171 protein-coding genes, 3 other RNA genes, 3 pseudogenes and 1 riboswitch (1 of these 178 cut by a window edge) are annotated in these 230,686 nt (G+C 67.3%); of the genes and pseudogenes, 140 read left to right on the top strand and 37 right to left on the bottom strand.

The window, feature by feature from the left end; translation table 11 throughout:
* Window positions 1-223, bottom strand: the 5' portion of a protein-coding gene (locus XcodCFBP4690_RS02330) for an expansin EXLX1 family cellulose-binding protein (protein ID WP_104539450.1). The gene continues 1,550 nt to the left of window position 1, outside the view; only the first 223 of its 1,773 coding nucleotides appear in the window; the start codon lies at window positions 221-223; its stop codon lies off the left edge, out of view.
* A 518-nt stretch (window positions 224-741) separates the two neighbouring features.
* On the opposite strand from XcodCFBP4690_RS02330, the gene cycA reads away from it, so the two are divergent.
* Together cycA and XcodCFBP4690_RS02320 are read left to right on the top strand one after the other, a co-directional pair.
* A complete protein-coding gene (gene cycA / locus XcodCFBP4690_RS02325) occupies window positions 742-2,118 on the top strand; it encodes a D-serine/D-alanine/glycine transporter (protein WP_104539449.1) in 1,377 nt (458 codons plus the stop codon).
* 171 nt (window positions 2,119-2,289) lie between these two features.
* On the top strand, window positions 2,290-3,201 hold the full coding sequence (locus tag XcodCFBP4690_RS02320) for a CorA family divalent cation transporter (protein WP_104539448.1): 912 nt from the start codon (window positions 2,290-2,292) through the stop codon (window positions 3,199-3,201).
* Between the two features lie 379 nt (window positions 3,202-3,580).
* Here the strand turns inward: XcodCFBP4690_RS02320 and XcodCFBP4690_RS02310 are convergent, their stop codons facing one another.
* Window positions 3,581-4,276, bottom strand: a complete 696-nt coding sequence (locus XcodCFBP4690_RS02310; RefSeq protein WP_167394437.1) for an AIM24 family protein — start codon at window positions 4,274-4,276, stop codon at window positions 3,581-3,583.
* Window positions 4,277-4,440: 164 nt separating this feature from the next.
* Between XcodCFBP4690_RS02310 and XcodCFBP4690_RS02305 the strand changes: the two genes are divergently transcribed.
* A complete protein-coding gene (locus XcodCFBP4690_RS02305) occupies window positions 4,441-6,540 on the top strand; it encodes an NHL repeat-containing protein (protein WP_104539445.1) in 2,100 nt (699 codons plus the stop codon).
* 400 nt (window positions 6,541-6,940) lie between these two features.
* Entirely contained in the window at window positions 6,941-7,945 is a 1,005-nt protein-coding gene (locus tag XcodCFBP4690_RS02300) for an arabinan endo-1,5-alpha-L-arabinosidase (protein WP_244183557.1), read from the top strand.
* 146 nt (window positions 7,946-8,091) lie between these two features.
* Here XcodCFBP4690_RS02300 and treA read toward each other — a convergent pair whose 3' ends face one another.
* Both treA and XcodCFBP4690_RS02285 read right to left on the bottom strand, forming a co-directional pair.
* Entirely contained in the window at window positions 8,092-9,759 is a 1,668-nt protein-coding gene (gene treA / locus XcodCFBP4690_RS02295; protein ID WP_104539443.1) for an alpha,alpha-trehalase TreA, read from the bottom strand.
* Between the two features lie 427 nt (window positions 9,760-10,186).
* Window positions 10,187-10,951, bottom strand: coding sequence for a DUF72 domain-containing protein (locus XcodCFBP4690_RS02285; RefSeq protein ID WP_104539493.1), 765 nt, complete (start codon window positions 10,949-10,951; stop codon window positions 10,187-10,189).
* Window positions 10,952-11,055: 104 nt separating this feature from the next.
* On the opposite strand from XcodCFBP4690_RS02285, the gene XcodCFBP4690_RS02280 reads away from it, so the two are divergent.
* Both XcodCFBP4690_RS02280 and XcodCFBP4690_RS02275 read left to right on the top strand, forming a co-directional pair.
* Complete coding sequence (locus XcodCFBP4690_RS02280; protein ID WP_104539441.1) at window positions 11,056-11,808, top strand: DNA-formamidopyrimidine glycosylase family protein; 753 nt, start codon at window positions 11,056-11,058, stop codon at window positions 11,806-11,808.
* Between the two features lie 293 nt (window positions 11,809-12,101).
* Window positions 12,102-13,103 carry a hypothetical protein gene (locus tag XcodCFBP4690_RS02275; RefSeq protein ID WP_167394436.1) on the top strand — a complete coding sequence of 334 codons (1,002 nt, stop codon included), beginning with the start codon at window positions 12,102-12,104 and terminating at the stop codon, window positions 13,101-13,103.
* Between the two features lie 389 nt (window positions 13,104-13,492).
* Here XcodCFBP4690_RS02275 and XcodCFBP4690_RS02265 read toward each other — a convergent pair whose 3' ends face one another.
* Both XcodCFBP4690_RS02265 and XcodCFBP4690_RS02260 read right to left on the bottom strand, forming a co-directional pair.
* Window positions 13,493-14,434, bottom strand: a complete 942-nt coding sequence (locus XcodCFBP4690_RS02265) for a GAF domain-containing protein (protein ID WP_167394435.1) — start codon at window positions 14,432-14,434, stop codon at window positions 13,493-13,495.
* A 235-nt stretch (window positions 14,435-14,669) separates the two neighbouring features.
* A complete protein-coding gene (locus XcodCFBP4690_RS02260; RefSeq protein ID WP_104539438.1) occupies window positions 14,670-17,549 on the bottom strand; it encodes a M16 family metallopeptidase in 2,880 nt (959 codons plus the stop codon).
* A 358-nt stretch (window positions 17,550-17,907) separates the two neighbouring features.
* On the opposite strand from XcodCFBP4690_RS02260, the gene XcodCFBP4690_RS02255 reads away from it, so the two are divergent.
* Together XcodCFBP4690_RS02255 and XcodCFBP4690_RS02250 are read left to right on the top strand one after the other, a co-directional pair.
* Window positions 17,908-17,983, top strand: a non-coding RNA gene (locus XcodCFBP4690_RS02255) — sX9 sRNA.
* A gap of 92 nt (window positions 17,984-18,075) precedes the next feature.
* The gene (locus XcodCFBP4690_RS02250; RefSeq protein ID WP_146091810.1) at window positions 18,076-20,781 is read left to right on the top strand and encodes a PAS domain S-box protein; all 2,706 of its coding nucleotides are present in this window, start codon (window positions 18,076-18,078) and stop codon (window positions 20,779-20,781) included.
* Window positions 20,782-21,282: 501 nt separating this feature from the next.
* On the opposite strand, the gene XcodCFBP4690_RS02240 is transcribed toward XcodCFBP4690_RS02250, so the two are convergent.
* Window positions 21,283-23,415, bottom strand: a complete 2,133-nt coding sequence (locus XcodCFBP4690_RS02240) for a methyl-accepting chemotaxis protein (protein WP_208622675.1) — start codon at window positions 23,413-23,415, stop codon at window positions 21,283-21,285.
* Window positions 23,416-23,879: 464 nt separating this feature from the next.
* Window positions 23,880-25,313: a cellulase family glycosylhydrolase gene (locus XcodCFBP4690_RS02235; protein ID WP_104539434.1), complete on the bottom strand. Its 1,434-nt coding sequence runs from the start codon at window positions 25,311-25,313 to the stop codon at window positions 23,880-23,882.
* A gap of 208 nt (window positions 25,314-25,521) precedes the next feature.
* Here XcodCFBP4690_RS02235 and XcodCFBP4690_RS02230 point away from each other — a divergent pair, with 208 nt between their 5' ends.
* The 9 genes and pseudogenes from XcodCFBP4690_RS02230 to hemC all read left to right on the top strand — a co-directional run bounded on the left by XcodCFBP4690_RS02230 (window position 25,522) and on the right by hemC (window position 36,477).
* Complete coding sequence (locus XcodCFBP4690_RS02230; protein WP_104539433.1) at window positions 25,522-27,009, top strand: SulP family inorganic anion transporter; 1,488 nt, start codon at window positions 25,522-25,524, stop codon at window positions 27,007-27,009.
* Window positions 27,010-27,249: 240 nt separating this feature from the next.
* Window positions 27,250-28,230: a GGDEF domain-containing protein gene (locus XcodCFBP4690_RS02225; protein ID WP_167394434.1), complete on the top strand. Its 981-nt coding sequence runs from the start codon at window positions 27,250-27,252 to the stop codon at window positions 28,228-28,230.
* Between the two features lie 298 nt (window positions 28,231-28,528).
* Complete coding sequence (locus XcodCFBP4690_RS02220) at window positions 28,529-30,163, top strand: M28 family metallopeptidase (RefSeq protein WP_104539490.1); 1,635 nt, start codon at window positions 28,529-28,531, stop codon at window positions 30,161-30,163.
* Between the two features lie 117 nt (window positions 30,164-30,280).
* A pseudogene (locus tag XcodCFBP4690_RS23375) lies at window positions 30,281-30,530 on the top strand (hypothetical protein).
* A 485-nt stretch (window positions 30,531-31,015) separates the two neighbouring features.
* Entirely contained in the window at window positions 31,016-32,953 is a 1,938-nt protein-coding gene (mdoH, locus tag XcodCFBP4690_RS02205) for a glucans biosynthesis glucosyltransferase MdoH (protein WP_104539431.1), read from the top strand.
* An 82-nt stretch (window positions 32,954-33,035) separates the two neighbouring features.
* Window positions 33,036-33,704, top strand: a complete 669-nt coding sequence (locus XcodCFBP4690_RS02200) for an alpha/beta hydrolase (RefSeq protein ID WP_104539430.1) — start codon at window positions 33,036-33,038, stop codon at window positions 33,702-33,704.
* A 4-nt stretch (window positions 33,705-33,708) separates the two neighbouring features.
* Complete coding sequence (locus XcodCFBP4690_RS02195; protein WP_104539429.1) at window positions 33,709-34,761, top strand: sensor histidine kinase; 1,053 nt, start codon at window positions 33,709-33,711, stop codon at window positions 34,759-34,761.
* Between the two features lie 33 nt (window positions 34,762-34,794).
* A complete protein-coding gene (locus tag XcodCFBP4690_RS02190; protein WP_167394433.1) occupies window positions 34,795-35,532 on the top strand; it encodes a LytR/AlgR family response regulator transcription factor in 738 nt (245 codons plus the stop codon).
* A 30-nt stretch (window positions 35,533-35,562) separates the two neighbouring features.
* On the top strand, window positions 35,563-36,477 hold the full coding sequence (hemC, locus tag XcodCFBP4690_RS02185) for a hydroxymethylbilane synthase (protein ID WP_104539427.1): 915 nt from the start codon (window positions 35,563-35,565) through the stop codon (window positions 36,475-36,477).
* Between the two features lie 196 nt (window positions 36,478-36,673).
* Here the strand turns inward: hemC and XcodCFBP4690_RS02180 are convergent, their stop codons facing one another.
* On the bottom strand, window positions 36,674-37,480 hold the full coding sequence (locus XcodCFBP4690_RS02180) for a DUF481 domain-containing protein (RefSeq protein WP_104539426.1): 807 nt from the start codon (window positions 37,478-37,480) through the stop codon (window positions 36,674-36,676).
* Between the two features lie 273 nt (window positions 37,481-37,753).
* Between XcodCFBP4690_RS02180 and XcodCFBP4690_RS02175 the strand changes: the two genes are divergently transcribed.
* Entirely contained in the window at window positions 37,754-38,719 is a 966-nt protein-coding gene (locus XcodCFBP4690_RS02175; protein ID WP_104539425.1) for a helix-turn-helix transcriptional regulator, read from the top strand.
* Between the two features lie 88 nt (window positions 38,720-38,807).
* Here the strand turns inward: XcodCFBP4690_RS02175 and XcodCFBP4690_RS02170 are convergent, their stop codons facing one another.
* Window positions 38,808-39,377: a lipocalin family protein gene (locus XcodCFBP4690_RS02170; protein WP_104539424.1), complete on the bottom strand. Its 570-nt coding sequence runs from the start codon at window positions 39,375-39,377 to the stop codon at window positions 38,808-38,810.
* Between the two features lie 307 nt (window positions 39,378-39,684).
* On the opposite strand from XcodCFBP4690_RS02170, the gene XcodCFBP4690_RS02165 reads away from it, so the two are divergent.
* From XcodCFBP4690_RS02165 to XcodCFBP4690_RS02155, 3 genes are all read left to right on the top strand, one after another.
* On the top strand, window positions 39,685-39,915 hold the full coding sequence (locus XcodCFBP4690_RS02165; RefSeq protein ID WP_104539423.1) for a hypothetical protein: 231 nt from the start codon (window positions 39,685-39,687) through the stop codon (window positions 39,913-39,915).
* 24 nt (window positions 39,916-39,939) lie between these two features.
* Window positions 39,940-40,251, top strand: coding sequence for a hypothetical protein (locus XcodCFBP4690_RS02160; RefSeq protein ID WP_104539422.1), 312 nt, complete (start codon window positions 39,940-39,942; stop codon window positions 40,249-40,251).
* 68 nt (window positions 40,252-40,319) lie between these two features.
* Entirely contained in the window at window positions 40,320-42,413 is a 2,094-nt protein-coding gene (locus tag XcodCFBP4690_RS02155) for a prolyl oligopeptidase family serine peptidase (RefSeq protein WP_104539421.1), read from the top strand.
* Between the two features lie 480 nt (window positions 42,414-42,893).
* On the opposite strand, the gene XcodCFBP4690_RS02150 is transcribed toward XcodCFBP4690_RS02155, so the two are convergent.
* Window positions 42,894-44,078, bottom strand: a complete 1,185-nt coding sequence (locus tag XcodCFBP4690_RS02150) for a pyridoxal phosphate-dependent aminotransferase (protein WP_104539420.1) — start codon at window positions 44,076-44,078, stop codon at window positions 42,894-42,896.
* Window positions 44,079-44,187: 109 nt separating this feature from the next.
* Between XcodCFBP4690_RS02150 and XcodCFBP4690_RS02140 the strand changes: the two are divergent.
* The 8 genes and pseudogenes from XcodCFBP4690_RS02140 (at window position 44,188) to hslU (ending at window position 51,961) form a co-directional block, all read left to right on the top strand.
* Window positions 44,188-46,303: pseudogene (locus tag XcodCFBP4690_RS02140) on the top strand (S9 family peptidase).
* 162 nt (window positions 46,304-46,465) lie between these two features.
* Complete coding sequence (locus XcodCFBP4690_RS02135) at window positions 46,466-46,864, top strand: YbaN family protein (RefSeq protein ID WP_064509415.1); 399 nt, start codon at window positions 46,466-46,468, stop codon at window positions 46,862-46,864.
* Window positions 46,865-46,903: 39 nt separating this feature from the next.
* Entirely contained in the window at window positions 46,904-47,152 is a 249-nt protein-coding gene (lptM, locus tag XcodCFBP4690_RS02130; protein ID WP_104539419.1) for an LPS translocon maturation chaperone LptM, read from the top strand.
* Window positions 47,142-47,993, top strand: coding sequence for a diaminopimelate epimerase (gene dapF, locus XcodCFBP4690_RS02125; RefSeq protein WP_104539418.1), 852 nt, complete (start codon window positions 47,142-47,144; stop codon window positions 47,991-47,993). The genes lptM and dapF overlap by 11 nt, the downstream gene beginning before the upstream one ends.
* On the top strand, window positions 47,993-48,664 hold the full coding sequence (locus XcodCFBP4690_RS02120) for a DUF484 family protein (RefSeq protein ID WP_167394432.1): 672 nt from the start codon (window positions 47,993-47,995) through the stop codon (window positions 48,662-48,664). Before dapF ends, XcodCFBP4690_RS02120 begins: the two co-directional genes overlap by 1 nt.
* A gap of 75 nt (window positions 48,665-48,739) precedes the next feature.
* Window positions 48,740-49,642, top strand: coding sequence for a tyrosine recombinase XerC (gene xerC, locus XcodCFBP4690_RS02115; protein WP_104539416.1), 903 nt, complete (start codon window positions 48,740-48,742; stop codon window positions 49,640-49,642).
* 299 nt (window positions 49,643-49,941) lie between these two features.
* Window positions 49,942-50,493, top strand: a complete 552-nt coding sequence (gene hslV / locus XcodCFBP4690_RS02110) for an ATP-dependent protease subunit HslV (protein ID WP_104539415.1) — start codon at window positions 49,942-49,944, stop codon at window positions 50,491-50,493.
* A 100-nt stretch (window positions 50,494-50,593) separates the two neighbouring features.
* Window positions 50,594-51,961 (top strand): ATP-dependent protease ATPase subunit HslU, encoded by a 1,368-nt coding sequence (gene hslU, locus XcodCFBP4690_RS02105; RefSeq protein WP_104539414.1) that lies wholly within the window; start codon window positions 50,594-50,596, stop codon window positions 51,959-51,961.
* A gap of 893 nt (window positions 51,962-52,854) precedes the next feature.
* On the opposite strand, the gene XcodCFBP4690_RS02095 is transcribed toward hslU, so the two are convergent.
* The 4 genes from XcodCFBP4690_RS02095 to XcodCFBP4690_RS02080 all read right to left on the bottom strand — a co-directional run bounded on the left by XcodCFBP4690_RS02095 (window position 52,855) and on the right by XcodCFBP4690_RS02080 (window position 56,600).
* Entirely contained in the window at window positions 52,855-53,310 is a 456-nt protein-coding gene (locus XcodCFBP4690_RS02095; RefSeq protein ID WP_104539412.1) for a nucleoside deaminase, read from the bottom strand.
* Window positions 53,307-53,807 carry a GNAT family N-acetyltransferase gene (locus tag XcodCFBP4690_RS02090; protein WP_104539488.1) on the bottom strand — a complete coding sequence of 167 codons (501 nt, stop codon included), beginning with the start codon at window positions 53,805-53,807 and terminating at the stop codon, window positions 53,307-53,309. Before XcodCFBP4690_RS02090 ends, XcodCFBP4690_RS02095 begins: the two co-directional genes overlap by 4 nt.
* Window positions 53,808-53,868: 61 nt before the next feature.
* Window positions 53,869-54,954: an HlyD family secretion protein gene (locus tag XcodCFBP4690_RS02085; RefSeq protein WP_104539411.1), complete on the bottom strand. Its 1,086-nt coding sequence runs from the start codon at window positions 54,952-54,954 to the stop codon at window positions 53,869-53,871.
* Entirely contained in the window at window positions 54,951-56,600 is a 1,650-nt protein-coding gene (locus XcodCFBP4690_RS02080; protein ID WP_104539410.1) for an MFS transporter, read from the bottom strand. The genes XcodCFBP4690_RS02085 and XcodCFBP4690_RS02080 overlap by 4 nt, the downstream gene beginning before the upstream one ends.
* A gap of 86 nt (window positions 56,601-56,686) precedes the next feature.
* Here XcodCFBP4690_RS02080 and ubiE point away from each other — a divergent pair, with 86 nt between their 5' ends.
* The 12 genes from ubiE to XcodCFBP4690_RS02020 all read left to right on the top strand — a co-directional run bounded on the left by ubiE (window position 56,687) and on the right by XcodCFBP4690_RS02020 (window position 71,980).
* Entirely contained in the window at window positions 56,687-57,448 is a 762-nt protein-coding gene (gene ubiE, locus XcodCFBP4690_RS02075; protein ID WP_104539409.1) for a bifunctional demethylmenaquinone methyltransferase/2-methoxy-6-polyprenyl-1,4-benzoquinol methylase UbiE, read from the top strand.
* Window positions 57,449-57,629: 181 nt separating this feature from the next.
* The gene (locus XcodCFBP4690_RS02070; RefSeq protein ID WP_167394431.1) at window positions 57,630-58,520 is read left to right on the top strand and encodes a GGDEF domain-containing protein; all 891 of its coding nucleotides are present in this window, start codon (window positions 57,630-57,632) and stop codon (window positions 58,518-58,520) included.
* Window positions 58,521-58,659: 139 nt separating this feature from the next.
* Complete coding sequence (locus XcodCFBP4690_RS02065) at window positions 58,660-60,615, top strand: M1 family metallopeptidase (RefSeq protein WP_208622674.1); 1,956 nt, start codon at window positions 58,660-58,662, stop codon at window positions 60,613-60,615.
* 232 nt (window positions 60,616-60,847) lie between these two features.
* On the top strand, window positions 60,848-61,567 hold the full coding sequence (locus XcodCFBP4690_RS02060) for a hypothetical protein (RefSeq protein ID WP_104539406.1): 720 nt from the start codon (window positions 60,848-60,850) through the stop codon (window positions 61,565-61,567).
* Window positions 61,568-61,571: 4 nt separating this feature from the next.
* Window positions 61,572-62,201, top strand: a complete 630-nt coding sequence (locus XcodCFBP4690_RS02055) for an HAD family hydrolase (protein ID WP_167394430.1) — start codon at window positions 61,572-61,574, stop codon at window positions 62,199-62,201.
* Between the two features lie 44 nt (window positions 62,202-62,245).
* Window positions 62,246-62,322, top strand: a non-coding RNA gene (locus XcodCFBP4690_RS02050) — sX9 sRNA.
* Window positions 62,323-62,885: 563 nt separating this feature from the next.
* On the top strand, window positions 62,886-64,901 hold the full coding sequence (locus XcodCFBP4690_RS02045; RefSeq protein ID WP_341871606.1) for a methanol/ethanol family PQQ-dependent dehydrogenase: 2,016 nt from the start codon (window positions 62,886-62,888) through the stop codon (window positions 64,899-64,901).
* Window positions 64,898-66,682, top strand: coding sequence for a quinoprotein dehydrogenase-associated putative ABC transporter substrate-binding protein (locus XcodCFBP4690_RS02040; protein ID WP_104539405.1), 1,785 nt, complete (start codon window positions 64,898-64,900; stop codon window positions 66,680-66,682). The genes XcodCFBP4690_RS02045 and XcodCFBP4690_RS02040 overlap by 4 nt, the downstream gene beginning before the upstream one ends.
* 24 nt (window positions 66,683-66,706) lie before the next feature.
* Window positions 66,707-67,366 (top strand): c-type cytochrome, encoded by a 660-nt coding sequence (locus XcodCFBP4690_RS02035; protein WP_104539404.1) that lies wholly within the window; start codon window positions 66,707-66,709, stop codon window positions 67,364-67,366.
* Window positions 67,363-68,442 carry a beta-propeller fold lactonase family protein gene (locus tag XcodCFBP4690_RS02030; RefSeq protein ID WP_104539403.1) on the top strand — a complete coding sequence of 360 codons (1,080 nt, stop codon included), beginning with the start codon at window positions 67,363-67,365 and terminating at the stop codon, window positions 68,440-68,442. Before XcodCFBP4690_RS02035 ends, XcodCFBP4690_RS02030 begins: the two co-directional genes overlap by 4 nt.
* Before the next feature lie 35 nt (window positions 68,443-68,477).
* Window positions 68,478-69,584 carry an S-(hydroxymethyl)glutathione dehydrogenase/class III alcohol dehydrogenase gene (locus tag XcodCFBP4690_RS02025; RefSeq protein WP_104539402.1) on the top strand — a complete coding sequence of 369 codons (1,107 nt, stop codon included), beginning with the start codon at window positions 68,478-68,480 and terminating at the stop codon, window positions 69,582-69,584.
* Between the two features lie 11 nt (window positions 69,585-69,595).
* The gene (locus XcodCFBP4690_RS02020; protein ID WP_104539401.1) at window positions 69,596-71,980 is read left to right on the top strand and encodes a TonB-dependent receptor; all 2,385 of its coding nucleotides are present in this window, start codon (window positions 69,596-69,598) and stop codon (window positions 71,978-71,980) included.
* A 111-nt stretch (window positions 71,981-72,091) separates the two neighbouring features.
* Here the strand turns inward: XcodCFBP4690_RS02020 and XcodCFBP4690_RS02015 are convergent, their stop codons facing one another.
* Together XcodCFBP4690_RS02015 and XcodCFBP4690_RS02010 are read right to left on the bottom strand one after the other, a co-directional pair.
* On the bottom strand, window positions 72,092-74,062 hold the full coding sequence (locus XcodCFBP4690_RS02015; RefSeq protein ID WP_104539400.1) for a sigma-54-dependent Fis family transcriptional regulator: 1,971 nt from the start codon (window positions 74,060-74,062) through the stop codon (window positions 72,092-72,094).
* Between the two features lie 756 nt (window positions 74,063-74,818).
* Window positions 74,819-75,751, bottom strand: coding sequence for a carbohydrate kinase family protein (locus tag XcodCFBP4690_RS02010; protein WP_104539399.1), 933 nt, complete (start codon window positions 75,749-75,751; stop codon window positions 74,819-74,821).
* Between the two features lie 277 nt (window positions 75,752-76,028).
* Here XcodCFBP4690_RS02010 and XcodCFBP4690_RS02005 point away from each other — a divergent pair, with 277 nt between their 5' ends.
* The 9 genes from XcodCFBP4690_RS02005 to XcodCFBP4690_RS01960 all read left to right on the top strand — a co-directional run bounded on the left by XcodCFBP4690_RS02005 (window position 76,029) and on the right by XcodCFBP4690_RS01960 (window position 88,111).
* A complete protein-coding gene (locus XcodCFBP4690_RS02005; RefSeq protein ID WP_104539398.1) occupies window positions 76,029-77,075 on the top strand; it encodes a rod shape-determining protein in 1,047 nt (348 codons plus the stop codon).
* 172 nt (window positions 77,076-77,247) lie between these two features.
* Complete coding sequence (gene mreC / locus XcodCFBP4690_RS02000) at window positions 77,248-78,507, top strand: rod shape-determining protein MreC (RefSeq protein ID WP_104539397.1); 1,260 nt, start codon at window positions 77,248-77,250, stop codon at window positions 78,505-78,507.
* Window positions 78,504-78,989, top strand: coding sequence for a rod shape-determining protein MreD (mreD, locus tag XcodCFBP4690_RS01995; RefSeq protein WP_104539396.1), 486 nt, complete (start codon window positions 78,504-78,506; stop codon window positions 78,987-78,989). Before mreC ends, mreD begins: the two co-directional genes overlap by 4 nt.
* Before the next feature lie 3 nt (window positions 78,990-78,992).
* Window positions 78,993-81,053: a penicillin-binding protein 2 gene (mrdA, locus tag XcodCFBP4690_RS01990; RefSeq protein ID WP_104539395.1), complete on the top strand. Its 2,061-nt coding sequence runs from the start codon at window positions 78,993-78,995 to the stop codon at window positions 81,051-81,053.
* Window positions 81,050-82,168 (top strand): rod shape-determining protein RodA, encoded by a 1,119-nt coding sequence (rodA, locus tag XcodCFBP4690_RS01985; protein ID WP_104539394.1) that lies wholly within the window; start codon window positions 81,050-81,052, stop codon window positions 82,166-82,168. Before mrdA ends, rodA begins: the two co-directional genes overlap by 4 nt.
* A gap of 324 nt (window positions 82,169-82,492) precedes the next feature.
* Complete coding sequence (locus XcodCFBP4690_RS01980) at window positions 82,493-83,890, top strand: glycoside hydrolase family 28 protein (RefSeq protein WP_104539393.1); 1,398 nt, start codon at window positions 82,493-82,495, stop codon at window positions 83,888-83,890.
* Window positions 83,891-84,136: 246 nt separating this feature from the next.
* Window positions 84,137-85,285: a lytic murein transglycosylase B gene (gene mltB, locus XcodCFBP4690_RS01970; RefSeq protein WP_104539392.1), complete on the top strand. Its 1,149-nt coding sequence runs from the start codon at window positions 84,137-84,139 to the stop codon at window positions 85,283-85,285.
* The gene (locus XcodCFBP4690_RS01965) at window positions 85,282-86,646 is read left to right on the top strand and encodes a septal ring lytic transglycosylase RlpA family protein (RefSeq protein WP_104539391.1); all 1,365 of its coding nucleotides are present in this window, start codon (window positions 85,282-85,284) and stop codon (window positions 86,644-86,646) included. Before mltB ends, XcodCFBP4690_RS01965 begins: the two co-directional genes overlap by 4 nt.
* A gap of 259 nt (window positions 86,647-86,905) precedes the next feature.
* Window positions 86,906-88,111: a D-alanyl-D-alanine carboxypeptidase family protein gene (locus tag XcodCFBP4690_RS01960; RefSeq protein ID WP_104539390.1), complete on the top strand. Its 1,206-nt coding sequence runs from the start codon at window positions 86,906-86,908 to the stop codon at window positions 88,109-88,111.
* Between the two features lie 344 nt (window positions 88,112-88,455).
* Here XcodCFBP4690_RS01960 and XcodCFBP4690_RS01955 read toward each other — a convergent pair whose 3' ends face one another.
* Window positions 88,456-89,517, bottom strand: coding sequence for a lipid A deacylase LpxR family protein (locus tag XcodCFBP4690_RS01955; protein ID WP_104539389.1), 1,062 nt, complete (start codon window positions 89,515-89,517; stop codon window positions 88,456-88,458).
* Window positions 89,518-89,818: 301 nt separating this feature from the next.
* Here XcodCFBP4690_RS01955 and XcodCFBP4690_RS01950 point away from each other — a divergent pair, with 301 nt between their 5' ends.
* From XcodCFBP4690_RS01950 to XcodCFBP4690_RS01930, 5 genes are all read left to right on the top strand, one after another.
* Window positions 89,819-90,802 (top strand): CsgG/HfaB family protein, encoded by a 984-nt coding sequence (locus tag XcodCFBP4690_RS01950; protein ID WP_104539388.1) that lies wholly within the window; start codon window positions 89,819-89,821, stop codon window positions 90,800-90,802.
* A gap of 268 nt (window positions 90,803-91,070) precedes the next feature.
* A complete protein-coding gene (locus XcodCFBP4690_RS01945; RefSeq protein ID WP_104539387.1) occupies window positions 91,071-91,349 on the top strand; it encodes a YbeD family protein in 279 nt (92 codons plus the stop codon).
* Window positions 91,337-92,035, top strand: coding sequence for a lipoyl(octanoyl) transferase LipB (gene lipB / locus XcodCFBP4690_RS01940; RefSeq protein WP_104539386.1), 699 nt, complete (start codon window positions 91,337-91,339; stop codon window positions 92,033-92,035). Before XcodCFBP4690_RS01945 ends, lipB begins: the two co-directional genes overlap by 13 nt.
* Window positions 92,036-92,049: 14 nt before the next feature.
* A complete protein-coding gene (gene lipA / locus XcodCFBP4690_RS01935) occupies window positions 92,050-93,063 on the top strand; it encodes a lipoyl synthase (protein ID WP_104539385.1) in 1,014 nt (337 codons plus the stop codon).
* Window positions 93,064-93,426: 363 nt separating this feature from the next.
* The gene (locus XcodCFBP4690_RS01930) at window positions 93,427-95,586 is read left to right on the top strand and encodes a carboxy terminal-processing peptidase (protein ID WP_208622673.1); all 2,160 of its coding nucleotides are present in this window, start codon (window positions 93,427-93,429) and stop codon (window positions 95,584-95,586) included.
* A gap of 84 nt (window positions 95,587-95,670) precedes the next feature.
* Here the strand turns inward: XcodCFBP4690_RS01930 and XcodCFBP4690_RS01925 are convergent, their stop codons facing one another.
* Window positions 95,671-96,414 carry a sulfite exporter TauE/SafE family protein gene (locus XcodCFBP4690_RS01925; protein ID WP_104539383.1) on the bottom strand — a complete coding sequence of 248 codons (744 nt, stop codon included), beginning with the start codon at window positions 96,412-96,414 and terminating at the stop codon, window positions 95,671-95,673.
* 88 nt (window positions 96,415-96,502) lie between these two features.
* Between XcodCFBP4690_RS01925 and XcodCFBP4690_RS01920 the strand changes: the two genes are divergently transcribed.
* The gene (locus XcodCFBP4690_RS01920) at window positions 96,503-97,408 is read left to right on the top strand and encodes a LysR substrate-binding domain-containing protein (protein WP_104539382.1); all 906 of its coding nucleotides are present in this window, start codon (window positions 96,503-96,505) and stop codon (window positions 97,406-97,408) included.
* Window positions 97,409-97,616: 208 nt separating this feature from the next.
* Here the strand turns inward: XcodCFBP4690_RS01920 and XcodCFBP4690_RS01915 are convergent, their stop codons facing one another.
* Entirely contained in the window at window positions 97,617-98,483 is an 867-nt protein-coding gene (locus XcodCFBP4690_RS01915; protein WP_104539381.1) for an endonuclease/exonuclease/phosphatase family protein, read from the bottom strand.
* A 192-nt stretch (window positions 98,484-98,675) separates the two neighbouring features.
* On the opposite strand from XcodCFBP4690_RS01915, the gene XcodCFBP4690_RS01910 reads away from it, so the two are divergent.
* The 8 genes from XcodCFBP4690_RS01910 to gnd all read left to right on the top strand — a co-directional run bounded on the left by XcodCFBP4690_RS01910 (window position 98,676) and on the right by gnd (window position 107,263).
* Window positions 98,676-99,731: a bifunctional nicotinamide-nucleotide adenylyltransferase/Nudix hydroxylase gene (locus tag XcodCFBP4690_RS01910; RefSeq protein ID WP_104539380.1), complete on the top strand. Its 1,056-nt coding sequence runs from the start codon at window positions 98,676-98,678 to the stop codon at window positions 99,729-99,731.
* A 128-nt stretch (window positions 99,732-99,859) separates the two neighbouring features.
* A complete protein-coding gene (locus tag XcodCFBP4690_RS01905) occupies window positions 99,860-101,263 on the top strand; it encodes a nicotinate phosphoribosyltransferase (protein ID WP_104539379.1) in 1,404 nt (467 codons plus the stop codon).
* Between the two features lie 22 nt (window positions 101,264-101,285).
* Window positions 101,286-102,386, top strand: a complete 1,101-nt coding sequence (locus XcodCFBP4690_RS01900) for a hypothetical protein (RefSeq protein WP_104539484.1) — start codon at window positions 101,286-101,288, stop codon at window positions 102,384-102,386.
* Complete coding sequence (locus tag XcodCFBP4690_RS01895; protein WP_104539378.1) at window positions 102,379-103,443, top strand: DNA methyltransferase; 1,065 nt, start codon at window positions 102,379-102,381, stop codon at window positions 103,441-103,443. Before XcodCFBP4690_RS01900 ends, XcodCFBP4690_RS01895 begins: the two co-directional genes overlap by 8 nt.
* 73 nt (window positions 103,444-103,516) lie before the next feature.
* Window positions 103,517-104,308 (top strand): DUF2242 domain-containing protein, encoded by a 792-nt coding sequence (locus XcodCFBP4690_RS01890; protein ID WP_104539377.1) that lies wholly within the window; start codon window positions 103,517-103,519, stop codon window positions 104,306-104,308.
* 125 nt (window positions 104,309-104,433) lie between these two features.
* Window positions 104,434-104,814: a glycine zipper 2TM domain-containing protein gene (locus XcodCFBP4690_RS01885; protein WP_104539376.1), complete on the top strand. Its 381-nt coding sequence runs from the start codon at window positions 104,434-104,436 to the stop codon at window positions 104,812-104,814.
* Between the two features lie 92 nt (window positions 104,815-104,906).
* On the top strand, window positions 104,907-106,301 hold the full coding sequence (locus tag XcodCFBP4690_RS01880) for a hypothetical protein (protein WP_244183556.1): 1,395 nt from the start codon (window positions 104,907-104,909) through the stop codon (window positions 106,299-106,301).
* Between the two features lie 20 nt (window positions 106,302-106,321).
* Entirely contained in the window at window positions 106,322-107,263 is a 942-nt protein-coding gene (gene gnd / locus XcodCFBP4690_RS01875; RefSeq protein WP_104539374.1) for a phosphogluconate dehydrogenase (NAD(+)-dependent, decarboxylating), read from the top strand.
* A gap of 51 nt (window positions 107,264-107,314) precedes the next feature.
* On the opposite strand, the gene XcodCFBP4690_RS01870 is transcribed toward gnd, so the two are convergent.
* Window positions 107,315-108,373, bottom strand: coding sequence for an oxidoreductase (locus XcodCFBP4690_RS01870; RefSeq protein ID WP_104539373.1), 1,059 nt, complete (start codon window positions 108,371-108,373; stop codon window positions 107,315-107,317).
* 149 nt (window positions 108,374-108,522) lie between these two features.
* Between XcodCFBP4690_RS01870 and XcodCFBP4690_RS01865 the strand changes: the two genes are divergently transcribed.
* The 5 genes from XcodCFBP4690_RS01865 (at window position 108,523) to folK (ending at window position 113,539) form a co-directional block, all read left to right on the top strand.
* On the top strand, window positions 108,523-108,900 hold the full coding sequence (locus tag XcodCFBP4690_RS01865) for a BON domain-containing protein (RefSeq protein ID WP_167394429.1): 378 nt from the start codon (window positions 108,523-108,525) through the stop codon (window positions 108,898-108,900).
* 283 nt (window positions 108,901-109,183) lie between these two features.
* Window positions 109,184-110,995, top strand: a complete 1,812-nt coding sequence (locus XcodCFBP4690_RS01860) for a sensor histidine kinase (RefSeq protein ID WP_104539371.1) — start codon at window positions 109,184-109,186, stop codon at window positions 110,993-110,995.
* A complete protein-coding gene (locus XcodCFBP4690_RS01855) occupies window positions 110,992-111,432 on the top strand; it encodes a response regulator (RefSeq protein WP_064510966.1) in 441 nt (146 codons plus the stop codon). Before XcodCFBP4690_RS01860 ends, XcodCFBP4690_RS01855 begins: the two co-directional genes overlap by 4 nt.
* 3 nt (window positions 111,433-111,435) lie before the next feature.
* On the top strand, window positions 111,436-112,938 hold the full coding sequence (locus XcodCFBP4690_RS01850; protein WP_104539370.1) for an ATP-binding response regulator: 1,503 nt from the start codon (window positions 111,436-111,438) through the stop codon (window positions 112,936-112,938).
* Window positions 112,939-113,029: 91 nt separating this feature from the next.
* Window positions 113,030-113,539 (top strand): 2-amino-4-hydroxy-6-hydroxymethyldihydropteridine diphosphokinase, encoded by a 510-nt coding sequence (gene folK / locus XcodCFBP4690_RS01845; protein WP_104539483.1) that lies wholly within the window; start codon window positions 113,030-113,032, stop codon window positions 113,537-113,539.
* Between the two features lie 268 nt (window positions 113,540-113,807).
* Here folK and XcodCFBP4690_RS01840 read toward each other — a convergent pair whose 3' ends face one another.
* Entirely contained in the window at window positions 113,808-114,545 is a 738-nt protein-coding gene (locus XcodCFBP4690_RS01840; RefSeq protein WP_104539369.1) for a pteridine reductase, read from the bottom strand.
* Between XcodCFBP4690_RS01840 and XcodCFBP4690_RS01835 the strand changes: the two genes are divergently transcribed.
* Window positions 114,544-115,797, top strand: a complete 1,254-nt coding sequence (locus XcodCFBP4690_RS01835; protein ID WP_208622668.1) for a class I SAM-dependent methyltransferase — start codon at window positions 114,544-114,546, stop codon at window positions 115,795-115,797. The two genes, XcodCFBP4690_RS01840 and XcodCFBP4690_RS01835, sit on opposite strands and share 2 nt — an antisense overlap.
* Window positions 115,785-116,198 carry a VanZ family protein gene (locus XcodCFBP4690_RS01830; protein WP_104539368.1) on the top strand — a complete coding sequence of 138 codons (414 nt, stop codon included), beginning with the start codon at window positions 115,785-115,787 and terminating at the stop codon, window positions 116,196-116,198. The genes XcodCFBP4690_RS01835 and XcodCFBP4690_RS01830 overlap by 13 nt, the downstream gene beginning before the upstream one ends.
* 563 nt (window positions 116,199-116,761) lie before the next feature.
* Here the strand turns inward: XcodCFBP4690_RS01830 and XcodCFBP4690_RS01825 are convergent.
* On the bottom strand, window positions 116,762-117,622 hold the full coding sequence (locus XcodCFBP4690_RS01825) for a 2OG-Fe(II) oxygenase (protein WP_104539367.1): 861 nt from the start codon (window positions 117,620-117,622) through the stop codon (window positions 116,762-116,764).
* A 187-nt stretch (window positions 117,623-117,809) separates the two neighbouring features.
* Between XcodCFBP4690_RS01825 and XcodCFBP4690_RS01820 the strand changes: the two genes are divergently transcribed.
* The 21 genes from XcodCFBP4690_RS01820 (at window position 117,810) to XcodCFBP4690_RS01720 (ending at window position 142,072) form a co-directional block, all read left to right on the top strand.
* On the top strand, window positions 117,810-119,282 hold the full coding sequence (locus XcodCFBP4690_RS01820) for a hypothetical protein (protein WP_167394428.1): 1,473 nt from the start codon (window positions 117,810-117,812) through the stop codon (window positions 119,280-119,282).
* Window positions 119,283-119,359: 77 nt separating this feature from the next.
* On the top strand, window positions 119,360-122,008 hold the full coding sequence (locus XcodCFBP4690_RS01815; RefSeq protein WP_104539365.1) for a TonB-dependent receptor domain-containing protein: 2,649 nt from the start codon (window positions 119,360-119,362) through the stop codon (window positions 122,006-122,008).
* Window positions 122,009-122,166: 158 nt separating this feature from the next.
* Window positions 122,167-122,982 (top strand): type II secretion system protein N, encoded by an 816-nt coding sequence (locus XcodCFBP4690_RS01810; RefSeq protein ID WP_104539364.1) that lies wholly within the window; start codon window positions 122,167-122,169, stop codon window positions 122,980-122,982.
* Window positions 122,979-125,060, top strand: a complete 2,082-nt coding sequence (gene gspD / locus XcodCFBP4690_RS01805) for a type II secretion system secretin GspD (protein ID WP_104539363.1) — start codon at window positions 122,979-122,981, stop codon at window positions 125,058-125,060. The genes XcodCFBP4690_RS01810 and gspD (XcodCFBP4690_RS01805) overlap by 4 nt, the downstream gene beginning before the upstream one ends.
* 4 nt (window positions 125,061-125,064) lie before the next feature.
* A complete protein-coding gene (gene gspE / locus XcodCFBP4690_RS01800) occupies window positions 125,065-126,552 on the top strand; it encodes a type II secretion system ATPase GspE (protein ID WP_104539362.1) in 1,488 nt (495 codons plus the stop codon).
* A complete protein-coding gene (gene gspF / locus XcodCFBP4690_RS01795) occupies window positions 126,539-127,747 on the top strand; it encodes a type II secretion system inner membrane protein GspF (RefSeq protein WP_104539481.1) in 1,209 nt (402 codons plus the stop codon). Before gspE (XcodCFBP4690_RS01800) ends, gspF begins: the two co-directional genes overlap by 14 nt.
* 26 nt (window positions 127,748-127,773) lie before the next feature.
* Window positions 127,774-128,238, top strand: a complete 465-nt coding sequence (gene gspG, locus XcodCFBP4690_RS01790) for a type II secretion system major pseudopilin GspG (protein WP_104539361.1) — start codon at window positions 127,774-127,776, stop codon at window positions 128,236-128,238.
* 15 nt (window positions 128,239-128,253) lie between these two features.
* Window positions 128,254-128,748: a GspH/FimT family pseudopilin gene (locus XcodCFBP4690_RS01785; RefSeq protein WP_244183563.1), complete on the top strand. Its 495-nt coding sequence runs from the start codon at window positions 128,254-128,256 to the stop codon at window positions 128,746-128,748.
* Window positions 128,732-129,109, top strand: a complete 378-nt coding sequence (gene gspI, locus XcodCFBP4690_RS01780; protein WP_104539360.1) for a type II secretion system minor pseudopilin GspI — start codon at window positions 128,732-128,734, stop codon at window positions 129,107-129,109. The genes XcodCFBP4690_RS01785 and gspI overlap by 17 nt, the downstream gene beginning before the upstream one ends.
* Entirely contained in the window at window positions 129,106-129,708 is a 603-nt protein-coding gene (gene gspJ, locus XcodCFBP4690_RS01775; protein ID WP_104539359.1) for a type II secretion system minor pseudopilin GspJ, read from the top strand. Before gspI ends, gspJ begins: the two co-directional genes overlap by 4 nt.
* Window positions 129,705-130,697, top strand: coding sequence for a type II secretion system minor pseudopilin GspK (gspK, locus tag XcodCFBP4690_RS01770; RefSeq protein WP_104539358.1), 993 nt, complete (start codon window positions 129,705-129,707; stop codon window positions 130,695-130,697). Before gspJ ends, gspK begins: the two co-directional genes overlap by 4 nt.
* Window positions 130,694-131,785, top strand: coding sequence for a type II secretion system protein GspL (gspL, locus tag XcodCFBP4690_RS01765; protein ID WP_104539357.1), 1,092 nt, complete (start codon window positions 130,694-130,696; stop codon window positions 131,783-131,785). The genes gspK and gspL overlap by 4 nt, the downstream gene beginning before the upstream one ends.
* Entirely contained in the window at window positions 131,782-132,234 is a 453-nt protein-coding gene (locus XcodCFBP4690_RS01760; protein WP_104539356.1) for a type II secretion system protein M, read from the top strand. The genes gspL and XcodCFBP4690_RS01760 overlap by 4 nt, the downstream gene beginning before the upstream one ends.
* A complete protein-coding gene (gene gspN, locus XcodCFBP4690_RS01755) occupies window positions 132,231-132,947 on the top strand; it encodes a type II secretion system protein N (protein ID WP_104539355.1) in 717 nt (238 codons plus the stop codon). Before XcodCFBP4690_RS01760 ends, gspN begins: the two co-directional genes overlap by 4 nt.
* 400 nt (window positions 132,948-133,347) lie before the next feature.
* A complete protein-coding gene (locus XcodCFBP4690_RS01750) occupies window positions 133,348-134,070 on the top strand; it encodes a GntR family transcriptional regulator (protein ID WP_208622672.1) in 723 nt (240 codons plus the stop codon).
* A gap of 42 nt (window positions 134,071-134,112) precedes the next feature.
* A complete protein-coding gene (locus XcodCFBP4690_RS01745) occupies window positions 134,113-135,390 on the top strand; it encodes a sugar MFS transporter (RefSeq protein ID WP_104539353.1) in 1,278 nt (425 codons plus the stop codon).
* A 40-nt stretch (window positions 135,391-135,430) separates the two neighbouring features.
* Window positions 135,431-136,498, top strand: a complete 1,068-nt coding sequence (locus XcodCFBP4690_RS01740; protein WP_104539352.1) for a LacI family DNA-binding transcriptional regulator — start codon at window positions 135,431-135,433, stop codon at window positions 136,496-136,498.
* 6 nt (window positions 136,499-136,504) lie between these two features.
* Window positions 136,505-137,533: an SIS domain-containing protein gene (locus tag XcodCFBP4690_RS01735; RefSeq protein WP_104539351.1), complete on the top strand. Its 1,029-nt coding sequence runs from the start codon at window positions 136,505-136,507 to the stop codon at window positions 137,531-137,533.
* Window positions 137,534-137,535: 2 nt separating this feature from the next.
* Window positions 137,536-138,690 carry an N-acetylglucosamine-6-phosphate deacetylase gene (nagA, locus tag XcodCFBP4690_RS01730; RefSeq protein WP_104539350.1) on the top strand — a complete coding sequence of 385 codons (1,155 nt, stop codon included), beginning with the start codon at window positions 137,536-137,538 and terminating at the stop codon, window positions 138,688-138,690.
* 156 nt (window positions 138,691-138,846) lie between these two features.
* Window positions 138,847-138,922: non-coding RNA, sX9 sRNA (locus tag XcodCFBP4690_RS01725), on the top strand.
* Window positions 138,923-139,402: 480 nt separating this feature from the next.
* Window positions 139,403-142,072: a TonB-dependent receptor gene (locus tag XcodCFBP4690_RS01720; protein WP_167394427.1), complete on the top strand. Its 2,670-nt coding sequence runs from the start codon at window positions 139,403-139,405 to the stop codon at window positions 142,070-142,072.
* Between the two features lie 146 nt (window positions 142,073-142,218).
* Here the strand turns inward: XcodCFBP4690_RS01720 and XcodCFBP4690_RS01715 are convergent, their stop codons facing one another.
* From XcodCFBP4690_RS01715 to XcodCFBP4690_RS01700, 4 genes are all read right to left on the bottom strand, one after another.
* Window positions 142,219-143,451 carry a multifunctional CCA addition/repair protein gene (locus tag XcodCFBP4690_RS01715; protein WP_104539348.1) on the bottom strand — a complete coding sequence of 411 codons (1,233 nt, stop codon included), beginning with the start codon at window positions 143,449-143,451 and terminating at the stop codon, window positions 142,219-142,221.
* 332 nt (window positions 143,452-143,783) lie between these two features.
* Window positions 143,784-146,636 (bottom strand): valine--tRNA ligase, encoded by a 2,853-nt coding sequence (locus tag XcodCFBP4690_RS01710; protein WP_104539347.1) that lies wholly within the window; start codon window positions 146,634-146,636, stop codon window positions 143,784-143,786.
* A 221-nt stretch (window positions 146,637-146,857) separates the two neighbouring features.
* Window positions 146,858-147,283 carry a DNA polymerase III subunit chi gene (locus tag XcodCFBP4690_RS01705; protein ID WP_104539346.1) on the bottom strand — a complete coding sequence of 142 codons (426 nt, stop codon included), beginning with the start codon at window positions 147,281-147,283 and terminating at the stop codon, window positions 146,858-146,860.
* Between the two features lie 121 nt (window positions 147,284-147,404).
* Window positions 147,405-148,889: a leucyl aminopeptidase gene (locus XcodCFBP4690_RS01700; RefSeq protein WP_104539345.1), complete on the bottom strand. Its 1,485-nt coding sequence runs from the start codon at window positions 148,887-148,889 to the stop codon at window positions 147,405-147,407.
* Between the two features lie 107 nt (window positions 148,890-148,996).
* Here XcodCFBP4690_RS01700 and lptF point away from each other — a divergent pair, with 107 nt between their 5' ends.
* From lptF to XcodCFBP4690_RS01685, 3 genes are read left to right on the top strand one after another with little or no spacing between them, the layout of a single operon-like run.
* Window positions 148,997-150,079 (top strand): LPS export ABC transporter permease LptF, encoded by a 1,083-nt coding sequence (gene lptF, locus XcodCFBP4690_RS01695; RefSeq protein WP_104539344.1) that lies wholly within the window; start codon window positions 148,997-148,999, stop codon window positions 150,077-150,079.
* On the top strand, window positions 150,076-151,182 hold the full coding sequence (lptG, locus tag XcodCFBP4690_RS01690) for an LPS export ABC transporter permease LptG (RefSeq protein ID WP_104539343.1): 1,107 nt from the start codon (window positions 150,076-150,078) through the stop codon (window positions 151,180-151,182). Before lptF ends, lptG begins: the two co-directional genes overlap by 4 nt.
* A gap of 53 nt (window positions 151,183-151,235) precedes the next feature.
* Complete coding sequence (locus XcodCFBP4690_RS01685; RefSeq protein ID WP_104539479.1) at window positions 151,236-151,487, top strand: hypothetical protein; 252 nt, start codon at window positions 151,236-151,238, stop codon at window positions 151,485-151,487.
* A gap of 98 nt (window positions 151,488-151,585) precedes the next feature.
* Here the strand turns inward: XcodCFBP4690_RS01685 and XcodCFBP4690_RS01680 are convergent, their stop codons facing one another.
* Entirely contained in the window at window positions 151,586-152,053 is a 468-nt protein-coding gene (locus tag XcodCFBP4690_RS01680; protein WP_104539342.1) for an RDD family protein, read from the bottom strand.
* A 175-nt stretch (window positions 152,054-152,228) separates the two neighbouring features.
* Here XcodCFBP4690_RS01680 and xerD point away from each other — a divergent pair, with 175 nt between their 5' ends.
* The 19 genes from xerD (at window position 152,229) to XcodCFBP4690_RS01585 (ending at window position 187,028) form a co-directional block, all read left to right on the top strand.
* Window positions 152,229-153,200 (top strand): site-specific tyrosine recombinase XerD, encoded by a 972-nt coding sequence (gene xerD / locus XcodCFBP4690_RS01675; protein ID WP_104539341.1) that lies wholly within the window; start codon window positions 152,229-152,231, stop codon window positions 153,198-153,200.
* A gap of 233 nt (window positions 153,201-153,433) precedes the next feature.
* The gene (locus XcodCFBP4690_RS01670) at window positions 153,434-154,237 is read left to right on the top strand and encodes a DsbC family protein (protein WP_104539340.1); all 804 of its coding nucleotides are present in this window, start codon (window positions 153,434-153,436) and stop codon (window positions 154,235-154,237) included.
* A gap of 522 nt (window positions 154,238-154,759) precedes the next feature.
* A complete protein-coding gene (gene purL / locus XcodCFBP4690_RS01665) occupies window positions 154,760-158,812 on the top strand; it encodes a phosphoribosylformylglycinamidine synthase (RefSeq protein WP_104539339.1) in 4,053 nt (1,350 codons plus the stop codon).
* Window positions 158,813-159,889: 1,077 nt separating this feature from the next.
* Complete coding sequence (locus tag XcodCFBP4690_RS01660; RefSeq protein WP_104539338.1) at window positions 159,890-163,861, top strand: YadA-like family protein; 3,972 nt, start codon at window positions 159,890-159,892, stop codon at window positions 163,859-163,861.
* Between the two features lie 89 nt (window positions 163,862-163,950).
* Complete coding sequence (locus tag XcodCFBP4690_RS01655) at window positions 163,951-165,831, top strand: S8 family serine peptidase (RefSeq protein WP_410049840.1); 1,881 nt, start codon at window positions 163,951-163,953, stop codon at window positions 165,829-165,831.
* Between the two features lie 521 nt (window positions 165,832-166,352).
* Window positions 166,353-172,934, top strand: a complete 6,582-nt coding sequence (locus XcodCFBP4690_RS01650) for an ESPR-type extended signal peptide-containing protein (RefSeq protein WP_104539337.1) — start codon at window positions 166,353-166,355, stop codon at window positions 172,932-172,934.
* Window positions 172,935-173,154: 220 nt separating this feature from the next.
* Window positions 173,155-175,038, top strand: a complete 1,884-nt coding sequence (locus XcodCFBP4690_RS01645) for a S8 family serine peptidase (protein ID WP_104539477.1) — start codon at window positions 173,155-173,157, stop codon at window positions 175,036-175,038.
* 130 nt (window positions 175,039-175,168) lie between these two features.
* Window positions 175,169-176,896 carry a type II secretion system ATPase GspE gene (gene gspE / locus XcodCFBP4690_RS01640; RefSeq protein WP_208622667.1) on the top strand — a complete coding sequence of 576 codons (1,728 nt, stop codon included), beginning with the start codon at window positions 175,169-175,171 and terminating at the stop codon, window positions 176,894-176,896.
* A gap of 172 nt (window positions 176,897-177,068) precedes the next feature.
* Window positions 177,069-178,286 carry a type II secretion system protein XpsF gene (gene xpsF / locus XcodCFBP4690_RS01635; RefSeq protein ID WP_104539335.1) on the top strand — a complete coding sequence of 406 codons (1,218 nt, stop codon included), beginning with the start codon at window positions 177,069-177,071 and terminating at the stop codon, window positions 178,284-178,286.
* 228 nt (window positions 178,287-178,514) lie between these two features.
* Entirely contained in the window at window positions 178,515-178,946 is a 432-nt protein-coding gene (gene gspG / locus XcodCFBP4690_RS01630; protein WP_104539334.1) for a type II secretion system major pseudopilin GspG, read from the top strand.
* 10 nt (window positions 178,947-178,956) lie between these two features.
* Complete coding sequence (gene xpsH, locus XcodCFBP4690_RS01625) at window positions 178,957-179,466, top strand: type II secretion system protein XpsH (RefSeq protein ID WP_104539333.1); 510 nt, start codon at window positions 178,957-178,959, stop codon at window positions 179,464-179,466.
* Entirely contained in the window at window positions 179,463-179,879 is a 417-nt protein-coding gene (gene xpsI / locus XcodCFBP4690_RS01620; RefSeq protein WP_104539332.1) for a type II secretion system protein XpsI, read from the top strand. The genes xpsH and xpsI overlap by 4 nt, the downstream gene beginning before the upstream one ends.
* Window positions 179,876-180,511: a type II secretion system protein J gene (locus tag XcodCFBP4690_RS01615; protein ID WP_104539331.1), complete on the top strand. Its 636-nt coding sequence runs from the start codon at window positions 179,876-179,878 to the stop codon at window positions 180,509-180,511. The genes xpsI and XcodCFBP4690_RS01615 overlap by 4 nt, the downstream gene beginning before the upstream one ends.
* Window positions 180,508-181,359 (top strand): type II secretion system minor pseudopilin, encoded by an 852-nt coding sequence (locus XcodCFBP4690_RS01610; protein ID WP_104539330.1) that lies wholly within the window; start codon window positions 180,508-180,510, stop codon window positions 181,357-181,359. The genes XcodCFBP4690_RS01615 and XcodCFBP4690_RS01610 overlap by 4 nt, the downstream gene beginning before the upstream one ends.
* On the top strand, window positions 181,356-182,477 hold the full coding sequence (locus tag XcodCFBP4690_RS01605) for a PilN domain-containing protein (protein ID WP_104539329.1): 1,122 nt from the start codon (window positions 181,356-181,358) through the stop codon (window positions 182,475-182,477). The genes XcodCFBP4690_RS01610 and XcodCFBP4690_RS01605 overlap by 4 nt, the downstream gene beginning before the upstream one ends.
* Window positions 182,461-183,117: a type II secretion system protein GspM gene (gene gspM / locus XcodCFBP4690_RS01600; protein ID WP_104539328.1), complete on the top strand. Its 657-nt coding sequence runs from the start codon at window positions 182,461-182,463 to the stop codon at window positions 183,115-183,117. The genes XcodCFBP4690_RS01605 and gspM overlap by 17 nt, the downstream gene beginning before the upstream one ends.
* Window positions 183,107-183,886, top strand: a complete 780-nt coding sequence (gene xpsN / locus XcodCFBP4690_RS01595) for a type II secretion system protein XpsN (protein WP_104539327.1) — start codon at window positions 183,107-183,109, stop codon at window positions 183,884-183,886. Before gspM ends, xpsN begins: the two co-directional genes overlap by 11 nt.
* Window positions 183,883-186,195, top strand: a complete 2,313-nt coding sequence (gene gspD, locus XcodCFBP4690_RS01590; protein WP_104539326.1) for a type II secretion system secretin GspD — start codon at window positions 183,883-183,885, stop codon at window positions 186,193-186,195. The genes xpsN and gspD (XcodCFBP4690_RS01590) overlap by 4 nt, the downstream gene beginning before the upstream one ends.
* Complete coding sequence (locus tag XcodCFBP4690_RS01585) at window positions 186,192-187,028, top strand: glycosyltransferase family 2 protein (RefSeq protein WP_104539325.1); 837 nt, start codon at window positions 186,192-186,194, stop codon at window positions 187,026-187,028. The genes gspD (XcodCFBP4690_RS01590) and XcodCFBP4690_RS01585 overlap by 4 nt, the downstream gene beginning before the upstream one ends.
* 93 nt (window positions 187,029-187,121) lie before the next feature.
* Here the strand turns inward: XcodCFBP4690_RS01585 and XcodCFBP4690_RS01580 are convergent, their stop codons facing one another.
* Window positions 187,122-188,027, bottom strand: coding sequence for an AraC family transcriptional regulator (locus tag XcodCFBP4690_RS01580; protein ID WP_167394425.1), 906 nt, complete (start codon window positions 188,025-188,027; stop codon window positions 187,122-187,124).
* A gap of 241 nt (window positions 188,028-188,268) precedes the next feature.
* Here XcodCFBP4690_RS01580 and XcodCFBP4690_RS01575 point away from each other — a divergent pair, with 241 nt between their 5' ends.
* Window positions 188,269-189,033: a type 1 glutamine amidotransferase domain-containing protein gene (locus tag XcodCFBP4690_RS01575; RefSeq protein ID WP_104539323.1), complete on the top strand. Its 765-nt coding sequence runs from the start codon at window positions 188,269-188,271 to the stop codon at window positions 189,031-189,033.
* A 163-nt stretch (window positions 189,034-189,196) separates the two neighbouring features.
* The gene (locus XcodCFBP4690_RS01570) at window positions 189,197-189,967 is read left to right on the top strand and encodes a molybdate ABC transporter substrate-binding protein (protein ID WP_167394424.1); all 771 of its coding nucleotides are present in this window, start codon (window positions 189,197-189,199) and stop codon (window positions 189,965-189,967) included.
* Window positions 189,968-189,985: 18 nt separating this feature from the next.
* Here the strand turns inward: XcodCFBP4690_RS01570 and XcodCFBP4690_RS01565 are convergent, their stop codons facing one another.
* The 4 genes from XcodCFBP4690_RS01565 to XcodCFBP4690_RS01550 form a co-directional block, all read right to left on the bottom strand.
* Window positions 189,986-190,714: a UTRA domain-containing protein gene (locus XcodCFBP4690_RS01565; RefSeq protein ID WP_104539321.1), complete on the bottom strand. Its 729-nt coding sequence runs from the start codon at window positions 190,712-190,714 to the stop codon at window positions 189,986-189,988.
* Window positions 190,715-190,819: 105 nt separating this feature from the next.
* Entirely contained in the window at window positions 190,820-191,395 is a 576-nt protein-coding gene (gene pnuC / locus XcodCFBP4690_RS01560; RefSeq protein WP_104539320.1) for a nicotinamide riboside transporter PnuC, read from the bottom strand.
* Between the two features lie 246 nt (window positions 191,396-191,641).
* Window positions 191,642-193,810: a TonB-dependent receptor gene (locus tag XcodCFBP4690_RS01555; protein ID WP_104539319.1), complete on the bottom strand. Its 2,169-nt coding sequence runs from the start codon at window positions 193,808-193,810 to the stop codon at window positions 191,642-191,644.
* A 29-nt stretch (window positions 193,811-193,839) separates the two neighbouring features.
* The gene (locus tag XcodCFBP4690_RS01550) at window positions 193,840-195,000 is read right to left on the bottom strand and encodes a phosphotransferase enzyme family protein (RefSeq protein WP_104539318.1); all 1,161 of its coding nucleotides are present in this window, start codon (window positions 194,998-195,000) and stop codon (window positions 193,840-193,842) included.
* A 376-nt stretch (window positions 195,001-195,376) separates the two neighbouring features.
* Between XcodCFBP4690_RS01550 and XcodCFBP4690_RS01545 the strand changes: the two genes are divergently transcribed.
* From XcodCFBP4690_RS01545 to XcodCFBP4690_RS01490, 12 genes and pseudogenes are all read left to right on the top strand, one after another.
* Window positions 195,377-196,216 (top strand): glycosyltransferase family 2 protein, encoded by an 840-nt coding sequence (locus XcodCFBP4690_RS01545; protein ID WP_104539476.1) that lies wholly within the window; start codon window positions 195,377-195,379, stop codon window positions 196,214-196,216.
* Between the two features lie 254 nt (window positions 196,217-196,470).
* The gene (locus XcodCFBP4690_RS01540; RefSeq protein WP_104539317.1) at window positions 196,471-197,373 is read left to right on the top strand and encodes a hypothetical protein; all 903 of its coding nucleotides are present in this window, start codon (window positions 196,471-196,473) and stop codon (window positions 197,371-197,373) included.
* Window positions 197,374-197,385: 12 nt separating this feature from the next.
* Window positions 197,386-199,293 carry a glycosyltransferase family 2 protein gene (locus XcodCFBP4690_RS01535; RefSeq protein ID WP_104539316.1) on the top strand — a complete coding sequence of 636 codons (1,908 nt, stop codon included), beginning with the start codon at window positions 197,386-197,388 and terminating at the stop codon, window positions 199,291-199,293.
* A gap of 49 nt (window positions 199,294-199,342) precedes the next feature.
* Window positions 199,343-200,422, top strand: a pseudogene (locus XcodCFBP4690_RS01530) (hypothetical protein); the annotation flags it as partial.
* 197 nt (window positions 200,423-200,619) lie between these two features.
* On the top strand, window positions 200,620-201,588 hold the full coding sequence (locus tag XcodCFBP4690_RS01525; RefSeq protein ID WP_167394422.1) for a glycoside hydrolase family 113: 969 nt from the start codon (window positions 200,620-200,622) through the stop codon (window positions 201,586-201,588).
* A 109-nt stretch (window positions 201,589-201,697) separates the two neighbouring features.
* The gene (gene pncB / locus XcodCFBP4690_RS01520) at window positions 201,698-202,879 is read left to right on the top strand and encodes a nicotinate phosphoribosyltransferase (RefSeq protein ID WP_104539313.1); all 1,182 of its coding nucleotides are present in this window, start codon (window positions 201,698-201,700) and stop codon (window positions 202,877-202,879) included.
* A 190-nt stretch (window positions 202,880-203,069) separates the two neighbouring features.
* Complete coding sequence (bcsD, locus tag XcodCFBP4690_RS01515; protein ID WP_104539312.1) at window positions 203,070-203,525, top strand: cellulose biosynthesis protein BcsD; 456 nt, start codon at window positions 203,070-203,072, stop codon at window positions 203,523-203,525.
* Between the two features lie 28 nt (window positions 203,526-203,553).
* On the top strand, window positions 203,554-204,018 hold the full coding sequence (locus XcodCFBP4690_RS01510; protein ID WP_104539311.1) for a hypothetical protein: 465 nt from the start codon (window positions 203,554-203,556) through the stop codon (window positions 204,016-204,018).
* A 90-nt stretch (window positions 204,019-204,108) separates the two neighbouring features.
* Complete coding sequence (gene bcsA / locus XcodCFBP4690_RS01505; protein ID WP_104539310.1) at window positions 204,109-206,253, top strand: UDP-forming cellulose synthase catalytic subunit; 2,145 nt, start codon at window positions 204,109-204,111, stop codon at window positions 206,251-206,253.
* A 44-nt stretch (window positions 206,254-206,297) separates the two neighbouring features.
* Window positions 206,298-208,598, top strand: coding sequence for a cellulose biosynthesis cyclic di-GMP-binding regulatory protein BcsB (gene bcsB / locus XcodCFBP4690_RS01500; RefSeq protein ID WP_104539309.1), 2,301 nt, complete (start codon window positions 206,298-206,300; stop codon window positions 208,596-208,598).
* Window positions 208,595-209,776: a cellulose synthase complex periplasmic endoglucanase BcsZ gene (bcsZ, locus tag XcodCFBP4690_RS01495; RefSeq protein ID WP_104539308.1), complete on the top strand. Its 1,182-nt coding sequence runs from the start codon at window positions 208,595-208,597 to the stop codon at window positions 209,774-209,776. The genes bcsB and bcsZ overlap by 4 nt, the downstream gene beginning before the upstream one ends.
* Window positions 209,758-214,272 carry a cellulose biosynthesis protein BcsC gene (locus tag XcodCFBP4690_RS01490; protein WP_104539307.1) on the top strand — a complete coding sequence of 1,505 codons (4,515 nt, stop codon included), beginning with the start codon at window positions 209,758-209,760 and terminating at the stop codon, window positions 214,270-214,272. Before bcsZ ends, XcodCFBP4690_RS01490 begins: the two co-directional genes overlap by 19 nt.
* Window positions 214,273-214,484: 212 nt before the next feature.
* Here the strand turns inward: XcodCFBP4690_RS01490 and XcodCFBP4690_RS01485 are convergent, their stop codons facing one another.
* Both XcodCFBP4690_RS01485 and XcodCFBP4690_RS01480 read right to left on the bottom strand, forming a co-directional pair.
* A complete protein-coding gene (locus tag XcodCFBP4690_RS01485) occupies window positions 214,485-216,143 on the bottom strand; it encodes a PA domain-containing protein (RefSeq protein ID WP_104539306.1) in 1,659 nt (552 codons plus the stop codon).
* A complete protein-coding gene (locus XcodCFBP4690_RS01480) occupies window positions 216,136-216,546 on the bottom strand; it encodes a post-PEP-CTERM-1 domain-containing protein (protein ID WP_146091806.1) in 411 nt (136 codons plus the stop codon). Before XcodCFBP4690_RS01480 ends, XcodCFBP4690_RS01485 begins: the two co-directional genes overlap by 8 nt.
* Before the next feature lie 677 nt (window positions 216,547-217,223).
* Between XcodCFBP4690_RS01480 and arsC the strand changes: the two genes are divergently transcribed.
* Together arsC and def are read left to right on the top strand one after the other, a co-directional pair.
* Window positions 217,224-217,646, top strand: a complete 423-nt coding sequence (gene arsC / locus XcodCFBP4690_RS01475) for an arsenate reductase (glutaredoxin) (protein WP_104539305.1) — start codon at window positions 217,224-217,226, stop codon at window positions 217,644-217,646.
* Window positions 217,647-217,860: 214 nt separating this feature from the next.
* Window positions 217,861-218,376, top strand: coding sequence for a peptide deformylase (def, locus tag XcodCFBP4690_RS01470; RefSeq protein ID WP_104539304.1), 516 nt, complete (start codon window positions 217,861-217,863; stop codon window positions 218,374-218,376).
* Window positions 218,377-218,606: 230 nt separating this feature from the next.
* On the opposite strand, the gene ettA is transcribed toward def, so the two are convergent.
* Window positions 218,607-220,268 carry an energy-dependent translational throttle protein EttA gene (gene ettA / locus XcodCFBP4690_RS01465; RefSeq protein WP_104539303.1) on the bottom strand — a complete coding sequence of 554 codons (1,662 nt, stop codon included), beginning with the start codon at window positions 220,266-220,268 and terminating at the stop codon, window positions 218,607-218,609.
* Window positions 220,269-220,494: 226 nt separating this feature from the next.
* Between ettA and XcodCFBP4690_RS01460 the strand changes: the two genes are divergently transcribed.
* From XcodCFBP4690_RS01460 to ribD, 5 genes are all read left to right on the top strand, one after another.
* Window positions 220,495-221,019, top strand: coding sequence for an RcnB family protein (locus XcodCFBP4690_RS01460; protein ID WP_104539474.1), 525 nt, complete (start codon window positions 220,495-220,497; stop codon window positions 221,017-221,019).
* A gap of 183 nt (window positions 221,020-221,202) precedes the next feature.
* Window positions 221,203-222,456 (top strand): serine hydroxymethyltransferase, encoded by a 1,254-nt coding sequence (glyA, locus tag XcodCFBP4690_RS01455; protein ID WP_104539302.1) that lies wholly within the window; start codon window positions 221,203-221,205, stop codon window positions 222,454-222,456.
* Window positions 222,457-222,558: 102 nt separating this feature from the next.
* Window positions 222,559-223,083, top strand: coding sequence for a transcriptional regulator NrdR (nrdR, locus tag XcodCFBP4690_RS01450; protein WP_024743411.1), 525 nt, complete (start codon window positions 222,559-222,561; stop codon window positions 223,081-223,083).
* Window positions 223,080-223,565 carry a GNAT family N-acetyltransferase gene (locus tag XcodCFBP4690_RS01445; protein WP_146091812.1) on the top strand — a complete coding sequence of 162 codons (486 nt, stop codon included), beginning with the start codon at window positions 223,080-223,082 and terminating at the stop codon, window positions 223,563-223,565. Before nrdR ends, XcodCFBP4690_RS01445 begins: the two co-directional genes overlap by 4 nt.
* Window positions 223,562-224,665, top strand: a complete 1,104-nt coding sequence (gene ribD / locus XcodCFBP4690_RS01440; protein WP_279628088.1) for a bifunctional diaminohydroxyphosphoribosylaminopyrimidine deaminase/5-amino-6-(5-phosphoribosylamino)uracil reductase RibD — start codon at window positions 223,562-223,564, stop codon at window positions 224,663-224,665. The genes XcodCFBP4690_RS01445 and ribD overlap by 4 nt, the downstream gene beginning before the upstream one ends.
* Window positions 224,666-225,018: 353 nt before the next feature.
* On the opposite strand, the gene XcodCFBP4690_RS01435 is transcribed toward ribD, so the two are convergent.
* Window positions 225,019-225,642: a hypothetical protein gene (locus XcodCFBP4690_RS01435; RefSeq protein ID WP_104539300.1), complete on the bottom strand. Its 624-nt coding sequence runs from the start codon at window positions 225,640-225,642 to the stop codon at window positions 225,019-225,021.
* A gap of 215 nt (window positions 225,643-225,857) precedes the next feature.
* Window positions 225,858-226,027, top strand: a riboswitch (FMN riboswitch).
* Between the two features lie 167 nt (window positions 226,028-226,194).
* On the opposite strand from XcodCFBP4690_RS01435, the gene XcodCFBP4690_RS01430 reads away from it, so the two are divergent.
* The 5 genes from XcodCFBP4690_RS01430 (at window position 226,195) to thiL (ending at window position 230,297) form a co-directional block, all read left to right on the top strand.
* Entirely contained in the window at window positions 226,195-226,797 is a 603-nt protein-coding gene (locus XcodCFBP4690_RS01430; RefSeq protein ID WP_104539299.1) for a riboflavin synthase, read from the top strand.
* Window positions 226,794-227,933 carry a 3,4-dihydroxy-2-butanone-4-phosphate synthase gene (gene ribB / locus XcodCFBP4690_RS01425; RefSeq protein ID WP_104539298.1) on the top strand — a complete coding sequence of 380 codons (1,140 nt, stop codon included), beginning with the start codon at window positions 226,794-226,796 and terminating at the stop codon, window positions 227,931-227,933. The genes XcodCFBP4690_RS01430 and ribB overlap by 4 nt, the downstream gene beginning before the upstream one ends.
* A 251-nt stretch (window positions 227,934-228,184) precedes the next feature.
* The gene (gene ribH, locus XcodCFBP4690_RS01420; protein WP_003490334.1) at window positions 228,185-228,649 is read left to right on the top strand and encodes a 6,7-dimethyl-8-ribityllumazine synthase; all 465 of its coding nucleotides are present in this window, start codon (window positions 228,185-228,187) and stop codon (window positions 228,647-228,649) included.
* Entirely contained in the window at window positions 228,646-229,116 is a 471-nt protein-coding gene (nusB, locus tag XcodCFBP4690_RS01415; protein ID WP_104539297.1) for a transcription antitermination factor NusB, read from the top strand. The genes ribH and nusB overlap by 4 nt, the downstream gene beginning before the upstream one ends.
* 206 nt (window positions 229,117-229,322) lie before the next feature.
* Window positions 229,323-230,297, top strand: coding sequence for a thiamine-phosphate kinase (gene thiL / locus XcodCFBP4690_RS01410; protein WP_104539296.1), 975 nt, complete (start codon window positions 229,323-229,325; stop codon window positions 230,295-230,297).
* Window positions 230,298-230,686: the final 389 nt, after the last annotated feature.

Genomic DNA, 230,686 nt, shown 5'->3' with positions numbered 1-230,686 from the left:
TGTGGGCCGCCTGCAGCTGGTCCAGCAGATGCGCCAGGGTGTTGTCGCGCAAGCCGGTTGCGGCCAGTCCAGCGCGATCAAATCCCGGCCAGGTTGTCCCGCGGATCTGCAGCGGCCGACCCTGCGTGTCCATCAGTTGCCCGTGCGTGTCGACCTGGACGGCCGAGGCGGTGACGGGGGCCAGCAGCGCTAGCGCGAGAAAGACATGGGAGCGCAGATGCATGTAAGTCTCCTGAGTGACGGCTGCGCAGGAAACCAGCTATGTCGACCGCGATCCGTGCGCCCAGTCAAGGAAGCGGGCGGGAGCATGCATGCGACCACGGGCAGGCGTGGGCACTGGAATGGGAGTCGCTGTTCGTGCGAGATGCCGCGCCGCCATGATGCAATCGAGCACGGCGTGCTGCGCGCGCTGCTGTCGGCTGCGCGCCATGGGGTTGCCGTGGAGCGCACACCGGGCCTGGAATGCCCGGCCACTGCGCGCAATGGATGACCCGGCGTCATGGGGGCAGCGGTCTTGGTCGTCTGGCGCCGGACCGGGAGCTGCGTCGGCGAGCGAGTTGCCAAACGCGTCTGGCCCGCGCACGGGCGGACAGCGCTTCGCCGCGCACACCTCCACCATACGCACCATGTCGGCGTCGTACGACGCATGCCGCCCCGCGCCGCCGGCTCTTGCAACCCCCTGGTGCCGGCCGGCGCGATCTCGTATTTTTGACGGCTTGTTCACTTGCCGGTGCCGTGCCCATGTCCGATCCGTCCGCGCCCGATCATCTGCAACGTAGCCTTTCCAATCGCCACCTGCAGTTGATCGCGATCGGTGGGGCGATCGGCACCGGCCTGTTCATGGGCTCGGGCAAGACGATCAGTCTGGCCGGGCCGTCGATCCTGTTCGTCTACCTGATCATCGGCGCGATGCTGTTCTTCGTGATGCGTGCGATGGGCGAGCTGTTGCTGTCCAACCTGGACTACAAGTCGTTCATCGACTTCTCCACCGATCTGCTCGGCCCCTGGGCCGGATTCTTCTGCGGCTGGACGTACTGGTTCTGCTGGATCATCACCGCCATCGCCGACGTGATTGCCATTGCCGCCTACGCGCAGTTCTGGGTTCCCGGCCTGGCGCCGTGGATTCCGGCGATTGCCTGTGTGCTGTTGCTGCTGGCATTGAATCTGGTGACGGTGAAACTGTTCGGCGAGATGGAGTTCTGGTTTGCGCTGATCAAGATCATCGCCATCTGCGCGCTGATCATCACCGGTGCGGGGCTGGTGGCGTGGGGCTTCCGTTCGCCGTCGGGCAATGTGGCCTCGCTGGCGAACCTGTGGAACGACGGCGGCATGTTCCCTATGGGCGTTGGCGGATTCTTCGCCGGCTTCCAGATCGCGGTGTTCGCGTTCGTCGGCATCGAGCTGGTGGGCACCACTGCAGCAGAAACCGCCGACCCGCGCCGCAATCTGCCCAAGGCGATCAACTCGATTCCGGTGCGGATCCTGATCTTCTACGTGCTGGCGCTGATCGCCATCATGGCGGTGACGCCGTGGCGGCAGGTGGTGGCCGACAAGAGCCCGTTCGTGGAGCTGTTCGTGCTGGCCGGGGTGCCGGCCGCGGCCAGCCTGATCAATTTCGTGGTGCTGACCTCGGCGACGTCTTCGGCCAACAGCGGCATCTTTTCCACCAGCCGCATGCTCTACGGCCTGGCCGAGGAGCAGCATGCGCCCAAGGGATTTGCCAGGCTCTCGCGCGCGGCGGTGCCGGCACGTGGCCTGTTGTTCTCCTGCATGTGCCTGTTGCTGGGCGCGATGCTGGTGTATCTGATCCCCAATCTGGTCACCGCGTTCACGCTGGTCACCACCTTGTCGGCGGTGCTCTTCATGTTCGTGTGGTCGCTGATCCTGTGCGCCTACATCGCCTATCGCCGCAAGCGCCCGGAGCAGCATGCGGCATCGCAGTTCAAGATGCCTGGCGGGGTGGTGATGTGTTGCGTGTGCCTGGCGTTCTTCGCCTTCGTGATCGTGTTGCTGACCCTGCAGGCCGATACGCGCCAGGCCCTGCTGGCCAGCCCGGTGTGGTTCCTGATCCTGGCGATCGGCTATGCCGTGAAGCGTGCCCAGACGCGCACAGGGTAAGCGCCGCAGCGTTGGCTGTATTGCAAGGGCTCCGCAGTGCGGGGCCTTTGTGTTCTTGGCTGCACAACACCGCGATAAAGGCCACTGCCAGCTGAGCGCGTTTGCGCGCAGCGTTGACGCGGCTCAGGCCGGGTACGATGCTCGCGGCCATCTATCGCCATGGCCTGCCGCATGATCACCATCCACCCGATTGCCGGAACCCACCACGCGCAAGGGTGCTGGGTGGACCTGTGTCAGGCCGCTCCGCAGGAGCTGGCCGAGGCGGCCGAACGGGTGGGCTTCGCGCTGCCGGACCGTGCGGCGATCGGCGAGATCGAATTCTCCAGCCGGGTGCGCCGCCAGGGCGAGGTGCTGTTCCTCAACGTGCCGCGTTTCCAGGACGACGATGGCCCCACCGCGCCGCTGGGCTTTGCGCTGTCGCCGACCATGCTGGTGACCCTGCGCGAGCAGCGCATCGGCTCGCTGGAGGCGGTGGCCGCGCGGCTGGAGCACGAGCCCTGCCACAGTTCCGACGATCTGTTGCTGCGCATGTTCGACCAGCTGGTCGGTCGCCTGGCAGACCGGCTGGAAGCCCTGGAAGCGGCGGTCACCGACACCACCCGGCAGGTATTCGACAACCCGCACAAGACCCGTGATCTGGAGCGCATGCTGCACCAGGTCGGTGGCATGGGCCGGCAGCTGGGCGGGCTGCACAATGCGGGGCAGGGCATGCTGCGGCTGGTGACCTATCTGGACAGCGCTACGCCGGATTGGTTCGGCGCCGATGCGGCCAAGCGCATCGGTCTGCTGCACAAGGACCTGACCACCCTGAGCGAATTCCATCAGCACATGGACGACCGCATCGAGTTCCTGCTCGATAGCGTGCTGGGCATGATCAACATGGACCAGAACAACGTGATGAAGGTGATGGCGGTGGCCTCGGTGGTGGGCATTCCGCCCACCGTGCTGGTCGGCATCTGGGGCATGAACTTCGCTTACATGCCCGAGCTCAAGTGGCACGACGCCTACTTCTGGGCGCTGGGGGTGATCGCGCTGAGCGTGGTGATTCCGCTGGCGTGGTTTCGCAAGCGTGGGTGGGTGTGAGACCGGTCGCTGCGTTTGCGATCCTGCAGCGTATCCAGGCCGATTCGACTGGACCGGCACGCTAGATCTTCAGGTCCGAAAAGAGAAACCCGTACACGCGCTTGACGATCTGCGCGGCGCGATCCGTGCGTGTGCAGGATGTGGTGTGTCTGGTGGCTGCGAACTGCCTTCTCCGATCCTCTCGCACGATGTCATGCCAGTGATCTGCACCGTCGCAGCTGCACGTCCATGGCTGATGTCCCGAGGCCACGCGCACGGCCAGTACAGCGTCGGCGAACGCCAGCGCAGTCCCGGGATCAGCGCGATATGCGCTGCGTTGCGCATGAGCTCAGTGCCGGCACGTTGCCCGGCCACGCAACGCGCAGCCGGGCATGCACGATCAGCCCTTGGCCTGGAAACTGGCTTCTTCGTACGGCTGCACCACCACCCAGCCTTCGCCGGCAAAGCGCATCTGCAGGCTCTCGCCCGAGCCGCGGCCGAACAGCGTGCCGAGCGACACATCGGTGACCAGCTCCGGGGTCAGCGTGCCCGACCAGGCCACGGTGGCATTGGGGTCGGTGAACACCGGGCCGCTGGCGGCGGTGACCGGCAGGGTCAACGGCTCGTAGTGCGAGGTGATCGCCACGATGCCGTGGCCGCTCAGGCGCACGTTGAACAGGCCACCGGAGAGCATGCCGGCCACCTTGCGCATCATCGTGATCTTGTGCTCGATGCCGGATTCGAACGCCAGCACATCGTTGCCGTTGACGAAGATCGACTCGCCATTCAAGCGCAGCAGCGTGACCAGCTTGCCGACATCGGCCAGATACACGCGGCCCTGGCCTTCGGCCTTCATCAGCTGCATGCCTTCGCCGCTGACCGCCTTCTTCAGCAGATTGCCCAGGCCCTGCTCGAGCAGGCCTTCGCGGGTGAACTTGACGTTGCCGGTGCGCGCGACCATGGCGCCGGCCTTGGACCACACCATGCCGTCCAGGCGGACTTCCAGCAGATGCGGGTTTTCCAGCTCGAAGGGATCGGGGCTGACGTCGTTTTCCTTGGAGTGGGCGAGAAACTCGTTGAGCGTGCGTACGGCCATGCGTTCCGTCCTGGAGTGAAAGAGTGCGCATGATACGCGCAGGCCTGCGCAGCGGGCGATGCATGCCTGCATGCGCCGCGTGCGGCGGCCCTGGGGCTTGCCTGCTCCCCCGCAGCAGGGCAAACCCGCTTACAGTGCCGCTCTCTCAACCTACTGCGCACCGCATGGCGAATCCCCGCATCCGATGGATCGGCATCCTGCTGATAGCAACCGCGACGGCGTTGCTGCTGGCATGGTGGTTGATGTCCAGGCCACGCACGGTGCCAGAAAAGCAGGAGCCTGCTGCCACGCCGCTGGGCTGGAGGGCGCAGCTGCAGTGGGTGGCGGGCAACGGGGTGCGGGGCGCAGGGGATGGGCGCGCGGCCGATGCGCAGTTTGACGAACCCTACGGTCTGGCGATCGATGCGCAGGGCAGGCTGTACATTGCCGATGGCGGCGACAACAACCGTATCCGCACCATGGACGCACAGGGCACCGTGCACACGCTGGCCGGCGGCCGCGAAGGGTTTGCCGATGGCATCGGTGCGGCGGCGGCCTTCCATACGCCGTCGGGAATCGCGCTCGATGCAGCCGGCAATCTCTACATTGCCGACACCGGCAACCATGCGATCCGCAAGCTTACGCCGCAGGGCGCAGTGACCACCCTGGCCGGTGATGGCGTTGCCGGCGATCGCGACGGTGCTGCAGCGCAGGCGCGCTTCAATGGGCCGATCGGCGTGGCGGTGGATGCGCACGGGCGCGTCTTCGTGGCCGACACCTATAACGATCGCATCCGTGTGATCGAACCCGGTGGCCAGGTGCGCACCCTGGCCGGCGGCACGCGACCGGGCATGACCGACGGTGTCGGCGCGCAGGCGCGCTTCGATACGCCGACCGATCTGGCTGTGGATGCGCATGGCACCGTGTGGGTGGCCGACATGCGTAACGATGCGATCCGTCGTATCGCGCCGGACGGCACGGTGGCCACGCTGCTGGGCGGTCGGCCCGCCGATGCCAGTGGGTTGATCCATCGGCCGATGAGCCTGGCGATCACACTGGATGGGGTGATGTACGTCGCCGATGCCAGCGGCCGCGTGCTGCAGGTGTCGCGGGCCGGGCATGTCGTCATGCTGGGTAGCGAGGACGTCGACCAGCGGCTGTCGCGGCCGGCCGGGGTGGCGGTGGATGCACGCGGTGCGGTGTATGTCGGCGATGCCGGCAGTGCCCGCGTACATCGTCTGGTACCGGTCAGCGAGGCCATCGCCAACCCATCGCCGGTGGTGGGGCCGGCGCCCACCCAGCCGCTGCCGCAGACGCAGGGCCGCTGGCCGCTGCAGCCGCAGGATGGCTGGCACGAGGTGGTGGGCACGCTGGGCGAAGTGCGCGGCAACTACCAGGGGCTCAGTCGCGATCACCTGCACGCGGGCCTGGATATCGCCGGCGATGTCGGCCAGCGGGTGGTCGCCATTGCCGATGCCAAGGTGCTCAGCCCGAATGCCAGCTGGGGGCTGGGGCAACTGGGCGAGGGCATGGCGCTGGACACGCTGGGCTACATCCACATGCGCGTGGGCCGCACCGCACAGGGCGCAGTGCTGGATCCGCAACGCTTCCACCTGTTGCGCGATGAGCACGGCGAACCCGAGCGCGTGCGGGTGCTGCGCGGCACGCGCTTCCATGCCGGCGATGCCTTGGGCACGCTCAACGGCATGGCGCATGTGCATCTGACTGCCGGCGCCAATGGCTTCGAGCGCAATGCGGTGCAGCTGGGCTTTACCGGATATGCCGATCACGTCGCGCCACGCATCGATCGCATCGGCTTGCTCGATGCCGGTGGCCAGCCGTTGCCGGTGATCCAGGGCGTGGTACAGGTGCCGCGCGCGGCAGGCGTGCAGATCGTGGTCGACGCCTGGGACCAGGTGGATCGCAACCTGCCGCGTCGCCGGCTGGGGTTGTACGCGCTGGGCTACCAGGTGCTGGATGCGCAGGGCGTGGCATTGCCGGGTGAGGACGCACCACGCATGACGATTGTCTTCAATCGCATGCCGGCCGATCCGGCTGCGGTGTTGCTCGCCTATGCGCCCGATAGCGGGATCACCGTGCACGGCAGCGCGGTGACACGCTTCCGCTACATGGTCAGCAACACCGTGCGCGATGGGCGCATCGGCAGCGGCCAATGGCAGGCTGGCGCGCTGCCGGCGGGCGACTATGTCCTGCGCATCGTTGCACGCGATTACAGCGGCAATGAAGCGATCGGTCACCGCGACCTGCGCCTGCGTGTGGAGTAGCGATACGTGCAGCGATGCGGCGGCAGGCAAACGCTTGCGAGTGTTGTGCGGTGACATAGCAACGACCGGTGGACTGCTGCGCGGTATCTCACGCCGATTCGGTGGCACTGCGTGTGTGTTGCAACACGATTCAATGCGCCGCTGCAGAACGCTGAGCGGCGCAACGTGCGCGCCGGCGTTACGCCACTCGGCGCCTGCAACTGCGTAACGCCGCGCTGCCATCCAAGGATTCGCGATATGTCGGTGGCCATCGGCGCCACGACTCGCGAATACCGCACGTCGGCAGCGCATCCCGGTGCACCGCACCCTGCACGCTTCTGCGAACGGCGTCGGGTTCAAGCAGACGTTGCCGGATTAGATTGCCGTGGCAGGGGATCTCGAGAACCGAAGGAGAAAGACGATGCGCGTAGGTCGCGGCAATCGATGGGAGCCGGTGCGCGCTGCAGGCGCGTTGCGTATGGGGGCGCTTGCACTGCTGTGCGCAGCGGCGGTTGCGGTGTCTGGTGTGGATGGCACGGTGGCGTGGGCGGCCACCGGCCCGGGCGTGGTGACCGGCGACACCATCGTGCACGACCCTTCGATGCTCAAGCTCGGCGATGGGCGCTATTACATCTATTCCACGGTGGGCGTGCTCACCAGCACCGACCGCACCAGATTCAGTAATGCAGGTGCGATCTTCGGCAGCATGCCGGGCTGGGTGAAGACCTATAACCCGAAGAACGAGGTATGGGCGCCGGATGTCTCGCTGCGCGGCAGCAAGTACCTGATGTATTACGCCGCATCGTCGTTTGGTTCCAATGCATCGGCCATTGGCCTGGCCAGCAGCAGCACCGGCAAGCCGGGCTCGTGGAAGGACCAGGGCATTGTCTACGCCTCACGCAGCGGCGACGACTACAACGCCATCGACGGCAACCTGGTGGTGGATGGCAGCGGCAAATGGTGGCTCGCGTTCGGCTCGTTCTGGTCGGGCATCAAGCTGATCCAGCTCGATCCGGGCACCGGCAAGCAGCTGGCCAGCAATACGTTTCGTTACAGCCTGGCGAGCCGGCCTTCGCCCGGCGCAGTGGAGGCACCTTTCATCCAGCAGGCCAACGGGTGGTACTACCTGTTCGTGTCCTTCGATGCGTGCTGCAAGGGCGCCAGCAGCACCTACAGGATCGCCGTGGGGCGTGCGCGGTCGGTGACCGGGCTGTATCTGGATCGTGCCGGGGTGGACATGCGCAATGGCGGCGGTACGGTGATCCATGCCGGCCAGGGCAGCATGCATGGGCCGGGCGGGCAATCGGTGTTCCGCGATGGCGATGGCGACATCCTGGTCTATCACTACTACGACGACCGCGGCGATGCGCGGCTGGGCATCAACCGCCTGGGTTACGACAGCAAGGGTTGGCCGGTGGTGCAGTAACCAACGATCACTGCAGCACGCCGGTACGCCCTGCACTGGCGCAACACGCAGGCGATGCGCGTTGCAGTCATCCGCCGGTGCCGCCGGCTGCCAGTGATGCAAGGGCCGTCAGCGCTGCCGAACAGTGCCCGGCAGCGTGCGCAGGGTCAGCGCGCTGCCGGCTCTGGCTTGCGCACGCGCTTGACGGGCGCGGCGTCCTTGCCCGGATACAGGTTCAACAGCATCAGGGTGACGCCGTTGGTCCAGCCGAAGCCGTCCTGCAAGGCGTATTCGCCACCGCCGCCGCCGGCCGCATCGGCGTGCAGGCCGTATTTTTCCACCAGCTTGTGCTCGCGTGCGAACAGCGCCTGCACCTGGCCGAGGAAGCGTTCGCCGATGCTGCGCGCCAGTGCGTCTTCGCCATACCGGCGCAGGCCGTCCACGGCCACCCATTGCAGCGGCGCCCAGCCATTGGGCTCGTCCCATTGCTGGCCGGTCTTCACCGCGGTGGTGGCCAGGCCGCCGGGGCGCAGCAGGCGCGCACGCACGGTGGTGGCGGTGCGTTGGGCGTGTGCGTCCGAGGCCAGGCCGGTGAACAGCGGATACAGCGCGGCCGCCGTGACCTGGTCGCTCAGGGTTTTGGTTTGCCAGTCGTAGTCGGCGTAATAGCCGGCCGCATTCCACAGGTGCGCATCGATGGCCTGCTTGCGCTGCTGCGCCAGTGCGGCGTAGTCCTGCGTGCACTCGGCGCCGGGTTGCGCGCAGGCCTGGGCCAGGGTGCGCTCCAGGTGGTAGAGCAGGCTGTTGAGGTCGATGGGAACGATGGCGGTGGTGCGGATGGTGCGCAGGTTCTGCCCGTCGGCCAGCCAGCGGCTGGAATAATCCCAGCCGCTTTCGGCACCGGCGCGCAGGTCGCGGTAGACCTCGGCAGCCGGGCGGTCTTGTACTTCGGCGGCGGTGCGGGTGTCGTGCAGCCAGGCTTCCGGGCGCGGGGTATCGCGTTCGTCCCAGTAGCGGTTGAGCACGCTGCCGTCGGCCAGGCGCACCACGTGGCGCGCGGCCTCGCCGGGCGCAAGACCCTCGCTGCCCTGCATCCAGTAAGCGTATTCGGCCTGCAGCTGCGGTAGGTAGCGTTGGTAGACGGCCTCGCCTTCCACGCCGGCCTGCAGTTCCACCATGTAGGAGAAGAACGGCGGCTGCGAGCGGCTCAGGTAATAGGTGCGGTTACCGTTGGGGATGTGTCCGTAGGTGTCGATCAGGTAGGCGAAGTTGTCCAGCATCTGGCGGCTGAGCGTGGTCTGCCCGCTCTTCACCAGGCCCAGCATGGTGAAGTAGGAATCCCAGTAGTACACCTCGCGGAAGCGCCCGCCCGGCACCACGTAGGGATGCGGCAGTGCCAGCAGGCTGCTGTGCGCCGGCACCTGGGTCTGGCTGCGCACCAGCTTGGGCCACAGCAGGTCGATGTGCTCGCGCAGCGCGGTGTCCTGGCGGATCACGTCGGTCTGCACCGGCGGCGATTCTTCGAAGTTGGCGTCCACGAAGCGGCGCAGGTCGAAGCCGGGGTGGTCGTGTTGCGCCAGATAGTCGGCGTTGATCAGTGCCGGGTCGCGCAGCGGCAGGAAGTCGACGAAGTGCTTCTGGTCCTCGAACAGGTCTGCGTTCTGCACCGCCTGGAACAATTCGGGGTAGGCCAGGTCCGGCGTGGGCGGCGTCGAGGCGGGCGCAGTGACGACCGGAGTCTCCAGCGGCGCGGCGGTCAGCGTGCACGGCGCGACGAACATGCTCAGCGACAGGCCAAGCAGCGACGTGCAGCACGGGGGCGCGGCAGAACTCATGGCATCTCCAGAACGGGCAGTGGCGTGTGGCATGGTAAACGACCGAAGTGGCGGGCGGGACCGCGCGGGTGGCCGGAACGCTGGCGCACTTCGCGTGGTGGCAACAGGATTCAGCAAGGTGATCCGGCGCGCCGCCGCAACGTGCGCCAATCCTGGCGTATCGGCGCGGATCGGAGCAGCTTGAGCGCCGCGGCGTCGCCTTGGATCGCCAGTGGAACTGCAAGAAATGCGCCAGAGCCCGGCTTGGCCGGGTGCGGCGCGTGCCCCCGTTGATGCAGTGCGGGCGCAGGCGTCGGCAGGCGCGACACCACGCCGGCATGCGTCAGGGTAACGCGCAGCTTGGCCGTTGCACCGGCGCAGCCGCCCTGGCAGCTAGGTGCGCGGCCCGGCGATGCAACGACATGGCCGGCGAGCGCAGTGAAGCGCGTCAACCGACCGCTTCGATCCCCAGCAGGGTCCGCATCCGCAAGGCATTGGGCACGGCCAAGCCGGCGGCGGTGTTGTCGAAGATCACCCAGCGGTCGGTGCCGGGCCGCGCCGCACCGTGCACGGCTGCCGCCAGCGCGGCCAGCGCCGGCGCATCGTAGCTGCTGTAATAGACGCGCGGACTCCCATGCCAACGCCAGTAGGACGGGCCGGTGGTGGGGTCCGGTGCGGCTGCGGACGGGTGCGGCGCAGGGTCGGCGGCGGCACGTGCGATGCGGTGACGCGTCATCACCGCTTGCGCCTGTGGTGTGAACCAGCTGGCGTGGCGCGGCTCGCAGACCACGCTGCCCTCCCAGCGCCGCCGCAGCATGGCGAAGAAGCTCGCCGCCACGCGCGCGTCGAATTCCGCACTGGGCGGCAATTGCAGGAGCAGGCAGCCCAGGCGTGCGCCCAGCGCACCGGCCTGCGCGATGAAGGCATCCAGCAAGGGGCCGGCTGCCTGCAGCCGCGCATCGTGGCTGATGCTGCGTGGCAGCTTGACCGAGAACCGAAAGTCCTCGGGCACGGTGTCGGCCCAGCGCGCATAGGTGTCGCGGCGGTGCGGGCGATGGAACGAGGAGTTGATCTCTACCGCGTTGAAGCCGGTGGCGTAACGCTGCAGCACGTTGGCGCCTGCGCCGAAGCCGGCACGCTCGGCAGCGGGAATCGACCAACCTGCGCAACCACACCGGAGGCATCCATTTGCGGGGGAAGCGCGAGCAGGCATGGCGTTGATGGTGTTGGCTGACACGACGGTATGCCGGTGCCCACGTCAGGATTCCGTGTGCGCAGCGATCACGACCGACTCACGCGCCGCTTCGATACTGGGGCATGCCCGAAGGCCCCTCACTGGTCATCCTGCGCGAAGAAGCGGCCCGCTTCGTGGGCCGCAAGATGCTGCGCGTGTCCGGCAACAGCAAGCTGGACATCGCGCGCCTGCAACATCGCAAGGTGCTGGCCGTGCGCAGCTGGGGCAAGCATCTGCTGATCGAATGCGCGCAGTTCAGTGTGCGCATCCACTTCCTGCTGTTTGGCAGCTACCGCATCAACGAAGACAAGCCCAACGCCGTGCCGCGCTTGCGGCTGGAGTTCTCCAAGGGCGAGCGATTGAACGTCTATGCGTGCTCGGTGCAGTTCATCGAAGGTCCGCTGGATACGGTCTACGACTGGAGCGCGGATGTCATGAGCCCCCACTGGGACCCAGCGCAGGCGCGCCGCAAACTACGTGCCGCCCCTGCGATGCTCGCAGCCGATGCCTTGTTGAACCAGGACATCTTTGCCGGGGTTGGCAACATCATCAAGAACGAGGTCCTGCATCGGATTGGCGTGCATCCGGAAAGCCAGGTGGGTGCATTGCCGGCACGCAAACTCGGCGAACTGGTCACGCAGGCGCGCGAGTACAGTTTCGATTTCTATACGTGGAAGAAGGCAGCGGTGCTGAAGAAGCACTTCCAGGTGCATACCAGGACCATCTACCCGCGCGATGGCGCGCCGCTGCAGTATCGCAAGCACTTGGGCAAGGCCGGCCGGCGGGCGTTCTTCTGCGAGGTTTGTCAGCGGTTGTATCTGCCTGACGGCGCGTAAGGACAGCGAGCCTGCGATCCGATCTGGGCACTGCCTGCGCGTGATGCGACATGAGCCAACCATCGCGAGTCGCCTTCGGAATGCCCACCCACGACGAGTGACTGCACGCCACCAGGCCCGCTCCAGGCGCTCCGATCCGGCCATGCCCAGCGAATGTGAATGGCGGCTGGGGCTGAGTGGCCGGACAACGAATTTCAAACGCGCGCAAACGCCGGGCCCGCTAGATTTGTGCGCTCGGCACCGTGACTGCAGAAGCGATTGCCAACCCTCCCACCCCACCGGTCTCCCGCATAGTGATTACCCGCAGGAAGGAAGCGCTTGTCCCGCATATGGCTGCAGCCGCATGCACGGGCGCCATCCTGTTCTTTCTTGCCTGCCTGTTGCTGTACATGCCGGCCCCGCGTCAGTCGGTACGCCACGACGAAAGCCTGCAGGTGTACTTCCTGCCACGCCAGCCGCTCACGCAGCCGGCTCCGGCCGTGCCGCCAACGCAGGCCGAGCGACGGCCGCCCGCCGCCGCATCGACCGCACGTGCTGCGCCGCCGCCCACACGCACGCCACCGCCGCAGCGCCAGGTGGCGGCGGCCAATGCATCGGCCAACGATGCGATGGCCGCCCAGCTGTACACCCGCGAGGGCCGCCTGCGCATGCCGCCGGACACCCGGCTGGATCCGCTGGCGCAAGGCGCTGCGGTGCCGCCGGGCATGACCGACGCGCGCGCACAAGCGAAGGCACGCAGCGTGATGGAGCGGGTCAACCCGGTGCAGTACCAGCAAACGCGCTTTGCCAAGGACTGGAAGAGCGATGGCACATTGGGCGATGTGGCGATGCAGGAAATGGATCGCGGCATGAAGAAGTTCAACGACATGCTCAACGGGCCGCAGACGCAGGTGACCAAGGCGCGTCCGCCACCGGATGTGCGCTTCAATCCCGCATTGGCCGGCAATCAGGCCGATCTGGGCAGCGAGGCGACCGGCGATGCCTACAAGGCCGCACCTATCGCGCACGAAAGCCCGCCCGACCTCAAGGGAGAAGCCAGCCGCCGCATCCGCGACGCCCTGGCGTCGCTGGAGCAACGCAGCGCACGCTGCGCTGCATCCCGGCGCACCTCGCTGCTGTCGCCGGTGCGCACGCATCTGTCGGATCTGGAGCGCGCCGAGCACGCACTGAACAACGGCGCCGATCCGGTGATGGCCGCGCAACTGCTGCCGCGCCAGGCCGACAACGCCTACGACATGGCGCGCCGCGCTTTGTGGTACGCGGACCGGCAACTGAAGCAGTGCGCGGTGGGGTGAGTGCTGAGTTTTCGTTGCTGTCTCAAAGCAGTTGGGAGCGCGGTACCGTCATCGTGACGTCGAGCACCGCAGCACTGCCGCACCTCACCCCATCCCATCTCGGCGGGAAAGGGCTTCAGACGCGACGGACGCTGTTGCGTGCTGGAGTTATTGTTTGGCCGCTTGGGTTCAATGGCAGACCAGACTGAAGCAATTCGAGCCACTCTCCCGCCGGGCGAGCACTTCAAGCCCCTGTTCCGCCGGAGAATCGATTCATGCCCCTCTCCCGCCGGGGCGAGAAGGCACGGCTTACGCGCCATTGGCGCATGTGCCTTGGAGCGCCCGCGCCAATGGCGTGGGCCGGGGCGCGGAGCGGGGGTTGGGGTGAGGGTACGCCTGCGGAGCCATGCCTACGCCAGACTCTGGCGGTAACGGTCCTTCTCTGCGCTCAGCGCGATTTCCGCGCGCAGGAACACCTGCCCGATCGGTTCGTCCGCGCGGCTGGCGCGTGCCTCGCCCAGCAACACCGTCAGGCCCAGCGGGTGTTGCTGCTGGGCCACCTCGCGCAGGGCCTGCAGGGTGCGCTCGGCATCGGGACCGCGCAGCACGGCGATGAATTCGGCGCTGTCGGTGACCCGGTCGATGCTGTTGCCGGGGCCTTGCACCAGCGCGGCGAAAGACTGGTCCAGCTGCTGCAGGGTGCGGCCGAGCAGGCGCTCGCTCTGGCGCTCGGCCAGTGCGGCCAGTTCCTGCACTTCCAGGATCACCAGGCGATACGGATCGTCGCTGGTGGCCTGGCCGGCCGCCGCCGCGGCCGCATCGGCGGCCGGCTGCAGGATGGCATCGCGTTCCTGTTGCAGCGCCTGTTGGCGTGCATCCAGCAGGTTCATGGTGACCCGCGCCAACGCCTGCAGGCCGGTGCGCTGCATGTCGTTGAGCCGGCGCGGTTCGGTGTCCAGCACGCAGACGGTGCCCAGCGCCACGCCGTCGTCGGTTACCAGCGGCATGCCGGCATAGAAGCGCGCGCCGGTCTCGCCGGTGACCACGGAAATCTCGCGGAAACGCGGGTCCTGGGTCAGGTCGGGCACTTCCATCAGATTGCTGGGCTCGCGGATGGCGTGATCGCATACCGCCTGACTACGGTCGGTTTGCTGCAGGCCCAGGCCGAGCCGGGCCTTGAACCATTGGCGGTCGCGGTCCACCAGCGACATCAGCGCGATCGGCGTCTCGCACAACGCCGCAGCCACCTGCACGATGTCCTGGTAGGTGTCTTCGGGCAGGCTGTCGACGATGCGATAACCGTCGAGCACCTGCTGGCGGGAAGCTTCGTCTGCCTTCGGCATCTCTTTCATCGGATGAGCCAAGCACCTGTCGAGGAGAGTGCCCAAGCTTAACCGGGCCGGCCGATAACGCAGCGTGGAAAGGCAGGCTGCATCCGACTGTACGGTTGCGCGCTGGATCGGGCCTGCGGCAGTACCGGCCGCGGGATGAGGTCGTCGCCAGCGTGTCCCTGCGGTTGGCGCAGGCCGCTGAGGTCAGCCGCATCATCGGCCCCCTGCACGGTGCAGAGGGCCGATGTGGGGCTGCCTAGCGTTTGACCGGCTTGCCGTCCACGTCCAGCACCTGTACGTCGCCGAGCTTGAGTGCACGTACCGGGGCTTCGATCTTCTTCAGGTCGCCCACGATCACCCAGGTCATGGCCTCGGGTTTGATGATCTGCGCAATGGCCTTCTGCGCCGCCGGTTGATCGATCGCTTCCAGACGCGGCTTGAGGGTCTGCACGTAATCGTCCGGGCGGTCGAACTGCACGATGCCTTCGATTGCGCCCAGTACCGCGCCAGTGGTTTCGAAGCTACCGGGCAGGGCGCGGATGCGCTGGTTCTTGATCTTTTCGATCTCCTCGCTGGTCAGCGGCTTGGCGCCGATCACCGCAGTGGCTTCCTTGAAGATCTCATTGGCCGACTCGGCGGTCTTGTCGGTCTGTACCGGCGCGGAGAACATATAGGGGCGCTGGCCCTGCGCATCCATCATGCGGGTGCCGGCACCGTAGGCCCAGCGCTTGTTCTCGCGCAGGTTCATGTTCAGGCGCGAGGTGAAGGTGCCACCGAAGGCGCCGTTGGCCACGCCGATCGCCAGATTGTCCGGCGCCTTGGTGGACGGTGCGAGCAGGCCGGCCAGAATCACCGACTGCGGCGCATCCGGGCGGTTGATCAGGTACACGCGCGGCTTGGGCTGCGCGGCGACCTGGACCAGGTTCTTCTTCGGCAACGGCGTGGCAGGCGCCTTCCAGTCACCGAAGGCGGCATCCAGCTGCGGGATGATCTGCGCCAGCGTGGTATCGCCGGCCACCAGGATGCGCAGGTTGTCCGGACGCAGCCACTGGCGGTGGAAGGCCTGCAGGTCCTGGGCGTTGAGGCTCTTGATCGCCGCCTCGGTACCGCTGCCGGTGAGCGGGATGCCGTAGGGGTGGTTCTGGCCGAACAGCAACGGCGGCAGCGCACGCAGCGCCAGGCTGTTGGGCTGGGTCTTCTCCTGCGCAATGCCGGCCAGCCACTGGCCACGGATGCGCTCGATGTCGGCAGCCTTGAAGGCCGGGTTGCGCACGATGTCGGAGAACAGCTGCAGCGACGGCTGCAGCTGGTCGTTGAGCGCATCCAGCGAGGCGCTGCAGCTGTCCAGATCGCAGCCGACCGCCGTGATGGCGCCCAGGCGCTGGCGACGCTGCGCCACTTCCACCGAATCCAGCGCGGCGGTGCTTTCGTTCATCAGCGCGGCGCTGAAGCTGGCGGTGCCGAGCTTATTGCCCTGGTCTGCGGCGTAGCCGGCGTCGAACAGCAGCTCAACCTGGGTCACCGGAATGGTGTGGCGCTCGGCCAGGATCACCTCGATGCCGTTCTTCAACTTGCCGCGCTGCAACTGCGGGAAGCTCAGGTCCGGGAATTGATCGGTCTGCGGCACGCCCTTGCTGCGATCGAGCGTGCTGGCGACGGTCTTGTACTTGCCCGCAGCCGGCAGCTTCGGCGCCGGCTTGCCGGCTTCTTCGCCGCGTGCAACCACCGCCTTGTCCTCGGCGGCCGGGTCGAAGTCCTTGCCGGCCGGCAGCACGGTGAGCAGGTAGTCGCCCTTGCCAAACCAGGTGGCAGCGGCCTGCTTGACGCTGTCCACGGTGGCGGCCTGGCCGCGTTGCAGGTCTTTCTTGTAGGCGCCCGGGTCGTCGCGGTAGACCTGGCCTTCAGCCAGGATCACCGCCTTGCCACTGAAGCCGCCGACCTTTTCCAGCCCGCGCACGAAGCCGGCGCGGTAGGCCACCTGCGCGCGCTGCAATTCGTCGGTGGTCGGGCCCTGGGCGATGAACCTCCTGAGTTCCTCGTCGATGATCGCCTCGACCTTGGCCGGGTCCACGCCGTCCTTGACGTCGGCCTGGATCTGCACCTGGCTGGACAGCGCGAACGGCTGCACCGAGGCGGAGACGTCGTCCACCAGGTTGTCCTGGTAGACCAGGCGCTGGTACAGCCGCGAGGTCTTGCCGCCGCCGAGCACGGTGGTGGCCAGGTCCAGCTGGATCACATCGTCGGTGCCCAGCTGCGGCGCGGCCCAGGTGCGGTAGATGCGCGGCTGCGAGACATGGTCGTGCTGCACGCCACGCTTCTGCGCGGCCAGCGGGGTGATCCACGGCTGCTGGCGGGGCACCGGCTTGCCGGACGGGATGTCGCCGAAATACTGCAGCGCCTTGGCCCGCGCCTGCGCCACGGTGATGTCGCCGGCCAGCACCAGGGTGGTGTTGGCCGCGCCGTAGTTGTCGTTGAACCACTGCTTGACGTCGCCCAGCGAGGCCGCGTCCAGATCTTCCATCGAGCCGATGGTGTCGTGCTGGTAGGGGTGGTTGGCCGGGAACAGGTTGGACAGGATGTTCTGGTCCACGCGGCCATACGGGCGGTTCTCGCCCTGGCGTTTTTCGTTCTGCACCACGCCGCGCTGGGTATCGAGTTCTTCCTGGCCGATCGCACCGAGCAGGTGACCCATGCGGTCCGATTCCAGCCACAGCGCGGTATCCAGCGCGGTGGTCGGCACGGTCTCGAAGTAGTTGGTGCGGTCGAACCAGGTAGTGCCGTTCATGTCGGTGGTGCCGACCTTTTCCAGCGGCGCGAAGAAGCTGCCCTTGTTGTTCTCCGAGCCGGAGAACATCAGGTGCTCGAACAGGTGCGCAAAGCCGGTCTTGCCGGCCGGTTCGTCGCCGGACCCGATGTGGTACCAGATGCTCACCGCCACCACCGGCGCCTTGTGGTCTTCGTGCACCACCACGGTCAGGCCGTTGGGCAGGGTGAAGCGGGTGTAGGCGATGTCGGGAATGGCGCTGCTGGCCGCGGGCTTGGATAGGCTGGCCGGGGCGGCAGCGACGGCGGGGGCAACGGATCCGGCAGCAACGCCGAGCACACCGGCGATCAACAGGGACAGCGGACGCAGCATGTGACACTCCAGGACGGGACAATCGGCCGAGGGTAGTGGCTGCCTGGCGAGGCCGCAAATGCGGTCCGGCAGGGTGACGGCCGGTCGCGGCAGGGCGGCGAAGCCGGCACCGTCGGGGCCGGCGGCAGGGGCGGGCCTGGGCCGCGCTCGTGGCTTGCCGTCGCGCTGCTGGAAGGTGGTATGGGGCCGCGCTGCGGGCAGGTCAGACGCACAGCACCGGCCAAGGTGTGCTGCCCTGGCCGGCGGGCGAGCCCGGCCCATGCCGATGGTCCGCCGGCGTCGCGATGCTGCCCTACGAGCGGCTAGCCAAAACGACTGCGCTCACCGCCAGGCGGACGCGGCCGGTGCTCGGTGCGGCATGTGCCATTCGTACGCTGGGGTTCCTCGGCGCCGTCCACATCCACCTGACGACCGCTCGCCACGTCTTGCCAGCCGCTCCAGACGCACAGGTAGGGCGGGTCCGCGCCGCGTTCGCAACCAGAGTTCGCACGCCCTGGGGGACCGCAGTCGACCCCGCTGTACCGGGATGCCGACGGATCCGCGTCAACGAACGCGGCCGCGGACGCTTAAGTTGGCCATCGCCTCGCCGTTACTTCGGGCGACCTACCTTGACCCGACGCCACTCGCCGACCACGCCATGACCGCCCCGCTGCCGCCCGTGCCGATCCCCGCCAACGATGCCCTGCGCGTGGAAGCGGTACGCCGGCTGGAGGTGCTGGACACCGAAGCCGAAGCCGAGTTCGACGACATCGCCTGGCTGGCCGCGCACGTGACCGGTGCGCCGATGGCGCTGGTGTCGCTGCTCGATGCCGACCGGCAGTGGTTCAAGGCGCGCTGCGGTACCGACCTGGAAGGCACACCGCGCAGCGTGTCGTTCTGCTCCTACACGGTGATGGGCACCGAGCTGATGGAGGTGCCCGATGCCGAGGCCGACCCGCGCTTCGTCAACAACCCCTTGGTGACCGCGGCCCCAGGCGTACGCTCGTATGTGGGCGTGCCGCTGATCGGCCGCGAAGGCTACGCCTATGGCACCCTGTGCACGCTCAGCACCCGATCGCGCGTGCTCGAGGAAAATCAAAAGCAGGCGCTGATCCGCTTGGCGCGGCAGGCGGTCAGCCAGCTGGAAGCCCGCCGCGACCGGTTGACCGCACAGGCGCAGCGGCAGACCCTGAGCATGTTGCTGGAAGCCATGCCCGATGGCGTGGTGGCCTGCGGCACCGATGGCCTGCTGCGCGAGTTCAATCACGCTGCGCGGCAATGGCACGGCACCGATCCGCGCGTACTGCCGCCGGCGCAGTGGGCGCAGCACTTCGACCTGTACACCGCCGATGGCAACGGCCTGTTGCCTACCGAAGCCATTCCGCTGCTGCGCGCCTGGCGCGGCGAGCACGTGCGCAATGCCGAGCTGGTGATCCGCGCCACCGGGCAACCGGCGCGCAGCGTGCTGTGCAATGCGGATCCGGTGGTGGGCGACAAGGGCACCGCACTGGGCGCGGTCTGCGTGATGCACGACATCACCGAGCTCAAGAATGCGTCGGCGGCATTGTCGGCCGAGCGCGCGCGCTTGCAGGCGCTGGTGGATGCCTCGCAGGACGTGGCGATCATCGCCTTCGATCCGCTGGGCCGGATCGAGCTGTTCAATCCCGGTGCCGAACAGCTGCTGGGCTATACGGCCGAGGAGGTCCTGGGCAGCGGCCCGGCACGCTTCCATCTGCAGGCCGAGCTGGAACGCCATATGGCCACCCTGGCGCTGTCGCCACCGTCGTACGTGAAACTGGCCGCGGCCTCGGCTGGCGACGTGCTGCGCGAGGAGCTGTGGACCCTGGTGCGCAAGGACGGCGAGCTGCGCCGCGTGCGCCTGTGTTTCAACATCATCCACGATGCACAGCAAGGGCTGGCCGGCTACCTGGCCATGGCCATCGACGTCACCGCCGAGCTGCAGGCGCAGGCCGCCGCGCAATTGGCGGCAGAACGGTTCGCCGGTGCCTTCGAAACCGCGCCGCAGGGCATGGCCATCGTGTCGCTGGAAGGCGCCTGGCGCGACGTCAATCCGTCGCTGTGCAGCATCCTGGGCTACCCACGCGAGCAGCTGCTGCGCACCACCTTCCAGCAGATCACCTATCCGGAGGATCTGGATATGGACCTGAAGCTGGTGCAGGAATTGATCGACGGCAAACGCGACAGCTACAGCCTGGCCAAGCGCTACATCAGCCAGCAGGGCGCGGTGATCTGGGCGCAGTTGTCGGTGTCGCTGGTGCGCGACGGCAGCGGCGCGCCGGTGCATTTTGTTTCGCAGATCCAGGACGTCACCGAGCGCCATGTCGCCGCCGAGCGCCTGGCCGAAAGCGAAGCGCGGCTGCGGGCCATCAGTGATGCCACGCCGGCGCTGGTCAGCCAGTTCGATGCCAGCCAGCGCTGCCTGTTTGCCAACGAAGCGCACCGCGACTGGCTGGGCGTGGAGCCCGCCAGTCTGGTCGGCACACCCATCACCCATCTGCTCGGCGCAGCGCTCAGCGTTCCCGCCCGCATCGCGCTGGCGCAGGTGGCGGCCGGACAACGCGCCAGCTTCGAACATGTGCTGCGGATCGGCAGCACGCCGCGCGATGTGGAGATCACCCTGGTGCCGGAAACCCGCCGTTCGCGGGCGGGCACGCAAGGCTTCTTCCTGATGGCGCAGGACGTCACCGCGCACAAGACGCTGCACCGCCTGATGCACGAGCGCGCCACCCGCGATGCGCTGACCTGCCTGCCCAACCGCCACGCCTGGACCGAGGCCTTGCAGGCTGCGGTGGTGCAGGCGCAGCAGTTGCAGCGCGCGGTGGCGGTGATGTTCCTGGACCTGGATGGCTTCAAGCGCATCAACGACACCTATGGCCACCGCGCCGGCGATGCAGTGCTGGTGGCGTTCGGTCATTGTCTGCAACGCGCGGTGGAGGGGCGCTACCTGGTGGCGCGCCTGGCCGGCGATGAATTCGTGGTGCTGCTGGACAATCTGCAGACACCCGAGGCGGACTGCGCCGCGGTGGCCGAGCGCATCCGTCATGCTGCCGCCGTTGGTGCCCTGTTTGGCGAGCAGCGGCTACCGATCCAGCCCAGCATCGGCGTGGCCTGGCAACACGGCCAACAGGCCGATGCTGCCAGCCTGATGCATGCCGCGGACGAGGCGATGTATGCGGCAAAAAATGCGCGCTGCAAAGGAGCCGCGACGAACGGCCGCGACGCTACGCGTTGAAGTAGCGGGTCATTGGCGGTGCATCGCTGTTCCTTCTCCCCACGGGAGAAGGTGCCCGAAGGGCGGATGAGGGTACGTCAGCCGATGGTGATTGCGGCCGCCCGTCTTTTGACGAGCGGTAAATACTCGTCGATTCCCCATTCCCCATTCCCCATTCCCCATTCCCCATTCCCCATTCCCTATTCCCTATTCCCGCTGACTGTCGGTACGCATGCCTGATAGTCGATGCATCTCGTTTGCTTAGTAATGCATCTGGTGTGCATCGAAGCCTCCCGGCTGCCGGGCACCCTCACCCCAACCCCCGCTCCGCGCCCCGGCCCGCGCCATTGGCGCGGGCGCTCCAAGGCACACGCGCCAATGGCGCGTAAGCCGTGCCTTCTCGCCCCGGCGGGAGAGGGGCTTTGGCACGCGTTGGACGCTGTTCCTTCTCCCCACGGGAGAAGGTGCCCGAAGGGCGGATGAGGGTACGTCTGCCAATGTGGTGATGGCAGTCGCCCGTTTTTATGCTGCCTGAGCGGCACCGCGGGGCTGTGTCGAGGCGGGATGCGCCGGTGCCAGGCGGAACACGGCCACCGCGCGTGCCAGGTCCGCGGCCTGGTCTTCCAGGCTGCGTGCGGCTGCCGTGGCTTCTTCCACCAGTGCTGCGTTCTGTTGGGTCATTTCATCGAGTTGCATCACCGTGGTGCTGACCTGTTCGATACCGGCGCTCTGTTCGGTGCTGGCGGCGGTGATTTCGGCCATGATGTCGGTCACGCGCTTCACCGAGCTGACCACCTCGGTCATGGTACTGCCGGCCTGTTGCACCAGGCCCGAGCCCTGTTCCACCTTTTCCACCGAGTCGGAGATCAGTTGCTTGATCTCCTTGGCCGCACCGGCCGAACGCTGCGCCAGCGCACGCACTTCCGTCGCCACTACCGCAAAGCCGCGGCCCTGTTCGCCGGCGCGCGCAGCTTCCACCGCTGCATTCAGGGCCAGGATGTTGGTCTGGAACGCGATGCCGTCGATCACTCCGATGATGTCGGAAATGCGCGCCGAGGCCTGGGTGATCGCCTGCATGGTGGTGACCACGTCCTGCACCACGCGCCCGCCGCTTTCGGCGACCTCGCCGGTGCCCTTGACCAGCTGGTTGGCCTGGCGCGCGTTGTCGGCATTCTGGCGCACGGTGGACGTCAGTTCTTCCATCGAGGCGGCGGTTTCTTCCAGGTTCGCAGCCTGGTTCTCGGTGCGCGTGGACAGGTCGGCGTTGCCGCTGGCGATCTCGCCGGCGGCGGTATTGATCATCTCGGCCGAATGCTGGATGCCCTGCACGATGCGGGTGAGCTGGATCGCAGTGCGGTTGGCGGCGTCGGCCAGGCGACCGAACGCGCCTTCGTAATGCGATTCCACCCGTTGCGACAGGTCGCCATCGGCAATGGCGGCCATGATGCGGCCCACATCGTCCAGGCCGGCATCGGCCTGCTGCATCAAACGGTTCAAGGCCTGCACCATTTCCGCAAACGCGAACTGGTAGCGCCCCTGCTCGCCGCGTGCGGAGAAGTCCCCACGCGCGGCCGCATCGGCCAGGCGCGCGATATCGCCATTGATCGCCGACAGATTGCGCTTCACCGTATCCAGCGCGTCATGCAGGGCCGCGCGCTGGCCGGGCAGGCGGCGCATGTCGCGGCGCAGATCGCCACGGCCATACTCGCTCATGACATCCATCGCTTCGTTGATGGCATCCAGGTGCTCGAACACCACGGTGTTCACGCCATGTGCCAACGTACCGTAATCGCCGGGAAAATCTTCCGGAATACGGTGCGCGATGTTCTCGCCCTGCTGCAGGCGGATCATGGTCTGCATCTCGCCATTGAAGCGCTGCAACTGGGTCTGCATCTGCTGCATGCTGTGCATCAGCTGGCCGGTTTCATCGCGCGATTCGACACGGATGTCGTTGTCGAAGCGGCCCGAGGCGATCGCTTCGGCAGTGCGGGTTGCTGCACGCAACGGCGCGGCCATGGCCGAGGCGATCAGCCAGCACACACCGATCACCATCGCCACCAGTGCGGCGCCGATCAGGGTCAGCGTGCGGGTGAAGCCCCAGGCCTGCACCTGGATGTCTTCGGCGTAAACGCCCATCACCAACACCCAGTTCCAGGCCGGGAAGGTCTTGGCATAGCTGATCTTGGGAAGTTGTTCCTGCTTGCCCGGCTTGGGCGCGTCGTAGTAGCTGAAGCCGTCGCCGCTGTCGATGGCGGTCTTGATGTCGCGATACACGTACTGCCCGGCATCGCTCTTGTAGTCGCTCATATCGGTACCGACGGCGCGCTTGGGATGCATCAGGATGCGCATCTGCGGATCGACGATGAAGAAGTAGTCCACGCCCTCGTTGGTGCGCATGTCGGCCAGGGTGGAGCGTGCAGCCTCCTTGGCCTGGTCAGCGGTGAGTTCGCCGCGTTTGACCTTGTCGGCGTAGTGCTGCATCACGGTCAGCCCCATCTCGACTTCGGTCTTGACGCTGAGCTTGCGCGCTTCGATCAGGTCCAGGTATTGCAGGCGCGCGGCGGCGACGGCCAGCAGGATCACACCGACGGTGAGGAGCGTGCACAACAGGACGAACTTGCGGGTGAGCGGGAGATTGGCAACGTGACGACGCAACAGGGAGACAACAGGCATGGCAACGACATCCAGGAAGGCGCAGGGCGCTACCTACGGGATATCGGCGGCGGCGAGAGGGGATGAAGCGCTATCTGCGGCAGCGCCTGCTTGTAGTTGCGGCATGTCGATGCATCGCAGCTGCCTGCATGCCGGGCGGCCAGCGACACCGGCAATGCGCGGCGATGAATCACGCGTAGAAGTGCAAGGGCGTCCGCTGCTTGCGTCGCATTGCACGCAGTGATGTCAACTGCGCGCAACGGTCGTGGTGTGGATGCGATGCGCAGGCAGTTCCGCATGACGGATCCTGGCCGGACGAGATGCAGTGATGGAATCGCACCGATGCCGGGCATGCCGACCACGGCGCGTGGTCGGCATGCAGTCTTCAATCCAGCCATGCGGTGATCGCTCGATCACCGCATGGCCGGTGGGGCGGACACGCAGGGTATCCGCCCCCCGCTCTTCACTTAGGTTGCCGAGCAGAAGCCGAATTCGGCCGTCGCGCCGGCTGAGAGCGTGCGGTTGAAATCCACGCCGCTGGCGTTCAGGGTGCTGCCGCTCTGCGACCACACCACGTTCCAGGCGTTGTTGACCTTGCCGGTGACCGGCACCGTCACTGCCCAGGTGCCGCTGGCGGTACCGGTGTTGGTGACCTGCACGCGGTTGCACGAGCCACCGTTCCAGCTGCTGTCCAGGATCACCTTGGTGCTGAAGCTGCTGGTGCCCGGGGTGGGCGTCGGCGTCGGCGTGGGAGTCGGAGTGGGCGTAGGCGTGGGAGTGGTGTTGGACACGGTGCCCCACAAGGTGCGCAGCAGGGTCATCTTGTCCTGGCGCACCGTGGTCCAGTCGTCGCGCAGGATGCCGCCGGTATCGCCGCTGTTGGGATTCCACGACCAGTAGAAGCCTTCGTTGATGCCCTTGCTGCGCAGGTACTTCACCAGCGCGTCCTGCCAGACCTTATCGCGCGCATCGCCTTCGCCGTACTTGCCGCCGAATTCGCCCAGCAGCAAGGCGTACTTGCCGATGAACTGACCGAAGTGACGGTCCCAGATGGCCGGCATGTTGTTGGGGAAATTGCTGTCGTTGAAGTACGACTGCACGTACACGTCCGGGCCGTACACGTGCGGCGCCAGCAGCAGGCGGTTGGCCGGAATGTTCAGCGGGGTGCAGGCCAGCGGCTGCAGGTTGCCGCCCCAGTAGATCCCGCCATTGGTCGAGCACACCGGGTTGTCGCCGATGCCTTCCACCGCAATGATCCACTTCGGCGCCACCGCCAGCACCGCGGCCGAACCGCGTTCGGCGGCCTTGTTCCAGTCGGTGGCGGCGTTGCCGGTGCCCCAGGTGGCGGCGCCGTGCGGTTCGTTCTTCAGGTCCAGGCCGAGCACGTAGGGCACGTTCTTGTAGCGGTTGGCCACAAAGCGCAGGTCGGCCAGCCACTGGGCTTCGGAGTAGGAGCCGGTGTACCAGAGCTCGGAGATGCTGGCGCAATCGGGGGTGTGGTGATCCAGCAGCACGTACATGCCGCGTGCGTTGAATTCGTTGATCACCTTGTCGAGGATCTGCAGCGAGGTCAGGCCCTGCAGATCGGCATTGCGGCTGTAGTCGATGCTGCTGGGCATCTGGCCGCTGCGCAGCGTGGCCGGGCAGAACGGCAGGCGCACGGCGTTGAAGCCCAGGCCCTGCATCTGCACGATCATGTCCTTCCAGTTGCGCGCCCACAGACCATGCATGACATGGTTGCCGGTCTCGAAGCCGAACACGTTGACACCCTTGAGCTGCACCACCTTGCCGCTGTCGTCGACAACCCTGTTGTTGCTGATGGAATAGCTGAACGCCGGTGCGGCGGCCATGGCCAGCGCGGTGGCGAGTGCGAGCCTGCCTGCGGTCCTGAGAATCGACATGGTTTTCTCCCTAGATGACCGAGCTCGACACCCGAGCCCGGGGGGCGCATCTTGGTCTGCAGCCGCGTTGCGTGGCGTGATCGCTGCCACAGAAATGCGCATTGGCGCACAGATCACAGGCGGGCTGCGGGCGCGGTCGCTTTCCCGCACACTATCGCCGCTGCGCAGTGTCCGCAGGCTGTCCTTTCTGTCCCCGGAGTGTCTCCCGATGTCCCTTTTGCGTGCCGAACTGGCGCAGTGGCGCGCGTCGCCCGCGCGCGAACTCATGGCCGGTGCGGTCGCCACGTTTGCCCTGATTCCCGAGGTGATCGCGTTCGCCTTCGTGGCTGGGGTGGATCCGCAGGTCGGTCTGTTCGCATCCTTCGTCATCGGGATCGTGATTGCGTTTTGTGGCGGACGCCCGGCGATGATTTCCGCCGCGGCAGGCTCGGTGGCGCTGGTGGCCGCACCACTGGTGGCCGCGCACGGCTTGCCGTACCTGCTGGCCGCCGGCCTGCTGGCTGGCGTGGTGCAGATCGCGTTCGGGCTGCTGCGGCTGGGCGTGCTGATGCGCTTTGTCAGCAGTTCGGTGCGCACCGGTTTCGTCAACGCGCTGGCGGTGCTGATCTTCGCCGCGCAGCTGCCGCATCTGCTGGGCGCCAACCTCGCCACCTGGGCCATGCTCGGGGCGGGCCTGGCGATCATCTACGGCCTGCCGCGCCTGCGCGTGCCCGGGCTGTCGGCGATTCCCTCGCCCCTGCTGTGCATCGCGCTGCTGACCATCGCCGGCAGCGCGATGCAGTTGCCGCTCAAGACCGTGGCCGACCTGGGCAAACTGCCCGACGCGTTGCCAGTCCTGCAGTGGCCGTCGGTGCCGCTGACGCTGGAGACCTTGCGCATCATCGCGTTGCCGGCGCTGGCCATCGCCATGGTGGGCCTGCTCGAATCGCTGATGACCGCGCGGGTGGTCGACGAGCTCACCGACACCCCCAGCGACAAGAACCGCGAGTGCACCGGGCTGGGCATCGCCAACGCGGCGGCCAGCCTGTTCGGCGGCATCGCGGGTTGCGGCATGATCGGGCAGACCGTGGGCAACGTGAAGTATGGCGGCCGTGGCCGGCTGTCGACGCTGTTTGCCGGGGTGTTCCTGCTGATCCTGATGGTGCTGCTCAAGCCGTGGGTGTCGCAGGTTCCGGTGGTGGCGCTGGTGGCGATCATGGTGATGGTCTCGGCCGAGACCTTCGACTGGCGTTCGCTGCGCACCGTCGTCACCCATCCGCGCACCTCCAGCGTGGTGATGCTGGCCACCGTGGCGGTGACCCTGGCCACCCACAACCTGGCCGCCGGGGTGGCGGTGGGGGTGGTGTTGAGCGGGGTGTTCTTCACCTTCAAGGTGGCCGGGCTGCTGCAGATCGCGCACGACGATGGCGCAGACGGCGTGCGGACCTACAGCGTGCGCGGGCAGGTGTTCTTCGCCTCGGCCGACGTGTTCATCGATGCCTTCGATGCGCGCCAGGTGCCCGGCCGTAGCGTGGTGATCGATGTCAGCCGTGCGCACTTCTGGGACATCACTGCCGTGGCCGCCCTGGACAAGGTGGTGCAGCGGCTGCGGCACCACGATCTGGAGGTGCAGGTCAGGGGCTTGAACGCCGGCAGCCGGCGCCTGATGCAGGCGCATGCGCTGGGCGAGGACGCGCTGGAATCCGCGCTGCCCTGAGCCGGCGCGGGCGCTGCGAATGCCGGGCGTGGCGGGCGTTTTTGTCCGCTGCGCAGGCGGGCTGGCCGGTGGCTGAGGGCGGGGCGGTCAGCGGCCTCAAGTTTGTGGGGCCCACGCCGATGAACCGGCATCCTGATTGCCGGTCGCCGTCGTGAAGCCTGTGCGTTGCCACTGCCGTTGTCTGCCAGCCGTCCGTGCCCGCCACGCCAGGTCGGCATCTGCGTGTGGACAGAGGCGCCGATGAGCGCCACGCCCTTGCTGGAGCGGATGGTGGACATGACGGCCATCCGTGATGCCGATCTGCTCGACCTGAGCCTGCTGCGCACCATGCGCGAGGTCTGTGCCGCCGACGAGCTGTCGCTGCTGCGCATCGCCCCGGACGGCCGCAGCATGGCCGAAACCCGGCTGCGCGACGATGGCCGGCTGCAGTTGACGGTGGCCGAGCTGAAGGATGCGCAGCTGCGTGCCCAGCTGGCCGAGGTGCATGGCGCGGGCGATGTGGTGCAGTTGCACCAGGACGGCCGCGCGTTGCTGGTCTACCCGATGATGGAAGCGCGTGGCATCCGCACCTGCCTGCGGGTAGGCAGCGCACGCGCACCCGGTGCCGCCGAGCAGGCGATGCTGCAGGGCTTCGCACGCTTCTTCCAGAACTACCGCAGCCTGCTCGACGATGCCCAGCGCGACGCGCTGACCGGCCTGCGCAACCGCAAGACCTTCGACGATGTGATCCTGCAGCTGTTCGCCGGCAGCGCCGAGGCGGCAGCGGCGCAGGGCGTGTGGCTGGGGATCGTGGACATCGATCACTTCAAGCGCGTCAACGACACCTTCGGCCATCTGTACGGCGACGAGGTGCTGTTGCTGGTGGCGCAGCTGATGCAGCGTACGTTTCGCCAGGACGATCTGCTGTTCCGGTTCGGCGGCGAGGAATTCGTGATCGTGCTGCGCGGGGTGGATCGCGATGTCGCGGTCGGCCTGTTCGAGCGCTTCCGCGCGGCGGTGGCCGGGCACGACTTCCCGCAGGTCGGCCAGGTCACCCTCAGCACCGGCATCGTGGAACTGCGCCATGGCCGCTTGATCAGCCAGATGCTCGACGAGGCCGACAAGGCGCTGTACTGGTCCAAGCAGCACGGCCGCAATCGCGCCGCGGTGTATGCCGAACTGATCGCCAGCGGGCAGATGCAGCAGCTCGCCCCGCAGGTCGGCAGCGTCGACCTGTTCTGAGCGCGAGGACCGGGCGCGCTGCGCATCTCGCGCCGGTACGCGTGCGCCGAATCGGCCTGGATGGCGCGTGCAGCGTCTGCTCCGCGCGGCGTGCAGCCTCCTGACGCCTGCGCGCAATCCCGCCACGCCGGCAACCCAAGCGGTGTCCGCGTGCAGCAGGCACGGCGGCACGGATCGCGCCTCATTGCACCGCCAGCAGGTCCCGGCCGCAGTGGCTACACTCCGGGGCTGTTCGGACAACACCTGGGGTGCTGCAGTGAAGCGAGTTGTGATCAAGCGTGCCGGCAAGACCGTGGCGATGGGCCTGCTGGCGATGGCGGTCTCGACCGTGGTGATGGCGCAGGCGCCGACGTTCGATGGCGCGCGCATCTCGCGCGATGTCAGGGAACTGGCCTCCGACGCCTACGAAGGCCGCGGCCCGGCCACCGCCGGCGAAGAGAAGACCATTGCCTACCTGAGCAAGCAGTTCGCAGATGCCGGCCTGCAGCCTGGCGGCGATCTCGCCGATGGCAAGCGCCTGTGGACCCAGGCGGTGCCGCTGCGGCGCGCCGATATCGTCGGTGCACCGACCATCGCGCTGGCCGATGCCGGCAAGTCGCAGCCGCTGACCCAGGGCAAGCAGATCGCCATCCGCGCCGCACTGGACGGATCGTCCACCGTCGACATCGCCAACGCGCCGCTGGTGTTCGTCGGCTACGGCGTCAAGGCGCCCGAGCGCGACTGGGACGACTTCAAGGGCGTGGACCTGAAGGGCAAGATCGCGGTGGTGCTGATCAACGACCCGGACTTCGAGACCGGCAAGGGCGCCTTCGACGGTGCCGGCATGACCTACTACGGCCGCTGGACCTACAAATACGAAGAGGGCGCCCGCCAGGGCGCGCTCGGCGTGCTGGTGGTGCACGAAACCGCACCGGCCTCCTACGGCTGGGACACCGTGGCCAGTTCCAACACCAACACCATGTTCGACGTGGTGCGCGACAACCCGCGCAGCGCGCATCCCACGCTGGAGGGCTGGATCCAGCGCGATCTGGCCGCCGACCTGTTCAAGCGTGCCGGGCTGGACTTCGACGCCTTGAAGAAGCAGGCGCAGACCCGCGGCTTCACGCCGGTGGAACTCAAGGGCCAGCGCCTGAGCGCCAGCTACCAGGTCAGTTCCGACGTGATCACCTCGCATAACGTCGTGGCGCGGCTGGAGGGCAGCAAGCGGCCCGACGAGACGCTGATCTACAGCGCGCACTGGGACCACATCGGCGTGGGCAAGCCGGATGCGCGGGGCGACACCATCTTCAATGGCGCGCTGGACAACGCCAGCGGCACCGCCGCCCTGCTGGAGCTGGCGCGCGGCTTCGCCAAGGCGCCCAGGCCGGAGCGCTCGGTGGTATTCCTGGCGGTCACCGCCGAGGAAAAGGGCCTGCTGGGCTCGGAGTTCTACGCCTCCAAGCCGCTGTACCCGCTGGACACCACGGTGGCGGTGATCAACATGGACGGCATGAACCCGTTCGTGCCCTCGCGCGACTTCGGCATCTACGGCACCGCCAAGCTCGACCTGCTCGACCAGCTCAAGACCGTGGCCGCCCAGTCCAAGCTGCGCTACACGCCCGATCCCAAGCCGCAGGCCGGCTACTTCTTCCGTTCCGATCACTTCTCCTTCGCCAAGCGCGGCGTGCCGGCGCTGTCGTATGCGGCCGGGCAGGATTGGGAAGTGGGCGGCGTGGCAGCAGGCAAGGCCGCCTCCGACGACTACACCGCCAAGCGCTACCACCAGCAGGGCGATGAGTGGAAGCCGGACTGGAGCTTCGCCGGCGCCGCGCGCGACCTGGGCGTGCTGTACACGCTGGGCCAGCAGCTGGCCGACTCGCGCCAGTGGCCGAACTGGAGCAGCGATTCGGAGTTCCGCGCCACCCGCGATGCCAGCGAGGCGGCACGCAAGTAACAACGTTGTTGCGCTACTGTCGGGCGCGCGTTGCGGTGTTCGCTGCGCAGAGCACCGCGCCCTCGGCTTGTTTGCGTTTGCTGCAGGTCCCTTGCCCGCCCACCATCGCGGGACACGCTGCAAGTACGTCCCTGTAAGCTCTTTGGCGGCATCCATGCCGCCAAAGGTCCCGCGACGGTGAGCGGGCAAGGACCAGTGGAGTTGGTCGGTGTGCAGAGCGTTCAATAAAAACAGCCAGCAAACTGTCTGGTGCGCCGATTCCGTTCTTCGATGAAGCCACCAGCCAACTGGCTGGCGCGGTGTCCTCACCGCTTGCGGGACCGTTGGCGGCATGGATGCCGCCACCGAGCCCCCACGGACGGGTTAACGGCGTGTCCCGCGAGCGGTGAGGGCACGGCGCGCTCGACCAGCCCGGCTTTAGCTCCCGGCCTTGGCTGCGTCGAAAAACCTGACAACCCAACGCCAACGCCCCAGGTTGCACCTTATGGCACACCACTTGCTGTACAGCCCGGCCAGCAGCCGTGACAACGGGTGCGCCAGCCTGCAATCTGTTGGGGTTGCGTTCGGTTGTCACGGCGTAGTCTGCCGCGCGGTCCTCGTCGGGAGGGGCGAAGACCGCACAATGGTCTTCGTTTCCTTTAACGGACGATTCTTTAGGATGAGCCGCGACGTTGCGTCGCCGCCAGGAGAGTTTGTGCATCGGAGTGGTTCCAAAGCTGCCCATCCCGCGTTGTGCCTGCACAGCGCAAGGCTCGCTCCCGTCGTCGCGCCCAGCTCGCTGTCGCCATGCGTGGCCGCGATGCATCTTCCGTTTCCGCCCACACTGTCGCGCTCGTGCGACGGGCAGCCCTGATGGACGGTACCGTGACCCTTTCCCCCGCACCAACCGGCTTGCCCCCCGTCTCCGCGCTCGATGCCGGCCAGCCCACGCTGCCGCCGGAAGCGCCGTTGGCGATGCCCGAACAATCGCTGCGCGAGGGCCAGTTGCAGGTGCCGCACCAGCGCACCTCGCCGCCCGGCATCGGGCTGCGCCGCTTCTATCTGATCGGCGGCACCTTGGCTACCACCGCGATCGCGGTGTGGGTGATGCTCAGCGTGCTGTGGCCGGACGGCATCAGCGTGCTGGAAGGCTGCCTGCTTGGGCTGTTCGTGCTGCTGTTCGCCTGGATCGCGATGTCCTTCGCCAGCGCCGTGGCCGGGTTCGTCACCGTGGTGGCGCGTGCCGGGCGCAAGCTCGGTATCGATCCGGAGCAGCCGCTGCCCACGCTGCGCTCGCGCACCGCGCTGCTGATGCCCACCTACAACGAAGACCCGCGCCGGCTGCTGGCCGGGCTGCAGGCCATCTACGAATCGGTGGCCGAGACCGGCCAGCTGGAGCACTTCGATTTCTTCGTGCTCAGCGACACCACCCGCGAGCATATCGGCCGCGCCGAAGAGCTGGTCTATCACGAACTGTGCGATCGCGTCGGCGGGCATGGGCGCATCTTCTACCGCCGCCGCGCCGACAATGCCGCGCGCAAGGCCGGCAACGTGGCCGACTGGGTACGCCGCTTCGGCGGCAGCTATCCGCAGATGCTGATCCTGGACGCCGACAGCGTGATGACCGGCGACACCATCGTGCGGCTGGTCGCCGGCATGGAAAACAACCCGGACGTGGGCCTGATCCAAACCCTGCCGGCGGTGGTCAACGGCCAGACCCTGTTCGCCCGCATGCAGCAGTTCGGCGGGCGCGTATATGGGCCGATCATCGCCTTCGGCGTGGCCTGGTGGCACGGCGCCGAGAGCAACTACTGGGGCCACAACGCCATCATCCGCACCCAGGCCTTCGCCGATCACGCCGGCCTGCCGTCGCTGCGCGGGCGCAAGCCCTTCGGCGGCCATGTGCTCAGCCACGACTTCGTGGAGGCGGCACTGATGCGGCGCGGCGGCTGGGCCATGCACATGGTGCCCTACCTGCAGGGCAGCTACGAAGAAGGCCCGCCCACGCTCACCGACCTGCTGATCCGCGACCGCCGCTGGTGCCAGGGCAACCTGCAGCACGCCAAGGTGGTCAGCGCCAAGGGGCTGCACTGGATCAGCCGCATGCACATGCTGATCGGCATCGGGCATTACTTCACCGCGCCGATGTGGGGCCTGTTGATGCTGATCGGCATCGGCATCCCGCTGGCCGGCGGCGGCATCGACCTGGCCGGCAACCTGCCGTTCTCGCCGGCGCGCTACTGGCATGGCAGCAGCCAGGGCAATGCGATCTGGATCTTCGTCTGCACCATGTTCGTGCTGCTGGCGCCCAAGCTGCTGGGCTACATCGCGCTGCTGCTCAATCCGCGCGAATTGCGCGCCTGCGGCGGCGCCATCCGCGCCGCGCTGAGCATCCTGCTGGAAACCGTGCTGGCCGCGCTGATGGCGCCGGTGGTGATGTACCTGCAGTCGCGCGGCGTGTTCGAGGTGCTGGCCGGCAAGGATTCGGGCTGGGATGCGCAGGTGCGCGACGACGGCAAGCTGTCCTGGCCGGCGCTGTTGCGCAGCTACGGCGGGCTGACCGTGTTCGGCTTGTTCATGGGCGCGGTGGCTTACACGGTGTCGCCGTCGCTGGCGGCCTGGATGGCGCCGGTGATCGTGGGCATGGCGCTGTCGATCCCGGTGGTGGCGCTGACCTCGCTGCGCCGTTCCGGCCTGGCGTTGCGCCGCGCCGGCATCTTCTGCATCCCCGAAGAACTCGACCCGCCCAAGGTGCTGGTGCGCGCCTCCGAACTGCGCCGTGCCGCGGCGCTGGAACCGCCGTTGATCTGAGCGGCATCGCCGCGCCCCGTGCCCGCGTGATCGGGCAGGTCCGGCGCGCAAGGCATAATGCCCGGCCCCCGAACGGAGCTGGATGATGCTGGAAGTGATCGAACGCGAGACCGGACCGAACCCGCAATGGACCGTGCTGTGGCTGCATGGCCTGGGGGCCGATGGCAGCGATTTCGCGCCGCTGGTGCCGGAGCTGGTGCGTCCCGACTGGCCGGCGTTGCGCTTCGTGTTCCCGCATGCGCCGATCCGTCCGATCACCATCAACAACGGCGTGCGCATGCGCGGGTGGTATGACATCGTGGGCATGGATTTCGCCCAGCGTGCCGACAAGGCCGGCATCGCCGAATCGGTGGCCCAGGTCCAAGCGTTGATTGCCCACGAGCAGAGCCGCGGCATCGCGCCCGAGCGCATCCTGCTGGCCGGCTTTTCGCAGGGCGGCGCGGTGACCCTGGCAGTGGGCCTGCAGCGCAGCGTGCCGCTGGCCGGGCTGATCGCGCTGTCGACCTATCTGCCGGACCCGGCCGCCGCGGCCAGCCAGCTGCAGCCGGGCGCCACTGCGCAACCGGTGTTCATGGCCCACGGCAGCGCCGATCCGGTAGTGCCGTTCGCGGCCGGCCAGGCCAGCATGCAGGCCCTGCGCACGCTCGGCTTCGCGCTGGACTGGCACACCTACCCGATGGGCCATCAGGTCTGCCTGGAAGAGATCGACGCCCTGCGCGACTGGATGCAGGCGCGCTTGACCGCTGTCTGAGCCCATGGCCGCCAGCGCCCCCCAGATCACCTGGATGCCGGACCTGTGCCGGCTGCCCCGGCTGGGCGCGATGCTGGGATTGGCCGAGTTGGTGGTGCTGGTGGTGACCCTGGTACCGGACGCCGACGCGGCGCGCAGCATCACCCTGTCGCGCTTCGTCTCGGCCAGCGGCCTGGCACTATGGCTGGCGCTGGCGGTCAGCGTGCTGCTGTGCGTGCTGCGGCCCGCGTTGTCGCGGTTGCCGCCACGGCTGGGTGGGTTGGCCGCGCTGTCGATCGCCGCGGTGGTGGCGATGCTCGGTGCGGGCATCGTGCACGCGCTGTATGCGGCGCTCGACCAGGCCCCGCTGGGCCCGTTGGTGGGCTTCTGGCGGTTCACCCTGGGCAGCGCGGCCACCGTGGTGCTGATCACCGCGCTGGCATTGCGCTACTTCTATGTCAGCGACCGCTGGGAAGCGCAGGTACAGGCCAATGCCCGCGCCGAGGCCGATGCGCTGCAGGCGCGCATCCGCCCGCATTTCCTGTTCAACAGCATGAACCTGATCGCCAGCCTGCTGCGCCGCGACCCGGTGGTGGCCGAGCAGGCGGTGCTGGACCTGTCGGACCTGTTCCGCGCCGCGCTCGGCGCCGGCGAGGGCGTGTCCACCCTGCGCGCCGAATGTGAACTGGCCGAGCGCTATCTGGCGATCGAGTCCTTGCGCCTGGGCGAGCGCCTGCAGGTGCGCTGGCACCGCCAGGAGCCGTTGCCCTGGGACCTGCCGATGCCGCGCCTGGTGCTGCAACCGCTGGTGGAAAACGCCGTGCTGCACGGGGTCTCGCGCATGCCCGAGGGGGGCACGCTGTACCTGTCGCTGCGCCAGCGCGGCAGCCAGTTGCAGATCCGTATCGTCAACCCGGCCCCGCAGCCGGGCACCCAGGCGCCGCTGCTCGCCGGCGCCGGGCACGCCCAGGCCAGCATCTCGCACCGGCTGGCGTTCCAGTTCGGTGCCGGGGCACGGATGGCGGCCAGCTGGGCCGAAGGCTACTATGCCTGCGAGATCACATTGCCGCTGCCGTGAGGGAGAGTCGCCGCAGCGTAGGGGGGGATGTCCATGACGACCACGCAAGTGCGGGTGTTGATCGCCGATGACGAGCCACTGGCGCGCGAGCGCCTGCGCATGCTGCTGGCCGACCATCCACAGGTGCAGGTGATCGGCGAGGCCGAAAACGGCCAGCAGGTGCTGCAGCAATGTGAGCAATGGCACCCGGACCTGGTGCTGCTGGATATCGCCATGCCCGGCGTGGACGGCCTGGAAACCGCGCGACTGCTGCGCCAGTGCCAGCCGCAGCCAGCGGTGGTGTTCTGCACCGCCTACGACCAGCACGCGCTGTCGGCCTTCGATGCGGCCGCGCTGGACTACCTGATGAAACCGGTGCGCCCGGAACGCCTGGCCGCGGCGCTGGAACGGGTGGCCACCTTCCTGGCCGGTCGCGTGCCCAGCGCCGCGCCGGCGCCGCTGCGCACCCATCTGTGCGCGCGCCTGCGCGGAAGCCTGCGGCTGATCGCCATCGGCGATATCCGCTATCTGCAGGCCGAAGAGAAGTACGTCATCGTCCACCATACCCGTGGCGAGGACCTGATCGAAGAGTCGCTCAAGTCGCTGGAAGACGAATTCTCCGACCGCCTGGTGCGCATCCATCGCAATTGCCTGGTTGCGCGCGACGAACTGGTGGAGCTGCGCCGCAGCGGCGATGGTCAGGTGCATGCGGTGCTGCGCAACGTGCCGCAGACCCTGGAAGTGAGCCGCCGCTGCGTGGCCAGCCTGCGCGATCAGCTGCGCCATGTATGAGTTGCCGGCCCGCTCCGCGATAATGGCGGGATGACCACGCTCCGCATCGCCACCCGCAAAAGCCCGCTTGCCCTCTGGCAGAGCGAACATGTCGCCGCCGCGCTGCGCCAGCACCACCCCGGCCTGGATGTCGTGCTCGTACCGATGAGTACCCGCGGCGACGAAGTGCTGGACCGCTCGCTGGCCGCGATCGGCGGCAAGGGCCTGTTCCTGAAGGAACTGGAGTTGGCGATGCTGCGCGGCGAGGCCGATTGCGCCGTGCATTCGCTCAAGGATGTGCCGATGGAGCTGGACGACCCGTTCGTGCTGCCGGCGATCCTGGAACGCGGCGACCCGGCCGATGCGCTGGTCTCCAACCTCTACGCCAGCCTGCAGGCGCTGCCGTTGGGCGCGCGCGTGGGCACCTCCTCGCTGCGTCGGCAGGCGCAGCTGCGCGCCGCCCGCCCGGACCTGGAACTGATCGACCTGCGCGGCAACGTCAACACGCGCCTGGCCAAGCTCGACAACGGCGGTTACGACGCCATCGTGCTGGCCTGTGCCGGCCTGCAGCGGCTGGGCCTGGACGCGCGGATCAGCGCACGGCTGGACGCGCCGCAGTGGCTGCCGGCACCGGCGCAGGGCGCGGTGGCGGTGGAATGCCGCGGCGACGATGCACGCATCCACGCGCTGCTGGCGGTGCTGGACGCGCCCACCACCCGCGTCTGCGTGGAAGCCGAGCGGGCCATGAATCGCGCGCTGCACGGCAGCTGCCACGTGCCGGTGGCGGCCTTCGCGCGCTGGGAAGGCGAGGGCTTGTCCCTGCAGGGCATGGTCGGCAGCGCCAGCGATGGCCGGCTGATCCACGCCGACGCGCACGGCAGCGCCGATGACACCGAAGACCTCGGCCGCCGTGTCGCGCAGGGCCTGTTCGACAAGGGCGCCGCGCAGCTGCTGGCCGAGCTGTAACGCCCGGCTGGTCGGGACCTGAACCCGCCGCACGACGCCCGCCCCGCACGTAGGAGCTGCCCAGGCCACGAGAGAAGTTTCGCAGGAGCGGCCCAGGCCGCGAGAGAAGTTTCGTAGGAGCGGCCCAGGCCGCGAGAGGCCTTACCGGGAAAGCCGTCGCGGCCGGGTCCGCTCCTACGCGCGCAGACGCAGGCGCTTACTTGAAGGTGTAGACCAGGTTCACCGTGGTCAGCGTATCGGTCTTCTTGTCGCCTTCGCTGACATCGCTGTTGTGGCGCATCTGCCAGGCGGCCTTCAGCGCGAAGTGCGAGTTCATGCTGACCTGCACGCCGAAATCGTTCTGCGCGTAGGTGTTGTATTCGCCCGATTCCACCAGCAGCGTGTTGATCAGGTCGGTGTTGTCGGTGACGGTGTACTTGAGGTCGAACAGGCCGCGTCCGATCAGGCCGGTCTCGTTGCGGTCGTCTTCGCTGTTGTGCGCGCGGCGGATACCCGGGCCCACCTGCGCATCCAGGTAGAACCGCCGCGCATCGATCAGGCGCGTGCCGTAGCCGATGCCGAAGGTGGCCAGGCGGTCGTAGGTGGCGAAGTCGTCGTGTTCGTAACGGCCGGTGGCGGTGAGCTGGCGGTGTTCGCCCAACTGCAACGCGCTGCCGGCGCTGCCGGTGTAGCGCTCGGCGGTGGTCTGGCGCTCGCGCGTGGTGCTGCCGTCGTCGTTGGTGTTGGTGTATTCGGAACTCGACCGCAATGCGGTGGCATCCAGGCTGTGGATCCAGTCGCCGTCGGTATAGCGCAGGCGGATGCGGCCATTGAGGCTGTCGGTGGTGCTGTTGCCATGTGCCGAGGCATAGCCCAGCTCGCCGCTGCTGCCGCTCCAGGGCGAGGGCACCAGCGCGGCGGCCGGGTCAACCGGCGTCGGCGCAACTGCGATCGACTGGGCCCACACGGCAGGCGTGATCAACAGCAGCGGCAACAGGACGGACAACGGGGCACGGCGGGACATGGGCAGCTCGCTTGAGGACAGGGCGGGGAGGGCGATGCGTGAAAGCGATTTCATGATAACGGACTGTGCGCTCCGTCATGACCGGGTGAACGCCGCGCTTTAATGTCGGTTCGGGCGGTGCACCGGCTCCATGCGGTCGAGTCCGGTTTGTACAGGGACGTCAGCATCGCTTGCGGTATCGCGCTATGCCGCAAGCACGCTGGCTTGGCGCCGGCGAGCGTGCACAGCGCGCATGCTCACCCCGTCGCGCGAAGAACCGGACATAATCGGCGCATGGACCGCTATGAACGCATCAACTCCCTGCATCGCTTGCTCAAGTCGGCACGCTATCCGGTCACGGTGGCGCGGCTGCAGGATGAGCTGAGCTGTTCCCGTGCCACCGTGTACCGCGACCTGGCGTTTCTGCGCGATGCGCTGATGGCGCCGGTGGAAGGCGATGGCGAATCCGGCTTCCGCTACCTGTCCGGGGAGAGCGACCGCTTCGAGCTGCCTGGCCTGTGGCTGAGTTCGGAAGAGCTGCACGCATTGCTGGCCTCGCAACAACTGCTTTCGCGCACCGGCGGCGGGGTGTTGTCCTCGATGCTGGCACCGCTGCAGCAACGCATCGAAGGGTTGCTGGCTGCCCAGGCCGGGGTCTCGCAATGGCCGGTGGACCGGGTCCGGGTGATCCCGCACCGCGGCCGCAAGCTGGACGAGGCCAGTTTCCGTACCGTGGCCTCCGGTGTGCTGGAGCGCAAGCAGCTGAGCTTCGACTACCGCGCCCGCTCCACCGACGAATCCACCAAGCGCACCGTCTCCCCGCAGCGCATCACCCACTACCGCGACAACTGGTACCTGGATGCCTGGGACCATGGCCGCGATGGTGTACGCAGCTTCGCGGTGGACCGCATCAACCACGCGCGCCTGCTCGATGCGGCGCCGCGCGATGTGCCCGACAGCGAGCTGGACGAACAGCTTGCCGCCAGTTACGGCATCTTTTCCGGCGCACCCAAGGGCTGGGCCACCATCGTGTTCAGCGCCAAGGCCGCGCGCTGGGTGGCCGACGAGCACTGGCATTCCAAGCAGCAGGGCCGCTTCCTGCCCGATGGCCGTTACGAGCTCAAATTGCCGTACAGCAACTCGCGCGAGTTGCTGATGGACGTGCTGCACTACGGCTCGGATGCGGAGATCGTCGAGCCCATCTCGCTGCGCGAACAGGCCAAGGCCTTGCTGTCGCTGGCATTGAGCAATTACGACTGAGTGCGAAGGCCAGTATCGCGTCGCCTTGCCACGTACGCCCGCGGCGGAGGCTATCGACGGCGGGCGCGGCCAGTGACCGCGCCAGGCCTCAGCGCTTGTTCGGCACTTCGAATCCCAAACGGTCCACCTGCTCGCGCAACTGCGGCACGCGCTTGAGCTTGTCGGTGTAGATGGCGTAGTCGTCGCGCATCTTGTTGACCAGGGTGCGGTACTGCTCGCGGCTCATGTCCGGCTTGCGCGCGAAGATCCAGGCCAGGTCGCGGCCGGGGTAGGAGATCAGCATCCACGAGCCATCCGGGGCGATTTCCAGGATGCGCTGCTTGGCCGGGATCACCTTGTAGAACCACACCCGCCAGTCGCGGTTGCCGCTGTCCGCATCCACCGACGCGCGTGCAGTGACTTCCTTTTCCGGCTCGCCAAAGCCTTCGCGGTACAGATAGCGCACGGCCACCTTGCCGTCTTCCACCAGGGTGTATTCGTCGCGGCTGGTGACGTGGCCGCGCTCGACCGGGTTGGGCATGCGGGCGATCACATACCAGGTGCCCATGATCTTGGACAGATCGATCGCCGGCTCGGTGGTGGATGCGTCCTTGGCATGCGCCACCGGCAGGCCGAGGACGAGCAGGACAGCGAGGGCGATCGTAACGGTCAGGCGCATCGCAACATCACAAAAGGGGCAGTAGGTGCAGCACACTACCGCATGCAGGGGGCAAGTTCGCGTCAACGGTCGGGCCTGGCGTGTGCGCCAGCGGTGTTTGCGGCCGGTCGCTGCCGGCCGCGGCGTGCGACCGGCGACGAGCTGGCGCCGCATTGCCGCGCGCCGGGTGGGTGGCGCGCGTTCGGTCGCCGGAGTGAGGCTGTGGGAGGTGCCGTACGGGCCGCGGTGATCTTGCCGCCGTGCCTGTGTCCCCAAGCCGCGTGTCTATTCCGGCGGGGCGTGCCGTATGCGAGGCGTTCGGAACGGCATGCACTGGCTGCTGGCGTGGGCCCACCGCAGCACAGATGCGGCCTTGCAGATCCCTCGCCTGGTGCGACGGCCACCGCTTGTCGCCACCGATCACCTCCTGCAAGGCAATGCGCAGCCACTGGCTCTCCAGCGGCCCATGCGCGGCGGCGGCAGCGCGCGCTGCCGCAGTGCCGGCGTCAAGGTCGCAATCGGTGAGATGGGCGCCGGCAATCCTGCCGGCCTGTCCTGATCCTTCCCGTCACGGAGTGCCGCCATGTCGCATCGTCCTTCCTCCCGTTCCGAACGCCCCGATCCGCGCGTGCTGCGCCCGGTCCGTCAGGTCGCCCTGGCCGGGCTTGCGCTGGTGCTGGTGTGGCCGGCCGCGCGCGGCCATAGCGAATGGATCGGATGGCTGCCGCTCTGGCTGGTCGGCATGCCGATGCTGGCCTGGTGGAGCCTGTACCGCTTTGCGTTGCCCACCCTGGCACGGCCCGGTGCGCGCCGCGCGGTTCCACGCCGGCGCGGGCCGCAGGCGCAGCGCCGGCGGGTGACTTCGCGGGCAGCGACACCGGCGCGGGCGGCCTGACCTTCGGCAGGGTCGAGCGGGCGGGGCGGCATGATAGGTTCCGGGAATTGGGTTCTCCGGAAAATTTCATGTCCAAGTTCGCCTCGATCTGCCTGGTTGCCGGCCTGATCACCGCTGGCGCCGTCTCTGCAGAGGAAACCGCTGTGTCCAACGATCCCTACGCCTGGCTGGAAGATGTCACCGGCGCCAAGCCGCTGGACTGGGTCAAGGCCCAGAATGCCAAGACCGAGGCGCGGCTGGCCGCCACGCCGGCGTTCAAGCAGATGGAAACCCGCATCCGCGAGGTGCTGGATTCGGACGCCAAGATTCCCAGCGTGCAGAAGATCGGCGCGTTCTATTACAACTTCTGGAAGGACAAGCAGCACGAGCGCGGCCTGTGGCGGCGCACCACGCTGGACGAATACCGCAAGCCGGCGCCCAAGTGGGAAACGGTGCTCGACCTGGATGCGCTCAACAAGGCCGAGGGCGAGAACTGGGTCTGGCACGGCGCCGACTGCCTGCGCCCGGACTACCAGCGCTGCCTGATCGCGCTGTCGCGCGGCGGTGCCGACGCCGATGTCACCCGCGAGTTCGACCTGGGCAGCAAGCAGTGGGTCAAGGACGGCTTCTTCCGTCCCGAGTCCAAGGGCGGGCTGGGCTGGATCGACCAGGACACCGTCTACGTGTTCACCGATTTCGGCCCCGGCGCGATGACCACCTCCGGCTACCCGCGAATCGCCAAGCAGTGGAAGCGCGGCACCCCGCTTAGCGCCGCTGCGGTGGTGTACGAGGGCAAGCCGACCGACATGTATATCGCCGCGATGCACGACGACACGCCCGGGTTCGAGCGTGATTTCGTCAGCCGCACCCTGGCCTTCTACAACGACGAGCTGTATCTGAAGGGCGCCGACGGCAAGCTGACCAAGGTGGATGTGCCCAATTCCGCCAGCAAGGCGGTCAAGCGGCAATGGCTGACCCTGGAACTGCGCGAGCCGTGGACGGTGGCTGGCAAAACCTACAAGCCCGGCTCGCTGCTGGCCACGCGCTTTGACGACTTCATGGCCGGCAAGCACAACATCGAGGTGCTTTTCGAACCCACCGACACCACCTCCCTGGCCGGGATGGCATGGACCAAGTCGCACCTGGTGTTGAACGTGCTGGACGACGTCAAGAACCGCCTGAGCGTGATCACTCCCTCGCAGGACGGCTGGAAGAAGAGCGCCTTCGTCGGTGCGCCGGCGCTCGGAACCGTGGACGTCAGCGCCGTGGACAGCGACGACAGCGATGCGCTGTGGCTGACCGTCACCGACTATTTGACTCCCACCACGCTGTCGTGGGTGGACATAGGCAGCGCGCCGCAGCCGCTCAAGACCATGCCGGCGTTCTTCGATGCCGGCAAGGACACCATCGAGCAGCACTTCGCCACCAGCAAGGACGGCACCCGCGTGCCGTATTTCCTGGTCCGCCCGAAGGCGCTGAAGCTCGATGGCAGCGCGCCGACGCTGCTGTACGGCTACGGCGGTTTCGAGATCTCGATGACGCCGAACTACTCCGGCGCCCTGGGCCGCTCGTGGCTGGAAAAGGGCGGCGTGTACGTGGTGGCCAACATCCGCGGCGGTGGCGAGTACGGCCCGCGCTGGCACCAGGCCGCCCTCAAGCAGAACCGCCACAAGGCCTACGAAGACATGGCCGCGGTGGCCAAGGATCTGGTCGCACGCAAGATCACCTCGACCAGGCACCTGGGCGTGCAGGGCGGCAGCAACGGTGGCCTGATGACCGGCAACATGCTCACCCAGTATCCGGACCTGTTCGGTGCGGTGGTGGTGCAGGTGCCGCTGCTGGACATGAAGCGCTACAGCCATCTGCTGGCCGGCGCCTCGTGGATGGCCGAGTACGGCAACCCGGACACCGACGACTGGAACTTCATCCAGACCTTCTCGCCGTACCATCTGTTCGACCCGAACAAGACCTACCCGCCGGTGATCTTCCTGACCTCCACGCGCGACGACCGCGTGCATCCCGGCCACGCCCGCAAGATGGCCGCCAAGATGATCGAGGCCGGCAAGGACGTGACCTACTACGAGAACATCGAAGGCGGCCACGGCGGCGCAGCCAACAACGCGCAGGCCGCGCATATGGCGGCACTGGCCTACAGCTTCCTGTGGGAGCGGTTGGCGGATTGATCCGGTGTTGATCGAACGCAATCGGCAACTCGATTGCGTTGGTCATACGGTGCCTGGAAGAAGAAGCCCTGGGCCGCGTGGTCCAGGGCTTTTTGTTATTCCCTTCTCCCTCCGGGACATTGTCCTCCTTCATGGGGGAGAAGGTGCCCGAAGGGCGGATGAGGGCGCCTAGTCCTTGGACACCGATTGATCTCGGCCAGGCTGGTCACCCCATGCGCAGCCTTCATCAACGCCGACTGCCGCAAATCGCGGATGCCAATCTTCTGCGCCGCTTCGGCGATCTGCATCGCATTGCCGCCTTCGTCCTTCTCCCGCCTGCGGGAGAAGGTGCCCGAAGGGCGGATGAGGGTGCGGTCGCACGCAGGCCTGGCTGTTCTTGAGTGCAACGGTACAAGCGCAGAAGCATGGGGCAGCTGCTCTTTCATCACCTGCAGTAAGCGATGCTGCGGCTAAGCGCAGCGCAACTCGCATTTGGTGTGATCAAAAACGCCGCAACCCACGCGCAATCCGCGCTGCCGCCTGTTCCAGCCGCGGCAGGCTTTGGGTGTAGGCGATACGCACATGCTGGTTGGCGCGGTGGAAGCCGAAGTCGATGCCGGGGGTAAAGGCGACATGTTCGGTTTCCAGGAAATACGCGCAGAACGCCTGGGCATCGTCCGAAAATGCGCTGATGTCGGCGTAGAGGTAGAACGCGCCTTGCGGTTCGACGGCGATATTGAAACCCAACGCACGCAGCGCCGGCAGCAGATAGTCGCGGCGCTGCTGGAATTCGGCGCGGCGTGCTTCGAAGATGGCGATGCTTTCGGGCGTGAAACAGGCCAGTGCGGCGTGCTGGGCGATCGTGGAGGCGCTGATGTAGAGGTTCTGCGCCAGTTTTTCCAGCTCGGGGACTGCCGCAGGCGGCGCGATCAGCCAGCCCAGCCGCCAACCGGTCATGCCGAAGTACTTGGAAAAACTGTTCAGCACGAAGGCGCTGTCGTCCACTTCCAGCACGCTGTGCGCGTCCAGGCCATAGGTCAGGCCGTGATAGATCTCATCCACGACCAGATGCCCGCCGTGGGCGTGCAGCGCGTGGGACAACCCGCCCAGTTGTTCGCGCGACAACACGCTGCCGGTGGGATTGGCCGGCGAAGCGACCAGTGCGCCGACGCTGTCGGGGTTCCAGCCTGCATCCACCAGTGCCGGGGTCAGCTGGTAATCGCTGTCTGGCCCGACCGGTACCAGCTGCGCGGTGCCCTCGACCAGGCGCAGGAAATGGCGGTTGCATGGATATCCGGGGTCGGCCAGTAGCCAGTGCCTGCCAGGATCCACCAGCAGGCTGCTGGCCAGCAGCAACGCACCGGAGCCACCGGGGGTGATCAGGATCCGCTCCGGATCGACGTTGCAGCCATAACGCTGCGCATAGAAGCCGGCAATGGCCTCGCGCAGCGCAGGCAGCCCGCGCGCAGCGGTATAGCGGGTGTGGCCGGCAGCCAGTGCGGCTTGCCCGGCCGCCACGATCGGCGCGGCGGTGGTGAAGTCGGGTTCGCCGATCTCCAGGTGGATCACATCGTGCCCGGCCTGCTCCAGCGCATTGGCGCGCGCCAGCAGCGACATGACATGGAACGGGGCGATGTCCTGGCTGCGGCGGCTATAGCCGCTGGGGAGCGGAAGCGTGGAATCCATTACGAAGATGATAGACCAGCATGGCCTAGGACACATGACGCTCGGCGACGGGCTCTTCCACACTCGGGCGCTGGGATGGCATTGCGTTCATCCAACGGACCCCAATCTGATGAAGCCTGTCCTGACCTTTGTTGATCGCCAGCCTGATGACCACATCCGCCACCCCCGCACTTGCCGCTCTCCCAACACCGCCGGACGTCGCCAGGCATCCGCATGTGGTCAAGGCACCGTTCGGTGCCACGCGCAATGACGACTACTACTGGCTGCGCGACGACAAGCGGCAAGACAAGGCGATGCTGGCCTATCTCAATGCCGAGAACGCCTACACCGACACGGTGATGGCGCCGCTCAAACCGCTGGAGGACACGCTCTACACCGAGATCGTGGGACGTATCAAGCAGGACGACGCCAGCGTGCCATACCGGCAGCGCGGCTATTGGTATTACACCCGCTTCGAAGCCGGCAAGGACTATCCGATCCAGGCGCGTCGCAAGGGCAGCATGGAGGCGCCGGAGGAGATCCTACTGGACGTCAACCAGATGGCGCAGGGCAAGGGGTATTTCAGCGTCGGCGAGGCGGAGGTCAGTCAGGACAACCGCATCCTGGCCTGGGCCGACGATGCGATCGGCCGCCGCCAGTACACGATCCGTTTCAAGAACCTGGAGACCGGCGAACTCTATCCCGACACGGTCGAAGGCGTGTCTCCGAACATGGTCTGGGCCGACGACAACAAGACGCTGTTCTATGTCGAAAACGATCCGGAAACGCTGCTCACCGTGCGCGTGAAAAAGCACGTGCTCGGCACGCCTGCCAAGGACGACGTGCTGGTCTACGAAGAGAAGGACGACAGTTTCTACATGGGCGTGGGGCGCACCCGCGACGACAAGTACATCACCATCGGCGTGGAAAGCACGGTGTCCTCGGAGACCCGTTATACCTCCGCCGACAAGCCGGACACGTTCAAGGTATTGGCCAAGCGCGAGCGCGACGTGGAATACCACGCCGACCATTTCGATGGCCGCTGGGTGATCCGCACCAATGCCGACGGCGCCAAGAACTTCAAGCTGGTGACCGCGCCGACTGATGCGACCACGCGCACGCAGTGGACCGATTGGGTCGCGCACGACGATGGCGTGTACATCGAGAACTTCGAACTGTTCGACGGATTCACCGCCATCGAAGAACGCTCCGGCGGGCTGGAGCGCGTGCGTCTGCTCAAGCGCGATGGCAGCCACGAGTACGTCAAGGCCGATGAGCCGGCCTATTCGATGGGGCTGTCGGTCAACGCCGAGCCGGACACGCCGTGGCTGCGCTACAGCTACACCTCGCTGACCACGCCCGCCACCACGTACGAACTCAATACCCAGACCGGCGAGCGCAAGCTGCTCAAGCAGCAGCCGGTGATCGGCTACGACCCCGCCAAGTACGTCACCGAGCGGGTGTGGGTGACCGCGCGCGACGGGGTCAAGGTGCCGGTGTCGCTGGTGTACAGGCAGGGCTTCAAGAAGGATGGCTCGGCGGCGCTGTTCCAGTACGCCTACGGCAGCTACGGCATGTCGATGGATCCGGCGTTCAACCTGCCCGCCGTCAGCCTGCTTGACCGCGGCGTGGTGTACGCCATCGCGCACATCCGCGGCGGCCAGGAAATGGGCCGCCAGTGGTACGACGACGGCAAGCTGCTGCAAAAGAAGAACACCTTCAACGATTTCATCGATGTCACCCGCGGCCTGGTGGCGCAGGGGTATGCCTCCAAGGACCGCGTGGCGGCGTCCGGCGGCAGCGCCGGCGGCCTGCTGATGGGGGCGGTGGCCAACATGGCGCCGCAGGACTACCGCGTGCTGGTGGCGCAGGTGCCGTTCGTGGATGTGGTGACCACCATGCTGGATGCCAGCATTCCGCTGACCACCAACGAATACGACGAGTGGGGCAACCCGGAAAACAAGGACTATTACGACTACATGCTGTCGTACTCGCCGTACGACAATGTGCGCAAGCAGGCGTATCCGGCGATGTTGGTCGGTACCGGCCTGTGGGATTCGCAGGTGCAGTACTGGGAGCCGGCCAAGTGGGTGGCCAGGCTGCGCGACGACAACACCGGCAAGTATCCGATTGTGTTCCGCATCAACATGGAAGCCGGCCACGGCGGCAAATCCGGCCGGTTCCGGCGCTACCGCGAGCTGGCCGAGTCGTATGCCTTCGTGCTGGATCAGCTGGGGGTGAAGTAGCTCAAGGGCTGGGAGTCGGGAGTTGGGATTGGGGATTCGCAAGGGCAGGTCTCCCATCCCTGCCTGCAGACGTCGCCTCATCCGCCCTTCGGGCTCCTTCGCACGGTGGGCGGAGGGGGATGCACAGACCATCTCGGTGCCTGCTGGCCGTATCATTTGCCCATGACGCGACCGAACCGATTCCGCTGGGCCTGGTGGTTGCTGGCGTATGCCAGCCTGGCGACCGGCATTGTCGGAATCTTCGTGCCTGGCTTGCCGACCACCGTGTTCATCCTGATCTCGGCCTGGGCCGCCTCGCGCGGGTCCGAACGCCTGCATCGCTGGCTGCTCTCGCATCCGCGTTTCGGCCCGGCCATCGTGGAATGGCAGACCTATCGGGCGGTGAGCCGCAAGGCCAAGTGGATGGCCACGCTGACCATGACCGTGTGTGCCGGCATCATGCTGTGGTGCGTGCCGGTGCTGTGGGTGAAGTGCCTGTCGATCGGCAGCATGGCGGTGGTGGCGATCTGGCTGTGGCTGCGCCCGGAACCGCCGCCGCGCACGTTGCCCGCGCCGCACTGAGCGCACGGCAGTCAGGGTGTTCTGGCTATACTCGGGACCATGAGCCTCATGTCCCGACCTTCCGTTCGTCTCGCACTGGTTGGTGCGACCTTTGTCCTGCTTGCCGCCTGCGGCAACAAGGGCCCGCTGGTGATGCCGCAGAAGCCGGTGCCGGTGGAAGCGCAGCCCGTGCCGCAGCCGCCGGATGCACCGCAACCGCTGGACGAGTCCACGCCTGCGCCGGTGCAGACCGATACGCCGCCCGCATCCAGCACCGACCAGCCCGCTAGCAGCGGCAATGAGCGCTGACGGCCGCACCGGGCGCCTGCGTTTCACCAAAATGCATGGTGCCGGCAACGATTTCGTGGTGCTGGACCTGCGCGACGGTTCGCCGCCGCCGGACGCCGCGCTGGCCGCGCGGCTGGCGGACCGGCATTTCGGCGTGGGTTGCGATCAGATCCTGACCATCGAAGCCCCGCGCAGCGATGGCGCAGTGGCCGCCTACGGCATCTGGAATTCCGATGGATCGGCCGCGCGCCAGTGCGGCAACGGTGCGCGCTGCGTCGCGGCCTGGTTGGTGCGCGACGGCACCGCGCAAGGCGATCGCTTCATCATCGACAGCCCGGTCACTGCGCACGCGGTGGAGCGGGTGGACGCCGATACCTACGCAGTGGAGATGGGCGTGCCGCAGTTCGAACCGCCGCAGATTCCGCTGGCCGGCTTCGCGCATGCGCGCGAGGAATACGCGCTGCCGGTGCACGGCGAGACGGTGCGCTTCGGCGCCGTGTCGATGGGCAACCCGCATGCGGTGCTGGAGGTCGGTCGGGTGGGGGCCGCGCCGGTGGAGCGCGTGGGCAGCCTGTTGCAGCAGAACCCCGCGTTTCCCGATTCGGTCAACGTGGGCTTTGCCCAGGTCGTAGACCCTACGCATGTGCAGTTGCGCGTGTTCGAACGCGGCGTGGGTGAAACCCTGGCCTGCGGCAGCGGCGCCTGCGCGGCGGCGGTGGTGCTGATGCAGCGGGGCCGCGTGGAGCGCGATGTTCGCGTGTCGCTGCCGGGCGGTGAGCTGCGGATCCGCTGGCCCGGCGACGGCCAGGCCGTGGTGATGTCCGGTCCGGCCGTGTTCGTCTTCGATGGAGAATGGATCTGATGAGCGACACCACCGACAAGCTGGGCGCGCACGATGTGGCGACATGGTTGCGCCGTCATCCCACCTTTCTCAAGCAGTTTCCGGATCTGGCGGTCAGCCTGCTGGTGCCGCGCGACGATGGCCCCACCGCCTCGCTGGCGACCTACCAGTTGGAAGTGCTGCGCGACAAGAACCGCGAGCTGTCGCGGCGGCTGCACGAGCTGGGCAGCAACGCCCAGGTCAACGAGCGGTTGGCGGTGCGCACCCATCAGCTGACGCTGGCGCTGATGCGCCAACGCACCGCGGCCGACACGCTCAAGGCCATGGCCGCGTCGCTGGCGGAAGATTTCAACGGCGATCTGGTGCGGCTGGTGCTGCTGACGCCGGTGGACGGTCTGCAAGCCGACTGGTTGCAGACCGTGGCCGCCGCCGACGCACGCCTGGCGCCGTTCCGCGACTGCCTGAGCGATGGCGAGCCGATCTGTGGCCGCCTGCAGGCCGACAAGCACGTGCTGCTGTATGGCGAGCAGGCCGGCGAGGTGCAGTCCACGGCCTTGCTGCCGCTGCCAGGCATCGGCCTGATCGCGGTCGGCAGCCGCGACGCCAACCGCTTCTATCCCGGCATGGGGACCTTGTTCCTGCGCATGATGGGCGAGTCGCTGAGCGTGGCGCTGCAGCGTTTTGAGGCGTGATGGCGGCGGCGACGCGGCCGCTGGACCGAATGCGCTGCGCCGCTGTCGTGGTGGTGCGGCCGCAGGATCTGTGACGTGTCTTCGGTAGACGACTTCCTGGCGTATCTGCAGTTCGAACGGCAGGTGTCTGCGCATACGCTGGACGCCTATCGGCGCGACCTCACCGCGCTGGTGAGCTGGCTGGACCAGCAACCGGCCGAGGCGGCGCTGCCGCGGGATGTCGCACACCTGGACAGCGCACACCTGCGCCGCTTCGTCGCTGACGAACACCGACGCGGGCTGTCGGCCAAGAGCCTGCAGCGGCGCCTGTCCGCTTGCCGCAGTTACTACGCCTGGTTGCTCAAGCATGGACGCATCGCGGTCAGCCCTGCGGCGGCGTTGCGTGCGCCCAAGGCGCCGCGCAAGCTGCCGCAGGTGCTCGATGCCGACGAAGCCGTGCGCCTGGTCGAAGTGCCAACCGATGCACCGCTGGGCCTGCGTGATCGCGCCCTGCTGGAGCTGGTCTATTCCTCCGGTCTGCGCCTGAGCGAGTTGTGCGCGCTGCGCTGGCGCGACCTGGATCTTGCCAGCGGACTGGTGATGGTGCTGGGCAAGGGCGGCAAACAGCGGCTGGTGCCAGTGGGTTCGCATGCGGTTGCCGCCTTGCGGCAGTGGCAGCGCGACAGCGGCGCAGGTGCCGAAATGCACGTGTTTCCGGGGCGCGCCGGTGGCGCGATCTCGCAGCGCGCGGTGCAGATCCGCATCAAGCAGCTCGGCGTGCGCCAGGGCATGTTCAAGGACGTGCATCCGCATATGCTGCGGCATAGTTTTGCCAGCCATATCCTGGAATCGTCCGGCGATCTGCGCGGCGTGCAGGAACTGCTCGGTCATTCGGATATCGCCACCACCCAGATCTATACCCACCTGGATTTCCAGCATCTGGCCAAGGTCTACGACGCGACGCATCCGCGCGCCAGGCGCAAGAAAGCGACTGAGTGAGCTGGCGTGTGCGTGATGTCAGCGATATCGCCGCAGGATGCAACTGATGCAGCGGTGGGCGCGTTCTGGGGAGGTGCTCAAAGCCCCTCTCCCCTCGGGAGAGGGGTTGGGGTGAGGGTACGTGCGCTGGTAGCCTCGATTTCTACGGCTAATTTCTTTCGAAAACGCTGTGAAGCTGAGAGGGGTTAGATGGCTGACGCGTCAGCGGGGCCTTGCGTCGCGTCCCCGCGTCGCTTCATCGCAGCGCGCTTGAACCCGGCAGGGGCGTCCCCACCTCCTTGGAAACCCCCGGAGGATCCATGGACCCCAGCCAGAACCCCAATATCGTTCACGCCACCACCATCATCTCGGTGCGGCGTGGTGGACACGTCGCCGTCGCTGGCGATGGCCAGGTCACCCTTGGTCATACGGTCATGAAGGGCAATGCGCGCAAGGTGCGCCGGCTTGGTCGCGAGGGTCAGGTGCTGGCCGGATTCGCAGGCGCTGCGGCCGATGCATTCACGCTGTTCGAATTGTTCGAAGCCAAGCTGAACAAGCATGGCCAGCTGACCCGTGCAGCAGTGGAACTGGCCAAGGATTGGCGCACCGAACGCCGCCTGGGCAAGCTCGAAGCCTTGCTGGCCGTGGCCGATAAGGAAACCTCGCTGATCATCAGCGGCACCGGCGATGTGATCGAGCCGGAAGACGGCATCATCGCCATTGGTTCTGGCGGTTCGTATGCGCTGTCTGCTGCGCGCGCGCTGTTGGCGCATACCGAGCTCGATGCCAGGACCATCGCCACCGAGGCCATCAACATCGCCGGCGATATCTGCATCTATACCAATCGCAACGTGGTGGTCGAGGAGCTGTGATTCGGCAATGGGGAGTGGGGATTGGCAACAGCGCTCCTCTCCCTGTAGCCGGACACGCATCGATCGTTCCTACTCCGCTTCTACGAATCCCCAATCCCCAATGTCAAATCCCCAAACCTCAACCATGACTCCGCGCGAAATCGTGCAGGAGCTCGACCGTCATATCGTGGGTCAGCACGATGCCAAGCGCGCCGTTGCCATCGCGCTGCGCAACCGCTGGCGTCGCATGCAGTTGCCTGAAGAGCTGCGCAACGAGGTCATGCCCAAGAACATCCTGATGATCGGCCCGACCGGCGTCGGCAAGACCGAGATCGCGCGACGCCTGGCCACCCTGGCCAATGCGCCGTTCGTCAAGGTGGAAGCCACCCGCTTCACCGAGGTCGGCTACGTTGGCAAGGACGTGGAGCAGATCATCCGTGATCTGGCCGATACCTCGGTCAAGCTGTACCGCGAACAGGCCAAGGTGCGCGTGCGCAACCAGGCCGAAGAACGCGCCGAAGACCGCATCCTCGATGCGCTGCTGCCGCGTCGCGCCGCCGGTATTGGTTTTGATCCGGAAGCTGCACGCAACGAGCCTTCGTCGCAGGAGAACGATACCCGCATCAAGTTCCGCCGCATGCTGCGCAACGGCGAACTGGACGAGCGCGAGATCGAACTGGACGTGGCGGTCAATGCCAGCATGGACATCATGACTCCGCCGGGCATGGAGGAAATGGGTCAGCAGCTGCGGCAGATGTTTGCCAACATCGGCAGCGGAAAGTCGCAAAAGCGCAAGCTCACCATCAAGGCCGCGCGCCCGTTGTTGATCGAGGAAGAAGCCGGTAAGCTGGTCAACGAAGACGATGTGCGCGCGGCGGCGATCGAGGCCTGCGAGCAGCACGGCATCGTGTTCATCGATGAGATCGACAAGGTGGCCAAGCGCGGCGAAGCCGGTTCCAGCGGTGGCGATGTAAGCCGCGAAGGCGTGCAGCGCGATCTGCTGCCGTTGGTGGAAGGCTCCAACGTGTCGACCAAGTACGGCACGGTCAAGACCGACCACATTCTGTTCATCGCTTCGGGCGCGTTCCATCTGGCCAAGCCCAGCGACCTGATTCCGGAACTGCAGGGCCGTTTCCCGATCCGGGTGGAGTTGACCGCGCTGACCAAGGCCGATTTCGTGCGCATTCTCACCGAGCCGAAGGCCGCCTTAATCAAGCAGTACGAAGCGCTGCTGCAGACCGAAGGCGTGTCGCTGAGCTTTGGTGCCGATGCGGTGGAGCGTCTGGCCGAGATTGCCGCCCAGGTCAACGAGCGCCAGGAAAACATCGGCGCACGCCGACTGCACACGGTGCTCGAGCGCTTGCTGGATGGCTTGAGCTACGAAGCGCCCGACCGCGATGGTCAGAGCGTGAGCGTGGATGCGGCCTATGTGGACGCGCAACTGGGCGAGCTGGTGCAGGATCCGGACCTGAGCCGCTACATCCTGTGATCGTCCACCGTCTGCGTGCTTGCGGTGATACATACAGGCATGCAGCGGTAGCGTAAAAGACCCGCCAATGGCGGGTCTTCTTGTCGTGGCGATCTTGTTTCTTCACTGCTCAAGGTCGATGTGAGTGGTCGCCCTGGAGGCAGTCGTCACCAGCGGCATGGGTCACATCGTGCGCTGCAGCTGTGCCGCGCCGCATACGTCGACCTGCCAGTGGCTGGCCCCCCAGCGACGCGGCGTTCGCCGTCGTCAGTCAGCGCAGACTGGCGCTGTAGCGCTGGATCAACACGGCGCCAAGGTGCGCACGGGCGTTGACTGCGGGATCCGTCAGTGCAGGCTGCTGCGGCGTATCAAGCCGGCTCCAGCTAGCCGCTGGGGGTCTGGCAGCCGGTTGCGTCACAGGTGCCTGCAGCAGCGGCTTGCGCAATGGGGCCGTCATGTCCAATGGAGATCCCTGCGTCGTTCCGCTTGCCGCCTGTGCAAGACCATTGCCAGCCAGCGCAGACGCGGCAACCAGGCCACCGACGTTCAATCCGACACCTGCCGCCTGTCCTTCTCCCGCCTGCGGGAGAAGGTGCCCGAAGGGCGGATGAGGGCAGCGCGCCTGGTCCACTGCGAGCAACCCTGAAGCCCACGCATCTACCGGCGCCACCGGCAGCACGCCCGCGGCCGCACCTGCCACTTCCATGACCGGCTGCGCCGTGACGCGGCCGGGTATTACGACATCTGGCACTGTCATTGAACGATCCCCCCGTGGGCAAAGCGCGAGACTAGCGTCGTGCATGTCAAGGCGCGTTGACGTCGGCAATGGGTAATGCGTCACCGCCAGCCCGCAAGGTGCCGACAGTACGCATCGCGATCGCCAGGCCAGCTGTCGCGGGAATCTCCGCGCGCGCTCAATCCTCGCCGATGTCCTCGTTCCATACGTCCGGATGAGCGGCGATATAGCCGCCGAGCAGGTCGATGCATTCCTGGCTGTGCAGGTCGATCACGTTGACGCCATGCTCGCGCAGCCAGGCGATGCCGCCCTGGAAGGTGACCGATTCGCCCACCACCACGGTGCCGATGTTGAACTGGCGTACCAGCCCGCTGCAGTACCAGCACGGGGCCAGCGTGGTGACCATGATGGTGTCCTTGTAACGGCGCTGGCGGCCGGCCTTGCGGAAGGCATCGGTTTCGCCGTGCACGGACGGGTCGTTCTCCTGTACGCGGCGATTGTGGCCGCAGCCGAGCAGGCGGCCGTCGGTGTGATACAACGCCGCGCCGATCGGGATGCCGCCTTCGGCCAGACCCTGGCGGGCTTCGGCGATGGCGGTGTCGAGCAGAGCGCGATAGTCGGGGGTGGTGATCATGCAGACTCCAGAGGGGCTGCACCGGCAGGGCGCAGCATGTCGAGGTGAGGGATGCCGTCTTCCAGATACGGCGCAGAGGCTGGCGCAAATCCATGCGCCGCGTAGAAGGCTTGCAGATGCGCCTGCGCGCCGAGTTGGATCGCACTGCCGGGCCAATGCGCATGCGCCAGCTGCAGGCCATGCTGCAACAAGACATGCGCCAACCCGCTGCCGCGGAACGCGCTGCCGATCACCACGCGCCCGATGCTGGGCTCGGGATAGCTCAGCCCCGGCGGCAGCACGCGCAGATAGGCGGCCAGCTCGCCGGTGGCGGTCGTTCCGAGCAGATGCAGCACACCCGGGTCGGTGTCCTTGCCATCCAGCTCGGGATAGGCGCAGCGCTGCTCCACCACGAACACGTCACTGCGCAGCTTCAGCAGCGCATACAGCTGCACGGTGCCGAGCTCGGCAAAACGCAGTGATTGCCACTGCAGGTCGGGGCGCGTTGAGGAAGGCATCGCCGCATGATAGCGGTGCATCGCGCGCGGGTGCGCGCCGCGGGCATGCCGATGGCGGTGCTCAGTCGACGGCGCTGCTGGTGTCCACGGCCACCACTACCGACATGCCCGGGCGCAGTCGCGCGGCCAGCGCTTGATCGGGGTCGACGCTGATCCGCAGCGGGATGCGTTGGGCGATCTTGACGAAGTTGCCGGTCGCGTTGTCGGCCGGCAGCACGCTGAATTCCGAGCCGGCAGCCGGCGAGATCTTCTGCACGCGGCCGCGCAGGGTCGCGTTGTTCAATGCATCCACGGTGAAGCTGGCGCGCTGCCCGATGCGGATCTTCGCCATCTGGGTTTCCTTGAAGTTGGCCACCACCCACAGCGTGTCCGGTACCAGCGCCATCAGCTGCGTGCCGTTGGTGACGTAGGCGCCCTGGCGCACGCCGAGCTGGCCGAGCTGACCATCGCGCGGGGCCAGGATGCGGGTATTGTCGAGGTTGATCTGCGCCAGTTGCTGCGCGGCCTGCGCATTGGCCACCGCGGCTTCCAGCGCGGCGCGGTTGACGGTGACGCTACGGGCGTTTTCTTCGGCCGCCTGCACGGCGGCGCGCGCCTGTGTCACGCCCGCTTCGGCCTGCGCGCGCGCCGCGAAGGCGGTGTCGCGGTCCTGCTCGGACACCAGCTTCTGGTCGGCCAGTTGCTGCGTGCGGGCATAGGCCGAGCGGGTGCGGTCGCGCTGGGCCTGGGTGCTGCTCAGCGCAGCGCGCTGTTCGGCGATGGCGGCCTGCGCACCATGTCGCTGCTGCTCCCAATTGGCGAGATTTGCCTGCGCGGTCTGCACCTGCGCCTTGGCCTGTTCCAGTTGCTGGGCGTAGATTCGGTCGTCGATGGTGGCCAGCAGCTGGCCGCGTGTGACGTGCGCAAAATCCTGCACCGACACCTGCGTGACATAGCCGCTGACCTGCGGCGCGATCACCGTGATCTGCCCGTGCACCATGGCGTTCTCGGTGCGTTCGATGGCGCTGACGAACGGCGGCAGCCGCCAGGCATACAGCACCAACGCCACGCCAATCAGTGCCAGGCCGCCGAACCCGATCGCGCCGGTGAAGCGGCGGCGGCGATGTTGCCGGTCGGTGGCAGGAGAGGAGTCTGCGGATGTACTCATGGGCGTGCGCTGGAAGCAGGAGAGGAGGGGGGAACGGCAGGGCGCAGATAGCGCCGCCACACCAGCACGGACAGGATCCATAGCCCGGTGGCGATGGCGATGCAGCCGATCAACAGGAATACGTCGTTATAGGCCAGTACGTTGGCTTCGCGGGTGGCCACGCTGCCCAGTGCGCGCACGCCCTGGGCCTGGCGCAAGGTTGGGTCGCCGATGCTGCTGCCGTATGCGCTCGCATAGGCCTGCACGCGCGCGGCCACCTGCGGGTCGGTCAGCACCAGGTGCTCCACCAACTGGCTGGAATGGTATTTCTCGCGCACCACCTGCACGCTGCCCAGCAGCGCGCTGCCCAGCAGGCCGCCCATGTTCTGCGCCATGCCGAACAGCACGATGAAGCTGATCAGGTTGCCGGGCTGCGCAATCACCCGGCCGATGCCGGCCACCATCGCCGGGCCGATGAAGAAGGTGCTGCCGAAGGCGAGCAGGAACTGGCTGACGTACATCTGCTCGGGGCGGGTGAGGCTGGTGGCATCGGCATCCATGAAGCAGCCAACGCAGATGGCCGCCACCGCGACGATCAGGTGCTCGGCGATGCGCGCGGGATCGATCAGCCACGCACTGGCGGCCACGCCGACCACCGCGCCCAGCAGCATCAGCGCGAACAGGGTCTGCAGCTGGGAATTGGCCAGGCCCAGGGTCTGGAAGAAGCCGATCGCGCCAGTGCTCTGTTCGGACAGCACCAGCCGGATCAGCAGGATGGCCAGGCCCAGCCGCAGCATGTCGCCGCTGGCCAGCCAGCGCGTGTTGATCATCGGGTTGCGGCGGTTGTGCTCGATCCAGGTGGCGGCGCATAGCAGCACGATCGAGGCGGCCAGCACCACGCCCAACCATGGAGTACTGGTCCACCACAGCAGCCGGCCCAGCGACAGCACCGCCGCCAGGCCGGCCGCCCCGGCGGCGAACAGGCTGAAGGTCAGGAAATCCAGCGGTTCGAACACCCGATAGCGATCGCTCGGCGGGAGCTTGAGCGCCAGCACGCAGGCCAGCGCGAACACGGCCAGCCCGCACTCGAACAGGTACAGGCCCTGCCACTGGCCGAATTCGAGCAGGTCGGTGGAAAACACCCGCGCCAGCGGCAACGCCAGCTGGGTGATGCCCAGGCCCAGCACCACCGCCTTGAGCCGATACCGGGCCGGGAATGCCTGGATCACGTAGTACAGCCCCAGCGAGCTGAGCGCCGCGCCCACCAGCCCATGCGCCGCACGCACGGTGATCGCCGAACTCAAGCTGTGCACGAACAGGTGGGCGAAGGCGATGGCCGCGTACAGCGCCAGGAAGATCTCGGTGAAGCGGCGCAGCCCGAACTGCTGGCGGAACTTCACCAGCAGCAGGTTGGCCGACATGTTGGTCATCACATAGGCGGCCGGCAGCCACGCCATTTCAGTGCCGTAGGCGCCCAGCGTGCCTTGCAGATACGGCAGGTTGGCGGTGACCAGCGCATTGCTCAGGCCCCCGGTCAGCGCCACCACCACGCCCACCAGGCCGTACTGGATGCGGCGCCGGGTCGGATGCAGGGGCGTGGAGGCCGACCCGGGCAGGGTGGGCTTTTCATGGGGCTGCCAGTCGCGCTGGACGTACTTGTCGCGCACGCAATGCTCGCGGGGCCTGTTGCGGAAGAGGTCGCAGTATGGTCCGGTGGCGGTCACGGTGGTGTCAGCAGTGCGATAATCCCCCCATGAGCGAATCCCCCTATACCTCCGGTACCACCCATTTCGGCTTTCGCGATGTCGCTGCCAAGGACAAGCAGAAGCTGGTCGGCGAAGTGTTCACCTCGGTCGCGCGCAATTACGACCTGATGAACGACCTGATGAGCCTGGGCGTGCATCGCGCCTGGAAACGCTACTTCGTGGCCACCGCGCAGGTGAAGCCGGGCGACCGGGTGCTGGACCTGGCCGGCGGAACCGGCGACATCGCCGTGCTGCTGAAAGAGCGTGTGGGCGATGAAGGTGCGGTGGTGCTGGGCGACATCAATGCCGGCATGCTCTCGGTGGGCCGCGACCGGCTGACCAACCGTGGGCTGGTGGCCGGCTTCGACTACGTGCAATGCAATGCCGAAGCGCTGCCGTTCCCGGACCAGAGTTTCGACCTGGTCACGATTTCCTTCGGTCTGCGCAACGTCACCGACAAGGATGCCGCGCTGCGCGAGATGTACCGCGTGCTGAAGGTGGGCGGGCAGGCGCGCGTGCTGGAATTTTCCGAAGTCACCGCCGAGTGGTTCAAGCCGATCTACGATTTCCATTCGTTCAAGATCCTGCCCAGGCTGGGTCAGCTGTTCGCGCGCGATGCCGACAGCTACCAGTACCTGGCCGAAAGCATCCGCAAGCATCCGCCGCAGGAGTCGCTCAAGGGCATGATGGGCGAGGCCGGATTCGCACGCTGCCACTACAAGAACCTCACCGGCGGCATCGTGGCGATCCACTCCGGCTACAAGATCTGACCTCGCGCCTCCGGGGCTGGCATGCCGCGCATTGCGTGCTGCATGCCAGCCCGGGTGCTCGGGTTCGCTTTGCGCCGGTTGCTGTTTGCATCGGCGTGCGCACCGCCAGGTTCTGCGACTTCCGTCGCGTTGGCTCCACCAGCGGTCGGCGACACTAGGCACCCCCTTGCCGGAGAGTTGGATGCGCTTGTACGCCGGGCTCTCGCGCGTGTTTCCCCGCTCCTTCAGCGCCAAGCTGCTGGCGGTGACCTTTGTCGGCATCCATCTGCCGCTGCTGTTGCTGATTGCGTGGCTGGCCTCGCAAAGCGAGTTGGGCGGACACCTGCTGTGGTCGGTGATCGTCGTGGCGCTGCTGGCGACGCTGGCCGGCACCGCCCTGACGCTCTCGGCCCTGTACCGGCTGCTGGCGCCACTGCGTATCGCCGCCGACGCGCTGGATACCTATTACGCCGACCAGCGCCTGCCCAGCCTGCCCGAGCATGGCGATGACGAACTGGGCCGGCTGTTGCGCGGAATCAACCGCAGCCTGCGCGGCATCGATGCCGGCATGCGCGATCTCAAGAAGCACGCGCTGCTGGACCCGCTCACCGAGGCGCTGAACCGCCGCGGCTGCGAACAGGCGATGCGCGATTCGGTGGCTGCCGCGCAGCGCGGGGGCTGGCCGTTCGTGCTGTTCGTGCTGGACATGGACAACCTCAAGCAGATCAACGACCGCTTCGGGCATCTGGCCGGCGACCGCGTGCTGGTGCGGCTGGTGGAATCGGCCTATGGCTGGCTGGGCGCGCAGGACTGGATCGGTCGGTGGGGCGGTGACGAATTCCTGATCGGCGTGCACGCTGGCGAGGACGAGGCCACGCTCAAGCTCAATCAATGGCTGTCCATGCTCGAGCGCGAAGACGGCGAGGAAGCGCCGCTGCACCTGAGTGCCGGCAGCGCGGTATACGCAGCGGATGTGGATGCCACCGAGCTGTACCGGCGTGCGGATGCGGCGATGTACCGCGCCAAGTTCTCCGGTGGCCGGCGCCTGGTGCGCGATGGGCATGACACCCCGCGCGATCATCCGGTGACATGACCGCCGGCGCTGCGCCAGCGCGCACTGTCAGCAGGCGCTAGCTGTCGGCGGCCACCGGCGGCACGCCCGCGCGCGGCGGCACGGGCAGGTCATGGCCTGGGGCGCTAAAATGGCCAATTCTCTCGCTGCGGTGCCGTCGATGCGCTTCCCGTTCCTGTCGCTGTCCCTGGCCGTGTCCATTGCGTTGGCCGGCTGTTCCAATGACTCCACGCCGCCGGCGTCCACCGCTGCCGCGCCGGCCGCCACTGCCAAGGCCTCCGTGAAAGCAGACGCCCGCAACCACGACGAAAGCTCCTACGCCCAGCCGCAGCTGGTGGTCATCAAGGATCTGGCGCTGGACCTGAAGCTGGATTTCGACAGCAAGCAGATCGGTGGCACCGCCACCTATACGCTGGAATGGAAGGACAAGGCCGCCAAGCAGCTGGTGCTGGACACGCGCGAGCTGAGCATCGCCCAGGTGCAGGCCGACGACGGCAAGGGCGGCCTGGCGCCGCTGCAGTTCGCGCTGGCGCCGGCCGACAAGACCTTCGGCAGCAAGCTCACCATCGAGACGCCGAACCAGCCCGCCAAGGTCGTGATCACCTATCACACCGCACCCACCGCCTCGGGCCTGCAGTGGCTGGAGCCGTCGATGACCGAGGGCAAGCAGTTGCCCTTCATGTTCAGCCAGTCGCAGGCCATCCACGCGCGCAGCTGGGTGCCGCTGCAGGACACCCCGAGCGTGCGCTTCACCTACAGCGCGCATGTGACCTCGCGCCCGGACGTGATGGTGCTGATGAGCGCCGACAACGACCCCAAGGCCGCGCGCGACGGCGACTACAGCTTCAAGATGCCCGAGCCGATCCCGTCCTATCTGCTGGCCATCGCCGCCGGCGATGTGGTGTTCAAGCCGATCTCCGCGCGCTCGGGCGTGTGGGCCGAGCCGGCGATGGCCGACAAGGCCGCCAAGGAGTTCGAAGACACCGAGAAGATGATCGGTGCCGCCGAAAAACTCTATGGCCCGTATCGCTGGGGCCGTTACGACATGCTGGTGCTGCCGCCGTCGTTCCCGTTCGGTGGCATGGAGAACCCGCGCCTGACCTTCGCCACGCCCACCGTGATCGTCGGCGACAAGTCGTTGGTGTCGCTGGTCGCCCACGAGCTGGCGCATAGCTGGTCCGGCAACCTGGTGACCAACGCCAGCTGGAAGGACATCTGGCTCAACGAAGGCTTCACCACCTACGTGCAGGGCCGCATCACCGAGGCGCTGTACGGCGCCGAGATGGCCGAGATGGAGCGCGAGATCGACCAGGGCGATCTGCTGGCCGAAGTGAAGGAGATGGCGCCGGCCGACCAGGCCCTGGCACTGCCGCCGCTGGCGCAGCGCGATCCGGACGAAGCCCTGAGCCAGGTGGCGTACGTCAAGGGCGCCTGGTTCCTGCAGTTCCTGGAGCAGCGTTTCGGCCGCGAGGTATTCGACCCGTTCCTGCGCGGCTGGTTCGACGACCACGCCTTCCAGAGCGCCACCACCGACCAGTTCGTCGATTACCTGAAAAAGAACCTGCTGGCCAAGAACCCCACCGCGGTGACCGCTGCCGAAGTGGATGCGTGGTTGAACCAGCCGGGCATCCCGGCGTTTGCGGCCAAGGCGCGCTCGCGCAGTTTCTCCATCGTGGACACCGCGCGCATCGCCTGGAGCGGCAGCGGCACGCTGCCCAGCAAGCAGGTCACCGGCGAGTGGGGCACGCAGGAGTGGGTGCATTTCCTCAGCGGCATGGGCGCCACGCTCAAGCCCGAGCAGCTCAAGCAGCTGGACGATGCGTATCACTTCACCGGTACCCCGAACGGCGAGATCGCCATGCGCTGGTATCCGCTGGCGATCCGCAGCGGCTACACCGACGCACGCCCGGCTGCCGGCGAGTTCATCGAGCGCGTGGGCCGGCGCAAGCTGGTGCTGCCGATCTATGCCGAACTGTTGAAGACCCCGGACGGTATCGCGTTTGCCGAACAGGCCTTCGAGAAGGCTAAGCCCGGCTATCACCCGATCACCACCGCCTCGGTGACCGAGATGATCGCCAAGGCCAAGGCGGCGGCGCCGGCACAGCCGCAGCCGTAATGGTAGGGGAGGGCGTTGCAGACGCCCTCCCGCCGCTTTCCTTGCTGCATCGTGCAGGCGGCACCGCGCCCTGCAATCGCCGTTGCAGGAGCGCACCCGGGCGCGACGTGGCGTTACCGGGAATGCTCCATCGCGCCCGGGTGCGCTCCTACGCTGTGCCGCAGTCTGATCGCGGCTGTCGCGGGCAGGCTGGTATCGTTGCCGCTGCCTTTCATGCCTTCCGGAGTCGACGATGAAGTATCTGCTGAGCGCGGCCTTGTGCGTTGCGGCCCTGAGCGCCTGCACCGACCGCGAGGCGCAACGCAAGGCGCAGGAAACCGCGCAGGCGCAGGCCAAGGAAACCAAGGCCGATGCGCTCGCCAAGCAATACGACGAAGCGGTCAAGGCGCAGAACTGGGACATGGCGCGCGCCCACGGTGCGGCCCTGCTCGAAGGCTATGCCGGCACCGCGGCCGCCACGCGCATCGAACCCGGCTATGCCGACATCAAGGCCAAGGGCGAGCAGGCGCGCGAACTGCGTTGCATGCAGGCGCTCTGGCAGTACTCGCAGGTACCGGCCAAGGGCGGCACACAGCGCTCGGCGATGATCGATGCCAAGCAGCGCGTGGATGTGGACGGCAGCGGGCCCAAGCCGGTGAGCCTGGTGTTCCGCGATCACCCGCAGTGGAAGCGCCACAGCTATCTCGTGCTCAAGGCCGGCGACTTCAATTGCTACGGCGGCTGCAAGGTGCAGGTCGCCGCCGATGGTGGCGCACCGCGCGCGATGGCCGCCCACCGCCCGGACACCGATGAAGCGATCGCCATGTTCATCGACGACGACAAGGCGCTGTGGAAAGTGGTGCGTAATGCCAAGCGCATCAGCATCGCCTTCCCGGTCAAGGCCGGCGGAACGCGCACGGCCGAGTTCGAGGTCGGTGGCCTGGATACCACGCAAATGCCGGGCTGGAAATAAGCGCATGGACGGCGCGATCGCCGCACGCCTGCCGCTGTCCGCCTACCGGCATTGGGTGTTCGACATGGACGGTACGCTCACGCTGCCGGCGCACGATTTCGCGCTGATCCGGCGCGCGCTGGAGATCCCGCCGGAACACGACATCCTGCATCACCTGGCTGCATTGCCTGCCGATCAGGCACAGGCCAAGCACGCCTGGTTGCTGGAACACGAACGCGCGCTGGCCGAGGCCGCGCAACCTGCGCCGGGCGCGCCGGCATTGGTGCGCGCACTGCAGGCCGATGGCTGCCGGCTCGGCCTGCTGACCCGTAATGCGCGTGTGCTGGCACAGGTGACGCTGGAGACGATCGGCCTGGGCGATGTCTTCGCATGGGACGACATCGTCGGCCGCGACGAGGCCGCGCCCAAGCCCGCGCCCGACGGCCTGCAGTATTTCCAGCGGCGCTGGGAAGTGAATGCCACAGCGTTACTGATGGTCGGCGACCACCACAACGACCTGGCCTGTGGCCGCGCCGCCGGCGCAGGCACCGTGCTGGTCAATACCCCCGGCGACCCCTGGCCGGGCCTGGCCGATTGGCGCTTGCGCGATTGTGTTGAACTGTTACACCACTGGCAGGCCAGTGCCGGTCATTGAGGGGCAGCTGACAACGCTACTGCGAGGCCGCTGCTCGGTGCGGCATGTACCACGCGGATACTCCGGTGCTGAGCACGCCGTCCGCCCCCACCTGACGACCGCTCGCTACATGTCGTCAGCCGCTCTCAATGTCCCGGTGGGAGAAGTAAATCGTCGGTGCCGTGTTTGAAGCCCCTCTCCCCGCGGGAGAGGGGTTGGGGTGAGGGTACGGCCCGGGGACTGTCGGCATATTCTCAGTACATCGCGCAAAGACGCTGCACGGCGCGTGCAGCATCGATGGGTCGCGCGGTGGCTCCAACAGTGCGGTGCCCGCTCGCATCCTTCATCGGGCGCCGCCTCCCGGCGGGCGGAGGCAAGCAAGGCGTTCCCACGTTCTCCAGCACAGTCGGCATGACCTGCGTGGCCACGCGCAGCTGTGCCGTATCTCCACACGCAGGCGTGCGCAGTGCTCCACCAGCGCGACAGCACGTAAGGCGCAAAGTGTGCCGAATGCGTGACACTTTTCGCGCCGTGCCGGCGCCATGCTCACAACTCCTTTCTCCATCAGGGTGCTGCGCCGCAACAGTGCGCTGGCACGCGCTGTGCTGCGTCTTTGCCGCACCCACCCGTTTGCGCCGTCGTCGCGTGCATCAAACGCCAGTGGCTCTTCGTTCGATTGGACTTCCACCGAGAGGGGTAGACGCAATGCACCAATCTTCCTGTCGCAGCGTTCGTAGCGGCGCGCTGCTGATGCTCGCGCTGAGCGCCGTGTTATCCGGTTGCAAGAAGGACACGCCGGCCGAAACCGCCGCGCCGGCACCTGCAGCAGCCCCGGCGGCGGCGCCGGCCGCTGCCGTGGTGGATACCGACAGCGAATTCGCCGCCAATGCCAGCAATGCGGATAACTGGGGCGGCGTCGGTCGCGATTTCGCGCTCACCCGGCACAGCCCGCTGGCCGAGATCAATCGCGACAACGTCAAGAACCTGAAGATGTCGTGGGAAATGAAGACCGATGCCACCCGCGGTCACGAAGGTCAGCCGCTGGTGATCGGCAACATCATGTACATGGTCAGCGCGTATCCCAACAACGTGTTCGCCATCGACCTGGCCGCGCAGGAAGACGGCGGCAAGGTGTTGTGGAAATACACCCCGCAACAGGACGAGCGTTCGGTGGCGGTGGCGTGCTGCGACACGGTCAACCGCGGCGCTTCGTATGCCGATGGCAAGCTGGTGTTCGGCAGCCTCAGCGGCGATGTGATCGCACTCGATGCCAAGACCGGCAAGGAAGCGTGGAAGCAGAAACTCGCGCACCCGGACAAGGGCGAAACCATCACCATGGCCCCGATCATCGCCGACGGCAAGGTGGTGGCCGGCATCAGCGGCAACGAGTTCGGCGTACTCGGGCGCGTGGCCGCCTACAACCTGGCCGACGGCAAGCAGGCCTGGTCCTGCGACGCGGCCGGTACCGACAAGGCGATCTGCCTGGGGCCGGATTTCAACAAGGCCAATCCGCAATACGGCCAGCTCGGCGATCTCGGGGTGAAGACCTTCCCCAACGACGAATGGAAGCGCGGCGGCGGTGCGGCCTGGGGCTGGTACAGCTACGACCCCAAGTTGAAGCTGGTCTACTACGGCACCGGCAATCCTGGCCTGTGGAGCCCGTCGTATCGCTGCGGCAAGACCACGCAGGAGGAATGCAATAACGGTGAACACGACAACAAGTGGTCGATGACGCTGTTCGCGCGCAAGATCGATACCGGCGAAGCGGTATGGGGCTACCAGAAGACCCCGTTCGACCAGTGGGACTACGACGGCATCAACGAGCCGATCCTGGTGGACCTGACCATCGACGGCAAGCAGGTCCCGTCGGTGGTGCAGTTCGACCGCAACGGCTTTGCCTATGTGCTCGATCGTCGCGATGGCACGCTGCTGCGCGCGCATAAATTCGTGCCGGCCAACTGGGCCGAACGCATCGACATGAAGACCGGCCGGCCGGTGAAGGTGGCTGCGCATTCGCCGCTGGAACGCGGCAAGAAAGTGCAGGCGTTTCCGTCGGCGATGGGCGGCAAGGATCAACAGCCGTGTTCGGTGGATCCGGCCAATTCGGCCGTGTTCTTCTGCGGCACCAATAACTGGCACATGGAGCTGGAGCCGCAGGAACGCGGCAACACCATGATGGGCCTGCCATATGTGTTCGCCAATGTGATGATGAAGCCGAACGAGCCCGGCGCGTTAGGCATCGTCAAGGCCTTCGACGTGGTGGAAGGCAAGTCCAAGTGGGAGATCAAGGAGAAGTTCCCGGTGTGGAGCGGCACCCTGGTCACCGATGGCGGGCTGGTGTTCTACGGCACCCTGGATGGCTGGTTCCGTGCGGTGGACAAGGACACCGGCAAGAAGCTGTGGGAGATGAAGCTGCCGTCCGGCATCATCGGCAACCCGATCGCCTACAAGGCCAACGGACACCAGTACATTGCGGTGTTCTCCGGAATCGGCGGCTGGATTGGCCTGCCGGTCACCGCAGGTCTGGATCCGTCCGATCCGTACGGCGCGCTGGGTGCGGCCGGGCTGGCCTTTGGCGCCGGTTTCGACAAGATCCCGCTGGGCGGCATGGTGCACACCTTCCGCATCGATGGGGCCGGCAAGACCGTGTCCGCCACTGCAACGGCCACCGCCTCCGCCGGTGGCGGCACCGCCAATGCTGCAGCGAAGACGGCACGATGACATCCACGCAAGGCGTTGGACGCGCAGGTCGGCAGCTCGCTGCCGGCCTGCGCGGTACCCACCGGCACCTGCACACCGTGCTGCTGGTTTGCAGCCTCGGACTCGTCGCCGCAGGTTGCACACGCGAGCCGTCCTCACCGGCGGCTCGCGCTTCCGATTCCGGTGCGGCGTCCACAGCGACACCTGCATCCATGGCATCCACCGCAGCGCCAGCCGCTGCGCAGACGCCGGCCAACACGCCGCCACCTGCGCCCGATCCCACAGTGCTGCGCGTCTGCGCAGACCCGGGCAACATGCCGTTGTCCAACAAGGCCGGCGAAGGCTTCCAGAACAAGATTGCGCACGTCGTCGCCGATGCCATGGGCCGGCGGCTGGAATACGAATGGCGCACCTATTACCAGCGCGGACTGGCGCGCAGCACCATCAATGCCGGCCGCTGCGATCTGCTGATGGATCTCAATAGCGACTTCGAGCAAGGCCTGACCACGCGCCCGGTGTACCGTTCCACCTATGTGCTGGTGACGCGCAAGGGCCTGGAGTTGAGGCCGCGCTCGCTGGACGATGCGGCGCTCAAATCGATCAAGCTGGGCGTGTTCCAGAGTTCGCCTGCGCGCCAGGCGCTGTACGAGCATGGTATCAGCGGCGAGGTGCAATACCTGTTCTACGACTCGGCCAGCGCGCCGGAAGAGCACCCGGGCAAGCTGGTGGAGCGGGTGGCCGCCAACCAGCTGGATGCGGCCGAATCCTGGGGGCCGGTGGCCGGCTACTACGCCGCACGTGGCGGGCTGGGCATGGTGCCGTTGAACACCATCGACGATGCGGTGCTGGAGTACTCGATGGCGTGGGCGGTGTCGCGCAAGAACGCGCCGCTCCGCGATGCATTGAACAAGGCGCTGCAGGACAACGCGGCAAGGATCGCGCAGATCCTGCATGACTATCACGTGCCGCTGGTCCGTTGCAGCGACTGCATCGTGGCTGGCGATCTGCCGTCGCATGGACCTTACGCCACACCGGCCGCCGCATCGACTGCGCGCAGTCCTGCCGCCTCCTCGCAGGAGCTGGCGCAGTTGCAGTTGCGCATTGCCGATGGTGCCGACCCCAACCAGGAACTGGCGCATGCGCTGGATGCCGGCGATGCGGTACGTGCGGCCTGGTTGCTGCGGCATGGTGCCGATGCCAACACGCCCAACCTGCTCGGTGAGCCGCCACTGCATCAGGCCATCCGCAACCAGGAACCGGATCTGGTCGGCCTGCTGCTGGATGCCGGCGCACGGCTGGATGCGCGCGATGCCAGCGGCTGGACCGCGTTGATGAAGGCGGCCTGGGCCAACGATGCCGACAGTGTCGGCCGCCTGCTGCGCAAGCGCGCGCCGGTGGACACCGTGTCCGGTGATGGCTGGAGCGCGCTGGATCTGGCGGTGTCCTACGCCGATGCCGAAGTGGTCCAGGCACTGCTCGCCGCCGGCGCGAATGTACGGCGCGCCAACGCCACCGGCTTTACGCCGGCGATGTTTGCAGTGGCACGCGACGACCCGGCCATTCTCGACGCGCTGCTCGCGCGCGGCGCCGATGTAGGGCACGCCAACCAGGCCGGTGTCACCGCCCTGATGCTGGCCGCGGCGGCCGGACGCGAACAGGTTGCCAAACGCCTGCTCGCCGCCGGCGCGGACCCGGCTGCACGCAATCGCGAAGGCAAGACTGCCGCAGCGTTGGCGCAGGACCGTGGCGATACCGCGCTGGCCGCGCTGTTGAGCGATGCCGGGCGCCCCTCCAGACGCTGACTGTTTCATCCACTGCGTGCACGGGTGCGCGGTGTTCCCTCCGATCAGAAAGGTTCGTTCATGCGCAAGTCCACCGTGGGTTGTATCGATCGTTCCGTCCGCGCAGCGCTGTGCGGCGCGCTGCTCAGTGCCGTGCTGGCGGCATGCGGCAAGGAAGAAGCGCCACCGCCCGCCGCGGCGCCGGATGCGGCAACGCCCGCTGCCGCCGGCGCACCAGCGCCCGCACCAGCCGCCACAGCGCCCGCGTCCGCTGCCGCACCGCCGGCAACGCCCAATCCCGCTGCCGGGCCTGCGCCCGATCCGGCCACTCCGCCCGCCCCGCCGGCCACCGTGGTGCCGATTCCGAAGGGGCCCGAGGTCAAGGTCACCCCGGAGCTGGTGGCCGAAGGCAAGAAGATCTATTTCTCGGCCGGCTGCAACGCCTGCCATGGCGGCACCGGTGGCGGTGGCATGTGCCCGCCGCTGACCAACGATGTGTGGGTGTACGGCGGCGACGACGACACCTTGCGCACGCTGATCAGCGAAGGCACCGCTGCGATGATCACCCACGGCAAGACCCGCATCGGGCATGAAAAGGTCGTCGGGCAGATGCCGCCGTTCGCACCGGTGCTCAAGCCCGGCGATACCGAAAAACTGCTGGCCTTCATCCATTCGATCAACAAGACCGCGGGCAAGGCGCAATGAGGCCAGGCGCATCGAGAGCGGCCTCCGGCGCCTGGCTGCGCCTGCCTCTTGGCGGGGTACTCGGCGCACTGCTTCTGCTGGCCGGCTGCCAGCGCGACGCGCCGGCGACCGCCTCCACGGCGGCGCCCACGGTCTCCGCACCGGCAGGCGCCACCGATGCCGCGCCGGCGCCTGCAACGCCGCCGGTGTTTGCGTATGTGCCCAATCAGCGTAGCGGCACGGTGTCGGTGATCGACACCGCCAGCGACACCGTGGTGCGTACGCTCAGCGCGCAGGGCCAGCTCGGCAAGCGCCTGCAGCAGGTACTGCCTGGGCCACAGGGGTTGCTGTATCTGATCGATGCGCAGCATCACCGGTTGATCGAACTGGATACCGCCAAGGACACCGTGCTGCGCCAGGTGGACATCGGCGAGAACGCCGAAGGCATCGCCCGCTCGCCCGATGGCACCCAGTTCGCCGTGTGCGTGGAAGGGCAGAACCAGGTGATGCTGATCGATGCGGCGCGGTTCCGCGTGCAGGAGGTCATCGCCACGCGCGGGCAGGCACCGGAACACTGCGCGTACACGCCGGACGGGCAGTGGCTGCTCACCAGCAACGAAGGTTCCAACGACATGGACATGATCGAACTGGCCACGCACCAGTCGCGTGGCGTGGTCGCCACCAGCGGGCACCCGCGCGGGATGGCGTTCGCCCCGGACGGACACAGCGTCTACATCGCGCAGGAAACCGCCAACGTAGTGGATGTGATCGATCTGAAGACCCGCACGCGCCGCGCCAGCCTGCCGGCCGGCGTGCGCACCGCCGGGGTCGCCCTGTCGGGCGATGGCGCGCGGTTGTACGCATCCAACGGCGGCGCCGGCACGGTGAGCGTGATCGACACCCGGCAGGGCCGCAGCGTGGCCGAGATCGCGGTCGGCCTGCGGCCCTGGAACCCGGCGCTCACACCGGCCGGCGACAAGCTGTATGTGGCCAACGGGCGTTCCAATACGGTGAGCGTGATCGATACCGCCAGCTTGCGCGAACTCAAACAGATCCCTGTCGGCGAACTGCCGTGGGGCGTGGTCATCGCGCGCTGAGTGGCGGCCATGCCGATACGCGCCGGGGAGGCGGGATGAAGACACGTGCCGCGGTGGCCTGGGCTGCGCATCAGCCGCTGACCATCGAAGAAGTGGATCTGCAGCCGCCGCGCCCCGGTGAAGTGCTGGTGCGCCTGGTCGCCACCGGCATCTGCCATGGCGACGCGCATGCGTTGGCGCACGGGCAGGCAAGCAGCTTCCCGGCGATCCTGGGGCAGGAGGGGGCCGGTATCGTCGAAGATGTCGGCATCGGCGTCACCAGCGTGCGTGCCGGCGATCACGTCATCCCGCTCTACATGCCCGAGTGCGGGGTGTGCAAGTTCTGCCGCTCCGGGCGCACCAACCTGTGCCAGGCGATCCGCAGCAGCCAGGAGCGCGGCCTGATGCCCGATGGCAGCAGCCGGTTCTCCTTGCATGGGCGCCCGATCCTGCACCACATGGGCACCAGCACGTTTTCCGAATACACCGTGCTGCCGGAGATCGCGGTGGCGCGCATCCACCCGGATGCGCCGCTGGATCAGGTCTGCCTGCTCGGCTGCACGGTCACCACCGGGGTGGGTGCGGTGCTCAACAGCACGCATGTGCGGCCCGGCGATTGCGTGGCGGTGTTCGGTCTGGGCGGGATCGGCTTGTCGGTCATCCAGGGCGCCATACTGGCACAGGCCGGGCGCATCATCGCGGTGGATATCGACCCCGGAAAATTCGCGCTGGCACGCGCGCTGGGCGCCACCGATTGCCTGGATCCGCGCGACTACGGCGCGCCGATCCAGCAGGTGATCGTGGACCTCACCGATGGCGGTGCCGACCATAGCTTCGAATGCGTGGGCGATGTCGGCGCAATGCGCGCGGCGCTGGAGTGCTGCCACAAGGGCTGGGGCGAAAGCGTCATTCTCGGCGTGGCCGACGATGCGCAGGAAATCAGCACACGTCCATTCCAGCTGGTCACCGGGCGGGTATGGCGCGGCAGTGCGTTCGGCGGGGTGAAGGGGCGCAGCGAGTTGCCCGGCTATGTGGAGCGTTATCTGCGTGGCGATCTCCAGCTGGCACCGCTGATCACCCGCACGCTCGCATTGGACGACATCAATCAGGCGCTGGCGGATCTGCGTTCGGCGCGCGGCATCAAATCGATCGTGCTTTATTGAGGGAGACAGCTATGGCAGCCGGCAACTGCAGGACCACGCTACTTCGACGTCGCGCACTGGTGGGCGCCTGTATGCTGGCGTTGCTTGCCGGCAGTGCGCAGGTCGCGGCGGCAGACGCGCCGCAGGCGACCTGGCTGGACCGGATCGAGGTCACCGCCACGCCGATCCCCGGCACCACCATCGACGCGGCGCAGTTGCCGTACATGGTGCAGTCGGCCACCGACGCGCAGTTGTCGCGCGGGCGCAGCAACAATCTCGGCGACCTGCTGCAACGGCGCTTCGTCGGCGTGGACGGCAACGACGTGCAGGGCAGCGCGTTCCAGAACGATCTCACCTTCCACGGCTTTCGCGCCTCGGCCTTGCCGGGTGCCTCGCAAGGGGTCTCGGTGTACCTGGATGGCGTACGCGTCAACGAACCGTTCGCCGACATCGTCAGCTGGGACATGCTGCCCGAAGCGGCCATCACGGCGGTGACCCTGATGCCTGGTTCCAACCCCTTGTTCGGGCCGAACACGCTCGGCGGTGCGGTGGTGCTGACCACCGCCTCCGGCCTGACCGCGCCCGGAGTGCAGGGCGAACTGAGCATCGGCAGTGGTGCGCGCAAGCGGCTGGATGCCGGTTATGGCGTTGCCGGCGCCGATGGCTGGCATGGGTATGTGGCGGTGACCGGATTCGACGAGAACGGTTGGCGCGATGCCTCCGAAGGGCGCCTGGGCACGCTGTTCGGCAAGCTCGGGCGACAGGGCGAGGACACCGACTGGAGCCTGTCGCTGTTGCACGGGCGCAGCCGCCTGATCGGCAATGGCCTGCTGCCGGAGACGCGCTACACCGATGAAGGGCCAGAGCCCGGGCTGTATCGCGCCGATCGCCGCGCGGTTTACACCTCGCCCGACCTCACCCGCAATCGCAACACGCTGCTGACCGCGCAACTGGATCATCGCTTCGATGCCGACACTGCGCTGCATGCGTTGGCGTACTCGCGGGTGGGGCGGCGCGACACCGTCAACGGCGATATCGGCGAAGACTACGAAGAGTTCGTCGAAGAATGCGCCTCCGGCTACGCGGCCGATGGTACGGCCCTGGACGCCGAGTGCGATGTGGCGCGTGCCGATGCAGACACGCTGCCGACCGGTGCGCTCAACACCACCCAGATGCGCCAGGATGCGCAGGGGCTTGCGATCAATCTGAGCAAGCAATGGGGCGCGCATGCGCTCAGTGCCGGGGTCACCTTCGATCGCGGGCATGTGCGGTATCTGCAATTCGCCCGTGATGGCTGGGTGCAGCCGGACCGTTCGGTGCAGGCAGACCCCGATGCCGAGCGTGCGTTCTTTTCCGGCGTGCGCGGCAGCACCAAGACGCTGGGTGCGTTCATCGCAGATACCTGGGAGCTGGACGCGGCCACCCATCTCACCGCCGCCGTGCGCTGGAACCGCGTGGTGGTCGACAACATCCTCTCCACCGCCGACGATGGCGACCGCCCGCGCGAGCGCTTCGTCTACGCCAAGGCCAACCCCTCGCTGGGTCTCACCCATCGGCTGGAGTCAGGCCTGACCGTGTACGGCTCGGTGGCGCAGAACACGCGCGCGCCCACGGCCATCGAGCTGGGCTGCGCCGATCCCACCCAGCCATGCCGGTTGCCCACCGGCCTGCAGGCCGACCCGCGCCTGGAGCAGATCGTCTCGCGCACCTACGAGCTGGGCGCGCGCTGGACGCCATCGGCCGACAGCCACGCCACGCTGTCGGTGTACCGCGCCGACAATCGCGACGACATCCTGTTCCTGCGCGCACCGGATACTCAACTGGGCTATTTCGATAATGTCGGCCGTACCCGCTACCAGGGCGCCGATCTCGCGTTGCACCTGCGCAGCGGCGACTGGCAGTGGTCGGCCGGCTACAGCTATCTGGATGCGACCTATCGCAGCAGCGGCGAACTGTTGTCCGGCGAACGCGTGATCGCCCTGCGGCCGGGCCTGCGGATCGCCGCGCTACCGCGGCACAACCTCAAGCTCGGGGTGGAGTGGCAGCGCGATGCGCTGACGCTGGGAGTGGGCATGCGCGCGGTCTCCGGGCGGGTCGCCAGCGGCAACGAAGACGGCCAGGTCGACAACGCCGAAGACGGCGAGGCCGCGCCCGGGCGCATCGACATCGGCACCGCCGGCTACGCGCTGGTGGATCTGCAGGCGCGCTGGGCCATCACTGCGCGCGTGTCGCTGTTCGCACGCATCGACAATGTGTTCGATCGCCAGTACGCCACCTATGCCGCCGTGGCCGAAGATGTGTTCCCCGACGGCGAACTCGCCCGCCCGCAGCAATCGCCGGTGGAAACCGGACCGGCCCGCTTTCTGGCACCGGGGGTGCCCCGGCAGTATCTGATCGGGGTGCGGTGGGCGCTTTGAAGAGGGGATTGGGCATTGGGGATTGGGGATTGGCAACATCAAACGCTGGCATCAGCGCTGTGCCAGCGTTTACGAATCCCCAATGCCGAATCCCCAATCCCAGCCCCCCCATCACCCGGTATCCAGACCGTGCTTGCGCAGCTTGCGATACAGCGTATTGCGACTGATCCCCAGTGCATCGGCGGTGCGGCTGACGTTCCAGCGATGGCGTTCGAGTTGTTGTTGCAGCACCACGCGTTCGGCCTGATCCAGTGCGGCGCGGCCGGGCATGTCGTCGGCGGCTACCGCGCGGCCATCGACCAGGCACGGCGCGCTGCCGGCATCGACGATTTCCTGCGGCAGGTTGGGCAGCCGGATCACGCCATCGCTGCACAGCACCGCGGCGGTGCGCAGCACGTTGCGCAGCTGACGCAGATTGCCGGGCCAGGCGTAGCTGAGCAGCTTGTGCATGGCCTCTTCGCTGATGCGCACGCTGCGTTCGGCGCTTTCCTCGCGTAGCAGCGTGCGGATCAGCTCGGCCTTGTCGCTGCGTTCGCGCAGCGGCGGCAGGTGCAGCACCACGCCGTTGAGGCGGTAGTACAGATCCTCGCGAAACTCGCCTGCGGCCACGCGTTGCCCCAGATCGCGGTGGCTGGCACTGATGACGTGCAGCTCCAGCGGCACCGCACGCTCGCTGCCGAGCGGGGTGACCGATTGTTCTTCCAGCACGCGCAACAGGCGGCTCTGCAATGGCAACGGCATATCGCCGATTTCGTCCAGGAACAGCGTGCCGCCGCTGGCCTGCAGCAATTTGCCGTGGCGCCCTTCGCGCGCGGCGTCGGTGAATGCGCCGCGCGCGTAGCCGAACAATTCGCTTTCGATCAGCGCCTCGGGGATCGCCGCGCAATTGATCGCCACGAAGGCCCCGCCGGCCCACGGCGAGCCGCGATGCACCGCCTTGGCGAATTCTTCCTTGCCGGTGCCGGTGTCGCCGCGCAGCAAGATCGCAACGCGATGTGCGGCCAGCTTCAGCGCATTGGCCAGGTTGTGGCGCATGCGCGAATCAGAGCCGACATGTTCGCCCGGCTGCAGTTCGCACTCCGGTGCCGCCTGTCCGGCAGCGCCGACGACCGCCGGTACCGCGCGCGCGCGCGGCGGCCGCACCAGCGCGTAGAAGCGCCGTCCATGGCACGCACAGCGAATCGACCACAAGGTGCCTGCGTCGCTGCCGGCGCGGTGTTCCAGGGTGTCGAAATCCAGCTGCATCACCTGCGAGATATCACGGCCCACCAGCTGGCTGCGGTCCAGCTTACCCAGCTGTTCGAGCACTGCTTCGTTGACCGCCAGCACACGCCCGTCTGCACCGATCGCGATCAAGGCCTCGTGCAGCAATCCCGCAAATTCCGGGCGGCTGTGGAAACGCAGGATGAAGGCGTGACCGAACTGGTTGAGGAAGTGCGAACGCGAGATCTGCGCGGCCGACATGCTGACCAGGGCCATGGTGTGCCGCTGGATCTGCTTGCTGTCCTGCGCGTTGGGCGTGGAGGCGTCCAGCACCGCCAGCAGCCTGCCGTGCGGGTCCAGGATCGGCGCGCCGCTGCACGACAGCGGCAGGTGGCGGGTCAGGTAATGCTCGCCGCGATGCACGCTGACCGCGGTGCGTTCGGCTGCACAGGTGCCCAGGCCGTTGGTGCCTTGATGGCACTCGGCCCAGCTGGCGCCGCAGAACAGGCCGGCCTGGCGGAATTCGCGCAGCAAAGTGGAGTCGTGCACGCTGTGCAGCACGGTGGCATCGGCGTCGGCGAAAATCACCGCATAGCCGCTGCCGGCGATCTGCTCGTACAGGTTTTCCATTTCCACCCTGGCGATGCGCAGCACCTCGCCCAGCCGCTGCTGGCGCTCGCGCACGTGCAGGGCGTCGTGCACCAGTGGCTCGGGTGTCGCTTCGGGCAGCAGCGCGTAATCGTCCAGGCAGCGTCGCCACGAGCGCGACAGTGGCGCGGCCAGCGGCGCGATGTCGCGCAGCCGTCTGATCTGCCGGAGGGCATCCGGTTCGATCTCCGGCGTAACGATGGAAGCGGCGGCGACGACTGGCTCGGACATGGGCCAGCGTTCCTCGATGGACGCGAGGCGTCAGTAGAGACACAAACCGGGCCTATGCTCAAACTGCATTGCAGCAAACGTGTGCCGATGATGACGCGCCTTTCCCTGCGGGCCGAGAAGGCACCGCTTGCGCGCCAGGGGCGCGCGTGCGTGAGCGCGCCCGCGCTAGAAGCACGCGCCGGCGTGCGGCGCAGGGGGATGGGGGTGCGAGGCGAAGCCTCATGTCTTTCCAACCTGCACGTGGCTTCGTCCGTCCCCTCATCCGCCCCTGCGGGGCACCTTCTCCCCCCGGGGGGAGAAGGGATAGTCCTGCGCTGGTGCGGCTGAAGCCCTCTCCCGCCGGGAGAGGATTGGGGTGAGGGCACGAGGCGAAGCCCTATGTCTTTCCAACCTGCACGTGGCTTCGCCCGTTCCCCTCATCCGCCCCTGCGGGGCACCTTCTCCCCCGGGGGGAGAAGGGTAGTCCTGCGCTGGTGCGGCTGAAGCCCTCTGCAGCCGGGAGAGGGTTGGGGTGAGGGCACGAGGTGAAGCCCTATGTCTTTCCAACCTGCACGTGGCTTCGCCTGTCTCCTCATCCGCCCCTGCGGGGCACCTTCTCCCCCCGGGGGGAGAAGGGACGGTCCTGCACTGGTCTGGTGGGATAAGGCCGCAGGCTGCGGCCTGCGTGCCGCACGTGCGGGCCAGCTCGGAGCGCGTACCCGATTCAGGGGTTAGCGCCGGCCCGGGGAGGCATCGGACTCGGAGCCCGCGGCCGCCTCAGAGCGCGTAGCCGAATTGCTGCTTGAACTGGTCGTTGAATTCGGCAAAGTCGAAGCGCTGGTTCTGTGTGCCCGGATGCTCCACCTTCAATGCGCCCATCAGGTTGCCCATGCGGCCGATGGTCAGCCAGTCGTAGTTGTGCTGGATGCCGTAGATCAGCCCGGCGCGGAACGCATCGCCGCAGCCGGTCGGGTCGACCACGCGGCGCTCGTGCGCCGGCGGGATGTCGTAGGTCTTGTCCGGGGTGTGCACCAGCGCGCCCTTCGGGCCCTGGGTGGTGATGTAGGCCTGCACGCGCGAGACGATGTCCTTCTCGTCCCAGCCGGTGCGCTCCTGCAGCAGGTTGGACTCGTAGTCGTTGACCACCACGTAGTCGGCCTGCTCGATGAACTGGCGCAGCTCCGGGCCGTTGAACAGCGGCATCGCCTGGCCGGGATCGAAGATGAAGGGGACGCCGCCGGCAGCGAACTCTTCCGCGTTCTGGATCATGCCTTCGCGCCCGTCCGGGCCGACCAAGCCCAGGGTCACGCCCGGCACGTCCTTCACGTGGTTCTCGTAGCTGCGCATCATCGCGCCCGGATGGAAGGCGGTGATCTGGTTGTTGTCGTGGTCGGTGGTGATGAAGGCCTGCGGGGTGAACAGGTCCTCGATGATCTTCACCCGCGACAGGTCGATGCCCAGGGTTTCGAAGTGCTCGCGGTAGGGGCCGAAATCCTGGCCCACCGTGCCCATCGGGATCGGCGCCCCACCCAGCAGATGCAGGTTGTAGGCGATGTTGCCAGCGCAGCCGCCGAACTCGCGGCGCATGCGCGGCACCAGGAACGACACATTCAGGATGTGCACCTTGTCCGGCAGGATGTGGTTCTTGAACTGGTCCGGAAACACCATGATGGTGTCGTAGGCGAGGGAACCACAGATCAGTGCGGACATCGAATCAGGCCTTTGCGTAGGGAAATACCCGCCAGTTACCGGGCATGGCAGCGGGACGGCGCGAGCGCCGCGGCGCAAAGGGTAACGGCTGCGACCGATCAGGGCCACAACCGCATGCCACGGCCGGCGTGACCGGCACATGAAAACGGGGGCGGAATAACCGATTTTTCCTTGCTCACCCCGGGGGGGATTGCTAGGCTAGCCGACTTCGTTTTCTGCCCAAAATTTCGCCACGCTGGCGGCAGGGCACGCGACTTATCCAGGAACAACTCCCTCGATGTTCAAGAAACTGCGCGGCATGTTCTCCAACGACCTGTCCATCGATCTGGGCACGGCCAATACGCTGATCTACGTGCGCGGGCAGGGCATCGTGCTGAACGAGCCATCGGTGGTGGCGGTGCGTCAGGACCGTGCGATCGGCGGTACGCGTTCGGTGGCCGCGGTCGGCGCCGAGGCCAAACAGATGCTCGGCCGTACCCCCGGCCACATCACCACCATCCGCCCGATGAAGGACGGCGTGATCGCCGACTTCACCTACACCGAGGCAATGCTGAAGCACTTCATCAAGAAGGTGCACAAGTCGCGCGTGCTGCGTCCCAGCCCGCGCGTGCTGGTCTGCGTGCCGGCCGGTTCCACCCAGGTGGAGCGCTGTGCGATCAAGGAATCGGCGGAAGAGGCCGGTGCGCGCGATGTGTACCTGATCGAAGAACCCATGGCCGCAGCGATCGGCGCCGGCATGCCGGTGACCGAGGCGCGCGGTTCGATGGTCATCGACATCGGCGGTGGCACCACCGAAGTGGCGGTGATCTCGCTCAACGGCATCGTCTACTCTCAGTCGGTGCGCGTGGGCGGCGACCGCTTCGACGAATCGATCACCAACTACGTGCGCCGCAACCACGGCATGCTGATCGGCGAAGCCACCGCCGAGCGCATCAAGCTGCAGATCGGCTGCGCCTACCCGCAGGACGAGGTGCAGGAGATGGAAATCTCCGGCCGCAACCTTGCCGAGGGCGTGCCGAAGATGATCAAGATCAACTCCAACGAAGTGCTCGAAGCGCTGCACGAGCCGTTGTCCGGCATCGTCTCGGCGGTCAAGCTGGCGCTGGAGCAGACCCCGCCGGAGCTGTGCGCCGACGTGGCCGAGCGCGGCATCGTGCTCACCGGTGGCGGCGCGCTGCTGCGCGACCTGGACCGCCTGATCTCCGAGGAAACCGGCCTGCACGTGCAGGTGGCCGACGACCCGCTCACCTGCGTGGCCCGCGGCGGCGGCCGCGCGCTGGAGCTGGTGGACATGCATGGCAACGAGTTCTTCGCGCCGGAGTGAGGCGTTCGGGATTCGGGAGTCGGCGTTCGGGATTCGCAAAAGCGGTTCCTGCCTACGGCCCGGTAGGACTGCTCCGCAGTTCCGCTGATTCACGTGTTAGCCGCATTCGTCTCGGGGCCAGCCAACCGCTCCCCGAATCCCCAATTCCGATTCCCCAATCCCGGCCCTGAACGTGCCCTCCTACGCCGGCCCACCCGTCGCCTCCCGTCCGGGCGAAGTCACCTCCACGCTGCGGCTGCTGGTCTATCTGGTGCTGGCGGTGGTGCTGATCGCGCTCGATAGCCGCGGCGGCTGGCTGAGCCAGCTGCGGTCGCAGGCCAACCTGCTGATCCAGCCGATCTGGGCGGTGGCCGGGTTGCCGGGGCGGATCGGCTCGCAGGTGCGCGACAACGCCGCCACCCATGCGCAGCTGGTGGAAGAAACGCGCGAGCTGCGCAACCAGTTGCTGGTGGCCAATGCGCGGCTGACCCGGCTGCAGACCGCCGCGCTGGACAACGCGCAGCTGCGCGAGCTGCTCAACGTGGCCGAACGCCGTGGCCTGGACGTGCAGCTGGCACCGATCCTGGACATCGACCTGGACCCCACCCGCCAGCGCCTGCTGCTGGATGCCGGCAGCCGCGATGGCGTGCTGCTGGGCCAGGCGGTGATCGATGCTGGCGGGCTGATGGGCCAGGTGATCGAAGTGACCCCGCTGCATTCGACCGTGCTGCTGCTCACCGACCCCGACCACGCGGTGCCGGTCAGCGTGGCGCGCAACGGCGTGCGCCTGATCGTCTACGGCCGCGGCGATCGCCTGGAACTGCGCGATATCCCGCTCAGCGCCGGCGTGCAGGTGGGCGATGAGATCGTCACCTCCGGCCTGGGCGGCCGCTTCCCGGCCGGCTTCCCGGTCGGCAAGGTGTCCGAACTGCACCCCGACGACACCCACGCCTTCCTGGTCGGCGAACTGACCCCGGCAGCCAAGCTCGATCGTGGCCGCGACGTGCTGCTGCTGCGCGCGGGGAAGCCGTTGCGGGTGGTGCCTGGGGTCGGGATTGGGGATTCGGGAGTTGGGATTGGTAACGGCAACAGCAACAGCAACAGCGTCGCGGCGGCGGCCGGCGCGACGGTGACTGCAACACCGCGCACGCCTGCGGGCGGTGTTTCCAACGCAGCGACTGATACCGCGCGCCCGACGGCCGCCGCGGCATCGGGCACCGGTACCTCGGCGCCTGCACGGTCCGCAGCGACACCTGCCGCGCCCGGCGCGCAGCCGTCCAGTGCGCCAGCGTCCGGCCGCCCTGCCAGCACGCCCGCCCGGCGTCCCGCATCGACCGCATCCAACGGCCCCAATCCCGATTCCCGTCCGGCTCCGCCACAGGGCGCTGCTTCCAACCAATCCCCAATCCCCAATCCCCAATCCCGTCCGGCTCCGCAGGAGACGGACCGATGACCCGCATGCGCAACACCTGGATCCTGCCGGTCAGCATCTTCATCGCGCTGCTGCTGGGGTTGCTGCCGCTGCCGGCGGTGGTGCAGCCGCTGCGGCCTTACTGGCTGGCGCTGGTGCTGGCCTATTGGGTGATCGAGGAACCGGACCGGGTGGGCCTGGGCATCGCCTTCGTGGCCGGGGTGCTGGCCGACCTGCTGTATGGCGGGCTGCTTGGCGAGCAGGCGCTGCGGCTGGTGATCATGACCTTCATCCTGCAGCGCTTCCGCGCGCGGCTGCGCTTTTTCCCGGTGTCGCAGCAGGCGCTGGCGATCGGCGGGCTGTTGCTGAATGACCGGATCGTGTCCTCTGCGGTGCATCTGGCGGTCGGCGAGCCGACCCTGCCGTGGAGCTACTGGTGGGCGCCGCTGCTGGGCATGGCGCTGTGGCCGCCGTTGTTCGTGTTGCTGGACGCGGTACGGCTGGGCAAGCGGAGCAAGAAGTAGGTCATGCACGGCCGTCGCCAGCCCAAGAACCCGCATGCCGAGGCCGAGCAGTTCCGCCGCCGCGCGGTGCTGGGTTTCGTGATGGTGGTGATCTGCCTGGTCGGCCTGGGCGGCTGGTACTTCAAGCTGCAGGTGCTCGACCACGAGGTCTACGCCACCCGCTCGGAAGCCAACCGCATCAAGCCCAAGCCGGTGGTGCCCGGGCGCGGCATGATCTACGACCGCACCGGCCGGCTGCTGGCCGAGAACGTACCGGCCTTCCGCCTGGACGTGACCCCGGACAAGGTTGCCGACATGGATGCCATGCTGGCCGCGCTGGGCAAGGTGATCCCGATCGCGCCGGAGGACCTGGAGCGCTTCAATCGCGAACGCAAGGCGCGCCGCCGCTTCCTGCCGGTGACGCTCAAGCTGCGCATGAGCGATGAGGAAATGGCGCGCTTTGCAGTGGAGCGCTGGCGCTTTCCCGGCGTGGAGCTGGAGCCGTACCTGACCCGGCGCTATCCGTTCGGGCCGTTGTTCGCGCACATCGTCGGCTATGTCGGCCGTATCGACGAAAAAGACCTGGCGGTGCTGGGCGAGGGCAATGCCGCGCTCACCCACATGGGCAAGTCCGGGCTGGAACGCTACTACGAGCAGGACCTGCGCGGCCAGGTCGGCTACGAACAGGTCGAGACCAACGTGCAGGGGCGGGCGATCCGCACCGTGGGGCGAGTGGCGCCGCAATCCGGCGCCGATCTGCGGCTGTCGGTGGACGCCGATCTGCAGCGCGCGATGGTGGCGGCCTTCGGCGAGCACGAAGGTGCGGCGATCGCGATGGACCCGCGCACCGGCGAGATCCTGGGCATGGTCAGCCTGCCCAGCTACGACCCCAACCTGTTCGTCAACGGCATCTCGCATACCGACTTCAAGATGCTCAACGACAACCCGTCGCGGCCGCAGTTCAACCGGCTGGTGCTCGGTGGCGTGGCGCCGGGCTCCACGCTCAAGCCGCTGATCGCGCTGGCCGGGCTGGACAGCGGCCTGCGGCGGCCCGAGGACCGGGTGCTGTCCACCGGCATGTTCTACCTGCCCGGGGTCAGCCGCGGCTGGGGCGATTCGCATCGCGGCGGGCATGGCTGGACCGATCTGCGCAAATCCATCGCCCAGTCGGTCAATACCTATTACTACCGCCTGGCGGTGGACATGGGCATCGAGCGCTTCGACCGCTACATGGCCGACTACGGCTTCGGTCAGCCCACCGGGGTGGACCTGCTCGGCGAAATCGGCGGCATCCTGCCGTCGCCCGCCTACAAATACAAAACCCGCAAGGAGCGCTGGTATCCCGGCGACACGGTCAATATCGCGATCGGGCAGGGCGACTGGAAGGTCACCCCGCTGCAGCTGGTCCGCGGCGTATCGGCCATCGCCGGCGGGCTGCTGCTGCGCCCGCACCTGGTGCTGGAGCAGCGCACCGGCTTCGACCATCCCTGGCAGCCGATGATCCAGCCGCCGGGCAAGCCGATCAGCCCGAACCCGGCGCACCTGCAGGTGGTGCGCGAAGGCATGATGGACACCATGCGTCCGGGTGGCACCGGCTATGCGATCACGCCGGGCGCGCCGTACCAGATGGCCGGCAAGACCGGTACCGCGCAGGTGGTCAGCCGCAAGGGCGTGGCGGCGGTGGACCCGCGCAGCCTGCCGCTGCACCTGCGTCACCGCGGCCTGTTCGTCGGCTTTGCGCCGGCCGACAACCCGGTCATCGCGGTGGCGGTGGCGGTGGAGGGCGGCGGCTTCGGCACCAGTTCGGCGGCGCCGATCGCACGCAAGATCTTCGATGCCTGGCTGCTGGGCAAGATGCCCGCCGGCCTGGAGCCGCTGGACAGCGAACTGGGCATGACCGCGGTGGGCATCAACCAGTTCGACGCCGGCGCCACCGACGCGCGCCAGGCCGGCGATGCGGCGGCCGCCTCGCTGGAAGACCTGCCGGTGGTGATCGGCCAGACCGCCGTGGCGCTGGATCCGAATACCCCGGCGCAGCCGGTGGTGCCGGACGTGCCGGATGCGGTGCAGGAGACCGACCATTGAGTGACATCCTGCGCTGGCTGGTGGACATGGTCGCGCGCTTCACGCGCAGCCTGGACTGGGTGCTGTGCCTGGCGCTGGGCGCGTTGATGGTGATCGGCCTGTCGGTGCTCAAGAGCGCCGGCGGCGCCGCCGAGGGCGATCATCTGGTGATGGCGCAGGGCGTGCGCTTTGTCATCGGTACGGGCGCAATGTGGGCGATCTCGCGCATGTCGGTGCTCCGGCTGCGCGCGTGGACGCCGTGGATCTACGGCCTGTCGATGCTGCCGCTGCTGGCGGTCTTCGTGCTGGGCACCGGCAAGTACGGCCGCCAGTGGCTGGACCTGAAGGTGTTCTATCTGCAGCCGGCGGAGCTGCTGAAGATCAGCCTGCCGATGATGGCGGCCTGGTATCTGCATCGCATGCCGTTGCCGCCACGGATCTCCACCGTGCTGGTGACTGGCATGATCATCGGCGTGCCGACCGCCCTGATCATGCTGCAGCCGGACTTCGGCACCGGTGTGCTGATCGCCGCCAGCGGGGTGTTCGTGCTGCTGCTGGCCGGCCTGCCGTGGTGGTGGGTGGCGGTGGGCATCGGCGGGATATCTGCTGCCGCGCCGGTGGCCTGGTTCTGGCTGCTGCGCCCGTACCAGAAGGACCGCATCATGATGTTCCTCAACCCTGAAAGCGATGCGCTCGGTGCCGGCTGGAACATCATCCAGTCCAAGATCGCCATTGGCTCCGGCGGACTGGATGGCAAGGGTTGGGGGCTGGGCTCGCAATCGCATCTGAACTTCATCCCCGAGCAGACCACCGACTTTGCGTTCTCGGTGCTGAGCGAGGAATTCGGCTGGATCGGCGTGGCCATCGTGCTGATGCTGTATCTGATCGTGATCGGCCGCTGCCTGTGGATCGCCTCGCAGGCGCGCGACACCTATTCGCGCCTGATTGCCGGCGCCACCGGCCTGGCGTTCTTCGTCTACGTGCTGGTCAACGGCGGCATGATTTCCGGCCTGCTGCCGGTGGTGGGCGTGCCGATGCCGCTGCTGAGTTACGGCGGCACCTCGGCAGTGTCGTTGCTGGCGGGCCTGGGGCTGGTGATGGCAGTGAAGTCGCACCGACCGGTACACGGCTACTGACGCGATTGCGCCTGGCACGATCCTTAGGGTCGCGTTGCGCGCCAAGCGTCACGCGCGCACCCGATGCGGCAGCGTGCGCGTGTGCGTGTGCGACTCGCCTATGTCAAACGCTGACAATCTTTGGAGTGCGTGGTGGTTTTGCGCAGTGCATTGCAACCACGACACCCCGGCGCAGGCCGGCTTCGTTGATGCGGCGCCGGGTTCGCGCGTCCACCCCAGACCGGCGCGGCGCTGCGTAGAGTGCGCCACGCCGCTGCAGTGCTGGCGGCCGCGTCGCGTTGCCTGCACTGGCCCGCGCCATTCCTCATTCGGGTGATCTCTTCCATGAAACTGCTCAACGCTGCCATCGGCGGTGTCTGTCTGTCGCTTTGCGCACAGGCCGGCGCCGTCACCTTCGCCAACGGCGATAGCCGCCCTGTCGCGCAACCGTCGATTCCCGCCAGTTGCCAGCCGCCCTTGAAGGCCAGCCACACGCCGGCCGGACGGCAATTCGACGCCGCGCTGGAAAGCGCGCCCCCCGATACCACGGCCATCCAGGCCGCGCTCAACGCCTGCAAGAATGGAAGCGTGCTGTTGACCAGCGGCAGCGGCAATGCCTTTCTGACCGGGCCGTTGTTCATCCCGGCCAACGTCACCCTGGTCATCGACCAGGGCGTCACCCTGTACGGCTCGCGCAACCCGGCCGACTACGGCACCGGTTGCGGCACTGCCGGTTCCAAGAGCGGTGCCTGCACGCCGTTGATCAGCGTCAAGGGCAACAATGCAGGCGTCATGGGCATCCGCACCGGCGGTCGCCAGGGCACCATCGATGGGCGCGGCGATCAGACCATGCTGGGCAAGAGCACCACCTGGTGGGAGTTCGGCGAGAACGCCAAGAAGGTCGGCCAGGTGCAGAACAGCCCGGACCTGATCAAGGTGCAGAATTCCAGCGAGTTCACGCTCTACGACATCAATCTGATCAATGCGGCCTACTTCCATTTCTTCTCGCATAGCGTCAATGGCCTCACCATCTGGGGCGTGCGGGTGAAATCGCCGGCCAGCAGCCCCAATACCGACGGCCTGGATCTGGACAGCGTGGTCAACGCCACCATCCACGACAGCGACGTGATGGGCGGCGACGACTGCGTGGCGATCAAGACCATCGCCTCCAAATCGGCCAACATCACCGTGCGCAATAGCCGTTGCTACGGCACCCATGGCATCTCGATCGGTAGCGAGGTGATGTTCGGCGTCAGCAACGTGCTGGTGGACAGCAACGCGCTGGTGTCCACCGACGATGCAGGCAACCGCAGCACCGACAACAACGGCCTGCGCATCAAGACCAGCATCGTCAAGGGCGGCTCGGTCAGCCAGGTCACCTATCGCAATACCTGCCTGTACGGCGTGACCAGTCCGGTGGTGATCAACCCGTTCTATGCCAGCGGCAACAGCGGCACCAAGCCGACCTTCAGCGCGATCGTGGTGGACGGCTTGCGCAGCAGCAACGACGCCGGCGGCAAGGGGTGGATCCTGCGCGGCTACGACGCGCAGACGCCGCTGGATCTGGTGCTGGCCAATGTGGCCATTGGAAGCGCGCCGGCCACGGTCACCGCGAGCAATGCGCAGATCGGACTCAGCAACAGCGCGGTGACGCCCACCGGCACCGGCGTCACCACCGGCCCGGTGCAGGTCAGCGGCGCCATTCCCACCTGCTCGGGCGCGCCCCGCTTCCCGGCACTGTGAAGCACCCGGCGCGGCCCTCCAACGGCCGCGCCGGACCGGTGGCTACCGCGCAGCGCTGCACCGCCAATGCGGCGCAGTTGCAAAATCCCGAATCCCGAATCCCGAATCCCGAATCCCGAATCCCGAATCCCGAATCCCGAATCCCGAATCCCGAATTTGCTGCACCACCTCTTGACTTGATCCAAAGTCTTTGCGTTTCATGGCCTTATTGCCAGAAGTTCATCTGATGTCTGTTACCCTCGGCCGATGATTCGACGCACTCTGACCTGCCTGCTCACCCTCGGCCTTGTCGCCTGCGCGACCCAGCCCAGCCCTCCGTCCCCGCCGCCGGCCGCCAGTGCGCCCCCGGCCAAGCCGCCCGCTCCCCCTGTCGCGTCCGCGACGCCCGCCAGTGCTGCTGCCGAGGCGCCCGCCTTGCCGCCAGTGGATCTGACCCCGGTGCCGTTCGAGATCGCCCGCGCCAACTTCGTGCGCGACACCGCCACCAGGTACGGCATCGATGCGGCGCAGATCGAGGCGACCCTGGCGCAGGCACAGTTCAAGGACGCCATCGTCACCGCGATGTCGCGTCCGGCCGAACGGGTCAAGCCGTGGAACGAATACCGGCCGATGTTCATCACCCAGGCGCGCATCGATGGCGGGCGCAAGTTCCTGGCGCAACACCGTGCCGAGTTGAGCAAGGTGGAGGCTGCCACCGGCGTGCCGGCACAGGTGATCGTGGCCATCATCGGGGTGGAAACCAGCTACGGCACCAACGCAGGCAAATACCGCGTGCTGGATGCGCTCTACACGCTGGCGTTCCGTTATCCACGTAGCGGCGACCCGGCCAAGCTGGAACGCGAGGTGCGGCGCGAGCTGTTTTTCCGCGATGAACTTAGTCAATTGTTCGCGCTCGGCAAGGAAGAGCAGCTCGATGTCACCGCGCTGATCGGCAGCTACGCCGGTGCGATGGGCATGGGCCAGTTCATGCCATCGAGCTACCGCCAGTTCGGTGTCGATGGCGATGCCGACGGCAAGCGCAACCTGTTCACCGACTACAACGACGTGTTCGCCTCGATCGCCAATTACTTCGTCAAGAAGGGCGGCTGGGTGCGCGACGGGCAGGTGGCGGTGCCGGCCACGCTGGCCGCCGGCCACGAGGAATTCAATCCCACCGACTGGTCGCCGGTGTACACGCTGGCCGATCTGTCCGCGCGCGGCTACCACCCCAGCGCGCCGGTGGTGGCCGGCAGCACCGCCACCCCGATCAGCCTGGACGACGCCAACGGCAAGCAGTACTGGCTGGGCTTCCAGAACTTCTACGCAATCACCCGCTACAACATTTCCAAGATGTATGCGATGGCCGTGTTCCAGCTGTCCGAGGCCATCGCCGGCAAGGAGTTACCACCGGCATGAACAGCATGACAGGTCCCAAGTGGCTGATCCCGATGGCGCTGATGCTGGGCCTGGCGGCCTGCAGCAGCGCACCGAAGAAAGGTGCCGGCAGCACCGGCAGCGGTGCCATCAAGGGCGTCAAGGTCGACGGCAAGGGGCCGGCCTACGTCGCGACCGGATGCCCTTCCACGTCGCCGTACGCGGCAGCCAAGGAGGACCCGTCTACACGCGGCGATTACACCGCCGGCGGCCTGTACAAACCCGGCGTCAAGGACAGCACCCCGGACCACGTGCCCAACGTGGCCTGCATTCCCGAACCCCTGGTCACCAACGAGCCGCGCTCGGCGGTGGGCAACCGCTCGCCGTATGAGGTGCTGGGCAAGCGCTACGTGGTGATGGACAGCCCCGGCGACTATGTCGAACGCGGCACTGCCTCGTATTACGGCAGCAAGTTCCACGGCCGGCTCACCTCCAACAAGGAGGTCTACGACATGTACGCCTTCACAGCCGCGCACAAGACCCTGCCGCTGCCGAGCTTTGCACTGGTCACCAATACCGACACCGGCGATTCGGTGGTGGTGCGGGTCAACGACCGTGGTCCGTTCCACGACGGACGCGTGATCGATCTGAGCTACGCCGCTGCGGTCAAGCTGGGGATCACCGGCAAGGGCACCGGCAATGTCGAAGTGCGTGGACTGACCGAAGCCGATAACGGCAACCTGCTGGCCAAGCGCCGCAGCGACCAGCCGGCCTCCACGGCCGTCGCTACGGCGCGGCCTGTTGCGGGCAGCAGCCAGATCGATGGTCTGGTGCAGCGCCTGCCCACCCGCACCGTGCCGCCGCGTGCGGCTACGGCGGTTGCCGCGCCTGTCGCCACCTCGAATGGCGCTGTGGTCATCCCGGCCGGCGAACGGTGGCGCTATCGCGTGGCCGATTCGCGCCAGCCGGGCAATGCCGACAATTTCGATGCCTGGATGAAATCGCAGGGCGTGCGTGTGGCCACCGGCAAGCCGGCCGCCACCGCACCGCGCCCGGCGGCGGCTGCACCGGTCGCCGTCGCGGTGGTCAAGGCGCCCGAGCGCGCGCCTGCACGGCCGGTCAAGGTCGATCCGATTCCGGCCAGGGCGCCCAGCGCCGCCGAATCCGCGCTGGGCGACATCCTGTTGCAGGTTGCCAGTTTCGCCAGCCGCGAAAATGCCAACCGCGCGCTGTCGCAGCTGGCATCGGCCGGCATCGCCGGAGCCAGTGTCAGCGATATCGTCAGCGGTGGGCGGACCTTGTGGCGCCTGCGCGTCAATGCACGTGATCACGCCAACGCGTCCGAAATCGCGCAGCGCATTGCCGGTCTGGGCTTCGGGCGCCCGCAGATCGTTGCCAATTGAGCATGGCGGCCGGGCCTGCCAGGTCACTGGCGGGCCAGCTTGAAACCGACAACTGCCCCTGCATCCACTCCGTCATCGCTTGCGAGTGGGTGAGCCAACCGCTCTGTGGGATCGCCGCCCCAGGCCGGGGCGGCGCGCGGCCTGCAGTCATCGCTGAACTGCGCGGGCGCCTACGTGGTCTGATGCGTCGCCCTCATTGCTGCAGCCCTTTACAATTTCCGATTACCCAGCCTTCGGGCCCGTCAGGAGTCGTTCTTCAATGAAATTCCGCTTCGCCGCCGCTGCCGTGGCCACGTTCGCCTTCGGCCTGGTCTGCGCCCAGACGCCCGCGCCGCAGCCGACGCCCGCCGCGCCTGCTGCCCCGGCTGCCTTGCCGGTTCCGCCCGCGCCCGCGCCGGCCGTGTCCAAGTCCTGGATCCTGATGGACTACGCCACCGGGCAGGTATTGGCCGGTGAGAATATCCACCAGCAACTGGCACCGGCCTCGATCACCAAGGTGATGACCTCCTACGTGGTGGCCGCCGAGATCAAGAACGGCAAGGTCACCCGCGACGACCAGGTCATGATGAGCGAACGCGCCTGGCGCGAAGGTGGCGCCGGCACCGATGGCAGCTACAGCGGGTTCCCGGTCAACCAGACCGCGCGTTTGGAAGACATGGAAAAGGGCATGGCGATCCAGTCCGGCAATGACGCAGCGATCGCGCTGGCCGAGCATGTGGCCGGCAGCGAAGAAGCCTTCGCCTCGCTGATGAACAGCTATGCCGCCAAGATCGGCATGAAGAACTCCTACTTCGTCAACGCGCATGGCCTGAGCGCCGAAGGCCACCATTCCACCGCCTACGATCTGGCCCTGCTGGGCCGCGCGATGGTGCGCGATTACCCGGAAACCTACGCCTACAACAAGATCAAGGAATTCCAGGTCGGCAACATCAAGCAGAACAACCGCAATCTGCTGTTGTGGCGCGACCCGGCCGTGGATGGCATCAAGACCGGCCACACTTCCGAGGCCGGCTACTGCCTGCTGAGCTCGGCCAAACGTGGCGACCAGCGCCTGGTCGCGGTGGTCATGGGCGACAGCTCCGAGCGCCAGCGCGCCGACGACAGCCTGGCGCTGCTCAACTGGGGCTTCCGCTTCTTCGAGACCCACAGCCTGTATGCACCGGGCAAGGTGGTGACCAAGCAGAAGGTCTGGAAGGGTGCGCAGGACGAAGTGCAGTTGGGCGTGGCCCAGCCGTTGCTGGTCAGCCTGCAGCGCGGCCGCTACGACGACCTCAAGCCCAGCATGGAAGTGGCCAAGAACCTGCAGGCGCCGATCAAGCAGGGCCAGCAGGTCGGCACCGTGAAGGTCAGCCTGGACGGCAAGCTCATCGCCCAGGCTCCGCTGGTGGCCATCAACGCGGTCGAGGAGGGCGGGTTCTTCAAACGCCTCTGGGATGCGTTCTGGATGTGGTGGGAATCGGAGTGATGCCAACGAAAAGCCGGCGAAAGCCGGCTTTTCGTTGGCGGGGATTGGGGATTGGGGAGTCGGGATTTGTAACAGCAAGAGCGGGTGCCGCGCCTGGCCGCCCGTTTTGATCAATGCCTCAATCTCGATCTCCAGTCCCAGCTCGGACATATGTCGTTATCCGGAAGCTGATCATCTGGATGCGGCAGCAATCGTAACGATTCAATAAAAAGCCGGCGAAAGCCGGCTTTTTATTGGTGGGGATTGGGGATTGGGCATTGGGGATTCGCAACAGCCACTGCAGCTGCAAGGCCCCAACAGCCCGCTCTTGCGAATCCCCAATCCCGAATCCCCAATCCCAGCCCTCAAAGCATCCGGCTGATGGTGAAACTCCCATACACCGGCGTCTCGCGCTGGGTCTCGAATTCACGGGTGCGGTGGTAGCGGGCCAGGGCGAATTTCCAGCGGCCGTACATGATGGCCAGGCCGTAACCGACATCGCCCACGAACGGGCGCTTGTCCACGCTGTGGCTGTTGCGGAAGGTGTTGCCGTCCAGGGTGATGTCGCGCAGCACCCAGCGTGCGTCGGTGGCCACGAACAGATGCCCCGACCAGCCGCTGGCACGGCCCAGGCGGCTGGGCGCGGTGTTTTCGCCGGCTGGGCGCGTCGGGGTGCTGCCGAAGTCATCGGGGAGTTTCCAGCCAAAGCGCGCTTCGCCACCTGCATTCAGATGCGTGGCCATGTTGCCCACCGCCCCGCCCCAATGGGAAATGAAGTCCCAACCAAAGCCGCCGGCATTGCCGCTGGCATCGGATGGCCAGCGGCGCATGCGCTCGTGGACCAGGTTGATCACAGGTTCGTTATGCAACTGGTTGTCCCAGCCCTGGAATTTCTCGTCGCCCAGGATGTCGTGGATCGCATCCTGCGCTTCCTGCGCAAAAGCCCACGGGCCGACCACGCCAAGCTGCAACTGGGTGGTTCGCAGGTGTGCATCGTTACGCGCGTTGTAGCCGAAGCTGGCCAACAGGATGCCGGCGTACGGGCGGTCGTCCGGGATCACGTCGCGACGGGTGTAGTCGGTCGGGGTGAAGATCGCCTGGCCGATCGAGAACACCATGTTCTGCTGGTCGAACTCGCCCGGATGCAGGCGTTCCAGATAACTGTTCACCCAGCGCGCGGTGCGCGGCAGGCAGGGGTCGTCGGTGTAGTCCACCAGGTTGGGCGACACCAGGGTCAGCATCGCCCCGTTGGAGTATCCCTGGTCCTGGTCTTCGCCCCCGAGCAGGTCGTTATCGACACGAAAATTCACCGCCGGCGGCGTGCGCCCCAGCCGGCTCGAGTCGCATTGATCCGCCGCCAGGGCGGGCATCGACAACCCGGTGAAAGAAAGCAGCAGGGCAGCAGACAACGCGCGCGGTCGGAGCATGGAGGGCCTGGGGGAGTGAAGGAGGGACTAGGTTCAGCAAAGGTGCCTGCGCTCACTGCTGCGCGGCGTGAACATACCCAGCATCATGCCCGTCGCCTGCGATACGGCGTGGAGCGTCCTGCGCACCAGTCCGTTTCATCAACGGTGTGCGGCACTGCTACCTGGCAGCGATGAAAAGCCCACGCGGATAGCATATGATCCGCTCCCGGGGAAGAAGCCCCAAGGAACGGTGGCCTTTGCAGGCCTTTCATCACCAACGGATCGCGTTTGTCGACGGCAGCGCAGGTGTTAGGGGAATAAAATGAACAAGACTTTTTCTGTGAACGCGGCTGTGCTTTCCGGCCTGCTGGGTATCGCGTTGGCCGGTGTCAGCGCTCCCGCATCGGCCGGTTTCAAGGATGCCTTCAAGGGATCCGCGCAGGACCAGCGTAAAGAGGCTGTTGCGCAGATTCCGGTGTGCGCCAAGCCACTGGGTAGCCTGTCGGTGATCGAGCCGGAAGATGCGGTCAACTGGTGGTCCGGTCAGCAGTTGCCGGCACCCTCCAAGTTGATCAAGGTCTTCGTCAACCGTTCGCGCTGCTTCACCCTGGTGGACCGGGGCGCAGGCATGGCCGCATCGCAGCGCGAGCGCGAGATGGCCGCCAACGGTGACCTGCGCGCGCGTTCCAATATCGGCAAGGGCCAGATTCGCGCGGCCGATTACGTCATGACGCCTGATCTCATTTCGCAGAATCGCAATGCCGGCGGCAGTGCGATTGCCGGAATGCTGGGCGGGTTGGTAGGTGGCAATGCAGGCAATCTGGTCGGTGGCCTGAATCTCAGCAAGAAGACCGCCGACGTTGTCTTGACCATCACCGATGTGCGCTCGTCCGAACAGGTCGCCATGGCCGAAGGCAATGCAAAAAAGACCGACCTCGGCTGGGGCGCGCGTGGCAACGTGTTCAGTAGTGGCGACTACGGCGCAGCCGGCGCCGGCGGTTATGCCAATACCGAGATTGGCCAGGTGATCACCTTGGCGTATCTGCAGGCCTATACCGACATCGTCAGCCAGCTTGGCGGCCTGTCCGGCAACGCGGCTGCGTCCAACGCGCAGCAGGCAGTCACCGTGACGCGCGCGGGGCGCCTGCTGGCCAATGCCAAGGGTACCGGCGCAGCGGTCCGCACACTGGAACCGGGAATGATGCTGTATCCCACCGGCACCAAGGAAGGCGTGATGTGGGAAGTCGAAGACGAGATGGGTAATCGTGGCTGGGTGTCGTCGGCGATGTTGGAATTGTCCAAGTAAACGCGGATTGGACAACCGCGCCGCCATCGGGCGTGCGCGGTTGTTGGCCGGAGACCTTGTAGGCGCCTGCCCATCTATCGCGCCCTGTTCAGTGGCCTCGTCCGGTGACGCCGCAAGACAGACGCATGGCGCGACCGGCAAGCTGAACCTTGCTGGGCGCGCGACGTCCGGCGCGATGTAGCGGAGTCCGTGCCAGGCACGTGGCTCCGCCTGTCGTTTCGGACTGTATGGACTTGGGTTTGCCCGCCACCGGCCCGATAATGGGGCGATGGATATCAGCACCGACAACCCCGATCACGGCTTCCAGTTTCCCGGCACCTTCGAGCTCAGCGCCATGGGCGCGGCCGATCGTGGCCTGGAGACGGAGCTTCCGCGCCTGCTCGCCGCCACCGGCGTGGAGCTGCTGCAGGAAAGCGTCAGCTGGAAGCATTCTTCCAGCGGCAAGTATGTCTCGGTCAAGATCGGCTTCCGCGCCGAGAGCCGGGAGCAGTTCGACGCCGCGCACCAGGCGCTGCGCGACCATCCGGAAGTGAAGTGGACGCTGTAGCGGCCGAACCGGTCGTGGCGCCGGTTGCCATCCCGCCGGCGCACTTGCGCGACCTGGGGCAGCAGGACTACACCGCGGTGTGGCGTGCAATGCAGCGTTTCACCGATACGCGTGATGAGCACGCGGCCGACGAGGTGTGGGTGGTCGAGCACGCGCCGGTGTTCACCCTGGGCCAGGCCGGCAAGCCTGAGCACGTGCTGGCGCCGGGCGAGATTCCCGTGCTGCAGGTCGATCGCGGCGGGCAGGTGACCTATCACGGCCCTGGCCAGTTGGTGGTCTATCCGCTGCTGGACCTGCGCCGACTCAAGATTGGCGTGCGCGATTACGTGTGCAAGATCGAGCAGGCGCTGATCGACACGCTGGACGAGTGGAATATCTTGGCCGAGCGTCGCGACGGCGCGCCCGGCGTCTACGTGGGCGCAGCCAAGGTCGCCGCACTCGGTATCCGGGTGCGCCGTGGCTGCACCTTCCACGGGTTGTCGTTCAACGTGGCGATGGACCTGGAGCCGTTCCACCGTATCAACCCCTGTGGCTACCAGGGTCTGCAGGTGACCTCGGTGCTAGACTTGGGCGGCCCCTCCGGGATGGACGCCGTCAAGGCGGTGCTGCTCGAGCAACTGGCGCGCCAGTTCGGCCTCGTGCTGCAGCCCGTTTCCGCATTGCCCGACCTTTCGCTTCCGGCCTGAGCGCCCGTACCGTCATGACCCAGCCTATCGCCCGTTCCATCCCCTTGCAGGTCGTCTCCGGCGACACCGCCGCGCCTGCGCCGCTGCAGACCGGCGTCAAGCAGATCGGTGGCGACAAGATCAATCGCTCGCCGGTGCAGTTTGTCGATGCACCGGTACTGCGCAAGCCCTCGTGGATCCGCGTGCGGATTCCGTCCGGCAACGCGGTGCAGAACCTCAAGGCCAAGTTGCGCGAAAACCGCCTGGTCACCGTCTGCGAAGAAGCCAGCTGCCCGAACATCCACGAGTGCTTCAGCCACGGCACCGCCACCTTCATGATCCTGGGCGAGGTGTGCACGCGGCGCTGCTCGTTCTGCGATGTGGCACACGGCCGGCCCAAGCCGCCGGATGCCGGCGAGCCGGCCAGCCTGGCCACCACCGTGGCCGACATGGGCCTGAAATACGTGGTGGTAACCAGCGTGGACCGCGACGATCTACGCGACGGTGGTGCGCAGCACTTCGTGGATTGCATCTCCGCCATCCGCACCAGTTCGCCCAACACCCGCATCGAGATCCTGACCCCGGATTTCCGTGGCAAGGGCCGCATGGACCGCGCGCTGGAGATCCTGGCGCTCAGTCCGCCGGATGTGTTCAACCACAACATCGAAACGGTGCCGGACCTGTACCCGAACGTGCGCCCCGGTGCGGATTACCAGTGGTCGCTGACCCTGCTGCAGCGCTTCAAGGCGCAGCATCCGGCCATCGCCACCAAGTCCGGCATCATGCTCGGACTGGGCGAAACCATGGAGCAGGTGCAGGCCACCTTGCGCGATCTGCGCGCGCACGATGTGGACATGATCACGATCGGCCAGTACCTGCAGCCGACGCCGCACCATCACCCGGTGATGCGCTACTGGACGCCGGAGGAATACAAGGCGCTGGAGGAGTACGGCAATGCGCTGGGCTTCAGCCACGTCGCATCGGGTCCGATGGTACGCTCGTCGTACCACGCCGACCGGCAGGCCGCAGGCGCTGGCGTCGCCGCCTGAGCGGCAGTACCGGTGGCTGGCATGTGATTGCCGTCGCGCGCTGTTGGTCGGCGCGGCCAGCACCAAGGCCGGATGCGCAATTGCGTATTGACGGCCGCGATGCTGTTTCCACCACCAGTGCTGATTCGCCAGATTCGGTCCTGTGCAGCGCACGGGGCCGTTTTGCATTCGGCGTCGGCATCCAGCTGAGCGAGGTACGGTCTCGTTCACAATCCGATACAGGCCCGGCGCTAGGCTGATTCAGCCAGCGGATGACAACGCCAGCAACTTTCGGCACTGTCATGCTGTCTGATCCGATCACCGCCTTTCTTTCATCGGCCCCGTGCCGAGAGCCATTCGATGACCTACAACGTTTCTGCGTCCATGAAGGCCGGCCTGCTGGCGCTGGTGTTGACCACTCCGATGGCATTGCTCGCACGCGCCGATACCGCGCTGCCGGCGGCCGCCACGCCCGAGCAGGCGACCGCGACCAAGCTCGTCTATGGCCTGCTGTCCGATAGTCGCTATGCCTATCGGCCACGCACGCTGGACGAGGCGATGGCCAAGGATGTCTTCAAGCGGTATCTGGAAGCGCTCGATGGCGGCAAGCAATTCTTCACCCAGGCCGATATCGACGGTTTTGCGTCGTTGCAGGCTGGTGTTGGCGACGCATTGCGCGGCGGCAATCTGGAACCGGCATTCCAGGTCTTTGCGGTGTACCGCAAGCGCGTCGACCAACGGGTCAAGTACGCGCGCGACCTGCTCAAGCAGGACTTCGATTTCAACGGCAGCGACAAGTTCGAGTACGACCGCAAGGACGTGCCCTGGGCGTCGGATGACAAGCAGCTGGATGTGCTGTGGCGGCAGTCGGTGATGAACGACTGGCTGCGCCTGAAGCTGGCCGGCAAGAAGCCCGACGACATCCGCAAGACGCTGGACAAGCGTTATGCCGCGCTCGCCGATTCGGTCAAGCAGCTCAAGGGTGAGGACGTATTCCAGTTCTTCGTCAACGCCTACACCAACGCCGTCGACCCGCACACCGACTATTTCACCCCGCGCACGGCCGAGACGTTCAATCAGCAGATGTCGCTGTCGCTGGAAGGCATCGGCGCGCAGCTGCAGAAGCAGGACGACATGGTGGTGATCCGCGAGGTGATCCCGGGCGGTCCGGCAGCGGTGGATGGCACGCTCAAGCCGGGCGATCGCATCGTCGGCGTGGGCCAGGCAAAGAATGGCGCCATCGAGGATGTGATCGGCTGGCGGATCGACGACGTGGTGGCCAAGATCCGTGGCAGCAAGGACACCCAGGTGCGCCTGGAATACATCCCGGCCGAGTCAGGCATCGACGGCAAGCACCGCACGGTCACGTTGACCCGGCAGAAGGTGCGCCTGGCTGAGCAGGCCGCCAAGGGCGAGACCATCACCTTGCCGGCGCAGGGCGGTCAGCCGGAACGCCGCATCGGTATCATCAAGCTGCCGGGCTTCTACCAGGATTTCGAAGGGCGTCGTCGCAACGCGACCGATTACGCGTCTGCAACGCGCGACGTTGCCAAGCTGTTGGCTGGTTTCAAGACCGACAAGGTCGACGGCGTGGTGCTGGATCTGCGCAACAACGGCGGCGGCTCGCTGGATGAGGCGATCGAACTGACCGGCCTGTTCATTGAACAGGGCCCGGTGGTGCAGGTGCGCGAATCCGGTGGCCGGGTCACCGTCAATGGCGACAGCAATCCGAAGGTTGCCTGGGATGGCCCGCTGGGCGTGCTGATCAATCGCGGTTCGGCATCGGCATCGGAGATCTTTGCCGGCGCCATCCAGGACTACGGCCGTGGCCTGGTGATCGGCGAAACCAGCTTCGGCAAGGGCACGGTGCAGAACATCGTCGACCTGGACCGCTGGCCGGCCGCCGAAGGCCAGCGCTACGGGCAGGTCAAGCTGACCATTGCGCAGTTCTTCCGCGTCAGCGGTTCCAGCACCCAGCATAAGGGCGTGGTGCCGGATATCGCCTTCCCGGCCAGCGTGGATGCCACCGAGTTCGGCGAGAGCACCTACGACAACGCGCTGCCGTGGACGCGCATCGCTGCCGCGCCGCACACCCAGTACGGCAACTTCGCTCCGCTGCTGCCCAAGCTGCAGACGCTGCACACCGCACGCATCGCCACCGACAAGGAGTTCCAGTGGTGGGAAGAGGACGTCAAGCAGTTCCGCGAAGAGAAGGCCAAGAAGTACATTTCCTTGAACGAGGCCGAGCGCCTGGCCGAGCGCCAGAAGCAGGACCAGCAGCGCAAGGATCGTCAGCAGATTCGCAAGCAGCTCGGCTTGCCGCTGGATCCGCTTGCCGACGACACCGATGACGGCCTGACCGGCAGCGAACGCGACATCGTCAAGGACACCGCGCGCGAAAAGGCGGCAGAAAAGCGTCCGGACCCGTTGTTGCACGAGTCGGCCGCCATCCTGGCCGATGCGCTGGGCCTGCTGTCGCAGGACCAACCGCTTTCGGCGCAGGTGCTGCCGCAATCCACGGCCCCGGGGCGCTGGGCAGACTGATCGCCGCTGCGCATCCGATCGACGAACGCCACCGCTTGCCGGTGGCGTTTTCGTTTGTGTGCGGCATCCGCTGTCAGCGAGGTCTCAGGCCAGCGCCTGCCAGCAGGCCTGCAGGCCGAGCAGCAGCAAGGTGCCGAAAAATACCTGACGGAACACGTCGGCAGAGATGCGGCGGCGCACCCGCGTGCCAGCCCATACGCCCACTGCGGTGGGTACCAGCGCCAGCAGCGATGGCAGGCCGGCCGAGAGCGGCACCCCGCCATGCCAGACCAGCGCAATGGCCAGGGCGAGCGTTGCCGTGCCGAAGCACGCCGCCAGTGCGCGGATCAACAGCTCACGCGGCAGGCCCAACGCAGACAGGTAGGGCACCACCGGAATCACCAGAACACCGGTGGCGCCGTTGAGCAGCCCACCGACCAGTCCGGTCAGCGGGCTGGCCCAGCGTTCGTGGCGTGGCGGCAGCATCCATTGCCGGCGCGCAAGCCCGAGCAGGGCGTAGGCCACCAGCAGCACGCCGAGCGCGGCGCGCAGGACGCGTGGGTTGCCGCCGACCATCACCCCGGCGCTCAGCCAGGTGCCCGCCGCCACGAGTGCCAATACCGGCCACAGACGCCGCAACAGCGCTGCCGGCGCCGGCCCCCAGGCCTGCTGCAGATTCGTCACCAGCGAAGGCAGCACCAGCAGTGCGGCGGCCTGGCTGGGCGGCAGCCATAGCCCGAGCAGCCCCATCGCCACCGTCGGCAGCCCCATGCCAGCCACGCCCTTGACGCCGCCGGCCAGCAGGAAGACCGCTGCAACCAGCAGCCACTGCGACACATGTCCGTTCATGGGCGCCAGGATCCGGGTGGCGATGCTGAGCCGGCAAGCTGTCATTGTTTGAGGCAGACTTCGGCCATGCCGAAGGCTGGGAGTGCATATGCAGGTGGAATTCGTCGATCTGCGGATCTTTGTCGCGGTGGCAGACACCGGCAGTATCACGGCTGGCGCCGACCGCGTGGCGCTGTCGCTGGCGGCCGCCAGTGCGCGCATCCGTGCGCTGGAGTTGCAGGTCGGGGCGGCGCTGTTCGAGCGTGGTCGGCGTGGGGTAACGCTCACTGCGGCCGGCCAGGTGCTGCTGCGGCACGCACGGGTGCTGGCGCGGCAGGAGCAGGCGATGCGCAGCGAACTTGGCGACTATGGCATCGGCGGCCAGGTCACGCTGCGACTGGCCGCCAACACCGCCGCACTCTCGGAATGGCTACCCGAATGCGTGGCGGATTTCTTGCTGGCGCATCCGCGGGTGGATCTGACCCTGGCCGAGTGGGGGAGCGAGGAGGCCGCCGACGCGGTGCGCGATGAACGCGCCGACCTGGCCGTGGTGGCGGGGCATGCGGATTTCACCGGCCTGCAGCGGCGCCCGTTCCGGCAGGATCGCCTGGTGCTGGCGATGGCCGCCAGCCATCCGCTGGCCGCTGCGGGCAGCGTGCGCCTGACCGATATCGCACAGATGCAGTTGCTGGCCTTGTCGGCCGACAACGCCTTGCAGCGTCACCTGCGCACGCACCTGGCCAGGGCCGGCGTGCATCTGCGCATCCGCGCGCGCGTACCCGGCATCGAGACGCTGTGCCGCATGCTGGCGCGCGGTGTGGGTGTGGCCATCGTGCCGCACGCGGCGCTGGCGTGCTCCAGCGTCAGGCAGCAGTTGGCGGCAGTGCCGCTGGACGAAACCTGGGCGCGGCGCGAGCTCTCCATCGTCTGGCGCGACACGCCATCGGCGATCCTGCAGACCTTGCTGGAATGGCTGCAGGCCAGCGCGGCACAGGCGGGCATCCAGACGGTTTGAGCGGCGGGCACATCGCGCGTGCCGCTGTGCGGACTTTCAATGTCCTAACGGTGCAACCACTGATTCAAGTGCGCCTTCCATAGCGACATGACGAGTGCTTGAGATGTTTGTGAGCGGCTTCAAGCGGCCGCAACACCCACAAGATCGGATCCCGTAGCCGCTGGAAGGCGCGTCATTGCCGGCGCGATGAGTGCTTGGGCGCTTGCTGTCAGCGCGGCCAGTCGAACTCGGCCAGCACCGGATAATGATCGGACGGCAGGATGCCGCCGGGGCGGTCGTCCAGGGTGGTGAAGCGGGTGGGCGTCAGGCCGCGGAACAGAATCCAGTCGATGCGCCGGGTCGGCTGGGTGCTGAAATCCTGGAAGGTATTTTCCGGCCCGTTGCGCTTGGGTGCATGCGTGCGTGCATCGCCCAGCACGGCGGTGAGCGTGGGGTAGGTACGCTTGTCCGGATCGCTGTTGAAATCGCCGGTCAGCACCACCGGGCTATCCGCAGGCAGTTTCGCGATACGCGACAGTATCAATCGTGCGCCTTGCTCGCGGGCCTGCTCATCCTGATCGCGGTGCGGCAGATGCGTGTTGAACAGGTAGAACCGGCGCTTGTCGCTGCGACGCTCGAACAGCGCCCAGGTGACCATGCGTGGCAGGTCCGTGCCCCAGCTGCTGCTGCCGGGAATGTCGGGCGTTTCGGATAGCCAGAAGTCGCCCGATTCGACCACCGTCAGCGCGCGCCTGTCATAAAACACGCCCATGTGTTCACCGCCGCCGTCGGCGCTGCGTCCCTTGCCGAACCAGCGATAGGTCGGCAAGTGCGTTGCAAGATACTGCGCCTGCTCCTGGACCAGCTCCTGGGTGCCGACGACATCCGGATGCGCCTGACGGATCAACGCGACCATGGCATCGCGACGCGCCTGCCAGCGTTTGTTGCCGTCGGTATCGACCGGCACGCGCACGTTGAACGACATCACCCGCAGCGGTGCGCTCGGCGTTGCCGCCAGTGCGGGCAGGGCGATGCACAGCACTGCAACGGTGGCGAGAAGGCGGCGCAGCAGCATCTGCGCGATCGGACGTGGCATGCAGGCGAACTCCCTGGAAACAAGAGTCCCGAGTCTAGCCAGCCATGATGACCGCTGCGTCACGACAGTGATGCTGCATGCAGACACCATCGCCCGCTTGATCGCCTGCTTGACGCCGCCGCGCATCGGCGTAGCATTTGCACCAAGCCAGCGGACAGACCGCTGGCTACCCACCAACCGTGAGGGATTCTCATGGCATCGCAGTACGATTATCTCGTGTTTATCGGGCGTTTCGAGCCCTTTCATAACGGCCATGCCGCCGTCGCCCGCCATGCGCTGGGCAAGGCAAGCAAGCTCATTGTGTTGATCGGCTCGGCCGACACGCCACGCACCATTCGCAATCCCTGGACCGTCGCAGAACGCGCGGTGATGATCGAGTCCGCGTTGCCGGGCGAGAACGCGCGACTGATCCTGCGCCCACTGCGCGATCATCTCTATAACGAAAGCCTGTGGATTGCCGACGTGCAACGCCAGATTGCCGAAGCAGTACAGGCCGATGGCGGCGCGCCGGATGCGCTGGTTGGCCTGATCGGCATGGACAAGGATGCCAGCAGTTATTACCTGCGTGAGTTTCCGCAGTGGCCGCTGGAAGATGTGCAGCACACCGCCACGTTGTCGGCCACCGAATTGCGCCGCTATCTGTTCGAGGCTGGCGACATCGGTTTCCATGGCGGGCTGTTGATGCTGCGCGGCAATGTGCCGGCGCCGGTCTACGACATGCTTGAAGCGTTCCGGCGCAATTCGCCCAGCTATGCGCAACTGGTGGCCGAATACCGTTTCATCGAGCACTACCGCGCTGCCTGGAAGGATGCGCCGTATGCGCCCACCTTCGTGACCACCGATGCGGTGGTGGTGCACTCGGGCCACGTGTTGCTGGTGCGCCGTCGTGCCGAGCCGGGCAAGGGCCTGTGGGCGTTGCCGGGCGGCTTCGTTGCACAGGACGAGGGGCTGCTGGAAAGCTGCCTGCGCGAGCTGCGCGAAGAGACCCGGCTCAAGCTGCCGGTGCCGGTGCTCAAGGGCTCGTTGCGTGCCCGCCAGGTGTTCGACCATCCCGACCGCAGCCTGCGCGGGCGCACCATCACCCATGCCTTCCACTTCGAATTTCCGGCCGGCGAGCTGCCTGTCGTGCGCGGTGGCGACGATGCCGACAAGGCGCGCTGGATTCCGATCGCCGAAGTCATGGCGATGGGCCCGCGTCTGTACGAAGACCACCTGCATATCCTTGAATTCTTCCTGGGCCGTGGTTGAAGGCAGCCGCATGCGCCTGCGTGCCGGCACCGATCGGTGTTGTCCGCATACCGTGTGTTTTTGCTTGCAGCACAGCCTCCCGCCGGCGGACAGACCGCCGGTTTTCCCGACGCGAAGGAGCTTCCGTCATGCATTACCTCGATAACCTGCTGCTCAATACCGATAGCTACAAGGCCAGCCACTGGCTGCAGTATCCGCCCGGTACCGATGCCTCGTTCTTCTATGTCGAATCGCGCGGCGGCGTGTATGACCAGACCGTGTTCTTCGGCCTGCAGTCGATTCTGAAAGAAGCCATCAGCCGGCCGGTCACGCACGCCGATATCGACGATGCGAAGGCCTTGCTGGCCGCGCATGGCGAGCCGTTCAACGAGGCCGGCTGGCGCGATATCGTCGACCGTCTTGGTGGCCAATTGCCGATCCGCATCCGTGCGGTGCCCGAAGGCACGGTAGTGCCCACGCACAACGTGCTGATGACGATCGAGTCCACCGACGCCAAGGCGTTCTGGGTGCCGTCGTATCTGGAAACCCTGTTGCTGCGCGTGTGGTATCCGGTGACGGTGGCCACGGTGAGCTGGCAGGTGAAGCAGATCGTGCGCGATTACCTGGAGCGCACCAGCGACGATCCGGAAGGGCAGTTGCCGTTCAAGCTGCATGACTTCGGCGCGCGCGGCGTATCCAGCCTGGGTTCGGCTGCGCTTGGTGGCGCCGCGCATCTGGTGAACTTTCTCGGCACCGATACCTTGTCGGCGTTGCTGCTGGCACGCGCGCACTACCACACGCCGGTGGCGGGCTTTTCGATTCCCGCCGCCGAGCACAGCACCATCACCAGCTGGGGCCGCGAGCGCGAGGTGGATGCGTATCGCAACATGCTCACCCAATTCGCACGGCCTGGTTCCATCGTGGCGGTGGTCTCGGACAGCTACGACATCTACCGCGCCATTGCCGAGCATTGGGGCACCACCTTGCGCGAGGAGATCGTCGCCTCTGGCGCGACAGTGGTGATCCGCCCCGATTCCGGCGACCCGGTGGACGTGGTCGAACAATGCCTGCTGCTGCTGGACGAAGCCTTCGGCCATCAGGTCAACGGCAAGGGCTACAAGGTGCTCGACCACGTGCGCGTGATCCAGGGCGATGGCATCAACCCGCAGTCGCTGCGCGCGATTCTCGAGCGGATCACCGCAGCCGGTTATGCCGCCGACAACGTCGCCTTCGGCATGGGCGGTGCGTTGCTGCAGAAGGTGGACCGCGATACCCAGAAGTTCGCACTCAAGTGCTCGGCGGTGCGTGTGGACGGGCAGTGGATCCATGTCTACAAGGATCCGATCACCGACCAGGGCAAGCAGAGCAAGCGCGGTCGGCTGACCCTGCTGCGCGACCGTCGTGATGGTAGTTACCGCAGTGCATTGCTCGACGAAGCGACCGCCAGCGCCGACAGCGAAGATGCGCTGGTGACGGTGTGGGAAAACGGGGCGATGCAGCAGGAGTGGACGCTGGAGCAGGTGCGTGCGCGCGCCGACGCGGCGCGTCGCTGACCGGCCGCACGCAGGCATGGCCATGCCCGCTTCCATCGACGACGCACCGCTGTCGCCCGTCTCGCCGCTGTTGACGCAGCTGCGCGCGGCAGTACCCAGCCTGCAGCGGCGTGTGCCGCTGCAGGACGAGGGCAACCGCTGGCATCGCTTGCGTATCGGCGAACGCCGCTATCGGATGGCGTTGCCGGTCACCTTCACCCCGTATGCGTCAGTGCGCCCCTGCTCGGCACGCTGCGGGTTCTGTTCGGAAAACCTGCGCCAGCACGGCGGTGGCCTGACGGCGTCGATGCTGCGGCCGGGTCCAGCGTATTTCGATCAGCTGCGTGCCGCCTTGCAGGTGCTGCACACAGTGCCGTTGTCGTATTCGTTGTCGGGTCTGGAGATGACCGACGACGCACACTGGCTGCAGACCCTGCTGCAGACCTTGTCGCAGACACCGGATGGCCCGCAGGTCGAGCAGCGCGTGCTCTACAGCAACGGGGCGGGCCTGGCGCGTGCGCAAGGCGAGCGCCTGCTGGATGCACTGAGCCAATTCGGCTTGTCGTGGATCGAGCTGTCGCGCCACCATCCGTTGCAGGCGCGCAACGATGCCATCATGCGGTTTCGGGCGGGCGAGCCCATCGCCGATGCGTCCACCTTCATGCGCACCGCGCGCAGCATTGCCGAACGCCTGCCGGTACGGCTGGTCTGCATCGTGCAACGCGATGGCATCTGCTGTGCCGAAGACGTGGCGCACTACATCGCGTGGGCACGCCGCTGCGGCGCCAGCCAGGTCATCTTCCGCGAGTTGTCGCGGCTGGACGAGGCATATCGCAGCAACGGCACCTGGCGCTATATCGAACAGCAGCGCATCGGCGTGGAGCCATTGCTGGCCGATTGCATGCAGCAGCCATGGTGGGCGCAGTGGCAGCTCGACGGCATGACCGAAGGGTATTACTTCTGGAATGTGCGCCTGCGTGGCGACGACGGCCTGCAGGTGGTCTTCGAAAGTGCCGATTACGCGGCCATGCATGCGCGCCATGCCACCGGCGATATCTACAAGCTGGTGTTTTTCGCCAATGGCCGCCTGTGCGCCGGCTGGAACCCCGACGCCGACGTGCTGTGGGAGCCGGCCGATGGATGAGTTCGATCAGCGTAGCTGGTGGACACCGAGCGCCGACGATGCCGTCTGGGCGTTACCGGAGAATTTGCGTGCCAGCGATCCGCTGCACGGCCGCGACTGCGGCTGGGTCAACCAGATGCGCCCGTTCGTGCGCCACTTCAGCCTGCCGGGCGAGCAGGTGTTCGACCCGTTCTGCGGATTCGGCACCACCTTGCTCGCCGCGGCGCTCGAAGGCCGCAGTGCGCACGGCATGGAAATCGATGCCGCGCGGGCGCAGCTGGCGCGCACACGGCTGCAGCGGCATGGGGTGGATGCGCCGGTCGTGCTCGGCAGCCTGGTGCAGACGGCACCCGCAGCGGCGATTGATCTGTGCCTGACCAACGTGCCGTATTTCGGCTGCCAGTGGCAGGGTGAAGCGCAGCCAGGCCAGCTGTATGCCAGTGCCGATTACGCCGGCTATCTTGCCGGCATGCGCGCGGTGTTCCATGCGCTGCGACGGCGGCTGCGCCCAGACGCATTCGGCGTGGTGATGGTGGAAAACATCTGTCTTGGCGGGCGACTGATTCCGCAGGCCTGGGACCTTGGCCGGATCCTGGGCAGCCTGTTTACGCTGCACGAAGAGCGGGTGCTGTGCTACCAGCGCGCAGCCGGTGCTATCGCCCATGCACGCACCAATAGCAACCGCAGCCACGAATACGCGCTGATCTTCCAGCACTGCCGGGCACAGCTGGACCTGGCGCAGGCCGCGCAGTTGCTGCAGGCCGTGCAGGCGCTGGGAGTGCCGGTGCGGGTGCATGGCAGCTACGCACGCTGGCTGCAGTCACCCACCCTGGTGCCTGACGGGCCGGCCGACCTGGACCTGATGCTGCGCGCCGAGCAGCCGTTATGGGACCGGCTGACCGCCTGGCTGCAGGCGCAGGGCTTCAGTTTGAGCCTGTGGGGCGAGCCGTGCCGGGCACCGGTGCCGTTGGCGGCGGTCAGCACGCATCACTACCTGCGCGCCGAACGCATCGGTGCCGATGGCAGCCGCCTGCAGGTGGACCTGCAACTGCCAGCGGATGAACCGCCGATGCCCTGAGCAGGCGAGGCGACACCGCGCGCACATGGGTTGCGGCTATGCTTTGGCCGGTTTTGGATGATGGAATCTTCCCATGTCTCGTACTTCCCTGATCGCGCATGGCGTACTGCTCGGCGCGCTGGCAACCCTGGCCGGCTGCGGTGGCAGCAAGGGCGACACGATGCTGATGCGTGAGTCGTTCGATTCCGACGACACCTACTCGCGCAGTGTGGCGGCCAGCTCGCCACAGGCCTGCGAAGCGGCTCGGCGCGTGTTGTTGAGCCAGGGCTACGCCGTCACCCGTGCCGATGCGGCGGCGGTGGAAGGAAGCAAGAACTTCCAGTTGAAGGACGCCGAGCAGAGCGAGCAACTCAACTTGCGCATCTCCTGCGCCACGCAAGATGACGGCAAGGCGCAGGTGTTCGTCAGCGCGCTGCAGGACCGCTATGCCTTGAAGAAGAGTACGACCTCCGCCAGCGTGGGGGTGGGCGTGTTGGGATCGGTGTCGCTGCCGGTAGGCAGCAGCGGCGATTCGCTGGTGCGCGTGTCCAGTACCACCGTGCAGGACGCGGCCTTCTACAAGCGCTTTTTCGAGCGCCTGACCTCGTATCTGCCCAAGGTGACCGAAGCGGTACCCGCCGCAGCGGCGCCCGCGCCCGCACCGATGCCGACACATCCGCCGGCAGCACCGGTCGCACCAACGGCGCCTGCAGCACCACCTGCGCAGGCATCGGCTGCCAATGCACCGGTGGGGTCGGCTGCCCCGGCCACCGCGGCCCCAGCGGCGGTGGCGCAGCCCCCGGTGGCGCCGTTGCCGGTGGAGGCGCAGGACCCGCCGCCGGCGCCGGCAAAGGAGCCGCAATACGAACCGTCCACGCAGCCGTGACGATCGGTTCATGCTCCGCGCCAGTGCCTGAATAGCCGCAAGCGCGCTTCACGTGATGTTCTCGACCAGGCGAACAGAGTGCGGGCCATGACTGCCCGAGCGGGCGAGAACGATGGAGAGCGACGATGAAAATCCAGACATCCCTGCTGGGCCTGACCATGATCGGCCTGATGGCGACCAGTCCTTTTGCGCAGGCACAGCGCTACTCGAATCAGGGGTCGTATACGGAAGCCGACGAGGGCCGCAAGTTTTCCGACGGCACGCGCGTGCGCTGCCGCAACGTGGAAGTGCAGAAGAATTCGACCGACCCCAATCGTATCGGCGGCACCGTGGCCGGTGCGGCCATTGGTGGCCTGCTGGGCAACCAGGTGGGTGGCGGCAACGGCAGGAAGCTGGCAACGGTCGCCGGTGCAGTGGCAGGCGGCGCGGCAGGCCGCACCATCCAGGGCAACCGCCAGCAGGCCAACGGCAACCGCCGCGTCGAGCGCGTCTGCGAACGCCGCTGAACCTGATGCAGTGAATCCGCAAAGCCCCGGCCATGCCGGGGCTTTCTGTTGTGGTCGAGAGAACAACGCCGTCCATCCCCGCCGTCATGCGAATGAGCAAACTTCAGCTGCCGTGCTCTCAGCGTGCATTGCCCTCCAGCTGCGTGGCCACGCGGCATGGCGTGCGTGCCCGTGTGGCGGCGCTGTGCTGTGCCGCAGTGCTGGTCGCTGCGCAGCTGCTGCAGGCAGCGACGGCTGCGCCCAGCGATGCAGCAGGCGCAGCCAGCGCCGACTGCGTGCAGGCGCTGTTGCAACGCCTGGGTTGGACCATTCGCGAGGCTGCGGTCCAGGCGCCGGTCATCGCCGGAGGCGCTCCGTGCACACGCGCCTCGCGGGCGCAGGCGCAGGCGGCCGGCGATCTGCAGGTGACCTTGCCGTCGAGCTGGAGCACGTCCCAACGCAGCGCCGCACTCAAGGCGTTGCTGGATGAACCGGCCACGCACTGCGCCTATGGGTTCGAGGTGGGGGCGGCAACCCGCCGTGCGGTGACCCAGTTGCAGGACAATCCGAACTACCGTTTTTCGGCGCTGCAACTGGGCTGGATCGGCTTCGGTTGGCGCGGTGCGGCCACGCAGGGCTGGAGCGGATTTCGCAGCTTCGGCCGCGGCTATCGGCCGCGTGCCGGCAATGCGCAGGCACTGGATGCGTTCTACCGCGGGCATGTGCGCGCCGAATGCGGAGTGGGGCGGCAGGTGGCCCAGCTCGCCACCCAACGCGAGTTGTATGGCGATGCCGGATTCGACCAGATGTTCACGCCCGGCGAGCTGTCGATCGGCACCTTCCTGACCCTGCACGATACCGACAGCATTCTGCTCGGCGCGCACGCTGGTGAATTCTTTGCCGACGGCAAGGCGGTCAAGACCTCACGACTGGGACGGCAGGCCTTCGTCGGTGCGCCGGGTTTCATCGCGCACGTCTTCGACAAGGCCTATCTGGACGATATCCATAACCAGGCCGAAAACTTCGTGGTGGTGGATGTCAGCGATGCGGCGGCGCAGGCGCTGGCCCGGCATGGCGGCTTTGCGCATTACGACGCGCTCAACCGGCGGATCTGGGAACTGTCCAAGCCACTGCGCGGGCCGGGCAAGCGACGCTTCGAACGGCTGCTCTACGAACGCGATGCGTCGCTGCGCGCCAGCCTGGAGCCGCAGCAGCAGGCGCAGCTGCAGGCATTGCAGACGCTGCTGGACGATCCGTTCTATCAGGGCTTTCTGGTGTACGTGCATCCCAAGGGCATCAAGCCGATCGGCTATCACGTGGCGCGCTTGCTGGACCGCAATCCGCGCACGCCCTATGCCATCGACCTGACCCTGCACAATCTGCACACCACCTTGTACTGGCGCTGGATCGACTGGCAGCTGCAACAGTGCGCCACCAGCGCCGCCGCGGAACGATCCATTGAGAATTCCGCCACGCCGGCGTACGCCGGGCGTGGCACCCTGCACTGATCAGAGCATGAGGAGTGGTTATGGAACTGGGTATGGTGGGTTTGGGCCGCATGGGCGCCAACATGGCCGAGCGCCTGGTGCACGGCGGGCACCGCGTGCATGGCTACGATCCGGGCGCCAGCGCGCGCAGCGGTGCGCAGTCCAAGGGCATTGTGACGGCCGATGCGCTGGACGCGTTGGTGTCCGCGTTGCCGAGCCCGCGCGTGGTGTGGCTGATGGTGCCGGCCGGCAAGATCGTCGACGACACCCTGGCGCAGTTGCTGCCGCTGTTGCAGGCCGGCGACATCGTCATCGATGGCGGCAACTCGTACTACAAGGATTCGCAGCGCCGCGCCACGCAGCTGCAGGCCAGCGGCATCGCCTTCGTCGACTGCGGCACCAGCGGCGGCGTGTGGGGGTTGAAGGAAGGCTATAGTCTGATGGTCGGTGGCGAGGAAGCGGCGGTGACCACGCTGCATCCGATCCTGGCCACCCTGGCGCCGGCACCCGACAAGGGCTGGGGGCGCGTTGGCCCGAGCGGTGCCGGCCACTTCACCAAGATGGTCCACAACGGCATCGAGTACGGAATGATGCAGGCCTATGCCGAAGGCTTCGCGTTGATGCAGCACAAGACCGATTTCGCGCTGGACCTGCATCAGGTTTCGGAGATCTGGCGCGACGGCAGCGTGGTGCGCTCGTGGCTGCTGGACCTGACCGCCGATGCGCTGCGCCACAACCCCAGCATGGGCGGCATTGCGCCATTCGTGGCCGATTCGGGCGAAGGCCGCTGGACGGTGGCCGAGGCGATCGATCTGGAAGTGTCGGCGCCGGTCATCACCCTGTCGCTGATGGAGCGGCTGCGTTCGCGCGACAAGGACTCCTTCACCGACAAGCTGCTGGCGGCGATGCGCAACCAGTTCGGCGGGCATGCGGTGATGTCCGCCACCGCGGCCCCGCCGACGATCGGCAGCAAGGACGCATAGGCGGCTTTGCATGGCCGTGCCCGCTGCAACGCGGGTGCGGCCGGGTCTGCGTCAGGGCGTGCGCACGTCCTCCAGCCACTGCACCTGGCCGGTCGCCGCGCTGCGCTGCGCCAGCTCCAGCAAATGCATGAGTTGCACCGCCTCCTCAGCAGCCACCGGCGCCGGACCGGTGCCGGCCAGAGCGTCGCGGAAGGCGGCGTAGCACTGGCGGTAATCGCCGGGCAGGTTGTCCGGCTGATGGGTGTGCACGCGGCCTTCGTCGTCCACGCGCGTCAGCGTGCCCGGCAACGGGTCTACGCCCCAACCGACCGTGCCGGGGCGCCGTCCGGCACGCAGCTGATCTTCCTGCGTATCCAGGCCATGCTTGAGATAGCTGCCGCGTGTGCCATGCACCGCAAAACGCAGGCGGTTGTCGGCCACCAGCGAACCGGCGTGCAGGATTGCCCGTAGCCGCGGGTAGTGCAGGGTGACGTGGAAATAATCGTCGCTGCGCGCCTGGCTGCGCTGGCGCTGCAGGTCCGCGCCGATCGCCTGCGGCATGCCGAACAGTTGCAGGGCCTGGTCGAGCAGATGCGGGCCCAGGTCGTACCACAGGCCGGCGCCGGGAGCATCGCTTTCGCGCCAGCGGTCGCGCACCTGCGGGCGATAGCGGTCGAAGTGCGAATGGAATTCCACCACCTCGCCCAGCTGGCCTTCGTCGATCAGCCGGCGCAAGGTGAGAAAGTCCGCGTCCCAGCGGCGGTTCTGGAACACGCTGACGATGCGCCCGGCGGCGGCCGCGGCGGCCGCCATGCTGCGCGCCTGCGCGGCATCCAGCGCAAAGGGCTTGTCCACCAGGACGTGCTTGCCGGCCGCCAGCGCCTGCAACGCGAATGGCGCATGGGTCTGGTTGGGCGTGGCCAGCACCACGGCATCGAGCGCGGGATCGGCCAGCGCGGTGTCGAGGTCGGCGACGACATCGATGCCCGGGAAGTCCGCCTGTGGCTGTTGCGGCTTGGACGACACCACGCTGTGCAACTGCAGGCCCGGCGTGCTGGCGATCAGCGGTGCATGAAAGGTATGGCCGACATAGCCGTACCCGACGACGGCCAGATTGAACGGTTTAGGCATTGAAAACGGTTCATCGCAACGACGGAAGGAACCCGCATGGTATTGCACCCACGCGTGTTCGCCGGGTTCACGGCGCCTGCATGCTGCGGTCACGTCTGCTCGACGAGCGCCGCCGCAAGCTGCAGCCACGTTCAACAGGAGTGGCTCGAATGAAGAACATGAAACATGCACGCAAGCTGCTGGCGCTGTCGTTGTCGCTGGGCCTGACCCTGGGTGCGACGCAGGCATTCGCCGCGCCGCAGGACAAGGACATGGGCGCGCACAAGGACCATGCCGCCGGCATGAACGAGTCCAAGAAGCCGGTCACCGACACCTGGATCACCACCAAGGTCAAGGCCGACCTGCTGGCGACCGACAACGTGTCCGGCACCGACGTCAAGGTCGAGACCAAGAACGGCATCGTGACGCTGACCGGCTCGGTGGCGACCCAGGCCGAGCACGACAAGGCGGTGGCCGTGGCCAAGGGCATCGAAGGCGTCAAGAGCGTCAAGTCGACCGGCCTGAAGGTCGTCGCTGCGAAGAAGTAAGCGCAGCCGCTGGCAATGCCGGGCCGGCCGAGGCGAGGCGGCTGGCCCGAGCACGAGGCGCACTCTCCGGAGTGCGCCTTTTTTCGTCTGGTCCAGTTGACCGGCAAGCCGACAGGTGGCGGGCGCTCTCGCCGTTTTCACGTTTGCTGCACTTATGATATGCCCATTCAGCAATGTCACGGAGCTACCCGAAATTTGCTGAATCATTAATCTGGTGTGGGGCGGGATCGGAGACAATGCCGAGCCGACCCGGGACTTGCAGCGAGCGGATACAGATCTGGTAATGCAGACAACGGCCCAAGCAGACAAATGGGATCGCTGGCGCCTGCCTTCATTGGCGGTGGCGGTGTGCCTGATCGTGGTGGTGCCGTCCCTGTTGCTGCAGCAGATGGCGCATAACGCCAACCGGGCTGCGGTGTGGGTGTCGCACAGCCAGGAAGTGCAGGAAACCGCGCAACGGTTGGAAGCGGCGATGCGCGACACCGAGTCGGCCGCGCTGATGCGTTCGCATGGCGTGGACCGCCCCGCGCTGCTGGAGCGCATGCGTCGGGGCCGGCGCGAATCCATGTCCGCGGTGTCGCGGCTGATTGCACTGACCAACGACAACCCGCCGCAGCTGCTGCGCGTCGGGCGGATCCAGAGCACGATCGAGCGCCGGTTGCTGCTGGCCGAGCGGATCGCCGTGACGACCGAGCCGGAGCAGATCCGCACGCTGATCAACGACATGACGGTGAACAACCCGATTCGCGTGTTGATCGACGAACTGCAAGGTGCCGAGGGCCGGCTGCTGGCGCAGCGCAACGCGCGCGCGGAAACCGAGCGCATGCACTACACGATGCTGAGCTGGGCTGCGCTGGCGGTGCAGTTGCTGTTGCTGACCACGGTGATCTGGTTGCTGCAGCGGCAGATCCGTCGCCGGCTGGCGGCCGAACAGGAATACCTGCGTGCCAATGGCCGCGCCAGCTCGGTGCTGCAGACCGTGCGCGAGCCCATCGTGTTGCTGGACGCCAGCCAGCGCATCGTGCTGCACAACCCCGCGTTCGCCGAGCTGTACGGCCTGGAAGAGCGCGGCAACGAGTTGATGGCGCTGGAGGACGTGGGGGACGGCGTGTGGCGCGACCAGCAGATCCACCAGCGGCTGGCCGACGTGTTGCTGCGCGGCCGCGAGCTGTGGGATTTCGAACACGAGCAACGCGCCGCCGACGGCGTGATGCGCACCATGCTGATCAATGCGCGCCGTATGCCGTTGCCGGACACGGTGGACGAAGACGTGGTGCTGATGACGGTCAGCGACATCAGCCTGCAGAAGGCCTCGCAGCTGCGCATCACCGAGCTCAACCGGCAGATGGAGGGCAAGGTGGAGCAGGTGTCGGAGGTCAACCGCGAACTGGAGGCCTTCAGCTATTCGGTCTCGCACGACCTGCGCGCGCCGCTGCGGCATGTGGCCGGCTTCTCCGACAAGCTGGCGCGCCATCTGGGCGATGCCGCCGACGAGAAGTCGCGCCATTACATGGAAGTGATCAGCAGCTCGGCGCGGCGCATGGCGTCGTTGATCGACGATCTGCTGGTGTACTCGCGCCTGGGCCGTGGTGCGCTGCGACTGCAGGCGGTGGACATGCAGTCGCTGGTCGCCGAAACGCGCGCGATCCTGGATGCCAATGTGAAGAGCGAGAACACCGGTCACCGCGTGGAGTGGCAGATCGCGCCACTGCCGGTGCTGGTGGCCGACGAGAACATGATGCGCCAGCTGTGGATGAACCTGCTGGGCAATGCGGTCAAGTACAGCGCCAAGCGCGAGGTGGCCAGGATCGAGATCACCTATGTGCCAACGCCTGAGGGCGGCCACCAGTTCAGCGTGCGCGACAACGGCGCCGGTTTCGACATGGAGTACAGCGGCAAGCTGTTCGGCGTGTTCCAGCGGCTGCACAAGGCCAGCGAGTACGCGGGCACCGGCATCGGCCTGGCCAGCGTGCGGCGGGTGCTGACGCGTCACGGTGGCCGCATCTGGGCCGAAGGCGTCGTCGATGAAGGCGCCACGTTTTATTTCGAGCTTCCCCCTGCGCATGAGGCGCCCAACCAAGAGTTCACCGTATGAGTGCCATTCGTACCATCCTTCTGGCAGAAGACAGCCCGGCCGACGCGGAGATGGCGGTCGACGCCCTGCGCGATGCGCGCCTGGCCAACCCCATCGTGCACGTCGAAGACGGCGTGGAAGCCATGGACTATCTGCTGCGCCGCGGTGCCTATGCCAACCGCGAGGAAGGTCTGCCGGCGGTACTGCTGCTGGACATCAAGATGCCGCGCCTGGACGGGCTGGAAGTGCTCAAGCAGGTGCGCAGCGATGAAACGCTCAAGCGTCTGCCGGTGGTGATCCTGTCGTCCTCGCGCGAGGAGAGCGACCTGGCGCGCAGCTGGGACCTGGGCGTCAATGCCTATGTGGTCAAGCCGGTGGATGTGGATCAGTTCTTCAACGCGGTCAAGACGCTCGGCACCTTCTGGGCGGTCATCAACCAGGCGCCGGAGCTGGACTGACCCATGCCGCATGAGGGGGGCAAAATGGAGCAGCTGAAGATCCTTCTGGTGGAAGATTCGCCAGAAGACGCCGAGCTGTTGTCCGATCAGCTGCTCGATGCCGGCATCGATGCGGCGTTCGAGCGCGTGGACAGCGAGCCGTCGTTGCGCGGTGCGCTGGACGCGTTCCAGCCGGACATCGTGCTGTCGGATCTGAGCATGCCCGGGTTCTCCGGTCACCAGGCATTACGCCTGGTGCGGCAGAACGGCGCCATTCCTTTCATCTTCGTCTCCGGCACCATGGGCGAGGAGACCGCGGTCAAGGCGCTGCAGGACGGCGCCAACGACTACATCATCAAGCACAATCCCACCCGCCTGCCGAGCGCAGTGATGCGGGCCATCCGCGAGGCGCGCGCGGATCTGGAGCGCCAGCGGGTGGAAAGCGAACTGATGCGTGCGCAGCGCCTGGAGAGCCTGGCGATGCTGGCGGCCGGCTTGAGCCACGACCTGCGCAACATCCTGCAACCCTTGCTGATCGTGCCCGACCTGCTGGCCGGCCGCACCGACGACCCGCAGCTGCGCCAGCTGGCCAACGTGGTGGCCGAGTGCGGCCGACGCGGGCACGAGATGGCCGAGTCGATGCTGTCGTTCGTACGCGGCTCCAACAAGCCGCGCGAGCAGGTGTCCATCGCCAGCCTGTTTTCGGCCGTGCAGATGCTGCTCAAGAGCAGCCTGCCCGATGGCGTGCGGCTGCAGATGGACCCGATCGCGGCGGACCTGACCATCGAGGCCAACTCCACCGAGCTGCAGCAATGCCTGCTCAACCTGGGCTTGAATGCGATCCAGGCGATGCCGGGCGGCGGCACCTTGATGCTGTCGGCCGATCGCTTCGATGCCACGCGCGTGCGCATGAGCGTGGCCGATACCGGCGTGGGCATGAGCGATGAAACCCGCGCGCGCTTGTTCAGCCCTTTCTTCACCACCAAGGTCGATGGCACCGGACTGGGTCTGATTTCGTGCAAGCGCATCGTGGAAAGCTACGGCGGCAGCATCCAGGTCGATAGCCGGCTGGGCGAAGGCACGCGCTTTGACATGATCGTGCCGATGCGTGCGGCCGCAGTGACGATCGCCGACGCCGAACTGCCGCTTGCGCTGGGCCGTGGGCAGCGCATCCTGCTGGTGGATGGCGAGGCCACGCGCCTGTCGCTGCTGGGCAATGCGTTGTCCAGCCAGGGATATCAGCCACAGCTGGCCACCGATGGCTTTGCGGCGTTGCAGCTGGTGCAGCAGCATGCCATGCCGGACCTGGTGATCATCGACAGCGACATCATCCAGCTGTCTGCGGTGAATGTCCTGCTGAGCATGCAGGAGCTGGGTTACCAGGGGCCGGCGATCTTGCTGGAAGACATGGGGTCGCCGCTGCAGCGGGTGCACTTCCCGCCCGATATCCCGGTGCACGTGTTGCGCAAACCGCTGGAAATGCGCCGGGTGTTCCGCGCGGTGGCGCACGCGCTCGAAGTGGCCTGAGCCGAAGTGCGGTGTGCGGCTTGCGCGTCGATAGGCAGCCGGCACGCGTGCAACAGTTGACGCTGACGCCGGCCGCATGCGCGAATACCGCATGACCACCGTGCTTCTCAGCCTGGGCAGCAACGTCCAGCCGACCCATTACCTGCGCCTGGCCGTGGCGGCGCTGCACGCGCGCTTTGGCCCGCTCCTCGTGTCCCCGGCGTACCGCACGCCGGCGGTGGGCTTCGATGGGCCGGATTTCGTCAACAACGCCGTGGCGCTGCAGACCGAGCTGGAGTTGCCCGCGCTGGACCAGTGGCTGCATGCGCTGGAAGATGCGCACGGCCGCGATCGCAGCGGGCCGCGTTTGGGCGACCGCACCCTGGATGTGGATGTGGTGTTCTTCGGCGATTGCATCGTCGAAGGGCCAGGGCAGTTGCGCATCCCGCGGCCCGAGCTCAAGCATGCCTTCGTGCTCAAGCCGCTGGCCGATATCGCGCCGGACTTCGTGGACCCGTTGAGCGGGCAGACGCTGGCCGCGCTATGGCAGGCGCATCCGCAGCATGGCAGTGCGTTCGCCACAGTGGAGCTGGATGCGCCTGCGCTGAATGCTGCGCTTTAGCGCAGGTGTGCAGTGCAGCTGGCCGTGCCGCACTCAAGCCGGGCTCTGTGCAGATTGGCTTGTGCGCAGGGGGATGCCGATCGCTGGCGATGTAGTCGCACGACGCAATGTGCTTGGTCCGCCTTCGCGCAGCAGACGTATCCAGGAGTCGGCAGGCGGGTGTGGATGGCGCCCTCATGATCGAGATGTACGAGTCGCCATGCGCATCTCTCACCGAGCATTGTTTGCGCCCGCCTGGCGGTGAGCGCAGTTGTGCGGCCAACCGTTCTCAGCTGAGTCGACGGCCGCCATCCACATGCAGCGTGTGTCCGGTGATAAAGCTGGCGTCGTCGAGCAACCAGCGCACCGCCTCGGCGATTTCGTCCGACGTGCCGATCCGTGCCAACGGAGTGCGCGCAAGCAGTGCCTGCTTGGCCTGGGCGGCCTTGCCTTCTTCCGGCCAAAGGATCGCACCGGGCGCCACCGCGTTGACCCGCACGTCCGGCGCCAGTTCCAGTGCGAGCGAACGGGTCAGCATTTCCAGCGCGCTCTTGGAGGCGCCGTACAGCGGGTGATGACGCATCGGCTGCAGGGCATGCAGGTCGGTGAGGTTGACGATGGCGCCGCGGTGCAGGCGCAGCTGCGCGGCGGCGGCCTGGGCGATGAAGAACGGCGCACGTGCGTTGACGGCGAACAATTCGTCCCACTGCGCCGGCGTTGCCTGGCCCAGCGCGGTGGGATAGAACGCCGAGGCGTTGTTGACCACCGCATCCAGGCGGCCGAAGGCGGCGATGCAGTCGTCCACCAGCTGGGCGGGCGCCTGCGGCAGGCGCAGGTCCGCCTGCAGGGCGCATGCACTCCCGGCGCGCTGCGCGCACAACTCAGCCACGCGCGCGCTCAGCGCCTGGCCGGAGCGGTGCGCATGCAGCGCGACGCGGTAGCCGGCGGCGTGCAGCGTGGTGGCAATCTGCGCGCCGATGCGGCGGCCTGCACCGGTGATCAACACCACCTTGGAACTGTCTGTCATGGCGTACTCGCTCGGCGTTGCGGAGGGCTCGGCTATCCTGTGCATTGTCTTCGCAACCGGTGCCCGCATGCACGCCGACCTTCCCACACCCGATCCGGACGCCCTGGCGCATAGCGAGCGGTTGGCCGCGCATCTGCGCGCCGAAATCCAGGCGGCCGGCGGAGCGATTCCGTTCTCGCGTTTCATGGAGCTGGCGCTGTATGCGCCGGGCCTGGGCTACTACAGCGCCGGGTCGAGCAAGTTCGGCGAGACCGGCGACTTCGTTACCGCGCCCGAGCTGGGGCCGCTGTTCGCCGCCACCGTCTCCGGTGCGCTGGCGCCGGTGCTGCAGCAACTGGGGCCGCAGGCGCGGGTGCTGGAAGTGGGCGGTGGCAGCGGTGCGTTTGCCGAGGTCACGCTCAAGCGGTTGCTGGAACTGGATGCGCTGCCCGAGCGCTATGCGATTCTCGAGCCCAGTGCCGACCTGCGCGAACGCCAGCGCGAGCGTCTGGGGCGCAGCCTGATTCCGCCGGTGTTCGATCTGGTCGAGTGGCTGGACGCACCATTCCCCGACGATTGGGACGGCGTGCTGTTCGCCAACGAGGTGATCGACGCCTTGCCCACGCCACGCTTTGCGATGCGCAATGGGCAGGTCTATGAGGAAACCGTGGTGCTGGATGCGCAGCAGCAGTTCGCGCGCGGCGAGCAGCCGGCCGACGCCTTGCTGAGCGCGGCGGTACGGCATCTGGAACGCTATCTGGAACAGCCGTTCGCCGACGGCTATCGATCCGAGCTGTTGCCGCAGCTGCCGTACTGGATCCAGGCGGTGGCCGGCGGACTGAAACGCGGTGCGATGCTGTTCGTCGACTACGGTTATCCGCGTGGCGAGTTCTATCGTGCGCAGCGCGAGGACGGCACCTTGCGCGCGTTCTATCGCCACCGCATGCACGAGGATCTGTATCGCTGGCCGGGTCTGCAGGACCTGACCGCCTCGGTGGATTTCACTGCGTTGGCCGAGGCCGGCACCGGCGCCGGTTTCGAGCTGGCCGGTTACTGCACGCAGGCCAGTTTCCTGCTGGGCAATGGCCTGGATACCTTGCTGACCCAGGCCGATGCGCGTACCGATGAAGTCGGGCGCATGCGCCTGCGTCAGCAGGTCAAGCAGCTCACCCTGCCCAGCGAAATGGGCGAGCGTTTCCAGGTGATGGGTTTCTCGCGCGAGATGGATTTCGCCCCTGCTTTTCTGGCTGGCGATCTCACGTGGCGGCTGTGACTTCGGCGTTACGGCCGTTTCGGCGGCCGCGCTTGTGGGTGGGTCTGTGGATTGCTGCAATCGGTGTGGTCGTTGCCGTGTGCCTGGGGCCACCACCGGAATTTCCGGAGTTGCCGTCCAACAGCGATAAGGCCGAGCATTTCTTGACCTTCGTGTTGTTGTGCTGGGGTGCAGTGCAATTGTTCGCCACGCGCCGCGCGCTGTTGCTGGCTGCGTTCGGGCTGGTGCTGCTGGGGATCGGGATCGAGATCGCGCAAGGCGCGCTGACCACCAATCGCAGCGCAGATCCCTACGATGCGCTGGCCGATACGCTGGGCATCCTGGCCGGGCTGTGCCTGGCATGGACGCCGCTGCGTTTTGTGATGCTGCGGATCGATCGGCGCTTGTTTGGGCCGCGTTGATTGGTCGGCAAGACGGTAGGTGTGGGGCTGCAGATTCACTGCAGGGCCCTTGCCCGCCCACCATCGCGAGACACGCTGCAAGTACGTCCTTGTAAGCTCTTACGCGGCATCCATGCCGCGTAAGGTCCCGCGACGGTGGGCGGGCAAGGGCCAGTGGAGTTGGTGGGTGTGCAAGTGAGAGCAATGCATGAGCGCGTTGCTGATCAGATTCATTCGATTGCTTTTCTTGTTGTCGTACACCAGTGCCGTAGCAGCAAGCCCACGCGGCATATGGTGTGACCGCTTTCGGTTAGCTGTCGACCAACTCTGTGGTGCGGTGCCCTCGCCGATTGCGGGACCGTTGGTGGCATGGATGCCGCCATCGAACCCCCCATGGACGGGTTTACGGCGTGTCCCGCGAGCGGTGAGGGTACCGCTCGCTCGACTCACCCAGCTCTTGACTGTCTCTGAGAGCCATCATGAGTCGACACCCTGTCGCAGGGAGCTGATCCAAGAGCTTGGACGGATCATCTTCAGCGAAATCGTCAAGCACTTGGCAACTGTGTACGCGTTGATCGCCGCCCTCAGCCAGGCATGCGCACTGCGCGCTCACGCAACCACTTGGTGGCCACCCACTTTTCCCCGGCCAGCACCGGTGCGCCGGCATGCAGGCTACGTGTCATCGGGTGCGGGCGGTCGTAGCTGAAGAACACCGCGTTGCCCTTGATCGCGGCCACATCCAGATGCGCGTCGGGAAAGCGCGTGGCACCCCCGCGTTCGGGCGTGTTGAGGTACATCACCAGCGAGGCGACGCGCTGGCCACCAGCCTGCAGCAGCACGGGCGTGCCGGCCGCATCCGGGTCGAAATAATCGTAGTGCGGCCGATACTCCGCGCCGGTGGCGTAGCGCAGCACCTGCAGTCCTTCGCCGTGATCCACCGGCCAGTCGAGCAGACGCGCAATGCGTGCCTCGATACGTTGGCACAGCGCATCCTGGCCCAGCTGCAGGCACATGCTGTCGCTGGTGCGTGCGGCGTGCACGATCTGCGCGCCACTGCCGCTGTCCACCGTGCGCGAGCGCGCCAGGCGCGGCTGTGCGAGCGCGATCAAGGCATCGCATTCGTCATCGGACAGAAAGCCGCCCAACACCACCACGCGCGGCAGCAGCAGGCTCATCAGCACGCGCACCTGGCGGTCGCCCAGCTCCAATAGCGAGGCATCGTCGTGTTGCAGCAGCGCCGGCACGCGGACCGGCAGCGGCAGGCCATTGGCCTGGGCATGGCGCTGGATGTGGTCGCGCACCAATGCCTCGACCGCGTCGATGGCGTCCTGCTCGGTCCAGCCTTGATCGATCAGCGGCTGTAGCGCCTGTTCGGGCGGTTGGCCGGCCAGGGCCTGCGCCAGGATCCAGTCGGCCAATGGGGTGGGAATTGCGGTGGATGTCATCCGGCTACAGTGCATGCTGGCGTGTGTCAGCGATATGTCAAATGTGTCGCGGTAAGACAAATGCAACAGACGGCCCCTATAAAGGTGACGGGGATCTTGAACGTGCTCGCCACTGCAGTGCGCGGAACGCAACCAATTCTTGACGACTCCTCTTCATACCGGACTCTTTGACCTGGAGATCAGCCACATGGCCGTTCGCAACAGCAGCAGGACACTTCTCATGACCTTTGGTACCGCCCTGGCGCTGTCTGCCTGCGGTGGCGGTGCCGACCGTGTCGCTTCGCCGGGCGAAGGCGCGTTTCCGCCTGCACCGGCGCCCGCGCCGACGCCGGCACCCACACCTGCACCCACGCCTGCACCGGCACCTGGCGGCCCGGCCGCCGATTGCCCGACCGGTTTTTCCAACGTCGGCACCATCGCCAACAACACGCTGCGCTCCTGTCAGTTGCCGGAAACCATCACCGGCAACCTGGTGGTGCCGGCCCGTGCAGGCACCGCGTATTCGATCAGCGGTCGCGTCAATGTGGGCACCGACCGCGGCGGCAATGCCACCGCACCGGCGGCCGGCAGTGTGCAGGGCATTCTGACCATCGAGCCGGGCGTGACCTTGTATGGTTCGGCCGGTAGCGACTACATCGTGGTCAATCGCGGCTCGCAGATCTTTGCCGAAGGCAGCGCCACCGCACCGATCGTGTTCACGGCACGCCAGGCGCTGGACGGCACGGTGAGCGCCAACACCATCGGTCTGTGGGGCGGCATCGTGGTGCTGGGCCGCGCGGCGATCAACAACTGCCCGGGCGCTACCGTGTCGGGCACGCCCGAGTGTCAGGCGCAGGTGGAAGGCACCAACGCGTTCTACGGCGGCAACAGCGCCACCGACAACAGCGGTTCGCTGCGCTACCTGCGCGTGATGTATTCGGGCTTCGAAATTTCGCCCAACAACGAGCTGCAGGGCATCACCCTGGCCGGCGTGGGCAGCGGCACGCGTCTGGACTATGTGCAGATCCACAACAGCTCCGACGACGGCATCGAATGGTTCGGCGGCACGGTCAACGGCAGCCACGTGGTCATCACCGGTGCCGACGACGATTCGCTGGATACCGATGCGGGTTGGAGCGGTGCATTGCAGTTCGGCATCGTGGTGCAGCGCGCCGGTGGCGGCGACCGCATGAACGAGTGGAGCAGCCTGCGTCGCCAGCCGTATTCGCGCCCGAAGGTGGCCAACTTCACCTATGTGGGCAATGCGCGCGCCGGTGCGGCGATCATGCTCAACCAGGGCACCCAGGCCGCGTTCTACAACACGGTGGTCACCCGTCCGGCCGGTGGCACCGGTGATGGTCTGGTGTGCTTCAACCTGGCCGATACAGACACGCTCGGTACCTTCAACTCGGTGTTCTTCGCCTGCCCGACCGCGTTCGGCAGCGATCCGCGTGCGGCTACCCAGTTCGCGGCCGGTACCAACAACGTCGCCAACGGCGTGTCCACCTTGCAGAACACGTTCGTCAATGGCGCCAACGAAAGCGCGGTGCCGGCATTCCAGGGCTTGAACGGGGTGAGCAGCTTCTTCCAGCAGGTGAACTACATCGGTGGCGTGCGTGATGCCAACGACACCTGGTGGCAGGGCTGGACCTGCGGCCTGACCGCCGATCGTCCCTGCTGAGGCACGGCATCGCGCGGTGGCCCGATGCCGCCGCCCGATGCGTCCCGCTTCATCTTTCTGTTGCCAGGGCTCCCACGATGCGAACCTCCACTGTTGCCCGTCTCTCGCGGACGGGCCTGTCTCTTTCCATTTCCACCTTGCTGATGTCCGGCGCCGCGTTGGCGCAGTCGACCACCAGCGATGCTGCCGGCGGCAGCAGTTCCAGTGCCGCCATTGCGCCCAAGCAACTCGACCAGGTCGTGGTGCGCGGCGAATACATTCCCGAACCGATGCTGCAGACTTCCGAGGTGGCCTCGTTCGTCACCCGCGAGGACATGGAGCGCACCGGCGATAGCAGCGCCGCGGTGGCGCTGACGCGTGTCACCGGCCTGAGCCTGTCGCGCGGCAAATATGTGTATGTGCGCGGCCTGGGCGAGCGCTACTCGTCGGCATTGTTCAATGGCTCGCCGTTGCCCAGCCCCGAGCCGATGCAGCGTGTGGTGCCGCTGGATCTGTTCCCCAGCGATGTGCTGGCGAGCGTGACCGTGCAGAAGACCTATTCGGCCGATTATCCGGGCGAATTCGGCGGCGGCGTGATCGATCTGCAATCGATGACGGTGCCGGACAAGCCGTTCCTCTCGCTCACCGTGGGCGGCGGCGCCAATAGCGTCAGCACCGGCGAGAAGGGCCTGACCTACTACGGTTCCGGCGATGACGAGTGGGGCTATGACGACGGCGCACGCAAGCAGCCCGGTGCATTGCGCGATGCCATCGCCAGCGGGCGCCGCGTGGACCTGGGCAATTTCTCGCGCGAGGACATCCGCCGCATCGGGCGCAGCATGAACAATGCCAACCTGTATGTGCTGCAGGAAAAGGACAGCATCGACCCGGACGTCAATGTGGGCGCCAGCGCCGGCTACAGCATGGACATCGGCGAGGCCAAGCTGGGCATCCTGGCCGTTGCCAGCTACGACAACGAATGGCGCACCCGCACCGGCAAGCAGCAGGACGGCATCTTCGTCGGCGACAGCGTGGAGTTCAACTCCAACTACGATTTCGCCACCACCCGCAACAACGTGCGCAGCAACGGCATGCTGGGCCTGGGCTGGGAATATGGCCGTCACAAGATCGGCTGGACCACCTTGTACGTGCACGATGCGTTGAAGGTGGCGCGCAGCCGTGCCGGCCGCGATGAGCTGGCCGGTTTCGATGTGCGCGACGACAACACCGAATGGTACGAGCGCCAACTGATCAACAACCAGCTGCTGGGCTCGCACGCGTTCGGCGAATACGACGATCTCAAGATCCAATGGCGCGCGGCAGTGGCCAATGCCAGCCGCGACGTGCCGTACGAAACCGGCATCCGCTATGAGTTGCTGGATGGCTACTGGGCGCACGATGCCTCGCGCGTGCAGAACTACACCCGTTTCAGCAAGGTCGACGACACCGTCGCCAGCGGCGGCGTGGACGTGACCTGGCGGTTGCCGATCGAGCACGATCTCACCGTCAAGGGCGGTCTGGCCTATCTGGACAACGACCGCACCGCGTGGAACCGCGAGTTCCGCTTCCTGGCGCTGGACGGCCCGCTGCCGTTTCTGAACCAGTATCAGCGCGTGGATTATCTGCTCTCCGACTACAATCTCAGCAACGATCTGCTGCGGCTGCGCGAGACCACCGGTAGCTTCGGTGCGGCGGCCTACGATGCGACCTTGAAGGTCAAGGCGGCGTACCTGCAGGCCGAAGGCGAGATCGTACCGACCCTGCGTGCCACCGTCGGCGTGCGTTACGAAGATGCCACCCAGGCGGTGCATCCGTACGACATCTTCAGCGGCACGCGCCAGGACAGCGTGGCGCCGCTGCAGAACAGCTACGCGCTGCCGTCGGCCACGGTGACCTGGAACTTCGCCGACAACCAGCAGCTGCGCTTTGGTGCGTCCAAGACCATCGCGCGGCCGCAGTTCCGCGAAATGGCGCCGCAGCAGTATCTGGACCCGGATATCGACCGCCAGTTCTTCGGCAACCCGTTCCTGGTCGACAGCGAGCTGGTCAATCTGGATGCGCGCTACGAGTGGTTCTTCGAACCGGGCCAGTACGTCACCGTCGGTGCGTTCTACAAGGACATCGACAAGCCGATCGAAGCCATCGTCAACGACGCGCCCGGTGGCGGCATCGTGCAGAGTTTCATCAATGCGCCCAAGGCCAACCTCTACGGCATCGAGCTGGAAGCCAAGAAGTATCTGGATCTGCCGATCGCCGCCGATTGGTGGGGCGACAAGCGTCTGTTCGTGTCCGGCAATTACACGCGCACCAAGTCCAAGGTGAGCGCCAGCGCCAGCGACACCGTGCAGCCGTTCGGCTTCAGTGCGCCGGTGCAGGCCAACCTGTTCATCCGCGATGGCTCGGCACTGCAGGGGCAGTCGGACGATATCGCCAATCTGCAGATCGGCGTGGAAAGCGAGAGCACCAACAGCCAGGCCACCCTGATCGCCAACTACGTGGGCGAGCGGGTGTCGGCGCGCGGCCGCCCCGGCCAGCCGGACTACATCGACAAGCCGGGTACCTCGCTGGATCTGGTGATCAGGAAAGGCCTGGTGTGGTCGGGCGATACGCTGTCGGTGAACTTTGCCGCACGCAACCTGCTCAAGACCAAGTACCAGGAATACCAGCAGGTGGGCAGCAGCCGGGTGGACCTGTACAGCTACCAGCCCGGCATCAGTTATGACATCAGTGTGACAGCGCGCTTCTGATCCGCAGCGCGCGGGAAGGGCCGCAAACGCCCGCAGTGCTTGGCACGGTGGGCGTTTGCGTTGTGCCGCACATCAGTTTGTGTCGGCCAATGTCATCGGTTTCTTATAACTGACACATTGCTGCCGCATTCTGTCATCCGATCGCAATCGTGAGACGGATGTCTGCTTTGCAGCGTGTGTTGCCCTCGTTGAATACCGTCATGTCGCTGCGCGGCGCACGCACGGCCGTGCTCTGCGTGCTGGCCATGTTGCTGGCGGTGCAGGCGCTGCGGCTGGTGTGGCTGGTGGTCACGCCGATCGGCCCGCTGGGCACGCAAGCGCCCGTCAGCGAGCCGGCATCGGATCTGTCGGCACTGCGTCGCGACGTGTTCCATCGCAATGTCGGCGACCTCGACAGCGATGGCATCGTGCTGCATGGCTTACGTGCCGGTGGCATGCACGCGGCGGCCTATCTCAGTGACGGCGAGGGTGGGCAGGGCGCCTACCGTGTGGGCGATGCGGTGCGGCCCGGCGTGGTGCTGCAGGCGGTCGCCACAGACCACGTGCTGCTGCGCACCGGCAGCGGCGTGCGCCGCCTGGCGTTGATCGAGGCCGTGCCGCAGGTGCCCGCGTCCACGACACCGGCAGCGGGCACGACAGCGGCAGGCACGGCCGCTGCGTTGATGTCGAACGTGGGCAACGCGGCCGACGCTGCCGCCGCCGCTGCCGTGGACCCGCAGCAGTTGTTGAGCACTGCCGGGCTGCGCGCAAGCGAGGACGGCAGCGGCTTCACGATCATGCCGCGCGGCGATGGCGCGCTGCTGCGCCAGGCCGGCCTGGCGGCCGGCGATGTACTGACCCAGATCAACGGCCGCACCCTCGATGCCGAACACCTGCGCGAGTTGCAGGACGAACTGCGCGGTGGCCAGGCGGCCACGCTGACCTATCGCCGCAATGGCCAGACCCACACCATGACCTTGAAGCGCCCGCAATGACTGCCGTTCGCCCCCTCTGGCTGATCTCGGCCACGTTGTTGTTTGCACTGCCGGTGATGCCGGCGGTTTCGCTGCGCGCGGCCGATGCGCCGGCGGTGCGCCTGCAGGATGTGGATCTGCGCGCCTTCATCCAGGATGTCTCGCGTGCCACCGGCATCACCTTCATCGTGGACACGCGCGTGCAGGGCACGGTGAACGTGGCGCGCGCGCAGGCCATGTCCGAGGCCGATCTGCTGGGCATGCTGCTGGCGGTGCTGCGGGCCAATGGCTTGATTGCGGTGTCCAGTGGCCCGTCCACCTATCGCATCATTCCCGACGACACCGCCGCGCAGCAGCCGGGCAGCGCGGCCAACGGCAACCTGGGGTTCGCCACCCAGGTGTTCACGCTGCAACGGGTGGATGCGCGCAGCGCGGCGGAAATCCTCAAGCCGCTGGTCGGACGCGGCGGGGTGATCATGGCGATGCCACAGGGCAACAGCCTGCTGATCGCCGATTACGCCGACAACCTGCGGCGCATTCGCGGGCTGGTGGCGCAGATCGATACCGACCGCGCGGCCATCGATACGGTGACGTTGCGCAACAGCTCGGCGCAGGAACTGGCGCGCACCCTGACCACGCTGTTCGGGCAAGGCGGCGAGCGCAGCAATGTGCTGTCGGTGTTGGCGGTGGACAGCAGCAACTCGCTGATCGTGCGTGGCGACCCCGCACTGGTGCAGCGGGTGGTGCGCACCGCAGTGGACCTGGACGGACGCGCGGAACGTCGTGGCGATGTCAGTGTGGTGCGGCTGCAGCACGCCAGCGCCGAGCAATTGCTGCCGGTGTTGCAGCAACTGGTCGGGCAGACCCCGGGCAATGAGGCGCAGCCCGGGCAGGACACGCGCCCCACTGCGGTGGATGTGACTGCCGCCGCCACCGGCGCCGCGCAGACGCAGGTGATCACCCCGGCCGCTGGCAAGCGCCCGGTGATCGTGCGCTACCCCGGTTCCAATGCGCTGATCATCAATGCCGACCCGGAAACACAGCGCGCCTTGATGGACGTGATCCGCCAATTGGACGTGCACCGCGAGCAGGTGCTGGTGGAAGCGATCGTGGTGGAGATTTCCGACACCGCCGCCAAGCGCCTGGGCGTGCAGCTGCTGCTGGCCGGCCGTAACGGCACCGTGCCCCTGATCGCTACCCAGTACAGCGGTGCTTCGCCCGGCATCGTGCCGCTGGCCGCAGCGGCGGCCGGCGCGCGCAGCGGCAATGACGATGACGATTCGGCGCTGGAGCAGGCGCGCAACGTGGCCGCGCAATCCCTGCTGGGCCTGAGCGGCGGACTGATCGGGCTGGCCGGGCAAAGCAACGATGCGGTGTTCGGCATGATCATCGATGCGGTCAAGAGCGACACCGGCTCCAACCTGTTGTCCACGCCCTCGATCATGACCCTGGACAACGAACAGGCGCGCATCCTGGTGGGTCAGGAAGTGCCGATCACCACCGGTGAGGTGCTGGGTGCGGCCAACGACAATCCCTTCCGCACCATCCAGCGCCAGGACGTGGGCGTGGAGCTGGAAGTGCGCCCGCAGATCAATACCGCCGGCGGCATCACGCTGGCCATCAAGCAGGAAGTCTCGGCCATTGCCGGGCCGGTGAGCACGCAGTCCTCCGAGCTGGTGTTCAACAAGCGCCAGATCGAAACGCGCGTGGTGGTGGAGAACGGCGCCATCGTTGCGCTCGGCGGCCTGCTCGACCAGAACGATCGCCAGACCGTGGAGAAGGTGCCGTTGCTGGGCGACGTGCCGGGCCTGGGCGCGTTGTTTCGGCACAAGTCGCGCAACCGCGACAAGACAAACCTGATGGTGTTCATCCGCCCGACCATCATCCGCGATGCGGCCGATGCGCAGCGCATGACCGCGCCGCGCTACAACTACCTGCGCGATCGGCAGCTGGCCGATGGAGACCCGGAGGCCGCGCTCGATGCGCTGGTGCGCGACTATCTGCGCGCGCAGCCGCCGCAGCTGCCGGCGGGTCCGTCGTCGGTTGCGCCGGCGCCGGCAGCGACGCCTGCGCCTGGCGCACGTCCGATGCAGCGCTGAGGCCATGACCACCGCACGCACCGCCATTTCCTATGCCTTCGCCAAGCGCCATGGCGTGGTGCTGCTCGGCGCGCATGACAGCGCGCAGATCGGCCTGCGCGAAGGCGGCGATGTGCAGGCCTTGATCGAACTGCGGCGCGCGCTCGGCATGCCGTTGCAGGTGCGCACGCTGGCCCCGGCGGTGTTCGACCGGCATGTGTCGGAGATCTATGCCGACGCCGGGCTGGAACAGGGCGTGCAGGTCGAGGCATTGGACCTGCATGGCAGCCTGGATTCGTTGATCGACGACATCCCCACCGCCGATCTGCTGGACAGCCAGGACGATGCGCCGATCATTCGGCTGATCAACGGCATCATCGCCGAGGCAGCGCGGCTGGGTGCCTCGGACGTGCACCTGGAATCCTACGAATCGCGCCTGCGCGTGCGCCTGCGCGTGGATGGCGTGATGCGCGAAGCGGCCACGCTGCCCGGCCGTATCGCGCCCTTGCTGGTGTCGCGGGTCAAGGTGATGGCACGGCTGGACATCGCCGAAAAACGCATTCCGCAGGACGGCCGCGTGTCATTGGTGATGGGCGCCAAGGCACTGGACGTGCGCGTGTCCACCCTGCCTACGCGCGGCAGCGAGCGGGTGGTGTTGCGTATCCTGGACAAGGAGCAGGGCACCTTGTCGCTGGCGCAGCTGGGCATGCCGCCGGCGGTGATGCACACCGTGCAGCGCGCCCTGCAGATGCCCAATGGCATCGTGCTGGTCACCGGCCCAACCGGCTCGGGCAAGACCACCACGCTGTATGCGGCGCTGAGCCTGCTCAACGATGGCTCGCGCAACATCCTCACCGTCGAAGACCCGGTGGAATACGCCATCGACGGCGTCGGCCAGACCCAGGTCAACGCACGCGTCGGCATGACCTTCGCCGCCGGACTGCGCGCCATCCTGCGCCAGGACCCGGACGTGGTGATGATCGGCGAGATCCGCGACACCGAGACCGCGCAGATCGCGGTGCAGGCCAGCCTCACCGGCCACCTGGTGCTCTCCACCGTGCACACCAACGATGCGGTCGGCGCGGTCACGCGCTTGCGCGACATGGGCATCGAGCCATTCCTGCTTGCCTCCAGCCTGCGCCTGATCCTGGCGCAGCGGCTGGTACGGCGGCTGTGCACGCACTGCCGCACGCCGCGCCCCTTGGACGCCGCCACGCGCGAGCTGATGGGGTGCGACCCCACTGCCAGCGTGTATGCGGCCGTGGGCTGCAGCGCCTGCCATCACAGCGGCTACGCCGGGCGCGTGGGCATCTACGAAGCCATTGCGGTGGACGATGCGATGCGCCGGCTGATCGGCGGCAACGCCGATGAAGACGCCTTGGCGGCGGTGGCCTTCGCGCGTGCGCCGCGCCTGGGCGAGGCCGCGCGTGCAGCCGTGCTGCAAGGCCTCACCACGCTGGAAGAAGCCATGCGCGTCACCCGCCAGCAGGAGGATGCGCATGCCGCGGTTTGATTACACCGTGCTCGACCTGCAGGGGCGCAGCCGCCAGGGCGTGATCAGCGCCGACAGCGTGCAGGGCGCGCGGGTGCAGCTGGAACAGCGGCAGTGGGTGCCGGTGCGCGTCGATCCGGCTGCCGCCGCCACGACGACGTCGATCACCGTGCGTGCAGCGCGCTTCAGCGGCAAGGACCTGGTGCTGTTCACCCGCCAGCTCGCCACGCTGGTGGAAACCGCACCGCTGGAGGAAGCCCTGCGCACCATCGGCACCCAGTCCGAGCGTCGCGGCGTGCGCCGGGTCACCGGCCAGACCCATGCGCTGGTGGTGGAAGGATTCCGCCTGTCCGATGCGATGGCGCGCCAGGGCAACGCGTTCCCGCCGCTGTATCGCGCCATGGTGGCCGCCGGCGAAAGTGCCGGCGCCCTGCCACAGGTGCTCGAACGCCTGGCCGACCTGCTCGAACGCCAGGCGCAGGTGCGCAGCAAGCTGCAGTCTGCGCTGGTCTACCCGGCGGCGCTGGCCCTGACCGCCGGGGCGGTGGTGATCGTGCTGATGACCTTCGTGGTGCCCAAGGTGGTGGACCAGTTCGATTCGATGGGCCGCGCCTTGCCCTGGCTGACGCGGGCGGTGATCGGCGTATCCAATATTTTGTTGCAGGCAGGCATTCCGTTGCTGATCGCCATGGCGATCGCTGGGTTCGCGGCGGCCCGTCTGCTCAAGCGGCCGGCGCCGCGGCTGGCCGCCGATCGCGCCATTCTGCGCGCGCCCTTGCTGGGTCGGCTGATCCGCGACCTGCACGCTGCGCGCATGGCACGCACGCTGGCGATCATGGTCAACAGCGGCCTGCCGCTGATGGAAGGGCTGATGATCGCCGCACGCACCGTGGACAACCGTGCCTTGCGGCTGGCCACCGACAGCATGGTCACCGCCATCCGCGAAGGCGGCAGCCTGGCGGCGGCAATGAAGCGCGCGGGCGTGTTTCCGCCCACGCTGCTGTACATGGCCTCCAGCGGCGAGAACAGCGGGCGGCTGGCGCCGATGCTGGAACGCGCCGCCGATTACCTGGAACGCGAGTTCGAATCCTTCACCACTGCGGCAATGAGCCTGCTGGAGCCGGCCATCATCGTGCTGCTCGGTGGCGTGGTGGCGGTGATCGTGCTGTCGATCCTGCTGCCCATCCTGCAATTCAACACCCTGGCGCTTGGTTGAGCGCAGCCGTCCTTTCGGAGATCCATATGCACTCCATCCACTTTCTTGCATCTGCCGGCGCGCGTCCGCTGCGTGGTCGCGCGCGCGGTTTCACCCTGGTCGAATTGATGGTGGTCATCGTCATCATCGGCCTGCTCGCCACCGTGGTGATGATCAACGTGATGCCCAGCCAGGACCGCGCCATGGTCGAGAAGGCGCGCGCGGATGTGGCGGTGCTGGAGCAGGCGCTGGAAACCTATCGCCTGGACAACCTCAGCTATCCCAGCACCGAACAGGGCCTGCAGGCCCTGCTCACCGCACCGAGCGGCCTGGCCCGGCCGGAGCGCTACCGGCAGGGCGGCTATATCCGCCGCCTGCCGGAAGATCCGTGGGGGCATGCCTATCAATATCGCCGCCCGGGCCGCAATGGCGGCTTCGACGTCTATTCCTTCGGTGCCGATGGTGTCGAAGGCGGCGATGCCGACAATGCCGACATCGGCAACTGGCGCTGAGACGCGCGCGTGCCGATCGCACCCGTCATCGTGCAGCGATGCGCACGACGCCACCGGCGTGCGGGCACGCGTGGTTTCACCTTGCTGGAGGTGTTGGCTGTGCTGGTCATCACCGCGCTGGCCAGCACGCTGGTGGTGATGACGCTGCCCGACACCCGGCGCGATCTCCACGACCAGGCCGACGGCTTGGCCAGTGCACTGATCAACGCGCGCGACGACGCCATCCTGAGCCTGCGCATGGTCGAGGTGATCGTCGATAGCGGTGGCTACGCCTTCCGTCGTCAGGCGCGGCAGCAGTGGGTGGCGCTGGACGAAAAGCCGTTCGTCGCCACGCGCTGGCCGGCCGGTGTGCAGGCGCAACTACCAGCCGGTGCCACGCGGCTGAGCGTGCGCTTCGATCCCACCGGTGCGGCTACGCCGCAACGCATCGCCCTGGCCGACGGGCAGCAACAGCTACAGGTGCTGGTCGATGCCGCCGGCGGAGTACGGGTCGATGCGCCGCACCGGTAATCGCCAGGCCGCGGCCGGCTTTTCGCTGTTGGAATTGCTGGTCGCCCTGGCCATCTTCGGCATGGCAGTGGTCGGGCTGTTGAACCTGTCCGGCGAAAGCACGCGCACGGCGGTGGTGTTGGAAGAACGCGCACTGGCGGGCGTGGTGGCGGAAAACCAGGCGATCGAGGCAATGCTTGCACCCACCGCCGCTGCGCTGGCGCCTGCGCGTGGGCAGGAGCTGCTGGGTGGCCGCAGCTGGGACTGGCAGCGCCAGGCTATGCCGGCCAGCGCCGGCATGGTGCGTATCGAAGTACAGGTGCGTGCCGCAGGCCAGGTGCAGGAAATCGCCAGCCTGAGCGTGTTGCGGAGCGTGCAATGAGCGGCCCACGTCGCGCGGCGGGTTTCACCCTGATCGAACTGCTGGTGGCGCTGGCGGTGTTCGCGCTGGTGGCAGCTGCGGCGGTGGTGGCGATGCGCCAGAGCATCGATCAACGCGATGCGGTCCGTGAGCGGCTGCAGCAGGTGCGCGATTTCCAGCTGGCCCATGGCCTGCTGCGCAGCGATCTGCAACAGGCCGCGGTGCGGCGCACGCGCAATGGCGATGGCAGCGCCGCGCGCACGGCCTTCATCGCCAGTGCGCCGGGAACCCAGGGGCCGTTGTTCGGCTTCGTGCGGCGCGGCTGGAGCAATCCGGATCGGGCGCCGCGTGCCTCGTTGCAATATGTGGAGTACCGACTAGTCGAAGGACGCCTGGAGCGCAGCGCACGCGCGGCGCTGGATGGCACGGCGGCCGCAACGCCGCAGGTGCTATTGCGTGGCGTGCGCTCGGCGGTGGTGGCGTTTCATTACCGTGCGCAATGGAGCGATGGCTGGAGCGGCGGGCTGGAAGCGCTGCCGGATGCGATCTCGCTGGAGCTGGACCTGGAGCAATGGGGGCGCGTGCGGCAAGTGTTCCTGCTGCCGGAGGGGCGCGCATGAGGGCGCTGCATGCACCTGCGCGGCAACGCGGCGTCGCATTGTTGACGGTATTGCTGCTGGTGGCGGTGATGACGCTGCTGATGGTCGCGGTGCTGGACGATCTGCGCTTTGGCCTGCGCCGCAGCGGCAATGGCGAGGCGATGACGCAGGCGCAGTGGTATGCACTGGGCAGCGAAACCCTCGCGCGGCAACGCCTGCAGGCACTGGCCAGGCGCGACCCGCTGCGCACCACGCTGGATGGCGGCTGGAACGATCAGCCGGTCACCTTCCCGCTGGACGACGGCATGGTGAGCGTACGGCTGCGCGACCGTGGCAGCTGTTTCAACCTCAATAGCGTGGTCGCCGGTGCGCCCGAGCAATGGCAGCGCAGCGACGACGGTGCGCGCCAATACCAGGCCTTGCTGGAGGCGCTGGGCATCACGCCGCCGCAGGCGCAGGCGCTGACCGATGCGCTGGTGGACTGGATCGACAGCGACAGCCAACCCGGCGCGCATGGCGCCGAGGACGAGCAGTATCTGCAATCGGCCGTGCCGCTGCGGACCGGTGCGGCCCTGCTGGCCGGTGTCAGCGAGCTGGGCGCCATCGCCGGCTACACGCCCGAGCGCATCACGCTGCTGCAGCCCTATCTGTGCGCGCTACCGGAAGGGCGGCTGTCGCCGGTCAACATCAACACGCTGCGCCTGCAGGATGCGCCGGTGCTGGTGGCGCTGACCGAAGGCCGGCTGGAACTGGCCGCCGCACGCCGGGTGATCGCCGCGCGCCCGGCCGGCGGATGGCGCGATCCGGCGGTGTTCTTCAACATGCCGGCCCTGCTGCAAGCGGCACCATCGAACGCCGTGCTGCAGCAGGTGCAGTTGCGCACCACGTATTTTTCCCTCTTCAGCGAAGTCGAGCATGCCGGTGCGCAGGTCATGCTCGAAGCCCTGCTGCAGCAAGACCCGGCCGGCCGCGTGCGGCTGGTGGCACGTCAATGGAGCCCCGACGCATGATGACCACGCTGGTGCTGCTGCCGGCCGACACCGCAACGCTGCCAATCGCTGTGCATGTGGATGCGCACGGGCAGGTGGTCTGGCAGGGCGAATGCAGCGCACGGCCTGCGCCGGCTGGACGCAGCGTGCTGGCGGTGCCCGGCGCCGATGTGCAGCTGCGCTGGATGGCCTTGCCCGGGCGCAGCATGGCGCAATCGGTGGCGGCCGCGCGCCTGCAATTGGCCGAGCACCTGGCGGCAGACACGCAGTCCCTGCACGTGGCGATTGCTGCGCAGCCGGATGCCGACGGCATGTACCTGGTCGCGGCGGTGGACACGGCGGTGATGCAGCAGTGGCTGGAGCGCGCTGCAGGCGTTGGCATCGTTCCCGATGCGGTGGTGCCGGATTGCCTGCTGCTGCCCGTGCCGGCCGCCGAGCAGCCGCCGACACTGCTGCAATGGGACGGGCGCTGGCTGTTGCGCGGCCCGCGTCTGGCCTGCAGCCTGGAGCCGCCGCTTGCGCAGGTGCTGATTGCCTCGCTTGCCGTCGCGCCCGTGCTGCCGCCGGATCCGGATCCGCAGCCGGCCATCGCGCAGTTCGCCCGGCATGCGGCCAGCGCGCCGATCGATCTGCGCCAGCAAGGCTTTGCGCTGGTCAGCCGCCAGCGCGCCGGCCTGCGCACGCGCACGCTGACACTGTTGGTTGCGCTATTGGTGCTGTCGCCAGTGTTGCTGCTGCTCGCGCAGACCCTGCGCTACGAGATCGGTGCGCAGCTGCTGCAGCGGCGCGCTGCCGCGCTGCTCGGTAGCAGCGGTGCCAACCGTCCGTCCGATGCGGCCGCACAGGCCGCCGCTACAGCGCCGAACGCATTCGCTACGCGCCTGGCAACCGTGTTCTCCGCAGTGGACTCGGCGCCAGGCGTGGAACTGGATGCGCTGTCTTACCGGCACACCGGCGCAATACGGATCGCGGTGCTGCATGCCGATGCGGCGCAGCTGCAGAATGTCACTTCTCGTCTGCGCGATGCCGGTTGGCAGCTGCAACCATCGCCCAGCGAATCTGAGGATGCGCGCTTGCGCACCACCTTGCAGCTGGAGCCGCCACGATGAGCCAACGCATGCAGGCATGGTGGCAGGCGCGTGCGCCGCGTGAGCGCGGCATGCTGGCGATCATGCTGGTGGCCGTGGCCGCCTTCGTGGGGTGGTACGCACTGTTGGTGCCACTGCGGCACTGGAAGGACAGGGCGCAGTCCCGTTACGACCAGGCCGCCGAAGCCCTGCTCGCTGCGCGCGCTTCACAACGCGCCGCTACAGTAGCCGCGGTCCCCCTTGAGCGCATTCTGCGCAGCGCCCGCGAGGCCACCATCGTCATCACCCATCACCGCGTGAGCCCAACGGGAACGCTCGAGCTGCAGATCGATAGCGTAAGCAGTGCCAGCCTGTTTGCCTGGCTGGAACAGCTGCGCCAGCGCGAGCATCTGGCACCGACGCAACTCGACATCACCCGCCGCGACGGCCAACTGCAGGCGCACATCACCTTGCCGGGCATCGCGCCATGAGGGCACTGCGCTGGGCGCTGCTGGGCCTGCTGCTGCTCGCCACGGCTGTGATCGCCACCTTGCCGCTGCGCCTGCTGTTGTCGGCGCAGCGCCTGCCGTTTTCCGCACTGGAAGCGCAGGGCTCGATCTGGAACGGCACCTTGCGCGAGCTGCGCTGGAACAGCTTGCAGCTGGGCGATGTCGGTGTGCGCCTGCGTGCGCTGCCGCTGCTGCGTGGCGAACGCCAGGTGCAGCTGCGCTCGGCCACCGTGCACGCGGTTGCCCTGCAGGGCGCACGGCAGGGCGTGGAGCAGGCCCATGGCCGGCTGTTGCTACGCAAGCCCGGCGGGGTGAGCTTGATGGATCTGTCGATCGATCTGCGCGATGTCCGCGCGGTCTTCGACACCGCCCGCTGCATCCAGGCCGGCGGCGATGTGGCCATGCAGATCGTGCCCAGCGAGGGTGGCGAGGCCGCCGGCTTGCTGCCGCTGCGCCTGCGCGGCAGCCCGCGTTGCGTGGACGATGCAGTGGTGCTGGCACTCGCCCCCGATGGCGGCCTGCCGGATGGCGTGCAGTTGAATGCCGAACTGCGCCTGCAACGCGATGGCCGCTGGCAGTGGCGTACCCAGGTCGAGCCAGGCCCCGACACCGCCCTGCAGCTGGGCCTGCAATTGCTCGGCTTTACGCAGACGCCGGAGCGTTGGCTGGTACGGCGCGACGAAGGGCAGCTGTAGATCTGTTTGCAGGGCCGATGGGCCACCGGTGCAGTGGGGGACAGCGACACGTCCATGGCATAGCGCGCTGTCCGGCAGTGCCGATCGGGCACGCTGCGGCTGACCCGCAATGCAATCGGTCTGAATCCCGATTCGGCACGCCATTGCCGCGGTCCTGGCAGGACGTCTCGTCCGGCCCTGCCACCGCGGCATCAGGCAGACCACTGCGCGATCGTCCCGAAATTTCATACCAGTGCGTCAGCCGGCCCGAGATTGAATTCCTAGCCGAATCCGTGCTTCATCAGTGCCTGGCGCGCCGGGGGCTGGTGCGCTGCCGTCGATTGGTACTATATTGGACCTATCGAATTCAGGCGGGCAGGAACAACCAATGGCCAAGCCCAAGACGGACGCCGACAAGCGACTGGACGAGTTGCACCTGAACGCATCCGCGCCGACGCCGCTCTACCTGCAACTGGCCGGCAAGCTCACCGACGCCATCCGCGGTGGTCAGTGGAAGGCCGGCGAGGCCTTGCCGGCCGAGCGCCAGCTGTGCGAGCGCCTGCAGATCTCGCGGGTGACCTTGCGCCAGGCAGTGGACGTGCTGGTCGAACAAGGCCTGGTGTCGCGCCGGCAGGGCGCCGGCACCTTCGTCACCACCCAGATCCAGCACCAGCTCAGCGGCCTCACCAGCTTCAGCGAGACGCTGCGCATCAAGGGCTACGAGCCGGGCACGCGCTGGCTGGAGCGGCGCCTGCGCCCGGCCCACGGCGAGGAGATTTTGCGGCTGGGCCTGTCGCCGGACGCGGCGGTGGCCTCGCTGACGCGCCTGCGCAGCGCCGACGACCGCGTGATGGCCTACGAACATGCCGTGCTGCCGCAGCGCATCGTGGCCGACCCGCAGCAGGTAGGCGATTCGCTCTACAGCTATCTGGATGCGCAAGGCACCCCGGTGGTGCGCGCACTGCAGTACTTTCGCGCCATCAACCTGCCGGCGCGGCTGGCCGAGCACCTGCGCATGAAGACCGGCGAGGCGATCCTGCACGTGGTGCGCGTGGGCTACGCCCGCGACGGCAGCGCGATCGAACTGACCGACACCTATTGCCACAACGACTTCTACGACTTCGTCGCCGAACTGCGCCGCTGACGCCAACGGCATCCCCACGACAACCTCAGAGCCAGCCGATCCATGACTACCGCCAGGCCCGCAAATCCCGTTGTCTCGATCGCCATCGTCGGCGTGCTGTTCTTCATCATCGGCTTTTTCACCTGGATCAACGGGCCGCTGATCACCTTCGTGCGGCTGGCGTTCGATCTCAACGAGGTCAACGCCTTCCTGGTGCTGATGGTGTTCTACCTGTCGTACTTCTTCCTGGCGCTGCCGTCGTCGTGGATCCTCAGGCGCACCGGCATGAAGAAGGGCCTGGCGCTGAGCCTGGTGGTGATGGCGGTGGGCGCGGCCGGTTTCGGCCAGTTCGCCACCCAGCGCTGGTATCCGGGCGCGCTGGGCGGCCTGTTCGTGATCGGCAGCGGGCTGGCCTTGCTGCAGACCGCGATCAACCCCTACATCAGCATTCTCGGGCCGATCGAAAGCGCGGCGCGGCGCATCGCCTTGATGGGCATCTGCAACAAGGTCGCCGGCATCCTGGCACCGATCCTGATCGGCTCGCTGGTGCTGCACGGCATCGGCGACCTGTCCGCGCAGGTCGCCAGCGCCGATGCCGCGACCAAGCAAACCTTGCTCACTGCATTCGCCGCCAAGATCCACGCACCGTATCTGGTGATGTCCGGCGTGCTGCTGCTGCTGGCCATCGGCGTGCTGTTCTCGCCACTGCCCGAACTCCGGGCCGCCGAGGCCAATGCCACGCCCGGCGCCAAGACCGGCAGGCAAAAGCACAGCATCTTCCAGTTTCCGCACCTGTGGCTGGGCGTGCTGTGCCTGTTCGTCTACGTGGGCGTGGAAGTAATGGCCGGCGATGCGATCGGCACCTACGGGCATGGCTTCAACCTGCCGCTGGATAGCACCAAGCTATTCACCTCCTACACCCTGGGCGCGATGCTGCTGGGTTACATCGCCGGCCTGGTGCTGATCCCCAACGTCATTTCGCAGGCGCGCTACCTGAGCGTGTCGGCGGTGCTCGGCGTGCTGTTCTCGCTGGGCGCATTGTTCACCCATGGCTACGTGTCGGTGGGCTTCGTCGCCGCGCTCGGCTTTGCCAACGCGATGATGTGGCCGGCGATCTTTCCGCTGGCCATTCGCGGACTGGGCCGGTTCACCGAGATCGGCTCGGCATTGCTGGTGATGGGCATTGCTGGCGGCGCGATCATTCCGCAGCTGTTCGCCATCCTCAAACAGCATTACGACTTCCAGGTCGTGTTCGCTGCGCTGATGGTGCCGTGCTATCTGTACATCCTGTTCTATTCGCTGCGCGGTCACCGCGTGGGCCTGCCGGCCCAGGCCAAGTGAGCGCGCCGGCATGATGCGTTCCGACGACCAAGGCACACCCATGCGCAGGCCCACCATCAAAGACGTCGCCGAGCGCGCCAAGGTCTCATTGAAGACCGTGTCGCGGGTGATCAACAACGAGCCCTCGGTCATGCAGGCCACGCGCGCGCGCGTGCTGCGCGCCATCGCCGATCTCGACTACGAACCCGATCCGTCCGCGCGCAACCTGCGCAGCGGCACGCCGTTCGTGATCGGCCTGGTCTACGACAACCCCAATCCGTATCACATCATCGGCATCCAGAACGGCGTGCTGGCCGCCTGCCGCGAAACCGGCTTCGGCCTGCAGATCCATCCCTGCGATTCCACCTCGCCGCTGCTGGCCGAGGAACTGGCCGAATGGGTGCAGCGTTCGCGCCTGGCCGGCGTGGTGCTGACCGCACCGATGTCCGAGCGCCCCGAGCTACTGGCTGGTCTGGCCGCGCGCGGCATCAAGAGCGTGCGCATCATCGCCGCCACCGATGATCCGGGCGATGGCCCCTGTGTGTATATCGACGACCGCGATGCGGCGTATGAAATCACCGAGCATCTGATCCAGCTCGGCCATCAGCGCATCGGTTTCCTGTGGGGCGGGCCGCAGCATCGCTCCAGCGGCGAACGCTACGCCGGTTACGAGGCCGCGTTGAAGGATTACGGCATCAGCCTGGACAAGCACCTGGTGATTCCCGGCGACTACACCTTCGACGATGGCTTCCGTGGTGCACGTCGGTTGCTGTCGCTGCGCGAGCCACCCACCGCCATCTTCGGCAGCAACGACGAAATCGCTGCCGGCGTGCTGGCCGCAGCCAAGTCCACCGGCATGAACGTGCCGTATCAGTTGTCGATCGCCGGCTTCGAGGACAGCCCGTTCTCGCGGCAGTCGTGGCCGGCACTGACCACCGCCAAGCAGGCCACCGACGACATCGCGCGGCATGCCGCACGCCTGTTGATCAGCCAGCTGCGCAGCGATGCCTACGACGACCAGCCCGCGCAACTGCAGAACCGCGGCTTCGTGCCGCAACTGGTGGTGCGCGGTTCCACCGCTCCGGCGCAGACGCCGGCCAGCAAACCTCTTTCCCCCGAATCCGCCTGAGTCCAGATGAGCCTCCCCCTCGAAACCGAGACCCTGATGTTCCGCGAGGCGGCACAGACCGCCGACGTGGTCGCCGCACAGTTCGCGCGCAATGCCGATACCATCGCTGCGCTGGCGCAGTCGCTGCGCGAGAACCCGCCGCCGTTCGTGGTGACCTGCGCGCGCGGCAGTTCCGATCACGCGGCAACGTATGCCAAGTACCTGTTCGAGACGCAGCTGGGCATCGTCACCGCTTCGGCGTCTCCCTCGGTGGGATCGGTCTATGCCGCACCGCTGCAGCTGCGTGGCGCGCTGTACATCGTGATCTCGCAATCGGGCAAGAGCCCGGACCTGCTGCGCAATGCCGAAGCGGCCAAGGCCGCCGGCGCGCGCGTGGTGGCCTTGGTCAACGTGGAGGATTCGCCTCTGGCGCAATTGGCCGATGTGATGATTCCGCTAGGCGCGGGCCCGGAAAAAAGCGTGGCCGCCACCAAGAGCTATCTTGCCTCGCTGGCGGCAGTGCTGCAGCTGGGCGCGGTGTGGAAGAACGACCCCGCACTGCTCGCCGCAGTGGATGCGTTGCCGCAACAACTGCGTAGCGCCTGGCAGACTGACTGGTCCGCACTGACCACCGGTCTGGCGCCTGCGCACAACCTGTTCGTGCTCGGGCGTGGCCTCGGCCTGGGCGCGGCGCAGGAAGCGGCGCTGAAGTTCAAGGAAACCTGCGGCCTGCATGCCGAAGCCTATAGCTCGGCAGAGGTCAAACACGGGCCGATGGCATTGGTTGGCCCGGGTTTCCCGGTGCTGGTGTTCGCCCAGCCCGACGAAACCGGCGCAGGCACGCGCGCGCTGGCCGAAGAATTCCGTGCACGTGGCGCGCAGGTGTGGCTGGCCGCGCCCGATGGCGATCTGCCACTGGCCGATGCCGCGCACCCGGCGTGTGCGCCGCTGCTGACCGTGCAGAGCTTCTATCGCGCGATCAATGCGCTTGCGCTGCAGCGCGGCCATAATCCCGACCTGCCGCCGCACTTGAACAAGGTTACGGAAACCGTTTGACCATGGATGCTTCCCCGATTCAAGCGCTGTGCAATGCGCGTGTGTTGACCGACGACGGTCTGCAGGATGGCCTGGCCGTGCTGCTGGACGGTGCGCAGATCCAGGCGATCGTGCCGGCCGATGATGCACGCGTGGCGCAGGCGCACACGCGCGTGGATCTGGGCGGCGCCACCTTGTTGCCCGGCTTCATCGACATCCAGGTCAACGGCGGCGGAGGGGTGTTGTTCAACAACGCACGCGACCCGCAGGCGCTGGCCACCATTGCGGCGGCGCATCGCCGCTTCGGTACCACCGGCATGCTGCCGACGCTGATCAGCGATACCGCGCAGGTGATGGCCGAAGCGATCGAGGCGACGCGCGCCGCCATCGCACAAGGCGTGCCCGGCGTGCTTGGCGTCCATCTGGAAGGGCCCTACCTGAGCCCCGCACGCAAGGGCACTCACGATGCGCGCAAGTTCCGCCTGCCGGACGCGCGCGAGATCGCGGTAGACACCTCGCTGGACAACGGCGTCACCCTGATCACGCTTGCCCCCGAGCGCGTGCCGCTGGAGGACATCCGCGCGTTCGTGGCTGGCGGTGCAATCGTGTTCGCCGGCCACACTGCAGCCACCTACGAGCAGGCGCGCGATGGCATCGCTGCTGGCGTCAGTGGCTTCACGCACGTGTACAACGCGATGTCGCAACTGGCCGGGCGCGAGCCCAACGCCGTGGGCGCTGCGCTGGAAGATCCCAACGTGTGGTGCGGTGTCATCGTCGATGGCGTGCATGTGCATCCGGCCAGCCTGCGCGTGGCGTTGGCGGCCAAACCGCGTGGCAAGTTGCTGCTGGTGACCGACGCCATGCCGATGGTCGGCAGCGACAGCCCCAGCTTCGATCTGTACGGCGAAACCATCACTGCGGTGGATGGGGTGGTGCGCAATGCCGACGGCGCGCTTGCCGGCTCGGCGCTAGACATGGCCACCGCCGTGCGCAACAGCGTGCGCTGGTTGGGCGTGGATCTGGCCGAAGCCGCACGCATGGCGTCCACGTATCCGGCGCAATGTATCGGCCTGGGTGAGCGCCTGGGCCGCATCGCACCTGGCTACCAGGCCGATCTGGTGCTGGTGGACGTCGACGTGCAGGTGCTCGGCACCTGGGTTGGCGGGCAGCGGGAGTAAGCGTTGCGTTTGCGCCGCGCGACTACGCGCGGCGTTCATCGCGTGTCGCCTTATTGCGAACCTTCACCTACCTCGCGCAGTGCGGCGTCTCTTTAGAGCGGCTAACAAAACTACTGCGCAGCCGCCAGGCGGGCGCGGCCGGTGCTCGGAATCCTCATGTACTACTCGTACACTCCGGTTCCTGCGCGCCATCCACACCCGCCTGACGACTGCTCGCTAGGTTTTGTTAGCCGCTCTTAGCGTCGTTATGCATTGCCGACGCCGCACGCACCCCACATTTCGCACGCGCAAACAGTCCGCGCCAGCATTCTGCGCGCAGCGGTGTCGCAGCGGTGTCGCAGCGAGGCCGCAAGGCGCATCGGTCTGCACACGCGCCGAGAACAGTGAGACGACGGTCGCGCGGTCATCCAGATATCTGCGCAAAATACGCTGTTTGAAGCATAAAATTCTGCGTTCGTGCAGATGGGTTGACAGTGCCGCTTATGGAAGGCACCTTCGCTGATAACGTTGTCAGCGAGGAGCCGTTGCTCCACGTTCGAGAAAAACATTGCCGGCCGCGCTTTTCGCAGCCTGGCGTTACCCGCATGACGTCTTGGGATGCGGGTGGTTGCTCGTATCCGGCACAGGGGACGGATTGCGGGCATGACACGCGCGTCGCGCGTCGTTGCGCAACCAGACGGTTGCCATCCGACACAAGTCATGAGGTCACGCAATGCTGTCTCCCCGTATGCTCGCTTCATCCCGCTGTGTGCAAGTGCATGCGTCCATCGCTGCGCTACACCGCTCTGCATTGAGTGCTGCCGTCAGGCGCTTGCTTGTCGGTGGCGCCACCGTCGCCTGTGTCGCGGCGCTTCCGGCGCTTGCGCAGGAACAGCCTGTACCTGCGCAGCAACAGGCAGCTACACAAACCACTCCTTCGGTCTCCACGCTGGACGAAATCAAGGTGGTGGGTTACCAGGCCAGCCTGGGCAAGGCGCTCAACGTCAAGCGCAATGCCGATGCGATCGTGGATGCGATCAGCGCCGAGGATATCGGCAAGTTCCCCGACACCAACGTGGCCGAATCCTTGTCGCGCCTGTCCGGCATCACCGTGGATCGCCAGTTCGGCGAAGGCGAAAAAGTCAGCATCCTCGGTACCGATCCGGCGCTCAATCGCGTGCTGCTCAACGGCCAGACCATCGCCTCCACCAGTTGGGGTGGCGACCCCAACGATCCGGACAGCCGTTCGTTCAACTACAGCACGCTGGCACCGGAAGTGGTGGGCCTGATGGAGGTCTACAAGACCCCCGAGGCGCGGATCGACGAAGGCTCCATCGGCGGCACCGTGATCGTGCACACGCGCAAGCCGCTGGAGCTCGATCGCAATACGCTCACCGGGACAGTGAGCTACGGGTACAACGATCGCTCCGACGAGGGCAAGCCGAACGCCTCCGCGCTCTACAGCTGGAAAAACCAGGACGAAACCTTCGGCATACTGACCTCGGTGATGCACTCCCAGCGCGTGCTGCGCCGCGAGGGCGTGGAGATCTTCGGTTACGACGATGTCGCCGGCGCCGCGTTTCCACCTGCGGTGGTCGGCAACAACACCGGCGTGTTTCCGACCTCGATCAACACCGCGCTGTTCCAGCAGACGCGTAAACGCGATGGCATCAGCGCTGCGCTGCAGTGGAAGCCCGATGCCGATTTCGAGCTCAACCTGACCGGCCTATACGTCACCGAGAATTTCGACAACTACAACCAGAGCCGCTACGGCTACTGGGGATCCAACCCCGGCGACGCACAGGCGCTGGGCTTCGAAAACGGCGTGGCCACCTCCGGCACCTTCGGCGATCAGTCCACCACGTTCCTGGATGGCTACCTGCGCAACAGCGATGTCAGCACCGGCAGCATCCATCTGCGCGCCGACTGGCATGGCGACGGCTGGAATGCCTCCAGCCAGGTCGGTTACACCAGCTCACAAGGCGGTGCCGAGCGCATCTACGGCATCCAGTTCCGCAACCTGGCCGGCTACAGCTACACCATCGACGGGCGCCGCACCGCGATGGACTACAGCACCGAGCCGACCAATACGGCGGCGATGCAGCTCAACAACGCCTCGGCCAGCCACAGCCCGCAGTACGACAAGGAGCGTTACCTGCAGCTGGATTTCGACCATGCGGTGGAATGGGGCCCGTTCACGCAGATCCTCACCGGCATCAAGCTCACCAACCACGCCACCGGACAGTCATCCTATAGCCGCACCTGGGCACCGAACGATGGCAGTACGCTGGCGGATTTTTCGCCAGGCACCACGCCATCCGGTTACCTGGATGGCCTGTCCACCAGCGCCGACATGCAGCGCTGGTCCACCATCGGTCGCGGTGCGATCAGCCGCTACATCGGCGGCCTGGAAGGCGATGCCGGCCTGCCGATCAGCTACGCAGGCAATTACAGCATCGAGGAGCAGAACCGCGCCTGGTTCCTGCAGGGCAACTTCTCCGGCGAGCGCTATCGCGGCAACCTCGGCGTGCGCTACGTGCATACCCGCGATTCCACCGACGGCTTCAGCTACGCGCCGGGCGGCAGCTACACGCCGGTCAACTTTCTCAGCAGCTACGGCAAATGGTTGCCGGCCTTCAACATCGCCTATGACCTGCGCGATGACCTGATGCTGCGTTTTGCCGCCTCCAAGGTCATCGCGCGGCCGCGCTACACCAACATGACCCCGTACGTGGCTACCGACGACACCACCTTGACCGCGTCGACCGGCAACCCCGGCCTGAGCCCGTACGAATCCACCAACCTGGGTGCGTCGATGGAATGGTATTTCGCCGACAGCAGCTTGCTCAGCGCCGAGTTCTTCTCGCGCGATATCTCCAACTACATCCTCACCACCGTACAAGACCGGGTGTTCTTCAACAACGCCACCGGTGGACCGAGCACCTACCAGACCTCGGTGCCCACCAACGCCGGCGACGCCAAGGTGCAGGGCGTGGCGCTCAATCTGCAGCACAATTTCGGCAATGGCTTCGGCGTGGTCGCCAACTACACCTATTCCGATTCCAATACCGACGGTGATTACAGCCTGCCGTACAACTCGCGCAACGCCTACAACATCAGCCCGTACTACGAGCAGGGCAAGTGGAGCGCGCGGGTGAACCTGGGCTGGCGCTCGGAATACTTCACCCAGATCGGCCGACTCAACGGCCAGCAGATGACCGATGCCTTCACCCAGGTCGATGCCTCGTTCGGCTACCAGGCCACCGAGCGGCTGCGCGTGGCGCTGGAAGCCACCAACCTGCTGGACGAAACCTACTTCAGCTACATCGGCAACAAGAACCAGCCGTACTACCTCTACAAGAACGGCAGGTCCTTCATGTTGAGCCTGAACTTCAAGCTGTGACGGGTGCCGGGCGGCTGCGTGGTGCAGCCGTTTCGGTCGATAGGGCCGGGGACTCGGTGTCGATGTGGCCTGGGTGCCAGGCGTTGCGCGTGTCACGTGTGCGCTCATCGATCCAGGGACTGCGTGCCGCAGCCGGTCGGTAGCTCTCAGCTGGGGTGGTTGCGCACGGCGGCGATCGCGGCGATGCGTGCCTTTGCCAGGGCCTGCCCGATCTGGGGTCCTTGCAGGCCGGTTGCGGCCAGGTCGCGCGCATTGATCGCCAGTGCTGCTGCATGCAGACGCTTGAGCAGGTCGCCTTGCGGGTAGGCAGATTCTTCGCTGCCAAGGCGGCCGCGCTTGTCGGCCTCGCACACCAGCGCCAGTTGTGCGATGCGCTCTGGCCGGCGAAAGCCATCGCAACGCACCAGCAAGTCGTGCACGGTGCTGTTGCGCAGTTCGGGCAGGCGGTGCACGTTGAGATGCTCGCGGCAGGCGGTGACGGCCAACTGGCGATAGTCCTGCGGCACCTTGAGCCGTTCGCACAGCGCCAGCAGCGGGTCGACACCGCGCTGCTCATGCATCAGGTGGCGAGGCCACTGCTCCGGTGGCGTCAGCGCCTTGCCCAGGTCGTGGGTGAGCGCAGCAAAGCCGATCAGCGCATCGCTTGGCGCCAGACGTGCGGCCATGTCGCTGACCATCTCCTGGTGGATGCCGGTATCCACTTCCGGGTGGAAGTCGGCGCGTTGCGGCACGCCGTACAGCGCATCGATTTCCGGCAGGATGATGCGCAGTGCATCGGTGTCGTGCAGCGTGCGCAGGAAGGCGGACGGTCGCGCGCAGGTCAGGGCGCGGCGCAGTTCCTGCCAGACGCGTTCGGGGACCAGGCTGTCCAGCTCGCCATTGGCCGCCATCTCGCGCATCAGCGCTGCGGTTTCCGGCGCCAGGGTAAAGCCGAGCGGGGCGAACCGCGCCATGAAGCGCGCCGCACGCAGGACGCGCACCGGATCTTCGATAAACGCCGGCCCCACATGACGCAGGATGCGCGCCTGCAGATCGCGCGCACCGCCATACGGGTCCACCAGCTCGCCGCTGTCTTCGTCGCGGGCGATCGCATTGATGGTGAAGTCGCGCCGCAACAGGTCTTCTTCCAGCGTCACCGAGGGATCGGCATCCACCACGAAGCCGCGATAGCCCCGGCCCGATTTGCGCTCGGTACGCGCCAGCGCATATTCCTCGCCGCTACGCGGATGCAGGAACACCGGGAAGTCCTTGCCCACCGGTTTGAATCCCTGCGCTTGCATCTGCGCCTGATCGGCACCGACCACCACCCAATCGCGGTCGCCGGCCGGCTGGCCGAGCAAGGCATCGCGGACGGCGCCGCCAACGAGATAGATCTTCATGCGCACATGATGCCCGATGCGGTGCTTGCGTCGAAACAACGCGCGGCCAGCGCTGTCGGGTTTTGCTTGGGTGTGGTGCCCGGCGGGGGCATCGCGTAGATATCGGTGTCTGCAAGCGATTGCTGCGGATGGATGATGCGCCAGGCGTCTGGTCTGCGACTTGGCTGCAGGGCCAAGGGCCGGTCAGGATGGTCGGTGCACCACCAAGCAGTGCATGCCTTCATCGCTGTGAGCGATCCGCCCAGTGCCCGGCCCGGTGTTGCCGTCGCATCGGCGCCGCTTGCACGGATGCGTGATCGTGCAATTGCAGCGCACCGAGACGATCCGCTGCGTCAGATCTTGGCGCGCTGTTCCCGCAGGCCGGTCAATTGCACCGTCCAGTCGTTCAGGCGTGCACGCTCCTGCTCGACCACTGCGGCCGGCGCGTTCTGCACGAAGGTGGCGTTGCCCAGCTTGCCGTTGCACTTGCCGATCTCGCTTTCCACGCGCTTGATCTCCTTGTCCAGGCGGGTGCGTTCGGCATCCATGTCAACCAGACCGTCCAGGGGCACCAGCAGGGTGAGTTCGCCGACGATGGCGGTGGCCGAGGGCGGCGTATCCTGGCCGGTTGCCAGCCAGTTGATCGTCTCGAGCTTGAGCAGGAAAGACAGCTGCGATGCGAAGCGCGCCACGCGCGCACGGTCGTCGGCATTACCGGCCTGCAGCAGCAGGCGCACCTGCTTGGAGGGCGGTACGTTCAATTCGCTGCGCACGCGCCGCAGCGCCGACACCATCGACTTCAGCCATTCGACATCGGCCTCCGCACCGGCATAGCCGCTGGTATCGAGGTCGCTGGCCTGCGGGAAGGCCTGCAGGGAAATGGTGGCGTCGGTGATGCCCAGGCGCGGAGCGACCTGCTGCCACAACTCTTCGGTAACGAACGGGATCAGCGGGTGCAGCAGGCGCAGCAGGGCTTCGAGCACGTAGAGCAGGGTGTGGCGGGTGCTGGCGGCAGCTTCGCTGTCCTGGCCGTTCAGGGCGGGCTTGGCCAGTTCGACGAACCAGTCGCAGAAGGCATTCCAGGCGAACTCGTACAGCGATTGCGCGAGCAGATCGAAACGGTAGTTGGCGTAATGCGCGTGGGTTTCTGCAGTGACCTTGTCCAGGCGCGCAAGAATCCACTTCTCGGCATCGGTGACCGGCTGCAGTTGGCCCGGGCCCCGGGCCGCGAATCCCGGGTCCTGGCCTTCACTGTTCATGAGCACGAAGCGCGTGGCATTCCACAGCTTGTTGCAGAAGTTCTTGTAGCCCTCTGCACGTCCCAGGTCGAACTTGATGTCGCGGCCATGGGTTGCCAGCGCGGCGATGGTGAAGCGCAGCGCATCGGCACCGTGGGCGATGATGCCGTCCGGAAATTCCTTGCGCGTGGCCTTTTCGATCTTCTCGGCCATGCGCGGCTGCATCAGCCCGCCGGTGCGCTTGGCCACCAGGTCCTCGATGCTGATGCCGTCGATGATATCCAGCGGATCGAGCACGTTGCCCTTGGACTTGGACATCTTCTGGCCCTGCGCATCGCGGATCAGGCCGGTGATGTAGACATCGCGGAACGGTACCTGGCCGGTGAAGCTGTCGGTGGCCATGATCATGCGCGCCACCCAGAAGAAGATGATGTCGAAGCCGGTGACCAGCACCGACGACGGCAGGTAGCGCTCGAAACCGCGCTCGGCCATCGCGCTCGCATCCGGCCAGCCCAGGGTGGAGAACGGCCACAGCTGCGAGGAGAACCAGGTTTCCAGCACATCGCTGTCCTGGTGCAACGCGATTTCCGCACCTAAACCGTGCTTGGCGCGCACCTCGGCTTCGTCATGGCCGACGTAGCATTTGCCGGCCTCATCGAACCACGCCGGGATGCGATGGCCCCACCACAGCTGGCGGCTGATGCACCAGTCCTGGATGTTTTCCATCCAGTGGCGATAGGTGTTGATCCAGTTCGGCGGCACGAACTGGATCTGGCCGCTTTCCACCAGCTCCAGGCCTCGCTTGGCCAGCGCATCCATCTTCACGAACCACTGGTCGGTGAGATACGGCTCGATCACCTGGCCGGTGCGGTCGCCGCGCGGCACCTGCAGCTTGTGCGGCTTGGTTTCCGCCAACAAGCCAAGGTCTTCCAGTTCGGACAGCACCAGCTTGCGTGCGTCGTAGCGATCCAGCCCGCGATAGCGCTCCGGCGCTTGCTCGTTGAGGGTCGCGGTGACGGTGAACAGGTTGATCATCGGCAGCGAGTGCCGCACGCCCACCTGGTAGTCGTTGAAATCATGCGCAGGCGTGACCTTGACCACGCCGGTGCCGAACGCGCGGTCCACGTAGTCGTCGGTGATCACCGGTACCTGGCGGCCGGTCAGCGGCAGCACGATGCGTGCGCTGTGCAACGTGGCGTAGCGCGCATCGTCCGGGTGCACCATCACCGCGGTGTCGCCGAGCAGGGTCTCCGGGCGCGTGGTGGCCACCACCAGGTAATCGCGGGTTTCGCGCAGGGTCTCGTTGCCGTCGGCATCGTGCTCGACGTGTTCGTAGCTCACGCCATCGGCCAGGGTGTAACGGATCGACCACAAAAAGCCGTCTTCCTCGACGTTTTCCACTTCCAGGTCGGAGATGGCGGTCTTCAGCACCGGGTCCCAGTTGACCAGGCGCTGGCCGCGATAGATCAGGCCCTGCTCGTACCAGCGCACGAAGGCTTCGTTGACCGCCGCCGACGGCTGCGGGTCCATGGTGAAGCTGCTGCGCGACCAGTCGCTGGAGGTGCCCAGCCGGCGCATCTGGCGCTCGATGGTGTCGCCGGACTGCGCCTTCCACTCCCACACCTTGGCGATGAAGCCGTCGCGGCCGAGCGTGTCGCGCGTCTCGCCCTTGCCTTCCAGGGCCAGATTGCGCGAAACCACCATCTCGGTGGCGATGCCGGCATGGTCGGTGCCCACCTGCCACAGCGTGTCGAAGCCGCGCATGCGGTGGTAGCGCACCAGCGCGTCCATCAAGGTCTGCTGGAACGCATGCCCCATGTGCAGCGTGCCGGTGACATTGGGCGGCGGCAGCAGCACGGTGTACGGCTCACCCTTGCCGGACGGCGCGAAATAGCCGGCCGCCTCCCATTGCGCATACAGGCGCGATTCGAAGGAGGCGGGGTCGTAGCTGGAGGCGAGGGTGGTCATAGAAGGGCTGGGATTCGTTATTCGGGATTCGGGATTCGGGATTCGGGATTTGTTGCGTCATGGGGCCGGCGAGAATCACTGGCAATCCACTCATCAATGTCGGTGTTGGTGCTGCGGAACGAAGATCGGCTGGATTGGGTTGGTCGTTGGATGCAGCCCAGGGAGACGCAAACATCTGCTGTTACGAATCCCCAATCCCGTCTCCCCAATCCCCGCCGCCCTCACATGTCGTACTTGGTGAGTTCCAGGCCCAGGGCCTTGTACTGTTTCCAGCGTTCGCGCAGCGGTTCGCGGGCGGCGGGGTCGGCCGGCACCACTTCCAGGACACGGTCGCAGGCGCCCAGGTAGGGGTCGTCGCGCAGGTTGATCACCAGCGGGCGCGACGGCGCGGCGAACTCCGGGGCGGCGATCAGCACCGGCGCCAGTTCGTCTTCGTCGTCGGTGCCGGCGATCTGGTGCGGTACATAGGCCTCGTCGTCGAACGCCCACAGCAGGTCGTCCAGCGCTTCGGCCTGTTGCGCATCGCGCGCCAGGATCAGCGTGGACAGGTTGGCGTCGTTGGCCTTGCGCGCCAGCTCGCAGACCAGCCGCAGCGGTTCGTTGAGGAAGCGCGGCTTGGCGATCAGGTAGAAGTCGGCACGGGGCATCAGGGCAGGGATTCGTTGAGGGGGATTCGGGATTGGCGACAGCCGGTCACTGTCTGCCTGCAAGTTGCTAAGGACGGCGGGATGCGTGCGGCGGCACGAATCCCGAATCTCCACTCCCCAATCACGCCGCGCCGCTTGCGGCGCGGTCCAGCAACCACTGGGTCAGCAGGCCGACCGGACGGCCGGTGGCCATGCCGCGCTTGCCTTCATCGCTGGCCACGCCGGCGATGTCCAGGTGCGCCCAGCGCTGGTTTTCGGTGAAGCGCGACAGGAAGCAGCCGGCGGTGATCGCGCCGCCCCAGCGGCCGCCGATGTTGTAGACGTCGGCGAAGGTGGAATCCAGCAGGCCCTGGTATTCGTCCCACAGCGGCAGGCGCCAGGCGCGGTCGAACACGTGCTCGCCAGCGGCCAGCAGCTCGTTGGCCAGGTCGTCGTGCTTGCTCATCAGGCCGGCGGTCTGGTGGCCCAGCGCCACCATGCAGGCGCCGGTCAGCGTAGCCACGTCCACCAGCGCTTCGGGGTTGAAGCGCTCGGCGTAGGTCAGCGCATCGCACAGGATCAGGCGGCCTTCGGCATCGGTATTGCCGACCTCGATGGTCTTGCCGGACATGCTGGTGATCACGTCAGAGGGGCGATAGGCATTGCCGTCGATGGCGTTCTCCACCGCCGGCACCACCACCACCAGGTTGATCGGCAGCTCGGCCTTGACCGTGGCCACGAAGGTGCCGATGACGTTGGCGCCACCGCACATGTCGTACTTCATTTCCTCGATGCCGCCCTGCGTCTTGAGGTTGACGCCGCCGGTGTCGAAGGTGATGCCCTTGCCGACCAGCACGTACGGGCGCGCGTCGCCGCCGCCGTTCCACTTCAGCACGATCAGGCGCGGGCGGTTGGCCGAACCGCGCGCGACCGACAGCAGCGAGCCCATGCCCAGCGACTCCATCTGCGCCTCGTCCAGGATCTCGGCCTCGGCGCCCGGGAACTTGCCGGCGAAGGCCGCAGCGGTGTCGGCCAGATACGCCGGGGTGCAGTAGTTCGGCGGCAGGTTGCCCAGCTCGCGGGCGAACTCCACACCTTCGGCGGTGGCGATGCCCACTGCCAGCGCACGGGCGTCGTCGCCGGCGATGGCCAGGGTGGTCAGGCCGGTCTCGTCCACCTTCTTCTTGGCCAGCGTGGCGGTGTAGCGGTAGGCGGCATGGTCGCTGACCACCACGGCCTGGCGGATGTTCCAGGCGGCGTCGCGGGCCTTGATGGAAAGCTCGGTCAAGGTCAGCAGGGCAGTGCCCACCGCGCCGGTCTTGAGCGCGCGGGTCGCATCGCCCACCGCCTTGAGGTAGGGCGCCACGCCGAACTTGCCGGCATCGCCCAGCCCCACCACCAGCACGCGCGGGGCGGTGACCCCGGGCAGGTCGTGCAGCAGGGTGGTGCTGCCGGTCTTGGCCACCACGTCGCCGCGTGCCACCAGGGCCGTCAGGCGGCCCTGGCTGGCGCTGTCCAGGGCCTGGGCGGCGGGCGAGAGGGTCTTGTCGGCGAACACGCCAACCACGATGCAGTCGACCGCGGCGCTTGCCGGCGCGTCTTGGTTCAGGGTGAATTGCAGGGCCATTGATCAGATTCCGTAGGCAAATCCGTACAATCGCGGGCCGTTTACGCCGGCCTGGTTAGGCTGGCGGCGCCGCGAACGAATCCGAGAGTTTAAAACAAGCCCACCCCATGCCGAAGCTCGATCGATACCTGCTCAGCGATTTCACCCAGAGCTTCCTGGCCACCCTGATCGTGCTGCTGGTCGTCAGCGTCGGCGGTGTGCTGGTGGATATCCTCGGCAATATCGCCGATGGCCGCATCCCGGCGCGCCTGCTGCTGTCGCAGGTGGGGCTGCAATTCGTCGCCTATCTGCCCATCATCCTGCCGCTGGCGCTGATGCTGGGCCTGCTCTTGGCGCTGGCAAGGCTGTACCGCGATTCAGAAATGGCCGTCATCACCGCCATTGGTGTGGGCCCCAAACGCCTGCTGCGGCCCATGCTGATGCTGGTGGTGCCGGTGGTGGTGGTCATCGGGCTGTGCTCGCTGTGGCTGGGTCCCTGGGCCAGCCGCACCGCCGAAACCATGCTGGAAGACGCCAATCGCAGCGTGCTGATGGCCGGCCTGGAGTCGGGCAAGTTCACTCCGCTCTCCGGCGGTGGCGTGGTCTACCTGACCACCATTTCCGCCGACGGCAAGAACCTGGGCAAGGTGTTCCTGCAGCGGCAGAAGGACGACCGCATCGATGTGGTCACTGCCGAGCGCGGCGCGATGTTCTTCGAAGGCAAGACCGACCGCTACCTGCGCCTGGAGGATGGCTACCGCATCGAGGGCCCGGCGGCCGGCGACACCCTGGACTACCGCCTGATGAAGTTCGCCAGCAACGACGTGGCCCTGCCCGACCGTACCCGCGTGCATGATGCCAACGACCCGGAAGTGATGTGGACCACGCAGCTGCTGTCGGACGAACGCCCGGCTGCCCGCGCGCAATTGCATGAGCGGCTGGCGCCGCCGCTGTTGGCGCTGGCGTTCGCCTTGCTGACCCTGCCACTGTCGCGCAGCGCGCCGCGGCAGCAGCGCTACGGCCGGATCATGCTGGCCTTCCTGGCCTACATGGTCGGCACCAACCTGATGATCGTCGGCACCCAGTGGATCGCCAACGGCAAGACCCCGGCCGCGCTGGGGCTGTGGTGGCTGACGCTGCTGTTGCTGGCGGTGGCGATCTGGGCCTATGCGCGCGATGGACGCGTGCGCCGGCCGAGGGCGCGCGCATGAGGCTGACGCCACGGGTACACGATTGGTACGTCGGCCGTGCGGTGTTGTTCACCGTACTGCTGACCTGGGCGGTGCTGCTGGGGCTGGACCTGGTCAATGCGTTTGCCAGCGAGGCCAAGAACATCGGCCAGGGCAGCTACAGCTTCGGGCATGCGGTGGCCTATGTGGCCTACACGGTGCCGCGTCGCGCCTATACCCTGTTTCCCACCGCCGCAGTGATCGGTGCGCTGATGGGTCTGGGGCAGCTGGCGGCCACATCCGAATTGACCGCGCTGCGCGCGTTGGGTGTGTCGCGCAAGCGCATGTCCGCCTCGGTGGTCGCTGCGATGGCCTTGCTGACCGCCAGCATGGTGATCAGCGGCGAGACCGTGGGGCCGTGGGCGCAGAACCAGGCCGACACGCTCAAGGCCAGCGCCCGCTACAACAGCAATATGGCCTCGTCGCGTTATTCCGGCCTGTGGGCGCGCGAAGGCGACACCTTCCTCAATGCGCTCAGTGGCGAGGAAAAATTGCTCGACAGCGGCGGCACTGCGTTGGATCTGCACGACGTGCGCCTGTATCACCTGGATGCCAACGGCCGCATGCAGCAGCTGACCTATGCGTCGGTGGCCGAGCACCGCGATGGCCGCTGGACGCTGCGCCAGGTACGCCGCGACACCTTCCAGGAACGCTCGGTGCAGCGCGAGACCTTTCCCGAACTGGCATGGCAATCGCAGCTGAGTCCGGCTGCGTTGGCGGCCGGCTTGGCCAAGCCGCGCAATCTCTCCGCACACGAACTGGAACAGAGCATCGAGTACCGCCGCCGCAACGGCCTGGACGCGCGCGACTACGAAGACCAGTACTGGAGCCGCTGGTTCTACCCGCTCAACGTACTGGCGCTGTGCATGGCGGCCATTCCGTTCTCGTTCGGTTCGCTGCGCAGTGGCGGCCTGGGCAAGCGCTTGTTCCTGGGCATCCTGTTCGCGCTGGGCTTCTGGCTGCTGCAGCTGTTCTTCGGCCGCATGGCTGGCGCGCTCAAGCTGGACTACCGCATCGCCTACGCGCTGCCGCCGATGGTGATGCTGGGCGTGTCGGCGTGGTTGTTCCGGCGACGCAGTAGTTGATCCACCGGTGGCGTCCCAGCGTGTTCGGCATCGCATTGTGCGTGCTGTACGCGATGCCGACGGTGCTCTGCCTGTGGATCGCTCAGGAGGCGGGTGGGGACGATAAGGGGCGATTTGTGATGCTGCAATTGCCGCTTACCCCACAACTCGCGGTGCTGGATGCGGTCGGCGTCGGCTCCTGGGCATCTGGCCTGTCCTGGCTGGCGAGTTACCTCGTATTGGTGCCGCCGTTTCTGGTCGTGTTGTATCTGCTGGGCAGTCTGATACAGGCATGGATTGAGCGCCCGTCGCCGTTTTCACGGTAGACGACACTGTCCGGGCGGATCTGGAGCGTGCCTGCTCGACGACGTCGCCATCGACTCATTCTCAGTCGGGCTCGGTCCGCAGCCGAACTGCCATCTGTTCACCGAGCGGGCTTGGGAATGCGCTGCAGGCCGGTCCCGCTCGCGCGGTCATGCCAGGTGAGCCGGTCGCGGTCCACCCAGGCCCACCAGAATCCGGCGCCGGCCAGGACCAGCGACAGCGTGCCCACCGCATAACGCGTCCAGGCCTGGCGCCAGCTGGGGCGCGGCTCGCGCAATCGCAGCCGCCACGGACGCATGCCTAGGGTCTGGCCGCCGCGGCGCCAGCTGACCGTGGCATACACGCCCGCCACGATCCAGCAGCACAGCCACAGCAGCCACTGCCAGGCGCTGAAGGGAGCGATGTTCTGGCGGGCGGGGTGTCCGGCCAGGGTGAAGCCCAGCGTGAAGCCGGTGGACACCAGCATCCAGAGCGCCAGCGCCGGCCAGACGTCGTAACACAGGGCGAGGATCCGCCAGCCCAGCAGGGCAGGCGGGCGCGCAGTGCGGGGTGCAGGAATCGCCGTCATGCCGAGAGCATAGCCGGCGCCAGTGCAACGGCAACGCCGCGCTGCGGCAGTGCGTGGCAGGCGTCGGTGTGGCGTGCCTGTGCGGTGACCAACCAGCCGGGCAAGCGCTGGGTGCGCGTCGTCGCAGGCAGTCCCCGTCTCGCGCATGCCGTCGGTCACGTTCTATGCTGTGGCGATGTCTGCCAGCAGCCCCGCCGAACGTCGCCAACTCGCCCAGCAGCTGCCGCCCTTGCAGGCGGCCGATGCGGCGGCGATCGAACGCTTTGCCGACCGGTTCTGGGCCGAAAACGGCGTGGCGCGACACACGCTGGACAGCTACCGACGCGACCTGGAAGGGCTGGCGCGCTGGTGCGACGGTGCCGGTGGCGGCCTGTCGGGAATGCAGCGTCCGGCCTTGTTCGACTACCTGCGCTGGCGCACCGAGGCGCGCTATAGCCCGCGTAGCAATGCCCGGCTGTTGTCCACCCTGCGTGCCTTCTATGGGCTGCTGCTGCGCGATGGCGTGCGCAGCGACGATCCCACCGCCTTGCTGGACCCGCCACGCCTGCCGCGTTCCCTGCCCAAGGCGCTGACCGAAACCCAGGTCGATGCCTTGCTGGCGGCGCCGGATGTGCAGACGCCGTTGGGCCTGCGCGACCGCGCCATGCTGGAATTGATGTATGCGGCCGGGCTGCGCGTCAGCGAGCTGGTCGAGTTGCCGGCGGTGGGGGTCAATCTGCGCCAGGGCGTCCTGCGCGTCACCGGCAAGGGCAGCAAGGAACGCCTGGTGCCGCTGGGCGAGGAGTCCCTGCACTGGCTGGAGCGCTATCTGCGCGAGGCGCGCCCGTTGCTGGCCGACGGCAAGGCAGTGCCCGCCGCAGACGGGCAGGTGCCGCTGTTCATCGATGCCGCGCGCCAGCCGCTCAGCCGCCAGCAGTTCTGGACACTGGTCAAGCGCTACGCGGCGCTGGCCGGCATCGACCCGGCCACGGTCAGCCCGCATGGCCTTCGGCACAGCTTCGCCACCCATCTGCTCAACCATGGCGCCGACCTGCGCGCGCTGCAGATGCTGCTAGGCCACAGCTCGCTCTCGACCACCCAGATCTACACGCTGGTGGCGCGTCAGCACCTGCAGACGCTGCATGCCCGGCACCATCCGCGCGGCTAGGACAGGCCGGAGCGGCAGGCATCAGGTTCCGGTGCAGCCCGGGCAATGACGGTGCGGTGGGCGCCACCCCGTCGTTACCGGCGCACGAATGGCGGTGCAATGTGCATTGCGATGCGCTGAAGTCCTGGGAATCGCCACTTGCCGGCGCGCGCGCGAACAAACCGTCGCGGCCGCTGCCAGGCTTCATCCGCCCTGTGCGAGAATCGTGCGACCCCATTCCACTGGATGCGTGAATGTATCGTCTTGCTATCGCCGCGCTGCTGGGCGCACTCAGCCTCACTGCCTGCGCGCAGTCCTCGCAGCCTGCGGCAAGCACTGCCGGAGCCAAGCCCGCTGCCGCTCCTGCCGCCGCCGCGTCGGGAAATGTCGACCAGCGCGTGGGCAGTGCGCTCAAGGCGCTGGACCCGGACTTCAAGCCCGACTACATCGGTGCCGCGCCGTTTCCCGGGTTCCGCGAAGTGGTGGTCGGCGGGCAGGTGCTGTACGTCAGCGACGACGGCCGCTATCTGATCCAGGCGCAGCCGTTCGACATCCAGAACAAGCAGTTCGCGGCCAGCCCGGGCCTGCTGGCCTACCGCCGCAAGCAGCTGGAGACGGTGCCCAAGGCCGATCGCATCGTGTTCGCGCCGGCCCACCCGAAGTACACCGTGACCGTCTTCACCGATGTGGAATGCGGCTACTGCCGCAAGCTGCACAGCGAGATCGGCGAGCTCAACAAGCAGGGGATTGCGGTCGAATACCTGGCTTTCCCGCGCATGGGCCTGGGCAGCCAGGACCACAAGGAAATGATTGCGGTGTGGTGCGCGGCCGACCGCAAGCAGGCATTGACGGCGGCCAAGTCGGGCCAGCCGGTGGCTTCCAAGGACTGCAAGAACCCGGTGTCGATGGAATACACGCTGGGTCAACGCCTGGGCGTCAACGGCACTCCGGCGATCTTTGCGCCCGACGGTACCCAGCTCGGCGGCTACCTGCCGCCGGCGCAGCTGCGCGAAGCACTGGAAAAGCGCGCCGTCACCACGGCGGGCGGCAGCCGCTGATCCATTGCGACGCGGTCGTGTGATGCCGCGTTGGCGCTGGCACTCGATGGCTGGGCGCTCGCTGGAGGGCCGGGATGCGTCTGCATTCCGGCCTTTTGCGTTTCGGGATGGAATGGCTGGCTTGATCGAGCGGCCGGGTGGTGTCGGACAGCCGGCTTGCGCAGGCGGTGGTGTGGATCGGCTGCGTCCGCGCGCAGATGTCGCCACTGCCAGATCGCGCGACTGCGCCGGTTGCAGGGCCACGATGGCGGAGTGGACGAAGACAGGTGGGCAGAACAGGGCGCTGCCAACCAGCGCGTTAGCCCGATGGCTGGTCGCCAACGCGTCAGCCAGACAGCCAGACAGCCAGTCGCCAGCTCGCTTCGCTCGTCCGCCCGTCATGGTGGCCGCGTCGAACGAACGTGGGCTGGTGGCCTTCGGCCTGATTCGCTGGCCGATTGCCTGCGGCCGCACGCGCGACCGACGCCGACCCATCGGCTCCGTTACAATCTGCAGCCCCGTTTCTGACACGGTTCCCCGGACATGATGGTCCTCGAGGGCGCTTCCGCCCTTTCGCCGTTCCGCCGCGCTCGGCTCGAAACCCGCCTGCAAACCCTCGTTCCCGCGCTGCGCATCACCGGCGCCTGGCACGTCTACTTCGTCCGCGCCGAGGCCGGGCAAGCGCCCGATCAGGTGACCTTGCAGCGGATCCTGCAGGCCGGCGCAGAGCCGGCGCCGCGCGACCAGGACGCCTCTTCGCGCTATGTGGTGCCGCGCCTGGGCACGCTGTCGCCGTGGTCGAGCAAGGCCACCGAGCTGGTGCGTGGGGCCGGGCAGCCGATCCAGCGCGTGGAGCGGGGCACCCGTATCGATCTGGTCGGCTGGCCGGCCGATGCCGCCGCGCAGGCCGCGGTGGCCAGGCTGCTGCACGACCCGATGACGCAGTCGCTGCTGGGCTCGGCCGCCGCGGCCGAGGCGCTGTTCAACGTGCCCGACCCGGGCCAGCTGCAGCGCGTGCCGCTGGACGGGCTGGAGCAGGCCAACCGCGAGCTGGGCCTGGCGCTGGCGCAGGACGAGATCGACTACCTGCGCGAACGCTTCGCCGCCCTGGGCCGCGATCCGGCCGATGTCGAGCTGATGATGTTTGCCCAGGCCAATTCCGAGCATTGCCGGCACAAGATCTTCAATGCCAGCTGGACCATCGACGGCAAGCCGCAGGAACGCTCGCTGTTCCGGATGATCAAGCACACCCACCAGCAGACCCCGCAGCACACCTTGTCGGCCTACAGCGACAACGCGGCGGTGGTGGAAGGCGTGCCGGCTGCGCGCTACCGCCCGGACCCGGCCAGCGGCGAGTACCGCAGCGAAGCGGTGTTGCCGTCGGCATTTGCGATCAAGGTGGAAACGCACAACCACCCGACCGCGATCGCGCCGTTCCCCGGCGCGGCCACCGGTGCGGGCGGGGAGATCCGCGACGAGGGCGCCACCGGCCGCGGCGGCAAGCCCAAGGCCGGCCTGACCGGGTTTTCGGTCTCGCACCTGCGCATCCCCACCCTGCCACAGCCGTGGGAAGCGCCGCGCGCGCTGAACCCGCGCATGGCGCCGGCGCTGGACATCATGCTCGACGGCCCGCTCGGCGGTGCCGCGTTCAACAACGAATTCGGCCGCCCGAACCTGCTCGGCTATTTCCGCAGCTTCGAGCTTGCCGAGGGGCAGGGCCTGACCCGCGCCTACGACAAGCCGATCATGCTGGCCGGCGGCCTGGGCGCGATCGATCGCAACCAGGTGGAAAAGCTGCGCCTGCAGCCGGGCGATGCGGTGATCGTGCTGGGGGGGCCGGCGATGCTGATCGGCCTGGGCGGCGGCGCGGCCAGTTCGGTGGCTGCCGGCGACAGCGCCGAGGCGCTGGATTTTGCCAGCGTGCAGCGCGAAAACCCGGAAATGGAGCGCCGCTGCCAGGAGGTCATCGACCGCTGCGTGGCGCTGGGCACCGACAACCCGATCCGCTGGTTCCACGACGTGGGTGCGGGCGGCCTGTCCAACGCCATCCCCGAACTGCTGCACGACTCGGGCGTGGGCGGCATCATCGACCTGGGCCGCGTGCTCAGCGACGACCCCTCGCTGTCGCCGCTGGAACTGTGGTGCAACGAATCGCAGGAACGCTACGTGCTGGGCGTACCGCAGGCGCGCCTGGAGCAATTCGCCGCCATCTGCGCCCGCGAGCGCTGCCCGTTCGCCGCCGTCGGCGTGGCCACGGCCGAGGAGCGGCTGGTGGTGGGGTATGGAGTCTTCGACTCCGGGATTGGAGATGCGGGATTCGGGATTCGCAACGGCGCTTCCTCGGGTGCTGGAGTCGCTCCTGCTTCCAACCAATCCCCAATCCCCAATCCCCAATCCCAGCTCCCGATCGACCTGCCCATGGACGTCCTGTTCGGCAAGGCACCGAAGATGCATCGCGATGCGGTGCATCCGGCCGCGCCGCAGTGGCCGGCGCTGCAGACCGCCGGGCTGGATCTGCAGCAGGCCGGCCTGCGCGTGCTGGCGCATCCCACCGTGGCGTCCAAGAGCTTTCTGGTCACCATCGGCGACCGCAGCGTGGGCGGGCTGACTGCACGCGAGCAGATGATCGGGCCGTGGCAGCTGCCATTGGCCGACTGCGCGATCACCCTGGCCGGGTTCGAGACCTTCGAAGGCGAGGCGATGTCGATCGGCGAGCGCGCCCCGCTGGCGCTGCTGAATGCCGCCGCCTCCGCGCGCATGGCGGTCGGCGAGGCGATCACCAACCTGTGCGCCGCACCGGTGCAGGCGCTGGACAGCATCAAGCTGTCGGCCAACTGGATGGCCGCCGCCGGTCACCCCGGCGAGGACGCGCTGCTGTACGACGCGGTGCGCGCGGTCGGCATGGAACTGTGCCCGGCGCTGGAGCTGAGCATCCCGGTGGGCAAGGATTCGCTGTCGATGCAGGCGCAGTGGGTTGAGGCCGGGATTGGTGATTCGGCATTCGGGATTGGCGAAACACCGGAGCCCTCCGCTCTTGCCAATCCCCAATCCCCAATGCCCAATCCCACCACCCACAAGAGCGTTTCACCAGTCTCGCTCATCATCAGCGCGTTCGCTCCGGTGAGCGATGTCCGCAGCCAGCTGACGCCGTTGCTGCGCAACGATGAGCAAAGCGAGCTGTGGTTGATCGGGCTCGGCGGCGGCAAGCAGCGTCTGGGTGGGTCGGTGCTGGCGCAGGTGTACGCCGACGCTGCGGCGCTGCCGGCATTCGGCGGTGACGTGCCGGACCTGGACGATGCGCAGCGGCTGCGCAGCTTCTTCGAGCTGATCCGCGATGCGCGCCAGAGCGGGCTGCTGCTGGCGTATCACGACCGCAGCGATGGCGGCGCGTTTGCGGCGCTGTGCGAGATGGCGTTCGCCTCGCGCCAGGGCCTGGACATCACCCTCGATGCCTGGGGCGAGGATGCGTTCCGCAGCCTGTTCAACGAGGAACTGGGCGCGGTGGTGCAGATCGCCAGCGAAGATCGCGCTGCGTTCGCCGATCTGGTCGAGCGGCATGCGCTGACCGAATGCGCGCAGCGCATCGCACGCCCCACCGGCACGCCGCGCGTGCGGGTCAGCGGGCAGGGCCGGGTGCTGGCCGAATGGCGGTGGGAAGAGCTGTTCGATGCCTGGTGGTCGGTGACCCACGCCATGCAGAAGCTGCGCGACAACCCCGACAGCGCCGACGAAGAGCGCGCGCTGGCGCGGGATTTCCAGGCGCCCGGTCTGCGTCCGAAGCTGGCGTTCGATCCGTCCGAAGACGTGGCCGCGCCGTTCGTGGCCACCGGTGCGCGGCCCAAGGTGGCGATCCTGCGCGAGCAGGGCGTCAACGGGCAGATCGAGATGGCCTACAACTTCGAGCGCGCCGGGTTCCGCGCGTTCGACGTGCATATGAGCGACCTGATCGCCGGGCGCGTGGATCTGGCGCAGTTCGCCGGCTTCGCGGCCTGCGGCGGTTTCAGCTACGGCGACGTGCTGGGGGCCGGCCGCGGCTGGGCCACCTCGATCCTGGAGCGCTCGGCCTTGCGCGATGCCTTTGCCGCATTCTTTGCGCGCAGCGACACCTTCGCGCTGGGCGTGTGCAACGGCTGCCAGATGCTCAGCCAGCTCAAGGACATCATTCCCGGTGCCGAGCATTGGCCGCGCTTTTTGCGCAACCGCAGCGAGCAGTTCGAGGCACGCACCGCGCTGCTGGAGGTGGTGGAGTCGCCGTCGATCTTCCTGCGCGGCATGGCCGGTTCGCGGATCCCGGTGGCGGTGGCGCACGGCGAAGGCCGCGCCGAATTCGATACCGCCGTGGACCAGGCGGCCGCACGGGTGGCCCTGCGCTTCATCGATGGCGATGGCGTGGCGGCCTCGCGCTACCCGCTCAATCCGAACGGCTCGCCGGACGGCATCACCGGCCTGACCAGCGCCGATGGCCGCGCCACCATCCTGATGCCGCATCCCGAGCGCACCCCGCGCACGGTGAACCTGAGTTGGCATCCGGCGGACTGGGGCGAGGAGTCGCCCTGGTTGCGGATGTTCCGCAACGCGCGCGTCTGGTGCGGTTGAGCCGGATGCTCAGGAGCCGCATGCGCTGACTGCACCATGCGCTTTTGTGCTGGCGGCCGTGTGCAGCGATGCACGCGGCCGTTCGCGTTTGGCGCGTGGCGTGTACATTGCGGTGAATGCAAAGCGTGCTATCGCGTGCCGGGAAAAGGCATGTGCCGAGTGGCTGGGAGCCCCCTGCCCGGTCTCGCACGCAGCGGGTTTTGCACAGGCCTCTACGCGCCATCGCCGGCTCCGGCCCGAGTGGGCGGTCGGTATCGTGTGCCTGGCGTTGCACGGTTTTCCAACTGCCTGGCCCGGCTCACCCACGCAACGCCTGCCATGCGGCCCTGGCCACCATCGCAGGTTGACCGGCGAGGCATGACAGGCTGCAGGCCGTTTACCTGCAGTGCCGAAAAATCAGGTCATGCCTGCGGGGACGTCGCATCGCACAGGGCGCCGGAATCCGCGCTCAACCATCGTTGCAGCGCTGCTGCCGTCGAAAAGACGCAGCTGTGACAGCTGCGGGTGTGAACAACGGCAACCGATGATTGCATTGCCTGCATGCGACTGACCGGCCCCGCTTGAGGGGCTGGCAGGACGTAGCGAGCAGTGGGCAGCCGGGTGTGGGCGGTGCGCTCGGGCCAGCAGTGCTCGGCCGGTAAACATCGATTGCGAGCACTGGCTGCGCCCGCCTGGCGGCTCTACAGACGTTTATTCGTCGCGCTGAGTCCCGGACTGCCCGCTGCGTTGTCGAGTCCCGGGCTGCCCCGGCCTCGCAGTCGCCACAAAGTCCCGAAACAACCATAAGGTTTACTTCTGGTAACTATAAAAAATAATAGTTATTCGGTGCGGAGTTCTTTTTTTTTATCCGCGTGACATGGTTCGCTTTTAGTCATTCGGATTTTCAATAAATTCTTTATGCGTTACATATCCGTACAGTTCGCACTGCTGCTGGACACTCGCGATTGCTGTTTTCGCCGGGAAATAAAGGCGAACGGGAGTTGCTGCGCTCGATAAAACCTCAGGGGGACCCTGCGCCACAGTGGCGCACGGTGGTCGGTTCTTATACGCCTGACCATAATGGGGAGTAAGTCGTTAATGAAAAATATCAGACATGCCGAAGGGAATTCTCCCTCCGGTACGGCGAAGCGTGACCGGATTATCTCAACTGTCCACGGCTGGGTGGGAGCGCAGGCACGCAGCGGGCTGGCGATTGCCGTCTGCATCGTGCTGGCCGGCGGGGGCATGCCGGCAACTGCGGCGGCCCAGGCCCGCATTGCCACCGAACGCTGCGCCGTCATCGACGGTCGGCAGAGCTGCCTTGCGTCCTCAATAGCGGCCATGACCGGTGCCGATGCGCTCGCCGATGCAGCCGTGCCGACCACCGGCGGGGGGGCGACGACAGCGGCGGACGAGGACGGCGAGGTTCCTCCGTTTGTGGACGGACGCGATGCCATCGCGCTGGGGGCCGCGAGCAATGCGTTGGCCGATGGCGCCAGTGCGCTGGGAGCCGGCAGCCTGGCACTGGAACGCGACACGACGGCGGTGGGGCGCAATGCGGTGGCCGTCGGAACGTCTGCGGTTGCCATCGGCGGGGTGGCGACGGTCTACGAGTACGATGCGTTTGGCTTCATCATCAGCAGCAGCGAGCAAGCCACCGAGGCCACCGGCATTGCGTCCACCGCCATCGGTGGCGGTGCCAAGGCGGTCGATCCGCTGGCCACGGCGGTGGGCACCGGCACCATTGCCGGCGGCATACAGAGCACGGCATTGGGGTATCACGCACGCACTGTGCAGGATGCCGCCACGGCGGTGGGTGGTTTGTCGCAGGTGTCGGGTTTTGGCGGTGCCGCGCTGGGTTACAGCGCCAATGCGAGCGGCGATTTCGCCACGGCGGTGGGTTTCGGCGCACGCGGCACCGGCACCGGCACGGTGGCGATGGGCGACAGCTCGCTCGCCAGCGGTGCCGATAGCGTGGCCATCGGCGGTGCCAGCAGAAGCACCCAGGGGTCGATCAGTGCGGCGACAGGGCTCGGTGGCATCGCGCTGGGTGCCGGCGCGCAGAGCCAGTCCGACTACGCGATCGCGATCGGCTACAACTCCAACGTCTTCCCCAATCAGCCGGGCAATACCGATGCGATTGTGATCGGTCATTCCGCCGGAACCTTCGCGCCGCATACCGTTTCCCTGGGCGGCTCTGCATTGACGATGGGCGATGGCAGCGTGTCGATCGGCCAGGAGAGCGTCACCTACGCCGAGAACAGCGTCGCGGTGGGTGCGCGCGCTGCGACCTCGTGGTTCAACGGCAACAACACCGCCATCGGTGCGGATGTGCAAACCAACGGCGTCGATGCGGTGGCGATCGGGTATGGCGCACGGGTGGGCGATCTGATCGACGATGCCTGGAACCGCTCCCCGTCCAGCGCCGTGGCCTTGGGTGCGTATTCGTATGCCGACCGCAGCAATACGGTGTCGGTGGGCAACGCGCAGACCGGCTTGACTCGGCAGATCACCAACGTTGCCGCCGGTACCGAGGCCACCGATGCGGTGAACCTGGCGCAGCTCGATCGCGTTGGTGCCATCGCTTCGCGTCTGGACCGTCATCTGGCGCTGGCCAAATCCGATACCGAGGCGCCGGATGCCTTTGCCGAAGGCAGTGATGCCATTGCCCTTGGCAGCGCCAGCAATGCATTGGGCGATGGTGCCAATGCGCTGGGTTCCGGTAGCGCGGCAGTCGGCCGCGACACCGTGGCGGTAGGGCGCAACGCCAGCGCTTCGGATGCGTCGGCGGTGGCGCTGGGCGGTGTGGCCAACGTGCCATTGTTCGATGCGACCGGCTTCATCGTCGGCGAACAGGAACAGGCGACCACTGCGCAGGGGCGTGGCGCGGTGGCATTGGGCGGTGGCGCGCAGGCTATGCAGACCTTTGCCACTGCGGTGGGCACCGGTGCATCGGCACGCGGCGCGCAGTCCACGGCGATGGGCTTCGCCGCGCAGGCGCTGGAAGAGACCAATACCGCGCTGGGTAGTTTCTCGGCGGCGCGTGGCGCGGCGTCTTCGGCATTGGGATTCAATGCGGTGACCACCGGCAGGCTGGCCACCGCCGTGGGATTTGCTGCGCTTGGCAATGGCGAGAGCAGCGTCGCGGTGGGCAGCAGTGCAGCGGCGTTCGGGGAGCGCAGCGTCACCATCGGTGGGTTCTCGCTGATCAGCAACACGCTGTTCAGTGCGGGGAGCTCGGGTCTGGGCAGCGTGGCGATCGGTGCAGGCGCGCGTAGCGAGGCCGACTACGCCATCGCCCTGGGCTACAACGCCAATGTGTTCGGCAACGACAACAACGTCGACGCGGTGGCCATCGGGCATAGCGCCGGCTCATTCGGGCCGCGCACGGTGTCGCTGGGTGCCGCTTCGTCGGCGCAGGCGGCGGAGGCGATCGCCATCGGTTACGACGCGCGTGCTGCGTCCAGCCGCAGCATCGCGATCGGCAGTGGCGCCGATACTTCGATCATCTACGGCGACACCATCGCCTTGGGGACCAATGCCAAGGCCGATGCGCCCGATGCGATCGCAATCGGACGCGATGCCGGCGTCGGTGTCTTCGTCGGCGAGGTAGGCAGTGCCGCGGTGGCGTTGGGCGTGCAGGCGCGGGCGCTCGGCAACAACAGTCTGGCGATGGGCTACAGCGCCTTCACCCGGGAGAGCGCGCGCAATGCGCTTGCGCTGGGTGCCAACGCCGGCGCCAGCGGTGCCGATTCGGTGGCCTTGGGCTCGGGATCGCGCACCTACGACGCCAATGTGGTGTCGGTGGGCAACGGCAACGGCCGCGGTGGCCCGGCCACGCGGCGCATCGTCAATGTGGGTGCCGGCGCGCTCGCAGGCAGCAGTACCGATGCGATCAACGGCGGCCAGCTGTTCCAGTCGTTGAGCAATACCGCCAGCTTCCTCGGCGGCGGTGCGGCGATCGGTGCACAAGGCCTGTTCGTGGCGCCGACCTATGTGATCCAGGGCGCCAGCTACAACAACGTGGGCGCTGCATTGACCGCGCTGGACAGCAAGGTCAGCGAACTGGATGCGCGTGCAGGCACGGCGACCGCCTCGCGGGTGTCTGCACTACGTACTGCAGCAACGCGGATGAGCGGTGCACGAAGCACCGGTGCTGGCAGCGCTGCCGATGATGCCGGTGCGGTGTTGGCGACTTCGGTCGCCGGCGAGACGGCGCCTGTCCCAACGCCGGCCGCCAGTGCCGCTGCAGGCAACGGGAGCGGCGCAACCGCCGGCGTGCAGGGCACGCCGACCGCCGCAGTGGTCGGCGCCATCACCCCGGCGGCGACCTCCACGGCAGTCGGTACCGCCGCGGTGGCCAACCACGTGACCGGCACGGCCATCGGCGGCAGCGCCTATGCGCACGGCCCCAACGACACCGCGATCGGCAGCAATGCACGCGTCAATGCCGATGGCAGCACGGCGGTGGGCGCCAACACGCAGATCGCGGCAGTGGCCACCAATGCGGTGGCCATGGGCGAAGGCGCGCAGGTCACCGCTGCGTCCGGCACTGCGATCGGTCAGGGTGCACGTGCCACCGCGCAGGGTGCCGTGGCGCTGGGCCAGGGCTCGGTCGCTGACCGCGCCAATACGGTGTCGGTGGGCAGCGTGGGCGGCGAGCGTCAGGTGGCCAATGTGGCCGCCGGTACGCGTGCCACCGATGCGGTCAACAAGGGCCAGCTGGACAGCGGGGTTGCCGCGGCCAACAGCTACACCGACAGCCGCTACAGCGCGATGGCCGACAGCTTCGAAAGCTACCAGGGCGATATCGAGGACCGTCTGCGCAGGCAGAACCGTCGCCTGGACCGCCAGGGTGCGATGAGCTCGGCGATGTTGAACATGTCCGCCAGCGTGGCGGGTATCGCCTCGCCCAATCGCATCGGTGCCGGTGTCGGTTTCCAGAACGGCGAATCGGCGTTGTCGGTGGGCTACCAGCGTGCGATCAGCCCGCGCGCCACCTTGACCGTGGGCGGTGCGCTCAGCGGCGACGACCGTTCGATCGGCATGGGTGCGGGCTTCGGTTGGTAACCGGCCGGCAGCAGCGTACGCACCGCTTGCTGTGCAGGTGGTGCGGCTTTCTCCCTCATTGGCAGTTTTCCCAGCACAAGGATATTCCCGTGATCCATTCGCATGTTTCCAAACACCTGGCCGTGCTCTGCGCTGCGTTCGCGCTGTCGCTCGGCGGCGCGGCATCCGCTGCCGACCCTGGCACCAGCGATGCCGGCGAGCGGCGCCAGCAGGCCATCGACGATGCGCCGGTGCAACGGCTCATCGTCAAATACCGCAATCCCGCCGCCACGCGCAGTGCATCGACGTCGATCAACAGCGTCACGGCGGCCGCCCACCGCGCTTCGATCCAGCTGGCGCCGGTTGCGCGCGGTGGTGCGCAACCGGCACAACCGCTGCGCCTGCGCACGCTGTCGGTGGGTGCGGAGGTGATCGGCTTGCCGCGCGCGCTGGACCGTGGCGACGCCGAGCGCGTGCTGGGCGAATTGCGTACCGACCCGGCGGTGGAATATGCCGAGATCGATCGGATGAAGGTGCCGCTGCAGAGCAGCGGCGGCCGCCTGCCCAACGACCCGCTGCTGCAGACCAACCAATGGCATCTGATCGATCCGGTGGGTGGTATCGATGCGCCGGCCGCCTGGGCGCTGAGCCAGGGCGAGGGCATCGTGGTGGCGGTACTGGATACCGGCATCCTGCCCACGCATCCGGATCTGGCAGCCAACGTGTTGCCGGGCTACGACTTCATCACCGATGCCGAGGTGTCGCGGCGCCCCAGCAATGCGCGCGTGCCCGGTGCCCTGGATCGCGGCGATTGGGTGGCGCAGGACGGCGATTGCGGGATCTTCTCGGTGGCCCAGCCCAGTACCTGGCACGGCACGCATGTGGCCGGCTCGGTCGCCGAGGTGACCGACAATGGCATTGGCGGCGCGGGCGTGGCCTACAAGGCGAAGATCCTGCCGGTACGTGTGCTTGGTCATTGCGGTGGCTACACCTCCGATATCGCCGACGCCATCGTCTGGGCATCCGGCGGCCACGTCGATGGCGTGCCCGACAATCCCACGCCGGCCGAGGTGATCAACATGAGCCTGGGCGGCGGAGGCGGCTGCGAGACGGCCATGCAGCTCGCCATCGACAGCGCCGTGGCGCGCGGCACCACCGTGGTGGCGGCTGCCGGCAACAGCGCTGTCGATGTGGCCGATATATCGCCAGCCGGTTGCGCCAATGTCGTCGCCGTGGCGGCCACCGGTGCGACCGGGGCATTGGCCTTCTACAGCAATTTCGGCGCGCAGATCGATCTTGCCGGGCCCGGCGGCGCTGCGAGCCTGACCCAGGGCGGTCCCCCGCTCGATGGTCCGATCGACAGTTGGGTCTGGCAGGCCGGCTACACCGGGCTGACCACGCCGACATCGGGCCAGTTCACCTATCTCGGCGTGGATTTTGCCGGCACCTCGATGGCCTCACCGCATGTGGCCGGGGTAGCCGCGCTGGTGCAGAGCGCGCTGATCGCCGACGGCCGCGCGGCACTGCCGCCGGTAGACCTGGAACGCCTGCTCAAGCGCAGCGCGCGTGCATTCCCGGTGCCCATGCCGGCCGCCACGCCTGCCGGCAGCGGCATCGTCGATGCCGGTGCAGCGGTGACGCGTGCGTTGCGCCGCTGCGCCGCCGGCGATATCGGCTGCCGCCTGGACACCGTGGCCTTGCGCAACAACGTGCCCGAGCGCGGGGTGTCCAATGTTGCCGGCGATGCGCAGATCTTCAGCTTCGACGCCGCGGCCGGTGCGGTGCTGAGCTTCATCAGCTTTGGCGGGGGCGGCCAGTCGTCGCTGTACGTGGGCCTGGGGCGCGAGCCCAGCGCCACCGACAACGACGGTGCTTCCACACGTGTAGGCACCAGCCAGACGGTGCGCTTCACCGCGCCGCGCGCCGGCACCTACATCGTCAAGTTGGAAGGGCCGCGCTTCAGTGGGGTGAGCGTGATGGCGCGTCAATGATCCGCCGCCGCGCACGGACACCGGCGCCACGCCGGTTCTTTGGCGCATGTCGCCCCCACGGGTCGGGGGCACCGCGCGGGCAGTCCTGGGCCGAGGTTTGACCGGCCGCTGACCTGCAATTTTGCGCAACCAAGCCTGCTGGCGTCCTGCCAGCGGGCTTTTTTTGTCCCTGGCGGTTCCAGCCATTCAGTCTGGAAATGTCTCCAAGGACATGATCTAGGTCCATGTTTTCCAAAGAATTATCAAAAAAATAATAAAAGCAAGCAGAAGTGTGACAAAAAACACACTTAACTTCGCTTCCTGTCAAAAACTTGACGCCCGATTTGACGGCTGTTAACACTCTGCGCAGTTCTATGGTTGGGTAGCGTTCACTTTTTGACTATCCAGGGTGCAGGCGTTCGCCGCGCACCGCCGATCGGCACATGGCGCCAACAACCACGGGGAATCGCCTGGCTCGCAGGGCCATTCGATGGTGGGGGTTCGACAAAAACCAGTCCCAACAACTCAGGAGTCGTACGTCGATGAATCGGATTTATCGCAAGGTCTGGAACAAATCGTTGGGTGTGTGGACGGTGGCCTCGGAACTGGCCAGCGGCGACAGCCCTGGAGCAGTAGCGCAGGCCTCGCTCATCGACCGCCGGCAGAGCCTGGCACTGGCCGCTGCCATCGCCTTGGCGCTAGGTAGCGCCGGCTTCGTCACCCCTCTCCCCGCCAGCGCGCAATCGGTCGAAGTCGGCCGCGGTGCGTCGGCACCTGCCGCCAAGGCCACCGCCATCGGTGCCGGCAGCCATGCCGGTGCGACCGGCGCGGTGGCCACCGGCGCCGACAGCAGCGCCAGCGGTGTGAACAGCAGCGCGATCGGGCGCCAGACCAATGCCATCGGCGAGAACGCCGTGGCGATCGGCTACAACAGTTTCGTGCGCCAGGCGGGCGAAAACGGCGTGGCGCTGGGCGCCAATGCCGGCGTCACCGGCGCCAATTCGGTCGCGTTGGGTGCCGGCTCGCGCACCCACGAAGACGACGTGGTCTCGGTGGGCAGCGGCAATGGCCGCGGTGGCCCGGCCACGCGCCGCATCACCAACGTCAGCGCCGGCGTCAACGCCACCGATGCGGTGAACGTGGCGCAGTTGCAGGACGTGGCCGATGTGGCCGAAGACACCGCAACGTTCTTCAAGGCCAGCCCGGGCGAAGACAGCGTCGGCGCCTATGTCGAAGGCGAGCGCGCCCTGGCCGCAGGCGACGGTGCCAATGCAGTGGGCACCGCCACTACCGCGCTGGGCACCGGCGCCAATGCGGTGGCCGAGAACGCGACGGCAGTGGGATCCAACGCACTGGCATCGGGACAGAACAGCGCGGCATTCGGCCATAACGCACAGGCCAATGGCCCCGCCAGCGTGGCCGTTGGCGGCGCGGCAGTGGACGAAGACGGCCAGCCGCTGATCACCAACGGCGGCGTGCCGGTCGATACCGGCGCCACCAGCGCCGGGGTCGGCGGCACCGCCGTCGGTGCCAGCGCCAATGCCGATGGCTTTGCCGCCTCGTCGTTCGGCGTCGGCGCCTATGCCGCCGGCGCGCAGTCCTCCGCGTTCGGTGCGGTGGCCAACGCCGCTGGCGATTACGCCACCGCCGTGGGCACCCAGACCAGCGCCAGTGGCACCAGCAGCACCGCCGTGGGCGGCCCGGTGGATCTGATTCCGGGGCTGGGCTTCTTCGTGCAGACCCAGGCCAGCGGTGAAGCTTCCACCGCGCTGGGTGCCGGTGCGATCGCCTCGGGCACCTACACCACCGCCGTAGGCACGCTGAGCGAAGCCTCCGGCAGCGAAGCCACCGCAGTGGGTTACTTCGCCTATGCGCCTGGCGAGGGCGCCACCGCGGTTGGTCCAGAATCCTGGGCCAGCGGCGAACTGAGCACGGCGCTGGGCTACTACAGCACCGCGCGCGGCGCCAACTCGGTGGCCCTGGGCGCCAATTCGGTGGCCACGCGCGCCGACACCGTGTCGGTGGGCGCTGACGGTGCGGAACGCCAGATCACCAACGTTGCTGCCGGTACCGAACGCACCGATGCGGTGAACCTGGATCAGCTCACCGCCGTGTCCGATGTGGCTTCGGCCACCGCGCGCAGCTTTGCTGCCACCGGAGACGGCAGCGCGCTGGCCGAAGGTGTCGACAGCGTGGCTGCCGGCTCCAACGCATCGGCGCTGAGCGACTACAGCACCGCGCTGGGCTCCAGTAGCCTGGCGTCGGACATCAACACCACCGCCGTCGGCAGCGGTGCGGTGGCCAATTTCAACAATGCCACCGCGGTGGGTTTCAACAGCGTTGCCAGCGACCGTTACGCCACCGCGCTGGGCGCGGACAGCACGGCGTCGGGCTTCTATGGCACGGCGGTCGGCAGCACCAGCGTGGCCGAAGGCCGCGGTGCCACTGCGATCGGTTTCGAGAGCATCGGCAACGGGCTCGAATCCACCGCGCTGGGGTTCGCCAGCGTGGGATGGGGCGATCTGAGCACGTCGGTGGGTGCGGAAAGCACCGCTTACGGCGAGGGTAGCGTGGCGCTGGGGTTCAGTTCGGGTGCCGGTGGCACCGGCTCCATCGCGATCGGCAACACCGCCTTGAGCGGCGGTGAGCGCGCGATCGGGATCGGTGCGCAGAGCAACGCCAGCGGCACCGACAGCGTTGCGCTGGGCGTCTCCAGCAACGTGTCGGGCGACGAAAGCATTGCATTCGGTGCAAGCAGTCAGGCCGCTGCGACGGGTACCGCTGCCGTTGGCAGCTACGCCAGCGCCAGCGACGTCTACGCCACGGCGGTGGGGGCCTACAGCAGCGCCAGCGGTATCCACGCTACCGCGCTCGGTGCCGACAGCAGGGCATTGGGAGCTTCCAGCACCGCCGTCGGCGGCTACAGCGTCGCCAATGAGCGCGGTGCAACGGCGATCGGTTACGACAGCATCGGCAACGGAACCGCGTCGACCGCGCTGGGCCTTGCCAGTGTGGCGTGGGGTGACGGTGGCACCGCGATCGGTACGGAAAGTGTCGCCTACGGCGATGACAGCACGGCGCTGGGCGCGAATGCGTCTGCAACCAACCTCGCGTCGATCGCTGCGGGCACCTATGCAGTCGCGGCTGGCCAGAGCGCCACGTCGCTTGGCGGCCAATCCTATGCGGGTGGCGACGAGAGCGTCGCGCTGGGTTGGCAATCCAACGCTTCGGGCGCGCAGAGCGTCAGCCTTGGCAGCGGTTCGTATACACCTGCCGACAACAGCGTCGCGCTGGGCGCAGGCTCGCTCGCCGATCGCGCCAACACGGTGTCGGTGGGCACGGTCGGCGGCGAGCGCCAGATCACCAATGTCGCTGCCGGCACCGAAGGCACCGACGCGGTGAATCTGGACCAGCTCAACGCCGTGGCTGGCGCTGCCGAAAATACCGCGCGCCTGTATTCCGGCACCGGTGAAGGCACCGCGCTGGCGCAGGGCGAAGATGCCACTGCCGCCGGCTCCGATGCCACCGCAGATGGCGATTACAGCAGCGCCTTCGGTGCCGGCAGCCAGGCCACCGCCATCGGTGCGGTGGCGATCGGCAGCGGTGCCAGCGCCACCGCGCAATACGCCAATGCCGCCGGCTACAACGCGGCGGCCAGCGGTTTCGGCAGCGTTTCCAATGGTGCCTTCAGCCAGGCCAGTGGCGATTACGCCGTGGCCGTGGGTGGCGAGAGCGAAGCGGCCGGCGCGCAGAGCACCGCGCTCGGCGCAGCGGCAGGCGCCTATGGCGATGGTTCGCTGGCGGTCGGCGCGTTGAGCGAGGCGCAGGGCAGCGAATCCACCGCGATGGGGTATTTCGCCAGCGCCAGCGGCGAATCGGCCACCGCCGTCGGCGCGGAGAGTGTCGCCAACGGCACCAGCGCCGCGGCGTTCGGCTTCGGCGCCGAAGCCACGTCCAACTACTCCACCGCCCTGGGTGGGTATTCCACCGCCAGCGGTTTCAACAGCACTGCGCTGGGTAATTTCAGCACCGCCAGCGGTTCGAACACGGTGGCCGTGGGCGGTGATGCCACCGCAACGGGCGCCTACAGCGTCGCCGCAGGCCAGGGCAGTGTGGCCAGTGGCTACCACAGCGTGTCGGTGGGCGGCGCCTTGCTCGGCCTGCTGCCGACCGAAGCCTCCGGCGACTACTCCACCGCCGTGGGCGGCGCGGCCTGGGCGCCGGGTCTCAACAGCACCGCGCTGGGTAATTTCGCCGAATCCACCGGCGAAAGCAGCGTGGCATTGGGTGCCGATTCGGTGGCCGACCGCGACTTCGCGGTGTCGGTGGGCAGTGCCGGCAACGAACGGCAGATCACCAACGTCGCTGCCGGTACGCAGGGCACCGATGCGGTGAACCTGGATCAGCTCAACGCCGTTGCCGAGGCCGGCGCGGCCACCAGCAAGTACTTCCAGGCCAGCGGCAGCGATGACAGCGATGCCGGCGCGTATGTCGAGGGCGACAACGCCCTGGCAGCAGGCGAGGGCGCCAATGCCACCGGCAGCGGCACCACCGCCCTGGGTGCCGGCGCGCAAGCCGTTGCCGATGCGGCCACGGCGGTCGGCCTGAATGCACTGGCCAGCGGCATCGGCGGTGCAGCGGTGGGCAGCAATGCACAGGCGCTGGGCGAGAACAGCAGCGCGTTCGGCAGCGACGCGCTTGCCGCAGATGTGGGCGCCACCGCCAACGGCGCCGGCGCACAGGCCATCTCCACCTACACCACGGCGGTGGGCAACGAGGCAGTTGCCTCGGCCAACCAGGCCACGGCGATGGGCTTCCGCAGCACGGCCTCGGATGTCGGCAGCGCCGCGTTCGGTGGCTACAGCGAAGCCACCGGCCGGTTGTCTTCGGCACTGGGCTACGGCGCAGTGGCATCCAGCGACTACAGCACCGCAGTCGGTGCCGCAGCGCAGGCCTCCGGCGCCAGCGCGGTAGCCGTGGGTGAATTCAGCGAAGCCACCGGCGATGAAAGCGTCGCCGTCGGCGGCAGCACGTTCTTCGGCTTCATCCCGGCGCGTGCGTCGGGTACCGGTGCGGCGGCCTTCGGCGCGGGTGCGTGGGCCACGGCGGACTACACCACGGCGATCGGCTGGAATTCCTTTGCCGATGGCCTCAACGCCAGTGCACTGGGCCAGAGCGCAGCCGCGCTGGCCGACAACACGCTGGCGGTGGGAGGCGGCAGCCGCGCCGATGCGATCGGTGCCAGCGTTGTCGGCGTGGATGCGTCGGCCACCGGCATCAACAGCACCGGTGTCGGTCGTCAGGTGAATGTGATCGGCGAAAACGCAACCGCGGTGGGCTACAACTCCTTTGTGCGGCAGAGCGCGGTCAATGGCGTGGCGCTCGGTGCCAATGCCGGCGCCAGCGGTGCCGATTCGGTGGCTTTGGGCTCTGGCTCGCGCACCTACGACGCCAACACGGTGTCGGTGGGTAGCGGCAATGGTCGCGGCGGTCCGGCCACGCGTCGCATCGTCAATGTCAGCGATGGCCAGGCGGCGACCGACGCGGTGAACAAGGGCCAGCTGGATGCGTTGTCTGCGGATGTGCAGAACACCAGCAGCAAGTTCAAGACCACCGGCGATGGCGTGGCCACGGCCGAGGGCGATCGCAGCACTGCCGCCGGCGCAGGTGCCGCTGCCACTGGCGCACGCAGCGTCGCCATCGCCTCCGGCAGCAAGGCTTCGGCCACCGGTGCCAGCGCGATGGGCGTGGACAGCAGCGCCAGCGGCGTGAACAGCACTGCGATGGGCCGTCAGACCAACTCGATCGGCGAGAACGGCGTTGCGCTGGGCTACAACTCCTTCGTGCGCGAAAGCGGCAGCAATGCCGTGGCACTGGGTGCCAATGCCGGTGCCAGCGGCGCCGATTCGGTGGCTTTGGGCTCTGGGTCGCGCACCTACGACGCCAATACCGTGTCGGTGGGCAGCGGCAATGGTCGCGGTGGCCCGGCCACGCGTCGCATCGTCAATGTAGGTGCCGGTGCGATCACCGATGCCAGTACCGATGCGATCAATGGCGGCCAGCTGTACCAGGCGCTGAGCAATGCGGCCAGCTTCCTCGGCGGTGGCGCGGCGATCGGTGCGCAAGGCGTGTTCGTGGCGCCGACCTATGTGATCCAGGGTGCCAGCTACAACAACGTGGGCGCTGCGTTGACCGCGCTGGACAGCAAGGTCAGCGAGCTGGACGTGCGCACTGGCACTGCGATTGCCGGCACTCCTGCACGTCCGGTGTCGCCGGGCAATGCGCCGGTGCCGGCGGCTGCTGCAGGCAACGGGAGCGGCGCAACCGCCGGCGTGCAGGGCACGCCGACCGCCGCAGTGGTCGGCGCCATCACCCCGGCAGCGACCTCCACGGCAGTCGGTACCGCCGCGGTGGCCAACCACGTGACCGGCACGGCCATCGGCGGCAGCGCCTATGCGCACGGCCCCAACGACACCGCGATCGGCAGCAATGCACGCGTCAATGCCGATGGCAGCACGGCGGTGGGCGCCAACACGCAGATCGCGGCAGTGGCCACCAATGCGGTGGCCATGGGCGAAGGCGCGCAGGTGACCGCTGCGTCCGGCACTGCGATCGGTCAGGGTGCACGTGCCACCGCGCAGGGTGCCGTGGCACTGGGCCAGGGCTCGGTCGCCGACCGCGCCAATACGGTGTCGGTGGGCAGCGTGGGCGGCGAGCGTCAGGTGGCCAATGTGGCCGCCGGTACGCGTGCCACCGATGCGGTCAACAAGGGCCAGCTGGACAGCGGGGTTGCCGCGGCCAACAGCTACACCGACAGCCGCTACAGCGCGATGGCCGACAGCTTCGAAAGCTACCAGGGCGATATCGAGGACCGTCTGCGCAGGCAGAACCGTCGCCTGGACCGCCAGGGTGCGATGAGCTCGGCGATGTTGAACATGTCCGCCAGCGTGGCGGGTATCGCCTCGCCCAACCGCATCGGTGCCGGTGTCGGTTTCCAGAACGGCGAATCGGCGTTGTCGGTGGGTTACCAGCGTGCGATCAGCCCGCGCGCCACCTTGACCGTGGGCGGTGCGCTCAGCGGCGACGACCGTTCGATCGGCGTGGGCGCCGGTTTCGGCTGGTAAGCGGTTGCATCAAACGCGGCGGCGCCGATGCGCGCCGTCGCGGCAGGGCAGGGCCTGAGGGGGCGGGCAAGGACCGTGGCTAGGCCAGCCAACGGATTCGCATGGAGGAATGGCCGTACCAGGGGCGACCGAGAAATCACCGCAGGCCGCGCAGCGGCTGCACGGCGTTTTCGACGCTGCTCCAAGCCTGATTCACGAAAAACACGAAGAGGACTTCACCGTGATCGACAAGACTTTCCGCCTCACCCCGCTGACCGGCGCCATCCTGATGATGGCGCTCGGTGCCTCCGGCACCCTGGCAGCCGCCCCGAAACTGCTGGTCAAGGAACCGACCCAGGCAGCTCCGGCCGGCGCCGCTTTCAGTAGCCGCCTGATCGTGCGCTACAAGGAAAATACCGCCGCTGCGACCGATCGCAGCAGCAAGCTGGGTGCGGTGCAGGCCGCGGTCGGCCGCGTTGGCGCCAGCACCGGCGCACGCAGCAGCGCTGCCGCTGCCAAGGCCACGTACGTGCGCAAGCTGGGCATCGGCTCGGACCTGATCAAGCTGTCCAGCACCCTGACCGCCGCGCAGGTGGACAAGGTCGTGGTCGAACTGAGGAACGATCCGTCCGTGGCCGACGTGCAGATCGACCGCATGCTGCGCCCGGTGGAGATCAACAAGAGCGTTGCCGCCACCGACGTGAGCCCGCAGCTGGTTCCCAACGACCCGCTGTACGCGCAGTACCAGTGGCACCTGAGCAACCCGAACGGCGGCATCAACGCGCCGGCCGCGTGGGACCTGTCGCAGGGTGCCGGCGTGGTGGTGGCGGTGCTGGATACCGGCATCCTGCCGGGTCATCCGGATTTTGCCGGCAATCTGCTGCAGGGCTATGACTTCATCACCGATGCCGAAGTCTCGCGTCGCCCCACCGACGCCCGCGTGCCTGGCGCGCTGGATTACGGCGACTGGGAAGAAGCCGACAACGTCTGCTATGACGGGTCCGTGGCGCAGGAAAGCTCCTGGCACGGCACCCATGTCGCGGGCACCGTGGCCGAAGCGACCAACAACGGCGTCGGCATGGCAGGCGTGGCGCCGAAGGCCACCGTGCTGCCGGTGCGTGTGCTAGGCCGCTGCGGCGGCTATACCTCCGACATCGCCGATGCGATCGTGTGGGCCTCCGGCGGTACGGTCGAGGGCGTTCCCGCCAACACCAACCCGGCCGAAGTCATCAACATGAGCCTGGGCGGCGGCGGTGCCTGCGATTCGGCGACCCAACTGGCGATCAATGGCGCGGTGTCGCGCGGCACCACCGTGGTGGTGGCGGCCGGCAACAGTGGCGAAGATGCGGCCAACCATTCGCCGGCCAGCTGCAACAACACCATCACCGTCGGTGCTACCCGCATCAATGGCGGCATCACCTATTACTCCAACTACGGCAGCAAGGTCGATCTGTCCGGCCCGGGCGGTGGCGGCAGCGTGGACGGCAACCCGGGCGGCTACGTCTGGCAGTCCGGCTACACCGGCGCCACCACTCCGACCTCCGGTTCCTACACGTACATGGGAATGGGCGGCACCTCGATGGCATCCCCGCACGTGGCCGGTATCGTGGCCCTGGTGCAGAGCGCGGCCATCGGCCTGGGCGAGGGCCCGCTGACCCCGGCCGCGGTCGAGGCCCTGCTCAAGCAGACCAGCCGTCGCTTCCCGGTGACCCCGCCGGCCAGCACCCCGATCGGCAGCGGCATCGTCGATGCCAAGGCCGCGCTGGAAGCGGTGCTCGAAGAGCCGTGCGATCCGGACACCGAGACCTGCGCCCCGACCGCCATCGCGCTGACCAACAAGGTGCCGCTGACCGGCCTGAGCGGCACGTATGGCAGCTCCACGCTGTACAGCTTCGAAGCCAAGGCCGGCGCGGTACTGAGCTTCATGACCTACGGCGGCACCGGCGATGTGTCGGTCTACGTTAGCCATGAGGCCGAGCCCAGCGCCACCAGCTTCGACGCCAAGTCGACGCGTCCGGGCAACAGCGAGACCGTGCGCTTCACCGCGCCCAAGGCGGGCACCTACTACATCAAGCTGGTGGGTGCGATGGACTATGCGAAGGTGACGCTCGTCGCGCGACAGTAAGTGCGGACAATAGTGTGACCGATGCCCCCGGCTCATCACCGGGGGCATCGTTTTTCAGGGCGATTCAGATGCGTGCGGTTGATCGTCGCGGCAAACTGCTACAGTCGGCGCCGGACCAGTGGAGACGAGTGTGAACGCGGTTGCCGTCGATCCAATTGAGCATCGAAGCGCGGAGATGCGCATCGTCGAAGCGCTGCTTGAACGCCGCCGTCTGAAGGACACCGATCTGCTGCGCGCGCGCCAGCTGCAGGCCGAATCGGGCATGGGCCTGCTGGCCCTGCTCGGCCGTCTGGGCCTGGTGTCCGAACGCGATCACGCAGAGACCTGCGCCGACGTGCTCGGCCTGCCGTTGGTGGACGCGCGCCAGCTCGGCGACACACCGCCGGAAATGCTGCCCGAAGTGCAGGGTCTGTCGCTGCGGTTTCTCAAGCAATTCCATTTGTGCCCGGTGGGCGAACGCGATGGCCGGCTGGATCTGTGGATCGCCGACCCGCACGACGACTACGCCATCGATGCGGTCCGTCTTGCCACCGGCTGTGCGCTGTTCCTGCAGGTCGGCCTGCGCTCGGAAATCGACGATCTGATCGAGCGCTGGTATGGCCAGGGCCGCAGCGCGATGGGCACCATCGTGGAAACCGCCGACGGCGACGCCAACAGCAGCGACGACATCGAGGCCTTGCGCGACCTGGCCTCTGAAGCGCCGGTGATCCGGCTGGTGAACCTGGTGATCCAGCACGCGGTGGAGCTGCGCGCCTCCGACATCCATATCGAACCGTTCGAAAGCCGGCTCAAGGTGCGCTATCGCGTGGACGGCGTGCTGGTGGAAGGCGAAAGCCCGCCCGCCAAGCTCACTGCCGCGGTGATCAGCCGCATCAAGATCATGGCCAAGCTCAACATCGCCGAGCGCCGGCTGCCGCAGGACGGGCGCATCATGCTGCGCGTGCAGGGCAAGGAGCTGGACCTGCGCGTGAGCACCGTGCCCACCGCGCATGGCGAGAGCGTGGTGATGCGCCTGCTGGACCGCGAAACGGTGGTGTTCGACTTCTACAAGCTCGGCTTCACCGAAGAATTCCTGCCGCAGTTCCGCAAGGTGCTGGAGCAGCCGCACGGCATCATGCTGGTCACCGGCCCCACCGGCTCGGGCAAGACCACCACGCTATACACTGCGCTGAGCCAGCTCAACACCGCCGACGTCAAGATCATCACCGTCGAAGATCCGGTGGAATACCAGATCGAGGGCATCAACCAGATCCAGGCCAAGCCGCAGATCGGGCTGGACTTCGCCAATGCGCTGCGCAGCATCGTGCGCCAGGACCCGGACATCATCATGATCGGCGAAATGCGCGATCTGGAAACCGCGCGTATCGCGATCCAGTCCGCGCTCACCGGCCACCTGGTGCTGTCCACGCTGCACACCAACAACGCTGCCGGCGGCATCACCCGCCTGCTCGACATGGGGGTGGAGGATTACCTGCTCACCTCCACCATCAACGGTATCCTGGCGCAGCGCCTGGTGCGCAAACTCGATCTGGCCAACGCCGAACGCTATGCCGCATCGCCGGAGGAGATCGAACGCTTCAACCTGCGCCGCCTGCAGCCCGATGGCGAGATCTTCCTGTATCGCCCGCGTCCCTCGGCGGCGGCGCCGACCGGGTATCTGGGCCGCACCACCATCGTCGAATTCCTGGTGATGAACGACGAACTGCGCCGTGCGGTGATGCGCCGCGCCGGCATGGGCGAGATCGAACAACTGGCCCGCCAGGCCGGCATGCGCACCATGTACGAAGACGGCCTGTCCAAGGCCCTGCGTGGCGAAACCACCATCGAGGAAGTACTGCGCGTCACGGAGGATGCGTGATCGGTGGGGCGACGGGACAGGGGACCCGGGACCGGGGACCCGGGGACAGCCAGGCCAATGGTTTGGTCAGACATCTGCCGCGCGCGTACCGAGGCGCGGCCAGGCCGCAGGTGCGCAGCGCATCGTTTTTCCCGAGTCCCCGGTCCCGGGTCCCCGGTCCCGGCGTTTACTGATGCCCCTCTACCGCTACAAGGCGCTCGACGCCCACGGCGAAATGCTCGATGGCCAGATGGAAGCGGCCAACGATGCCGAGGTGGCGCTGCGGCTGCAGGAGCAGGGCCACCTGCCGGTGGAAACCCGCCTGGCCACCGGCGAAAACGACTCGCCGTCGTTGCGCATGCTGCTGCGCAAGAAGCCGTTCGACAACGCGGCGCTGGTGCAGTTCACCCAGCAGCTGTCCACCCTGATCGGCGCCGGGCAGCCGCTGGATCGCGCCCTGTCGATCCTGATGGACCTGCCCGACGACGACAAAAGCCGGCGCGTGATCGCCGATGTACGCGACACCGTGCGCGGTGGCGCGCCGCTGTCCTCGGCGCTGGAGCGCCAGCACGGGCTGTTTTCCAAGCTGTACATCAACATGGTGCGCGCCGGCGAGGCCGGCGGCAGCATGCAGGACACCTTGCAGCGGCTGGCCGATTACCTGGAGCGCAGCCGCGCGCTCAAGGGCAAGGTGATCAACGCGCTGATCTATCCGGCGATCCTGCTGGCGGTGGTGGGCTGCGCGCTGCTGTTCCTGCTCGGCTATGTGGTGCCGCAGTTCGCGCAGATGTACGAAAGCCTGGATGTCGCCTTGCCGTGGTTCACCCAGGCGGTGCTGAGCGTGGGCCTGCTGGTGCGCGACTGGTGGATCGTGCTGGTGGTGGTGCCGGGCGTGTTGGGCCTTTGGCTGGATCGCAAGCGTCGCAATGCGGCGTTCCGCGCGGCACTGGACGAATGGTTGTTGCGCCAGAAGGTGATCGGCAGCCTGATCGCGCGACTGGAAACCGCACGGCTCACGCGCACGCTGGGCACCTTGTTGCGCAATGGCGTGCCGCTGCTTGCGGCGATCGGCATCGCGCGTAACGTGATGTCCAATACCGCGCTGGTGGAGGATGTGGCCGCCGCTGCCGACGATGTCAAGAACGGCCATGGCCTGTCGGTGTCGCTGGCGCGCGGTAAGCGGTTCCCGCGGCTGGCGCTGCAGATGATCCAGGTGGGCGAGGAATCCGGCGCCCTGGACACCATGCTGCTCAAGACCGCCGATACCTTCGAGCTGGAAACCGCGCAGGCCATCGATCGCGCACTGGCGGCGCTGGTGCCGTTGATCACCCTGGTGCTGGCCTCGGTGGTGGGGCTTGTCATCATTTCGGTGCTGGTACCGCTGTATGACCTCACCAATGCGATCGGCTGAGTGCAATGACCCACACCGCTGCGTTGCCGTCAGCCGGACCCGAGCGGGGCTCGGCATCGGCGGGTATCGCTCGTACACTTCGGTAGCGTCGCGCAGTGCGTTCAGCTGTGCGGGGTATCCACCACAACGTTCCGGTGACCGCGCAACACCCACGCGGGAACCAATGCAATGGTCGCCGTGTCATCTGCTGGCGGCAGCATCCTTCATCGACGTGCAAGGAAATCGTTCATGATCAAGCGTTCCATTACCCGCAGTCCGTCGCGTGCAGCCCAGGCCGGCATGAGCCTGCTGGAAATCATCATCGTCATCGTGCTGATCGGCGCGGTGTTGACCCTGGTGGGCAGTCGTGTGCTGGGCGGCGCCGATCGCGGCAAGGCCAACCTGGCCAAATCGCAGATCCAGACCCTGGCCGGCAAGATCGAGAATTTCCAGCTCGACACCGGCAAGTTGCCGGGCAAGCTCGACGACCTGGTCACCCAGCCCGGCGGCAGCAGCGGTTGGCTGGGCCCGTACGCCAAGCCGGCCGAACTCAACGACCCGTGGGGCCACACCATCGAATACCGCGTGCCCGGCGATGGCCAGCCGTTCGATCTGATGAGCCTGGGCAAGGACGGCCGCCCCGGTGGCAGCAGCTACGACGCGGACATCAAGTACCAATAAGCCTTACGACATGCGCGTTGCGCGTCCGCCGTTGCGTTGCCCGCATGCAGTGGTCGGCTCTGGGGGCAGGCGCACGCGTGGCAGTTCGCTGCTGGAAATGCTGCTGGTCATTGCGTTGATCGCGATGGCCGGCGTACTGGCCGCCGCCGCATTGAACGGTGGTATCGACGGCATGCGGCTGCGCACTGCCGGCAAGGCAATCGCCTCGCAGTTGCGCTATACGCGCACCCAGGCCATCGCCACCGGCACGCCGCAGCGGTTTCTGATCGATCCGCAGCAACGCCGCTGGGAAGCGCCCGGCGGCCACCGCGGCGACCTGCCGGCGTCGCTGGAGGTGCGCTTCACCGGCGCGCGCCAGGTGCAATCGCGCCAGGACCAGGGCGCGATCCAGTTCTTTCCCGATGGTGCATCCACTGGCGGCCGGATCGACCTGCAGGTCAAGGACGCGCGCTGGCGCGTGGACGTGGGCTGGATCACCGGCGAAGTGCGTTCCGGCCCGCTGCGGACGTCGGCGCCATGAAGCGGCAGCGCGGTTACAGCCTGATCGAGGTGATCGTCGCCTTCGCGTTGCTCGCGCTGGCGCTGAGCCTGTTGCTGGGGTCATTGTCCGGTGCGGCGCGCCAGGTGCGTGCGGCCGATGAAAGCACGCGTGCCACCTTGCACGCGCAGTCGTTGCTGGCCATGCAGGGCATGGAAAAACCCTTGGTTCCCGAGCAGCAGCAGGGCACTTTTGAAAATGGGCACTTCCGCTGGTCGATGGACGTGCGCCCCTACGACGAGCCGCGTCGCAATCCGCAGGCGCCGGTCGCGCCGGGCGGGCACCGCTTGCTGCAGTTGACCCTGGTGGTGCGGTGGGGCGATGCGCCCAACCAATTGCTGCAATGGCGCACCTTGCGCCTGGTCGCTGCCAGCGCGCAGGACGGGACGCTATGAGCCGCTCGCGCAATACAGGCTTCACCTTGATCGAGGTGTTGCTGGCCACGATGTTGCTGGTCGGCGGGCTGACGCTGGCCTTCGCCACGCTGCGCTCGGCCAGCGCAGTGAGCCAGCGTGGCGAAGCCATCGCCCAGCGCAGCGAGCGCGTACGCGCGGTGGAAGAATTCCTGCGCCGGCGACTGGCGGCCGCGTTGCCGCTGGCCATGGGCATCGACCCGCAGAGCCAGCAGCCGATGCTGTTCGTCGGCGAGCCGCAACGCATGCGCTTTGCCGCCGACATCCCGGATTATCTGGGCCGTGGCGGCCCGTATCTGCACGACCTGTCGGTGGTTGGCGATGGCGAGCAGCGCCGCCTGCAGATTGCGCTGACCATGTTGCAATCGGGCAAGTCGATCGAAGAAGGCACCGCCTTGCCGCCGGAGACGCTGGCCGACGGCGTGCAACAGGTGAGCTTTCGTTATCGCGGCATGGACCCGCAAAATGGCCGCCTCAGTGCCTGGCTGCCGCAGTGGGAATGGCATGACCGGCTGCCGCTGATGGTGCGCATCGAAATCCGCAGCAACGATGCGCCGTGGCCGCCGGTGGTGGTGGCGCTGCCGCAATCCAGCAACCCGGGAGCGGGGCAATGAGCCGGGCGCGCGGTGCCGCGCTGGTGCTGGTGTTGTGGTTGATCGCGCTGCTCACCGCGATGATCGGTGCATTTGCGCTGACCGCACGGGTGGAAGCCCTGCAGGGCAGCATGCTGCGCAATGGCGCACAGGCGCAGGAATATGCGCGTGCCGGCCTGGAATACGCACTCTCGCGCTTGCAAAGCACCGACACCCAGGCGCGCTGGCGCGCGGATGGCCGGCGCTATCGCTGGCGAATGGACGATGCCACGGTGGAAATCCGCATCACCGACGAAAGCGGCAAGGTGGATCTGAACATGGCCGAGCCGGCGCTGTTGGCCGGGCTGGTACGTGCGGTTGGCGGCGAACAGGGCCGCGATACGCGCATTGCCGGCGCCATCGTCGATTGGCGCGATGGCGATTCGTTGAGCCAGCCCGGCGGTGGCGCCGAAGATCGCGATTATGCCGATGCCGGCCTGCCGTACGGCGCCAAGGACAGCCCGTTCGAAACCCTGGGCGAACTGCGTCTGGTGCTGGGCATGGACAGCGAGCTGTATCGCAAGCTGCTGCCCAACATCACCCTGTACAGCGGGCGCTCGCGTCCGGAAGCGCGCTTTGCGCCTGGTCCGGTGTTGACCGCGATGGGGCTGGATGCGCAGCAACTGCTGGCGCAGCGTGACGCGCCGCTGGGTTTGCCGGGCAGCGAGGCGACGGTCGGTGGCTCTGACACTTATAGTATCGAGAGCCGGGCGCGACTGAGTCAGGGACGCGAGGCTGTATTGCGGGCGGTGGTGTCCACCAGCGCGTCTGCCTTGCCGGGATCGGCCTACACCGTGTTGCGTTGGGAAGAGGGAGCAGCAGTGCAATGACCGCATGGCGGGATACCTTGGGTCGTATCGGCGTACGCGCCATGCCGGGAGCCGGAGGCTTCTGGCGTTGGTGGCAGCATTCGCTGCTGGCGTGGTTGCCGCAGCGCTGGCAATGGCAGTTGGGCCTGTCGCAGGCGCGTCTGCTATTGCAGCTCGATGGCGAAACCCTGCACCTGGTGCGCCAGCGCGATCACAGTCGCGAGGCGATCGCCAGCCTGCCCTGGCCGGTGCAGCCGCAGGAAGTCAACGCCGTGCTGCCGACCGCGCTGGACGGACTGCCGCGGCATTGGCTGCTGCCGGCCGCACACACCTTGCGGCGTCCCTTGCGCCTGCCGGCCGCTGCTGCGGCGCGGCTGCAGGATGTGGCGCGTTTCGAGATCGACCGGCAAACCCCGTTCACTGCCGACCAGGTGTATTTCGATGCACGCGTGCTCGACGTGCGCGAAGACGGCCAGCTCGATGCCGAACTGGTGGTGGTGCCGCGGCGCATGATCGATGGCCCGGCCGGTGTGCCCGATGCCTGGGCCACGGCCTTGTCCGGCATCGACGTGGCCGATGCGCAGGGCGCGCCGCTGGGCGTGAACCTGCTGCCGCCGGCGCGCCGCCTGCGGCGCAGCGACCCGATGCAGCGCTGGAACCTGTTGCTTGCCGCTACCGCCGTGGTGTTGCTGGCGGTAGCCGGTTGGCTGCTGCTGGACAATCGCCGCCAGGCCGCCGACGACCTGCGCGCCAAGGTGCAGGCCAATGCCGCGCGCGCGCGCCAGGTGGCCGCCGAACGCCAGCAACTGATGGACCTGGTCGAAGGCGCCAACTTCTTCCAGAAACAACGTGCCACGCGCCCGACCTCGGTGGAGATCTGGGACGAGCTGAGCCGGCGTCTGCCGGGCGGTACCTATCTGGAAAAATTCTCGGTCGAAGGCGGGCAATTGCAATTGATCGGCTTGAGCAACGAAGCCTCCTCGCTGGTGCGCCGTCTGGAAGGCTCGCCGCTGTGGCGCACGCCTTCGCTGACCGGCGTGCTGCAGAGCGATGCCGGTCGGAATGTCGATCGCTTCACCATCACCGCCGAGCTGGCCGGTCCGGATGCGAAGGAGGCGGCCGATGCCACGCAACGTTAAGCGCGACCGCTGGATCGCGTTGGGCCTGCTGTTGCTGGTGCTGGGCGTGGCCTATCTGGTGCTGGTGCACCCGTGGTTCACCCAGCCGATGATCGCCGTGCAGGACGAACTGCAAGCGCTGCGCGAGCGCGAGCTGCGCGTGCGCGTGCAGCTGCAGCAGGCACCGGAAGTCAGCAAACGGCTGCAGCAGGCGCGCCAGACCCTGGAGAGCCGCCCCGGCTTCCTGCCGGAAACCTCCGCCGAGCTGGCCTCGGCCGGGCTGGTGCAGCGGCTGGAACGCGCGGTGGTGGAAGCCAGCCCCGGCAACCGCAGCTGCGCCATCAGCAACCGCTCGCCCTTGCAGCCGGAAAGCAAGGACCGCTTCACCCGCGTGGCGGTGCAGGTGCGCCTGCGCTGCGGCACCCCGGAGCTGGCCTCGGTGCTGTACAGCCTGGAAAACGGCACCCCGCGCCTGTTCGTGGACAATCTCAACGTGATGGCGCAGCGCTACCAACTCTCGCCCAACGAAAGCGGCAACGGCCTGGATATCGCCTTCGAACTGGCCGGCTATCTGCGCCCGGGCGCCAGCGCCGCGCCGTTGAACACCGATGCCGCGCCCGCCGCTGCCGCCGACGCCGGGGAGGCCAGCAATGCGCCTTGACCTGATCGGCTTGCGCACCTGGCTGCTGGCCACGGTGGTCGGCTGGGCGCTGCTGGTGTGCATCCTGGCGGTGGCCGGGCTGGGCAAGCGGGTGGACCTGCTGCCGGACGACCCGGCGCTGGTGCAACGCCTGCCCACCCTGCCGGCGCCGGCGCCTGAGCGCCTGGGGGCCTTCGAGAAGTATTCGGAGATCGCCGCGCACCCGGCCTTCGCCGAAGATCGCCTGCCGCACCCGTTCTTCCTGTCCGGCAACGACGGCAGCGGCGCGGCCTCGACGGTGCGTCTGACCGGCGTGCTGCTGACCGAGAACTTCAAGATGGCCACGCTGACCCTGGACCCACAGGATTCGGTGCGCGTGCAGCTGGGCGGCGAGGCGGTCAAGGGCTGGCGCCTGCTGGCGCTGCAGCCGCGCAGCGCAACCATCGAAGGCCCCGGCGGTACCCAGACCCTGGAACTGCACGTGTTCAACGGCCAGGGCGGGCAGCCGCCCACTGCCAACGCCGCCGCTGGCACCCCGCCGTTACCGCCGCCCGATGCCGCCGCGACCGTGCAACCGCCACAGCAGCCGCAGCCGCAGCCGTCCACGCCGCCGCAGCAGCCCGGCGGGCAGGCACCGCCGACGGTGCCGCCGCAGCGCAGCGATGGCGCACAGGAAGCCCCACGCCCCTCCGACGATCAGATGCGGGCCATCCGCGAACGCATCGAAGCCCGACGCCGCCAGCTGCAACAGCAGCGCCAGAGCGGCTCTACCCCCGGTCAGACCCAATGAGTGAACGCATGACGCCGCGCCTGTTTCCCGTGTCCCTGCTGATTGGCCTGCTGGCCGGTTGCGCCACCACTCCGCCGCCGGACGTGCGCCGCAATGCGCGCCTGGACCCGCAAGTCGGCGCCGCCGGTGCCACCCAGACCTCCGCCGAGCAGCGTGCCGACGGCAATGCCAGCGCCAAGCCCAGCCCGGTGATCCGCCGCGGCAGCGGCACCATGATCAACCAGGGCGCGGCTGGCGCGCCGGCGCCCACGTTGGGCATGGCCAGCAGCGGCAGCGCCACCTTCAACTTCGAAGGCGAATCGGTGCAGGCGGTGGTCAAGGCGATCCTGGGCGACATGCTCGGGCAGAACTACGTCATCGCGCCCGGCGTGCAGGGCACCGTGACCCTGGCCACGCCCAACCCGGTCTCGCCCGCGCAGGCGCTGAACCTGCTGGAGATGGTGCTGGGCTGGAACAATGCGCGCATGGTGTTCAGCGGTGGCCGCTACAACATCGTGCCGGCCGACCAGGCATTGGCTGGCACGGTGGCGCCCAGCACCGCATCGCCCTCGGCCGCACGCGGCTTCGAGGTGCGCGTGGTGCCCTTGAAGTTCATTTCCGCCAGCGAGATGAAGAAGGTGCTCGAACCCTACGCGCGCCCGAACGCCATCGTCGGCACCGACCCGGCGCGTAATGTGATCACCCTGGGCGGTACCCGCGCCGAGCTGGAAAACTACCTGCGCACCGTGCAGATCTTCGACGTGGACTGGCTGTCGGGCATGTCGGTGGGCGTGTTCCCGATCCAGTCCGGCAAGGCCGAAAAGGTCGCCGCCGATCTGGAAAAAGTGTTCGGCGAACAGAGCAAGACGCCCAGCGCCGGCATGTTCCGCTTCATGCCGCTAGATAACGCCAATGCGGTGCTGGTGATCACGCCGCAGCCGCGCTACCTGGACCAGATCCAGCAGTGGCTGGACCGCATCGACAGTGCCGGTGGCGGCGTGCGGCTGTTCTCGTACGAGTTGAAGTACATCAAGGCCAAGGATCTGGCCGATCGCCTGGCGGAAGTGTTCGGCGGGCGTGGCAATGGCGGCGACTCGAACGCCTCGCTGGCACCGGGGGCGGAAACCAGCGTGCTGGGCGGCCAGCTGGGCAATCGCGACAGCAGCATGGGCGGCAGCTCCGGCCTGACCGGAGGCAGCATCGGTGAAAACGGGAGCAGCAGCGGCACGGTGGGCGGCGAGTTCGGCGGCAGCAGCGGCATGGGTAGCGGCAGTACCGGCGGCGGCCTGGGCAACGGCAGCCTGCAGCTGTCGCCGCGCAGCAACGGCAACGGCGCGGTGACGCTGGAAGTGGAGGGCGACAAGGTCGGCGTGTCGGCAGTGGCCGAAACCAACACCTTGCTGGTGCGCTCCACCCCGCAGTCCTGGAATTCCATCCGCGACGTCATCGAAAAGCTCGACGTGATGCCGATGCAGGTGCATATCGAGGCGCAGGTGGCTGAGGTGAATTTGACGGGTGCGCTTCAGTACGGCGTTAACTGGTACTTCGAAAATGCGGTGAATGCAGCCCCCGATTCGATCACCAACGGGTTTGGCGGCGCGGGGCTTCCCAGTGCGGTAGGGCGAAACATCTGGGGTGACATCGCCGGTCGGGTAACCAGTGGCGGTCTCGGTTGGACCTTCCTAGGGAAGAACGCCGCTGCAGTTATCACCGCACTTGACCGAGTGACTAATGTACGTTTGCTTCAGACCCCCTCGGTGTTCGTCCGAAATAATGCTGAGGCCACTCTCAACGTAGGTTCGCGCATCGCGATCAATTCAACTTCCATCAACACTGGAATCGGCAGTGACAGCACGTTCTCTTCGGTGCAATACATCGATACCGGTGTGATCCTGAAGGTGCGTCCACGGGTGACAAAGGACGGCATGGTGTTCTTGGATATCGTGCAGGAAGTCAGCAGCCCAGATAACCGTCCGGCTGCGTGCCTTTCGGCGACCGCAACAGTCAATGCTGCTGCATGTAACGTCGATATCAATACACGCCGGATCAAGACCGAAGCCGCGGTGCAAAGCGGAGATACCATCATGCTCGCTGGCTTGATTGACGACAGGACAACCGATGGTAGCGAGGGTGTGCCATTTCTCAGCAAACTCCCCGTGGTGGGTGCCTTGTTTGGCCAGAAGACCAAGGACAGCAACCGCCGCGAAGTCATCGTCCTGATCACTCCCTCGATCGTGCGCAACCCGCAGGAAGCGCGCAATCTCACCGACGAGTACGGCCAGAAGTTCAAGGCCATGGAGCCGCTGAAACCCAGCCAGAAGCCGCAATGAGTGCGGCGCTGCCCGTCGTGCTGGTGCCGGTGGGCACCGACGACGAGGCCCTGGATGCCTGCCTGGGCGCGCTCGATGCGGCCACACCCGCCGGCACGCGGGTGTGGCTGGCCGACGATGCGCAGGCCGGCCCGCGCGGACGCGCGGTGATCGAGCACTGGCTGGCGCGCACCCGGCTACAGGCGCATCACACCCGTCGCCAGCGCATGCTGGGCGAGGTGGCGCATCTGGATGAAATGCTCAGTGCCTGCGGCGATGCCGATGTGGCGGTGCTGGGCGTGGATGCTTGCCCGTTGCCGGGCTGGCTGGGCCAGTTGAGCGCATGTTTCGCGCGCGATGCCGCCATCGCCACCGCCACGCCGTGGAGCAATGTGGGCGAAGCCTGCAGCTGGCCGCGGCAGGGTGAACTCAACCCCATGCCGGAGGCGCCGCAACGGCTTGCCGCCGCCTGTGCGGCGATGCCGCCGCTGCATCCGGAACTGCCGTCGGCGGTCGGCCATGCGGTGCTGTTGCGCGGCAGCGCGCGGCGCAAGGCCGGCGGCCTGGATGCCAGCAGTTACGGCTCGTGGTACGCCGCGCTGGTGGACCTGAGCCTGCGCATGGGCGGGCTGGGTTGGCGCAATGTGCTGTGCGAGAGCGCCTTTGTCGCCTCGCCGCATGAAGGGTATCCGGCCGACGGCGACATGGATGCCCTGGCCACCCGCTGGCCGGCCTGGCACGCACGCCTGGCCAGCTTCCTGATGCACGACCCGCTGCGTGCGCAGCGCGAACAACTGAGCCAGTTGCTGGCCGAGCTGCCACCGCCGGATCCGCAGCACCGGCTGTTCGGTTAGCCCGCCTCCACTCCAGGTAGGCGCTTTGCAGTGGGAAAGGACACGCCAGCTGCGCAACAGGACATCGACGTTCGGTAGCGCAGGGGCAACGGGTCAGTCGAAAAATTCCGGCGTGCCATGCAGCTGCGCGATACCGCGTTCGCTGAGGATCGCGCGCAGTTGCGCAGTGATGTTGCCGGGAGTATCGCCGAACAGCCGTTTGAACTCGCGGCCGAATTGCGACACGCTCTCGTAGCCGACACGCGCGGCCGCCTGGGACGCGCTCATGCGTTCGTTGACCATGAACATGCGGGCGCGATGCAGCCGGATCGTCTTGAGGTACTGCAATGGCGATGAGGCGGTGATGTGCTTGAAATGCGCATGGAACGAGGACAGGCTCATTCCGGCGTCGCGCGCCATGCGTTCGATGTCGTGGTCCTGCGCATAGTCGGTGTGCAGCCGGTTCAGGATCTTGGCGATCTGGCCGAACCGGCTGCCGGTATGGCCGAGCGCGCGCAGATTGCTGCCATGCGCACTGTCGAGCAGCCGATAGGTCAGCTCACGGATCAGTGCCGGCCTGAGGATGCGTGCCTCCTCCGGACGCCGCATGCAGGCCAGCAGGCGGAGCGCCGCGTCCGCCAGTGCGTCATCCATCGGGCAGGCCTGCATCGCTTGCAGCGCCGATTCCGGCGGCGGCGCATCCAGTTGGAGCAGCAGCTCGGTGACCAGGGCGGGCGTGATCCTCACCACCATGCCCAGCACCGGTTCGGACGGCGTGCCGAAGGTTTCGCTCTCGAACGGCAATGGGACATTGAGCGTCAGGCAGTGACCGGGATCGTAGGCGAATGTCCGGTCGGCAAAGCGGGCGAGCTTTCTTCCCTGCGCAATGATGACGACGCTGGGCGCATAGATCATCGGCCTGCGGGACAGGTGCCTGCCCGAACGCATCAGCCGCACCTCCGGCAACGCCGACGGCAGAAATCCGTCACTGGTGGCAAGCGCGCCGATGCGCCTGGCCATCTCCTGCATCTGCGTCGAAAGGTGCAACGCGTGCCGGCCAGGCGCCATCGGGACATCACCGCTGAAGATGGTCGCACTGTAGGCGTGCGGCCCGCGGTGCCGCAACCGTTTGCTGCGCGTGCTTGCAGGATCGGGCAAAAGATTCGGAACTTTGCGCCTTATCCGTCCGGGTGGCTGCGACTAGCCTGCTTCCAGGCCGACACCGGTTGGCCGACGACCCGCCCAGCAGGAGTGTCCACGCGTGCATGTCTTTCTCAGAACCATCGTCATCGTCCTGTCGTTGCTGGCCGCTGGCTCCGCCGCGGCGGCCAATGCCACGGCACCAGGTCCGGCAAAAAAACGCGTCCTGATCGTGGTGTCCAGCCTGGACAGGAAGGCGCCGAACCTGGTGGGCGGATTCTGGTTTCCGGAACTGACCCACCCTGTGGAAGTCTTCAATCACGCGGGGCTGGATTACGACATCGCCAGCCCGAAGGGCGGCCTGGCGCCGTTCGACGGCTTCGATCTGAAGGATCAGGCGAACCTGGACTTCTGGACCAGCCCGCAGCATCGCAACAAGCTGGGCAACACGCTCAGGCTGGCGACGGTCGACCCGGCGAACTATGCGGCGATCCTGCTGGTCGGTGGCCATGGCCCGATGTGGGACTTCGTCGACAATCCGGAGCTGGGCGCCCTCGTGCGCACCATCTACGACAACCATGGCATCGTCAGCGCGGTATGCCATGGCCCTGCCGGGCTGGTCGATGTCAGGCTGGGAAATGGCGCACGGCTGATCGACGGGCGCCGCCTGACCGCGTTCACCGCGGAGGAAGAGGCCGCCCGGCACTACGACACGATCGTTCCCTTCGAACTCGAACAGGCCTTGAAGGATGCCGGCGCGAGGTTCGAGCAAGCCTCGAACTTCGAGTCCCGCGTCGTGGTGGACGACCGCCTGATCACCGGGCAGAACCCCGCATCGGCCAAGGGGGTGGGCGAGGCGGTGGTCAATGCGCTGCGTGGGCGCTGATGCGCCGTGCAGCGACGTGCGCAGGCCGGCGCGTTATCCGTGCCGGTATCGCCCGTCCGTCGTGCCTGGCGTTCGGCACACCTTGGGGCAATCGCCGCACGCGGCGCGTGATCAGGGGGCAACGATGACCGACACGCCGATGGCAGGCTGGTGCAACTTCGCAATGCGGTCCGCGCGCGCCGCAGCCGTCGTGGTGCTGTGGTTGCTGATCGCCGATGCCAACGCCAATGCAGCAGAGGTGCAGGTGCTGGCCACCACCGCGATGCGACCGGTGCTGGAGCGGATCGCCCCGGATTTCGAGCGATCCACCGGACATCGTCTGTTGTTTTCCTGGGGCGCCTCCTATGGATCGGCGCAGGATTCCCTGCCGGTGCGCATCGGCAGGGGGCAGCCGGTCGATGTGGCGATCATGATCGACGATGCGCTGCAGACCCAGATCCGGCGCGGTCGGTTTCGGGTCGAAACCCGAGTGGGTCTTGCCACCTCGCGTATCGGGCTGGCGGTGAGACAGGGCGGGCACAGGCCCGACATCGGCACCGTCGACAGCACGCGCCGCAGTCTGCTGTCCGCAAGATCGGTGGCCTTGTCGGATGGCATCAGCGGGAGATACGTCACCGAGAGCCTGCTGCCCCGGTTGGGTATCGCCGACCAGCTGGCCGGCAAGCTCCGGATCATCGAAGCGCCGGAACTGGTCGGCCAGGCGTTGCTGCGCAACCAGGCGCAGGTGGGTCTGCAGCAGATGAGCGAATTGCTGGCGGTTCCCGGCATCCAGGTGGTCGGGCCGCTGCCCGAAGCGTTGCAACGCGCCAACGTGGTTGCCGCGGCGATCGCGCAGCATGCCGGGCAACCGGCGGCGGCTGCGGCGTTGATCGCCTATCTGGCGACACCCGCTGTTGCGGCGGAGCTGGAAAAGGCAGGGTTCGGCCCACTCTAGCGACGGATGCCGCGCGCGCTAGCGCATGGCATGCGTTGGCGCATCGGTGCGTACCACCACTTCTAGCGCATCGTGGCGCCAGGATTCGATATCCAGCTCCACCGCGCGGCCGTCTTCGGCGAAGCTGATGCGTTGCAGTCGGAAACACGGCGTGCCGGTGGTGGACTGCAGCAGCATGGCCTGCGTGGCATCCAGGCCGGCCGGGTGCATCGACAGCTGCGCGCGGCTCAGGAACAGCCCGAGCTTCTGGTTGAAGACGCTCGACAGCGAGCCGGCCAGATCGTGCTCGAGCAGGCTCGGCGCCCAGGCGGCGAGCACCACGTTGGTTTCCAGCAGCACCGCACGGCGGTCGATCCAGCGCCGGCGCTGCAGCACGAACACATCCTGGTACGGCGATTCCAGCCGCAGCGCGGCGGCAAATGCGGTGCCTGCCGGTTGACGGGTTGCGCTCAGCAGCTCGGTGCGCGGTTTGCGCCCTTGCGCGGCCACGTACTGCATGAAGCCGGCGATGCTGGTGGGGTCGTAGCGCACGCGCGGTGCGCTGACGAACCAGCCGCGGCGGTTTTCGCGGTAGATGCGCCCCTGCGCCTCCAGTTGCTGCAGGGCCTCGCGCAAGGTGATACGGGTGCAGCCGAAGCGCTCGGCAAGCGCGCGTTCCACCGGCAGGCGCTGGTCCGCGCCCCATTCGCCAGCGGCGATCTGTGCGGAGACGATTTCGGTAATGGCGTGTTGGCGCGACGCACTCATGCGGGACGTCGCCAGGCGGGTAGTTGGAGCATCGGTAGGACGACGGATGGGAAGTGGTGCATGCGGCGATGGTAAAGACAAACGCGCAGGCAAACCGCCCCCGGCTCAGCGTAGTGCGGACAGATTCCGGTTCTGTTGGGCTTTCCAGCTGCGCCATCCGTACACGGCCAGCGCCACGAAGGCGGCGTAGAGCAGGGCAGTGGGATACAGGCCCTTGCTGACGAACACGCCCACGTAGATGCAGTCGAGCACGATCCACAGCACCCAGTTGGCGATGCGCTTGCGCGCGGCCCAGACGCTGGCGACCAGGCTGAAGCTGGCCAGTGCCGCGTCCAGCCACGGCAGCACGGCATCGGTGCGGTGGTGCATGTAGGCGCCCAGCGCGGCGGCGAATGCCGCGCCGATGCACAGGCTGAGCCCCAGCTCCCGCTGCGGCATTGGCAGCGGGCGGATGCGTGTCTGCACGCCACTGCTTTGTCGCCACTGCCACCAGCCATACAGCTGGGTCAGCACGTACACGCCCTGCAGCAGCATGTCCGAGTAAAGCTTCCACTGGTAGAACAACCATGCGTACAAGGCCACCGCCACGATGCCCACCGGCCAGCACCAGCGGACGCGTCGCGCGGTCAGCCACACGCCCAGCAGGTTGATCACGACAGCGATGGATTCGAGCAACGACATGCAATGCCTGATGGAAAGTGGAGAGCGGAAAGCGGAAAGCGGAAAGCGGAAAGCGGTGGTAGAGCTGCAACCCGTGCAACACCGTGATGCGGAAGTGGATGCCGTGCGATGCCCCGAAGCTGCGTGCAATGGAAACGCCACAGCGCCCTCATCGCTGAGCTCCTGCCTTGGAGCGGCTATCAGAACGTCACGTCCTTCCCCCGCTTGCGGGGGAAGGTGCCCGAAGGGCGGATGGGGCAGCAGAGCTCAAAAATCCACCTGCACCGTCAGGCGCGCGGTACGTGGCGCGCCCGGGAACAGGTAGGCATCGCCCTGGTATTCGCCCGAATCGCGCCAGTAGCGCTTGTCGAACAGGTTGTCCACGTTCAACCGCCAGGTGGTCGCCAGCCCGCCGACGGTGGTGGCATAGCGGGCACCCAGATTGGCCACGGTATAGGCCGGCACGCTGGCGTTGCCGAGCCGGTCGGCGAACTTGCGCCCGCTGTACTGCACGCCCGCCAGCACCGCCAGACCATCGATGCCGGGCACGCTGTAGTCGGCCTGCAGACTGGCACGCAGCTTGGGCACGTTGATGGCCTGGTGGCCTTCGTAGTCGGGAATGCCGGTGTCTTCGGCGCGCGCGCGGATGGACGCGACGCTGGCGAACAGGCGCAGCTGCTCGGTCGCCGCGCCATCGGTCGACAATTCCAGCCCACGGTTGCGCAGGCGTCCCTGCTGCACGAACAGCAGGCCACCGTCGGTCTGGGGCTGGGTGAACTGATACGCCTGGCGGATATCGAACAGCGCCGCGCCCAGGCGCAGGCCCTCCAGGTCAAGCTTGGCGCCGGTTTCCAGCTGGTAGGCGTTGGTCGGTGGCAGGATTTCATCGGCGTTGTCGGCAAACCAGGGCGCGGTGCCACCGGCGGCCAGGCTCTTGGCGTAGCTGGCGTACAGCGATACGTGTTGCTGCGGTTTGAACAACAGCGCCGCCTGCGGCAAGACCGCGTCCTTGCGCGTGCGCCGTTCCAGCAGGCCGTCGCGATCGAAGGCGCGCTCGTCCAGCCGTACGGCGCGCGCGCCCAGCGACAGTTCCCACGCGGCGCCCAGGCCGATGCGGTCGGCCAGCACCAGCGCGCGCTGGCGGCTATCCAGGCGGCGTTGCCTGGGGTCCAGGGCGACATCGGTCTGCGCAAAGACGTCCGGGTCGCGATCGATGCGGCCGCTGCCGACGAATTCGTTGATCGAGCCAAAGCGGTCGATGGTGCGGCGCAGCCAGTCGCCGCCGATGCTCAGGCGATGTTCCAGCGCGCCGGTGACCACGCGGCCCTCCAGCGTGGCGCGCAGCTGGTCGTGCACGCGGGTGTCGTCGGGACTGCGGTAGTCGTAGATGTCGTACTCGCCCTGCGCGCTGAAGAAGTTGGGCGTGGCGATGTTGGCGCAACTGGCAGCGCCATAGCAGCCCCAGGCGAACGCGGAGAAATCGTTGATCGTCGAGCGGCTGCGCGACGCTTCGGCGGTGGCGCGCCAGTCGTCGTTGAACTGGTAGGCATAGCGTAGTTGCGCGTTGAGCGTGTCCATTTCCACCGGGCGTGCCCACGGCTGGTAGCCGAGCAGGCGGCGCACGTCGATGTCGCGGGGCACCTGCGTGCCGCCCAGCAATTGATAGCCGGGCACCGAGCGCTGCTGACGATGCTGGTATTCCACGTCCAGCTGCAGCAGCGAGTGCGTGGCGATCTTCCAGTCGCCGGCCAGCGACAGGAAATTGCGGTAGCCATCGGCGTGATCGACATAGCTGTCGATGTCTTCGCGCGCGGCATTCACGCGCAGGCCCAGCGTGCGCTCGGCACCGAACCAGTCGCCCAGGTCGGTGGCGATGTAGCGCGAGCCTTGCTCGTCGGTGCCCAGGGTCACGCTGCGCACGTGCTCTGGGCGCTTGGTGCGGTAGTCGATCAGCCCGGCCGGTTCGTTGACGCCCGATTGCAGCCCGGCCAGGCCCTTGAGCAGTTGCACCTGCTGCTTGTTTTCCAGCGCGATCGATTGTTCGCCCACCGCGCTCAGCCCGTTGATGCGGTAGCTGTTGGCGGCATTGAGCGAATAGCCGCGCACCACGAAGTTTTCGTAATAGCCGATCGGCGCATACGCATCGCCGGCCGAGGCATCGGCACGCAGCACCTCGCTGAGCACGCGCGCCTGCCGATCGAGCAGTTGCGCGCGCTCGATCACGGCGATCGAGGCGGGCGCATCGAGCAGGCCGGTGGCGCCGAAACCGCCCAGCGCGGTGGCGGTGTCGCTGCGTTGGCCACGCACATTCACCGCGTCCAGTTCCACCGCGTCGGCGTCGGGGCGTTGCTGTGCCAGCGCCGGGGTGGCCAGGTACAGCGCCAATGCAAGCGTGAGCGGGCAGCGGGAGAGCAGGGTGGGGCGCAATGCAGGCATGCGAAAGACTCGAGAGGAGAAGAAGGCGCTCATGGCGCGCGGTGCGCACGCGCGTGCAGATGCGCGAGCAGGTCCTGGCCATCGGCGCTGGCGAACCAGTCCGCATGGCCGAGCAGGTACCGGTGATAGGCGATGTCCACGTTGTCGGCGGAGCGGGTGATGCCGGCGAAGTAGTCGATCTCGCTCAACGCAAAATCCGCATGCACGATCGGCAACAGCGCTGCCAGGCAACGCAGCTGCGCACCCGTCAACGGGCGGTGCAGGGCGTACCCGTCCAGCAAGGCATCGAGCTGGGCGAGCTCGGGCCGCGCGCGCGCGCCGGCATCCAGCTGCAGCCAGGGCACCAGGTTGCGTTCGATGGCGGTGGCCAGATCGAACAGCGCGCTGCTGCAGTCGCTGAGGCCGAAATCGAAGATCGCGCTGACCGCGGCGTGGCCGTCGGCGTCGGTGGTCCACAGCAGGTTGGAGGCATGCCAGTCGCCGTGCGTCCACAGCGGCGGCATCGCACCCGGCGCAGACAGCAGCGGCCAGGCCTTGGCATGCCAGGGCAGCAGATGGGTGGCCAGGTCGCGTTGCCAGGCAAAGCGCTGCAGGGCCGCTGCCAGGTGCGGCCGCGTCGGCAGCGTGCGCTGCAGCGCCAGCAGTGGCTCGGCCTGCGCGAACAGCTGCAGGTTGGCGACCAGCACGCTGGTGGAACGTGGTGGCGCATCGAAGCCCTGCGCCGCGCGGTGCAGCTGTGCCAGCGCCACGCCCGCCGCCTGCGCATGGGCGCAGGCGGCGAATGGCGTCCACGACAAGGCGTCGCGGTACAGGTCCTGGCCGGCACCGACGCGTTGCACCTCATAGACCCATTGCTCCTGCGCCAGCGCAGTCTGGCCGCCGGCCGCATGCAACACCTCCACCACCGGTGCGCCGGCCCAGCGCAGATGCGCCATGAAGCTGTGTTCCTCACGCAAGGCCGCGACACTGCGCACGCTGCAGTGGTGGCGCTTGACGATCACCGGCCCGGCGGGGGTCTGTACGCAGGCCGCCGCGGAGAACGGACGTGCGCTATGCCAGCGCACTACCTCGCCACCGCCGATGCCGGCGAACCGCTGCAGCACGCGCTGGATTTCGTCCACGGTCAGGGCTGGCCAGTCCGGCAGTGCCAGCTCCAGGCTCATGCCGTGGACCTGATGGGTGGCACTCATCGGGCACCCCCGGGCGCGTACGCGCTGGCTGCACGAGCGGCAGGTGGTATAGACCAGCCTGGTGGAAGTGCATGTGCGGGACCGGTATGCAGGCCGGCGCTAGGAAGGACGGCGCTGCCGGGCCGTCGTTGCCGCGCTGGCCGCATTAGGCCGCCGCGAGGCAGAAGGTGAAAAGGCAGCGGCAAACCGTGCGGTTGCTGGCTGTCATCACTTGGATCGAGTAGAGGGGCGCCGCGAACGGCACCGACGCGGGCCGCTGGGCGGCCGTCGGGCGCGCAGTATGCCCGCTGCCGGTGCCGGCCGCCATGCCGGTGTGCTGTGGGCGCTGCGCGCGATGCCATGGCGCGGCAACGCCTGGTCACCGGATAATGCGCGCATGACCCCTATCCAGATCGCCGCTGTCGTCGTCACCTACCAGAGCAGCAGCACCATCGATGCCTGCCTGTCGCGGCTGCGTGCGGCCGAGGGCATCAGCGAAATCCGCGTTGTCGACAACGCCTCCAGCGACGACACCCTGGACGTGGTGCAGCGGCATGCCCTGGCCGATGCGCGCGTGCATTTCATCGCCAACCCGGACAATCCCGGCTTTGCCACGGCCTGCAACCAGGGCGCGCGCGACTCGCACGCCCCTTGGCTGGTCTTCATCAACCCGGACCTGATGGTCGAGACCGACACGCTGGTGCAACTGTGCGCGCGTGCCGCCGGGCATGCCGCCGTGCTGCTGGGGGTGGAGCAGGTGGACGAACAGGGCCGGCCGGATGCGGCCGTGCGTCGGCGCGACCCCGACTTCGCGGCGATGCTGCGCGCGCCGCGTGCCGCCGCCCAACTGGCGGTGCCGGCCGACCCGTCCACGGCATTGCAACGGGTGGATGCCATCTCCGGCGCATTGATGCTGATGCAGCGCAGCCTGTTCGACCGGCTGGAGGGCTGGGATGGCCGCTACCGGCTGCATGCCGAGGACCTGGACCTGTGCCGGCGCGCGCGCCAGGCCGGTGCGCTGGTTGCGGTGGCCAACGATCTGCAGGTGGTGCATGTGCGCGGCGTCTCCAGCCGTGCGCGGCCATTCTTCGTGGAGTGGCACAAGCATCGCGGCCTGTGGCGCTATTTCCGCAAGTTCGAGGCAGGCCAGCGCGGCCTGCCGACCCGGGTGGGCGTGTGGCTGGCGATCTGGACCCACGCCGTTGTCCAGGTGCCGAGATTGTTGCGCGCGAAATGAATTTTTGGCGCGTTAAATTGGTGATAAGTTCGTGATGGGGAAGCGTTCGCAACTGTGATACGTTGCGCGACGAAGTGTGATCTAGCCCGTGCTTCCTGTCCCTAACGGGTCCCCCATCAGGAATCGTACAAATGTCTCCAAGGAACGACCCGCGCTCGCGGGTACGTCAGTCGTGTCCTGCCCGTCTGCAGTCCCGTCCGGTTGTCCCGGCAGCCGGTCTGTCGCGTCCATCTGGCCGGCTGTCACTGGCCACGATGTCGGCCCTGGTCGTAGGCTGTGCGCTGTCGGGCGCCGCCACGGCCGGTGCCTGGACCCAGCCGCAAGGCGACACCCTGGTGATCGTCAAGGCGTTGCATAGCGATGGCCGCGGATGGTTCGACGACAGCCACCACCGCACCACCTTTGGCGATGGCCAGCAATTCGATGGCAACGGGCGCAGTCGCCAGGACCAGCTCAATGTGTATGTCGAGCATGGGCTGACCGAGCGGCTCAGCTTCATCGGCAATTTCTATTTCAGCGATGTGGGTTTCAGCAGCCACGATGCCGTCAATGGGCGGCAGAAGACCTCGACGACCGGCTTTGCCGATCAGGAGCTCGGTCTGCGCTATGCATTGCCCAGCGGGCAGAACGATGTCTGGCGCAGTTCGGTGCAGGCGCTGGTGAGCATTCCTGCCTATGGCCGCAGCAAGACCTACCATCCGGACAATCCCGACGCCAATTCCGACCCTGCGCTTGGACTGGGCGACTATGGGCTGGAGCTGCGCTACAGCCGCGGCCGTGGCTACACGCTGAGTGGTCGCAATGGCTATGTCGACCTGGGCGGCGCAGTGCGCCTGCGCGGCAGTGCGGCGTCAGACGAAGTGCGGGTGGATGCGTCCACGGGCTTGAGCCTGACCCCAAGCTGGTTGCTGCTGGGCGAACTCAACGTGATCCAGGGCCTGGGCAATGGTCGCGGCAACGTCGATGTGGCCGGCACGGCCGGCGGCGTCGGCTTCGTCGCCACCGGCACCAACTACGACCTCACCAAGCTGCAGCTGTCCACGCTTTACACCGCACCGGGCGGCAGCCAGTGGCAGCTGGGCTACCAGCAGCCGGTGATGGGCCGCAATACCGGCGCCGCAGGCGGGCCCTTCGTGGCCGCCTGGTGGCGGTTCTGAGGAGGCCACGCCATGACGGTCACCTGCGACATGGATGCGCTGGGACGGGCGCCGGACATCGGCCGCGAACGCGGGCTGCTGGGTCGTGCGCTGGTGTCGGCAGGCGTCATCACCGATGAGCAACTGCGTGCGGCGCTGGCGCTGCAGCAACGCTGGAATTCGCGCCTGGGCGATGTGATCCTGGCCCAGCGCGGCGTGCCGGCGCAGCGCTTCTACGCCATCGTGGCGGCGCACTTCGGGCTGGAGTTCATCGATCTGGTGCAGCAGCCGCCGGATCCGGCGCTGCTGGTCGCGGCCGATCTGGACAGCTACGCGCAACGCCTGCTGCTGCCGTGGCGGCGCGAGGACGGTGTGCTGGTGCTGGCGGTGGCCGACCCGGACCCGGCGCTGTTCGCCTGGGCGCGCGCGCACTACGGCGAGGAGGTGCGCTTTGTCGGCACCGCCAAGTTCGACATCATCTGGAGTCTGCAACGCCATGCCGACGAGCAGCTCACCGACAACGCGCTGAACCTGCTCGCCGCGCATGCGCCGACCTACTCGGCGCGCCAGGTGGTCACGCACCGGCAGAAGATCGCGTTGTGGGCGCTGGCCGCGCTGCTGGTGGTGACGCTGGCGGCGTTTCCGGTGCCGACGCTGATTGCCGTCAACGTGCTGGTGGCGCTGGGCTTTCTGGCCACCTTCGGCCTGAAGCTGTTGCTGGTGTGGTTCGGCTCGCGCCACCGCATCGACATCAAGGTCACCGAGGACGAAGTCGCCGCGCTGCGCGACGACGAGCTGCCGGTCTATACCGTGCTGGTGCCGATGTACAAGGAACCGGAGGTGTTGCCGATCCTGGCCAACGCGCTGCGCAAGCTGGATTACCCGATCAGCAAGCTCGACGTGAAGCTGGTGCTGGAAGCCGACGACGTCGAGACCATCGAGGCGGCCAAGAAACTCGGCCTGGAAGCCTTTTTCGAAATCATCCGGGTGCCGCCGTCGCAGCCCAAGACCAAGCCCAAGGCCTGCAACTACGCGCTGCATTTTGCGCGTGGCCAGCTGCTCACCATCTACGACGCCGAAGACAAGCCCGAGCCGGACCAGCTCAAGCGCGTGGTGGCCGCGTTCCGCAAGGCCGAAAAGGATGTGGCATGCATCCAGGCACGGCTGAACTACTACAACGCCGACGAAAACTGGCTGACGCGGATGTTCACGCTGGAGTACACGCTCTGGTTCGACTTCTACCTGCCGGCACTGGAATACCTGCGCATCCCGATTCCGCTGGGCGGTACCTCCAATCACTTCCGGTTGGATGTGCTGCGGCAGGTGCGCGCATGGGACCCGTACAACGTCACCGAGGACGCCGACCTTGGCGTGCGGCTGATCCAGAACGGCTACCGCGTCAACGTGGTGAACTCCACCACCTTCGAAGAGGCCAACGTCAGCATTCCCAACTGGATCCGGCAGCGCTCGCGCTGGCTCAAGGGCTACATGCAGACCTGGCTGGTGCACATGCGCGACCCGCTGCACCTGTATCGCAGCACCGGGTTCAAGGGCTTCTGGGGCTTCCAGTTCTTCATCGGCGGCAATTTCTTCATCGCGCTGGGCGTGCCGCTGATGTGGACGTTGTGCCTGATCAGCGTGGTCAGCGGCGCGCGCTTCTTCGAGGCGATCTTTCCACCATGGCTGGCTGCGGTGTCGCTGGTCAATCTGCTGCTGGCCAATGCGTTCTTCATCTACATCACGCTGGTGGCCGCGTTCAAACGCGACTACTTCAAGTTGGCGCCGTATGCGCTGACGGTGCCGTTCTACTGGGTGCTGCAATCGATCGCCGGCTACAAGGGGCTCTGGCAGCTGATCCACAATCCGTTCTACTGGGAGAAGACCACGCATGGCATCAGCAAGCATTCGGAAGACGAGCGCCGCGCCGCACTCGAAGAGTGAGCCGGCTGCCGCGCGTCGCGACAGCGGCCTGCCGGCGTTCCTGGTGGCGGTGGTGGCGCTGTCGCTGCTGAGCCAGCCGTTGCTGGTGCAGTCGCTGGGCGGGGCCGCACCGGTGGCCGCCCCTGGCGTGGGCGTGCCGGCCAGCGGGCTGCTGGCGTGGGCGGTGGAGCTGGCGCTGCATCGCTGGGAGCTGCCGTTCCAGGTCTGGCCGTTTTTGGCGGTGGCGGCCAATGCCCTGTTCCTGTCGCTGCTGTGGCGCGACCTGGCCGGCGTGTTCGGGCGTGGCTGGGCCAGCGGCCTGACCCTGCTGGTGGGCTGCAACCGGCTGTTCCTGCTGCCGATCGCTGCCGGTGGCAGCCAGGCGGTGGGCTTGCTGGCGTTCTATGGTCTGTGCCGCACGCTGCGCCGCCTGCAGGCACCGGTGGAAGCGTTCACCTATCTGCGCATCGCTGGCTGGCTGTGCATCCTGCTGTGCCTGGACCTGCAGACGCTGGCGCTGTCGACGATGGTGGCGCCGTGGCTGCTGCTGGTGATGCCGCCGCAACTGCTGCGCAAGGCGCCGGGGTCGTTCTACCTGGTGTGCTACCTGCCAGTCGTGTTCCTGGTCGGCATGTGGGCCTACGTCAATCTGACCGTGTTCAACGCGCCGTGGCCGACGCTGTCGAGCATTGCGCAGGGCGCCCATCCGCTGCCGTTGCCGCTGGCCGCGCAGGCGCAGGACTGGTTGCCGGCAGTGCGTTGGGGCGTGGCCGCGCTGGCCTGCTTCCCGGTGCTGGCGCTGCTGGTGCGTGCGCGCAGCGCGGCGCTGGCCCGCGGCGTGGTTGCCAGTGCCGGCACCGTGATCTGCGCGGCGGCGCTGTCGTTCGCCTTCGGCTGGGCCGGGTTCGATGTGCTGGTGCTGCTATGGGTGCCGGCCGCGTTGCTGCTGCGCGCCCTGCAGCCGGACCAGCGCAGCCAGGCTGCGGGCTTGCTGCTGCTTGGCCTGCTGGGTGCCGCCTGGGTGCAACCGCAAGGCTGGGGGAGCTGGCTGCGCGCGATGCCGGCCGACGAACAGGCGCTGCTGCAGGGTGAGGCGGTGGTGATGACGGCGCCGGCCTCGCTGCCGTTGGGGCGCGCGGTTGCGCAGCCGGTGAATGCGCCGGTGGTGTCGCAGGGCGCAACGCAGATGCCGTCCGTGCTCGATGCATCGACGCTGGCCAGCGCGCCCGACGCGGCCGCAGGCCCGACCACCGGCAGCAGGGCACCGTCGGACACGACGCAGGCGACCCTGGGCGTGACCCACTGCGTGCAGGGCACGGCAGCGTCGACCAGCGAGGCAGCGGCCGCATGTTCAAGCGCGTTCTGACCTTCGTCGCGGTGCTGGGCGTGTGCCTGCTGGCCAATGGCTGCAATGCGGCCGCGCCGATGTGGATGGGTGCCAACGTCAAGGTCTCGGCCAACGCGCCCTGGGAAAGCCCCGCCGCGGCGCAGTCGCTGCAATCCCTGGCCGCCACCGGTGCCAGCAAGGCCTTGCTGGTGGCGTTCGTGTGGCAGGCCACGCCGCAATCCAGCGACCCGGTGCTGGGCAGCGACAGCAGCCTGGAGGCGATGCGGGCGGCACTGCGACAGAGCCATCGCGCCGGCCTGAATCCGACGCTCAAGGTGCATGTCTGGATCCCCGGCCACTGGGCTGGCGAAGTGGCGCCCGGCGACCAGGCGGCCTGGTTCGCCGCGTACCGGAAGGCGCTGTTGCCGCTGGCACGGCTAGCCGAGGACGAACACGCCGAGGCGCTGGTGATCGGCACCGAGCTGCGCAAGCTGCAGGACGCGCCGCAGTGGCCCGGGCTGGTGGCGGCAGTACGCGAGGTCTATCGCGGCAAGCTGTTGTACGTGGCCGACGGCATGGAGTACGCGGAACGCTTTCGTTACTGGTCGCTGTTCGATGCGGTGGGCACCAGCCTGTATCCGCGCCTGTCCGAGGCAGCCAAGGCGCGCACCCAGGAAATGAACGCCGCCGCGCAGCGGCTGCAGCAGCTGGGGCAGCGCGTGGGCAAGCCGGTGTGGGTGGCCGAGCTGGGCCTGCGCTCGGCGCGCGGCAGCCTGGCCGCGCCATGGGAAAGCCCGGAGCAGCGCACCGCGACGGTGGATACCCGTCTGCAGCGGCAGGTGCTGCAGCAATGGCGCACGGTCTTGCAGGCGCACGGCATGGACGGCATCGCGCTGTGGTGCTGGTACACCGACCCCACCGCCGGTGGCCCGGGCGACAGCGACTTCACCGTGCAGGGCAAGCCGGCGCAGCAGGTGCTGGCGCGCTGAGACGCTGAACGCGCAGTCGTGCCAGGCGACGGGCCAGCGTGGCGCAGCCAGCGGTCCGGTCATGCCCACTTGCACGCGCGCGCTGCCGCTGCGGGCATAATCCGACGGCATGATCATCCATTCGCTGCTCGACACCGACCTGTACAAATTCACCATGATGCAGGCGGTGCTGCACCAGCACCCGGCCGCCCAGGTCGAGTACCGCTTCAAGTGCCGTACGCCCGGCGTGGACCTGGCGCAGTTCATCGATGAGATCTCGCGCGAGATCGACGCGCTGTGCCGGTTGCGCCTGCGCGAGGACGAGGTGGACTACCTGCGCAGCCTGCGCTTCATCAAGCCGGACTTCGCCGACTTCCTGGCGCTGTTCCACCTGGACCGCAAATACCTGCAACTGGCGGCGTCCAGCACCCACCCGGGCGAGATCGAACTGACCATTCGCGGGCCCTGGCTGCACACCATCCTGTTCGAGGTGCCGTTGCTGGCCATCGTCAACGAGGTGTGGTTCCGCAACACTTCCGAGCCGGATTTCGAAGAGGGGCGCAGCCGCTTGCGCGCCAAGGTGAGCAGCCTGCGCGGCATGCCGGCCGGCTGCAAGATCGCCGATTACGGCACCCGGCGGCGCTATTCGCGGCATTGGCACGGCGAGCTGCTGCCGTTGCTGCGCGACGGGCTGGGCGAGCAGTTCGTGGGCACCAGCAATGTGTATTTCGCCAAGCATTACGGCCTGACCCCGCTGGGCACGATGGCGCACGAATACCTGCAGGCGTTCCAGGCGCTGGGGCCGCGGCTGCGCGATTCGCAGGTGGCCGCGCTGGAGTCGTGGGCGCGCGAGTACCGCGGCGACCTGGGCATCGCGCTATCGGATGTGGTGGGGCTGGACGCGTTCCTGCGCGACTTCGACCTGTACTTCTGCAAGCTGTTCGACGGCATGCGCCACGATTCCGGCGACCCGTTCGAGTGGGGCGAGCGGGTGATTGCGCACCTGCAAGCCCATCGCATCGATCCCAGGACCAAGGTGCTGGTGTTCAGCGATGGCCTCAATATCGACAAGGTGATGCGGCTGTACCAGCACTTCCACACCCGCTGCCGGCTGGCGTTCGGGGTGGGCACCAGCCTGACCAACGACCTGGGGCCGACGCCGCTGCAGATCGTGATCAAGATGGTCCGCTGCAACGGCCAGCCGGTGGCCAAGCTGAGCGATTCGCCCGGCAAGAGCATGTGCGAGGACGCCGGCTACCTGCGCTATCTGCGCGACGTGTTCGGCCTGCCGCCGATGCCGGAAGGCGCCTGACCGGTAGCGGCAACCACTGACGCAGGCCGGCAGTAACTGCCGAAAAGGACCGGCGGCTGTCAGGGAATGCCCGGAAAAGTGAGATGCATCTCTCAATTGCCAGTTGGCAAACGTTAACATTGGCATCACGCTTGCATCACTTTTGGCGCATGCGTCGTATGTGACGTCCCTCCCTCGCGAAGCCTGTCGAATGTCCGCACTCGATCCACTGTCGCTCTATCGCACCCGCAGTTGCTCGCGCCAGTGGCTGGGCTTCGTGCGGGCGATGGCCGAGGAATTCGGTGCCGAGTTGCCCGAGCACGATCTGGCCACCCTGATGGCGCGTATCGGCCGCCGTTTCGCGCGCGAGCACCGGCTTGCGCCCTGCACCACGCTGGATGAGGTGCAACAGGCCGCCAATGCGATCTGGGACGGCTGCGACTGGGGCCAGTGCACCATGGACGAACATGCCGACCATGTGCAGATCCGCCATGGCGGCGCGCCGTTGGGCGTGGCCCTGGACGGCGCGGCGTGGAGCGATGGGTTCTTGCAAGGCGTGTATGAAGGGTGGTTCCAGCAATTGGGGATGCTGGCAGGCCTGGCGGTGCAGACCGTTCCGGGCGAGACCGTCGATCTGCGCCAGTTCGTGCTGGCGCGGACGGCATGAGCATGTGTGATCGGGCAAGGGGACAGTGATGGCATCGAAGGACACCAAGAATGCACCTGGGCATGACGATGTCTCGGGCCTGTTCGCGCGGTTGGGGACGCAGGCGAGCGAGGGCTACCACGACTTCGCCTACACCCAGCTGCCGCCACGCAAGCCGACCGATGCGCCTGCACCGGCCGAGGCGGTGACGCCCGTACCGGACGCGGTGATGCCGCCCCTGCCGACAGCGGCCCCGGCGCCGCACGCGCCAGCCGTGCAGGCGCCGGGTACCGCGCAGGCCGCAGCACCGGACGACGCGGTTCCCGAGCTGACGCCAGCCGATGCGCTGGCGCCGCTGCGCAAGCTGCGCCAGCTCGACGAGTCCGGCCCGCGCGGCCTGCCGACGCCCGAGCGGCCGGCGCATACGCCGCTGGAACGCCTGTTCCAGCGCCTGTTGCAGGCCGACGCGCGCACCTCGGCACAGAGCCCGCTCAAGCGGCTGCGCTCGCGTTGATTCCCGTAGCAGAGTGATCCCCGGCAAGCGCCCGCGCGCTTGTTCGTTTCCGTTTTGCCGCATGCCGCCACGCCTGAAAGGATTTGTCCGATGACCGCTGCCAGTGTCCGTTCCGCATCACCGCTGCCAAGGCTGGCGACCTGGGCGCTGTGGCTGCTGGGTGCGTTGCTGCTGGTGTTCGTGGTGGCCGTGCCGATGGACGTGAACCAGCAGCTGGTGTTCTCCGGCGTGCTGTTCGCCGTGGCGCTGGCGGTGCGCAACCGTGGCGGGCGGGTGGTCATCCTGATGATGATGGGCATGTCGCTGGCGGTGTCGTGCCGCTACATCTGGTGGCGCATGACCCAGACCATGGGCGTGGGCAGCGCGGTGGATTTCATTCTCGGCCTGGGCCTGCTCGGCGCCGAGCTGTATGCGTTCGTGATCCTGGTGCTGGGCTATTTCCAGGTGCTGTGGCCGCTCAACCGCAAGCCGGTGCCGTTGCCGGCCGACCAGAGCCTGTGGCCAAGCGTGGATGTCTTCATTCCCACCTACAACGAGCCGCTGTCGGTGGTGCGCACCACCGTGCTGGCCGCCAGCGTGATCGACTGGCCGGCCGGCAAGATCACCATCCACCTGCTCGATGACGGCCGCCGCGACGAGTTCCGTGAGTTCTGCGCCGAAGTCGGCATCAATTACGTCACCCGTACCAACAACGCGCATGCCAAGGCCGGCAACATCAATGCGGCCTTGAAGAAGTGCAGCGGCGAGTACGTGGCGATCTTCGACTGCGACCACATCCCGACCCGCTCGTTCCTGCAGGTGGCGATGGGCTGGTTCCTGCGCGACACCAAGTTGGCGCTGGTGCAGATGCCGCACTATTTCTTCTCGCCGGATCCGTTCGAGCGCAACCTCGACACCCACGGCAAGGTGCCCAACGAGGGCGAGCTGTTCTACGGCCTGCTGCAGGATGGCAACGACCAGTGGAATGCCACGTTCTTCTGCGGCTCGTGCGCGGTGATCAAGCGCACCGCCTTGGAAGAAGTGGGCGGGGTGGCGGTGGAAACCGTCACCGAAGATGCGCACACCGCGCTCAAACTGCAGCGCCGCGGGTACCGCACCGCCTACCTGGCGGTGCCGCAGGCCGCAGGGCTGGCGACCGAAAGCCTGTCCGGCCATGTGGCACAGCGCATCCGCTGGGCACGCGGCATGGCGCAGATCGCGCGCATCGATAACCCCTTGCTCGGCCGCGGGCTCAAGCTCTCGCAGCGGCTGTGCTATCTCAACGCGATGCTGCACTTCTTCTACGGGCTGCCGCGCATCATCTACCTCACCGCGCCGCTGGCCTACCTGTTCTTCGGCGCGCATGTGATCCAGGCCTCGGCATTGATGATCCTGGCCTATGCGCTGCCGCACATCCTGCAGGCCAACCTGACCAACCTGCGCGTGCAGAGCCGGTTCCGCCATCTGCTGTGGAACGAGGTCTACGAGACCACGCTGGCCTGGTACATCTTCCGCCCGACGCTGGTGGCGCTGATCAACCCCAAGCTGGGCAAGTTCAACGTGACCCCGAAGGGCGGCCTGGTGGCGCGCAGCTATTTCGACGCGCAGATCGCAAAGCCCTATCTGTTCCTGCTGCTGCTCAACGTGGTGGGCGTGGTGGCCGGCGTGCTGCGGCTGATCTATGTCGGCGGCAGCGGCGAGCAGCAGACGATCTGGTTCAACCTGGCCTGGACGCTGTACAACATGGTGCTGCTGGGCGCCACGATCGCCACTGCCAGCGAAACCCGCCAGGTGCGCAGCGCACACCGCGTGCCGCTGGATATCCCGGTCAACCTGTACCTGCCCGACGGCAACGTGCTGCCCAGCCGCTCGTTGAATTTCTCCACCGGCGGCATGGCGATCAAGCTCGATCGGCCGCAGCCGATCGAACCCGGCCTGCCGGTCCAGATCGGGCTGAGCCATCGTGGCATCGAACAGACCCTGCCGGCGGTGGTGCGGCAGGATCGCGATGGCCAGGTCAGCATCCAGTTCACGCAGATGTCGATGGAGCAGGAACGCTGGCTGGTGGCATCCACCTTCGCGCGCGCCGATATCTGGCTCTCGCAATGGGGCCAGCACGACCGCGATTCGTTCTGGCGCTCGATGGGCCAGGTGCTGGAAGCCAGTGCACGCGGCTTCGGGCGGCTGGGCCGGCATATGGTGGACAGTGCGCGGCAGGGCTTTCGCCCCTCGCGCCCGGTGGATCTGGAGTCGTGAGCGTGATGCGTGCTGTGTCCCTTTCCCTTGCCAAGAAGCCATTGATGCGAATGTCCCCCGCCGTGTTGACCTGCGCGCTCACCCTCCTGGCTGGCCTGGCGCAGGCGCAGCAGCTCGCGCCGACCGCGCCCGCAGCCGATGCGCAGGCCGCCGCGGCGACCGTGCCCGAGGCGCCGCTGCCCCCCGGCAGCGCGCGTGCGGCCACGCTGCGCGATCTGGGCATCGATTACGAAATCACCTTGCGCGGCGTGCAGGGCAGTGCCGGCGTGCCCTTCAGTGTGCGCAGCGACGAGATCGTCACTGCCGCCACGCTCAATCTCAAGTACAGCTACTCGCCCTCCTTGCTGCCGGACCTGTCGCACCTCAAGGTCACCATCAACGGCGTCACCGTGGCCACCTTGCCCACCGACAAGGCCAATGCCGGCAAGCTGCTCTCGGCGGACCTGCCGATCGACCCGCGCCTGATCACCGACTACAACCAGCTCAACCTGCAGCTGATCGGCCACTACACGCGCGAGTGCGAAGACCCCGACCACAGCAGCCTGTGGGCGAACGTGGACGCGGCCACCAGCCTGTCGCTGACCACCACGCCGCTGGCGCTGGCCAACAACCTGGCGCTGCTGCCGGTGCCGTTCTTCGACGTCCGCGACACCCGGCGTCTGGAGTTGCCGTTCTACTTCCCGCAGCAGCCGGACATGGACACGTTGCAGGCGGCCGGCACGGTGGCCTCGTGGTTCGGCACCCTGGCCGGGTATCGCGGCGCGGTCTTCCCCGCGTCCACCGCGAGCCTGCCGGCCAGCGGCAACGCCGTGGTGTTCGCCACCCCGGCCACCTTGCCGGCGCAGTTCGCCACCGCTGACAGCGGCGTGGCCGATATCCGCGGCCCCACCGTGGCGGTGGTGGTCAACCCCACCGATCCCAACGGCAAGCTGCTGCTGGTGCTCGGCCGCAGCAGCGAGGAACTGCAGCGCGCCGCCGCCGCACTGGCGCTGCGTGCGCCGTTGACCGGCGCGGTGGCCCGGATCGGCGAGATGTCCGCGCCGGCGCCGCGCCAGCCCTACGACGCGCCCAAGTGGGTGTCCAGCGAACATCCGGTGCGCTTCGGCGACCTGGTCACCCAGCCCGGCGCGCTCAATGTCACCGGCTACCACCCGGACCTGATCCGGGTCGGCCTGCAGCTGCCGCCAGACCTGTTCGTGTGGGAGCGCGACGGCATTCCGGTGGCGCTGAAATACCGTTACACGGTGCCGGAGGTGGATAACAAGTCCGCGCTCAACGTCAGCATCAACGAGTCGTTCGTGACCACGCTGCCGCTGACCGGCCGCCCGTTCGCCGAGTCCACCCCGATGCGCTGGTGGAACAGCCTGGGTGCGCGCGGCAGCATGCCGGTGCACCAGGACCTGAAGTTGCCGGTGGGCGCGTTCTCGGCCAATAGCCAGCTGCGCTTCCACTTCTTCTTCGATCGCCCGCAGGGCGAAGAATGCAAGAACACCTTCCCGGACGTGTCCGGCGCCATCGATGCCGATTCCACCATCGACCTGAGCGGCTTCCATCACTACATGGCGATGCCGAACCTGGCCGCGTTCGCAAACGCCGGCTATCCGTTCACGCGGCTGGCCGATCTGTCCGAATCGACCATCGTGCTGCCCAACAACCCGGGCGATCAGGACCTGGGCAACGTGCTGACCCTGCTCGGGCGGTTCGGTGCGACCACCGGCTACCCGGCGCTGCATGCGCAGATCATCGGCGCCAGCGCGGTGCAGCAGCACGCCGATCGCGATCTGCTGCTGCTCGGCAGCGCCACCTCGCAGCCCTTGTTCAAGCAATGGCGCGCTCAGCTTCCCATTGGCCAGGACGGGCAGAGCCGGCGTATCGGCCTGACCGACTGGCTGTTCGACAAGCTGCCCGGCTTCCTGTCCTTCGATGCGCGCCGCACCGACCTGCCCACCACGGCCGAGATCGCGCTGCAGCCGCAGCCGGACGATGTGCTGTTGATGGGCTTCGAATCGCCGCTGACATCCGGCCGCAGCGTGGTCGCATTCCAGACCGAAGACCCGGCCAACATGAGCCGCCTGTTCGATGCCTGGTTCGACCCGGCCCTGCTCAAGGATTTCCAGGGCAGCGTGGTATTGCTGCAGCAGAAGAAGGTCACCAGCCTGGTCGGCAACCAGACCTACTACGTCGGCCACCTGCCGCTGCCGACCTGGTTGCGCTGGTACTTCTCGCACCATCCGGTGTGGCTGGCGTTCACCGTGGTCCTGCTGGCGCTGTTGCTGGCCCTGGCCGCCCGCGTGCTGCTGCGCCGGCATACTGCGCAGCGTCTCAACGAAGGACAGGGCACATGAGCGCACATCACACCGGCAGTGCCATGACCCGCCGCCGCCTGCTGCGCGCCGGCGCGCTGGCCGGCCTGGCGGCGGTCCTGCCGGCGGGCGCCAAGCCGGCGCCGACGCAGTGCGGCGGCTGGCCGTTGTGGAATGCATTCGTCTCCAGGCACATCCAGCCCGATGGCCGGGTGGTGGATTTTCTCAATGCCGACCAGCGCTCCACTTCCGAAGGCCAGTCGTACGCGCTGTTCTTCGCGCTGGTGGCCAACGACCAGGTGCTGTTCGACAAGGTGCTGGGCTGGACCCGGCACAACCTGTGCGGCGGCCGTCCGGACCTGAACCTGCCGGCCTGGCTGTGGGGCCGCGACGAGGGCGGCACCTGGCGGGTGCTCGACCCCAACACCGCCAGCGACGGCGAGTTGTGGATCGCCTACGCGCTGCTGGAAGCCGGCCGGCTGTGGAACCGCCCCGGCTATGTCAAGGCCGGCCAGCAGATCCTGCAGCTGATGCGCGCGCAGGAAGTGGCCACGCTGCCCGGGCTCGGGCCGATGCTGTTGCCCGGCCGCAACGGATTCGTCGAGAAGGGCCGCTGGACGCTCAACCCCAGCTACCTGCCGATCCAGGCTCTGCGTCGGTGTGCCAGTGCCGATCCCAAGGGCCCATGGGCCGCCATCGCCGCCAACAGCGCGCGCGTGCTGCGCGACAGTGCGCCGGTGGGATTCGCCCCGGACTGGACGGTATGGGACGGCACCAGCTTCAGCGCCGATCCCAAGCGCGGCAATGTCGGCAGCTACGACGCCATCCGCGTGTATCTGTGGGCCGGCATGCTCGATGCCGGCGAACCGCTGCGCGCCAGGCTGCTGCAGGACCTGTCCGGACCGGCCGACCTGCTGGCGGCAGGCACCGGTTTCGCCGAAAAGATCGATACCGCGCGCGGCGTGGGCACCGGCGCGGTGCCGGTGGGCTTTTCCGCCGCGCTGCTGCCGTACCTGAGCGCCCTGGGCCAGCCCGCCTTGCTCAAGGCGCAGGCGCAGCGCATTCCCGCCGCCGCCCAGCCCGCGGCCGCCGCCCTGCCGTACTACGAACGCACGCTGGCCCTGTTCGGACAGGGCTGGCTTGAGAACCGCTACCGCTTTGCCGCAGACGGGCGCCTGTTGCCCGCCTGGAGAACGCCTGCATGCTCCGCAAAAACCTGACCCCGCTCTACCTCGCCGGCATGATCGACCTGTGCCTGCTCGCCTCACCGGTGCATGCGCAGACCAGCGCCACCCAGCAACTGGTCGGGCAGGGCAATTACTGGCATGACCAGGGCCGCGACGATCTGGCCGCCGACACCTGGAAGAAGCTGCTCGGTATCGACCCGGACCAGCCGGATGCCTTGCTCGGCCTGGCCCAGATCGACCTGGCGCAGGGCCGCCAGTCCGAAGCGCGCAAGCGCCTGCAGCAGCTGGAGGCGGCCCACCCGCAATCGCCGCAGGCCCAGCGCCTGCGCGTGGCGATCGGCGCGCGCGGCAGCGCCGGCGCCGGCGAAGACCCCAACCTGCGCAACGCGCGCCGCGCCGCGGCCGCCGGGCGGTATGTGGAAGCCGCGCGCAACTACGAGGCCGTGTTCGCCGGCAAGGCACCGCCGCCGAACCTGGCGCTGGAGTACTACCAATCGCTGGCGGGCACGCCCACCGGCTGGGAGCGCGCGCGCGACGGTCTACGCAAGCTGCAGGCCGGCGAGCCGGGCAATCCGTCGCTGCAGCTGGCCCTGGCCCAGGTGCTGAGCTACCGCGAACCCACCCGCCGCGAAGGCATCGCGCAGCTGCGCACGTTGGCGCAGCGCGCCGACGTGGGCGGCCCGGCGCGCACCAGCTGGCGCCAGGCGTTGCTGTGGCTCAACGCCAGCAGCGCCGATGCGCCGCTGTACCAGGCGTTTCTGGCCGGCACCCCGAACGATGCCGAAGTCACCGCCAAGCTCGGCCAGCTGAGCAACCGCCGCAGCGCCGAGACCACGCCCGCCGATCCCAATGGCGTTGCGCTCGGCGAAGGTTTCCGTGCGCTCAACGCCGGCAACCTGAGCGTGGCCGAACAACGCTTCACCCAGGTGCTGCGCGCGCGCGCGCGCGACCCCGAGGCACTGGGTGGGCTGGGCTCGGTGCGCCTGCGCCAGCAACGTTTTTCCGAAGCGCAGGAGCTGCTGCGCCCGGCCGCGGCCAGCAATGGCAAATGGAAGCCCGCACTGGACAGCGCGCGTTATTGGCAGCAGCTGCAGCAGGCCGAGGCCGCACGTGCGCGCGGCGACCTGGCGCAGGCACGCCAGCTGGTGGAGCAGTCGGTGCAGCTGCTGCCCAACGAGCCGGCCGGCCACGTGGCGCTGGGCGGATTGCAGGCTGCCGGCGACCCGGTCGCCGCCGAGGCCAGCTACCGCAAGGCGCTGTCGCGCGATGCCGACAATGCCGGCGCCCTGCAGGGCCTGGTCGGGCTGTACAGCCGCCAGGGCCGCATGCAGGAAGCCACCGAGTTGTTCAACCGCCTGCCGGCCGCCGAACGCGCTAAGTCCGGTGGGCAGGCCTTGCTGCGTTCCAACGTGCAGCGTGCGCGTGCCCGCCAGTCGCTGGAGGCGGGCGATGCGGTCAGCGCACAGGCCGAGCTGGAAGCGGCCATGGTCGAGCGCCCGGGCGATGCCTGGATCCGCCTGGATCTGGCGCGCCTGTACCGGCAGGCCGGCCGCCCCGATCAGGCCCGCAGCGTCATGGACGGCCTGCTCGCCGTGCATGCCGACCAACCCGAAGCGCTGCAGGCCAATGCGCTGTTCGCCCAGGAAAGCGGCGACTGGCAGGGCGCCTACGACAGCCTGGACCGCATCCCGGTGGCTGCGCGCACGCCGGAGATGACCCAGCTGCGCACCACCGCCTGGATCGAACTGCAGGCACGCCAGGCGCGCGGGCTGGTGCAGCAGGGCCGGGTGGGCGAGGCCCAGCAGTTGCTGGCGCGGACCGAAACCGCGCTGGGCAACCAGCTCGACGACCCGCAATTGCTGGCCGCGCTGGCCGGTGCGCATGCCGACGCCGGCAACACCCAGCGCGCGCTGGTGCTGGCCCAGCGCCTGGTCACCGGCGCCAACCCGCGCACCGAAGACCGCCTGCAATATGCCGGCGTGCTGCTGCGTGCGCAGCAGGACGCCGAGCTGTCGGCGGTGCTGCGCCAGCTGCAATCCACCACCATGACGCCGGAACAATTGCGCCGCTATCAGGGCCTGCGCAGCGCCTACACGCTGCGGCAGGTGGATGCCTTGCGCGAGCTGGGAAATCTGGAAGGCGCCTATGACGCGCTGTCGCCGATCCTGGCGCAGCAACCGGACAACCGCGACGCTCAGGCCGCGCTGGCGCGGCTGTATGCCGCCGCCGGCGACCAGCCGCAGGCGCTGGCGCTGTACCAGCAGATCCTGCAGCGCCATCCCAACGATCTGGACACGCTCACCGCCGCCGCCAACAGCGCCGCCGCGCAGTCGGATCTGCGCAATGCCGAGAGCTATCTGCAACGCGCGCTGGTGCAGGCACCGGAGTCGCCGGAAGTGCTGGCCGCGGCCGGCCGCGTGTATCGCAGCGCCGGCAAGAACCGCAAGGCCGAGCAATATTTCCGCGCCTCGCTGGCTGCGCAACAGCGCCAGGCCGGCCAGCTCGACAACGGCCTGCCGGCCGCACGCGGCCCCGCTGCTGTGGCCTCGTCCGGTCGCCCGCTCAATCCGTTCTCCGGCATGACCGGCAGCATGCCGCGCTCGCCGGCGGTACTGTCCGAGCGCATGCAGGCCGGTGACGCGTACGGCGAGGGTACGGTCGCCGCGCCGCCGGCATTGGCACGCTTGGCCGCTGCCGCTCCCTCCGTCGACAACGGCACCGATGTGTTGCCGCAACCGGTCAGCGCCAGCGCTGCGCCGACCATGCTGCCAGCACCCGGCAGCCGCACGCGCGCGTCCTCGCGCGACGATGCGCCATTGGCCACGCGCACTGTCGCGCCGATCGGCGCGGATGCCGGCCCACGCCTGACCAGGCCGGCCGCCCAGGCGCTGCCGCCGGTCGGCAGCGGCAACAGCGTGCTCGACGAACTGCGCGCCGTGCAGTCGGAGAACAGCGACCACCTCGCCGGTGGCGCGTTGTACCGCTCGCGCGATGGCGAAGACGGCCTGGGCCGCCTGGACGACATCGAAATGCCGGTGCAGGCCGAGTTCGCGGTCGGCGAAGGCAAGCTCGGGCTGACGCTGACGCCCACCGTGGTGGATGCCGGTACCGTGACCTCCGATTACGCTACCGCCAGCCGCTTCGGCAGCGGCCCGCAGACGGCGGTCAACGACGCGCTCGCCGCCGACCGCAGCTCGATCGACACGCTGACCAACTCCTCGGTCTACCAACTGCTCGCCACCGAAGGCAACACCGCCGCCACGCGCGAACGCCTGCGTCGCTATGCCTTGAACACCGGCCTGTTCGGCGAGCTGTTGACCGAGAACAACAACAGCACGCCGGCCGCGCTGGCTGCACTGGCCAACGAACCGCTGCCGGCGTACTTGCTCAGCGTCAATGCGTCCAACACCCCGATCGCGCAGCTGGCGCGCGACATCCTCGGCAACACCGCCATCAGCGAGCAGCTGGCCGCCGGCGACGGCGCCGCGTTGCAGGCCCTGGCCAGCAGCGATGCCGCCGCGCAGCAGACGCCCACCACGCTGGCCGCCACGCTCAACAGCATGGCCGCCACCGGCAACGGTGCGCGCCGGCTCAGCCAGGACGACACCGGCGTCGGTGTCGGCGTGCGCTACCGCAACGGCGGGTTCAGCGCCGATGTGGGCAGCACGCCGATCGGATTCCAGGAACAGAACATCGTCGGCGGTGTCGGCTATCGCGGCGAACTCGGCGAGACTGTGAGCTGGTCGGCCGATGCCTCGCGGCGCGCGGTCACCGACAGCGTGCTGTCGTTCGCCGGCGCGCAGGACGGCCGCAGCGGGCGCGAATGGGGCGGTGTCACCAGCAGCGGCATCGCGCTGTCGGCCACGGCCGACAACGGCCTGCTCGGTGGCTACGCCAACCTGGCCGCGCATCGCCTGAGGGGCAACAACGTGGCCGACAACGACCACCGCCAGGCCGACCTGGGCTTCTACGTGCATGCGCTGGAAACCCGCAACCAGTCGCTGACCGCCGGCGTCAACCTGACCGCCATGCAGTACGACAAGAACCTCAGTGGCTTCACCTACGGGCACGGTGGTTACTTCAGCCCGCAGGAGTATGTGGACCTCGGCTTCCCGGTGCACTGGAGCGGCCGCAGCGCAGGACAGACCGTCAACTGGAAGGTCGACGCCAGCATCGGCGTGCAGCATTTCAAGACCGACCCGACAGCGTACTTCCCCACCGACCCGACCCTGCAGCAGGCCGCCTACGATGCGGCGTCGCTGGCCGCATTGCTCGGCCTGGTCGACCGCTACACCGATCCGGTGTACGCCGGCCAGAGCCGCACCGGGGTGTCCTACAACCTCAGCGGCGCGGCCGAATGGCAGGTGGCGCCGCAGCTGTTCCTGGGCGGGCGCATGACCTTCAACAACGCGCGCGACTACAACCAGTTCAGCAGCAATCTCTATCTGCGGTTCGTGATGGACCGCCTCGGCGCCGCGCTTGGGCGTGCGCCGCAGGTGCTGACCTCGCCGTACGCCGCCGATCGTTGAGGCAGTGACGGCACGGCCGGTGGGCTCCACCCCGCCGGCCGTCGCCGCTGCATGCGAGCCAGAGCGATCGAGGCCTGCGGCCTGTGCCGGCGATGCATGCCGCGCACGTGCATGGATGCCCAGGCCGGCCTGCGGCGCACCGCCGGACACCGCACAAACGAACGGCGCCTCGCGGCGCCGTTCGCATCCCCATTACGGGTTGCAGGCGCGCCTTACGGGCGCACCTTGGTGGCGCAGATGAAGGTCGCCGCCTGCTGCACGCGGCTGATCGCTCCCTGGCCTTCCAGTTCGCGCAGATGGTCGTTCATGCAGCTCAGGTAACCGAAGCGGTTGCCTGCATTCTGCGTCTTGCACAGGCTGCTCTCGGCGGTGACATTGGCGCCGGCGATCAGGCCGCCGGTCTCCACGGTCGGCACCAGCGTATTGCAGTTGCCCAGCCGAGTCAGGCCGCGGTTCAAGGTCCAGCCGATGTCGGCAAACATCGCCGGGGTCAGGTCGATGTTCAGATGCGCCTGCACTTCCGGCGTATCGAACGGTTCCATCAACGCGTTCGGCTGCAGGTCGGTGTCGAAGTGCGAGAACGTCGAGCCGCCCGCCACCACGCTGGGGGCGTACAAGCGCGTGCGGCCGGCACTGTCGGTGCCCTGCAGCAGGTCCGGGTCCTCGTACAGCCCGGCCACGACCGCAGTGCTGCCCTTCAGGCGTGCGCCATCGGCCTGCGACACCATGATCGCCGGGATGGTGATGTCGGTGATCGGCGGTGCCGCGTTGCCCATGGTCTGCACGCCGGCGGCGTTGTTGGCCACGATCACGCCCACCGCGCCATTGAGCTGGGCGTTCTTGACCTTGATGGCGAAGGCGCAGGTGCCGCGGTCGATCAGCGCCACCTTGCCGGCCACCTCGGCCGCGTTGACGAACGGCGTCTCGCAGCCATCGGTGGCCGATGCGGCGGCGACGCCATCGTTGACCGTCACCACCGCGCGGGCGGGGAAATTGCCGGCGGTGGCCAGCGGGCCGAAGCTGGCAAAGCCCACCTCGAACTTGCCGGCGGCGGTGCTGGGCGCGGTGACCTGCAGCAGGGTACGCGGATCCAGGATCAAGGCCGCCTCGCGGTTGACGCGCGTGCCGGCCCATACCGTGCGGCCCGGCGTGCGCATCGCTTCGGCGCGCAGGGCGTTGGTCATGGCCGGATCGTCGAAGCGCTTGTTCTGCACGTTGTCGTAGGCCTGCGAGGTGTAGACGTCGGTCAGGCCGCTGCCCGAACCGAGCACACCGGTGGTCTTGTTGAGGAAGCCGGCAGCGCCCAGGCCGTGGCCGATCTCGTGCATGACCACATTGAGGAAGTTGATCTGGCCTTCCGGCGTCTTGCCGTCCAGGCCCAGGTACCAGCCGGAGCCGGCCAGGCAGTCGTCCTTGCCCAGGTCGCCGTTGAATTGCGAGAACACGTCGGCCGGATCGGCCGGATCGGGCACCAGGTCCTGCCCGGCGATCGCATCGCCCAATGCAGACGGGTACAGCGTATTGGGCTTGGCGCCGGGGAAGTTGTTGACGATCCAGTTGGGGCCGGCCTGGCCCAGGGTGCCGCCGGTGGCGGTACAGGTCAGTCGCGCGAACGAGGCGTAGACCTTGATCTCGACATTGCTCTGCAGCACCGCGCCCCACAGGTCCATTGCGTACTGGTAGGCGATGCGACGCTGCTCGCCCACCGAGCGCCCGGGGTTGCCGCCCAGCGGGGCAGCGGCGGTCGGGTCGTTCAAGCCGACCACGGTGCCCGCATCGCCATTGATCAGCGTGACATTGGCAGCCGAGGCGTGCAGCGGCGCGAGTGCGGCGCCCACGGCCAGGGACAACAGCAACAAGGGCTTATTCATGCGGCAGCGCTCCGTGCTCGGCGTGGGCGGGTTGGGTGTCGGCGTCGTCGCCGTGTTCGATCACGATCCGCCCATCGGCCTGACGGGTGGCGGTCAGCGAACTCATCTGCGTGGCCGGCAACTTGCGCGCCACGGTGCCGTTGGGCAGGCGACGCTCGGTGGCGCGGGCGGCGGCCTCGGTCTGCGGTATCGCCGTGCGGGTCGCGGCGCTGCGCGCAGCCGCGCCGGCCTGCCGGTCCAGTGCCGCGCTCTCGGCGTCGGTCAGCGGGCGCAGCTTGCCGGTGGCAGGATCGATGCCGACCTTGGAACTGGCGGCGACATCCTGCGCCCCGGCTAGCGCCGGCAGGCAGGCGATACACAGCACGCCGGACAACATCCATCCGGGCTTGCGAAAGCTCATCATCGTTGGGGTTTCCTTGGGTCCAACTGCAGAAAGAACGCCGTGCGAGATCCCGGCGTTCGGGAGAATCCTTCCGGTTTAGTCTGTTCATGACTGAATCATGAATCCGTGACTTGTGTCAATCTTTTGACAGGTCGGGCGTCTCATGCGAAGCAATGGCCTGAAAAAGTCAGCTTCGTGCTTGTGCTCGGCTGCTTGTTTGGATCCAAGACCCCGTCTGGCGCCGGCCTCAGTCAGAAATCCGACGCGGCGCCAAGAGGGGGCCGCCCGCCGTCTTCGGGCAGGTGCCGACATGGGCGGATGCGGTGCGGGCGACGCTGCGTGGGTCGTGCGCCGGCACATGGCGCGCCGGTCCGTCACACTGGCGTTTCGTGCCTGGCCCGCGCTTGCCGCGCAGCCGTGGGCCAGCGCGCGGCAGGGAAGTGATCGATGCCGTCGTGATCGGCGCGGGAGGGGCTTGAGGTGCGGCGTGATGGAGACGGTGGTGGACGACCCGGTCGCCGCTGGTCGCCTGGCGGGGTGCGCCAAGGGCGGCACGGAAAACCTGCCCCCGCAGGACGGAGCCGGTCGGTGCGTGTGCGCACTCGATCCATCCGCTCGTACACTGCGCGCCACGCGTCGCGGCGGGGCGTGAGCAGTCACGCCTGCACGCGTGCTCCGTCGCACCTTCGAGGACCTGCATGCACGCCGTCATCTATCACAATCCCGCCTGCGGCACGTCCCGCAACACCCTGGCGCTGATCCGGCATGTCGGCATCGAACCGCAGATCATCCACTACCTGCAGCACCCGCCAAGCCTGCAGAGGTTGCAGCAGCTGATTGCCCAGGCGGGTCTGTCGGTACGCGAGGCGATCCGGCAGAAGGAAACGCTTTATCTGGAGCTGGGGCTCGACGATCCGGAGCTGGACGATGCCGCCTTGCTGAGCGCGATGCTGGCGCATCCGGTGCTGATCAATCGCCCGTTCGTCCAGACGCCGCTGGGTACCCGGCTATGCCGCCCCGCCGAGCAGGTACTGGCCGTGTTGCCGCCCGCCACCGGCGCCTTCCGCAAGGAAGGCGGCGAGCGTGTGCTGGACGATACCGGGCGGCCGATCGGCGGCTGACCGCTGCGCTGTCTTGCAGCACGGCGCATGCGCGGTGGCAGTGACGGACCCGCCATCCGGACGGTGGACTGGCGCGCTGCCCCGGGGAGCGTGCGTTGCCCGGGCGGCCAGCGGGGGCAACGCCCACCTCGGGGCAGGCCATCGGCCGCTTCGCGCTCACCTCGACGTGCATCGCAGGCTCTAAGATCGCGTCATCGTTTTCGGGAGCATCCGCATGATTCGCCAGATCATCCGCATGGGCGACCAGCGTCTGCTGCGTGTCGCACCTCCGGTCACCAACCTCGGCAGCGCCGAACTGCAGGCACTGGTGGCCGACATGTTCGAGACCATGGACCACGCACACGGCGTCGGCCTGGCGGCACCGCAGATCGCGGTGGACCTGCAATTGATGGTGTTCGGTTTCGAGGCCAGCGAGCGTTATCCCGAGGCGCCACCGGTGCCGCGTACGGCGTTGGCCAATGCGCAGATCGAGCCGTTGTCGGAGGAGATGGAAAACGGCTGGGAAGGCTGCCTGTCGATCCCGGGGCTGCGCGCGGTGATTCCGCGCTACCGTCGCATCCGTTATCGCGGTTTCGCGCCCGACGGCAGCCCGATCGATCGCCAGGCCGAAGGCTTCCACGCCCGCGTCGTGCAGCACGAATACGACCATCTGATCGGTCGTCTGTATCCTTCGCGCATCGAGAACTTCGCTACCTTCGGCTTCGAAGACGTGTTGTCGTACGAGCTGTAGCCACGCGCCCGGCAGACCCGTGATCGTGGACGGATGCAGGCGGTGTCCCGTATCGGCGGGCGCATCGCGCGCTCAATCAGGCGCATCGCGGCACCGGCGCGCCTGCGCTCGTGCAAGCGCGTCCATCCGCGGGCGTGAGGTCACCGGTTGCGCGGGATCCGGTGCACACGCTTTCCCCGCTCCGGAAACAACAAGGGCGCCTTGCGGCGCCCCGGTCGTCCGTGTCGGCCTTACTTCAGCGCCTTGAAGCGCAGGCGCTTGGGGCCGGCATCGTCGCCCATGCGGCGACGCTTGTCTTCTTCGTACTCGCGGTAGTTGCCCTGGAAGAACTCCACGTGCGAGTCGCCTTCGAAGGCCAGGATGTGCGTGGCTATCCGGTCCAGGAACCAGCGGTCATGCGAAATCACGAAGGTGTTGCCGGGGAATTCCAGCAAGGCATCTTCCAGCGCACGCAGGGTTTCGATGTCCAGGTCGTTGGACGGTTCGTCCAGCAGCAGCACGTTGCCGCCCTGCAACAGCGTCTTGGCCATGTGCAGGCGACCGCGCTCACCGCCGGACAGCGAACCGACCATCTTCTGCTGGTCCTGGCCCTTGAAGTTGAAGCGGCCGATGTAGGCGCGCGACTGGATCTCCACGCCATTGATGTTGAGGATGTCCAGGCCGCCTGCGATTTCCTGGAACACGTTGTGGTTGCCTTCCAGCGCGTCGCGGCTCTGGTCCACGTAGGACAGCTGCACGGTCGGGCCGACCACGATCTCGCCGGAATCGGGCTTCTCCTGGCCGGTGATCATCTTGAACAGGGTCGACTTACCGGCACCGTTGGGGCCGATGATGCCGACGATGGCGCCCGGCGGCACGATCATCGACAGGTTGTCGATCAGCAGGCGGTCGCCGAACTTCTTGGAGACGTTCTTGAATTCCATCACCGAGTTGCCCAGGCGCTCGCCCGGCGGGATGAAGATCTCGTTGGTCTCGTTGCGCTTCTGGTAGTCCACCGACTGCAGTTCTTCCAGGCGGGCCAGACGCGCCTTGCCCTTGGTGCGGCCGCCCTTGGCGTTCTGGCGCGACCATTCCAGTTCCTTCTGGATCGCCTTCTGGCGCGACTTCTCCTGGTTGTCTTCCTGTTTGAGGCGCTCGTCCTTCTGGGTCAGCCAGTCGGTGTAGTTGCCCTTCCACGGAATGCCGCGGCCGCGATCCAGTTCCAGGATCCACTCGGCGGCGTTGTCCAGGAAGTAGCGATCGTGGGTCACCGCCACCACGGTGCCGGTGTAGCGCGCCAGGAACTGCTCCAGCCATTCCACCGATTCGGCGTCCAGGTGATTGGTCGGTTCGTCGAGCAGCAGCATGTCCGGTTTCTGCAGCAGCAGCCGGCACAGCGCCACGCGACGCTTCTCGCCGCCGGAGAGCTTGCCGACCACCGCGTCCCACGGCGGCAGGCGCAGCGCATCGGCGGCCACGTCCAGCTGGTTCTCCAGGGTGTGGGCATCGCCGGCGGCCAGGATCGCCTCCAGGCGCTCCTGTTCCTTGGCCAGGGCGTCGAAGTCGGCGCCTTCCTCGGCATAGGCCAGATACACCGCATCCAGCGCGGCCTGCGCCTGCAGCACGTCGCCCACGCCTTCCTCGACCGCCTCGCGTACGGTGTGCTCGGGGTTGAGCTGCGGTTCCTGTGCCAGATAGCCGACCTTGATGCCGGCCTGCGGGCGGGCCTCGCCCTCGAAATCGGTATCCACGCCGGCCATGATCTTCAGCACCGTCGACTTGCCGGCGCCGTTCAGGCCCAGCAGGCCGATCTTGGCGCCCGGGAAGAAGCTCAGCGAGATGTCCTTGATGATCTGCCGCTTGGGCGGGACCACCTTGCTGACGCGGTTCATGGTGTAGATGTATTGCGACATGGGTGCTCCGTGGACGCAGGCAGCCCGCCGGCCGAGGCCGGAGGCAGCGGAAAAGGGATTGCGTCGATTATACCGGCAACTGCCCGGAGCCGCGGTGGGCCGATCTGGAGCTAAACAGCAGCCTACCTATGACCTGAATAGGGAATTTCGTAACCGATTCCAGCAAGAATGCGTTAAGGCGGGCAGCGCCTTAATGAAATTGCGACATCGCAAACAGGAGCTGGTCATGAACCGCAAACGCATCGTTACCGTTGTGCTTTCCTCCATCCTGGCGCTGGGTTCCGTGGCTCCGGCTGCCTTTGCCGGGGACTGGGACCGCGACCACGATCGCCGCGGCCATGACCGCGACCACCGCGGCGACTGGCGCAACGACCGCCGCGACTGGCGCAACGACCGCCGCGACTGGCGCGACGATCGCCGGGCCGACCGGCGCGAATGGCGCGACGACCGCCGCCATTACAGCAACGGCTACCGTGAGGGCTATCGCGACGCGCGCTACCAGGATCACCGCTACGGCAATCGGGTCTATGTCTACGATCGCCCGTCCTACTACCGCGCCGGCCCGCCGCCGCGTCCGTATTGGGCCCGCGGCCAGCGCTATCACGGCCCGGTCTATGTGATCAACGACTACGACCGCTACGACCTGCGCCGCCCGCCGTACGGTTACCGCTGGCAGCGCGACGACCGCGGCAACCTGCTGCTGGTCGCCATCGCCACCGGCATCATTGCCGACCTGGTGCTCAACAACTAAAGCGCTGCGGCCAGCGGCGTCCAGCCGCTGGAGGGCAATGGAGCCGGTCATCACACAAGGGCGCACCCACGGGTGCGCCTTTGCCATGTGTGCGGCGCGAGCGCAGTTGGCCCGATTGGTCACCCGTGCGGCGGAGGCATACAATCGGCGGCCCTACTGGCTGCAGCTGCTCCGGAGCTTTGCATGTTCTCGCGCGACGTCCGACTGGAAACCTACGACCCCGAACTGGCCAAGGCCATCGCCGCTGAAGCTGGCCGCCAGGAGGATCATGTCGAGCTGATCGCCAGCGAAAACTACTGCAGCCCGCTGGTGATGCAGGCGCAGGGCAGCCAGCTGACCAACAAGTACGCCGAAGGCTACCCGGGCAAGCGCTACTACGGCGGCTGCGAGTACGTGGACATCGCCGAGCAGCTGGCGATCGACCGCATCAAGCAGGTGTTCGGCGCCGACTATGCGAACGTGCAGCCGCACAGCGGCTCGCAGGCCAACCAGGCGGTATATCTGGCGCTGCTGCAGCCCGGCGACACCATCCTGGGCATGAGCCTGGCGCACGGCGGCCACCTGACCCACGGCGCCAAGGTCAACGTCTCCGGCAAGCTGTTCAACGCGGTGCAGTACGGCGTCAACGAGCAGGGCCTGATCGACTACGACGAGGTCCAGCGCCTGGCCACCGAGCACCAGCCGAAGATGGTGGTGGCCGGTTTCTCGGCTTATTCGCAGAAAATCGACTGGGCGCGCTTCCGCGCCATCGCCGACAGCGTCGGCGCGGTTCTGTTCGTGGACATGGCCCACATCGCCGGCCTGGTGGCCGCGGGGGTGTATCCCAGCCCGATGGAGCATGCGCATGTGGTCACCTCGACCACCCACAAGACCCTGCGCGGACCGCGCGGCGGCATCATCGTCGCCAAGGGGGCGAGCGAGGAGCTGCAGAAGAAGCTGCAGTCGATCGTGTTCCCCGGCATCCAGGGCGGCCCGCTGATGCACGTGATCGCGGCCAAGGCGGTGGCGTTCAAGGAAGCGCTGGAGCCGGAGTTCAAGACCTACCAGCAGCAGGTAGTGAAGAATGCCCAGGCCATGGCCAACACGCTGATCGCGCGCGGCTACAAGATCGTCTCCGGCGGTACCGAAAATCACCTGATGCTGGTGGACATGGTCGGCCGCGATGTCTCCGGCAAGGACGCCGAAGCGGCGCTGGGCAAGGCCCACATCACCGTCAACAAGAATTCGGTCCCCAACGACCCGCGCTCGCCGTTCGTGACCTCGGGCCTGCGTCTGGGCACCCCGGCGATCACCACGCGCGGTTACAAGGAACAGGACAGCATCGACCTGGCCAACTGGATCGCCGACGTGCTCGACGCCCCGAGCGACGAGGCCGTGCTGGCGAGGGTGCGCGACGCGGTGACCGCGCAGTGCAGGAAGTATCCGGTGTATGGCTGAGGTGCCGGGATTGGTGATTCGGGATTGGGGATGCGCTGACGGCGCGCCTTTGCTTGTGCTGTTGCCAATCCCGAATCCCCACTCCCAAATCCCGGACGCCTGATGCACTGCCCCTTCTGCCAGCACAACGACACCCGCGTGATCGATTCGCGCGTGTCCGAAGACGGAACGACGATTCGTCGGCGCCGTGAGTGCGAGGCGTGCGGCGAGCGCTTCAGCACGTTGGAAACGATCGAACTGAAGTTGCCCACCGTGGTCAAGAGCGACGGCGGGCGCGAGGCCTTCGACGCGCGCAAGCTGCGCACCAGTTTCGACCGCGCGCTGCAGAAGCGGCCGGTGGCCGAGGAGCAGATCGAGGCGGCGGTACGCTCGGTGGTGCACCAGCTGCGCATGTCCGGCGAGCGCGAAGTGGGTTCGCTGCGGGTGGGCGAATACGTGATGGTCGAGCTGCGCAAGCTCGATCATGTCGGCTATGTGCGGTTCGCCTCGGTCTACCGCAGTTTTCAGGACGTGGCCGATTTTCGCGAGGAAATCGAAAAGCTCGAACGCGAGCTTCCGGTCGGCAGCGAGCAGCTGCCGTTGCTGGAAGCGGCGCTGGAACGCGCCGGCAAACCCGGCAAGCGCTGAGCGCGGTGCGCATCGCCTGCGTGGCGGAAACGCCGCAGCATCTGCCGGCCATTGCGCAGGCGCACCTGCAGGCGTTCGGCGCGTTGTTGCCCGACTGGACCCTGGACCAGGCGCTGGACGAATTGCGCAGCCACACGCGCGACGACGTCATTCCCACCACCTGGATCGCGCTCGATCGCGCGCACTGGCTGGGATCGGTCAGCCTGCTGGACACCGATGACGCCCGCCTCGGGGATTGGTCGCCCTGGCTGGCCTCGCTGTACGTGCGGCCGCAGGCGCGCGGGCAGGGCATCGGCCAGGCCCTGGTGGCGCATTGCGTGCAGGCCGCCGCACGCCTGAAGGTGCCGCTGCTGTATCTGTACTGCCAACCGGCGCTGGTGCCGTTCTATCAGCGTCTGGGATGGCAGACGCATACCGAACTTTTATTGGGGCCGATGCAGATCGTGGTGATGCGCATCGCCCCGCAGGAGACAGCACCGTGACCGATCATGCCGCCACCGCCGACGACCACCGCTGGATGGCGCAGGCGCTGCGCCTGGCCGAGCGCGGTGCCTACACCACCCGGCCGAACCCGATGGTGGGCTGCGTGATCGTGCGCGATGGCGTCTGCGTGGGCGAGGGCTTCCATCAGCGCGCTGGTGGTCCGCATGCCGAAGTGTTCGCACTGCGCGCTGCCGGCGAGCAGGCGCGTGGGGCCACGGCCTATGTCACCCTGGAGCCGTGCGCGCATTACGGGCGCACCCCGCCCTGCGCCCTGGCCTTGATCGAGGCTGGCGTGGCACGTGTGGTGGCCGCCATGGCCGACCCGTTTCCGCAGGTCAACGGCGGCGGATTCGCGCTGCTGCGCGAGGCCGGAATCGAGGTGGTCAGCGGCGTGCTGCAGGCGCAGGCGCGCGCGCTCAATCGCGGGTTCCTTTCGCGGGTGGAGCGGAGCAGGCCGTGGATACGGGTCAAGCTGGGCGCCAGCCTGGATGGACGCACTGCGCTGGCCAGTGGCCAATCCAAATGGATCACCGGCGGCGATGCGCGTGCCGATGTGCAGCGCTGGCGCGCGTGCGCCAGCGCCATCCTCACCGGCGCCGGCACGGTGCTGGCCGACGATCCGTCGATGACGGTGCGGCTGGGCGACGACACGCCGTTCGTGCCGCCGCTGCGGGTGGTGCTGGATGCGGGCCTGCGTACGCTTGCATGCGGCAACATCCGCCGGGGCGACGCATCGACCCTGTATCTGCATGGCGAAGAGATGACGCCGCCGCCGCTCGACGCTGCCGAGTTCGTCGGCATGCCATTGCACCATGGCCGTTTCGATCTGCAGGCCGTAGTAGCAGTGCTTGCCGAGCGCGGCATCAACGAGGTGCATACGGAGGCCGGTGCCACCCTGAGTGGCGCTCTCCTGCAGGCCGGGCTGGTCGACGAGCTGCTGGTCTACCTGGCGCCAGTGCTGCTGGGCGATAGCGCAAGGCCGCTGGTGGCGGGCCTGGACATTCAGACGCTGGCGCAACGCCAGCAGCTGCAGTTGCTCGACGTTCGTCAGTTGGGGCAGGACCTGCGCCTGCGCTACGCGCCCGTGACGGCTGGCTGACATCCGGCAAAGCGCCGTTCGAGCCACAGCAGTTGAGTCGCGCAGCAAGGCCGTCACCGCCTGTGCCAGGCGGTTGATGCGAACGGCTGCGAGGTGTGCTATGGCGATTCAAGCATGCCGGTGCGTACTCCCGCGCGCCGGATATCTTCCGGGCTTGGACGCGAGCCGGCCTGCTGCACATCTCATGGGTTGCGATGTGCGATCACACGCTGGCATTGACGCATCGCGAGAACTTCAGTCGCAGGCGTATACCGATCGTCGTTACGCGGTGTGCAGGCCTCACCACGCAGCCTCGATCCAGACAACAAAAAGGCCCCGCATTCGGGGCCTCGGTGATGCGATGACGCCGCCGATCAGAAGCTGGCGCGCACGCCGACCCGGTACTGATTCGCGTTGTCGATGAACTGGACTTCGCCGACCAGGCCCCAGGTGCGGGTGAAGTTGACCTGGCCGCCGAGGGTGCCGACGAATTCGCCTTCGTCCACGTCGCTGCCGTCGATGTAGCCGGCCTTGACCCACGCTTCGGTGCGCGGCGAAGGCTTGCCGCGCAGGCCCAGGTTGCCGAAACCCAGGGTGCTGGTATCGGACGAATCGCCGAGCGAACTATTGCCGCGGCGCAGTTCGGATTCGACCTTGGAGCGCAGTACGCTGATGTCGGCGATGAACTCGACCCGCTCGGTCATTTCCTGGCGGTAGCCGATACCCAGATTCGCCTGCTGCAGAGTGCCTTCGAGCACGAAGCCCGAGCCGAGGTTGAAGTCCTTTTCGGCGCGCTGGTAGCCGGCGAACACATAGACCGGTTCGGCGATCTGCCAGGAGCCGCGGATGTAGCCACCGTCCAGGTCGTCGGAATCGCTGTTCACGCTGATCTCGGTGCGATTCCAGCCGCCTTCGACATAGCTGTAGCTCAAGCCTTCAGCGGACGCAGCGAACGGTGCGGCGGCCAGCAAGGCGGCCAGAATGAGGGTGTTGCGCATGATGTACTTCTCTCCAGTGATATCCGTAAGTCCATCCCGTTGCGGGACGGCGAGCGACGTCTCCCGTCGCGGCGCGAAATTTAACAGAACCTTCACAATGCTGGCTATGGGGGAATTCCCGACATGACGCAGCGTCCTGCCAGCGTGCGTGCTGCGGCCAGCAATGCCCAGGCGAGGCGCTGTTAAACTCTCCGGGCCGGTTCGCCGGCACTCACGAACGTCTTCAGGGCGGGGTGCGATTCCCCACCGGCGGTAGGCATGTGCAAGCGTGCGAGCCCGCGAGCGCTTCGCCGTCGCCCCGCCCCGTGCGGACACGCCGGCGAAGGTCAGCAGATCCGGTCCGATGCCGGAGCCGACGGTATAGTCCGGATGAAAGAAGACGGCCAATGCGCAGCCTTGCGGCTGTGCGTGCGCCTGTTTGCTTTGCCTTGTGGCGTTTTTCGCTCAACTCCTGCGAGAAACGACTATGTCTTTGCATCACCCGCTGCACTTTCCTGCACCTGTTCACCGCCCGACGTCTACGCAGCGCCCGCTGCAGGAGGGAGCGCACTGATGTTTACCGGAATCATCGAAGGCGTCGGCCGCCTGGCCGCGCGCCAGCCGCAGGGCGGCGATGTGCGTTTCACCTTTGCCACCGGCAGCCTGCCGTTCGACGCGGTGCAGTTGGGCGAGAGCATCGCGGTCAATGGCGTGTGCCTGACCGTGATCGCGTTCGACGCAACCAGCTTCCAGGCCGATGCATCCACCGAAACCCTGGCGCTGACCACGCTGGGCGCGCTGCCCGAAGGTGCGCTGATCAATCTCGAACGCGCGATGCGCCCCACCGACCGGCTGGGCGGTCATCTGGTCAGCGGACATGTCGATGGCCTGGGCCAGGTGCAATCGGTCCATGACGATGCCCGCGCACAGCGCTGGCGATTTGCCGCACCGCCCGAGGTGCTGCGCTATGTCGCCAAGAAGGGCTCGATCTGCGTCGATGGCGTCAGCCTGACCGTCAACGCGGTGGACGATGCCGGCTTCGAGGTCGCGCTGATCCCGCATACGGTGGCAAACACGGCGTTTTCCGCAACCGCGGTGGGCGCGGCGGTGAACCTGGAGATCGACCTGGTGGCGCGCTATGTCGAACGCCTGCTCGGCACGCGGGGTGCGGCATGAATTTCGCACCGGTTCCCGAGTTGATCGAAGAACTGCGCGCAGGGCGCATGGTGGTGATCGTCGATGACGAAGACCGCGAAAACGAGGGCGACCTGATCATGGCCGCCGAGCTGGTCAAGCCGTCTGACATCAACTTCATGGTCACCCACGCGCGCGGCCTGGTGTGCCTGTCGCTGACCCGCGAGCGTTGCGCGCAGCTGGGCCTGGCGCCGATGGTGCGCAACAACACCGCGCAGTTCCAAACCAACTTCACCGTCAGCATCGAAGCGGCCGAAGGCGTGACCACCGGCATCTCCGCCTACGATCGCGCGCACACCGTGCGCACGGCAGTGCGTGCGGATGCCAAGCCGCAGGACCTGAGCCAGCCGGGGCACATCTTCCCGCTGATTTCCCAGCCTGGTGGCGTACTGACCCGTGCCGGCCACACCGAGGCGGCCAGCGACCTGCCGATGCTGGCCGGGCTGGAACCGGCCGGGGTGCTGGTGGAAGTGCTCAACCCGGACGGCAGCATGGCGCGTCGCCCGCAGCTGGAAGTGTTCGCGCGCGAGCACGGGCTGAAGATGGGCTCGATCGCCGACCTGATCGCGTACCGGCTGGCCAACGAGCACACCGTCGAGCGGGTGGACGCGCGCGAGATCACCACCGAGTTCGGGCCGTTCCAACTGGTGACCTACCGCGACCGCATCGCCCACGACCTGCACTTCGCCCTGGTGCGCGGCACGGCCGATCCGCACACGCCCACGCTGGTGCGGGTGCAGGTGGAGAACCCGCTGGCCGACCTGCTGCACTGGCAGCGCGAGGATTTCGGCGTGGCCGCCACCGACGCCTTGCGTGCCATCGCCGCCGAAGGGCAGGGCGTGATGGTGGTGCTGTCGGCCCCGCGCGACAGCGAGTCGCTGCTGGCCCGCTTGCGCCAGCAGCCGGAGGCCGCCGCCAACGCCAAGGACGTCAGTCAGTGGCGGCGCAACGGTGCCGGCGCGCAGATCCTGGCCGAACTGGGCCTGGGCAAGCTGCGGGTGCTGGGCACGCCGCGCCGCCAGGTCGGCCTGGCCGGCTTCGGGCTGGAAGTGGTGGAGTACCTGGAATGCCACCCGGGCCAGGGCGTGCGCTCGGTGCCGCCGGACGCGGTGCCGTAGGTCATGCTGCGCCAGCGCCGCGCTGTCGCGTGGCGCTGGCGCAGTCCGGCGACAACGCGCCGTCCGCGGTGCGGTCGCAGGCGGCGCCCGGTTGCCGCCTGCCCGTCGCCTGCCCGCACGGCAGCGTCGCCCAATGCCAAGCGCTCGGCGCCAAGGCAGGGCCTGCTTTGCCGGGCCGCGCCATGCCGATGCCCGCCGGGGCCGGCCCCGGCAGCTGTTAAACTTCCCGCCCCCTCGAGTTGCCGACCCGCATGACCCACTACGAAGGCGATCTTCGCCCCACCACCGCGCGCTTTGCGATCATCGCCAGCCGCTGGAACGCCCGCATCACCGACGTGCTGGTTGCCGGCGCGCGCCAGAGCCTGGCCGGCAACGGCATTGGCGAGGACGCCATCGACGTGATCCGCGTGCCCGGCGCCTGGGAAATCCCGATCGCCGCCAACCGCGTGGCGCAGTCCGGCCAGCATGGCGCGATCATCGCGCTGGGCTGCGTGATTCGCGGCGATACCCGCCATTACGAACACGTGGCCGACCTGTGCGCCGAAGGCCTGATGAGCGTGCAGCTGCAGACCGGCGTGCCGGTGCTCAATGGCGTGCTGGCGGTCGAGCGCGTGGAAGATGCCGAGGCGCGTGCCGGCGGCAGCCACGGCAACAAGGGTGAGGAATGCGCGCTTGCCGCGCTGGAACTGGTGAATCTGATGGAGTTGTTGCCATGAGCAAGTCCGGTGGACACGCCCGCCACGGCCGTCGCGACGGCATCGACCCGGTGCTGCGTTCGCGCGCGCGCCGGCGCGCCTTGCAGGCGGTGTATGCCTGGCAGATTTCCGGCGGATTCGCCAAGCAGGTGATCGCCCAGTTCGCGCATGAGCAGGCGCACGAAGTGGCCGATCTGGCGTACTTCGAAAGCCTGGTCGATGGCGTGATCGCCAACCGTGCCGAGCTGGATACCGCGCTGACGCCGTATCTGGATCGTGGCGTGGAAGAAGTCGATGCGATCGAGCGCGCGGTGCTGCGCCTGGCCGCCTACGAGCTGCTGTACCGGCAGGACGTGCCGTACCGCGTGGTGATCAACGAAGCGATCGAAACCGCCAAGCGCTTCGGCTCCGAACATGGCCACACCTACGTCAATGGCGTGCTGGATCGCGCCGCGGTGGAGTGGCGCAAGATCGAGTCGGGCGCCTGAGGCTCCGCGATTCGGCATTCGTGATTCGGGATTGGCAGCGAGCGCCGGTCCGGCTGATGCAAGGTGCGAGCGCCTTTGCTCGAATGACCTTGAGTTGATCCGCCATGGCTGCGCTGTCGCATCCGTCGACAGGACGACTGGCCAGCTGCTCACACAGCCTGCTGTTACCACTCCCGAATGCCCAATCCCCACTCCCGGTCCTGCAAATGCCCGAATTCGATCTGATCGCCCGTCTGCGCGCCCGCATTGCCGCGCGTGCCGATGTGCCGTTGGGCATTGGCGACGATGCGGCACTGTTGCAGCCGCCGGCCGGTGAGCAGTTGGCGATCACCGCCGACACGCTCAATGCCGGAGTGCATTTCCCGCACGAGACGCAGGCCGCCGATGTCGGCTGGAAGACGTTGGCGGTGAATCTCTCGGATCTGGCCGCGATGGGCGCGCAGCCGCGGTGGTGCACCTTGTCGCTGTCGCTGCCCAGCGACGATCTGGCCTGGGTGGACGGGTTTGCCGATGGCTTCTTTGCGCTGGCCGATGCGCATGACATCGCCTTGGTCGGCGGCGATACCACGCGCGGGCCGTTGTCGTGTGCAGTGACCGCCATCGGCAGCGTGCCGCCAGGCGCGGCACTGCGTCGCGATGCTGCGCGCGTGGGCGATGACGTGTGGATCACCGGGGCGCCGGGCGAAGCTGCCGCGGCATTGTCGCTGTGGCAGGCCGGCCGGCTGGATGTCACGCAGGTGGCGGCCAATCCGTTGCATGAAACCTGGCGCGGCCGTCTGCTGCGCCCGCGGCCACGCGTGCAGGCCGGCTTGCGTCTGCGTGGGCTTGCGCATGCCTGCGTGGATGTTTCCGATGGCCTGCTCGCCGACCTGGGCCATCTGTGCGAGCGTAGCGGTGTGGGTGCGCAGATCCTTTCTGCGGCGCTGCCGCCAATGCCGCGCGGCGCCGATTTCGACGCGCCGACGTGGCTGGGCTGGCAGCTGGGTGGCGGCGATGATTACGAACTGTGCTTCACCGCCGCCGCGCAGCACCGCGATGCGGTGCAGCAGGCGATGGCGTTCGCTGGTGTGGCCGCGACGCGTATCGGCCGCATCGTGGCCACACCGGGTGTGGTGGTGCACGACGCAGATGGCAATCCCTGGCATCCGACGCAGCGCGGGTATCAGCATTTCGTTGGCTGATGCGTGGGTTGGAGCGTGTGTAGCGGGATGCCATGTGGTGGTGGCGGGTTGAGACGGCGCGGCTGAGCTGATCGCTGGGTGCGTTACAGGCGAGGCGGTGGCGCCTTGTGCAAGGTCGGGTTGATGCTGTATCCGGGACTTGCAGATGCCGCCGGCTGCCCTCATCCGCCCTTCGGGCACCTTCTCCCGCCAGCGGGAGAAGGGAGCTTGCCGGTTGGGATCGGGTCGCGCCTGATGTGCCGCGCTGTCCACCTCCGCAAGGCAAACCTCCCGCCTCCCGCCTCCCGCCTCCCGCCTCCCGCCTCCCGAATCCCGAATCCCGAATCCCGAATCCCGAATCCCGAATCCCGAATCCCGAATCCCGAATCCCGAATCCCGAATCCCGAATC

It is taken from the genome of Xanthomonas codiaei (assembly GCF_002939785.1).
Lineage (GTDB): Bacteria > Pseudomonadota > Gammaproteobacteria > Xanthomonadales > Xanthomonadaceae > Xanthomonas > Xanthomonas codiaei.
Note: the sequence above shows the minus strand (reverse complement) of the source record. Positions and strands in the feature narration are given on the sequence as shown.

Bases quoted from the DNA above. Each gene is read 5' to 3' on its own strand.
- cycA (WP_104539449.1), top strand. From the start codon at position 742: ATGTCCGATCCGTCCGCGCCCGATCATCTGCAACGTAGCCTTTCCAAT.
- XcodCFBP4690_RS02320 (WP_104539448.1), top strand. From the start codon at position 2,290: ATGATCACCATCCACCCGATTGCCGGAACCCACCACGCGCAAGGGTGC.
- XcodCFBP4690_RS02310 (WP_167394437.1), bottom strand. From the start codon at position 4,276: ATGGCCGTACGCACGCTCAACGAGTTTCTCGCCCACTCCAAGGAAAAC.
- XcodCFBP4690_RS02305 (WP_104539445.1), top strand. From the start codon at position 4,441: ATGGCGAATCCCCGCATCCGATGGATCGGCATCCTGCTGATAGCAACC.
- XcodCFBP4690_RS02300 (WP_244183557.1), top strand. From the start codon at position 6,941: ATGCGCGTAGGTCGCGGCAATCGATGGGAGCCGGTGCGCGCTGCAGGC.
- treA (WP_104539443.1), bottom strand. From the start codon at position 9,759: ATGAGTTCTGCCGCGCCCCCGTGCTGCACGTCGCTGCTTGGCCTGTCG.
- XcodCFBP4690_RS02285 (WP_104539493.1), bottom strand. From the start codon at position 10,951: ATGCCTGCTCGCGCTTCCCCCGCAAATGGATGCCTCCGGTGTGGTTGC.
- XcodCFBP4690_RS02280 (WP_104539441.1), top strand. From the start codon at position 11,056: ATGCCCGAAGGCCCCTCACTGGTCATCCTGCGCGAAGAAGCGGCCCGC.
- XcodCFBP4690_RS02265 (WP_167394435.1), bottom strand. From the start codon at position 14,434: ATGAAAGAGATGCCGAAGGCAGACGAAGCTTCCCGCCAGCAGGTGCTC.
- XcodCFBP4690_RS02260 (WP_104539438.1), bottom strand. From the start codon at position 17,549: ATGCTGCGTCCGCTGTCCCTGTTGATCGCCGGTGTGCTCGGCGTTGCT.
- XcodCFBP4690_RS02250 (WP_146091810.1), top strand. From the start codon at position 18,076: ATGCCGACGGATCCGCGTCAACGAACGCGGCCGCGGACGCTTAAGTTG.
- XcodCFBP4690_RS02235 (WP_104539434.1), bottom strand. From the start codon at position 25,313: ATGTCGATTCTCAGGACCGCAGGCAGGCTCGCACTCGCCACCGCGCTG.
- XcodCFBP4690_RS02230 (WP_104539433.1), top strand. From the start codon at position 25,522: ATGTCCCTTTTGCGTGCCGAACTGGCGCAGTGGCGCGCGTCGCCCGCG.
- XcodCFBP4690_RS02225 (WP_167394434.1), top strand. From the start codon at position 27,250: ATGAGCGCCACGCCCTTGCTGGAGCGGATGGTGGACATGACGGCCATC.
- XcodCFBP4690_RS02220 (WP_104539490.1), top strand. From the start codon at position 28,529: ATGGGCCTGCTGGCGATGGCGGTCTCGACCGTGGTGATGGCGCAGGCG.
- mdoH (WP_104539431.1), top strand. From the start codon at position 31,016: ATGGACGGTACCGTGACCCTTTCCCCCGCACCAACCGGCTTGCCCCCC.
- XcodCFBP4690_RS02200 (WP_104539430.1), top strand. From the start codon at position 33,036: ATGATGCTGGAAGTGATCGAACGCGAGACCGGACCGAACCCGCAATGG.
- XcodCFBP4690_RS02195 (WP_104539429.1), top strand. From the start codon at position 33,709: ATGGCCGCCAGCGCCCCCCAGATCACCTGGATGCCGGACCTGTGCCGG.
- XcodCFBP4690_RS02190 (WP_167394433.1), top strand. From the start codon at position 34,795: ATGACGACCACGCAAGTGCGGGTGTTGATCGCCGATGACGAGCCACTG.
- hemC (WP_104539427.1), top strand. From the start codon at position 35,563: ATGACCACGCTCCGCATCGCCACCCGCAAAAGCCCGCTTGCCCTCTGG.
- XcodCFBP4690_RS02180 (WP_104539426.1), bottom strand. From the start codon at position 37,480: ATGTCCCGCCGTGCCCCGTTGTCCGTCCTGTTGCCGCTGCTGTTGATC.
- XcodCFBP4690_RS02175 (WP_104539425.1), top strand. From the start codon at position 37,754: ATGGACCGCTATGAACGCATCAACTCCCTGCATCGCTTGCTCAAGTCG.
- XcodCFBP4690_RS02170 (WP_104539424.1), bottom strand. From the start codon at position 39,377: ATGCGCCTGACCGTTACGATCGCCCTCGCTGTCCTGCTCGTCCTCGGC.
- XcodCFBP4690_RS02165 (WP_104539423.1), top strand. From the start codon at position 39,685: ATGCACTGGCTGCTGGCGTGGGCCCACCGCAGCACAGATGCGGCCTTG.
- XcodCFBP4690_RS02160 (WP_104539422.1), top strand. From the start codon at position 39,940: ATGTCGCATCGTCCTTCCTCCCGTTCCGAACGCCCCGATCCGCGCGTG.
- XcodCFBP4690_RS02155 (WP_104539421.1), top strand. From the start codon at position 40,320: ATGTCCAAGTTCGCCTCGATCTGCCTGGTTGCCGGCCTGATCACCGCT.
- XcodCFBP4690_RS02150 (WP_104539420.1), bottom strand. From the start codon at position 44,078: ATGGATTCCACGCTTCCGCTCCCCAGCGGCTATAGCCGCCGCAGCCAG.
- XcodCFBP4690_RS02135 (WP_064509415.1), top strand. From the start codon at position 46,466: ATGACGCGACCGAACCGATTCCGCTGGGCCTGGTGGTTGCTGGCGTAT.
- lptM (WP_104539419.1), top strand. From the start codon at position 46,904: ATGAGCCTCATGTCCCGACCTTCCGTTCGTCTCGCACTGGTTGGTGCG.
- dapF (WP_104539418.1), top strand. From the start codon at position 47,142: ATGAGCGCTGACGGCCGCACCGGGCGCCTGCGTTTCACCAAAATGCAT.
- XcodCFBP4690_RS02120 (WP_167394432.1), top strand. From the start codon at position 47,993: ATGAGCGACACCACCGACAAGCTGGGCGCGCACGATGTGGCGACATGG.
- hslV (WP_104539415.1), top strand. From the start codon at position 49,942: ATGGACCCCAGCCAGAACCCCAATATCGTTCACGCCACCACCATCATC.
- hslU (WP_104539414.1), top strand. From the start codon at position 50,594: ATGTCAAATCCCCAAACCTCAACCATGACTCCGCGCGAAATCGTGCAG.
- XcodCFBP4690_RS02095 (WP_104539412.1), bottom strand. From the start codon at position 53,310: ATGATCACCACCCCCGACTATCGCGCTCTGCTCGACACCGCCATCGCC.
- XcodCFBP4690_RS02090 (WP_104539488.1), bottom strand. From the start codon at position 53,807: ATGCCTTCCTCAACGCGCCCCGACCTGCAGTGGCAATCACTGCGTTTT.
- XcodCFBP4690_RS02085 (WP_104539411.1), bottom strand. From the start codon at position 54,954: ATGAGTACATCCGCAGACTCCTCTCCTGCCACCGACCGGCAACATCGC.
- ubiE (WP_104539409.1), top strand. From the start codon at position 56,687: ATGAGCGAATCCCCCTATACCTCCGGTACCACCCATTTCGGCTTTCGC.
- XcodCFBP4690_RS02070 (WP_167394431.1), top strand. From the start codon at position 57,630: ATGCGCTTGTACGCCGGGCTCTCGCGCGTGTTTCCCCGCTCCTTCAGC.
- XcodCFBP4690_RS02065 (WP_208622674.1), top strand. From the start codon at position 58,660: ATGCGCTTCCCGTTCCTGTCGCTGTCCCTGGCCGTGTCCATTGCGTTG.
- XcodCFBP4690_RS02060 (WP_104539406.1), top strand. From the start codon at position 60,848: ATGAAGTATCTGCTGAGCGCGGCCTTGTGCGTTGCGGCCCTGAGCGCC.
- XcodCFBP4690_RS02055 (WP_167394430.1), top strand. From the start codon at position 61,572: ATGGACGGCGCGATCGCCGCACGCCTGCCGCTGTCCGCCTACCGGCAT.
- XcodCFBP4690_RS02045 (WP_341871606.1), top strand. From the start codon at position 62,886: ATGCACCAATCTTCCTGTCGCAGCGTTCGTAGCGGCGCGCTGCTGATG.
- XcodCFBP4690_RS02040 (WP_104539405.1), top strand. From the start codon at position 64,898: ATGACATCCACGCAAGGCGTTGGACGCGCAGGTCGGCAGCTCGCTGCC.
- XcodCFBP4690_RS02030 (WP_104539403.1), top strand. From the start codon at position 67,363: ATGAGGCCAGGCGCATCGAGAGCGGCCTCCGGCGCCTGGCTGCGCCTG.
- XcodCFBP4690_RS02025 (WP_104539402.1), top strand. From the start codon at position 68,478: ATGAAGACACGTGCCGCGGTGGCCTGGGCTGCGCATCAGCCGCTGACC.
- XcodCFBP4690_RS02020 (WP_104539401.1), top strand. From the start codon at position 69,596: ATGGCAGCCGGCAACTGCAGGACCACGCTACTTCGACGTCGCGCACTG.
- XcodCFBP4690_RS02015 (WP_104539400.1), bottom strand. From the start codon at position 74,062: ATGTCCGAGCCAGTCGTCGCCGCCGCTTCCATCGTTACGCCGGAGATC.
- XcodCFBP4690_RS02010 (WP_104539399.1), bottom strand. From the start codon at position 75,751: ATGTCCGCACTGATCTGTGGTTCCCTCGCCTACGACACCATCATGGTG.
- XcodCFBP4690_RS02005 (WP_104539398.1), top strand. From the start codon at position 76,029: ATGTTCAAGAAACTGCGCGGCATGTTCTCCAACGACCTGTCCATCGAT.
- mreD (WP_104539396.1), top strand. From the start codon at position 78,504: ATGACCCGCATGCGCAACACCTGGATCCTGCCGGTCAGCATCTTCATC.
- mrdA (WP_104539395.1), top strand. From the start codon at position 78,993: ATGCACGGCCGTCGCCAGCCCAAGAACCCGCATGCCGAGGCCGAGCAG.
- XcodCFBP4690_RS01980 (WP_104539393.1), top strand. From the start codon at position 82,493: ATGAAACTGCTCAACGCTGCCATCGGCGGTGTCTGTCTGTCGCTTTGC.
- mltB (WP_104539392.1), top strand. From the start codon at position 84,137: ATGATTCGACGCACTCTGACCTGCCTGCTCACCCTCGGCCTTGTCGCC.
- XcodCFBP4690_RS01965 (WP_104539391.1), top strand. From the start codon at position 85,282: ATGAACAGCATGACAGGTCCCAAGTGGCTGATCCCGATGGCGCTGATG.
- XcodCFBP4690_RS01960 (WP_104539390.1), top strand. From the start codon at position 86,906: ATGAAATTCCGCTTCGCCGCCGCTGCCGTGGCCACGTTCGCCTTCGGC.
- XcodCFBP4690_RS01955 (WP_104539389.1), bottom strand. From the start codon at position 89,517: ATGCTCCGACCGCGCGCGTTGTCTGCTGCCCTGCTGCTTTCTTTCACC.
- XcodCFBP4690_RS01950 (WP_104539388.1), top strand. From the start codon at position 89,819: ATGAACAAGACTTTTTCTGTGAACGCGGCTGTGCTTTCCGGCCTGCTG.
- XcodCFBP4690_RS01945 (WP_104539387.1), top strand. From the start codon at position 91,071: ATGGATATCAGCACCGACAACCCCGATCACGGCTTCCAGTTTCCCGGC.
- lipA (WP_104539385.1), top strand. From the start codon at position 92,050: ATGACCCAGCCTATCGCCCGTTCCATCCCCTTGCAGGTCGTCTCCGGC.
- XcodCFBP4690_RS01930 (WP_208622673.1), top strand. From the start codon at position 93,427: ATGAAGGCCGGCCTGCTGGCGCTGGTGTTGACCACTCCGATGGCATTG.
- XcodCFBP4690_RS01925 (WP_104539383.1), bottom strand. From the start codon at position 96,414: ATGAACGGACATGTGTCGCAGTGGCTGCTGGTTGCAGCGGTCTTCCTG.
- XcodCFBP4690_RS01920 (WP_104539382.1), top strand. From the start codon at position 96,503: ATGCAGGTGGAATTCGTCGATCTGCGGATCTTTGTCGCGGTGGCAGAC.
- XcodCFBP4690_RS01915 (WP_104539381.1), bottom strand. From the start codon at position 98,483: ATGCCACGTCCGATCGCGCAGATGCTGCTGCGCCGCCTTCTCGCCACC.
- XcodCFBP4690_RS01910 (WP_104539380.1), top strand. From the start codon at position 98,676: ATGGCATCGCAGTACGATTATCTCGTGTTTATCGGGCGTTTCGAGCCC.
- XcodCFBP4690_RS01905 (WP_104539379.1), top strand. From the start codon at position 99,860: ATGCATTACCTCGATAACCTGCTGCTCAATACCGATAGCTACAAGGCC.
- XcodCFBP4690_RS01900 (WP_104539484.1), top strand. From the start codon at position 101,286: ATGCCCGCTTCCATCGACGACGCACCGCTGTCGCCCGTCTCGCCGCTG.
- XcodCFBP4690_RS01895 (WP_104539378.1), top strand. From the start codon at position 102,379: ATGGATGAGTTCGATCAGCGTAGCTGGTGGACACCGAGCGCCGACGAT.
- XcodCFBP4690_RS01890 (WP_104539377.1), top strand. From the start codon at position 103,517: ATGTCTCGTACTTCCCTGATCGCGCATGGCGTACTGCTCGGCGCGCTG.
- XcodCFBP4690_RS01885 (WP_104539376.1), top strand. From the start codon at position 104,434: ATGAAAATCCAGACATCCCTGCTGGGCCTGACCATGATCGGCCTGATG.
- XcodCFBP4690_RS01880 (WP_244183556.1), top strand. From the start codon at position 104,907: ATGAGCAAACTTCAGCTGCCGTGCTCTCAGCGTGCATTGCCCTCCAGC.
- gnd (WP_104539374.1), top strand. From the start codon at position 106,322: ATGGAACTGGGTATGGTGGGTTTGGGCCGCATGGGCGCCAACATGGCC.
- XcodCFBP4690_RS01870 (WP_104539373.1), bottom strand. From the start codon at position 108,373: ATGCCTAAACCGTTCAATCTGGCCGTCGTCGGGTACGGCTATGTCGGC.
- XcodCFBP4690_RS01865 (WP_167394429.1), top strand. From the start codon at position 108,523: ATGAAGAACATGAAACATGCACGCAAGCTGCTGGCGCTGTCGTTGTCG.
- XcodCFBP4690_RS01860 (WP_104539371.1), top strand. From the start codon at position 109,184: ATGCAGACAACGGCCCAAGCAGACAAATGGGATCGCTGGCGCCTGCCT.
- XcodCFBP4690_RS01855 (WP_064510966.1), top strand. From the start codon at position 110,992: ATGAGTGCCATTCGTACCATCCTTCTGGCAGAAGACAGCCCGGCCGAC.
- XcodCFBP4690_RS01850 (WP_104539370.1), top strand. From the start codon at position 111,436: ATGCCGCATGAGGGGGGCAAAATGGAGCAGCTGAAGATCCTTCTGGTG.
- folK (WP_104539483.1), top strand. From the start codon at position 113,030: ATGACCACCGTGCTTCTCAGCCTGGGCAGCAACGTCCAGCCGACCCAT.
- XcodCFBP4690_RS01835 (WP_208622668.1), top strand. From the start codon at position 114,544: ATGGCGTACTCGCTCGGCGTTGCGGAGGGCTCGGCTATCCTGTGCATT.
- XcodCFBP4690_RS01840 (WP_104539369.1), bottom strand. From the start codon at position 114,545: ATGACAGACAGTTCCAAGGTGGTGTTGATCACCGGTGCAGGCCGCCGC.
- XcodCFBP4690_RS01825 (WP_104539367.1), bottom strand. From the start codon at position 117,622: ATGACATCCACCGCAATTCCCACCCCATTGGCCGACTGGATCCTGGCG.
- XcodCFBP4690_RS01820 (WP_167394428.1), top strand. From the start codon at position 117,810: ATGGCCGTTCGCAACAGCAGCAGGACACTTCTCATGACCTTTGGTACC.
- XcodCFBP4690_RS01815 (WP_104539365.1), top strand. From the start codon at position 119,360: ATGCGAACCTCCACTGTTGCCCGTCTCTCGCGGACGGGCCTGTCTCTT.
- XcodCFBP4690_RS01810 (WP_104539364.1), top strand. From the start codon at position 122,167: ATGTCTGCTTTGCAGCGTGTGTTGCCCTCGTTGAATACCGTCATGTCG.
- gspD (WP_104539363.1), top strand. From the start codon at position 122,979: ATGACTGCCGTTCGCCCCCTCTGGCTGATCTCGGCCACGTTGTTGTTT.
- gspE (WP_104539362.1), top strand. From the start codon at position 125,065: ATGACCACCGCACGCACCGCCATTTCCTATGCCTTCGCCAAGCGCCAT.
- gspF (WP_104539481.1), top strand. From the start codon at position 126,539: ATGCCGCGGTTTGATTACACCGTGCTCGACCTGCAGGGGCGCAGCCGC.
- gspG (WP_104539361.1), top strand. From the start codon at position 127,774: ATGCACTCCATCCACTTTCTTGCATCTGCCGGCGCGCGTCCGCTGCGT.
- gspI (WP_104539360.1), top strand. From the start codon at position 128,732: ATGCGCCGCACCGGTAATCGCCAGGCCGCGGCCGGCTTTTCGCTGTTG.
- gspJ (WP_104539359.1), top strand. From the start codon at position 129,106: ATGAGCGGCCCACGTCGCGCGGCGGGTTTCACCCTGATCGAACTGCTG.
- gspK (WP_104539358.1), top strand. From the start codon at position 129,705: ATGAGGGCGCTGCATGCACCTGCGCGGCAACGCGGCGTCGCATTGTTG.
- gspL (WP_104539357.1), top strand. From the start codon at position 130,694: ATGATGACCACGCTGGTGCTGCTGCCGGCCGACACCGCAACGCTGCCA.
- XcodCFBP4690_RS01760 (WP_104539356.1), top strand. From the start codon at position 131,782: ATGAGCCAACGCATGCAGGCATGGTGGCAGGCGCGTGCGCCGCGTGAG.
- gspN (WP_104539355.1), top strand. From the start codon at position 132,231: ATGAGGGCACTGCGCTGGGCGCTGCTGGGCCTGCTGCTGCTCGCCACG.
- XcodCFBP4690_RS01745 (WP_104539353.1), top strand. From the start codon at position 134,113: ATGACTACCGCCAGGCCCGCAAATCCCGTTGTCTCGATCGCCATCGTC.
- XcodCFBP4690_RS01740 (WP_104539352.1), top strand. From the start codon at position 135,431: ATGCGCAGGCCCACCATCAAAGACGTCGCCGAGCGCGCCAAGGTCTCA.
- XcodCFBP4690_RS01735 (WP_104539351.1), top strand. From the start codon at position 136,505: ATGAGCCTCCCCCTCGAAACCGAGACCCTGATGTTCCGCGAGGCGGCA.
- nagA (WP_104539350.1), top strand. From the start codon at position 137,536: ATGGATGCTTCCCCGATTCAAGCGCTGTGCAATGCGCGTGTGTTGACC.
- XcodCFBP4690_RS01720 (WP_167394427.1), top strand. From the start codon at position 139,403: ATGCTGTCTCCCCGTATGCTCGCTTCATCCCGCTGTGTGCAAGTGCAT.
- XcodCFBP4690_RS01715 (WP_104539348.1), bottom strand. From the start codon at position 143,451: ATGAAGATCTATCTCGTTGGCGGCGCCGTCCGCGATGCCTTGCTCGGC.
- XcodCFBP4690_RS01710 (WP_104539347.1), bottom strand. From the start codon at position 146,636: ATGACCACCCTCGCCTCCAGCTACGACCCCGCCTCCTTCGAATCGCGC.
- XcodCFBP4690_RS01705 (WP_104539346.1), bottom strand. From the start codon at position 147,283: ATGCCCCGTGCCGACTTCTACCTGATCGCCAAGCCGCGCTTCCTCAAC.
- XcodCFBP4690_RS01700 (WP_104539345.1), bottom strand. From the start codon at position 148,889: ATGGCCCTGCAATTCACCCTGAACCAAGACGCGCCGGCAAGCGCCGCG.
- lptF (WP_104539344.1), top strand. From the start codon at position 148,997: ATGCCGAAGCTCGATCGATACCTGCTCAGCGATTTCACCCAGAGCTTC.
- lptG (WP_104539343.1), top strand. From the start codon at position 150,076: ATGAGGCTGACGCCACGGGTACACGATTGGTACGTCGGCCGTGCGGTG.
- XcodCFBP4690_RS01685 (WP_104539479.1), top strand. From the start codon at position 151,236: ATGCCGACGGTGCTCTGCCTGTGGATCGCTCAGGAGGCGGGTGGGGAC.
- XcodCFBP4690_RS01680 (WP_104539342.1), bottom strand. From the start codon at position 152,053: ATGACGGCGATTCCTGCACCCCGCACTGCGCGCCCGCCTGCCCTGCTG.
- xerD (WP_104539341.1), top strand. From the start codon at position 152,229: ATGTCTGCCAGCAGCCCCGCCGAACGTCGCCAACTCGCCCAGCAGCTG.
- XcodCFBP4690_RS01670 (WP_104539340.1), top strand. From the start codon at position 153,434: ATGTATCGTCTTGCTATCGCCGCGCTGCTGGGCGCACTCAGCCTCACT.
- purL (WP_104539339.1), top strand. From the start codon at position 154,760: ATGATGGTCCTCGAGGGCGCTTCCGCCCTTTCGCCGTTCCGCCGCGCT.
- XcodCFBP4690_RS01660 (WP_104539338.1), top strand. From the start codon at position 159,890: ATGAAAAATATCAGACATGCCGAAGGGAATTCTCCCTCCGGTACGGCG.
- XcodCFBP4690_RS01650 (WP_104539337.1), top strand. From the start codon at position 166,353: ATGAATCGGATTTATCGCAAGGTCTGGAACAAATCGTTGGGTGTGTGG.
- xpsF (WP_104539335.1), top strand. From the start codon at position 177,069: ATGCCCCTCTACCGCTACAAGGCGCTCGACGCCCACGGCGAAATGCTC.
- gspG (WP_104539334.1), top strand. From the start codon at position 178,515: ATGATCAAGCGTTCCATTACCCGCAGTCCGTCGCGTGCAGCCCAGGCC.
- xpsH (WP_104539333.1), top strand. From the start codon at position 178,957: ATGCGCGTTGCGCGTCCGCCGTTGCGTTGCCCGCATGCAGTGGTCGGC.
- xpsI (WP_104539332.1), top strand. From the start codon at position 179,463: ATGAAGCGGCAGCGCGGTTACAGCCTGATCGAGGTGATCGTCGCCTTC.
- XcodCFBP4690_RS01615 (WP_104539331.1), top strand. From the start codon at position 179,876: ATGAGCCGCTCGCGCAATACAGGCTTCACCTTGATCGAGGTGTTGCTG.
- XcodCFBP4690_RS01610 (WP_104539330.1), top strand. From the start codon at position 180,508: ATGAGCCGGGCGCGCGGTGCCGCGCTGGTGCTGGTGTTGTGGTTGATC.
- XcodCFBP4690_RS01605 (WP_104539329.1), top strand. From the start codon at position 181,356: ATGACCGCATGGCGGGATACCTTGGGTCGTATCGGCGTACGCGCCATG.
- gspM (WP_104539328.1), top strand. From the start codon at position 182,461: ATGCCACGCAACGTTAAGCGCGACCGCTGGATCGCGTTGGGCCTGCTG.
- xpsN (WP_104539327.1), top strand. From the start codon at position 183,107: ATGCGCCTTGACCTGATCGGCTTGCGCACCTGGCTGCTGGCCACGGTG.
- gspD (WP_104539326.1), top strand. From the start codon at position 183,883: ATGAGTGAACGCATGACGCCGCGCCTGTTTCCCGTGTCCCTGCTGATT.
- XcodCFBP4690_RS01585 (WP_104539325.1), top strand. From the start codon at position 186,192: ATGAGTGCGGCGCTGCCCGTCGTGCTGGTGCCGGTGGGCACCGACGAC.
- XcodCFBP4690_RS01580 (WP_167394425.1), bottom strand. From the start codon at position 188,027: ATGGCCAGGCGCATCGGCGCGCTTGCCACCAGTGACGGATTTCTGCCG.
- XcodCFBP4690_RS01570 (WP_167394424.1), top strand. From the start codon at position 189,197: ATGCGGTCCGCGCGCGCCGCAGCCGTCGTGGTGCTGTGGTTGCTGATC.
- XcodCFBP4690_RS01565 (WP_104539321.1), bottom strand. From the start codon at position 190,714: ATGAGTGCGTCGCGCCAACACGCCATTACCGAAATCGTCTCCGCACAG.
- pnuC (WP_104539320.1), bottom strand. From the start codon at position 191,395: ATGTCGTTGCTCGAATCCATCGCTGTCGTGATCAACCTGCTGGGCGTG.
- XcodCFBP4690_RS01555 (WP_104539319.1), bottom strand. From the start codon at position 193,810: ATGCCTGCATTGCGCCCCACCCTGCTCTCCCGCTGCCCGCTCACGCTT.
- XcodCFBP4690_RS01550 (WP_104539318.1), bottom strand. From the start codon at position 195,000: ATGAGTGCCACCCATCAGGTCCACGGCATGAGCCTGGAGCTGGCACTG.
- XcodCFBP4690_RS01545 (WP_104539476.1), top strand. From the start codon at position 195,377: ATGACCCCTATCCAGATCGCCGCTGTCGTCGTCACCTACCAGAGCAGC.
- XcodCFBP4690_RS01540 (WP_104539317.1), top strand. From the start codon at position 196,471: ATGTCGGCCCTGGTCGTAGGCTGTGCGCTGTCGGGCGCCGCCACGGCC.
- XcodCFBP4690_RS01535 (WP_104539316.1), top strand. From the start codon at position 197,386: ATGACGGTCACCTGCGACATGGATGCGCTGGGACGGGCGCCGGACATC.
- XcodCFBP4690_RS01525 (WP_167394422.1), top strand. From the start codon at position 200,620: ATGTTCAAGCGCGTTCTGACCTTCGTCGCGGTGCTGGGCGTGTGCCTG.
- pncB (WP_104539313.1), top strand. From the start codon at position 201,698: ATGATCATCCATTCGCTGCTCGACACCGACCTGTACAAATTCACCATG.
- bcsD (WP_104539312.1), top strand. From the start codon at position 203,070: ATGTCCGCACTCGATCCACTGTCGCTCTATCGCACCCGCAGTTGCTCG.
- XcodCFBP4690_RS01510 (WP_104539311.1), top strand. From the start codon at position 203,554: ATGGCATCGAAGGACACCAAGAATGCACCTGGGCATGACGATGTCTCG.
- bcsA (WP_104539310.1), top strand. From the start codon at position 204,109: ATGACCGCTGCCAGTGTCCGTTCCGCATCACCGCTGCCAAGGCTGGCG.
- bcsB (WP_104539309.1), top strand. From the start codon at position 206,298: ATGCGAATGTCCCCCGCCGTGTTGACCTGCGCGCTCACCCTCCTGGCT.
- bcsZ (WP_104539308.1), top strand. From the start codon at position 208,595: ATGAGCGCACATCACACCGGCAGTGCCATGACCCGCCGCCGCCTGCTG.
- XcodCFBP4690_RS01490 (WP_104539307.1), top strand. From the start codon at position 209,758: ATGCTCCGCAAAAACCTGACCCCGCTCTACCTCGCCGGCATGATCGAC.
- XcodCFBP4690_RS01485 (WP_104539306.1), bottom strand. From the start codon at position 216,143: ATGAATAAGCCCTTGTTGCTGTTGTCCCTGGCCGTGGGCGCCGCACTC.
- XcodCFBP4690_RS01480 (WP_146091806.1), bottom strand. From the start codon at position 216,546: ATGATGAGCTTTCGCAAGCCCGGATGGATGTTGTCCGGCGTGCTGTGT.
- arsC (WP_104539305.1), top strand. From the start codon at position 217,224: ATGCACGCCGTCATCTATCACAATCCCGCCTGCGGCACGTCCCGCAAC.
- def (WP_104539304.1), top strand. From the start codon at position 217,861: ATGATTCGCCAGATCATCCGCATGGGCGACCAGCGTCTGCTGCGTGTC.
- ettA (WP_104539303.1), bottom strand. From the start codon at position 220,268: ATGTCGCAATACATCTACACCATGAACCGCGTCAGCAAGGTGGTCCCG.
- XcodCFBP4690_RS01460 (WP_104539474.1), top strand. From the start codon at position 220,495: ATGAACCGCAAACGCATCGTTACCGTTGTGCTTTCCTCCATCCTGGCG.
- glyA (WP_104539302.1), top strand. From the start codon at position 221,203: ATGTTCTCGCGCGACGTCCGACTGGAAACCTACGACCCCGAACTGGCC.
- nrdR (WP_024743411.1), top strand. From the start codon at position 222,559: ATGCACTGCCCCTTCTGCCAGCACAACGACACCCGCGTGATCGATTCG.
- XcodCFBP4690_RS01435 (WP_104539300.1), bottom strand. From the start codon at position 225,642: ATGCGCAACACCCTCATTCTGGCCGCCTTGCTGGCCGCCGCACCGTTC.
- XcodCFBP4690_RS01430 (WP_104539299.1), top strand. From the start codon at position 226,195: ATGTTTACCGGAATCATCGAAGGCGTCGGCCGCCTGGCCGCGCGCCAG.
- ribB (WP_104539298.1), top strand. From the start codon at position 226,794: ATGAATTTCGCACCGGTTCCCGAGTTGATCGAAGAACTGCGCGCAGGG.
- ribH (WP_003490334.1), top strand. From the start codon at position 228,185: ATGACCCACTACGAAGGCGATCTTCGCCCCACCACCGCGCGCTTTGCG.
- nusB (WP_104539297.1), top strand. From the start codon at position 228,646: ATGAGCAAGTCCGGTGGACACGCCCGCCACGGCCGTCGCGACGGCATC.
- thiL (WP_104539296.1), top strand. From the start codon at position 229,323: ATGCCCGAATTCGATCTGATCGCCCGTCTGCGCGCCCGCATTGCCGCG.